212 protein-coding genes, 1 tRNA gene, 3 rRNA genes and 3 pseudogenes (1 of these 219 cut by a window edge) are annotated in these 224,597 nt (G+C 71.1%); 137 read left to right on the plus strand and 82 right to left on the minus strand.

What is annotated here, in order from left to right; translation table 11 throughout:
* The 6 genes from ACQPXS_RS25920 to ACQPXS_RS25945 form a co-directional block, all read left to right on the plus strand.
* A protein-coding gene (locus tag ACQPXS_RS25920; RefSeq protein ID WP_390683503.1) for a TadA family conjugal transfer-associated ATPase crosses the window boundary here: on the plus strand, positions 1-1,169 show its 3' portion. It extends 31 nt beyond the left edge of the window; 1,169 of the gene's 1,200 nt are visible here — the last part of the coding sequence; its start codon lies beyond the left edge, outside the window; the stop codon is at positions 1,167-1,169.
* A gap of 14 nt (positions 1,170-1,183) precedes the next feature.
* Positions 1,184-2,029 carry a type II secretion system F family protein gene (locus ACQPXS_RS25925; protein WP_433455944.1) on the plus strand — a complete coding sequence of 282 codons (846 nt, stop codon included), beginning with the start codon at positions 1,184-1,186 and terminating at the stop codon, positions 2,027-2,029.
* Between the two features lie 106 nt (positions 2,030-2,135).
* Positions 2,136-2,915, plus strand: coding sequence for a type II secretion system F family protein (locus ACQPXS_RS25930; RefSeq protein ID WP_433451661.1), 780 nt, complete (start codon positions 2,136-2,138; stop codon positions 2,913-2,915).
* A gap of 87 nt (positions 2,916-3,002) precedes the next feature.
* Positions 3,003-3,206 (plus strand): DUF4244 domain-containing protein, encoded by a 204-nt coding sequence (locus ACQPXS_RS25935; RefSeq protein ID WP_433451663.1) that lies wholly within the window; start codon positions 3,003-3,005, stop codon positions 3,204-3,206.
* Between the two features lie 22 nt (positions 3,207-3,228).
* A complete protein-coding gene (locus ACQPXS_RS25940; protein WP_433451664.1) occupies positions 3,229-3,585 on the plus strand; it encodes a TadE family type IV pilus minor pilin in 357 nt (118 codons plus the stop codon).
* A 62-nt stretch (positions 3,586-3,647) separates the two neighbouring features.
* Complete coding sequence (locus ACQPXS_RS25945) at positions 3,648-4,136, plus strand: Rv3654c family TadE-like protein (RefSeq protein WP_433451666.1); 489 nt, start codon at positions 3,648-3,650, stop codon at positions 4,134-4,136.
* Here ACQPXS_RS25945 and ACQPXS_RS25950 read toward each other — a convergent pair.
* A complete protein-coding gene (locus ACQPXS_RS25950; protein ID WP_433451667.1) occupies positions 4,111-6,648 on the minus strand; it encodes a DEAD/DEAH box helicase in 2,538 nt (845 codons plus the stop codon). The two genes, ACQPXS_RS25945 and ACQPXS_RS25950, sit on opposite strands and share 26 nt — an antisense overlap.
* A gap of 78 nt (positions 6,649-6,726) precedes the next feature.
* Here ACQPXS_RS25950 and bldG point away from each other — a divergent pair, with 78 nt between their 5' ends.
* The 14 genes from bldG to ACQPXS_RS26020 all read left to right on the plus strand — a co-directional run bounded on the left by bldG (position 6,727) and on the right by ACQPXS_RS26020 (position 29,322).
* Complete coding sequence (gene bldG / locus ACQPXS_RS25955) at positions 6,727-7,068, plus strand: anti-sigma factor antagonist BldG (protein ID WP_010986038.1); 342 nt, start codon at positions 6,727-6,729, stop codon at positions 7,066-7,068.
* Between the two features lie 202 nt (positions 7,069-7,270).
* Positions 7,271-7,702: an ATP-binding protein gene (locus ACQPXS_RS25960; protein WP_356300013.1), complete on the plus strand. Its 432-nt coding sequence runs from the start codon at positions 7,271-7,273 to the stop codon at positions 7,700-7,702.
* 269 nt (positions 7,703-7,971) lie between these two features.
* A complete protein-coding gene (locus ACQPXS_RS25965; protein WP_433451668.1) occupies positions 7,972-10,374 on the plus strand; it encodes a sodium-translocating pyrophosphatase in 2,403 nt (800 codons plus the stop codon).
* 209 nt (positions 10,375-10,583) lie between these two features.
* Positions 10,584-11,213 (plus strand): small secreted protein, encoded by a 630-nt coding sequence (locus ACQPXS_RS25970; protein WP_433451669.1) that lies wholly within the window; start codon positions 10,584-10,586, stop codon positions 11,211-11,213.
* A gap of 257 nt (positions 11,214-11,470) precedes the next feature.
* Positions 11,471-13,000 carry a DUF7059 domain-containing protein gene (locus ACQPXS_RS25975; protein WP_433451670.1) on the plus strand — a complete coding sequence of 510 codons (1,530 nt, stop codon included), beginning with the start codon at positions 11,471-11,473 and terminating at the stop codon, positions 12,998-13,000.
* A 486-nt stretch (positions 13,001-13,486) separates the two neighbouring features.
* The gene (locus tag ACQPXS_RS25980) at positions 13,487-13,684 is read left to right on the plus strand and encodes a hypothetical protein (RefSeq protein ID WP_356300005.1); all 198 of its coding nucleotides are present in this window, start codon (positions 13,487-13,489) and stop codon (positions 13,682-13,684) included.
* A 264-nt stretch (positions 13,685-13,948) separates the two neighbouring features.
* Entirely contained in the window at positions 13,949-16,780 is a 2,832-nt protein-coding gene (topA, locus tag ACQPXS_RS25985) for a type I DNA topoisomerase (protein ID WP_433451671.1), read from the plus strand.
* 280 nt (positions 16,781-17,060) lie between these two features.
* Positions 17,061-20,327 carry a dTMP kinase gene (gene tmk / locus ACQPXS_RS25990; RefSeq protein ID WP_433451672.1) on the plus strand — a complete coding sequence of 1,089 codons (3,267 nt, stop codon included), beginning with the start codon at positions 17,061-17,063 and terminating at the stop codon, positions 20,325-20,327.
* Between the two features lie 201 nt (positions 20,328-20,528).
* Complete coding sequence (locus ACQPXS_RS25995) at positions 20,529-21,734, plus strand: DNA polymerase III subunit delta' (RefSeq protein WP_433451673.1); 1,206 nt, start codon at positions 20,529-20,531, stop codon at positions 21,732-21,734.
* Between the two features lie 183 nt (positions 21,735-21,917).
* Entirely contained in the window at positions 21,918-23,519 is a 1,602-nt protein-coding gene (locus ACQPXS_RS26000) for an alpha/beta hydrolase (protein WP_433451674.1), read from the plus strand.
* 119 nt (positions 23,520-23,638) lie between these two features.
* A tRNA-Thr gene (locus ACQPXS_RS26005) sits at positions 23,639-23,715 on the plus strand.
* 393 nt (positions 23,716-24,108) lie between these two features.
* Positions 24,109-24,315, plus strand: coding sequence for a hypothetical protein (locus ACQPXS_RS26010; RefSeq protein WP_351807682.1), 207 nt, complete (start codon positions 24,109-24,111; stop codon positions 24,313-24,315).
* 239 nt (positions 24,316-24,554) lie between these two features.
* Positions 24,555-25,448, plus strand: a complete 894-nt coding sequence (locus ACQPXS_RS26015; protein WP_433451675.1) for a glycosyltransferase family 2 protein — start codon at positions 24,555-24,557, stop codon at positions 25,446-25,448.
* A gap of 556 nt (positions 25,449-26,004) precedes the next feature.
* Complete coding sequence (locus ACQPXS_RS26020) at positions 26,005-29,322, plus strand: BTAD domain-containing putative transcriptional regulator (protein WP_433451677.1); 3,318 nt, start codon at positions 26,005-26,007, stop codon at positions 29,320-29,322.
* 127 nt (positions 29,323-29,449) lie between these two features.
* On the opposite strand, the gene ACQPXS_RS26025 is transcribed toward ACQPXS_RS26020, so the two are convergent.
* From ACQPXS_RS26025 to ACQPXS_RS26035, 3 genes are all read right to left on the minus strand, one after another.
* On the minus strand, positions 29,450-31,150 hold the full coding sequence (locus tag ACQPXS_RS26025) for a bifunctional 3'-5' exonuclease/DNA polymerase (protein ID WP_433451679.1): 1,701 nt from the start codon (positions 31,148-31,150) through the stop codon (positions 29,450-29,452).
* A 48-nt stretch (positions 31,151-31,198) separates the two neighbouring features.
* Positions 31,199-31,978 carry a Clp protease N-terminal domain-containing protein gene (locus ACQPXS_RS26030; protein WP_433451681.1) on the minus strand — a complete coding sequence of 260 codons (780 nt, stop codon included), beginning with the start codon at positions 31,976-31,978 and terminating at the stop codon, positions 31,199-31,201.
* A 69-nt stretch (positions 31,979-32,047) separates the two neighbouring features.
* Positions 32,048-32,674, minus strand: coding sequence for a LysE family translocator (locus tag ACQPXS_RS26035; RefSeq protein ID WP_433451682.1), 627 nt, complete (start codon positions 32,672-32,674; stop codon positions 32,048-32,050).
* Between the two features lie 406 nt (positions 32,675-33,080).
* On the opposite strand from ACQPXS_RS26035, the gene ACQPXS_RS26040 reads away from it, so the two are divergent.
* Positions 33,081-34,190 (plus strand): DUF2786 domain-containing protein, encoded by a 1,110-nt coding sequence (locus ACQPXS_RS26040; protein ID WP_433451684.1) that lies wholly within the window; start codon positions 33,081-33,083, stop codon positions 34,188-34,190.
* Between the two features lie 498 nt (positions 34,191-34,688).
* On the opposite strand, the gene ACQPXS_RS26045 is transcribed toward ACQPXS_RS26040, so the two are convergent.
* Together ACQPXS_RS26045 and ACQPXS_RS26050 are read right to left on the minus strand one after the other, a co-directional pair.
* Entirely contained in the window at positions 34,689-35,204 is a 516-nt protein-coding gene (locus ACQPXS_RS26045; protein WP_433451685.1) for a DUF4232 domain-containing protein, read from the minus strand.
* Between the two features lie 214 nt (positions 35,205-35,418).
* A complete protein-coding gene (locus ACQPXS_RS26050) occupies positions 35,419-35,883 on the minus strand; it encodes a hypothetical protein (RefSeq protein ID WP_433451686.1) in 465 nt (154 codons plus the stop codon).
* A gap of 301 nt (positions 35,884-36,184) precedes the next feature.
* Here ACQPXS_RS26050 and ACQPXS_RS26055 point away from each other — a divergent pair, with 301 nt between their 5' ends.
* The 4 genes from ACQPXS_RS26055 to ACQPXS_RS26070 all read left to right on the plus strand — a co-directional run bounded on the left by ACQPXS_RS26055 (position 36,185) and on the right by ACQPXS_RS26070 (position 37,821).
* Positions 36,185-36,559, plus strand: a complete 375-nt coding sequence (locus ACQPXS_RS26055; protein ID WP_433451687.1) for a VOC family protein — start codon at positions 36,185-36,187, stop codon at positions 36,557-36,559.
* 7 nt (positions 36,560-36,566) lie between these two features.
* On the plus strand, positions 36,567-36,923 hold the full coding sequence (locus ACQPXS_RS26060; RefSeq protein WP_433451688.1) for an ArsR/SmtB family transcription factor: 357 nt from the start codon (positions 36,567-36,569) through the stop codon (positions 36,921-36,923).
* Positions 36,920-37,384, plus strand: a complete 465-nt coding sequence (locus tag ACQPXS_RS26065; protein ID WP_365327676.1) for an SRPBCC family protein — start codon at positions 36,920-36,922, stop codon at positions 37,382-37,384. Before ACQPXS_RS26060 ends, ACQPXS_RS26065 begins: the two co-directional genes overlap by 4 nt.
* Positions 37,385-37,551: 167 nt before the next feature.
* A complete protein-coding gene (locus tag ACQPXS_RS26070) occupies positions 37,552-37,821 on the plus strand; it encodes a DUF397 domain-containing protein (protein ID WP_351810917.1) in 270 nt (89 codons plus the stop codon).
* A gap of 112 nt (positions 37,822-37,933) precedes the next feature.
* On the opposite strand, the gene ACQPXS_RS26075 is transcribed toward ACQPXS_RS26070, so the two are convergent.
* Positions 37,934-38,428 (minus strand): ATP-binding protein, encoded by a 495-nt coding sequence (locus ACQPXS_RS26075; RefSeq protein ID WP_356299960.1) that lies wholly within the window; start codon positions 38,426-38,428, stop codon positions 37,934-37,936.
* 343 nt (positions 38,429-38,771) lie between these two features.
* Between ACQPXS_RS26075 and ACQPXS_RS26080 the strand changes: the two genes are divergently transcribed.
* The 4 genes from ACQPXS_RS26080 (at position 38,772) to ACQPXS_RS26095 (ending at position 42,494) form a co-directional block, all read left to right on the plus strand.
* Positions 38,772-39,596, plus strand: coding sequence for a helix-turn-helix domain-containing protein (locus ACQPXS_RS26080; protein ID WP_351811132.1), 825 nt, complete (start codon positions 38,772-38,774; stop codon positions 39,594-39,596).
* Between the two features lie 91 nt (positions 39,597-39,687).
* Positions 39,688-41,148, plus strand: a complete 1,461-nt coding sequence (locus ACQPXS_RS26085; RefSeq protein ID WP_433451690.1) for an aldehyde dehydrogenase family protein — start codon at positions 39,688-39,690, stop codon at positions 41,146-41,148.
* 116 nt (positions 41,149-41,264) lie between these two features.
* Positions 41,265-41,813 (plus strand): DinB family protein, encoded by a 549-nt coding sequence (locus ACQPXS_RS26090; RefSeq protein ID WP_365327672.1) that lies wholly within the window; start codon positions 41,265-41,267, stop codon positions 41,811-41,813.
* A gap of 39 nt (positions 41,814-41,852) precedes the next feature.
* Positions 41,853-42,494 (plus strand): PadR family transcriptional regulator, encoded by a 642-nt coding sequence (locus tag ACQPXS_RS26095; RefSeq protein WP_433451691.1) that lies wholly within the window; start codon positions 41,853-41,855, stop codon positions 42,492-42,494.
* A gap of 34 nt (positions 42,495-42,528) precedes the next feature.
* Here ACQPXS_RS26095 and ACQPXS_RS26100 read toward each other — a convergent pair whose 3' ends face one another.
* Complete coding sequence (locus ACQPXS_RS26100) at positions 42,529-43,935, minus strand: glutamate decarboxylase (protein WP_433451692.1); 1,407 nt, start codon at positions 43,933-43,935, stop codon at positions 42,529-42,531.
* Positions 43,936-43,969: 34 nt separating this feature from the next.
* A complete protein-coding gene (locus tag ACQPXS_RS26105) occupies positions 43,970-45,259 on the minus strand; it encodes an ion channel protein (RefSeq protein ID WP_433451694.1) in 1,290 nt (429 codons plus the stop codon).
* A gap of 124 nt (positions 45,260-45,383) precedes the next feature.
* Between ACQPXS_RS26105 and ACQPXS_RS26110 the strand changes: the two genes are divergently transcribed.
* Positions 45,384-46,154 (plus strand): MerR family transcriptional regulator, encoded by a 771-nt coding sequence (locus ACQPXS_RS26110; RefSeq protein WP_433451696.1) that lies wholly within the window; start codon positions 45,384-45,386, stop codon positions 46,152-46,154.
* A 16-nt stretch (positions 46,155-46,170) separates the two neighbouring features.
* Here the strand turns inward: ACQPXS_RS26110 and ACQPXS_RS26115 are convergent, their stop codons facing one another.
* A complete protein-coding gene (locus ACQPXS_RS26115; RefSeq protein WP_351810941.1) occupies positions 46,171-46,536 on the minus strand; it encodes a YbjQ family protein in 366 nt (121 codons plus the stop codon).
* 151 nt (positions 46,537-46,687) lie between these two features.
* Here ACQPXS_RS26115 and ACQPXS_RS26120 point away from each other — a divergent pair, with 151 nt between their 5' ends.
* Positions 46,688-47,620: a DedA family protein gene (locus ACQPXS_RS26120; RefSeq protein ID WP_433455946.1), complete on the plus strand. Its 933-nt coding sequence runs from the start codon at positions 46,688-46,690 to the stop codon at positions 47,618-47,620.
* A gap of 21 nt (positions 47,621-47,641) precedes the next feature.
* Here ACQPXS_RS26120 and ACQPXS_RS26125 read toward each other — a convergent pair whose 3' ends face one another.
* Both ACQPXS_RS26125 and ACQPXS_RS26130 read right to left on the minus strand, forming a co-directional pair.
* Complete coding sequence (locus tag ACQPXS_RS26125) at positions 47,642-49,297, minus strand: threonine/serine ThrE exporter family protein (RefSeq protein WP_351810947.1); 1,656 nt, start codon at positions 49,295-49,297, stop codon at positions 47,642-47,644.
* Between the two features lie 132 nt (positions 49,298-49,429).
* Complete coding sequence (locus ACQPXS_RS26130) at positions 49,430-49,921, minus strand: inorganic diphosphatase (protein WP_031115900.1); 492 nt, start codon at positions 49,919-49,921, stop codon at positions 49,430-49,432.
* Positions 49,922-50,045: 124 nt separating this feature from the next.
* On the opposite strand from ACQPXS_RS26130, the gene dacB reads away from it, so the two are divergent.
* The 6 genes from dacB to folE all read left to right on the plus strand — a co-directional run bounded on the left by dacB (position 50,046) and on the right by folE (position 57,716).
* Entirely contained in the window at positions 50,046-51,602 is a 1,557-nt protein-coding gene (gene dacB, locus ACQPXS_RS26135; RefSeq protein ID WP_433451699.1) for a D-alanyl-D-alanine carboxypeptidase/D-alanyl-D-alanine endopeptidase, read from the plus strand.
* 109 nt (positions 51,603-51,711) lie between these two features.
* Positions 51,712-52,845 carry a zinc-dependent metalloprotease gene (locus ACQPXS_RS26140; protein ID WP_433451700.1) on the plus strand — a complete coding sequence of 378 codons (1,134 nt, stop codon included), beginning with the start codon at positions 51,712-51,714 and terminating at the stop codon, positions 52,843-52,845.
* 192 nt (positions 52,846-53,037) lie between these two features.
* Entirely contained in the window at positions 53,038-54,093 is a 1,056-nt protein-coding gene (tilS, locus tag ACQPXS_RS26145) for a tRNA lysidine(34) synthetase TilS (protein ID WP_433451701.1), read from the plus strand.
* Between the two features lie 89 nt (positions 54,094-54,182).
* Positions 54,183-54,743, plus strand: coding sequence for a hypoxanthine phosphoribosyltransferase (hpt, locus tag ACQPXS_RS26150; RefSeq protein WP_031165039.1), 561 nt, complete (start codon positions 54,183-54,185; stop codon positions 54,741-54,743).
* A 216-nt stretch (positions 54,744-54,959) separates the two neighbouring features.
* Positions 54,960-56,999 carry an ATP-dependent zinc metalloprotease FtsH gene (ftsH, locus tag ACQPXS_RS26155; RefSeq protein WP_351810959.1) on the plus strand — a complete coding sequence of 680 codons (2,040 nt, stop codon included), beginning with the start codon at positions 54,960-54,962 and terminating at the stop codon, positions 56,997-56,999.
* A gap of 111 nt (positions 57,000-57,110) precedes the next feature.
* Complete coding sequence (folE, locus tag ACQPXS_RS26160) at positions 57,111-57,716, plus strand: GTP cyclohydrolase I FolE (RefSeq protein WP_351810962.1); 606 nt, start codon at positions 57,111-57,113, stop codon at positions 57,714-57,716.
* 43 nt (positions 57,717-57,759) lie between these two features.
* Here the strand turns inward: folE and ACQPXS_RS26165 are convergent, their stop codons facing one another.
* From ACQPXS_RS26165 to ACQPXS_RS26190, 6 genes are all read right to left on the minus strand, one after another.
* Positions 57,760-58,248, minus strand: a complete 489-nt coding sequence (locus ACQPXS_RS26165; RefSeq protein WP_433451702.1) for a DUF3180 domain-containing protein — start codon at positions 58,246-58,248, stop codon at positions 57,760-57,762.
* Positions 58,249-58,328: 80 nt separating this feature from the next.
* Positions 58,329-58,940: a 2-amino-4-hydroxy-6-hydroxymethyldihydropteridine diphosphokinase gene (gene folK / locus ACQPXS_RS26170; RefSeq protein ID WP_351810968.1), complete on the minus strand. Its 612-nt coding sequence runs from the start codon at positions 58,938-58,940 to the stop codon at positions 58,329-58,331.
* Complete coding sequence (gene folB, locus ACQPXS_RS26175; protein ID WP_356299925.1) at positions 58,937-59,296, minus strand: dihydroneopterin aldolase; 360 nt, start codon at positions 59,294-59,296, stop codon at positions 58,937-58,939. The genes folK and folB overlap by 4 nt, the downstream gene beginning before the upstream one ends.
* A gap of 248 nt (positions 59,297-59,544) precedes the next feature.
* Positions 59,545-60,075: a nuclear transport factor 2 family protein gene (locus ACQPXS_RS26180; protein WP_433451703.1), complete on the minus strand. Its 531-nt coding sequence runs from the start codon at positions 60,073-60,075 to the stop codon at positions 59,545-59,547.
* Positions 60,072-61,031, minus strand: a complete 960-nt coding sequence (folP, locus tag ACQPXS_RS26185) for a dihydropteroate synthase (RefSeq protein WP_433451704.1) — start codon at positions 61,029-61,031, stop codon at positions 60,072-60,074. The genes ACQPXS_RS26180 and folP overlap by 4 nt, the downstream gene beginning before the upstream one ends.
* A 139-nt stretch (positions 61,032-61,170) precedes the next feature.
* Positions 61,171-62,985 carry a phosphatidylglycerol lysyltransferase domain-containing protein gene (locus ACQPXS_RS26190; protein ID WP_433451705.1) on the minus strand — a complete coding sequence of 605 codons (1,815 nt, stop codon included), beginning with the start codon at positions 62,983-62,985 and terminating at the stop codon, positions 61,171-61,173.
* 227 nt (positions 62,986-63,212) lie between these two features.
* Here ACQPXS_RS26190 and ACQPXS_RS26195 point away from each other — a divergent pair, with 227 nt between their 5' ends.
* Both ACQPXS_RS26195 and ACQPXS_RS26200 read left to right on the plus strand, forming a co-directional pair.
* A complete protein-coding gene (locus ACQPXS_RS26195) occupies positions 63,213-64,337 on the plus strand; it encodes an alpha/beta hydrolase (RefSeq protein WP_433451706.1) in 1,125 nt (374 codons plus the stop codon).
* A 95-nt stretch (positions 64,338-64,432) separates the two neighbouring features.
* The gene (locus ACQPXS_RS26200) at positions 64,433-65,854 is read left to right on the plus strand and encodes a hypothetical protein (protein WP_433451708.1); all 1,422 of its coding nucleotides are present in this window, start codon (positions 64,433-64,435) and stop codon (positions 65,852-65,854) included.
* A 58-nt stretch (positions 65,855-65,912) separates the two neighbouring features.
* Here ACQPXS_RS26200 and ACQPXS_RS26205 read toward each other — a convergent pair whose 3' ends face one another.
* Both ACQPXS_RS26205 and ACQPXS_RS26210 read right to left on the minus strand, forming a co-directional pair.
* Positions 65,913-67,244 (minus strand): PH domain-containing protein, encoded by a 1,332-nt coding sequence (locus ACQPXS_RS26205; protein WP_433451709.1) that lies wholly within the window; start codon positions 67,242-67,244, stop codon positions 65,913-65,915.
* Positions 67,241-67,744, minus strand: coding sequence for a PH domain-containing protein (locus ACQPXS_RS26210; RefSeq protein WP_433451710.1), 504 nt, complete (start codon positions 67,742-67,744; stop codon positions 67,241-67,243). The genes ACQPXS_RS26205 and ACQPXS_RS26210 overlap by 4 nt, the downstream gene beginning before the upstream one ends.
* Positions 67,745-67,775: 31 nt before the next feature.
* Between ACQPXS_RS26210 and ACQPXS_RS26215 the strand changes: the two genes are divergently transcribed.
* A complete protein-coding gene (locus tag ACQPXS_RS26215) occupies positions 67,776-68,927 on the plus strand; it encodes an NADH-quinone oxidoreductase subunit D (RefSeq protein ID WP_433451712.1) in 1,152 nt (383 codons plus the stop codon).
* 27 nt (positions 68,928-68,954) lie between these two features.
* Here ACQPXS_RS26215 and ACQPXS_RS26220 read toward each other — a convergent pair whose 3' ends face one another.
* A complete protein-coding gene (locus ACQPXS_RS26220) occupies positions 68,955-70,103 on the minus strand; it encodes an SAM-dependent methyltransferase (protein WP_433451714.1) in 1,149 nt (382 codons plus the stop codon).
* Between the two features lie 118 nt (positions 70,104-70,221).
* Between ACQPXS_RS26220 and ACQPXS_RS26225 the strand changes: the two genes are divergently transcribed.
* Positions 70,222-71,427, plus strand: a complete 1,206-nt coding sequence (locus ACQPXS_RS26225; RefSeq protein ID WP_351811001.1) for a sensor histidine kinase — start codon at positions 70,222-70,224, stop codon at positions 71,425-71,427.
* 80 nt (positions 71,428-71,507) lie between these two features.
* Entirely contained in the window at positions 71,508-72,179 is a 672-nt protein-coding gene (locus ACQPXS_RS26230) for a response regulator transcription factor (protein WP_351622464.1), read from the plus strand.
* Positions 72,180-72,686: 507 nt separating this feature from the next.
* On the opposite strand, the gene ACQPXS_RS26235 is transcribed toward ACQPXS_RS26230, so the two are convergent.
* Complete coding sequence (locus ACQPXS_RS26235) at positions 72,687-73,790, minus strand: DUF5937 family protein (protein WP_433451716.1); 1,104 nt, start codon at positions 73,788-73,790, stop codon at positions 72,687-72,689.
* A gap of 202 nt (positions 73,791-73,992) precedes the next feature.
* Between ACQPXS_RS26235 and ACQPXS_RS26240 the strand changes: the two genes are divergently transcribed.
* Positions 73,993-74,199, plus strand: a complete 207-nt coding sequence (locus ACQPXS_RS26240; RefSeq protein ID WP_433451717.1) for a hypothetical protein — start codon at positions 73,993-73,995, stop codon at positions 74,197-74,199.
* Between the two features lie 62 nt (positions 74,200-74,261).
* On the opposite strand, the gene ACQPXS_RS26245 is transcribed toward ACQPXS_RS26240, so the two are convergent.
* A complete protein-coding gene (locus ACQPXS_RS26245; protein WP_433451718.1) occupies positions 74,262-75,473 on the minus strand; it encodes a threonine aldolase family protein in 1,212 nt (403 codons plus the stop codon).
* Between the two features lie 237 nt (positions 75,474-75,710).
* Here ACQPXS_RS26245 and ACQPXS_RS26250 point away from each other — a divergent pair, with 237 nt between their 5' ends.
* The 10 genes from ACQPXS_RS26250 to ACQPXS_RS26295 all read left to right on the plus strand — a co-directional run bounded on the left by ACQPXS_RS26250 (position 75,711) and on the right by ACQPXS_RS26295 (position 84,175).
* The gene (locus ACQPXS_RS26250; protein ID WP_433451719.1) at positions 75,711-76,691 is read left to right on the plus strand and encodes a Rossmann-like and DUF2520 domain-containing protein; all 981 of its coding nucleotides are present in this window, start codon (positions 75,711-75,713) and stop codon (positions 76,689-76,691) included.
* Positions 76,688-77,680 (plus strand): pantoate--beta-alanine ligase, encoded by a 993-nt coding sequence (gene panC, locus ACQPXS_RS26255; RefSeq protein ID WP_433451720.1) that lies wholly within the window; start codon positions 76,688-76,690, stop codon positions 77,678-77,680. Before ACQPXS_RS26250 ends, panC begins: the two co-directional genes overlap by 4 nt.
* Positions 77,677-79,386, plus strand: coding sequence for an L-aspartate oxidase (locus tag ACQPXS_RS26260; RefSeq protein ID WP_433451721.1), 1,710 nt, complete (start codon positions 77,677-77,679; stop codon positions 79,384-79,386). Before panC ends, ACQPXS_RS26260 begins: the two co-directional genes overlap by 4 nt.
* Positions 79,387-79,415: 29 nt before the next feature.
* Positions 79,416-80,393: a carboxylating nicotinate-nucleotide diphosphorylase gene (gene nadC, locus ACQPXS_RS26265; protein ID WP_356299883.1), complete on the plus strand. Its 978-nt coding sequence runs from the start codon at positions 79,416-79,418 to the stop codon at positions 80,391-80,393.
* A 5-nt stretch (positions 80,394-80,398) separates the two neighbouring features.
* Entirely contained in the window at positions 80,399-81,196 is a 798-nt protein-coding gene (locus ACQPXS_RS26270; protein WP_055708030.1) for a type III pantothenate kinase, read from the plus strand.
* 190 nt (positions 81,197-81,386) lie between these two features.
* Entirely contained in the window at positions 81,387-82,058 is a 672-nt protein-coding gene (locus ACQPXS_RS26275) for a hypothetical protein (RefSeq protein ID WP_433455948.1), read from the plus strand.
* Positions 82,059-82,286: 228 nt separating this feature from the next.
* Positions 82,287-82,466, plus strand: a complete 180-nt coding sequence (locus ACQPXS_RS26280) for a hypothetical protein (protein ID WP_023547678.1) — start codon at positions 82,287-82,289, stop codon at positions 82,464-82,466.
* Positions 82,467-82,623: 157 nt separating this feature from the next.
* A complete protein-coding gene (locus ACQPXS_RS26285) occupies positions 82,624-83,082 on the plus strand; it encodes a BlaI/MecI/CopY family transcriptional regulator (RefSeq protein WP_433455950.1) in 459 nt (152 codons plus the stop codon).
* 9 nt (positions 83,083-83,091) lie between these two features.
* Positions 83,092-83,625, plus strand: a complete 534-nt coding sequence (locus ACQPXS_RS26290; protein ID WP_208899534.1) for an amino-acid N-acetyltransferase — start codon at positions 83,092-83,094, stop codon at positions 83,623-83,625.
* Positions 83,626-83,839: 214 nt separating this feature from the next.
* Positions 83,840-84,175 (plus strand): histone-like nucleoid-structuring protein Lsr2, encoded by a 336-nt coding sequence (locus tag ACQPXS_RS26295; RefSeq protein WP_225097194.1) that lies wholly within the window; start codon positions 83,840-83,842, stop codon positions 84,173-84,175.
* Here ACQPXS_RS26295 and ACQPXS_RS26300 read toward each other — a convergent pair.
* Complete coding sequence (locus tag ACQPXS_RS26300) at positions 84,154-84,813, minus strand: SCO3374 family protein (RefSeq protein WP_433451722.1); 660 nt, start codon at positions 84,811-84,813, stop codon at positions 84,154-84,156. The genes ACQPXS_RS26295 and ACQPXS_RS26300 overlap by 22 nt on opposite strands.
* A 430-nt stretch (positions 84,814-85,243) precedes the next feature.
* Here ACQPXS_RS26300 and ACQPXS_RS26305 point away from each other — a divergent pair, with 430 nt between their 5' ends.
* Positions 85,244-87,769, plus strand: a complete 2,526-nt coding sequence (locus ACQPXS_RS26305; RefSeq protein WP_351550636.1) for an ATP-dependent Clp protease ATP-binding subunit — start codon at positions 85,244-85,246, stop codon at positions 87,767-87,769.
* An 80-nt stretch (positions 87,770-87,849) separates the two neighbouring features.
* Here ACQPXS_RS26305 and ACQPXS_RS26310 read toward each other — a convergent pair whose 3' ends face one another.
* On the minus strand, positions 87,850-88,467 hold the full coding sequence (locus ACQPXS_RS26310) for an HAD family acid phosphatase (protein ID WP_433451723.1): 618 nt from the start codon (positions 88,465-88,467) through the stop codon (positions 87,850-87,852).
* Positions 88,468-88,860: 393 nt separating this feature from the next.
* Between ACQPXS_RS26310 and ACQPXS_RS26315 the strand changes: the two genes are divergently transcribed.
* Positions 88,861-89,412, plus strand: coding sequence for a M23 family metallopeptidase (locus tag ACQPXS_RS26315; protein ID WP_351811041.1), 552 nt, complete (start codon positions 88,861-88,863; stop codon positions 89,410-89,412).
* Position 89,413: 1 nt separating this feature from the next.
* Here ACQPXS_RS26315 and ACQPXS_RS26320 read toward each other — a convergent pair whose 3' ends face one another.
* Positions 89,414-90,013 carry a TetR/AcrR family transcriptional regulator gene (locus tag ACQPXS_RS26320; RefSeq protein ID WP_433451724.1) on the minus strand — a complete coding sequence of 200 codons (600 nt, stop codon included), beginning with the start codon at positions 90,011-90,013 and terminating at the stop codon, positions 89,414-89,416.
* Between the two features lie 125 nt (positions 90,014-90,138).
* On the opposite strand from ACQPXS_RS26320, the gene ACQPXS_RS26325 reads away from it, so the two are divergent.
* The 3 genes from ACQPXS_RS26325 (at position 90,139) to ACQPXS_RS26335 (ending at position 92,772) form a co-directional block, all read left to right on the plus strand.
* Positions 90,139-91,719: an MDR family MFS transporter gene (locus ACQPXS_RS26325; RefSeq protein ID WP_433451726.1), complete on the plus strand. Its 1,581-nt coding sequence runs from the start codon at positions 90,139-90,141 to the stop codon at positions 91,717-91,719.
* A 103-nt stretch (positions 91,720-91,822) separates the two neighbouring features.
* Entirely contained in the window at positions 91,823-92,329 is a 507-nt protein-coding gene (locus ACQPXS_RS26330; protein ID WP_433451728.1) for a helix-turn-helix transcriptional regulator, read from the plus strand.
* On the plus strand, positions 92,326-92,772 hold the full coding sequence (locus ACQPXS_RS26335) for a VOC family protein (RefSeq protein ID WP_433451729.1): 447 nt from the start codon (positions 92,326-92,328) through the stop codon (positions 92,770-92,772). The genes ACQPXS_RS26330 and ACQPXS_RS26335 overlap by 4 nt, the downstream gene beginning before the upstream one ends.
* Positions 92,773-92,822: 50 nt before the next feature.
* Here ACQPXS_RS26335 and ACQPXS_RS26340 read toward each other — a convergent pair whose 3' ends face one another.
* Positions 92,823-93,575, minus strand: coding sequence for an SDR family oxidoreductase (locus ACQPXS_RS26340; RefSeq protein WP_433451730.1), 753 nt, complete (start codon positions 93,573-93,575; stop codon positions 92,823-92,825).
* Between the two features lie 165 nt (positions 93,576-93,740).
* On the opposite strand from ACQPXS_RS26340, the gene ACQPXS_RS26345 reads away from it, so the two are divergent.
* Positions 93,741-94,322: a TetR/AcrR family transcriptional regulator gene (locus ACQPXS_RS26345; RefSeq protein ID WP_351811059.1), complete on the plus strand. Its 582-nt coding sequence runs from the start codon at positions 93,741-93,743 to the stop codon at positions 94,320-94,322.
* A gap of 63 nt (positions 94,323-94,385) precedes the next feature.
* Here the strand turns inward: ACQPXS_RS26345 and ACQPXS_RS26350 are convergent.
* From ACQPXS_RS26350 to ACQPXS_RS26375, 6 genes and pseudogenes are all read right to left on the minus strand, one after another.
* Positions 94,386-94,589, minus strand: a pseudogene (locus tag ACQPXS_RS26350) (two-component system sensor histidine kinase CseC); the annotation flags it as partial.
* A gap of 53 nt (positions 94,590-94,642) precedes the next feature.
* Positions 94,643-96,001, minus strand: coding sequence for a two-component system sensor histidine kinase CseC (gene cseC / locus ACQPXS_RS26355; RefSeq protein WP_433451731.1), 1,359 nt, complete (start codon positions 95,999-96,001; stop codon positions 94,643-94,645).
* Between the two features lie 10 nt (positions 96,002-96,011).
* Complete coding sequence (gene cseB / locus ACQPXS_RS26360) at positions 96,012-96,716, minus strand: two-component system response regulator CseB (RefSeq protein WP_351811067.1); 705 nt, start codon at positions 96,714-96,716, stop codon at positions 96,012-96,014.
* A 36-nt stretch (positions 96,717-96,752) separates the two neighbouring features.
* On the minus strand, positions 96,753-97,403 hold the full coding sequence (locus ACQPXS_RS26365) for a hypothetical protein (RefSeq protein ID WP_351811070.1): 651 nt from the start codon (positions 97,401-97,403) through the stop codon (positions 96,753-96,755).
* Entirely contained in the window at positions 97,391-97,930 is a 540-nt protein-coding gene (locus ACQPXS_RS26370) for a SigE family RNA polymerase sigma factor (RefSeq protein ID WP_030751823.1), read from the minus strand. Before ACQPXS_RS26370 ends, ACQPXS_RS26365 begins: the two co-directional genes overlap by 13 nt.
* A 272-nt stretch (positions 97,931-98,202) precedes the next feature.
* Entirely contained in the window at positions 98,203-99,078 is an 876-nt protein-coding gene (locus ACQPXS_RS26375; RefSeq protein ID WP_433451733.1) for an A/G-specific adenine glycosylase, read from the minus strand.
* 181 nt (positions 99,079-99,259) lie between these two features.
* On the opposite strand from ACQPXS_RS26375, the gene ACQPXS_RS26380 reads away from it, so the two are divergent.
* Positions 99,260-100,063 (plus strand): hypothetical protein, encoded by an 804-nt coding sequence (locus ACQPXS_RS26380; protein WP_433451735.1) that lies wholly within the window; start codon positions 99,260-99,262, stop codon positions 100,061-100,063.
* A 63-nt stretch (positions 100,064-100,126) separates the two neighbouring features.
* Here ACQPXS_RS26380 and disA read toward each other — a convergent pair whose 3' ends face one another.
* Positions 100,127-101,251, minus strand: a complete 1,125-nt coding sequence (gene disA / locus ACQPXS_RS26385; RefSeq protein WP_351811079.1) for a DNA integrity scanning diadenylate cyclase DisA — start codon at positions 101,249-101,251, stop codon at positions 100,127-100,129.
* 81 nt (positions 101,252-101,332) lie between these two features.
* Positions 101,333-102,742, minus strand: coding sequence for a DNA repair protein RadA (radA, locus tag ACQPXS_RS26390; protein WP_390683537.1), 1,410 nt, complete (start codon positions 102,740-102,742; stop codon positions 101,333-101,335).
* Between the two features lie 200 nt (positions 102,743-102,942).
* Between radA and ACQPXS_RS26395 the strand changes: the two genes are divergently transcribed.
* Positions 102,943-104,685 (plus strand): BACON domain-containing protein, encoded by a 1,743-nt coding sequence (locus tag ACQPXS_RS26395; RefSeq protein ID WP_433451737.1) that lies wholly within the window; start codon positions 102,943-102,945, stop codon positions 104,683-104,685.
* 709 nt (positions 104,686-105,394) lie between these two features.
* Here ACQPXS_RS26395 and ACQPXS_RS26400 read toward each other — a convergent pair.
* Positions 105,395-106,186 carry a hypothetical protein gene (locus tag ACQPXS_RS26400; protein ID WP_390683539.1) on the minus strand — a complete coding sequence of 264 codons (792 nt, stop codon included), beginning with the start codon at positions 106,184-106,186 and terminating at the stop codon, positions 105,395-105,397.
* A gap of 149 nt (positions 106,187-106,335) precedes the next feature.
* On the opposite strand from ACQPXS_RS26400, the gene ACQPXS_RS26405 reads away from it, so the two are divergent.
* The 4 genes from ACQPXS_RS26405 to ilvD all read left to right on the plus strand — a co-directional run bounded on the left by ACQPXS_RS26405 (position 106,336) and on the right by ilvD (position 110,857).
* Positions 106,336-107,268: a Ppx/GppA phosphatase family protein gene (locus tag ACQPXS_RS26405; protein WP_356299828.1), complete on the plus strand. Its 933-nt coding sequence runs from the start codon at positions 106,336-106,338 to the stop codon at positions 107,266-107,268.
* A gap of 147 nt (positions 107,269-107,415) precedes the next feature.
* Complete coding sequence (locus tag ACQPXS_RS26410; protein WP_351811094.1) at positions 107,416-108,240, plus strand: sugar phosphate isomerase/epimerase family protein; 825 nt, start codon at positions 107,416-107,418, stop codon at positions 108,238-108,240.
* Positions 108,237-108,848, plus strand: coding sequence for a TetR family transcriptional regulator (locus ACQPXS_RS26415; RefSeq protein ID WP_351811097.1), 612 nt, complete (start codon positions 108,237-108,239; stop codon positions 108,846-108,848). The genes ACQPXS_RS26410 and ACQPXS_RS26415 overlap by 4 nt, the downstream gene beginning before the upstream one ends.
* Positions 108,849-109,003: 155 nt before the next feature.
* A complete protein-coding gene (ilvD, locus tag ACQPXS_RS26420) occupies positions 109,004-110,857 on the plus strand; it encodes a dihydroxy-acid dehydratase (RefSeq protein WP_433451738.1) in 1,854 nt (617 codons plus the stop codon).
* A gap of 52 nt (positions 110,858-110,909) precedes the next feature.
* Here ilvD and ACQPXS_RS26425 read toward each other — a convergent pair whose 3' ends face one another.
* Positions 110,910-113,009, minus strand: coding sequence for a protein kinase domain-containing protein (locus ACQPXS_RS26425; protein WP_433451739.1), 2,100 nt, complete (start codon positions 113,007-113,009; stop codon positions 110,910-110,912).
* Positions 113,010-113,188: 179 nt separating this feature from the next.
* Between ACQPXS_RS26425 and ACQPXS_RS26430 the strand changes: the two genes are divergently transcribed.
* The 3 genes from ACQPXS_RS26430 to ACQPXS_RS26440 are packed head-to-tail and all read left to right on the plus strand — an operon-like array spanning position 113,189 to position 114,421.
* Positions 113,189-113,488, plus strand: coding sequence for an SH3 domain-containing protein (locus tag ACQPXS_RS26430; protein ID WP_433451741.1), 300 nt, complete (start codon positions 113,189-113,191; stop codon positions 113,486-113,488).
* A gap of 21 nt (positions 113,489-113,509) precedes the next feature.
* The gene (locus ACQPXS_RS26435; protein WP_433451742.1) at positions 113,510-113,854 is read left to right on the plus strand and encodes an SH3 domain-containing protein; all 345 of its coding nucleotides are present in this window, start codon (positions 113,510-113,512) and stop codon (positions 113,852-113,854) included.
* 42 nt (positions 113,855-113,896) lie between these two features.
* Positions 113,897-114,421, plus strand: a complete 525-nt coding sequence (locus ACQPXS_RS26440) for an EamA/RhaT family transporter (RefSeq protein ID WP_433451744.1) — start codon at positions 113,897-113,899, stop codon at positions 114,419-114,421.
* Between the two features lie 16 nt (positions 114,422-114,437).
* Here the strand turns inward: ACQPXS_RS26440 and ACQPXS_RS26445 are convergent, their stop codons facing one another.
* Positions 114,438-114,893 carry an SAM-dependent methyltransferase gene (locus ACQPXS_RS26445; RefSeq protein ID WP_433455952.1) on the minus strand — a complete coding sequence of 152 codons (456 nt, stop codon included), beginning with the start codon at positions 114,891-114,893 and terminating at the stop codon, positions 114,438-114,440.
* Between the two features lie 240 nt (positions 114,894-115,133).
* Between ACQPXS_RS26445 and ACQPXS_RS26450 the strand changes: the two genes are divergently transcribed.
* The 4 genes from ACQPXS_RS26450 to proC all read left to right on the plus strand — a co-directional run bounded on the left by ACQPXS_RS26450 (position 115,134) and on the right by proC (position 118,645).
* On the plus strand, positions 115,134-115,934 hold the full coding sequence (locus ACQPXS_RS26450; protein WP_433451745.1) for a class I SAM-dependent methyltransferase: 801 nt from the start codon (positions 115,134-115,136) through the stop codon (positions 115,932-115,934).
* A gap of 194 nt (positions 115,935-116,128) precedes the next feature.
* Positions 116,129-116,929: an ABC transporter ATP-binding protein gene (locus ACQPXS_RS26455; RefSeq protein ID WP_365327569.1), complete on the plus strand. Its 801-nt coding sequence runs from the start codon at positions 116,129-116,131 to the stop codon at positions 116,927-116,929.
* A complete protein-coding gene (locus ACQPXS_RS26460; protein WP_433451747.1) occupies positions 116,926-117,726 on the plus strand; it encodes an ABC transporter permease in 801 nt (266 codons plus the stop codon). Before ACQPXS_RS26455 ends, ACQPXS_RS26460 begins: the two co-directional genes overlap by 4 nt.
* A 106-nt stretch (positions 117,727-117,832) precedes the next feature.
* Entirely contained in the window at positions 117,833-118,645 is an 813-nt protein-coding gene (gene proC, locus ACQPXS_RS26465) for a pyrroline-5-carboxylate reductase (RefSeq protein WP_351811127.1), read from the plus strand.
* 74 nt (positions 118,646-118,719) lie between these two features.
* Here the strand turns inward: proC and trpS are convergent, their stop codons facing one another.
* Complete coding sequence (gene trpS, locus ACQPXS_RS26470) at positions 118,720-119,748, minus strand: tryptophan--tRNA ligase (RefSeq protein ID WP_433451749.1); 1,029 nt, start codon at positions 119,746-119,748, stop codon at positions 118,720-118,722.
* Between the two features lie 818 nt (positions 119,749-120,566).
* Between trpS and ACQPXS_RS26475 the strand changes: the two genes are divergently transcribed.
* From ACQPXS_RS26475 to ACQPXS_RS26530, 12 genes are all read left to right on the plus strand, one after another.
* Positions 120,567-122,092, plus strand: a 16S ribosomal RNA gene (locus ACQPXS_RS26475).
* 305 nt (positions 122,093-122,397) lie between these two features.
* A 23S ribosomal RNA gene (locus ACQPXS_RS26480) occupies positions 122,398-125,512 on the plus strand.
* An 85-nt stretch (positions 125,513-125,597) separates the two neighbouring features.
* Positions 125,598-125,714: ribosomal RNA gene (gene rrf, locus ACQPXS_RS26485) — 5S ribosomal RNA — on the plus strand.
* Together the 16S, 23S and 5S rRNA genes form the textbook arrangement of a ribosomal RNA operon.
* A 59-nt stretch (positions 125,715-125,773) precedes the next feature.
* Complete coding sequence (locus ACQPXS_RS26490) at positions 125,774-126,418, plus strand: HAD family hydrolase (RefSeq protein WP_433451751.1); 645 nt, start codon at positions 125,774-125,776, stop codon at positions 126,416-126,418.
* A 93-nt stretch (positions 126,419-126,511) separates the two neighbouring features.
* The gene (locus ACQPXS_RS26495; RefSeq protein ID WP_433451753.1) at positions 126,512-127,279 is read left to right on the plus strand and encodes a VC0807 family protein; all 768 of its coding nucleotides are present in this window, start codon (positions 126,512-126,514) and stop codon (positions 127,277-127,279) included.
* A gap of 81 nt (positions 127,280-127,360) precedes the next feature.
* Entirely contained in the window at positions 127,361-128,572 is a 1,212-nt protein-coding gene (locus ACQPXS_RS26500; RefSeq protein WP_433451754.1) for an MFS transporter, read from the plus strand.
* On the plus strand, positions 128,523-129,695 hold the full coding sequence (locus ACQPXS_RS26505) for an acetoin utilization protein AcuC (RefSeq protein ID WP_351802546.1): 1,173 nt from the start codon (positions 128,523-128,525) through the stop codon (positions 129,693-129,695). Before ACQPXS_RS26500 ends, ACQPXS_RS26505 begins: the two co-directional genes overlap by 50 nt.
* A 165-nt stretch (positions 129,696-129,860) precedes the next feature.
* A complete protein-coding gene (locus ACQPXS_RS26510) occupies positions 129,861-130,676 on the plus strand; it encodes a phosphatase (protein ID WP_433451755.1) in 816 nt (271 codons plus the stop codon).
* Positions 130,677-130,805: 129 nt separating this feature from the next.
* A complete protein-coding gene (locus ACQPXS_RS26515; protein WP_159045602.1) occupies positions 130,806-131,018 on the plus strand; it encodes a helix-turn-helix domain-containing protein in 213 nt (70 codons plus the stop codon).
* A 147-nt stretch (positions 131,019-131,165) separates the two neighbouring features.
* Positions 131,166-131,264, plus strand: a complete 99-nt coding sequence (locus tag ACQPXS_RS26520) for a 30S ribosomal protein bS22 (protein ID WP_003948845.1) — start codon at positions 131,166-131,168, stop codon at positions 131,262-131,264.
* Positions 131,265-131,477: 213 nt separating this feature from the next.
* Positions 131,478-132,539, plus strand: a complete 1,062-nt coding sequence (locus ACQPXS_RS26525) for an NAD-dependent epimerase/dehydratase family protein (protein ID WP_433451757.1) — start codon at positions 131,478-131,480, stop codon at positions 132,537-132,539.
* A 23-nt stretch (positions 132,540-132,562) separates the two neighbouring features.
* Positions 132,563-133,639: a lysophospholipid acyltransferase family protein gene (locus ACQPXS_RS26530; protein ID WP_433451758.1), complete on the plus strand. Its 1,077-nt coding sequence runs from the start codon at positions 132,563-132,565 to the stop codon at positions 133,637-133,639.
* Positions 133,640-133,746: 107 nt separating this feature from the next.
* Here ACQPXS_RS26530 and ACQPXS_RS26535 read toward each other — a convergent pair whose 3' ends face one another.
* From ACQPXS_RS26535 to ACQPXS_RS26545, 3 genes are all read right to left on the minus strand, one after another.
* Positions 133,747-134,979 carry a DUF5667 domain-containing protein gene (locus tag ACQPXS_RS26535; protein ID WP_433451759.1) on the minus strand — a complete coding sequence of 411 codons (1,233 nt, stop codon included), beginning with the start codon at positions 134,977-134,979 and terminating at the stop codon, positions 133,747-133,749.
* A 238-nt stretch (positions 134,980-135,217) separates the two neighbouring features.
* Positions 135,218-135,997, minus strand: a complete 780-nt coding sequence (locus tag ACQPXS_RS26540) for an ECF subfamily RNA polymerase sigma factor, BldN family (protein ID WP_433451760.1) — start codon at positions 135,995-135,997, stop codon at positions 135,218-135,220.
* 405 nt (positions 135,998-136,402) lie between these two features.
* Positions 136,403-137,332, minus strand: a complete 930-nt coding sequence (locus ACQPXS_RS26545; protein ID WP_433451761.1) for an HAD family hydrolase — start codon at positions 137,330-137,332, stop codon at positions 136,403-136,405.
* A 127-nt stretch (positions 137,333-137,459) separates the two neighbouring features.
* Here ACQPXS_RS26545 and ACQPXS_RS26550 point away from each other — a divergent pair, with 127 nt between their 5' ends.
* The 5 genes from ACQPXS_RS26550 (at position 137,460) to ACQPXS_RS26570 (ending at position 143,187) form a co-directional block, all read left to right on the plus strand.
* Entirely contained in the window at positions 137,460-137,741 is a 282-nt protein-coding gene (locus ACQPXS_RS26550; protein ID WP_351802532.1) for a glutaredoxin family protein, read from the plus strand.
* 280 nt (positions 137,742-138,021) lie between these two features.
* The gene (locus ACQPXS_RS26555; RefSeq protein ID WP_351802530.1) at positions 138,022-138,810 is read left to right on the plus strand and encodes a redox-sensing transcriptional repressor Rex; all 789 of its coding nucleotides are present in this window, start codon (positions 138,022-138,024) and stop codon (positions 138,808-138,810) included.
* A complete protein-coding gene (locus tag ACQPXS_RS26560; protein WP_433451763.1) occupies positions 138,807-140,522 on the plus strand; it encodes a glutamyl-tRNA reductase in 1,716 nt (571 codons plus the stop codon). Before ACQPXS_RS26555 ends, ACQPXS_RS26560 begins: the two co-directional genes overlap by 4 nt.
* On the plus strand, positions 140,519-141,478 hold the full coding sequence (gene hemC, locus ACQPXS_RS26565; RefSeq protein WP_433451764.1) for a hydroxymethylbilane synthase: 960 nt from the start codon (positions 140,519-140,521) through the stop codon (positions 141,476-141,478). The genes ACQPXS_RS26560 and hemC overlap by 4 nt, the downstream gene beginning before the upstream one ends.
* A complete protein-coding gene (locus ACQPXS_RS26570) occupies positions 141,475-143,187 on the plus strand; it encodes a bifunctional uroporphyrinogen-III C-methyltransferase/uroporphyrinogen-III synthase (RefSeq protein WP_351802524.1) in 1,713 nt (570 codons plus the stop codon). Before hemC ends, ACQPXS_RS26570 begins: the two co-directional genes overlap by 4 nt.
* Before the next feature lie 197 nt (positions 143,188-143,384).
* Here ACQPXS_RS26570 and ACQPXS_RS26575 read toward each other — a convergent pair whose 3' ends face one another.
* Entirely contained in the window at positions 143,385-144,377 is a 993-nt protein-coding gene (locus ACQPXS_RS26575) for a phospholipase D-like domain-containing protein (protein WP_433451765.1), read from the minus strand.
* Between the two features lie 235 nt (positions 144,378-144,612).
* Between ACQPXS_RS26575 and hemB the strand changes: the two genes are divergently transcribed.
* Entirely contained in the window at positions 144,613-145,605 is a 993-nt protein-coding gene (gene hemB, locus ACQPXS_RS26580; RefSeq protein ID WP_433451766.1) for a porphobilinogen synthase, read from the plus strand.
* A gap of 91 nt (positions 145,606-145,696) precedes the next feature.
* Here the strand turns inward: hemB and ACQPXS_RS26585 are convergent, their stop codons facing one another.
* Complete coding sequence (locus ACQPXS_RS26585) at positions 145,697-146,515, minus strand: DUF4253 domain-containing protein (RefSeq protein WP_433451768.1); 819 nt, start codon at positions 146,513-146,515, stop codon at positions 145,697-145,699.
* A 143-nt stretch (positions 146,516-146,658) separates the two neighbouring features.
* On the opposite strand from ACQPXS_RS26585, the gene ACQPXS_RS26590 reads away from it, so the two are divergent.
* Entirely contained in the window at positions 146,659-147,810 is a 1,152-nt protein-coding gene (locus ACQPXS_RS26590; RefSeq protein ID WP_433451769.1) for a hypothetical protein, read from the plus strand.
* A 207-nt stretch (positions 147,811-148,017) separates the two neighbouring features.
* Here the strand turns inward: ACQPXS_RS26590 and ACQPXS_RS26595 are convergent, their stop codons facing one another.
* Positions 148,018-148,404: a VOC family protein gene (locus ACQPXS_RS26595; protein ID WP_433451771.1), complete on the minus strand. Its 387-nt coding sequence runs from the start codon at positions 148,402-148,404 to the stop codon at positions 148,018-148,020.
* 72 nt (positions 148,405-148,476) lie between these two features.
* On the opposite strand from ACQPXS_RS26595, the gene ACQPXS_RS26600 reads away from it, so the two are divergent.
* Complete coding sequence (locus ACQPXS_RS26600) at positions 148,477-149,436, plus strand: helix-turn-helix transcriptional regulator (protein WP_433451772.1); 960 nt, start codon at positions 148,477-148,479, stop codon at positions 149,434-149,436.
* Between the two features lie 49 nt (positions 149,437-149,485).
* Here the strand turns inward: ACQPXS_RS26600 and ACQPXS_RS26605 are convergent, their stop codons facing one another.
* The 5 genes from ACQPXS_RS26605 to argS form a co-directional block, all read right to left on the minus strand.
* Complete coding sequence (locus ACQPXS_RS26605) at positions 149,486-150,040, minus strand: SUKH-4 family immunity protein (RefSeq protein ID WP_433451773.1); 555 nt, start codon at positions 150,038-150,040, stop codon at positions 149,486-149,488.
* Positions 150,041-150,084: 44 nt separating this feature from the next.
* Positions 150,085-151,707 (minus strand): nucleic acid/nucleotide deaminase domain-containing protein, encoded by a 1,623-nt coding sequence (locus tag ACQPXS_RS26610; RefSeq protein ID WP_433451774.1) that lies wholly within the window; start codon positions 151,705-151,707, stop codon positions 150,085-150,087.
* Positions 151,708-151,800: 93 nt separating this feature from the next.
* A complete protein-coding gene (locus ACQPXS_RS26615) occupies positions 151,801-153,510 on the minus strand; it encodes a hypothetical protein (protein ID WP_433451775.1) in 1,710 nt (569 codons plus the stop codon).
* Positions 153,507-154,382, minus strand: a complete 876-nt coding sequence (locus tag ACQPXS_RS26620) for an SUKH-4 family immunity protein (RefSeq protein WP_433451776.1) — start codon at positions 154,380-154,382, stop codon at positions 153,507-153,509. Before ACQPXS_RS26620 ends, ACQPXS_RS26615 begins: the two co-directional genes overlap by 4 nt.
* A gap of 55 nt (positions 154,383-154,437) precedes the next feature.
* Positions 154,438-156,204, minus strand: a complete 1,767-nt coding sequence (argS, locus tag ACQPXS_RS26625) for an arginine--tRNA ligase (protein WP_365333183.1) — start codon at positions 156,202-156,204, stop codon at positions 154,438-154,440.
* 147 nt (positions 156,205-156,351) lie between these two features.
* Between argS and lysS the strand changes: the two genes are divergently transcribed.
* Positions 156,352-158,091: a lysine--tRNA ligase gene (lysS, locus tag ACQPXS_RS26630; protein WP_433451777.1), complete on the plus strand. Its 1,740-nt coding sequence runs from the start codon at positions 156,352-156,354 to the stop codon at positions 158,089-158,091.
* Between the two features lie 67 nt (positions 158,092-158,158).
* Here lysS and ACQPXS_RS26635 read toward each other — a convergent pair whose 3' ends face one another.
* The 3 genes from ACQPXS_RS26635 to ACQPXS_RS26645 form a co-directional block, all read right to left on the minus strand.
* The gene (locus tag ACQPXS_RS26635) at positions 158,159-159,427 is read right to left on the minus strand and encodes a DUF2637 domain-containing protein (RefSeq protein WP_433451778.1); all 1,269 of its coding nucleotides are present in this window, start codon (positions 159,425-159,427) and stop codon (positions 158,159-158,161) included.
* A 92-nt stretch (positions 159,428-159,519) separates the two neighbouring features.
* Positions 159,520-160,458 (minus strand): DUF3558 domain-containing protein, encoded by a 939-nt coding sequence (locus tag ACQPXS_RS26640; RefSeq protein ID WP_433451780.1) that lies wholly within the window; start codon positions 160,456-160,458, stop codon positions 159,520-159,522.
* A gap of 113 nt (positions 160,459-160,571) precedes the next feature.
* The gene (locus ACQPXS_RS26645) at positions 160,572-161,411 is read right to left on the minus strand and encodes a DUF3558 domain-containing protein (protein ID WP_433451781.1); all 840 of its coding nucleotides are present in this window, start codon (positions 161,409-161,411) and stop codon (positions 160,572-160,574) included.
* A gap of 223 nt (positions 161,412-161,634) precedes the next feature.
* Between ACQPXS_RS26645 and ACQPXS_RS26650 the strand changes: the two genes are divergently transcribed.
* Positions 161,635-162,828 (plus strand): RtcB family protein, encoded by a 1,194-nt coding sequence (locus tag ACQPXS_RS26650; RefSeq protein WP_433451782.1) that lies wholly within the window; start codon positions 161,635-161,637, stop codon positions 162,826-162,828.
* 47 nt (positions 162,829-162,875) lie between these two features.
* Here the strand turns inward: ACQPXS_RS26650 and ACQPXS_RS26655 are convergent, their stop codons facing one another.
* The 4 genes from ACQPXS_RS26655 to ACQPXS_RS26670 form a co-directional block, all read right to left on the minus strand.
* Positions 162,876-163,676 carry an LAGLIDADG family homing endonuclease gene (locus tag ACQPXS_RS26655; protein WP_433451783.1) on the minus strand — a complete coding sequence of 267 codons (801 nt, stop codon included), beginning with the start codon at positions 163,674-163,676 and terminating at the stop codon, positions 162,876-162,878.
* Between the two features lie 187 nt (positions 163,677-163,863).
* Positions 163,864-164,034 (minus strand): hypothetical protein, encoded by a 171-nt coding sequence (locus ACQPXS_RS26660; protein ID WP_433451785.1) that lies wholly within the window; start codon positions 164,032-164,034, stop codon positions 163,864-163,866.
* The gene (locus ACQPXS_RS26665) at positions 164,034-164,795 is read right to left on the minus strand and encodes an SDR family NAD(P)-dependent oxidoreductase (RefSeq protein WP_433451786.1); all 762 of its coding nucleotides are present in this window, start codon (positions 164,793-164,795) and stop codon (positions 164,034-164,036) included. Before ACQPXS_RS26665 ends, ACQPXS_RS26660 begins: the two co-directional genes overlap by 1 nt.
* A 56-nt stretch (positions 164,796-164,851) precedes the next feature.
* Complete coding sequence (locus ACQPXS_RS26670; RefSeq protein WP_351802493.1) at positions 164,852-165,190, minus strand: YnfA family protein; 339 nt, start codon at positions 165,188-165,190, stop codon at positions 164,852-164,854.
* A 124-nt stretch (positions 165,191-165,314) separates the two neighbouring features.
* Between ACQPXS_RS26670 and ACQPXS_RS26675 the strand changes: the two genes are divergently transcribed.
* On the plus strand, positions 165,315-165,794 hold the full coding sequence (locus ACQPXS_RS26675; RefSeq protein ID WP_433451788.1) for a hypothetical protein: 480 nt from the start codon (positions 165,315-165,317) through the stop codon (positions 165,792-165,794).
* Positions 165,795-165,841: 47 nt separating this feature from the next.
* Here ACQPXS_RS26675 and ACQPXS_RS26680 read toward each other — a convergent pair whose 3' ends face one another.
* Complete coding sequence (locus ACQPXS_RS26680; RefSeq protein WP_433451789.1) at positions 165,842-166,246, minus strand: winged helix-turn-helix transcriptional regulator; 405 nt, start codon at positions 166,244-166,246, stop codon at positions 165,842-165,844.
* Between the two features lie 135 nt (positions 166,247-166,381).
* Here ACQPXS_RS26680 and ACQPXS_RS26685 point away from each other — a divergent pair, with 135 nt between their 5' ends.
* The 7 genes from ACQPXS_RS26685 (at position 166,382) to ACQPXS_RS26715 (ending at position 173,530) form a co-directional block, all read left to right on the plus strand.
* Positions 166,382-167,272 (plus strand): NADP-dependent oxidoreductase, encoded by an 891-nt coding sequence (locus ACQPXS_RS26685; RefSeq protein WP_433451790.1) that lies wholly within the window; start codon positions 166,382-166,384, stop codon positions 167,270-167,272.
* 119 nt (positions 167,273-167,391) lie between these two features.
* Positions 167,392-168,480 carry an LLM class flavin-dependent oxidoreductase gene (locus ACQPXS_RS26690; protein WP_351802485.1) on the plus strand — a complete coding sequence of 363 codons (1,089 nt, stop codon included), beginning with the start codon at positions 167,392-167,394 and terminating at the stop codon, positions 168,478-168,480.
* Complete coding sequence (locus ACQPXS_RS26695; protein WP_433451791.1) at positions 168,477-169,115, plus strand: CE1759 family FMN reductase; 639 nt, start codon at positions 168,477-168,479, stop codon at positions 169,113-169,115. The genes ACQPXS_RS26690 and ACQPXS_RS26695 overlap by 4 nt, the downstream gene beginning before the upstream one ends.
* 156 nt (positions 169,116-169,271) lie before the next feature.
* On the plus strand, positions 169,272-170,003 hold the full coding sequence (locus ACQPXS_RS26700; protein WP_433451793.1) for a response regulator transcription factor: 732 nt from the start codon (positions 169,272-169,274) through the stop codon (positions 170,001-170,003).
* The gene (locus ACQPXS_RS26705) at positions 170,004-171,413 is read left to right on the plus strand and encodes a HAMP domain-containing sensor histidine kinase (protein ID WP_433451794.1); all 1,410 of its coding nucleotides are present in this window, start codon (positions 170,004-170,006) and stop codon (positions 171,411-171,413) included. It abuts the gene before it with no gap.
* A gap of 87 nt (positions 171,414-171,500) precedes the next feature.
* Positions 171,501-172,184, plus strand: a complete 684-nt coding sequence (locus ACQPXS_RS26710) for a hypothetical protein (RefSeq protein ID WP_433451795.1) — start codon at positions 171,501-171,503, stop codon at positions 172,182-172,184.
* A gap of 77 nt (positions 172,185-172,261) precedes the next feature.
* Positions 172,262-173,530: an ArgE/DapE family deacylase gene (locus tag ACQPXS_RS26715; RefSeq protein ID WP_433451796.1), complete on the plus strand. Its 1,269-nt coding sequence runs from the start codon at positions 172,262-172,264 to the stop codon at positions 173,528-173,530.
* A 12-nt stretch (positions 173,531-173,542) separates the two neighbouring features.
* Here ACQPXS_RS26715 and ACQPXS_RS26720 read toward each other — a convergent pair whose 3' ends face one another.
* The 3 genes from ACQPXS_RS26720 to ACQPXS_RS26730 form a co-directional block, all read right to left on the minus strand.
* Positions 173,543-175,369 carry a phosphatidylglycerol lysyltransferase domain-containing protein gene (locus ACQPXS_RS26720; protein ID WP_433451797.1) on the minus strand — a complete coding sequence of 609 codons (1,827 nt, stop codon included), beginning with the start codon at positions 175,367-175,369 and terminating at the stop codon, positions 173,543-173,545.
* Between the two features lie 185 nt (positions 175,370-175,554).
* Positions 175,555-175,830 carry a hypothetical protein gene (locus ACQPXS_RS26725; RefSeq protein WP_351802473.1) on the minus strand — a complete coding sequence of 92 codons (276 nt, stop codon included), beginning with the start codon at positions 175,828-175,830 and terminating at the stop codon, positions 175,555-175,557.
* A 310-nt stretch (positions 175,831-176,140) separates the two neighbouring features.
* Complete coding sequence (locus ACQPXS_RS26730; RefSeq protein ID WP_433451799.1) at positions 176,141-176,761, minus strand: ABATE domain-containing protein; 621 nt, start codon at positions 176,759-176,761, stop codon at positions 176,141-176,143.
* A gap of 98 nt (positions 176,762-176,859) precedes the next feature.
* On the opposite strand from ACQPXS_RS26730, the gene ACQPXS_RS26735 reads away from it, so the two are divergent.
* Entirely contained in the window at positions 176,860-177,672 is an 813-nt protein-coding gene (locus tag ACQPXS_RS26735) for an MBL fold metallo-hydrolase (RefSeq protein ID WP_433451800.1), read from the plus strand.
* A gap of 14 nt (positions 177,673-177,686) precedes the next feature.
* Here the strand turns inward: ACQPXS_RS26735 and ACQPXS_RS26740 are convergent, their stop codons facing one another.
* Positions 177,687-178,301 carry a TetR/AcrR family transcriptional regulator gene (locus tag ACQPXS_RS26740; protein ID WP_433451802.1) on the minus strand — a complete coding sequence of 205 codons (615 nt, stop codon included), beginning with the start codon at positions 178,299-178,301 and terminating at the stop codon, positions 177,687-177,689.
* Between the two features lie 93 nt (positions 178,302-178,394).
* Between ACQPXS_RS26740 and ACQPXS_RS26745 the strand changes: the two genes are divergently transcribed.
* Positions 178,395-178,994: a peroxiredoxin-like family protein gene (locus ACQPXS_RS26745; RefSeq protein WP_433451804.1), complete on the plus strand. Its 600-nt coding sequence runs from the start codon at positions 178,395-178,397 to the stop codon at positions 178,992-178,994.
* A gap of 87 nt (positions 178,995-179,081) precedes the next feature.
* On the opposite strand, the gene ACQPXS_RS26750 is transcribed toward ACQPXS_RS26745, so the two are convergent.
* Positions 179,082-179,981 (minus strand): LysR family transcriptional regulator, encoded by a 900-nt coding sequence (locus tag ACQPXS_RS26750; protein ID WP_433451805.1) that lies wholly within the window; start codon positions 179,979-179,981, stop codon positions 179,082-179,084.
* Between the two features lie 78 nt (positions 179,982-180,059).
* On the opposite strand from ACQPXS_RS26750, the gene ACQPXS_RS26755 reads away from it, so the two are divergent.
* Both ACQPXS_RS26755 and ACQPXS_RS26760 read left to right on the plus strand, forming a co-directional pair.
* Positions 180,060-181,079: an EamA family transporter gene (locus ACQPXS_RS26755; protein WP_433451806.1), complete on the plus strand. Its 1,020-nt coding sequence runs from the start codon at positions 180,060-180,062 to the stop codon at positions 181,077-181,079.
* Positions 180,988-181,599, plus strand: coding sequence for an NAD(P)-dependent oxidoreductase (locus ACQPXS_RS26760; protein WP_433455954.1), 612 nt, complete (start codon positions 180,988-180,990; stop codon positions 181,597-181,599). Before ACQPXS_RS26755 ends, ACQPXS_RS26760 begins: the two co-directional genes overlap by 92 nt.
* 82 nt (positions 181,600-181,681) lie before the next feature.
* Here ACQPXS_RS26760 and ACQPXS_RS26765 read toward each other — a convergent pair whose 3' ends face one another.
* Together ACQPXS_RS26765 and ACQPXS_RS26770 are read right to left on the minus strand one after the other, a co-directional pair.
* On the minus strand, positions 181,682-182,869 hold the full coding sequence (locus tag ACQPXS_RS26765; protein ID WP_399175214.1) for an SPFH domain-containing protein: 1,188 nt from the start codon (positions 182,867-182,869) through the stop codon (positions 181,682-181,684).
* 11 nt (positions 182,870-182,880) lie between these two features.
* Positions 182,881-183,132: a hypothetical protein gene (locus ACQPXS_RS26770; RefSeq protein ID WP_433451807.1), complete on the minus strand. Its 252-nt coding sequence runs from the start codon at positions 183,130-183,132 to the stop codon at positions 182,881-182,883.
* Positions 183,133-183,251: 119 nt separating this feature from the next.
* On the opposite strand from ACQPXS_RS26770, the gene ACQPXS_RS26775 reads away from it, so the two are divergent.
* Positions 183,252-183,725 (plus strand): NUDIX hydrolase, encoded by a 474-nt coding sequence (locus ACQPXS_RS26775; protein WP_390682979.1) that lies wholly within the window; start codon positions 183,252-183,254, stop codon positions 183,723-183,725.
* A gap of 32 nt (positions 183,726-183,757) precedes the next feature.
* Here ACQPXS_RS26775 and ACQPXS_RS26780 read toward each other — a convergent pair whose 3' ends face one another.
* Both ACQPXS_RS26780 and ACQPXS_RS26785 read right to left on the minus strand, forming a co-directional pair.
* The gene (locus ACQPXS_RS26780) at positions 183,758-184,252 is read right to left on the minus strand and encodes a PaaI family thioesterase (protein WP_433455956.1); all 495 of its coding nucleotides are present in this window, start codon (positions 184,250-184,252) and stop codon (positions 183,758-183,760) included.
* Between the two features lie 195 nt (positions 184,253-184,447).
* Complete coding sequence (locus tag ACQPXS_RS26785) at positions 184,448-184,939, minus strand: winged helix-turn-helix transcriptional regulator (protein ID WP_433451809.1); 492 nt, start codon at positions 184,937-184,939, stop codon at positions 184,448-184,450.
* A 117-nt stretch (positions 184,940-185,056) separates the two neighbouring features.
* On the opposite strand from ACQPXS_RS26785, the gene ACQPXS_RS26790 reads away from it, so the two are divergent.
* The 4 genes from ACQPXS_RS26790 (at position 185,057) to ACQPXS_RS26805 (ending at position 188,959) form a co-directional block, all read left to right on the plus strand.
* A complete protein-coding gene (locus ACQPXS_RS26790; RefSeq protein ID WP_433451811.1) occupies positions 185,057-185,755 on the plus strand; it encodes an SDR family oxidoreductase in 699 nt (232 codons plus the stop codon).
* Between the two features lie 12 nt (positions 185,756-185,767).
* The gene (locus tag ACQPXS_RS26795) at positions 185,768-187,351 is read left to right on the plus strand and encodes an MFS transporter (protein ID WP_433451812.1); all 1,584 of its coding nucleotides are present in this window, start codon (positions 185,768-185,770) and stop codon (positions 187,349-187,351) included.
* 86 nt (positions 187,352-187,437) lie between these two features.
* Complete coding sequence (locus ACQPXS_RS26800) at positions 187,438-188,220, plus strand: class I SAM-dependent methyltransferase (RefSeq protein ID WP_433451813.1); 783 nt, start codon at positions 187,438-187,440, stop codon at positions 188,218-188,220.
* Positions 188,221-188,431: 211 nt separating this feature from the next.
* Positions 188,432-188,959, plus strand: a complete 528-nt coding sequence (locus ACQPXS_RS26805) for a DUF1062 domain-containing protein (protein ID WP_433451814.1) — start codon at positions 188,432-188,434, stop codon at positions 188,957-188,959.
* Between the two features lie 157 nt (positions 188,960-189,116).
* On the opposite strand, the gene ACQPXS_RS26810 is transcribed toward ACQPXS_RS26805, so the two are convergent.
* Positions 189,117-189,752: a hypothetical protein gene (locus tag ACQPXS_RS26810; protein WP_351802447.1), complete on the minus strand. Its 636-nt coding sequence runs from the start codon at positions 189,750-189,752 to the stop codon at positions 189,117-189,119.
* Positions 189,753-190,060: 308 nt separating this feature from the next.
* Between ACQPXS_RS26810 and hemL the strand changes: the two genes are divergently transcribed.
* The 8 genes from hemL (at position 190,061) to ACQPXS_RS26850 (ending at position 198,320) form a co-directional block, all read left to right on the plus strand.
* Entirely contained in the window at positions 190,061-191,377 is a 1,317-nt protein-coding gene (gene hemL, locus ACQPXS_RS26815; protein WP_433455958.1) for a glutamate-1-semialdehyde 2,1-aminomutase, read from the plus strand.
* A 59-nt stretch (positions 191,378-191,436) separates the two neighbouring features.
* Positions 191,437-192,096 (plus strand): histidine phosphatase family protein, encoded by a 660-nt coding sequence (locus tag ACQPXS_RS26820; RefSeq protein ID WP_356307912.1) that lies wholly within the window; start codon positions 191,437-191,439, stop codon positions 192,094-192,096.
* Positions 192,097-192,256: 160 nt separating this feature from the next.
* Positions 192,257-193,537: a hypothetical protein gene (locus ACQPXS_RS26825; RefSeq protein ID WP_433451815.1), complete on the plus strand. Its 1,281-nt coding sequence runs from the start codon at positions 192,257-192,259 to the stop codon at positions 193,535-193,537.
* A 114-nt stretch (positions 193,538-193,651) separates the two neighbouring features.
* Complete coding sequence (locus tag ACQPXS_RS26830; RefSeq protein ID WP_351802443.1) at positions 193,652-194,242, plus strand: TlpA family protein disulfide reductase; 591 nt, start codon at positions 193,652-193,654, stop codon at positions 194,240-194,242.
* 1 nt (position 194,243) lies between these two features.
* Positions 194,244-195,014, plus strand: coding sequence for a cytochrome c biogenesis CcdA family protein (locus ACQPXS_RS26835; RefSeq protein WP_351802441.1), 771 nt, complete (start codon positions 194,244-194,246; stop codon positions 195,012-195,014).
* 3 nt (positions 195,015-195,017) lie between these two features.
* Positions 195,018-196,745 carry a cytochrome c biogenesis protein ResB gene (gene resB / locus ACQPXS_RS26840; protein ID WP_433451817.1) on the plus strand — a complete coding sequence of 576 codons (1,728 nt, stop codon included), beginning with the start codon at positions 195,018-195,020 and terminating at the stop codon, positions 196,743-196,745.
* Positions 196,742-197,824 carry a c-type cytochrome biogenesis protein CcsB gene (gene ccsB / locus ACQPXS_RS26845; RefSeq protein ID WP_356307773.1) on the plus strand — a complete coding sequence of 361 codons (1,083 nt, stop codon included), beginning with the start codon at positions 196,742-196,744 and terminating at the stop codon, positions 197,822-197,824. The genes resB and ccsB overlap by 4 nt, the downstream gene beginning before the upstream one ends.
* Before the next feature lie 25 nt (positions 197,825-197,849).
* Positions 197,850-198,320, plus strand: a complete 471-nt coding sequence (locus ACQPXS_RS26850) for a hypothetical protein (RefSeq protein ID WP_433451819.1) — start codon at positions 197,850-197,852, stop codon at positions 198,318-198,320.
* A 126-nt stretch (positions 198,321-198,446) separates the two neighbouring features.
* Here the strand turns inward: ACQPXS_RS26850 and ACQPXS_RS26855 are convergent.
* From ACQPXS_RS26855 to ACQPXS_RS26880, 6 genes and pseudogenes are all read right to left on the minus strand, one after another.
* Positions 198,447-198,902, minus strand: a pseudogene (locus ACQPXS_RS26855) (hypothetical protein); the annotation flags it as partial.
* A 79-nt stretch (positions 198,903-198,981) separates the two neighbouring features.
* Positions 198,982-199,959 carry an isopenicillin N synthase family dioxygenase gene (locus ACQPXS_RS26860; RefSeq protein WP_433451820.1) on the minus strand — a complete coding sequence of 326 codons (978 nt, stop codon included), beginning with the start codon at positions 199,957-199,959 and terminating at the stop codon, positions 198,982-198,984.
* Positions 199,940-200,389, minus strand: a complete 450-nt coding sequence (locus tag ACQPXS_RS26865) for a nucleoside deaminase (protein WP_433451821.1) — start codon at positions 200,387-200,389, stop codon at positions 199,940-199,942. The genes ACQPXS_RS26860 and ACQPXS_RS26865 overlap by 20 nt, the downstream gene beginning before the upstream one ends.
* 612 nt (positions 200,390-201,001) lie before the next feature.
* Positions 201,002-201,352 (minus strand): hypothetical protein, encoded by a 351-nt coding sequence (locus tag ACQPXS_RS26870; protein WP_433451822.1) that lies wholly within the window; start codon positions 201,350-201,352, stop codon positions 201,002-201,004.
* Positions 201,349-202,044: a DUF6232 family protein gene (locus ACQPXS_RS26875; protein WP_433451823.1), complete on the minus strand. Its 696-nt coding sequence runs from the start codon at positions 202,042-202,044 to the stop codon at positions 201,349-201,351. Before ACQPXS_RS26875 ends, ACQPXS_RS26870 begins: the two co-directional genes overlap by 4 nt.
* Before the next feature lie 131 nt (positions 202,045-202,175).
* A complete protein-coding gene (locus tag ACQPXS_RS26880; protein WP_433451824.1) occupies positions 202,176-203,150 on the minus strand; it encodes a quinone oxidoreductase family protein in 975 nt (324 codons plus the stop codon).
* A 122-nt stretch (positions 203,151-203,272) separates the two neighbouring features.
* On the opposite strand from ACQPXS_RS26880, the gene ACQPXS_RS26885 reads away from it, so the two are divergent.
* From ACQPXS_RS26885 to ACQPXS_RS26905, 5 genes are all read left to right on the plus strand, one after another.
* Positions 203,273-203,605: an ArsR/SmtB family transcription factor gene (locus ACQPXS_RS26885; protein ID WP_351802423.1), complete on the plus strand. Its 333-nt coding sequence runs from the start codon at positions 203,273-203,275 to the stop codon at positions 203,603-203,605.
* A 283-nt stretch (positions 203,606-203,888) separates the two neighbouring features.
* A complete protein-coding gene (locus ACQPXS_RS26890; RefSeq protein ID WP_433451826.1) occupies positions 203,889-205,004 on the plus strand; it encodes a hypothetical protein in 1,116 nt (371 codons plus the stop codon).
* Entirely contained in the window at positions 205,001-206,626 is a 1,626-nt protein-coding gene (locus tag ACQPXS_RS26895) for a substrate-binding domain-containing protein (RefSeq protein WP_433451827.1), read from the plus strand. The genes ACQPXS_RS26890 and ACQPXS_RS26895 overlap by 4 nt, the downstream gene beginning before the upstream one ends.
* Positions 206,613-207,368 carry a hypothetical protein gene (locus ACQPXS_RS26900; RefSeq protein ID WP_356307753.1) on the plus strand — a complete coding sequence of 252 codons (756 nt, stop codon included), beginning with the start codon at positions 206,613-206,615 and terminating at the stop codon, positions 207,366-207,368. Before ACQPXS_RS26895 ends, ACQPXS_RS26900 begins: the two co-directional genes overlap by 14 nt.
* Before the next feature lie 92 nt (positions 207,369-207,460).
* Positions 207,461-208,417, plus strand: coding sequence for a DMT family transporter (locus ACQPXS_RS26905; RefSeq protein WP_433451829.1), 957 nt, complete (start codon positions 207,461-207,463; stop codon positions 208,415-208,417).
* On the opposite strand, the gene ACQPXS_RS26910 is transcribed toward ACQPXS_RS26905, so the two are convergent.
* Both ACQPXS_RS26910 and ACQPXS_RS26915 read right to left on the minus strand, forming a co-directional pair.
* Positions 208,305-209,195 carry a LysR family transcriptional regulator gene (locus ACQPXS_RS26910; protein WP_433451831.1) on the minus strand — a complete coding sequence of 297 codons (891 nt, stop codon included), beginning with the start codon at positions 209,193-209,195 and terminating at the stop codon, positions 208,305-208,307. The genes ACQPXS_RS26905 and ACQPXS_RS26910 overlap by 113 nt on opposite strands.
* On the minus strand, positions 209,195-209,482 hold the full coding sequence (locus ACQPXS_RS26915) for a PLD nuclease N-terminal domain-containing protein (protein ID WP_433451832.1): 288 nt from the start codon (positions 209,480-209,482) through the stop codon (positions 209,195-209,197). The genes ACQPXS_RS26910 and ACQPXS_RS26915 overlap by 1 nt, the downstream gene beginning before the upstream one ends.
* A 62-nt stretch (positions 209,483-209,544) precedes the next feature.
* Between ACQPXS_RS26915 and ACQPXS_RS26920 the strand changes: the two genes are divergently transcribed.
* Positions 209,545-209,967, plus strand: a complete 423-nt coding sequence (locus tag ACQPXS_RS26920) for a DUF3515 family protein (protein ID WP_433451834.1) — start codon at positions 209,545-209,547, stop codon at positions 209,965-209,967.
* 228 nt (positions 209,968-210,195) lie between these two features.
* On the opposite strand, the pseudogene ACQPXS_RS26925 reads toward ACQPXS_RS26920, so the two are convergent.
* A pseudogene (locus ACQPXS_RS26925) lies at positions 210,196-210,615 on the minus strand (TlpA disulfide reductase family protein); the annotation flags it as partial.
* On the opposite strand from ACQPXS_RS26925, the gene ACQPXS_RS26930 reads away from it, so the two are divergent.
* The 9 genes from ACQPXS_RS26930 to ACQPXS_RS26970 all read left to right on the plus strand — a co-directional run bounded on the left by ACQPXS_RS26930 (position 210,614) and on the right by ACQPXS_RS26970 (position 217,694).
* Positions 210,614-212,065, plus strand: coding sequence for a menaquinone biosynthesis decarboxylase (locus tag ACQPXS_RS26930; RefSeq protein WP_351802409.1), 1,452 nt, complete (start codon positions 210,614-210,616; stop codon positions 212,063-212,065). The pseudogene ACQPXS_RS26925 and the gene ACQPXS_RS26930 sit on opposite strands and share 2 nt — an antisense overlap.
* Entirely contained in the window at positions 212,062-212,964 is a 903-nt protein-coding gene (mqnP, locus tag ACQPXS_RS26935) for a menaquinone biosynthesis prenyltransferase MqnP (RefSeq protein WP_351802407.1), read from the plus strand. Before ACQPXS_RS26930 ends, mqnP begins: the two co-directional genes overlap by 4 nt.
* 52 nt (positions 212,965-213,016) lie before the next feature.
* Positions 213,017-213,664 (plus strand): UbiX family flavin prenyltransferase, encoded by a 648-nt coding sequence (locus ACQPXS_RS26940; protein ID WP_356307737.1) that lies wholly within the window; start codon positions 213,017-213,019, stop codon positions 213,662-213,664.
* Between the two features lie 97 nt (positions 213,665-213,761).
* Entirely contained in the window at positions 213,762-214,217 is a 456-nt protein-coding gene (locus tag ACQPXS_RS26945; RefSeq protein ID WP_351802403.1) for an Lrp/AsnC family transcriptional regulator, read from the plus strand.
* A 41-nt stretch (positions 214,218-214,258) separates the two neighbouring features.
* Positions 214,259-215,422 (plus strand): aminofutalosine synthase MqnE, encoded by a 1,164-nt coding sequence (mqnE, locus tag ACQPXS_RS26950; RefSeq protein ID WP_433451835.1) that lies wholly within the window; start codon positions 214,259-214,261, stop codon positions 215,420-215,422.
* A 26-nt stretch (positions 215,423-215,448) separates the two neighbouring features.
* Complete coding sequence (locus ACQPXS_RS26955; RefSeq protein WP_433451837.1) at positions 215,449-216,108, plus strand: UdgX family uracil-DNA binding protein; 660 nt, start codon at positions 215,449-215,451, stop codon at positions 216,106-216,108.
* 16 nt (positions 216,109-216,124) lie between these two features.
* Positions 216,125-216,649, plus strand: coding sequence for an N-acetyltransferase family protein (locus tag ACQPXS_RS26960; RefSeq protein ID WP_433451839.1), 525 nt, complete (start codon positions 216,125-216,127; stop codon positions 216,647-216,649).
* A 75-nt stretch (positions 216,650-216,724) separates the two neighbouring features.
* Complete coding sequence (locus ACQPXS_RS26965; protein WP_365333058.1) at positions 216,725-217,033, plus strand: DUF4229 domain-containing protein; 309 nt, start codon at positions 216,725-216,727, stop codon at positions 217,031-217,033.
* A gap of 10 nt (positions 217,034-217,043) precedes the next feature.
* The gene (locus ACQPXS_RS26970; protein ID WP_433451841.1) at positions 217,044-217,694 is read left to right on the plus strand and encodes a TetR/AcrR family transcriptional regulator; all 651 of its coding nucleotides are present in this window, start codon (positions 217,044-217,046) and stop codon (positions 217,692-217,694) included.
* 96 nt (positions 217,695-217,790) lie between these two features.
* Here the strand turns inward: ACQPXS_RS26970 and ACQPXS_RS26975 are convergent, their stop codons facing one another.
* Complete coding sequence (locus tag ACQPXS_RS26975; RefSeq protein ID WP_433451842.1) at positions 217,791-218,615, minus strand: MaoC family dehydratase; 825 nt, start codon at positions 218,613-218,615, stop codon at positions 217,791-217,793.
* 273 nt (positions 218,616-218,888) lie between these two features.
* Between ACQPXS_RS26975 and ACQPXS_RS26980 the strand changes: the two genes are divergently transcribed.
* A complete protein-coding gene (locus ACQPXS_RS26980; protein ID WP_433455960.1) occupies positions 218,889-220,787 on the plus strand; it encodes an AMP-dependent synthetase/ligase in 1,899 nt (632 codons plus the stop codon).
* 136 nt (positions 220,788-220,923) lie between these two features.
* Positions 220,924-221,826: a LysR family transcriptional regulator gene (locus ACQPXS_RS26985; protein WP_433451843.1), complete on the plus strand. Its 903-nt coding sequence runs from the start codon at positions 220,924-220,926 to the stop codon at positions 221,824-221,826.
* A gap of 41 nt (positions 221,827-221,867) precedes the next feature.
* Here the strand turns inward: ACQPXS_RS26985 and ACQPXS_RS26990 are convergent, their stop codons facing one another.
* The 3 genes from ACQPXS_RS26990 to ACQPXS_RS27000 are packed head-to-tail and all read right to left on the minus strand — an operon-like array spanning position 221,868 to position 223,579.
* Positions 221,868-222,518: a class I SAM-dependent methyltransferase gene (locus ACQPXS_RS26990; RefSeq protein ID WP_433451844.1), complete on the minus strand. Its 651-nt coding sequence runs from the start codon at positions 222,516-222,518 to the stop codon at positions 221,868-221,870.
* A gap of 60 nt (positions 222,519-222,578) precedes the next feature.
* On the minus strand, positions 222,579-222,893 hold the full coding sequence (locus ACQPXS_RS26995; protein ID WP_433451845.1) for an AzlD domain-containing protein: 315 nt from the start codon (positions 222,891-222,893) through the stop codon (positions 222,579-222,581).
* Entirely contained in the window at positions 222,890-223,579 is a 690-nt protein-coding gene (locus ACQPXS_RS27000) for an AzlC family ABC transporter permease (RefSeq protein WP_433451847.1), read from the minus strand. Before ACQPXS_RS27000 ends, ACQPXS_RS26995 begins: the two co-directional genes overlap by 4 nt.
* 68 nt (positions 223,580-223,647) lie before the next feature.
* Here ACQPXS_RS27000 and ACQPXS_RS27005 point away from each other — a divergent pair, with 68 nt between their 5' ends.
* Entirely contained in the window at positions 223,648-224,223 is a 576-nt protein-coding gene (locus ACQPXS_RS27005; RefSeq protein ID WP_433451848.1) for a helix-turn-helix domain-containing protein, read from the plus strand.
* Positions 224,224-224,348: 125 nt separating this feature from the next.
* Here ACQPXS_RS27005 and ACQPXS_RS27010 read toward each other — a convergent pair whose 3' ends face one another.
* Positions 224,349-224,552: a cold-shock protein gene (locus ACQPXS_RS27010; RefSeq protein WP_003992177.1), complete on the minus strand. Its 204-nt coding sequence runs from the start codon at positions 224,550-224,552 to the stop codon at positions 224,349-224,351.
* Positions 224,553-224,597 lie beyond the last annotated feature (45 nt).

Consider the following 224,597-nt stretch of genomic DNA (forward strand, 5'->3'; position numbering starts at 1 on the left):
GCGCCGCCCTGCTCGACGGCGTCCGGCGCCGGCTGGCCGAGAGCGGCGCCGAACCCACCCCCGCGCGCGTGGCCCAGGCCCTGCGCGAACAGGGCCGGGTGCTCGGCGACGCCGAAGTCCTGGGCGCGGCCCGGCAGCTGAGGTCCGAACTCGTCGGCACCGGCCCCCTGGAGCCGCTGCTCGCCGACCCGGACGTCACCGACGTCCTGGTGTCCGCCCCCGACCGGGTGTGGGTGGACCGCGGCGGCGGTCTGGAGCTGACCCCGGTGACCTTCCCCGACGCGGCGGCCGTACGGCGCCTCGCGCAGCGGCTGGCCGCCGTGGCCGGACGCCGGCTGGACGACGCCCGGCCGTGGGCGGACGCCCGGCTGCCCGACGGCACCCGCCTGCACGCCGTGCTGCCCCCGGTCGCCGTCGGCTGCACCTGCCTGGCCCTGCGGGTCGTACGGCCCCGGGCGTTCACGCTGGAGGAACTGGTCGAGGCCGGCACGGTGCCGCCCGGCGGCGACCGGATCCTCAGGGCGCTGCTCGCGGCCCGGCTGTCCTTCCTCGTCAGCGGCGGCACCGGAAGCGGCAAGACGACGCTGCTCAGCGCCCTGCTGGGGCTGGTCGGCGCGGACGAGCGGATCGTGCTGGCCGAGGACTCGGCCGAGCTGCGCCCGGACCATCCGCACGTCGTCCGGCTGGAGACCCGGCCCGCCAACCAGGAGGGGGCAGGCCTGGTCACCCTGGAGGACCTGGTCCGGCAGGCGCTGCGGATGCGGCCCGACCGGCTGGTCGTCGGAGAGGTCCGCGGACCCGAGGTGGTCCATCTGCTCGCGGCCCTCAACACAGGCCATGAGGGCGGCTGTTGCACGGTCCACGCCAACGCCGCCGGAGACGTCCCGGCCCGCCTGGAGGCGCTGGCCACGGCCGCCGGACTCGACCGGGCCGCGCTGCACAGCCAGCTCGCGGCCGCCCTCTGCGTGGTCCTGCACCTCGTACGGGACCGGTCCGGGCGGCGCCGGATCGCCGAGGTGCACGTGCTGGAGCGGGACGCCACGGGGCTGGTCCGGACGGTGCCGGCCCTGCGCTGGGGCGAGAGGGCCTTCGTGCGGGAGCGGGGCTGGGAGCGGCTGGAGCGGCTCCTGGAGGCCGGAGCGGACTCGGAGAGGGGTGCGGGCGAGTGATCGGTGAGACGTCCATGGGCGCGGCGCTGATCTGCCTCGGCGCGCTGGTCTGGCTGCTGGGCGGGCGGCACTGCGGAATGCGGCGGGCGCGGCTGCTGCTCGCGGGCGGCGGCGTGGTCGCGACCGGCCCACCCGCCCGGGACCGGGCCCTGGCGGACCTACGGCGGCTGCGCGGCCGGCTGGGAGCCGAGTGGTGGGCCCTCGCTGCCGGTCTGCTGCTCGGGCTGCTGGGGGCCTCGGTGATTCCGGTCGTCGCGGGGGCGGCCGGGGTGGTGGTGCTGCGCCGGGTGCGGCTGGCTCGGCAGGCCCGGCGGGTCCGGGAGCGGCGGGCGGACGCGGTGATCGCCCTGTGCGGGGCTCTCGCCGGGGAGGTGCGCGCCGGACGGCAGCCGGGCGAGGCGTTGCTGCGGGCGGCGCGGGACTCCGGCGGGCTCGGCGAGGCGCAGGCGGCCGTGGTCGCGGCGGCGCGGTTCGGCGGGGACGTGCCCGGCGCGCTCACCGCGGCGGCCCGGCAGCCGGGCGCCGAGGGCCTGCTCGGGCTGGCCGCGTGCTGGCGGGTGGCCGTGGACCAGGGGGCCGGGCTCGCGGCGGGCCTGGACCGGCTGGAGGCGGCCCTGCGCGCCGAGCGGGACCAGCGCGCCGACCTGCGCGCCCAGTTGGCAGGTGCCCGGGCGACCACGGTGCTGCTCGCCGTACTCCCCGCCCTCGGCCTCCTCCTCGGCTCGGCCATGGGCGCCGACCCGCTCCACGTCCTCCTCCACACGGGCGCCGGCCTCGGCTGCCTGGCGATCGGATCCGCCTTCGAGGCGGCGGGGATGTGGTGGGCCGTGCGGATCGTGCGGGGGGCGGGGGTGGTGTGAGCGCGGGCGGGCGGGGAGCCGGGAGCGGTCCGCGGAGGAGCGGTGTGCGCGGGACGGGGCGCGTGATGGTTTGCGCCGGCTGGGACATGTGGGGAGAGCGGGTGACATGAGCGGGGAAGTCGTCCACAGGTTGGGGACGGTCGGGGGTGTTGTGCTGGTCCTCGGCTGGGCGGTTCGGTGGTTGGAGCTGGTCCGCAGACGGCGTCGGGCGCGGCAGCGGGCGGCCGAGCTGCTCGGTCAGGACGTGCCGGTGCCCAGGAGGCGGTTGCCGTCGGCGGGCATGCTGCGGCGGTGGCTGCCGTTGGCCGGGGCGGTGTGCGGTGCCTGGGCCCTGGTCGGTGGGGTGACCGGGGCCGTGCTGGGGCTGGGGGCCGGGGTCGTGCTGCGGTGGTGGCGGAGCCGGCAGTTGGCGGTCGGCCGGGCGGAGCCGGTCGGCACGGCCGCCGCCACACGCCAAGTCCCGCTCGCCGCCGATCTGCTGGCCGCCTGCATCGCAGCCGGCGCCGGACCGGTGATCGCCGCACAGGCGGTGGGGGAGGCGCTCGACGGGCCGGTGGGCCAGGCGCTCGCGCGGGGCGCGGCCGAGGTGCGGCTCGGCGGTGAACCGGCGGCCGCCTGGCGGAGGTTGGCCGAACTGCCCGGCGCCGGGGCGCTGGCGCGGTTGCTGGAGCGGGCCGACGAGTCCGGGCTTCCGGCGGCCGGCCCGGCCGCCCGCCTCGCCTCCGACGCACGCGCGCAGTGGGCCCGCACCGCGACGGCCCGGGCCCGGCGCGCGGCCGTACTGATCTCCGCGCCGGTGGGCCTGTGCTTCCTGCCCGCCTTCATCGCGGTCGGCGTGCTGCCCGTCGTGATCGGCCTCGCGGGCGGCGTGATGGGAGGCAGGTGAGGCGTACGAGAGCGAACGAGCCCAGGCGGACAACGAACCGAGCAATCGCGGAGAACCACAAAAGACCTGAATCCCACGGGGGTCGGAATGCACAGGAAGATCAAGGAAGCGACGGCGGACCGGCTGCGGCGGAAGCGCCGCAGGGATGCCGGAATGGTGACGTCCGAGTACGCGATGGGGATCATCGCGGCCGTCGGGTTCGCGCTGCTGCTCTACGAGGTCGTCACCAGCGGCCAGGTCCGGACGGAGCTGCAGGACATCGTGAAGAAGGCCCTCAGTGCGCGGATGTGAGCGAGGGGCGGACCGGGGGTTCGTGACCGCGGAGGCGGCCGTGGTGCTGTGCGTGCTGGTGGCGTTCACGATGGCGCTGGTCTGGGGGCTGCTCGTGGTGGCCGCACAGATCCAGTGCGTGGACGCCGCCCGCATCGGCGCCCGGGCCGCCGCGCGTCAGGACCCGGCCGACGCCGTGGTGACGGTGACCCGTGAGGCCGCGCCGCGCGGCGCCCGGGTGACGGTCGGGCGCGAGGGCGACCAGGTACGGGTGACGGTGGTGGCCAGACCGCCGGTGCTCGGCGGGTTGCCGTTCGAGGTGCGGGAGCAGGCCGTCGCGCCGGCCGAGGAGACCACGCCGGCCGGGCAGACCACGGTGACCGGGGAGGCGGAGCCGTGAGGCGAGATGGGGCGGGGGATCGGCGGCACGCCGGGCGGGGGTTCACCGTGCGGGGGTCCGCTGTGCGGAGCCGGCGGCAGTCCGACCGGGGGTCCGCCACCGTGTGGAGTCTGGGCGCGATGGCCGTGCTGTGCGCGGTGTTCGGCGTCGTGCTCGCGCTGGGTCAGGCCGTCGTCGTCCGGCATCGGGCGGCCGGCGGCGCGGATCTGGCGGCGCTCACGGCGGCGGCCCACTGGGAGGAGGGCGGCGCGGCGGCCTGCGCCCGGGCCGGGCGGGTGGCGGCCGCCCAGGGGGTACGGCTGGTGCGATGCGCGATCGTCGGTGAGACCTCGGACGTGACGGCGGCCTCGGGAAGAGGGCCGTTCGCGGCGCAGGCCAGGGCCCGAGCAGGGCCTGCAGGACCGGAGCCTGCGGGACCGGAGCCGGCGGGACCGGAGCCGGCGGGATCCGCGCCCGAGGCCCCCGGGCCCGAAGGACCGGCGCCGGGAGCCGCCCTCGTACCGCGAGCCCCCAGGTCGAGCATGATCAAGCCCGCGGCGCCCGCCCCGTAGCCGGCTCCTCCGCCCGCTGTTCCCCCGCGGCCGGCGCCTCCGTCCCCCATTCCCCCGGCTTCTCCTCCGGCGCTCCCCGCAGCAGCACCGTGAGGAGTCGTACCGCCCCCCTCTTGTGCAGCGGGTCGTTGCCGTTGCCGCACTTGGGGGACTGGATGCAGGACGGGCAGCCGGCCTCGCACTCGCAGGAGGCGATGGCCTCGCGGGTGGCGGCGAGCCAGGTGCGGGCGGTGTGGAAGGCACGCTCGGCGAAGCCCGCGCCGCCGGGGTGGCCGTCGTACACGAAGACCGTCGGCAGCAGGGTGTCCGGGTGCAGCGGGATCGAGACGCCGCCGATGTCCCAGCGGTCGCAGGTCGCGAAGAGGGGGAGCAGGCCGATGGAGGCGTGCTCGGCGGCGTGCAGGGAGCCGCCCAGGATCTCCGGGGTGATCCGGGCCTCGTCGAGCTGGTCGTCGGTGACCGTCCACCACACCGCGCGGGTGCGCAGCGTACGAGGAGGGAGTTCGAGTTTGGTCTCGCCGAGCACTTCACCGGTGATGAGGCGCCTGCGGAGATAGGAGACCACCTGGTTGGTGACCTCGACCGAGCCGTAGCAGAGCCGGCCGGCACCCCAGGGGATCTCGGTGTCGGTTTCCAGAATGGAGATGGAGGTGGTGTCGCGGGCGACCGTGGAGTACGGCGGGTCGGCCTGCTCGACCAGGGCGACCGAGTCCTCCAGGTCCAGCTGGCGTACCAGGTAGGTGCGGCCCTGATGGAGGTGGACCGCCCCCTCGTGGACCGTGGAGTGCGCGGCACCCGCGTCGACCGTGCCGAGCAGACGGCCCGTTCCGGACTCGACGATCTGCACCGGGCGCCCGCCCGCGCCGCGGATGTCGGTCAGGTCTGCGGCCCGCTCCCGGCGTGTCCAGTGCCAGGCCTTCGTCCGCCGGCGGAGCAGCTTCGCGGCCTCCAGCTGCGGCAGCACGTCCGCGCAGGCGGGGCCGAAGAGGTCCAGGTCCTCCTCGGTCAGCGGGAGCTCCGCGGCGGCGGCGCACAGGTGCGGGGCGAGGACGTAGGGGTTGTCGGGGTCGAGGACGGTGGATTCCACCGGCTGGTCGAACAGGGCCTCGGGGTGGTGGACCAGGAAGGTGTCCAGCGGGTCGTCGCGGGCCACCAGCACGGCGAGCGCGCCCTGTCCGGAGCGGCCCGCGCGGCCCGCCTGCTGCCACAGGGAGGCGCGTGTGCCCGGGTAGCCGGCGATGACCACCGCGTCCAGGCCGGAGACGTCCACGCCCAGCTCCAGGGCCGTCGTGGCGGCGAGGCCCAGGAGTTCGCCCGAGTGCAGGGCGCGTTCCAGGGCGCGGCGCTCCTCGGGGAGGTAGCCGCCACGGTAGGCCGCGACACGCCGGACCAGGGAGCGGTCGACCTCGGCCAGTTTCTCCTGGGCGATCACCGAGATCAGCTCGGCGCCGCGCCGGGACCGTACGAAGGCCACCGAGCGCACCCCCTGCACGGTGAGGTCGGTCAGCAGATCGGCGGTCTCGGCGGTGGCCGTACGCCGTACGGGGGCACCCTTCTCGCCGTGCAACTCGGTGAGCGGGGGCTCCCACAGGGCGAAGACGAGTTCCCCGCGTGGGGAGGCGTCGTCGGCGACCTCGGTCACCGGCAGGCCTGTCAGCCGGCGGGCGGCGACCGCGGGCTCGGCGGCGGTCGCCGAGGCCAGCAGGAAGACGGGCGAGGCGCCGTAGCGGGCGCACAGGCGGCGCAGCCGGCGCAGTACCTGGGCGACGTGCGAGCCGAAGACGCCGCGGTAGGTGTGGCACTCGTCGATGACGACGTACTTGAGCGACTTCAGGAAGGAGGACCAGCGCGGGTGGGAGGGGAGTATCCCGCGGTGCAGCATGTCGGGGTTGGTGAGGACGTAGTTGGCGTACTGGCGGATCCACTCCCGTTCCTCGAACGGGGTGTCGCCGTCGTACACGGCCGGGCGCACCGAGGTGCCGAGCGGCTGTGAAAGTTCCTTCACCGAACGGCACTGGTCCGCCGCAAGCGCCTTGGTGGGAGCCAGGTACAGCGCGGTGGCCCCTCGGCCGTTCGGGGCCTCGGCGCCGTCCATAAGGGTGGACAGGACGGGCACGAGGTACGCGAGGGACTTGCCGGAGGCGGTGCCGGTGGCGACGACCACCGAGTCGCCGTCCAGGGCGTGCTCGGCGGCCAGCGCTTGGTGCGCCCAGGGGTGCTCGATGCCGCACGCCTGGATGGCCGCGATCACCTCGGACCGGATTCGGTCAGGCCAGACGGCATGGCGGCCCGCCCGCGGGGGCAAGTGCTCCGTATGAGTGATGCGCGCAGACCGGTTCGGCCCGGAGGCGAGCCGGTCGAGGACCGCGCCCGGAGACGGGCGGGACGCCGGGTCCGCCGGGGATCGATCGGATCGGTGATTCTTGGCCATCGGCACCGAGTGTGTCACTGGCGTGACGGACAATGGAGCCAAGGCGTCGTGCACGCCTGCCGGTAAGTGATTGAATGCCATCGCGGCTGGCGATGCGTCCCGGGGGCCGCCGAGGTGTCCCGAGGGGCGTCCGCTCGATAGCAAGGTGCTGGAGGATCCGTGGACCTGTCCCTGTCGACCCGTACCGTCGGCGATCGTACGGTCGTCGAGGTCGGTGGCGAAATCGATGTATACACCGCGCCCAAGCTGCGCGAGCAGCTGGTCGAGCTGGTGAACGACGGCAATTTCCACCTCGTCGTCGACATGGAGGGCGTGGACTTCCTCGACTCCACCGGGCTCGGCGTGCTGGTCGGCGGCCTGAAGCGAGTGCGTGCCCATGAGGGCTCGCTGCGCCTGGTCTGCAACCAGGAGCGCATTCTCAAGATCTTCCGTATCACCGGCCTCACCAAGGTGTTCCCGATCCACACCTCGGTCGAGGAAGCGGTGGCGGCCACCGACTGACCCTGGAGCGGTCACCGGCGCCGGGCTCCCGTCGGAGTCCGGACGCCGGCCGGTTCCGTCCGGCCCGCCGCGTGCGCGGCCGGTGCGTCGACCGGTTCCGTCCCGGGTCCTTGAGCGGCCCGGGGCACAGAAGCACATCAGGGGGTGCGGGCTCTCGGCGGCCCCGCCCCCGACCGCACGCCCGTAGTCGCGAGGGGGATGCATGGCCACCGTCGAACTCCGCTTCAGCGCGCTGCCCGAGCACGTCCGGACCGCCCGGCTGGTGGCGGCAGCGGTGGCACGCAGGGCCGGAGTGGACGAGGCCGTCCTGGACGAGCTCCGGCTCGCCGTCGGCGAGGCCTGCTCCCGTGCCGTCGGACTGCACCAGAGCAGCGGCATCAGCGCGCCTGTGAAGGTGGCGCTGATCGAAGAGGAGAAACAGTTCTCCATCGAAGTCGGCGACGAGGCGCCGCACGCCGTCCCGGGCGACACGCCCGGGGCCGGACAGGACGTCGAGGCGGAGATCGAGGAGGACGAGATGGGCCTCGCGGTCATCAGCGGCCTCGTCGACGACGTCCAGGTCTCCACCGGACACGACGGCGGCCTGATCCGCATGACCTGGCCGACCACACCCCCGGCCACAGCGCTGCTCTGAGCGCCGCCGTACCACTTCACGAGGGCCCTGCCGAGCAGGGCCCTCGGTGTTTTTCCGACGTCAGACGGCGCCCCGTGAATTCGTGAAGGAATTCACGATCATTAAGAATGCCCTGGGGGCATTACTCCATTCGGGTTGTCGGGCGGGATCTCGATCATTTACTGATGAGTCGGCGGAGGCGGATTCCGTTTACCGCGCTCTGTTTAGATCACACTGAGGTACCTAGAATCCCCACATCTTGAGCTCAGCCCAAGCGTCAAGGAGGACGAATGGCGGGGCTTTCTACCCCTCAATCTGGTCACCCCACATCCCTCGCGGCCGCGGTCCTGACCAACGACAACCGGATCATCGTGGCCGTCATCGCGGCGGTCGCACTGGCCGCGCTGGTGGTCGCGGGGATCCTGGTGCGCCAGGTGCTGGCCGCCGGCGAGGGCACCGACAGCATGAAGCGGATCGCCGAGGCGGTCCAGGAAGGCGCGAAGGCGTATCTCGCCCGGCAGCTGCGCACGCTCGGCGTATTCGCCGTCGTCGTCTTCTTCCTGCTCCTGCTGCTGCCCGCGGACGACTGGAATCAGCGTGCCGGACGATCGGTGTTCTTCCTGATCGGAGCGGCGTTCTCGGCGGCCACCGGCTATATCGGCATGTGGCTCGCCGTGCGCAGCAATGTCAGGGTCGCCGCGGCGGCCCGGGAAGCCACCCCGGCACCGGGCGAACCGCAAAAGGATCTCACCACCGTTTCGCACACCGCGATGAAGATCGCATTTCGCACGGGCGGCGTCGTCGGCATGTTCACGGTGGGGCTCGGCCTGCTCGGCGCCTCCTGCGTGGTGCTGGTGTACGCGGCCGACGCTCCGAAGGTGCTGGAGGGCTTCGGCCTCGGCGCCGCCCTGATCGCCATGTTCATGCGTGTGGGCGGCGGCATCTTCACCAAGGCCGCCGACGTCGGCGCCGACCTGGTCGGCAAGGTCGAACAGGGCATTCCGGAGGACGACCCGCGCAATGCCGCGACCATCGCCGACAACGTGGGCGACAACGTCGGCGACTGCGCGGGCATGGCGGCGGACCTCTTCGAGTCGTACGCCGTGACCCTGGTGGCCGCACTGATCCTCGGCAAGGCCGCCTTCGGCAACTCCGGACTGGCCTTCCCGCTGCTGGTGCCCGCGATCGGCGTCCTCACGGCGATGATCGGCATCTTCGCGGTCGCCCCGCGGCGCGCCGACCGCAGCGGCATGAGCGCGATCAACCGCGGGTTCTTCATCTCCGCGGTGATCTCGCTCGCGCTGGTCGCGGTCGCGGTCTTCGTCTACCTGCCCTCGAAGTACTCCGCGCTCCACGGCGTGACGGACGCGGCGATCAGGGGCAAGGGCGGCGACCCGCGGATCCTGGCCCTGGTCGCGGTGGCGATCGGCATCCTGCTCGCCGCCGTCATCCAGCAGCTGACCGGCTACTTCACCGAGACCAACCGCCGCCCGGTCCGGGACATCGGCAAGACCTCCCTCACCGGACCGGCCACCGTCGTCCTGTCCGGGATCTCGGTCGGTCTGGAGTCCGCCGTCTACACCGCGCTGCTCATCGGGCTCGGTGTGTACGGCGCGTTCCTGCTCGGCGGTACGTCGATCATGCTCGCGCTGTTCGCGGTCGCGCTGGCCGGCACCGGCCTGCTCACCACGGTCGGTGTGATCGTCGCGATGGACACCTTCGGTCCGGTCTCCGACAACGCGCAGGGCATCGCCGAGATGTCCGGCGACGTCGAGGGCGCGGGCGCACAGGTGCTGACCAACCTGGACGCGGTCGGCAACACCACTAAGGCCATCACCAAGGGCATCGCCATCGCCACCGCCGTCCTCGCCGCGTCGGCGCTGTTCGGGTCGTACCGCGACGCGATCACCACCAACGTGCAGGACGTCGGGGTGAGACTCACCGGGCCGGGCGCGCCGCTGAGTCTGTCCCTGGACATCTCCCAGCCCAACAACCTCGTCGGCCTCATCGCGGGCGCCGCGGTCGTCTTCCTCTTCTCCGGACTGGCCATCAACGCCGTGTCGCGATCGGCCGGTTCGGTGGTCTTCGAGGTGCGGCGGCAGTTCCGTGAGAAGCCCGGGATCATGGACTTCACCGAGAAGCCCGAGTACGGCAAGGTCGTCGACATCTGCACCAAGGACGCCCTGCGGGAGCTGGCCACGCCGGGTCTGCTCGCCGTCATGGCGCCGATCTTCATCGGGTTCACGCTCGGCGTCGGCTCGCTGGGCTCCTACCTCGCCGGCGCGATCGGCGCGGGAACGCTGATGGCGGTGTTCCTCGCCAACTCCGGCGGCGCCTGGGACAACGCCAAGAAGCTGGTGGAGGACGGCCATCACGGCGGCAAGGGCAGCGAGGCCCATGCGGCCACGGTGATCGGCGACACCGTCGGCGATCCCTTCAAGGACACCGCGGGACCGGCGATCAACCCGCTGCTGAAGGTCATGAACCTGGTCTCGCTGCTCATCGCGCCCGCGGTGATCAAGTTCTCCTACGGCAGCGACAAGAGCCTCGGGGTACGGATCGCGATCGCGGTCCTCGCGCTCTTGGTGATCGTCGTCGCCGTGTACGTCTCCAAGCGGCGCGGTATCGCCGTCGGTGACGACGAGAACGCCGAGCGGGTCTCCAACTCACCGAACACGGCGGTGGTTTCCTAGATCTTCCGGGGAAGGCCCTGCTCAACGGGCGGGCGGGCGGCGCGTCCAGACGCGCCGCCCGCCCGTTTCCGTGTGCGGGCGCGGCTGTGGGCTCGCCCACGTGGTGAGGCTTCTCTCTCCTGGTGCAAAGCACCCCAAAGAGCACCTTAGGGGGCGTTCGGGGAGTGGAGGGTGTGCGTCCGCCGTGTAGGGTCCGTGGGCCGAGAGCCATGGAAGGGACCAATCCGGTGAACAAGAAGCTCGCGGCCGCACTGTCCGGCGGTGCGGTACTGGTGGTGGCGCTGTCCGGTTGCACCAGCAGCGGCGGTGACAAGGGACCCGACCCCAAGCTGGTCGCCTGGGCCAAGTCGGTGTGCGACGCGGTGCCCGCGCAGGACGCGAAGATCAAGGCGGCGAACGCGGCGATCAGCACGACGGCGGCCGACACCGCCAAGCCCGAGACCCTCCAGAAGACCGACTCGCAGGCCTTCCAGGACATGGCCGACGGCTACAAGGCGATAGCCACCGCCGTCAGCGACGCGGGCGCGCCTCCCGGTGTCCAGGACGGCGGCAAGCGGCTCCAGGACGTCGTGAAGAGCTTCAACGGCCTCTCCGCCTCCTACGCCGGTCTGAAGAAGCAGGTCGACGCGCTGAACACCAAGGACCAGGCCAAGTTCGCCTCGGGTCTGCACGACATCGCGGTGCAGATGACGGACCTGGAGAAGCAGCACAAGAGCGGCACCGACGCGCTGGAGAAGCTCCAGCAGGGCGACGTCAAGAACGCCATCGCCCAGCAGGCCAGCTGCAAGAAGGTCGCGGCCACGGCTTCGTCGTCCTCGTCCTCACCGACGGCGGGCTGACCCGCCCCTTACGCCGGCGGGCTGCTCGCGGGTCGCAGGGCAGGCTCGGCGGCCCCGCTCGGGCCGCCTGGGGCCGTGTCGCCGCCCCACGCGCGCCGCGTGCGTCGACGGCGGCGGCGCCGTTCCCCGCTGTCCGCCCTTCCCGGCTGTCGGCCGGCGCCGCCCGGTGGGCCGTGACCGGGTGGGGTTCTCAGGCGTGCCCGAACCGTGTCGGTGAGGCGCGCTGAGGCCGCGTGCGGGAGGGGCCGCGGGCCACAATGGGGGGTGTGACTGACTCCGGACTCGCTTCCCTGCCCGCTTCCGACCGGCCCGACATCGCCGCACGCCTGCGTGGCGCGCTGCTGGCCGCCTCCTTCACCGCCGACGGGCTGCTGGACCTGCTCGGCGCCCCCGCGTACGCGGCGCTGGCCCGCAGCGAGACCGTGCCCGCCCTGAGGGCGACCCGTGGCGACACGCCGCTGGAGACGCTCGTACGGCTGTTCCTGCTCCAGCAACCGGTGCCGTACGCGCGCGTGGCGGCCGTTCTGCCGGTCGAGGAGGCACTGGAGGCCGGGTGGCTCACGCGCGTGGGCGCCGACGAGGTGGCCGCCACCGTGGACGTGCGCCCCTACGGCGGCCCGGACGGCGAGGACTGGTTCATCGTCTCCGACCTGGGCTGCGCGGTCGGCGGGGCCGGCGGCATCGGACAGCGTGACGAGGGCGTCGTCCTGGGCGTCGGCGGCGCGTCCACGACACTCGCCGGCATCACCGTACGTACCCCCGTCGCCTCCGCCCTGGACCTCGGTACCGGTTCCGGCATCCAGGCGCTGCACGCCACGCGGCACGCCACGCGCGTGACGGCGACCGACCTCAACCCGCGCGCCCTGCACATCACCGCGCTCACGCTCGCGCTCTCCGGCGCGCCCGCCGCCGACCTGCGCGAGGGTTCGCTGTTCGAGCCGGTCCAGGACGACGAGACCTTCGACCTGATCGTCTCCAACCCGCCCTTCGTCATCTCGCCCGGTGCCCGGCTGACGTACCGGGACGGTGGCATGGGCGGGGACGATCTGTGCCGCTCGCTCGTTCAGCAGGCGGGGGAACGGCTGAACGAGGGCGGGTTCGCGCAGTTCCTCGCCAACTGGCAGCACGTGGCAGGGGAGGACTGGCAGGACAGACTCAGGTCGTGGGTGCCGCGCGGGTGCGATGCCTGGATCGTGCAGCGCGAGGTACAGGACGTCACGCAGTACGCCGAGCTGTGGCTGAGGGACGCCGGTGACCACCGCGGGGATCCGGCGGAGTACCAGGCGCGGTACGACGCCTGGCTCGACGAGTTCGAGGCGCGCAAGGTCAAGGCGGTCGGCTTCGGCTGGATCACCCTGCGCCGGACGGGTTCCGCCGAGCCCGTCGTCACGGTGGAGGAGTGGCCGCACCCGGTCGAGCAGCCCCTCGGGGCCACCATCCGGGCGCACTTCGAGCGTCTCGACTATCTCCGGCAGAACGACGACGCGGCGCTCCTCGACAGCCACTTCAAGCTCGCCGCCGAGGTGGTCCAGGAGCAGGTCGGGCTGCCCGGCGCCGAGGACCCGGAGCATGTGGTGCTGCGCCAGCACCGCGGGATGCGCCGGGCCACCAAGGTGGACACGGTCGGCGCCGGGTTCGCGGGCGTCTGCGACGGCACGCTGAGCGCGGGCCGCATCCTCGACGCCATCGCCCAGCTCATGGACGAGGACCCGGTGGTGCTCCGCGACCGCACGCCCGCCCAGATCCGCCTGCTGGTGGAGCAGGGCTTCCTCGAGCCGGCGCACTGACCGAGCCGGGCGCGGCGACAGGCCGCGCCGGCCGGTCCGGCGTGCGGTGGGCTACGGCGGCCGGTCCGGCGTGCGGTGGGCTACGGCGGCCGGTCCGGCGTGCGGTGGGCTACGGCGGCCGGGTCTCCTGAGGTACGCCGGGTACCGGTGCGGTCGTAGCCGTCCCCCGATGCCCTCGTGGCCGCGCCCGGGATCATCGCCGTATGCCGGTGGCCCGGGCCGGGATGGCGGGCCGTCGGCGGTGTCGTGACGCGCCCATGCCGCTGCCGTGGACGCCCGTCCCGCTGCCCTGACGCGCCGGTGTCGGGAAAACGGCCGGAAAAATATGGATGTGACATCCGTCCGGGGCGCCGGTCGATCACGTGTTCGATATCACGTCGACCTGTCGTTCACCCCGACGTCGCCTGCCCGTCCCCCGCTCGTCTCCCGCGCGTGCCAGTCTCCCGGCGCGGGCGGAGCCGGACGGCACGGAAGAGGTGGGCGGGGATGGAGAGCGGGCCGGCGATCTTCGCGGGAATGGTGTTCGCCCTGTTCGGGGGCGCCCTGCTGACCTGGACCGGCACCCGTCTCAGGCGCCGCGAGCCGGTGGCCCACGGTGTGAACCAGGTCGCATCGGTGGCCCTCGCGAGCGTGGCCGGGACGGTCGCGCTGGCCCTCGGCGGGTACTGCCTGAGCCGCCTCTGACGTCGGCGGGTCCGCGGCGCCGACAGTGCCGCGAAAGTAAGGGGAGCGTCACGCTCCGGACATGCCTCGGGTGGGTACCCGGTAGTCCGGGCGGCAGGAATGGCGGTAGTCGGGTTACCGTTCGAGTGGCCGTTGTGGGCTTTTCCCGTTTGACACGGGGGCGGGATGTACCGTCACACTCCGCAGCGTCACACGTGCCAGCACGCCGCGACCCCGGGAGAAGCCCTGGGGAGGCCCCAGCGTCGACCGGAGAGAAGAGCGAAGTTGTCCCCGACCAGCGAGACCGCACAGGGCGGCCGCCGACTCGTCATCGTCGAGTCGCCTGCCAAGGCGAAGACGATCAAGGGCTACCTCGGCCCCGGCTACGTCGTCGAAGCGAGCGTCGGGCACATCCGCGACCTCCCCAACGGCGCCGCGGAGGTGCCGGAGAAGTACACCGGCGAGGTACGCCGCCTCGGTGTGGACGTCGACCATGACTTCCAGCCGATCTATGTGGTCAACGCCGACAAGAAGGCACAGGTCAAGAAGCTCAAGGACCTGCTGAAGGACTCCGACGAGCTGTTCCTCGCCACCGATGAGGACCGGGAGGGCGAGGCGATCGCCTGGCACCTCCAGGAGGTCCTCAAGCCGAAGATCCCCGTCAAGCGGATGGTCTTCCACGAGATCACCAAGGACGCGATCCGCGAGGCCGTCGCCAACCCGCGCCAGCTCAACCAGAAGCTGGTCGACGCCCAGGAGACCCGCCGCATTCTCGACCGCCTCTACGGCTACGAGGTCTCGCCGGTCCTGTGGAAGAAGGTCATGCCGCGCCTGTCGGCCGGCCGCGTGCAGTCCGTCGCCACACGTCTGGTCGTCGAGCGGGAACGCGAGCGCATCGCGTTTCGCTCCGCCGAGTACTGGGACCTGACGGGCACCTTCGCCACCGGCCGCGCGGGGGATCCGTCGGACCCGTCGTCGCTGGTCGCCCGCCTGCAGACCGTCGACGGCAGGCGGGTCGCGCAGGGCCGCGACTTCGACTCCGTGGGACGGCTCAAGAGCGAGAACACCCTCCACCTCGACGAGGCGACGGCCCGCGCCCTCGCCGCCGCCCTGGAGAACACCCGCTTCTCCGTGCGGTCCGTCGAGTCCAAGCCGTACCGCCGCTCGCCGTACGCCCCGTTCCGTACGACGACGCTGCAGCAGGAGGCGAGCCGCAAGCTCGGCTTCGGCGCGAAGGCGACCATGCAGATCGCGCAGAAGCTGTACGAGAACGGCTACATCACGTACATGCGTACGGACTCCACGACGCTGAGCGACACCGCGATCGCCGCGGCCCGCGCCCAGGTCACGCAGCTGTACGGCGCCGACTACCTGCCCCCGCAGCCGCGCACCTACGCCGCCAAGGTCAAGAACGCGCAGGAGGCCCACGAGGCGATCCGCCCCTCGGGTGATCGTTTCCGCACTCCCGCCGAGACCGGCCTGACCGGCGACCAGTTCAAGCTCTACGAGCTGATCTGGAAGCGGACCGTCGCCTCCCAGATGAAGGACGCGACCGGTAACTCCGTGACCGTGAAGATCGGTGGCACCGCCGCCGACGGCCGGGACGTCGAGTTCAGCGCCTCCGGCAAGACGATCACCTTCCACGGCTTCCTGAAGGCCTACGTCGAAGGAGCCGACGACCCGAACGCCGAGCTGGACGACCGCGAGCGCCGGCTGCCGCAGGTCGCCGAGGGCGACGCGCTGTCCGCCGAGGAGATCACGGTCGACGGCCACGCCACCAAGCCCCCGGCCCGCTACACCGAGGCCTCGCTGGTCAAGGAGCTGGAAGAGCGCGAGATCGGCCGCCCGTCGACGTACGCGTCGATCATCGGCACGATCCTCGACCGCGGCTACGTCTTCAAGAAGGGCACGGCGCTCGTGCCGTCCTTCCTGTCCTTCGCCGTCGTCAACCTCCTGGAGAAGCACTTCGGGCGGCTCGTCGACTACGACTTCACCGCCAAGATGGAGGACGACCTCGACCGCATCGCGGCCGGTGAGGCGCAGGCCGTGCCGTGGCTGAAGCGGTTCTACTTCGGTGAGGGCACCGCCACGGGCGGCGCGGCCGACGCCGGCAACGGCGACGGGGACCACCTCGGCGGCCTCAAGGAGCTGGTGACCGACCTGGGCGCGATCGACGCGCGCGAGGTGTCGTCGTTCCCGGTGGGCAACGACATCGTGCTCCGCGTCGGCCGCTACGGCCCCTACATCGAGCGCGGCGAGAAGGACACCGAGCAGCACCAGCGCGCCGACATCCCGGACGACCTGGCGCCGGACGAGCTGAGCGTCGAGCTGGCCGAGGAGCTGCTGGCCAAGCCCAGCGGCGACTTCGAGCTGGGCACCGACCCGGCCACCGGCCACGCGATCGTCGCCAAGGCCGGCCGCTACGGCCCGTACGTCACGGAGGTCCTCCCCGAGGGCACCCCGAAGACCGGCAAGAACGCGGTCAAGCCCCGCACGGCCTCGCTGTTCAAGTCGATGTCGCTCGACACGGTGACGCTCGACGACGCCCTGAAGCTGATGTCGCTGCCGCGGATCGTCGGCACGGACGCCGACGGCCAGGAGATCACCGCGCAGAACGGCCGCTACGGCCCGTATCTGAAGAAGGGCACGGACTCGCGCTCGCTGCAGTCCGAGGACCAGATCTTCACGATCACGCTGGAGGAGGCCCAGGCGATCTACGCCCAGCCGAAGCAGCGGGGTCGGGCCGCCGCCAAGCCGCCGCTGAAGGAGCTGGGCGAGGACCCGGTCTCCGGCAAGCCGGTCGTGGTCAAGGACGGCCGCTTCGGTCCGTACGTCACCGACGGCGAGACCAACGCGACCCTGCGCTCCGGCGACAGCGTCGAGGCGATCACCCCGGAGCGCGGCTTCGAGCTGCTCGCCGAGAAGCGCGCGAAGGGGCCCGCCAAGAAGACCGCGAAGAAGGCCCCGGCCAAGAAGGCGGCCCCGGCGAAGAAGACCGCCGCCAAGAAGACGGCGGCGAAGAAGACGACCGCGGCCGCGAAGAAGACCACGGCGAAGAAGACGACGGCCAAGAAGGCGACCGCTTCCAAGACCACGGCATCCGGCACGGAGGACTGACACCTCTTCCGGGACAGGGCTCGGCGGTTTTCCGCTCCGGCACCCGCGGCTTCCGGGGTGGAGGACCGGCGGCTTCGCGCTCCGGGCGACCACGGCTTCCCGCCCGGAGCGCCGGCCGCTGTCGCCCGGACGGCCGACCCGCCCCGGGCGGGGGAGGAGACTCGCCTCCGGTGCCTTCCGGCTTCGCAGAGCGAACGACCCGGCATCACTTTGGTGTCGGGGCGTGCCCATGCCAGCGGCGGCGGGGTGTGGTGTCGGTGCCTCCGGATAGGCTGAACGCATGACGCGAGCCGAGCAGCCAACGGCCCCCACCACAGCCCCGGACGACGCCCTGGTCGCGGACTCCCGCGAGCGCGCCGTCCGTTCCCTGCTGCGCCGACCGGAGCTGCGGCGCCTGTGGAGCGCGCAGCTGGTCAGCGGTGTCGGCGACACCCTCGCCCTCCTGGTCCTGGTGGTCCTCGCCCTCCAGGCGGCGATCGCCCAGGGCGCGTTCGGCGGTGGATACCGGGGTGTGGCGTTCGCAGTGGCGACGGTCTTCGCCGCGCGCGTCCTCGCCGCGCTGCTGTTCGGCGCGGTCCTCCTCGGCCCGCTGAACTCGCTCACCGCCCAGGAGGGCCCCCTCGACCGCCGCTGGACCATGGTCGGCGCCGACGGCGTGCGCGCCGCGCTGCTGATCGTCGCGCCCCTGTGGATCGACTGGACGCCGGACAACGCGCTGGCCCTTCTGCTGGTCGCCGCCTTCGTCACCGGCGTGGCCGAGCGCCTGTGGACGGTGTGCCGGGAGAGCGCGGCCCCGGCCCTGCTGCCCGGCCCGCCCCCGGAGGGCGCCACCGTACGGCCGCTGCCGGATCACATGGACGCCCTGCGCCGTCTCTCGCTGCGCACCAGCTTCCTGGCCATCCCGCTGGCGGCCGCCGCGCTGGTCGTCGCCGCCCTGCTCAACAACCTGCTGGGCACCGGCGTGGCCTGGTTCGACCAGCACCAGGCGGCCCTCGGCGCGTATGTGGCGGCCGGCCTGTTCGCCGCCTCCCTGTCCGTGCTGACCTTCCTGGAGCTGCCCGACGTACGCACCCCGCGCGCGCGGTCCCCGCTGGAGGGCCTGCGCCGCCCGCGTACCGGCACCGGCGTCGACAAGGGCCGTACGGGCGCGATCCCGCTGCTCGTCCCGGCCTGCGCCGCGGTCGCCGGAGCCATCGCGGCGGCCGTCTCGGTGTGCGTGCTGCACGCCACCGACCTGGGCGGCGGCCCGGTCCTGTACGGCCTGCTGGTGCTGGGCCTGACCGGTGGTGTCGCCGTCGGCATCCGTACGGCCCCCGCGCTGCTGCCGTCGCTCTCGCGCCGCCGGCTGCTCGCCCTCGCGATCGCCTTCACCGGCATCGCCCTGCTCGCCGCCGGACTGGTCCCGGACGTCACCACGGTCCTGCTGATCGTCACGCTGGCCGGCGTCACCGCGGGCGTGGCCGCGAACACCGGACACGCCCTGCTCGACCAGGAGACCGAGGACTACCGCCGGACCCGCGTCACCGAGCACCTGCACGCGGTCGTCCGGGTCTTCGTAGCGCTCGGCGCCCTGATCGCGCCCGTGGTCGCCGGGCTGATCGGCCGGCACCGGCTGGAGAACGGCAAATTCGTCTTCACGCACGGCGGCGCCTCCTTCACGCTGATGCTGGTCGGCGCGCTTCTGCTGCCGCTGGCCGTCCTGGTGCTCGCCAAGGTCGACGACCGCTCCGGCATCCCGCTGCGCCAGGACCTCAAGGACGCGCTGCTCGGCGGCGACGACCCGGTCGAGGCACCGGCGGCCGGCGGGTTCTTCGTCGTCCTCGAGGGCGGCGACGGCGCCGGCAAGTCCACCCAGGCCGAGGCACTCGCCGAGTGGATCCGCGGCAAGGGCCACGAGGTCGTGCTCACCCGCGAGCCGGGGGCCACACCCGTCGGCAAGCGGCTGCGCTCGATCCTGCTGGACGTGTCCTCGGCGGGCCTGTCCCACCGCGCGGAGGCGCTGCTGTACGCCGCCGACCGGGCCGAGCACGTCGACACCGTCGTACGTCCCGCCCTGGAGCGCGGCGCGGTGGTCATCTCCGACCGCTACATCGACTCGTCCGTCGCCTACCAGGGCGCCGGCCGCGATCTGTCCCCGACCGAGATCGCCCGCATCAACCGCTGGGCGACCAACGGGCTCGTCCCGCACCTGACGGTCCTGCTGGACGTCTCCCCGGAGGCCGCCCGCGAGCGGTTCACCGAGGCGCCGGACCGGCTGGAGTCGGAGCCGGCGGAGTTCCACGCGCGCGTGCGTTCCGGTTTCCTCACGCTGGCCGCCGCCGACCCCGGCCGCTACCTGGTCGTGGACGCCGGCCAGGAGCCCGAGGCCGTCACCACGGTGATCCGGCACCGGCTCGACACCGTGCTGCCCCTGTCCGAGGCCGAGATCAAGGCCCAGGAGGAGGCCCGGAAGAAGGCCGAGGAGGAGGCCCGGAAGAAGGCCGAGGAAGAGGCCGCGCGCAAGGCCGAGGAGGAGCGCCTGGAGCGCGAGCGCCAGGAGGAGCTGGCCCGGCTGCGCGCCGAGGAGGAAGAACGCAAGCGCCGCGAGCTGGAGGAGGCGCAGCGCCGCGAGGCCGAACGGCAGGCGGAGGAGGCCCGACAGCGGGCGGCCGAAGCGGCCCGGCGGGCCGAGGAGGAGCGGCAGCGGCTGCTCGCCGAGGAGAAGGCCCGCGCCGAGGAGGAGGCCCGCCGCAGGGCCGAGGAGGAGCGGCGCCGCAGGCAGGCCGAGGAGGAGGCCCGGCTGCGCGCCGAGGAAGAGGCCCGGCAGGCCCGGCTGCGCGCGGAAGAGGAAGCGCGCCGCCTGGAGAAGCAGCGCAAGGCCGAGGAGGCGCTGCTGCGCGCCGAGGAGGCCCGCCGGCAGGCGGCCGAGGCAGCGGCGGCGGCCGACACGGCGGCCCGCCGGTCCAGCACGCCCCTGCAGGCAGCGCCGGGCCTGGCCCCGGACGCGGCGACGGTTCCCACCCCGGTGGTGAAGCCGGACGCACACGGCACCGACGCCGAGGTGACGACCGAGCTGCCGCAGCCGCCGGTCGCGGGTGCGGCGGACGAGACGGCGGTGCTCCCGCCGGTTCCGGGTGCGGCGGACGAGACCGCGGTGCTCCCGCCGGTTCCGGGTGCGGCGGACGAGACCGCGGTGCTGCCGCCGGTGGTTCCGGGTGCGGCGGACGAGACCGCGGTGCTGCCGCCGGTGGTTCCGGGTGCGGCGGACGAGACGGCCGTACTGCCGCCCGTACGGGATGACGACCCGGCGGGCCGGGTGCCGCCCGGCTTCTTCCGGGACGAGCGGCCCGCCGCCGGCCCCGACGGTTCCGAGGACCGTACGCGCGAGATGCCGCAGCTCGATGCCGACGGCAACCCCCGCCGCCGGCCGCGTCCCGACTGGGCCGAGGAGACCCCGCTGGACGACCTGCCGTCGCTGGCGGACGAGCTGCTGGGCTCGTACGACGAGCGGGAGTACGGCGACCACGACGAGGAGCAGGGCCGCAGGGGCCGCGGCCGGCGCGGCTGAGGGACCGGTCTCTCGCGGCCCCGGAAGTACGGGCTCAGGGCGGTGCGGGTCGCAGCAGCGGCCGGCGCCGCCCTCGCCTTTGCGCCCCGTGCCGAAAGGTCCGGCCGGGATCACCGGACCGGCGGCCGGACCGCGTTGTCAGTGGCCGCCCGCACAATGGAGGGCAGGAACGCGGAGTGTGACGGAAGGGCGGCGTGACCCATGACCGTATGGGACGACCTCGTCGGGCAGGAGAAGGTGAGCGCGGTGCTCGACGCGGCCGCGCGGGACGCCGACGCCCTCGTCACGGCCGCCGCGGCCGACCAGCCGCTGCCTGAGGCGTCGAAGATGACGCACGCCTGGCTGTTCACCGGCCCGCCGGGAGCCGGCCGTAACCAGGCGGCCAGGGCCTTCGCCGCGGCCCTGCAGTGCGTGAGCCCCGACCGCGCCCTCGGCGGAGCCCCCGGCTGCGGCTTCTGCGACGGCTGCCACACCGCGCTGCTCGGCACCCACGCGGACGTCACCTCGGTGGCCGCCGTGGGCTCCGAGATCCTGGTCAAGGACATGCGGGACACGGTCCGCAAGTCCTTCACCTCCCCGGCGAACGGCCGCTGGCAGATCATCCTGGTCGAGGACGCCGAGCGGCTGAACGAGAAGTCGGCCAACGCCGTGCTCAAGGCGGTGGAGGAGCCCGCCCCCCGCACGGTCTGGCTGCTGTGCGCCCCCTCCGTCGAGGACGTCCTGCCGACGATCCGCTCCCGCTGCCGCCACCTGAACCTGCGCACGCCGTCCGTGGACGCGATCGCCGACATGCTCGTACGGCGCGACGGCATCGAACCCGAGGTCGCGGCGACCGCCGCCCGCGCCACCCAGGGGCACGTCGACCGGGCCCGGCGCCTGGCCACCGACCCGGCGGCCCGCGAGCGCCGCGCGGCCGTCCTCAAGCTGCCCCTGCGCCTCGACGAGGTCGGCGCCTGCCTCAGGGCCGCCCAGGAGCTGGTCGACGCGGCCGCCGAGGACGCCAAGCAGCTCGCCGAGGAGATGGACGGCAAGGAGGCGGAGGAGCTGAAGGCGGCGCTGGGCGCGACTCAGGGCGGCCGGCTGCCGCGCGGCACGGCCGGCGTGATGAAGGACCTGGAGGACATGCAGAAGCGCCGCAGAACCCGCACGCAGCGCGACAGCCTCGACATCGCCCTCGGCGACCTCACCGCCTTCTACCGCGACGTCCTCGCCCTCCAGCTCGGCTCCCGCGTGGCGATCGCCAACGGGGACGCCGAGGACGCCCTGGAGCGGCTGGCGCGCGGCAGCGGCCCGGAATCCACGCTCCGCCGCATTGAGGCGATCGCCGCCTGCCGCGAGGCCCTGGACCGCAACGTGGCCCCGCTGCTGGCGGTGGAGGCGATGACGATGGCGCTGCGGGCGGGCTGAGACCCCGACGGGGGATCCCAAGCTCTCGCGGACGGGCTGAAGCTCCTACGGGTGGGCTGAACACGAAGGCCGGGAGGCCGACCGGCGACGTCCCTGCCGAGAAGCCGCCGCCGTTGTCCCCCGTACGAGGCCACAATCCCCACGCAGCGCGTCCGTGGCATCGCACAGCGTTACGCTCGCCTGATGCACACCAGGCCATCCTTCCGCCGGACCCGGGGCGCCCGCCCCCGGACGACGACTCGTCTCACGGCCGCCCTGTTCGCGGCCGCCGCCCTGCTCGTGTCCGCCTGCTCCTCCGGGAGCTCGACCTCGGGCGGCGGTGCGGCGGACGCGGTGCTGGCCGCGTTGCCGCCTGCGACGCCGTCGGCGCTGTCGTCGTACTACTCCCAGCGGCTGCAGTGGCACAGCTGCGGCACCTCTGGATTCGAGTGCGCGACGATGAAGGCCCCGCTGGACTACGCAAACCCGGGTGCGGGCGACGTCCGGCTGGCCGTCGCCCGTAAGCCGGCCACCGGCAAGGGCAAGCCGCTCGGTTCGCTGCTGGTCAATCCGGGCGGCCCCGGCGGCTCGGCGGTGGGCTACCTCCAGAGTTACGCGGGCATCGGCTACCCGGCCGACGTCCGTGCCCGCTACGACATGGTCGCGGTGGACCCGCGGGGCGTGGCCCGCAGCGAGCCCGTCAAGTGCCTCGACGGGCGCCAGATGGACACGTACACGCAGACGGACCTGACCCCCGACGACCAGCAGGAGCAGAACGCGCTGGCCACGGCGGACAAGAAGTTCGCGGAGAGCTGCGGGGCGCACTCGGCGCGGATGCTGCGGCACGTCTCCACCGTCGAGGCGGCGCGCGACATGGACATCCTGCGGGCAGTGCTGGGTGATCCGAAACTGAACTACGTGGGGGCGTCGTACGGCACCTTCCTCGGGGCGACGTACGCGGGCCTGTTCCCGGACCGGGTCGGCCGGATGGTCCTGGACGGCGCGCTGGACCCGTCCGTGGACGCCCGGCAGATGAACCTGGACCAGACGGCCGGCTTCGAGACGGCGTTCCAGGCGTTCGCGAAGGACTGCGTACGGCACTCCGACTGCCCGCTCGGCGGCAGGGGCACCACGCCGGCGCAGGTCGGCGACCACCTCAGGGCGTTCTTCCGGAAGCTGGACGCGCACTCCATCCCGGCGGGCGACGCGGCCGGCCGCAAGCTGGGCGAGGCGCTGGCCACGACCGGGGTGATCGCGGCGATGTACGACCAGGGCACCTGGGAGCAGCTGCGCGAGGCGCTGACCTCGGCGATGAAGGAGAACGACGGCGCGGGCCTGCTCGCGCTCTCCGACAGCTACTACGAACGTGACGCCGACGGCCACTACAGCAACCTGATGATGGCCAACGCGGCCGTGAACTGCCTGGACCTGCCGCCGGCCTTCACCGGTCCCGAGCAGGTCGACAAGTCCCTGCCCGCCTTCGAGAAGGCGTCCCCGGTCTTCGGCGACGGCCTGGCCTGGGCCTCGCTGAACTGCGCGTACTGGCCGGTGAGGGCCACGGGTGAGCCACACCGCATCGAGGCGAAGGGCGCGGCGCCGATCGTGGTGGTCGGCACCACCCGCGACCCTGCGACCCCCTACCGCTGGGCCCAGTCCCTGGCCCACCAGCTCTCCTCGGGCCGCCTCCTGACGTACGTCGGCGACGGCCACACCGCCTACGGCCGCGGCAGCACCTGCATCGACACGGCGATCAACACCTACCTGCTCGACGGCACCCCGCCCGCCGAGGGAAAGCGCTGCTCATAGCCCCTGCCGCACCCCTGCCACCCGCCCTGGAGCCCCCGCTTCCGGGGCGTGGTCGGAGCACCCCCGGAAACTGTGTAGACTTACCGACGTTGCCGATCGCACCATAGTGCGGACGGCGCGCCGCCTTAGCTCAGATGGCCAGAGCAACGCACTCGTAATGCGTAGGTCTCGGGTTCGAATCCCGAAGGCGGCTCCATTGAAGCCCAGCTCAGACGGTGTCCGAGCTGGGCTTTTTCGTATGGGTTCCGGTCCGGGTTTCTTCTCCAGCGGCGCGTTACAGTGCCGTGCTTGGAGGGGCGGCGATGCGGCAGAAGCGCAGCGGAGGCAGGCTGTACGGCCCCTGGCTCACAGTGATGAAGTCGGTCCGCCAGACCGACTGACCAGATCCCGTCGGCACATCTGGATGGCCCAGCCGAAGATCCGCGGACCTGAGCGGCATTTCGCCAACAGTTCGCTTTTTGGGAAGAGTGTCCAGATTTGGGTGTTGACGTCATGCCTGCGGCATATGACGATAAGCGGAATCACGAGCGCCGAACCGTCGCCCTGTGAACCGCGCGGCGCTCCCGTCTCGGCCCGAAGGAGGGCGGCAATGAAGACGTTCCGGAGGCGCATGCCGGGCAAGAAATCGGCGGTGGCGACAATGGTCCTTGGGGTGATCGTCCTCGTCGCTCCGACCGCGACCGCCGCCACCGAGAGCCCGAAGCCCCAGAGTCCCCACCTCGACCGCTGCATCCACAGCGCCGGTCCGGCCGGGCGCTTCTATTACCCGGGCCTCGACAACCTCCCCTGCATGTGAGTGGCACATCGGACCGGGAGGGCCTCTTCCGGGGAGTTCCGCGTCGCCGATCGGCGACGCGGCGCCGGTGTGGGGGCGGTATTCGAAGCCGAGGAAATGCCGGGACAAAAGCGCCGCAAAGGGGCCGCAAAGTGAATCGGGGTCCGGTGAACCCGCGGACCTGAGGCAACATCTTGGTGAACGGTGGGCGCCGCGCGGTCAGGGCGCGGCGCCGCCGTCGGCCGGATGGGGTGAGGGACGTGGTGGAGCCGAGGATCGCCGTAGCCGTGGTGACCATGGGCAACCGGCCCGCCGAGGTCGACGCCCTGCTGGAGTCCGTGGCCAAGCAGGACCTCGCCCCCGCCCGCATCGTGATCGTCGGCAACGGCTGCCGGCTGCCCGAGTTCGCCCGCCGGCTCTCCCTGCCCGGCGAGGTCACCAGCATCGACGTGGAGGAGAACCTCGGCTGCCCGGGGGGCCGGAACGTCGCCCTGGCCCGCCTGCGGGAGTACGGCGACATCGACGTCGTCGTGGAACTGGACGACGACGGGCTGCTCGTCGATGCCGATGTGCTGCGGCGCGTCCGGGATCTGTACGCCGCCGACCCGCGCCTCGGCATCGTCGGCTTCCGCATCGCCGACGAGCACGGCGAGACCCAGCAGCGGCACGTGCCCCGCGTCGGCAAGTCCGATCCCCTGCGCGGGGGTTACGTCACCGGGTTCCTCGGCGGCGGGCACGCCCTGCGCATGGCGATGCTGGCCGAGACCGGGGACTGGCCCGCCGAGTTCTTCTTCGCGCACGAGGAGACCGACCTCGCCTGGCGCGCCGCCGACGCCGGCTGGAAGATCCTCTACGCCCCCGAGCTGTTGCTCCAGCACCCCAAGACCTCGCCGGCCCGGCACGCCATCTACTACCGCGTCAACGCCCGCAACCGCGTCTGGCTCGTCCGGCGCCGGCTGCCGTTGCCGCTGATCCCCGTGCACCTCGGGGTGTGGACGCTGCTCACCCTCGCCCGCACGCGCTCCACGGCGGGGCTGAAGGCGTGGTTCGGCGGGTTCGTCGAGGGGCTGCGGAAGCCGGGCGGCGAGCGTCGGCCCATGCGCTGGCGGACGGTGTGGCGACTCGCCCGGCTGGGACGTCCGCCGGTGATCTGAGGCGCGGGGCATCCGGCGGTGGGGTGAGGTGCTGGGCCCTTCGATGGGCGGCCGGGCCCGGTGTCCGCGCCGGTGATCCGACGTGGATGTGGGGCGCGGGTGCCTCCGTCATCGCCTGACCGGTGCGAACGGGGCGTGGAGGCGGGAACGGGACGGGGCCCCGGGCGTTCACCTCCGCCGACCGGGGCCCCTTGCGTCCCCGGATCCGGCCTGCGGCGACACTCCCCCGAGTTACGCGACATCCGCGCGCGCCGTCGGGCCAGATCCGATGAAATGATCACATCAGGAATCACCAACGGATCGCTAACATGTGGCCAACGGTTCATCGGCAACTGGCGAGACCGTTGGCCGGAACTCGCCGACGGTATCCGAAACGGGCCCTCGGACAGGCCGATCCCGGGCTGGTCCGGGCGGCAGAAGGTGGCGGGAAACCGTTGTGGACAGGGCGGAATTCCGCCAGGGGATCGCGGGCACAGGCTCGCAGGGAACGGCGGGCACCGGCTCGTCTCGGAGCACGGTCGGCCCCGGCCGCGCGGGAAGGCAGTGGAGCGGCGTGATGCGGCGGTGCGAGCTGCGGTTCGGACTGCTGGGGCCGCCGGTCCTGTACGACCGACAGCCGTTCGGGGTCTCGTACGAGACCCCCGGCTCCCCTTCCGACGCGCTCGCCGCCGACGGCGTCCTCCGCGCCACCGGGCACAACGCCGACGGCAGCCGGGACGACACCCCTCCCCACGACCCCGCCTTCGAGGACGCGCTCCACAACGGCACCCCCGACAACGCCGTCCGTGCCATCGGCAGCCCCAAGGTGCGCGCACTGCTGGCCGCTCTGCTGCTGGAACCGGGCCGGGTGGTGTCGGTGGAGTCGCTGAAGGACGCCCTGTGGGGCGGGGCGCCGCCCGTCTCCGCGCAGGCGTCCCTGCACAACCACGTCACCCGGCTGCGCCGGCTCCTGGACGACCCCGACCGGCTCAGGGCCGTACCGCCGGGATACGTACTGCGTGTCGACCAGGGCGAGTTGGACGTGCACGTCTTCGACGCCCGGGTCGCCGAGGCGCGTGCCGCGCATGCCCGGCGGGACTGGCCGGGCGTCGTGCGGGCCTGCACGGCCGCACTCGCGCTCTGGCGCGGCACCCCGCTCAGCGGACTCCCCGCCGACCTCGGCGGTTATGCCCTGGTGCAGCGCCTGGAGGAGGCCCGGCTGCTCCTGCTGGAGTGGCGTCACGACGCCGAACTCGCCCTGGGTGGAGCGCGGTTGGCCGGGATCGTCCCCGGGCTCGCGGCGCTGGTCGCCGAGTATCCGCTGCGCGAGGCGTACCACCGTCAGCTGATGCTCGCCCTGCACCGCACCGGCCGCCAGGCCGAGGCCCTCGCCGTCCACCGTGATCTGCGCGCCCGCCTGATCGAGGAACTCGGCATCGAACCCGGCCCGGCGGTTCGCGAGGCCCATGCCGAGGTGCTGCGGGGGAGTGACGAGGAGCGGCAGGGGGCCGAGGGGGAGCGCGACGGCCGTCGGCGGCGGCCGGACGGCGACCACCGGCCCGAGGGTGCCGGTCGCTTGGAGGGCGCCGTCGAGGAGGAAGCCGAAACGCCGGTTCCGCACGAGGGCGGTGCCGCGCCGGACGCCCGGCAGACCCCGCGGCCCGCGCAACTTCCGCCGCCACCGGCTCATTTCACCGGTCGCGTCGATGTCCGCCGCGCGCTGCGGCGCGCGCTCACCGAGCCGCCCGTCCCGGCTCCGGCCATCGCCGTGATCAGCGGTATGGCGGGCGTCGGCAAGAGCGCGCTCGCCCTGGCCGTGGCGCATGAGCTGCGGGAACGTTTCGCTGATGGGCAGCTGTACGTCAACCTGCACGGCGCCACCCCCGGCATGACCCCGCTCAGCTCTGCCCAGGCGCTCGCCGCACTGCTCCGGGACCTGGGCGCCGAGCCCCGCAACATCCCCGAACACCCGGATGCGGCCGCCGCGTTGCTCCGCTCGCTGCTCGCCCCGGCCCGCGTCCTGCTGGTGCTGGACGACGCGGCGAACGCGGCCCAGGTACGCCCGCTGTTGCCGGCCGGGCCCGGCTGCGCGGTGATCGTCACCAGCCGCTCGCCACTGACCGCCCTGGACGGCGCCCGCCGCTTCCCGCTCGCGCCGCTGACCGGCGAGGACAGCGCGGCACTGCTGCGCGCGGTGAGCGGACGCGAGGGGCTGGACGCCGGTCACCCGCTGGTCGAGCTGACCGGTCGGCTGCCGCTGGCGCTGCGCGTCGTGGCCGCTCGGCTCGCCGCCCGCCGCGCCCTCACCCCGGATGTGCTGGCGGGCCAACTCGCCGAGACCGGAGGCCGGTTGCGCCATCTTGAGTACGACGACCTGAGCGTCCGGCGGTCCCTGGCCGTCGCCCACGACGCGCTCGCCGCCGCCGAGCGCGAGGCGGACCGGGACGCGGCCCTCGCGCTGTGCCGCATCGGCGCGCTCGACCTGCCGACGTACGGCGCCCCGCTGATCGCCCGACTCACCGGCACCGACGCGCGGCGCGCCGAGGCGGCCCTGGACCGCCTGGTCGACGTGGCCCTCCTGGAGGAGACCACCTACGGCCGCTACGCCCCGCACGACCTGGTCCGCGACTTCGCCCGCGAACTGGCGGACGCCGGGAAGGACACCGGCGCGGGAGCACCGGGCGACGTTCCAAGCGCGGACACCGAGCCGGGCCCGGGTACGCGGGGGGAGGCCGGCCGGCGGACCGGTCTCGCCGCCGCGCCCACCCCCGACCTGATCGCCCTGCGCTGGTACGCCGCCGTGGCCGAACGGCTGCTGGAGGCGATCGTGGAACCCGGGATCGACCAGGAGGACCGGCGCCGGCCCACCTCCGCGCAGCCGCCGGAGCACACGGCCGACGTGGCCGCGCTGACGTCCTTCGAGTCCGCCGAGCAGGCCTTCGGCTGGGGCGAGGTGGAACTGGAGAACGTCGTCGCCCTGGTGTCACGCAACGCGGGCACGTCCGACCCGCGTCGGGCCGCGCACCTCTCGACGCTCGCGCGGCTGCTCTTCCCCTATGTCCAACGCGGCGGCCGGGTCGCCGAGATGGAGGTGCTGGGGCGGGCCGCGCTCGGAGCGGCGCGGCGGCTCGGGGACGCGGCGGCCGAGGCGTACGCCCTCGGCGACCTGGCGGGCCTGCACTTCCTGACCGGCCGGCAGAAGGACGCCCTCGCCCTCACCGACCAGGCCCTGGAGATCTGGCGGCGGCTCGGCGTCGTCTCCAGGATCAGGCGCTCCCTGAACAACCGGGGGCTGCTGCTGGAGGGGCTCGGGCGGTTCACGGAGTCCGGGGAGGCGCTGCGGCAGAGCCTCGCCTACTCGCGGCAGCTGAACGACCCCTACGGCGAGGCCGTCACCCACAGCCATCTCGGCAACCTCTACGAGCACACGGACCCGCGTGCCGCGATCGAGCAGCACCGGCGCTCGCTGGCGATCGGGGACGCGATCGGCGCGGTCATCGTGCAGCATTCGGCGCACTGCAACATCGGCTACGCCCATCTCACCCTCGGCGAACCGGCGGCCGCGGCGGAGCACTTCGAGGAGAGCCTGCGGATCCTCGGCGGGCACGGCGACTGGCACGGCGAGTCCCAGACCCGGCTCGGCCTGGTCCGCGCGCTGCGGCAGCTGGGGGAGAGCGAACGGGCGGGCCGCGAGTGCGCCGAGCTGCTGGGCCGGGCCGACGCCCGCGCCGACCGCTACATGGGCGGCCTGGCCCGGCACCAGCACGGGCTGCTGCTGAGCGCGCGGGGGCGGCGGACAGAGGCGTACGAGGCCTGGCGCGCGGCACTCGCGGCGCTGGACGGCACCGACGAGCAGGCGGTCGTGGCGGAACTGCGGGAGCTTCTCGCGCAGTGACGGAAGCACTTGGGCGCAGCGTGCGCCCCGAAGGGGCGCGGGCAACCGTGCGACCAGCCACGACGCGCCCGCACACACCGGCCGCGAGTCCCCGTTTCCCCTTGCGCGGACGCCTCCGGTACGGCGCTCACTTGGCGTCGGCATAGCACTCCACCACCGCTGTCGTGAACGGGAACCGCACCGGTGTCTCGCCGAAGGTCAGCCGGCCGGCGAGGTCGGCGGAGTCGCGGATGGCCTGGACGACGGCGTCGGCCTCGTCGGCGGGGCAGTGCACGATCACCTCGTCGTGCTGGAAGAACACCAGCTCCGCCTTGAGGTCCGCACAGGCCCGGCGGAGGCCGGCGAGCATCAGCAGGGCCCAGTCGGCGGCGCTGCCCTGGACGACGAAGTTCCGCGCGAAGCGGCCCCGCGCCCGCGAGTTGGTGGAGGCGTAGCCGGGGACCCAGGCGGCCTGGCCGTCGGGCTGTGTCTCCGTGTCGTCCTCGGCGATGGGGATGCCCGCCTCCCCTGCCGCGTCCTCACCGGATCCGGCGGCCGGCGGGCAGGTCCGGCCCAGCCAGGTGCGCACCAGCCGGCCCTCCTCGCCCGCGCGGGCCGCCTCGTCGACGTAGGCGACGGCCTTCGGGAAGCGGCGGCGCAGCGCGGCCAGGTTCTTCAGGCCGTCACCCGAGGTCTGGCCGTAGATCGCGCCCAGGACGGCGATCTTGGCCTGGTCGCGGTCGCCGGAGAAGGCGCGGTCGGACACGGACTGGTAGAGGTCGCTCGCACGGCCGGCGACCTCCATCAGGCCGGGGTCGCGGGAGATGGCGGCGAGCACGCGGGGCTCCATCTGGTCGGCGTCGGCCACGACCAGCCGCCAGCCGGGGTCGGCGACCACGGCCCGGCGGATCACCTTGGGGATCTGCAGTCCGCCTCCGCCGTTGGTGACCCAGCGGCCGGTGACCGTCCCGCCGGCGAGGAACTCGGGTCGGAAGCGGCCGTCGCGCACCCAGTCCTGCAGCCAGGACCAGCCGTGTGCCACCCAGATGCGGTACAGCTTCTTGTACTCCAGCAGGGGTTCGACGGCCGGGTGGTCGACGGACCGGATCTCCCAGCGGCGGGTGGACTTCACCTTGATGCCGGCCTGGGCGAAGGCCTTGATCACGTCGGCGGGCAGGTCGGGGCGGACGCGGCGGCCGAAGGCGGCGGAGACCTCGTCGGCCAGCTCGGCGAGGCGCCGCGGTTCGCCGCCGCCCGCGTACCGCTCGCCCAGCAGGTCGTGCAGCAGGCGGCGGTGGACCTCGGCGCTCCACGGCAGGCCCGCGTGGTTCATCTCGGCGGCCACCAGCATGCCGGCCGACTCGGCGGCGGTCAGCAGCCGCATCCGGTCGGGGTGGGCCGTCCGGTCGTGCCGCCGGAGCTGCTCGGCGTAGACCGCGAGGAGGTCGGTCAGGGGCAGGCGGGTGCCGGTGGGCTCGAACAGCGGGGACTGGGCGCCCGGTTCGGCCGAGCGCTGGGGCGGGTCGGGCGGTACGGGGCCGCCCCGGAGGCGGGCCAGGGCGGCGGCGGCCGAGCGCGGCTCGCCGTACCGGCCCTCGTGGCCCAGCAGGAGTGTCTCGGCGTCCTCGATGTCGTAGCACCGCTCCACTCGCACCCCCGTGGCGAGCAGACGCGGGTAGACCTCGGGGGTCGACCGCCACACCCAGCGCGTCACCTCCGGGCGGCTGCGCACCGCCCCGGCGAGATCGCTCTCCCGCCGCACCGGCCCGGCGGGCAGGCCGTCCGGGCCGAGGGGGGCGACGTCCACGCCGCTGTCCTCGGCCGGTGCGAGCGCCCACCGGTCGGTCATGACTGCGAGTGTGGCAGCCGGGTCTGACAATTGGCCTGACCTGCGGTTTCAGTCCTTCGTGCCGGTCGGGTCGTCCGTCGCGGCCTCGGCCGCCGTGGCCGCCGCCTTCGTCTGTTCCAGCAGCAGCGACAGCACCTTGGCGACGTACGCCTCGGTCGCGGGCTTGGTGATGCCGAGACCGCTGAGGACGCCCCGGCCGTTCTCGTGCTCCAGGAGAGCGAGCAGGATGTGCTCGGTGCCGATGTAGTTGTGGCCGAGCCGGAGGGCCTCGCGGAAGGTGAGTTCCAGGACCTTCTTGGCGTCGGGGCCGTAGGGGATGAGGTCCGGAACATCCTCCGCGGCCGGTGGCAGCGCGGCGGACGCGGCCTGCCGTACGGAGTCCAGCAGGACGCCCTGCGCGGTGATCGCCTTCGCGGCGATGCCTTCGGGCTCGGCCAGCAGTCCGAGGACCAGGTGCTCGGGGCGGCCCTCGGGGTTGCGGGCGGCCACCGCCTCGCTGTGCGCGGCCATGACCACCTGCCGCGCGCGCGGGGTGTAGCGGCTGAAGCCCTGGCTGAGGTCGAGGTCGGTGGACTCCTTCGGTACGAACCGCTTCTGCGCCGCCTGCCGGGTCACGCCCATGCTCCGGCCGATCTCGGTCCAGGAGGCGCCCGAGCGCCGTGCCTGGTCGACGAAGTGGCCGATCAGATGGTCGGCCACGTCACCGAGGTGGTCGGCGGCGATCACCGCGTCCTGGAGCTGTTCGAGGGGCTCGTTGTGGGCCTTCTTGATGGCCTCGATGAGGTCGTCGAGGCGTACGGATGCCGTGATGTTCGGGTTGGTCGCCATGTGTCAACCGTAGGTTGCACCCCAGCGGGTGTCAACTGATGGTTGACAGTGCGTCGGCGTGTTCGCCGGTCACTTCGGCGCGACCGCCAGACGCACCGCCAGGCCGGCGAACACCGTTCCGCTGAAGTAGTCCAGGGCCCGGGCGACCCGCCGACTGCGCCGAAGGAGTGAGGCGAGCTTCCCGGAGAGCAGTCCGACCGAGCCGTCCACCACCACGCCCATCGCCGTGATCGTGAAGCCCAGGACGAGGAACTGCTCCCGCACGTGCCCCAGGGCGGGGTTCACGAACTGCGGCAGGAAGGAGACGTTGAAGAGGATCACCTTCGGGTTGAGGAGATTGGTGACCGCACCCCGCCAGAACGCCCGGCGGCGCCCGTTCCCCGGTGCCGCCTCGGTCTCGACCGGGCCGCCGTCGCCCCGGAACGCCTTGACCGCGAGGAACAGCAGGTAGGCCGCGCCCGCCCAGTGCAGCACCTCGTAGAGCGTCGGCAGGGTCAGGAACAACGCCGACAGCCCGAGTGCCGCGGCGACCGTGTGCACGAGCATGGCGCAGGCGACTCCGACGGCGGCCGACACCCCCGTCAGGGGGCCGCCCCGGCCGCCCACCGCCACGATGAACATCATGTCGGGTCCGGGAGTGACGCAGAGTGCGAAGGCGGCGATCAGGAACGCCGCGTAGAGAGACGTGTCCACCATGCCGCCATGCTTCGCGCGCCCCACGCGCGCGTGGCGGAATTCCAGGGACTGAGACGATCCGCCGGCCAAGTGGTGCGCGGCGCGGCGGCGTTGAGCCCCGGACCCTCGGTCAATGCCCGCCCGGCCGCCGCGCCCGTTCGGGGGACAGGCGCGCCGGGCGGCCCGCCCCCGCCTGGAGCCCGCCGTGGCGCCAATCCGGGCCTGACCACTCCGCCCGCCCGGCAGTCGTCCTCGCGCCCCCCCCGGTCCTCGGCAACTACCTTGGTCTCGACCACTGCATTCGTGCCCCCCCATGCCCCGTGCGCCCGCACACCGGGCGGCCTCCATCAGCCTGAGTCCGCTCTTTATCCACAGCCTGTGGACAACCCTCGGCCCGCTGTCGGCGGGGCATGGCACGATCGACGGTGTGACCAGCACTGCCAGCACGGTCGAGAGGGCCTTCCGGGCCGCCCTCTACGACGACACCGACACCGGCCTCGACACGGGTGCCTCCCTGCTCGCCGCCGACCCCGCCGCGGACGCCGAACTCACGCGGCGGGGCGAGGAGTTCGTGGCGACTGCCTGGCAGCGCGGCTGGCAGCCCGCCGATGTCGTACGGCTGGTGCGGCGAGAGCTGGAGGACGCGCATGTGCGCCAGGCCGCCACCCTGATCCGCGCCCAGTCCGGACGGGACCGCCCGCGCGGGCGCCGCTGGACCGCCCAGCTGGCGGAGCTGCCCGAGGGCCCCGCCCGCGAGACCGACCGCTTCTCGCAGGCCACGACCACGCTGGAGCTGTACCGCCTGCTGCTGCGCCTGCCCGCCCTTGAGCCTTTGGAGGAGGAGCCCCGGCGCTCCTCCGGCCCGGCCGCCTCCCGCATGCTCGCCCGGATCCGCGCGCTGCTCGCCAAGGCCGAGGCGACCGGGTATCCGGAGGAGGCGGAGGCGCTCAGCGCCAAGGCGCAGGAGCTGATGGCGCGGCACAGCGTCGATGAAGCGCTGCTCGCCGCCGAGGCGCCCGCGCCGGACGCGCCCGGCGCCTGCCGGATCGGGGTCGAGCCGCCGTACGAACAGGCCAAGGCGGTTCTGCTCGACGCCGTGGCCGGCGCGAACAACTGCCGCGCGGTGTGGAACGAACCGCTCGGCTTCTCCACGGTCGTCGGCTTCGAGGCGGACCTGGAGGCGGTTGAGCTGCTCTACACCTCGTTGCTGGTGCAGGCCACGCACGCGATGACCAAGGCGGAGGCCGCGCAGAGAGCCGGCGGGCGGAAGCGGACCAAGACCTTCCGGCAATCGTTCCTGGCCGCCTACGCCCACCGGGTCGGCGACCGGCTCGCGGCCGCCGCCGAGACCCAGGTCAGCCAGGACCTGCTGCCGGTCCTCGCCACCAGGGAGATAGCCGTCACCGACCGGCTGCAGCGCATGTTCCCCGAGACCACCACCACCCGACTGCGCGGAGTGACCGACGCGGCCGGCTGGACGGAGGGCGCACGAGCGGCAGACCGCGCCCAGGTTCGGGCACGCCGCGGGCTGGAGTGAACTCGTGGGGCCCGGGCTGGGGCGAGCCTGTACGAAGCCGGGTGAGCCCGCCCCGGGCTGGTCAGCCCGCCCGAAGTTGACGTGGCCCGCGGCACTCGGAGTCGGCGCCGACCTGCCCGAATCGATGGCAGCGCCGCCGGTTTGGAGTGAGCCCATCCGGCGCTGGTGCAGCGGAGAGAAGGGCGCACGGCCGGCCCGCCCCAGGCTGAAGTCAGCCGCTGCAGGATGGACTCGGCCTGCCCCAGGACGGAGTCAAGCCCGCCCGAATTCGACGTTGGCCGGCCTCGGGCCGGGGTGAGCCCACCGAAGCCGGGGTGAGCCGCCCTGCCCCTGGAGCCGGTCCGCCGGAAGTCGGCCGCAGCGCGCCCCCGCCCCTGGACCCGGTCCCCCGGAAGCCGGCGTCACCCCGCCCCGCCCGCGCCCCTGCTGGCCGACCCGAAGCCGGCGTCATCCCGCCCGGCCCCCAGCGAACCCGCGCCCCCAGCTCGCCCTGGCGGCTCAGTCGCCGACCTGCTGGAAGGCTGTCACGGAGGCGTTCGGGCCGGTGCCCGCGGTCTGGGTGGCGACGGGGCCGTAGGACCAGGGGAAGCTTCGGGAGGCGGTGGTGCCGGGCAGGGTGATCTTCACGGTCTTGGCGTCCAGCGCGGCCTTGTCGCCCGCCTTGCCGCGCACGTAGCTGATGGTGAACGACGCCGAGTCGCCCTTGGCGAGCTTCAGCTTCTGGGCCTTGGCGCCCTTGAGGGCCGGCACCTTGGCCTCGGTGTCGCCGGCGCTCAGGACGACGCCCGCGAACTGGTCCAGGGTGCAGGTCCTGCTCTGGTTGGTGATGCTGACCGGGAGTTCACCCGTGTCCCCGGCCTTCGGCGCCACGCTCGCGGACCCGATCTGCACGGAGACCCCGCCGATCTCGCAGGCCGAGCCGTTCTTGCCGGCGCTCTTGCTCCCGCCGCCGTCGCAGGCGGTGAGCAGCAGGGCGGCGGCGAGGGCCGTGACGGTGAGCGGAATGGCGCGCATGAGCAGGTCCCATCGAGGTCGTGACGGTGCCCCTGCATCATGGCGCCTGCGCTCCGGCTCCGTTCGCTCACCCCCGGCGGAATCACCGCTTCAGGTGGCGCTCCGCACCGGATTCACACCCGTCACCGTCTCAACCCGGCGCCGGCAACGCACTGCTTCGAAGCGCTGCTTGAAAACGCTGCTTCAACGCGCTGCTTCAACGCGCTGCGTCAACTCACTGCTTCACCTTGGTCGGCAGCGCCGAAGGCAGCTTGCCGCCCTCCGCCCTGGTGTACGTCTCCTTGCCGGTCGTGCCCGACCAACTCACCGTCATGCTCTTGGCGTCCACGGCGTCGACCATGCCGGTGACGCGGTCCTTGTTGCCGTCGGGGCAGGTCAGGTGGATCATCTGCATCCCGGACTCCTCGCCCGCGGCGCCCTGGCACCAGGCCTTCCGGCCGGTCACGAAGAGCCCGGCCTTCTTACCGGTGATCACCAGGGCCACGATCCTGCCGCCGCTCGTGGTGATCCAGCTGCCCTGGAGTTTGCCGGCGGCCCCGGACACCGCCTCGGAGCCCGAGGGGGACGCCGACGCGGTGGTGGCGCTCGGCGTCGCAGAGGCGGCGGTCCTGTCGCCGTCACCGCCGCCCCCGCTGCACGCGGTCAGCGCGGCGAGGGCGCCCACCAGGCCCGCGGCCACGGTCGCGGTCCGCACCCGTGCCCGCGCGGCACTCGAAGCACCCGCGGCAGTCGAGACAGTTGCAGCAGTCGAGGTAGTCGCACCAGTCGAGGCAGTCGCACCAGTCGCAGACGTCACCGGAAAGCTCCCAAGCTGTAGCGGCCGGCCGCCCTCGGCCGGACGGCCCGCAGCAAGCTACCAGCCGTCACCCCGAGGACCGCCGGACACGGGGCAGGAATCAGTTGTGAACCTGCCCGCGCCCTATAGGTAGGCAATTCCCTACGCTTGACTGGTAGGGAATCGCCTACCTATTGTCGTACCCATGACCATCACTCACGCCTCCTTCGTCACCCTCCCCGTCGCCGACCAGGACCGCGCCCTGCGCTTCTACCGGGACGTTCTCGGCTTCGAGGTCACCGCCGACCTCCAGATGCCGCCCGGGCGCTGGCTGCAGGTCGCGCCGAAGGGCGCGCAGACCGTCTTCACGCTCTCCGGGCCGGGCATGGGTGATTTCGAGCCCGGCTCGGCACGGGGGATCATGTTGGTGACGACCGATGTCGACGCCGACTGTGCCCGGCTCGCCGAGGCGGGCACCGAGGTGCAGGGCCCGGAGGAGTACCCGTGGGGGCGCATGGCCTCCTTTGCGGACCCCGACGGCAACGGTCTGATGCTGCTGACGGAGAAGGAAGGCTTCTGACCGCACCATGAGCACCGGGACCGGGACGGGTACCGCCGCCGAGGACCGCGTCTTCGCCGCGCTCGCCAACGCCACCCGCCGCGAAGTGCTGCGGCTGCTGCGCGAGCGCGGACCGCAGCCCGTCCAGGCCCTGGCCGACCATTTCGACATGCGCCGCCCGAGCCTCTCGGAACACCTCAAGGTGCTCCGGGAGGCCGGCCTCGTCTCCGAGCAGCGCTCCGGGCGCCGGCGCATCTACCGCCTTGAGGCCGCCCCCCTCGCCGAGGTGCAGGACTGGCTCCACCCGTACGAGCGGTTCTGGCGCGATCAACTGAAGGGCCTCGGTGACCTGCTCGACCGTCTGCCCGACGATGACCAGCCATGAGCGTCCAACCCGATGACGACCTGACCACCATCCGGGTCGACCAGTTCTTCCCGCACCCGCCCGCCAAGGTCTGGCGCGCGCTGACCGACCCCGCCCTGCTCGCCCGGTGGCAGATGCCCGGCGCCGAGGACTTCCGCCTGGAGGTCGGGCACCGGTACCGGATGACCTCCGTACCGCGTCCCAACGCCCGCTTCTCCGGGGTCGTGGAGGTACGGGTGCTGGCCTACGACATCGAGCGGATGCTGTCCGTCCGCTGGGCCGACGCCGATCCGGCCAACCCCGCGGACTGGACCATCACCTGGACCCTGGAACAGGAAGGGCGCGGTACGCGTCTCTTCTTGGTGCACGAAGGTTTCGATCCGGACGATCCGGCCCAGCTGATGGCACGGAAGATCATGGGCGGGGGCTGGCGGGGGCATGTCCTGCCTGCTCTGGGGCAGGCGCTGGAAGGGCTTGGCTGACGCAGGCGTCTCCCGGCTGGGTAAAGCGAACGTCAAAGCTGTAACCGTGAGAACACCCCGCGTGCACGTGCATTTGCGCATGCATCTGCACGTGAACGCGGTTATGATCCGGGTCAGTTGACCACAGCATCTATGGCCACACCAGCCAGTGCACCAGGGAGCGACCTGTGGACCGCGACGTTGACGGCCTGTACGGGGGGGACGACGTGTACAACGGCATTGCTGCCGCGCAGCTGGTCGGAGTGGCCTGGCAGAAGAGCAGGCACAGCAACTCGCAGGGTTCCTGCGTGGAGTTCGCGCGGCTGCCGGGCGGCGAGGTCGCCGTACGCAACTCGCGTTTCCCGGACGGCCCCGCGCTCGTCTACACCCGAGCGGAGATCGAGGCCATGCTCCTCGGCGTCAAGGACGGCGAGTTCGACCACCTGATAGTGAGCTGACGTCCGAGCGGTGGGCGCTGCCCCGGCGGGACCCTTGGCAACGATGTCGGATGGGCCGGAGAAGGTTGGGTGACGCGCGTAGAAACCGCGCGTCCGTCGGTGTCGTACGGTGTCAGCCGGCCGACTGGAGCCGGAACAGCGCCCAGACCACCTTGCCGTGGAGGGTGCCCGCGAGCGGGTGCCAGCCCCAGCTGTCGGCGAAGGAGTCGACCAGGAACAGCCCGCGCCCGGACTCGGCGGAGAAGTCGTCCGAGTCCCGCGGCACCGGTGTCTCGTGGCTCGGGTCGCGCACCGCGCACACCAGCCGCTCGGTCCAGCGCATCAGGTGCAAGCGCACGGACGGCGTGTGTTCTGAACATGCCATATCGGACGGCAGGCCGTGGCGCAGCGCGTTGGTGACGAGTTCGGAGACGACGAGGCATATGTCGTCGAAGCGGTCGCCGACGTCCCACTGGTCGAGGGTGCCGCGGGCGAAGCGCCGGGCCTCGCGCACCGCTTCGTAGCGGGCGGGCAGTGCGCAGGAGGCGGCATCGGACACGGCCGCGGGATCCAGCGGCGGAAGGCCCTGCCGTAACGGCTTGAGCATGGTCGATCCATTCGTCCCCATGCGAGGCACTCCCGGGAATTCGCGGTCGTTGCGATGCAGCGGTGGCGCGGCACCATGGTTTCGGATGCGCAGAGCAGATGCAAGGGCAGATGCACGTGCACGCGACCGAAATGACACTGCCCGTACCGCTTCTTGGCCATTTTTTCCGCCATCTTCTCGACGGTTGTCATCAGAGGTCCGTACCTCTTGCCGACCCACGCAGGCAGAAACGGCCCGCCTCTTTCCGTTTCCGTAACCGGACGAGTACTGCTCGAAGTGTTTTAGTGGCAGACTGCGGGCCCTGAAGACGGTTGGGGAGGCGGCGAACGTGAGCGCGGGAGAGCCCGGATCGGTGGTGCGGCGGATGCTGCTCGGCTCGCAACTCAGGCGGCTGCGTGAAGCGCGGGGGATCACGCGCGAGGCGGCGGGGTACTCCATCCGTGCCTCCGAGTCGAAGATCAGCCGTATGGAGCTGGGCCGGGTGAGCTTCAAGACCAGGGACGTGGAAGACCTGCTGACGCTGTACGGCATCACGGACGAGACGGAGCGCGAGTCGCTGCTCTCCCTCGCCCGGGAGGCCAACGTGGCCGGCTGGTGGCACAGTTACACCGACGTCCTGCCCAGCTGGTTCCCCACCTATGTGGGCCTGGAGGGCGCCGCGTCCCTCATCCGTGTCTACGAGGTGCAGTTCGTCCACGGCCTGCTCCAGACCGAGGACTACGCCCGCGCGGTGGTCCGGCGCGGCATGAAGGGCGCGAGCCCGGCCGACGTCGAGCGCCGGGTCGCCCTGCGCCTGGAGCGGCAGAAGCACCTGCTCGCGGACCACGCCCCCGAGTTCCACATCGTCCTCGACGAGTCCGCCCTGCGCCGCCCCTACGGCGACCGCGCCGTGATGCGCGGCCAGCTCCAGCACCTGATCGACATCTCCGAGCGGCCCAACGTACGGCTGCAGGTCATGCCGTTCAGCTTCGGCGGGCACTCCGGCGAGAGCGGCGCCTTCACCATCCTCAGCTTCCCCGACGCCGATCTGTCCGACGTCGTCTACGTGGAACAGCTGACCAGCGCCCTGTACCTCGACAAGCGCGAGGACGTGGCCCAGTACGAGCAGGCCCTGAAGGAACTCCAGCAGGACAGCCCGGGCCCCGACGAGAGCCGGGACCTGCTCCGGGGCCTGCTTCAACTGTCCTGAGGACCTCCTTCAACTCGCTTGAAACACAAGTACGATGACGTGCGATCAGACCGTGACCAGGATCTGGCTCCGCTAGTGATTGAGGGATCACATGTCGTCCTACTTCAGCGACCTGGCCCAGCAGTACATCGACGGAGAATGGCGACCCGGCACCGGTTCCTGGGACGTCATCGACTTCAACCCCTACGACGACGAGAAGCTGGCCTCGATCACGGTGGCCACGGTGGACGAGGTGGACCAGGCCTACCGGGCCGCCGAGCGGGCCCAGAAGAAGTGGGCCGGGACCAACGCCTACGCCCGCCGCGCGGTCTTCGAGCGGGTGCTGCGGCTCATAGAGGACCGTGAGCAGGAGATAGCCGACCTGATCATCGCCGAACTGGGCGGCACGCGCGTGAAGGCCGGTTTCGAGCTGCACCTCGCCAAGGAGTTCCTGCGCGAGTCGATCCACCTGGCGCTGCGCCCCGAGGGCAGGATCCTGCCCTCGCCGGCCGACGGCAAGGAGAACCGCGTCTACCGGGTGCCGGTCGGTGTCGTGGGCGTGATCAGCCCCTTCAACTTCCCCTTCCTGCTGTCGATCAAGTCGGTCGCACCGGCCCTCGCGCTCGGCAACGCGGTGGTCCTCAAGCCGCACCAGAACACCCCGATCGCCGGCGGCACCCTGATCGCGAAGCTCTTCGAGGAGGCCGGGCTGCCCGGCGGCCTGCTCAACGTGGTCGTCACCGACATCGCCGAGATAGGCGACGCGTTCATCGAGCACCCGGTGCCGAAGGCCATCTCCTTCACCGGTTCCGACAAGGTCGGCCGGCACGTGGCCACCGTCTGCGCCGCGAACTTCAAGCGCTCGGTGCTCGAACTGGGCGGCAACAGCGCGCTGGTGGTCCTGGACGACGCCGACCTCGACTACGCGGTGGACGCGGCGGTCTTCAGCCGGTTCGTGCACCAGGGCCAGGTCTGCATGGCCGCCAACCGGGTCCTCGTGGACGCGTCCGTCGCCGAGGAGTTCACCGAGAAGTTCGTCGCCAAGGTCAGGACCCTGAAGGTCGGAGACCCGCGCGACCCGCAGACCGTCATCGGCCCGGTGATCAACTCTCAGCAGGCGAACGCGATCTCCGGCGCCGTCGAGCAGGCGATTGCCGAGGGCGCCACCGCCCTGGTCCGCGGCGGCACGTCCGGCAATCTCGTCGAGCCGAGCGTGCTCACCGACGTACCCGCCGACTCCGCGCTGCTCCGGCAGGAGGTGTTCGGCCCGGTCGTCTTCCTCATCCCGTTCGACGGCGAGGAGGAGGCGCTGCGCATCGTCAACGACACCCCGTACGGCCTCAGCGGCGCCGTCCACACGGGTGACATCGAGCGGGGTGTCGCCTTCGCCAAGCAGGTCGACACCGGCATGTTCCATGTGAACGACGGCACGGTCCACGACGAGCCGATCGTGCCGTTCGGCGGCGAGAAGCACTCCGGCATCGGCCGCCTGAACGGCGAGACGACGCTGGAGTCCTTCACGACCGTCAAGTGGATCTCGGTCCAGCACGGCCGCAGCGGGTTCCCCTTCTAGGGCACCTTTTCCGGGCCGCCGGGCCATTGCGGACAGTGGCTGACCGCAATGGCCCGTAGCGTCGTCGGTGTCAGGGGGCGCAGGGCCCCGGCGACGGTGAGGAGAGGCGGCCGGCCATGGTCAAGCACGTACCGGCGGAGGCACAGGGCGACGAGCGCGGGGCGCTGCTCGCGTTCATCGAGGAGCAGCGCGGCGGGATCCGCCGGGCCCTGCTCGGGCTGACCGAGGAGCAGGCCCGCTCCCGCCCCAGCGCCAGCGAACTGTCGCTCGGCGGCCTGCTCAAGCATGTCGCCGAGGTCGAGCAGAGCTGGATCGCCCGTGCCCGGCAGGAACCACCGGCGATCAAGCGGGACGAGTCCAACTGGCACGAGACCTTCCAGCTGGTCGGCGAGGAGACGGTCGCCTCGCAGCTGGCGTACTGGGAGCAGGTCGCCGCCGAGACGGAGAAGTTCATCCGCTCCGCGCCCAGCCTGGACGACACCTTCCCGCTGCCGCCGGACCCCTGGTTCCCACCGGAGGGCCGGGTCAGCCTGCGCTGGCTGTGTCTGCACCTGATCCGCGAGACGGCCCGGCACGCCGGCCACGCCGACATCATCCGCGAGTCCCTGGACGGCAAGACGGCCTTCGAGCTGGTGGCCCAGGAACAGGGCGGCTCCTGGGGGTGACCGCGGGGTGTGCGGCCGTACGGCAATAGCCTGGACCGCATGTCAGCGATCCGTCTTCTCGTGCTGGGCGCGGTCCGCCGGCACGGGCGGGCCCATGGCTACCAGGTACGCAACGACCTGGAGTACTGGGGCGCGCACGAGTGGTCCAACGCCAAGCCGGGCTCGATCTACCACGCCCTGAAGCAGATGGCCAGGCAGGGGCTGCTGCACGCGCACGAGATCGCGCCGTCCACGGCCGGCGGCCCGCCGCGCACCGAGTACGAGCTGACCGAGCAGGGCACCGAGGAGTACTTCACCCTGCTGCGCGAGGCGCTGGTCACCTACGACCAGCGCGGCGACATGAAGACGGCGGCCATCGGCTTCATGGTCGACCTGCCGAGGGCCGAGGCGGTGGCGCTGCTGAAGGAGCGCACGCGCCGCATCGATGCCTGGCGCTCCTCGGTCACCGAGCACTACGTCCCCGAGGAGGGGCCGGAACGGCTCGGCCACATCGGCGAGATCATGAACATGTGGGTCCACACGGCCGACTCCGAGGCCGCGTGGACCCACGGCCTCGTCGAGCGCCTGGAGACCGGCGCCTACACGTTCACGGGCGAGGGCGATCCGTTCGTCGGCGTGCTCGCCGAGGACGAGGAGAACCCCTACGCGACGGGGGAGCGGCACCCGGAGGACGACCGCTGATCAAGTTTTGACCGACACCCTGAGGGCGGTGGCCCTAGTGGTGGAACCCGGTGGCCGCCGCCTTGTCGTGGGTCAGGGGATGCGGCTGCCGGCGCAGCCCGGGCAGCAGGCGCGTCAGATCGGCCAGGAACAGGTCGGCCAGGTCGTGGGAGAAGCCGTTGCGGCACACGACCCGCAGCACCGAGAGGTCCTCCCGGTTCGCCGGGAAGGTGTACGCGGGCACCAGCCAGCCGCTCTCGCGCAGCCGCCGGGAGACGTCGAAGACGTCGTACGACGTCACCTCCGGGGCGGTGGTGAAGGCGAAGACCGGCAGCTGGTCGCCCCGGGTCAGCAGCCGGAAGTCGCCCAGCTCCTCGATCCGCCCGGCGAGCGAGGTCGCCACGTCCCGCGTCGACTGCTGCACCGCGCGGTACCCGTCGCGGCCGAGCCTCAGGAAGGTGTAGTACTGGGCGACCACCTGGGCGCCGGGCCGGGAGAAGTTGAGCGCGAAGGTCGGCATGTCGCCGCCCAGGTAGTTGACCCGGAAGACCAGCTCCTCGGGCAGCGCCTCCTTGTCCCGCCACAGTGCCCAGCCGACGCCCGGATACACCAGTCCGTACTTGTGCCCCGAGGTGTTGATCGAGGCCACGCGCGGCAGCCGGAAGTCCCACACCAGGTCCGGGTCCAGGAAGGGCGCCACCATGCCGCCGGACGCCCCGTCCACGTGCACCGGGATGTCCAGCCCGGTGCGCTCCTGGAGGGCGTCCAAGGCGGCGCACAGCTCCGCGATCGGCTCGTAGGAGCCGTCGAAGGTCGAGCCGAGGATGCCGACGACCCCGATGGTGTTCTCGTCGCACAGCTCGGCCGCCGCCTGCGGGTCCAGGTGGAAGCGGTCGCCCTCCATGGGCACCAGCCGGGCCTCCACCTCCCAGAAGTTGCAGAACTTCTCCCAGCACACCTGGACGTTGATGCCCATGACCAGGTTGGGGCGGGCGCCCGGGTACCGGTCGGCGTTGCGCCCGGCCCACCGCCGCTTGAGCGCCATCCCGGCCAGCATGCACGCCTCGCTCGACCCGGTCGTCGAACAGCCCACCGCGCTCGACGGGTCCGGCGCGTTCCACAGGTCCGCGAGCATCGCGACACAGCGCCGCTCCAGCTCGGCCGTGCGCGGGTACTCGTCCTTGTCGATCATGTTTTTGTCCCGGCACTCCGCCATCAGCACCCCGGCCTGCGGCTCCATCCAGGTGGTGACGAACGTGGCCAGGTTCAGCCGGGAGTTGCCGTCCAGCATCAGCTCGTCGTGCACCAGCTGGTACGCCGTGGACGGGGCCAGCGGGGCGTCCGGGAGCCGGTGCGTGGGCGGGGCCTCCGTCATGCCGCCGACCGGATTGGCCTCTCCGTAGAACGGGTTGACGGAAATCGTCCGCTCTTCGTGTTTCTCGGGACCTTTGTGCAGGGCCATGAACGTCTCTCCAGGGATTGTGGGGTAAGGGTTTTCAGCGGATCGGGGTGCCGTCCTCGCCCAACTGCATCTGCGGGCGCCCTGTCACCAGCAGCCAGGCCGGCAGCGACGCGATGCACAGCACGGCGATGATGGCGGGCGAGGCGACCAGGACGGCGGCGGTGAACAGGCTCACCCAGCCCTGCCGGGTGATCGCCAGGAGCATGCCCAGGACGCCCGTGGCCACGCCCAGCGCCGGATGCACGGCCGGAACCAGCGCGTGGGCGGACAGTCCCAGCGCCGTGCCGACGAACACGGCCGGGAAGATACGGCCGCCACGGAAACCGCAGGACGCGGCGACGAGCAGCGCGGCCAGCTTCACCACCGCCATCCCGGCGAACTGCCCCGCCGACCAGCCGTCCGGATGGCGGGCCAGCTCCGCGACCTCCGCCAGCCCCTTGAAGAGCGTCAGATGGCCGCCCAGGGCCCCCAGAGCGCCGAGCACGACGCCGCCGGCCGGAAGCATCAGCATCGGGTGCCGCAGCTGCCGGAAAGCCGCGTGGACGAGCGGGAAGGCGTGCACCGCGCACATGCCGAGCAGCGCGGACGCCGGGGCGATCACGAGCGCCGCCAGGACGTCCTTGGCGTTCGGGTGGCCCATGGGCGGCAGCCCCAGGTCGAAGGCGGGACGGAACAGCAGGGTGGTCGTCACGGCCCCGCACGCGCCGGCGGTCAGCGGCGCGAACAGGTTGTCCCACAGCCGGCCGCGCATCGGGCGCCCGGCCAGCGCCTCGGAGATGACCAGCGCCGCCGCCACCGGCGTGCCGAACAGCGCGCCGATCGTCGCCGACTCCGCCAGCACCGGCCACAGGCTGCCCGGCGCCCGGGGCACCAGGCGCGCGCCGAGCCAGACCGCGAGGCCGACGTTCACGGCGATGATCGGGTTCTCCGGGCCGAGGCTCGGGCCGCCGGCCAGCATCAGCCCGGTCGCCAGCACCAGTCCCGGCAGCACGACCGGCGGCAGCGCGGGGGCGTTCAGGCCGAGGGTGGCCGGATCGGGCCCGGCGTGCCCGGGCACCTTCCACACCACGAGACCGACCGCGAGGCCCGTGGCGGTCAGCACCACGAACATCCACAGCACCGAGTAGCGGCCCACCCCGAGCGCGTCCGGCAGCGGTCCCCACAGCACGTGCTGGAGCTGCTCCGCCGCCGCGCTCACCCCGATGTAGACCAGGCTCGCGACCACGCCGACGACCACGGCGGGCAGGATGAACGGCAGCAGGGCCCGCGCCGGCGCCGTAGCGGCGGTCGGAGGCGCCTGCGGCGCGTCGGTTTCCTGGGCCACGGGCTCACCATATGCGGACAAAATCCGCGCAACACCCTGAAGGGGTGCGAACGGAAAGCGGCTTGCACCTCACGTGGCGTGAGGCCTCAGCGTGGAGGGCGTACCGACCGAAGGAGCGGAAAAAGTGAGCTACTCCGTGGGACAGGTCGCGGGGTTCGCCGGGGTCACGGTGCGCACCCTGCACCACTACGACGAGATCGGCCTGCTGGTGCCCGGCGAGCGCACCCACGCCGGCCACCGGCGCTACACCGACGCCGACCTCGACCGGCTCCAGCAGATCCTGTTCTACCGGGAGCTCGGCTTCCCGCTCGAGGAGGTCGCGGTCCTGCTCGACGACCCGGACGCGGACCCGCGCGCACACCTGCGCCGCCAGCACGAACTGCTGACCGCCCGGATCGAGAAGCTGCAGAAGATGGCCGCGGCCGTGGAGCACGCCATGGAGGCACGCAAGATGGGCATCAACCTCACCCCGGAGGAGCGCTTCGAGGTGTTCGGGGACAAGGACCCCTTCAACGAGGAGTACACCGAGGAGGCGGAGCAGCGCTGGGGCGACACCGAGGCCTGGGCCGAGTCGCAGCGCCGCGCCGCGGGCTACACCAAGGAGGACTGGAAGCGGATCAAGTCCGAGGTTGATGACTGGCAGGAGCGGTACGCCGCCCTGGTGGCCGCGGGCGAGCAGCCGTCCGGCGAGGCGGCCATGGACATGGCGGAGGAACACCGGCAGCACATGAACAGGTGGTTCTTCGAGGTCCCGTACGAGATGCACCGGTGCTTCGGGGAGATGTACGTCTCCGACGAGCGGTTCAAGGCGTACTACGACGCCATGGGGCCCGGCGTCGCCGAGCACCTGCGCGGCGCGATCCTCGCCAACGCCGACCGGCACACCGCGTCCTGACGTCCTGGCCCGGGGCTCACTCCCGGGCCAGGACCACCGCCGTGCCGTACGCGCACACCTCCGTGCCCACGTCCGCGGCCTCCGTCACGTCGAACCGGAACGCCAGCACGCCGTTGGCCCCACGCGCGCGTGCCTGCTCCACCAGCCGCTCCATGGCCTGGTTGCGGGTCTGCACGAGCGTCTTGGTGAGCCCCTTCAGCTCGCCGCCGATCATCGACTTCAGCCCGGCGCCGATCTGGCTGCCGAGGTGCCGCGAGCGCACGGTGAGTCCGAAGACCTCGCCGATCACCTGCTCCACCCGGTATCCGGGCACGTCGTTCGTGGTCACGACCAGCACGTCCGGCTGGGGCCCCTGGCCGCCGCCGTAGTCATCGAGTCCCATGAGTCACAGCTTTCTCCCAGTCACCGCACAGTGCATCCTGGAGACACCGGTGGAACCTGGGGCGGTCACATCACGTTGATAGCTTTGTGCGGCCCTTCCCGGAAGACCAGTCGCCGTAGCCGCCTTCACCCCTCAGGAGCCCGGACCCGTGATGACACTCGCCCTCGGCCCGAGCTGGCTCGATCCCAACTACCTGCTCGACACCTACAGCATCTGGGGCCTGCTGCTCATCGTCTTCGCCGAGTCCGGCCTGCTCATCGGCTTCTTCCTGCCGGGCGACTCGCTGCTGTTCACCTGCGGCCTGCTGATCACGTCCGGGGACCTGGACTTCCCGCTGTGGGGCGCCATCGCGCTGATCTGCCTCGCCGCGATCCTCGGCGACCAGGCGGGCTACATGTTCGGCAAGAAGGTCGGCCCGTCCTTGTTCAACCGCCCGGACTCCCGCCTGTTCAAGCAGGAGAACGTCACCAAGGCGCACGAGTTCTTCGAGAAGTACGGTCCGAAGTCCCTGGTCCTGGCCCGCTTCGTGCCGATCGTGCGCACGTTCACGCCGATCATCGCCGGCGTCAGCGGCATGAAGTACCGCTCGTTCCTGATCTTCAACGTCATCGGCGGCACCCTGTGGGGCGCGGGCGTCACCCTGCTCGGCTCCTGGCTCGGCAACATCGGCTTCGTCAAGAACAACATCGAGGCGATCCTCATCCTGATCGTCCTCGTCTCCGTGGTCCCGATCGCGATCGAGTTCCTGCGCGCCCGCGGCAAGCAGAAGACGGCCGCGCAGCCCACCCCGGCACCTCGGCCCGAGCACCAGCAGCCCCCGGCCATGGACGCCGCGACCACCCAGCTGCGCCGCATCGAGCCGGACCAGCCGTACGGGCAGCACTACGGCGGCCAGTACGAGCAGCAGCCGTACCAGCAGCCCCAGCAGCAGCCGTATCAGCAGCCTCAGCAGCAGGACTGGAACCAGCAGGAGCAGTACTGGAACCAGGACTACGACCAGCAGCAGTACCCGCAGCCGCAGTACGACCAGCACCAGCAGCAGTACGACCAGCACCAGTACCCGTACGACCACCGCCGGCAGTAGCCGGCCGAGGGGCGCGGGGGACTAGAAGCCCCGCGTCCGCTTGGCGGCCCGGCGCTTGCCGACGGAGCCGACCCGCAGGAACAGCCGGAAGACCTCCGAGCCCAGATTGACCCCGATGGCGATGGCCATGGCCAGCGACGCGGCGTTGGCCAGCGACACCAGCCCCTTGTCCACCTCGTTCTGGGCCATGTTCAGCAGCCCGAAATACGTGGCGGAGCCGGGCAGCAGCGGCCCGATGGCCGCCGTCGTATAGGGCAGCGCCGAGGCGAACCGGTACCGCGACAGCAGCTGCCCGAACAGACCGACCAGCCCCGCGGCCACAGCGGTCGACGCCACCGGCGAAATGTCGGCGACGTAGTGCATCGCGCCGTACACCGTCCAGGCCACGCCCCCGTTGAGGGTCACCCACAGCACGGTCGAGCGCTCCTGCTGCAGCAGCACCGCGAAGGTCAGCGACAGCAGCATGGAGGCGGCGATCTGGATCAGCGGCCGCTCGTTGATGACGAGCGCCGCGTCCGGGTTGAGCTTGCCGCCGACCTTCACGCCGAAGTACAGGACGACCAGCACGCCGGCGACGATGCCGACGAAGAAGTAGAGGACCTCCAGCAGACGGGCCGACGCGGTGATGTAGAAGCCGGTCAGACCGTCCTGGACGCCCGCCACCAGCGCCCGCCCGGGCAGCAGCGCGAACAGTCCACCGGTGACGACGGCGGACGCCTTCACGTCGACGTGCGCCAGCGCGAACGCCACCCCGACCGCGGCGGGCGGCATCGCGGCGACCGTGAACTGGTAGAACTCCGGCAGCCCGCGCCCCGCGCACAGCCAGGCCAGCCGGTCGCCGAGCATCGCGCCCAGCGCGGCCGCGACGAACACGATCAGGTCACCGCCGACCAGCACGGAGGCCGCCCCTGCCAGCAGACCGCTGGCCAGGGTCAGCGCCCAGCCGGGGTAGGGGTGCCGGTTGCGGCGGATCTCCGCCAGCCGGCGGTAGGCCTCCTCCAGGGAGACATGGGTCTCCGGGTCGGTCAGGTCGTCCACCAGCCGGAACACGGCCGCCAGCCGGGTGTAGTCGGTGCCGCGCCGCCGTACCGTCCGCGAGGCGGTCACCGGGTCCTCCACCAGCGACGGCTGGTGCGAGATCGACAGCAGCGTGAAGGTGACGTTCGGCTCGCAGCGGTCCAGGCCGTAGGAGCGGCACACCGCGAACATCGCGGCCTCGACGTCCTCCGCGCCCTCGCCGCCCGCCAGCAGCAGCTCGCCGATACGCAGGGTCAGGTCCAGCACGCGCGGGACGGCCGGGCCCTCCTCCTCCACCCGCTGCACCAGCTCGGGCGCCGGCCGCTCGGCCACCGGCATGCGCAGCATCGTGCGCATCCGGTCCTGCCAGGGGGCGTCCTTGACCAGGCTGACCAGGGGCACCCCGGTGGCCGGGGTGAACGCCGTCAGCGAGTCGTTGGAGCTGTAGGTGCTCGGCGGGCTGAACGCCGACCCCTCCGGCTCGGCAGCGGGCGCATGCGGCGCCTCCAGGCCCTTCGGCAGGGCGAACTCGGAGGTCGTCTCCGCCTCACCGACCGTCTTCGGCACGTCCAGTCCCGCCGGAATGGCGAACTCGGACGTGATCTCCGGGTCGTACCGCGCCTCGTCGGACCGGGGCTTGCGGTCCTCCGCCTCCGTCACCTCGTACCGCTCCCTGAACGACACCTTCCGTACGGCTCAGTATGCGCACACCTACCCGGCGGGCCGTACGCGCGCGTGGACGCGGACGGGCCGCACGCGTGCGTACGGCCCGTCCGCGACAACAGCGGGGGTTCAGTGACCGCCCTGCTCCTTGAAGCGCTTGTAGGAACGCTCGATCTCCGCCTCGGCGTCCGTGCGGCCCACCCAGTTGGCGCCCTCGACGGACTTGCCGGGCTCCAGGTCCTTGTACACCTCGAAGAAGTGCTGGATCTCCAGGCGGTCGAACTCCGACACGTGGTGGATGTCGCGCAGGTGCTCCACGCGCGGGTCGGTGGCCGGAACGCACAGCAGCTTGTCGTCGCCGCCCGCCTCGTCCGTCATCCGGAACATGCCGATCGCGCGGCACTTGATCAGGCAGCCCGGGAAGGTCGGCTCGTCCAGGATGACCAGCGCGTCCAGCGGGTCGCCGTCCTCGCCGAGGGTGTTCTCGACGAAGCCGTAGTCGGTCGGGTAGGCGGTCGAGGTGAAGAGGCGACGGTCCAGGCGGATCCGACCGGTCTCGTGGTCCACCTCGTACTTGTTGCGCGAACCCTTCGGGATCTCGATCGTGACGTCGAACTCCACCGGTGGCTCCTCCATGATCAGCACATAGTTCTGGTGATTAAGTGTCCCTCACGCAGGTGTGTGATCGCGAAAGGGGCTGGTGGTCGTGCCAGAGCTGAGGCCTTGGCGGGCCGCGAGACCGCGGATGGAGCGGATCGCGAACGCCGTACGACCGCGCCTGGCGCGAGCCGGGGCGGCCGCCAAGCCGCGGGTCGCGCGGTTGGCGCGGGCCCTGCGGTCCCGGCCACCGGCCCTGCGGCGGCCGCGGGCCGTGAAGACCTGGCAGTACACCGCCGGCGCCGCCACCGCCGGCCTGGCGCTGGCCGCCGGCGTGGTGACCGCGGCCGGCCCCTGGGACGCCGACGGTCAGCGTACGGCCGAACGAGACCGGGCCGCCGCCCTGGAGCGGACAGGTGGCACAGATCACGGCCGGTCCGCCGCGGCCGTGCGGGCGCCCCGGCCCGCCCCGAGCGCCGGACCCGTCCTGCTGGGCCTGGACGGCGCGACGAGCGCCGTCGGCACCAAGAAGGCCGCGCCGGACGGAAGGCCCCTCTCGGGCGTCCTGGGGCCCCTCCTGGACGTCTCCGCGCTCGGCGGCACCCGCGCGGCCGCCGTCGTCGACGTGGCCACCGGCAAGCGCCTGTACACCTCCGGCGCCGGTACGGCCCTCACCCCCGCCTCCACCACCAAGATCGCCACCGCCGTCGCCGCCCTGTCCGCCCTGGGCCCCGACCACCGCTTCACCACCCGCGCCGCCCTCGAACCCGACACCGGCGAACTCGTCCTGGTCGGCGGCGGCGACCCCACCCTCACCGCCCGCAAGAAGGCCGGGGGCTGGGCCGACCTGCGGGAGCTGGCGGCGAACACCGCGGCGGCGCTCGACAAGCGGGGCATCCACAAGGTCACGCTCTCCTACGACACGACCCTGTACTCCGGCCCCGCCGTGCATCCCATCGGCGTCAACGACAACCTCGCGCCGGTCAGCGCCCTGATCGCCGACGAGGGCCGCACCGACGGCTCCAGCAGCGGCCCGGTGCCCCGCGTGAGCGACCCGGCGAAGGACGCGGCGAGCAAGTTCGCGACCTTCCTGAAGGCCGCCGGCATCACCGCCACGCCCCCCGGCCCCTCCAAGGCCACCACGCGCGCGCAGACCCTCGCCACCGTCTCCTCGCCCCCGCTGTCCGACGTGGTCGAGCGCATGCTGACCAACAGCGACAACGACATCGCCGAGGCCCTGGCCCGCCAGACCGCCCTCGCCAGCGGCCGGCCCGCCAGTTTCGACGGCGGCGCCGGCGCGATCTCCGCCCGGCTGACCAAGCTGGGCCTGCCGATGTCCGGCGCCTCCTTCCACGACGGCAGCGGCCTGAACCGCGACGACCGGCTCACCGCCGACCTCCTCACCGCCCTCCTGGTCACCGCGGGCGACCCCGACCGCCCCGGACTGCGCCCCGTCCTCACCGGCCTGCCCGTGGCCGGGTTCACCGGCACCCTGGCCGACCGCTACACCGCCAGCGCGGCGGGCGTCGTACGCGCCAAGACCGGCACCCTGACCGGTGTGAACACCCTCGCCGGCACGGTCGTCGACGCCGACGGCCGTCTCCTGGCCTTCGCCTTCATGGCCTCCGGCACGACGGACCCCTTGGCGGCCGAGTCGGCCCTGGACAGGGCGGCCACGGCGCTGGCGGCCTGCGGCTGCCGGTGACCCCGCCGGCCGCCGCGGGCCCGTCCGCACCGCCGTACCCGCCCGCCGCACCGCCTGCGGACCCGTCATGGCCTGCCCCAAGCGGGAGCGGTCCCGTACGGTTGACGACATGACTGGCTTCGGTGGCACCGCATCTCCCGGGATGGTCGACTGGAACCTCGCGGTGGCAACCGCGACACGGCTCGTACGGCCGGGCCCTGATGTCAGCCGCGACGAGGCACGCGCCGTCGTCGCGGAGCTGCGCCGGCACGCCAAAGCCTCGGAGGAACACGTCCGGGGCTTCACTCGTATGGGCACCGAAGAGATCCACGACACCCCTGTGCTGGTGGTCGACCGCCCCGGCTGGGTCCGCGCCAACGTGGCCGGCTTCCGCGAGATCCTCCGGCCGCTCCTGGAGAAGATGCAGGAACGGCGCGCCGGCAGCCCCGGCGGCGCGGTCCTCGGCACCGTCGGCGGCAAGGTCACCGGCGTCGAACTCGGCATGCTGCTGTCGTTCCTGTCCTCCCGCGTCCTCGGCCAGTACGAGACGTTCGCCCCCGCCAGCCGCGAGCTCCCGGCCGGCGAGAACGGCGGCGGCCGCCTCCTGCTCGTCGCGCCCAACATCGTCCACGTCGAGCGCGAACTCGACGTCCAGCCGCACGACTTCCGCCTGTGGGTGTGCCTGCACGAGGAGACCCATCGCACCCAGTTCACGGCCGTGCCCTGGCTGCGCGACCATCTGGAGGGCGAAATCCAGTCGTTCTTGGCGGAGACCGACGTCGACCCGATGACCTTCCTGGAGCGCGTCAGGGAAGCCGCCCAGTCCCTCGCCGGGGGCCGCCCCGAGGGCGAGGAGGAGGACGGCGGCCGCTCCTTCGTGGACCTGGTGCAGACCCCCGCCCAGCGCGAGATCCTCGCCCGCCTCACCGCCGTCATGTCCCTGCTGGAGGGCCACGCCGACTACGTGATGGACGGCGTCGGCCCGAGCGTCGTACCGACCGTGGCGGAGATCCGCGAGAAGTTCCAGCAGCGCCGCGCCAAGGGGGCCTCCCGCCTCGACCTCGCCCTGCGCAAGCTGCTCGGTCTGGATGCCAAACTGAGGCAGTACCGCGACGGCGAACGGTTCGTGCGGGCCGTCGTCGAGCAGGTCGGCATCGACGGCTTCAACCGCGTGTGGACCTCGCCCAACACCCTGCCCACCAAGGCGGAGATCGGCAAACCGGCGGACTGGGTCGCGAGGGTGCACCGCAAGGCCGAGTCGTGAACAGCATGAACACGTCGTGATTCGAATCCGGCCGACGGCAGGCGAACGCCCTTCCAATCACCCGTCCGAGGGACCGTGAGCCATGCGTAGGCGTGCAATGCTCGGGGAACCGCCCGCTTCTGTCACCATCTACACACTCTGAGTGACCGGACTCGGGCTCACCCCCCGAAAACTTCATGAAGGGAACCGGACATGGGTCCCCATCCTGCGGTCGCGGCGATACGCCTGGCGGTCCGCCGCGTCCTCCACGACATCCTCAATGACCACCACGCCTACGGCGGCCCAGGCCGGCAGCCCTTCGGCGAGCACCCGGACCGGACAGTCGAGCGGCTCCCCTCCCCGCTCGTGCTCGTCGCGTGCTCCGGCGGCGCCGACTCCATGGCCCTCGCCTCCGCCCTCGCCTTCGAGGCGCCCAAGCTCGGCGTCCGCGCCGGCGGCGTCACCATCGACCACGGCCTCCAGCCCGGCTCCGACCTCCGCGCCGACGAGGTCGCCCTGCGGCTGCGCGCACTCGGCCTCGACCCGGTCGAGTCCGTCGCCGTGACCGTGGGCCGCGACGGCGGACCCGAAGCCGCCGCCCGGGACGCCCGCTACGCCGCCCTCGACACCGTCGCCGAACGCCACGGCGCCACCGCGGTCCTGCTCGGCCACACCCGCGACGACCAAGCCGAAACCGTCCTGCTCGGCCTCGCCCGCGGCTCCGGCATCCGCTCCCTGTCCGGCATGGCCGCGGTCTCGGGGGCCGGCGGCCGTTACCGCCGCCCCTTCCTGGAAGTCGACCGGCAGACCGCCCGCAAGGCCTGCATGGTCCAGTCCCTCCCCGTCTGGGACGATCCTCACAACGCCGACCCCGCCTACACCCGCTCCCGGCTGCGGCACGAAGGCCTGCCGGCCCTGGAAAAGGCCCTCGGCAAAGGGGTCGTGGAGGCGCTCGCCCGCACCGCCCAGCTCTCCCGCGACGACGCCGACGCCCTCGACGCCTGGGCCAGCCAGGCGGAGGCCTCCGTGCGCGACGCCGCAGGTCTGCTGGAGTGCGCCAAGCTCTACGCCCTCCCGCCCGCCGTACGCCGCCGCATCCTGCGCCGCGCCGCCATCGAGGCCGGCGCCCCGGCCGGTTCGCTGTTCGCCCGCCACATCGAGGAAGTCGACCGTCTGATCACCGGCTGGCGCGGCCAGGGAGCCATCAATCTCCCGGGCAAAGTCGTCGCCCAGCGGCAGGGTGGCAGACTGGTGATTCGGCAAGGCTGAATCCCGGCCCCGCGGAGCGACCCTCCGGCGAACGGTCAGGGCAGCCGGTGGCCGTGACCACGGCCGTAAGTGCGGGACGACCGAAAGTGATGCGGGTGGACGCGAAAGACATGGGTGCCGACCTCCAGCAGGTGCTCATCACCAAGGAAGAGATCGACGCGAAGCTGGCCGAGCTGGCCGCGAAGATCGACGCGGAATACGCGGGCAAGGACCTGCTCATCGTCGGCGTCCTCAAGGGCGCCGTGATGGTCATGGCGGACCTCGCCCGGGCGCTGTCCACCCCCGTCACCATGGACTGGATGGCCGTGTCCTCCTACGGCGCGGGCACCCAGTCCTCCGGCGTCGTGCGGATCCTCAAGGACCTCGACACCGACATCAAGGGCAAGCACGTCCTGATCGTCGAGGACATCATCGACTCCGGCCTGACCCTGTCCTGGCTGATCAACAACCTCGGTTCCCGCGAGCCCGCCTCGCTGAAGGTGTGCACGCTGCTGCGCAAGCCGGACGCCGCCAAGGTCGCCATCGACGTCGAGTGGGTCGGCTTCGACATCCCGAACGAGTTCGTCGTCGGCTACGGCCTCGACTACGCCGAGAAGTACCGGAACCTGCCGTTCGTCGGTACGCTCGCGCCCCACGTCTACGGCGGCTGAGCCGTACCGGGTGATATGAGCCACTCGGCTCAAGCCTTGTAGGACGATCGGGAACCCCGGCGGGTTCCAGGCCGTTGAAGCATGCAGAGACGGGCTCCCCGGCCGTCCGAAGCGGACTTCGTGCGGCTTCGGACCACCACGCTGGGGTACCGTCAGAAGAACTGTCTTATCAAACTCACTATGGCAGGAGGGACGGGGCGGCACCGCTCCGTATGGATGGACGTGAAGCGATACTTCCGTGGGCCGGTCATGTGGATCGTGCTGGCCGTCCTTGCCGTGGTCGTGTTGATGCAGGTCGTCGGCTCGTCCGGCGGCTACAAGACGGTGGACACCGGCCAGGTCGTCGCGGCGATCAATGACAACAGGGTCCAGTCGGCCAAGCTCACCACCGGCGACGAGCAGACCATCAAGGTCACCCTCAAGGACGGCCAGAAGGTCGACGGCAGCTCGAAGATCCAGGCGAGCTACATCGGCGACCAGGGCGTGACCATCGCCGGTCAGCTCCAGACCAAGTACCAGGACAAGCAGATCCCGGACGGCTACACGGTCTCGCCGTCCAAGCAGAACCCGTTCGTCGGCGTCCTGCTCTCCCTGCTGCCCTTCGTCCTGATCGTGGTCGTCTTCCTGTTCCTGATGAATCAGATGCAGGGCGGCGGCTCCCGGGTGATGAACTTCGGCAAGTCGAAGGCCAAGCTCATCACCAAGGACACCCCGAAGACGACCTTCTCCGACGTCGCCGGCTGCGACGAGGCCGTCGAGGAGCTCCACGAGATCAAGGAGTTCCTGCAGGAGCCGGCCAAGTTCCAGGCCGTGGGCGCCAAGATCCCCAAGGGCGTGCTGCTCTACGGCCGCCCGGGTACCGGTAAGACGCTCCTGGCCCGCGCCGTGGCCGGCGAGGCGGGGGTGCCCTTCTACTCGATCTCCGGTTCCGACTTCGTCGAGATGTTCGTCGGTGTCGGTGCCTCCCGGGTCCGTGACCTGTTCGAGCAGGCCAAGGCGAACGCCCCGGCGATCGTCTTCGTCGACGAGATCGACGCGGTTGGCCGCCATCGCGGCGCCGGCCTCGGCGGTGGTCACGACGAGCGCGAGCAGACCCTGAACCAGCTGCTCGTCGAGATGGACGGCTTCGACGTCAAGGGCGGCGTGATCCTCATCGCCGCCACGAACCGCCCGGACATCCTCGACCCGGCGCTGCTCCGCCCCGGCCGCTTCGACCGCCAGATCGCGGTCGACCCGCCGGACCTGCAGGGCCGTCTGGAGATCCTCAAGGTCCACCAGAAGGGCAAGCCGGTCGCGCCCGACGTCGACCTGTCCGCTGTCGCCCGCCGCACCCCCGGCATGACCGGTGCCGACCTGGCGAACGTCCTCAACGAGGCCGCGCTGCTGACGGCCCGAGGCGACCAGAAGCTGATCGACAACAGGGCGCTGGACGAGGCGATCGACCGTGTGGTCGCGGGCCCGCAGAAGCGGACCCGGATCATGTCGGACAAGGAGAAGAAGATCACCGCGTACCACGAGGGCGGTCACGCCCTGGTCGCGGCGGCCTCACCGAACTCCGACCCGGTCCACAAGATCACGATCCTGTCCCGCGGCCGTGCCCTCGGTTACACGATGGTGCTGCCCGACGAGGACAAGTACTCGACCACGCGCAACGAGATGCTCGACCAGCTCGCCTACATGCTGGGCGGTCGCGCGGCGGAGGAACTGGTCTTCCACGACCCGACCACCGGCGCCGCGAACGACATCGAGAAGGCCACCAACCTGGCCCGCGCGATGGTCACCCAGTACGGCATGACCGAGCGGCTCGGCGCCATCAAGTTCGGCGGCGACAACAGCGAGCCCTTCCTCGGACGTGAGATGGCTCACCAGCGCGACTACTCGGAAGAGGTCGCCGCGCTGGTCGACGAAGAGGTCAAGAAGCTCATCGAGACCGCGCACAACGAGGCCTGGGAGATCCTGGTCGAGAACCGCGACGTGCTCGACAACCTCGTTCTCCAGCTGCTGGAGAAGGAGACCCTGGGCAAGGAGGAGATCGCCGAGATCTTCGCCCCGGTCGTCAAGCGCCCGCCGCGGCCCGCCTGGACCGGCTCCTCCCGCCGCACCCCGTCCACCCGCCCGCCGGTGCTCTCCCCGAAGGAGCTGGCACTGACGAACGGCGCGAACGGCGCGACGGCCGCGATCAGCACGGCCAAGTCCACCGCCGCGGAGTCCGCCCCGGTGACGGACAAGACCCCGGAGGACCGCCCGGAGAGCTGACGCGTTTCGGCCAACAGGGCCGGAATGAATGCCGCGCCCCCCAGGTTTTAGCCTGGGGGGCGCGGCATTTTCGTATGCCCGCGGGCAAGAGGTAAAGGAACGAGGCATCAGATGACCGACCCCGTGACGCTGGCCGGCGAAGGCTTGATCGGTGAGTTCGATGAGAAGCGCGCCGAGAACGCCATTCGCGAACTCCTGATCGCGGTTGGTGAGGACCCCGACCGAGAAGGCCTCCGGGAAACCCCGGCGCGCGTAGCGCGGGCGTATCGGGAACTCCTGGCGGGCCTGTGGCAGGCGCCCGAGGATGTTCTGACGACGACGTTCGACTTGGGGCACGATGAGATGGTCCTGGTAAAGGACATCGAGATCGTTTCCCTCTGTGAACACCATTTGCTGCCATTTCATGGCGTAGCCCATGTTGGTTACATTCCGGCCGAAACGGGCAAAATCACCGGCCTTTCGAAGCTGGCACGCCTGGTGGAGGTTTTCGCTCGCCGCCCGCAGGTGCAGGAGCGACTCACCACGCAGATCGCGGACTCCCTCATGCGGATCCTGGAGGCGCGGGGTGCGATCGTGGTCATCGAGGCCGAGCACATGTGCATGTCCGTGCGCGGCATCCGCAAGCCCGGCGCCAAGACCACCACATCGGCGGTCCGCGGCCAGCTCCGCGACGCTACGACCCGCGCCGAGGCGATGAGCCTGATACTGGCCAGGTGAGCCGGCCACCCGGCCCGTCAGCCCTGGCTGCCGGAACCGGCGGTCACGCCGCCGGTTCCGCTCCCGGGGGGTTCTGGTCCTCGTCCTCCGGGAGTTTGCACACCCGCTCCAGGAACATGGCCGCCGCTATGACACCGATGCCGGCAAGGACCGAGAAGCCGGCGTAGACGGCTTGGTCGCGGCGGGCGGGGATGTCGAGGAGTTCCAGCAGCAAGACGCCCGTGCCGCCGTACATACCGGCGACGAGGGCGGCGACCAGGGCGCTGGCCTGGCCGAAGACGACCGCGCGGGCGGCCATCAGGGGGTCGACGCCCTTCGCGCCGGGGCGGCGCTCGCGCTGGGCCTTCAGACGGGCGCGCAGCGACAGCGCCGTCGAGAGCAGGACCACCGCGATCAGGGCGAGGACGATGGGGGCGGCCAGGGGGACGCTGGGAAGGGTCCCGATCGAGTTCCAAAGGCGGGCGCCCGCCCAGGACAGGATCCCGGCCACGACGAACACGCCCGCCAGCACCCTGATGCGCAGCTCTCTCACGGTGTCCCTTCAGCTCCCCCGGACCGGTCCGGACTGCGGTCGTGTCGACCTTGTCGTCTGAGTCGTCTTGACCTTAACGACTATTCAGGCAGTCGGAGTTCCAGGTCCTCGCGGGGCTCGACGCCCGCACGGGTGACGGCCGACAGCAGTTCGGCCACCGCGCCGCGGCCGGGCAGCTGGGCCTGCGGGTCCACGTCGTGCCAGGGGGCGAGGACGAAGGCGCGCTCGTGGGCGCGCGGGTGGGGCAGGGTGAGCTGCGGGTCGTCGGAGGTGACGTCGGCGTAGGCGACGATGTCGACGTCCAGGGTGCGCGGGCCCCAGTGCTCGTCGCGGACGCGTTTGTACGCCTCCTCGATGGCGTGGGCCCGCTCCAGGAGGGAGGAAGGCGGCAGGGTGGTCTTGAGGACCACGACCGCGTTGAAGTACGACGGCTGGCTGCCGGGCTCGACGCCCCAGGGCTCGGTCTCGTACACCGGGGAGACGGCCTTCACGCGGACACCCGGGGTGTCCTCCAGCGCGTCGACGGCGCCCTGGAGGGTCTCCAGGCGGTTGCCGAGGTTGGAGCCGATCGAGATGACGGCCCACTTCGGGTTCTGCAGGGTCGTGTCGGCGGCGTCGACCTTCTCGACGACCGAGGCGGGCACCGGCTGGACGGTCGGGTCGCTGTGACCCTGGAGGAAAGGTCGGGTCATACTCGGCTCCGGGTGATGGTGACGGTCACGTCGTCGAAGGGAACGGTGATCGGGGCGTCCGGCTTGTGGACGCACACCTCGACCTCCTGGACCCCTTCGTGCTTCAGGCAGGTCTGGGCGATCCGCTCGGCGAGGGTCTCGATGAGGTTCACCGGCTCACCCTCGACCACGGCCACGACCTCCTCGGCCACGATGCCGTAGTGGACGGTCTTCGCCAGGTCGTCGTCTGCCGCAGCCGGCCGGGTGTCCAGCCCCAGGACGAGGTCCACGATGAAGGTCTGGCCCTCCTCGCGCTCCTTGGGGAACACACCGTGGTGCCCGCGGGCCTTGAGACCGCGCAGCGCGACACGATCCACGCGAATCACTCCTGCAATCGTCGGGAAGGACCGGTCCGTACCACGTGCGGGCGGCACACCGTCCTCAGACGAATCTACCTGCGGGCACTGACAAAGCCGGGCCGCGGGGCGCGGGCCGGGGCCGGGACCTCGAGGGTTCATCTCGCGTTTCCCCAGGGAAACACAGCCGTGTCATGGGCTGGTAGCGGCTCCTACCCCGGGGTAGGTGATTCCAACCACTTCTCGGTCCCTGTGGAGCGTCTACCCGCTCAGGCGAGGGGGTCGTCGTCCGGATTGACGCCGTCGGCGCCGGCCTCGTCGTCCTCGGCGGTCTCCGCCAGGACGGGGGAGGCGTGGTGCGACCAGAGCTTCCAGCCGGAGGACGTGCGCCGGAACACGTTCGTGGCGACGACGAGCTGGCCGACGAGCGGTCCGAGCTCCGCGCCGTCCTCGGGGGCGGGGCCGCCGCTGAGGATGTTCTCGGTGCAGGTGACGAGCGCGGTGTCGCCGGTGACGGAGACGTGCACGTCGGTGAGGAAGAACTGGATGTAGTCGGTGTTCGCCATGATCAGGGCGTAGGACCTCAGGACCTCGCCGCGGCCGGTGAGCACCGGCCAGCCGGGGTGCACGCAGGAGACCACGCCGGTGTCCGCCGGGTCGTGGTACTCCTCGTCCACGCCCAGGTCGGCGGGGGTGAGCCAGAGGGCGGACAGCTCCTCGAAGTCACCGCGCTCCATCGCCTCGTAGAAGGCGGTGTTCGCGGCCTCCACCTGTTCGACGTCGGTATGAGGGGCGCTCACCGGGTTCCTTCCGCCCCGCGATCGCCCCCAGCGCCCGGCGCGTTCCCCGCTTCACACGCCCCTTGCTCACTTCGCGCGTCCGGCGCCGGGCCTGCCGTACGCGCCCCTTCCACGGCGCGGGCGACCCGGACGGCGTCCGCAGTGGCGCGTACCTCGTGTACGCGCACGGCCCACGCACCGGAGTGCGCCGCGAGCGCGGAGACGGCGGCCGTGGCGGCGTCGCGCTCCCGGGCCGGCGGGGGCGCGCCCTCCGGACCGGCGAGGACACGGCCGAGGAACCGCTTGCGGGAGGCGGCCACGAGCAGGGGGTGGCCGAGGGCGCGCAGGCGGTCGAGGTGGGCGAGGAGGACCAGGTCGTGCTCGGCCTCCTTGGAGAAGCCGAGGCCGGGGTCGACGACGATGCGGTCGGGGGCGATGCCGCCGGCCAGAACGGCCTCCACGCGTGCGTGCAGTTCGTCCACGACTTCGGTGACGACGTCCTCGTAGACGCCCTGGACGTTGCCGCCCTGCAGGAAGCCGCGCCAGTGCATGACGACGAAGGGGGCGCCCGCGTCGGCGACCACCGGGATCATCGCGGGGTCGGCGAGGCCGCCGCTGACGTCGTTGACGAGGGCGGCGCCGGCCGCGAGGGACTGTTCGGCGACGGAGGCGCGCATGGTGTCGACGGAGACGACGGCGCCTTCGGAGGCGAGGCCGCGGACGACCGGGATGACCCGCCTGAGTTCCTCGGCCTCGTCCACCCGGGTGGCGCCGGGGCGGGTGGACTCGCCGCCGACGTCGACGAGGTCCGCGCCCTCGGCGACGAGGTCCAGGCCGTGCTTGACGGCGGCGGTCGTGTCGAACCAGCGGCCGCCGTCGGAGAAGGAATCGGGGGTCACGTTGACGACACCCATGACCGCGCACCGGTCCCATACCGGAAGGCCGGCGACCCGGCCGCGCCCGCTGAGGTTGTTCATACGTTCAGCGTAGGCCCAGGAGGGCGCCGGGAACGCGCGGCGGCCCGGGCGGGAGCCCCCGCTGGAGGGGGTGGGGCGCCCGCCCGGGCCCGTCCTCGGCCGCACCGTTCGCTCCTGCGGCTCTCATCCGGTCCTGCGCTCAGGCCGCGCGGACGTCCCGTTCCGCCATGACGTGCGCGCAGGGGCGCTCGGCGGCCGCCGAGCGCCGGCGCAGGAAGCGCGGGAGCGGCAGGGCGAGGTTGACGAAGCCCTCCGCCTGCATGGCGGCGAAACCGATGCGGGGCAGGTCGGCGGTGTTCCGGTAGACGACGAAGCGGGGTTCCCAGCGCGGCTGGAACTTGGCGTTGAACTTGTACAGCGACTCGATCTGGAACCAGCGCGAGAGGAAGACCAGCAGACCCCGCCAGGCGCGCAGTACCGGCCCGGCGCCGATCTTCTCGCCGCGCGCGAGGGCGGAGCGGAACATCGCGAAGTTCAGCGAGATCCGGGTGATGCCGAACTTCGGCGCGGCCTGGAGGGCGGCCACGATCAGCAGCTCGTTCATGCCGGGGTCGGCGCTGCGGTCGCGGCGCATCAGGTCCAGCGAGACGCCGTCCTCGCCCCAGGGCACGAAGTGCAGGACGGCCTTCAGATCGCCGTACTGGCCCGGCTCGTCGTCCTGCTTGTGGGCGGTGGCGATCAGGCAGTCGCCGTCGGCGGCGTCGCCGACGCGGCCGAGCGCCATGGAGAAGCCGCGTTCGGTGTCGGTGCCGCGCCAGTCCTCCGCCGCCCGGCGGATGCGCTCCAGTTCGGCGTCGCCGAGGTCACGGATGCGCCGTACCCGGGTTTCGTAGCCGGCTCGCTCGATGCGCTTGACCATTTGCCGCACGTTGCGCATCGCGCGTCCGGCGAGCGAGAAATCCGCGACGTCCACCACCGCCTCGTCGCCCAGTTCCAGGGCGTCCAGGCCGGTCTCCCGGGTCCACACCTCGCCGCCCGTCTCCGAGCAGCCCATGACGGCGGGCGTCCAGGAATGTGCCTTGGCCTCGTCCATGAAGCGCTCGATGGCGCCGGGCCAGGCCTCGACGTCGCCGATGGGGTCACCGCTGGCGAGCATCACACCGGAGACGACGCGGTAGGTGACCGCGGCCTTGCCGCTGGGGGAGAAGACCACCGCCTTGTCGCGGCGCAGCGCGAAGTGGCCGAGCGAGTCGCGCCGGCCGTGCTTCTCCAGCAGGGCCCGCAGCCGGGACTCGTCCTCCTCGGTGAGGCGGGCGGCCGGGTGCTCGGGGCGGAAGGCCAGGTAGATGGTGGTGACGGCGGTGATCCAGCCGAGGGCGCCGAGGGAGAAGGCGACGGTCCAGGATGTGTTGCCCTGGTAGTCGACCGGGCCCTCGAAGCCGAACAGGCCGTAGACCACGTGCGTCAGCCGGTCGGCCAGGCTCGGGTCGCCGATCGTCCGGTGCGGGTGGACGCTGACGATGACGAGTCCGAGGACGAGGGAACTGGCGCTCATGAGGATGAAGTTCGCGAGCGCCCGCCACCTGCTGCGCGGGTCGGGCAGTGCCGCGAACTCGTCGCGGTGGATCAGCAGCGGCACGAGCAGTGCCACCGCGATGAGCACGCCGATGACCGAGTGCCGGTACGCGAACTGCGCCGCCGCGCCCGCCGGCAGCAGCGCGACCGCGGCACGCCACGCCCGGCGCTTGCGCCGTTTGAGCCCGTGCGCGAGCAGCAGCAACAGCACGCCGGCGCTCAGCGAGAGCGCGGCCGCGAAGGGCCCGAACGAGCCCGGCAGCACCTCGGCGATGGCGTGCATACGGCTGTGACGGAAGCGCGGGAACACGCCCCCGGCAATGTCCAGGACGCCCACGAGGGCCGCCGCCCTGCCGACGAGAACTGGGGCGGCCTCGGGACGCGGGCCACGCAGTATGCGCCGCGCCCGGCTTGATCGGCTCGGAACCCCGCCCGACATTTCCCCATCTATCCTGACAGACATCGCATCCCGTAGTTCTGCGAGAGACCTTGAACCCGGGCCCGATCGGGCATCCGGCGACATTGCGCCCTCTAGGACGGTGTCTTGGGGAGAGAGGTTCACTCCCCACCGGAAAGTCGGGTCAAAGGCCAAGAAAAGTCCCGGGCAAGCCCTCGCGACGAAGCGTGGGAGGGCGCCGGGCGGAGAGCGCAGGCAGGAAGCAGCCCATGGGTCTCACGAGCAACAAAGTGCTGATGCTGGCGATCGTCCTCGCCGTGCTGCTGTTCGCCGGCACGGTGTGGCTGTGGCCGCGGCTGGCCCGGCGCAGCTGGCGGGCCGTCAGCGGGCGGGTCGGCCTGCTGCTCACCACCCAGTTGGCGCTCTTCGCCTCGGTGGGCCTCGCCGCCAACCAGGCCTTCGGGTTCTACGCCAGCTGGGCGGACCTGTTCGGCCGGGAGACGGGTCAGGGCGTCGTCGTCGACCACATAGCGGGCGGCAGCAGCGGCCCGATCCAGGTGGTCTCCACGTCCCGGGTCGTGGGGACGAACAGCGCGCGGCCGCAAGTGGCGGGGCAGATCCAGAAGGTGGACATCCTCGGCCGTACGACCCACATCGCGGCACCGGCGTTCGTCTACCTCCCCCCGGAGTACTTCCAGCCGCAGAACCGCACGCACAAGTTCCCGGTCTCCGTCGTCCTCACGGGCTATCCCGGTACGGCGCAGGCCCTGGTGACCAAGCTGCACTACCCGACTACGGCACAGCAGTTGGCCAAGGCGGGGAAGATGCAGCCGATGATCCTGGTCATGATGCGGCCGGCCGTGGCGCCGCCCCGGGACACGGAATGCGTGGACGTCCCCGGCGGCCCGCAGACGGAAACGTTTTTCGCCAAGGATCTGCGGGACTCCGTGATGGCCCACTACCGGGTCGACGGGACGCCCGCCAGCTGGGGCATCATCGGTGACTCGACCGGCGGCTACTGCGCGCTGAAGATCGCCATGCACTACCCGAGGGCGTACGCGGCCGCTGCCGGTCTGTCGCCGTACTACAAGGCGCCGGTCGACCCCACCACCGGTGATCTCTTCCGCGGCGACAGGAACCTGCAGAATCGAGCCGATCTCTTCTGGGTGCTCAGGCATCTGCCCGCGCCCGAGACCTCGCTGCTCGTCACCACGAGCAGGATCGGTGAGCACAACTACAGGGACACGCTCAGGTTCATCAAGAACGTGCAGGACACTAACGTGACCAGGATTTCGTCGATCATCCTTCCGAGCGGCGGGCACAACTTCAACACCTGGCGGCGGGAGATCCCGGGGACGCTCCAGTGGATCAGCACGCGGCTGGTCGCGCACTGATCCCCTGCGCCCGACATCCGGTGAAGCCCGTGATGTGGCCGTGTTTTTACGGGGCGGGGGTCCGCGATTCGCCTACGCGCGGTAAGTTTCTGGCCATGCCACGTGGACGCCACCGCCATTCACCACCTCTGCACCGGCTGTTGCCCCCGTCGGCGATCGCCGGGGTCTCCGTCGTCTGCGCGCTGGGTCCCTGGGTGTTCTCCGAGGCCACGCTGTTGCGCGCACTGGCCGGGGCCGCCGCGGCCACCGCGGTCGTGGGCGCCTTCGTGATGCGCCGCTGGGACATCCACGCGGGCAAGCAGGTCGCCGACCTGACACGCGCGCGTGCCAGCGACGAGTGGCGGTTCGAGGAACGGCTCGCCGAACTGGAGACCGACCTGGAGGAGTCGCGCGAGCTGCGCACGAAGCTGGAACAGCGGCTGCGCGCCAAGCGCGCGGAGCTGGCCGGCCTGCGCAACGAGCACGCGGCCCTGCTGCGCCGGTACGCCACGGCCGAGACCGAGCGCGCGAGCGCCCTGGAGGGACGCCGGCTGCTGGAGATCGAGGCGGCCGTGCCCTCGCCCTCGCCCGCGCTGCCGCCCGCCCGCCGCGCCGAGGACGAACCGAAGCCGGAGCGGGAGCCGGATTCGGCCGAGGTGAAGGCGGCCGAGGAGTCCGCCGAGCCCGCCGAGGCCGGGACGGACTCCGGGGACGAGCCGACGGCGTTCGCGGTGTTCTCGCCCGAGGGCGCGAAGCTGTACGGGCAGGCGCTGACGGCCCTGGCCCGGTTCGACGGTGAGGCTTCGGACGACTCCGAGGCGGACGCCGCGGCTTTTGCGGACACGGCCGAGCCCGTGGCTTCCGAGGCGGCGGCTTCCGACGACACGGCTCCGAAGGCGGCGGCCCCCGAGGCGGGGGCGCCCGACGCCGACGAGGCCAGGTCCGACGCGGGCACCGTGCCGCCGGGCAAGGCCGATGTCCGCAAGGCCGACGCGGGCGGGGCCGACTCCGCCGCGCAGACGGAAGGCGCTGTGGAAGGCGCCGGGGAAGACTCGGCGGAAGGCGTGACGCACGGCGCCGGTGCCTTCGCGAGCGAGGCCGGCGCGCCGGCCGGCCAGGAGGACGAGGCGCAGGGGAAGCCCATGGCGGCCGACGGGCACGCGCGCGCGGCCGCCGCCCCGATGGCACCGGCCGAGTCCGCCCAGCCCATGAGCCGGCCGCCCGCCGGGCACTTCACGGTGCCGACCGCCGTGGCCGTCGTACCGGCCGCGCCCGCGCGGCGCCCGGTGGTCGAGGGCGGTTTCGACTTCTTCGGCACCCAGAAGGGCGCACCGAAGGCCGCGCTGGACTCCGTGCAGAACGAGGATCTCGCCGACGTCGTCGGCCAGGAGGTCCTCGCCGTGCACAAGGCCGAGGCCGAGGCCGAGTTCAAGGACGCCCACGCACAGTCGGACGGCGTCGGCCAGGTCATCGACCTGACCGCGCACGACGAGACCGAGCAGATCGACATCCAGGGGCTGCGCACCGCGGCGTCCTGAGACCGCATCAGGCACCGGCACCGGGCCCGGCTCCCCACGAGGGGAGCCGGGCCCGGTGTCATCCGGTCATCCAGCGGTCGGGGCGGGCGTCCCGGCGGCCCGTACGGGACCGTTCCGCCTGGGCGTGCAGCAGCCGCGCGGCCTCCCCGGCGTCCCGCAGACGGGCCGTCACGGTCTTGTCGGCCCCCGTGTCCACATGGACCTCGGCGAGCCGCCACAGGCGCTGCCAGGGCCCCTGGCTCAGCCGCACGCTCTGCACCTTGGCGTGCGGGACCAGCGAGAGCCGGCGCCGCAGCAGCCCGTGCCGGGTGGCGAACACCGCGCCGGTGACCGCGAGACGGTGGCCGCGCCACCACACCGGCACGCACCAGCGGGCCCGCCGCGGTGGCCGGGAAAGCTCCTGAGGCACCGTCACACCGGGGAGTACGCGCGCGACGACCGACTCGGCGACCGGGCGCGGGGCGACCGGTACCAGCACCGAGTTGGCGGAGCCGGCCACGTCCAGTTCCACCCGCACCCAGCCGAGCCGCCGCCACAGCAGCGGCTCCACGATCCGCACAGTCTGCACCCGGCCGGGCGGGACCGTCTCGTGCGTACGGTCGAGCAGTCCGTGGTCGATGCGCAGCCCGTCCGGCGACTCGCCGACCTTCCAGTCGAACTCGCCGGCGAACCGTCCCGCGCTGCTCGCGCCAGCCGCGCCGAACAGCGGCAGGGCGGTCGCGAGTACCGTCCACAGGTTGTGGGTGGCCAGCCACAGCACGGTCGGCACGACGAGCGCGGCGCACAGCGAGCCCCAGGTGGCGCCCGTCAGCACCAGGGAGAGCGCGAGCGCGCGCGGGGGCACGCGCAGCAGCTCGCGCGCCGGCGCCTCACCGACCTCACGTGCCGTCTCGGGCGCGAAACCCGCCGCGCGCGCCAGCAGCTCCGCGCGCAGGGCGCGCGCCTCCTGCTCGCCGAGGAAGGCCAGCTCGTCCTTGTCGTCGGCGCCTACGACGTCGATCCGCAGCTTGGCGACGCCCGCCACGCGCGCGAGGAGGGGACGGGAGACGTCCACGGCCTGGATGCGCTCCAGCCGGATGTGCGCGGTGCGCCGGAACAACAGGCCGGTGCGGATGCGCAGTTCGCTTTCGGTCACCGCGAAGTGCGTGAACCACCAGGACAGGAAGCCGTAGAGGCCGGCCACCGGCACCAGCACCGCGAGCCCCAGCAGCAGCGCCGTGCCGGTCAACCGCGCCAGCTGCTCCTGCGTCCCGTTCGGGTCGTGCACCGCCCAACCGGCGAGTACGGCGATCGGCGCCCACGCCCGGCGGAACGGCGTGACCGGGTGCAGCCGGCGCTCGGTCACCGGCACGGGCGCCGGTATCTCCCCGTCGTGGTCCGAGGTCGTCACAGGCCCGCCGATCGGGCCTCGCCCAGCTCGATGAGCCGGTCGCGCAGCCGTTCCGCCTCGGCCGGGTCCAGGCCGGGGATGGTGGCGTCGGTCGCGGCGGCCGCCGTGTGCAGCTGCACGGTCGCCAGTCCGAAGCGCCGCTCGATGGGCCCGGAGGTGACCTCCACCAGCTGCATCCGCCCGTACGGCACCACCGTCTCCTCGCGCCACAGGACGCCGCGGCTGATCAGCAGGTCGTCCGCGCGCTCGGCGTACCGCCACGAGTGCCAGTTGCGCCCCACCAGCCGCCAGCACCACGCGGCGCCGGCCACGGGCAGCAGCGCGACGGCGGCCCACGCGGGCCCCACGAGCAGGCCCGGCAGTAGCCCGGTGGCGACCGCGAGCACCGCCGTCCACACCACCACGAGCAGCCGGCGCACCCGCATCAGAGCGGGCTGCAGCCCCCGCCACTCCAGCTCGGCCCCCGGTGTCCCGGTCTCCTCCGGGCTCCCCGTTTCCATGGGCCCAGCGTACGTAGGGGAAACTGGGGCCATGACTCCTACGACGGAGACCACGGTCGGGATCGGTGGCGCCGCGGAAAGCACCGACATGGTGCTCAACATCGGGCCCCAGCACCCGTCCACGCACGGCGTGCTGCGGCTCAGGCTCGTGCTGGACGGGGAGCGCATCGTGCGCGCGGAGCCGGTGATCGGCTATATGCACCGCGGCGCCGAGAAACTCTTCGAGGCGCGCGACTACCGCCAGATCATCGTGCTCGCCAACCGCCACGACTGGCTGTCGGCGTTCTCGAACGAGCTGGGCGTGGTCCTCGCCGTGGAGCGGATGCTCGGCATGGAGGTGCCCGAGCGGGCGGTGTGGACGCGCACGCTGCTCGCCGAGCTGAACCGGGTGCTGAACCACCTGATGTTCCTCGGTTCCTACCCGCTGGAGCTGGGCGGCATCACCCCGGTGTTCTATGCGTTCCGGGAGCGCGAGGTGCTCCAGAACGTCATGGAGGAGGTTTCCGGCGGACGCATGCACTACATGTTCAACCGCGTCGGCGGCCTCAAGGAGGACCTGCCGGCCGGGTGGACCGCACGCGCGCGTGCCGCCGTCGCCGACGTGCGCTCGCGCATGGACGTCTTCGACGACCTGGTGCTCGGCAACGAGATCTTCCGGGGGCGCACACGCGGAGTGGGCGCGCTGACGCCGCAGACCGTGCACGCCTACGGCGTGAGCGGACCCATCGCGCGCGCCTCGGGCGTCGACTTCGACCTGCGCCGCGACGAGCCGTACCTGGCGTACGGCGACCTCCAGGACACCCTGAAGGTCGTCACCCGGACCGAGGGCGACTGCCTCGCCCGCTTCGAGGTCCTGCTGGAGCAGACCCACGTCGCGCTCGACCTCGCCGACGCCTGCCTGGACCGGCTCGCCGAGCTGCCGCCCGGGCCGATCAACCAGCGGCTGCCCAAGGTGCTGAAGGCGCCCGAGGGGCACACGTACGCGTGGACCGAGAACCCGCTCGGCATCAACGGCTACTACCTGGTCAGCAAGGGCGAGAAGACGCCGTACCGGCTGAAGCTGCGCTCTGCCTCGTACAACAACATCCAGGCGCTGACCGAGCTGCTGCCGGGGACGCTGGTGGCGGACATGGTGGCGATCCTGGGCTCGATGTTCTTCGTGGTCGGCGACATCGACAAGTAGTCCGGCAGCGGGCAGCGGGCGGCCGGCTCAGGCGAGCGGGTCCGGAATCCCAACCGGCTGGACCAGCCAGCCGAAGTCGCCGAGACCGCCCGGGGCGGTGAGTTCGGCGGCCTCCCCGGCGCTCGTGAGGGCGCGTACATAGGCCGTGGGATCCGTGGAGGCCAGTGCGAGCGGGGGGCGTGCGCCGGTGATGTCCAGGCAGTGGAGAGCGGCGCGCTGCGTGAGGAGGTGCGCGGGGGGCAGCGTGCGCGCTGTTCCGGGGGGCGCCTGCGCCGCGCTCGACGGCATGCGCTCCGGATCATGCGCCGCGTCTGAGGAAGTGCGCGCCGTTTCCGAGGGCGTGCCCGAGGTCGTGCGCGCCGTGACGGCCGCCGCGCACGCGTCCAGTGCGACGTGCGCCGTGATGTCGCACGACCCGTCCGGCACGGGCGCCGTCTCGCGCCCTTCCCGGAAGCCGGTGAGCGTTCCGAACGGGGGGCGCGTCCCGGCGGTGTGCGCGTAGTCCACGGTCACTGCGAGACCGCGCACCACCCGGTCCACCACCGACGCCCACGCCAGGTCCCGGGGCAGCCCGATCTCCGCGCGCAGCCCCTCCTCGGCCGGCAGTGGCCACCATCGGGCGAGCCAGTCCGCCTCCGCGCCGGTCACCGGCTCCCCGAGCCGCTCGGTGCCGTCGTCGGCGACGAGCACCAGCCGGGCCACGCCCGCGGAGTCGACCTCGGCCACGTCCACGGGTACGTTGTCCAGCCACTCGTTGGCGAACAGCAGGCCCGTGACGGTGGCCGGGGGCGCGTCCAGCCAGACGATCCGTTCGTCCAGTCCGGCCGGGCGGCCGGCGAGCTCCACGGCGTATCCACGCGCGCGTGCGGCCACGTCGGCCGGAAGGGCGGCCAGCACCCCGGTGACCAGTTCGCCGCGCCCGGCGCCCATGTCGACGAAGTCCAGTACCGAGGGCCGCCCCAGCGCCTCGTCGACCCGGCACAGCAGCCGGGCCACGGCACGTGCGAACAGCGGGGATGCGTGCACGGACGTACGGAAGTGGCCGGCCGGGCCCTCCGGGCGGCGATAGAAGCCGCCGGGCCCGTACAGCGCCGCCTCGGTCGCCGTACGCCAGCCGCGCAGGCCGTCTCCGTCGCCGGGGCGCCGTTCCGCTTCCCGTGCCGTCCCATCCGTCACCGGAACAGACTAGGCGCACAGATGATCACTTCCTCCACCTTGCGGAGTACGCGCGCCGGGTGCGGATCGGCCCTCCGGTTGACCCCTGCATGCATCTGGTTTCCCTACTCTGGGTTACGTGCAGCGCCTCTACGACTTCCTCCGCCGCCACCCGACCTGGGTCGACACCTTCTGGGCCGTCGTCCTGCTCGGGCTGTCCGGTCTGAGCGTGGTCAATCTCCACGGGGTGCCCGGTCACCACATGACGCTCGCCGGGGGCATGGCCGTGTCCGCCGTCCTGTGCGTCGTCGTCGCGCTGCGCCGCCGGTTCCCCGAGCCGATGCTGCTGGTCGCCCTCGCGACGGGTCTGGCCCAACTGGTGCTGGACGTCGAGACGACCGTCGCCGACTTCGCCATGCTGGTGATCACCTACACGGTGGCGATGATCGGCGCGCGCTGGGCCTCCCGGCTCGCGCTCGCCGCCAGTCTCGTCGCGGCGGCCCTCGCGCAGATCCGCTGGCCGAACGAGCACACCAGCTTTCTGGGGCAGATCGCGATAGTCGTGTTCCAGACGGTGCCCTTCGCGCTCGCCTGGGTGCTCGGCGACTCCATGCGCACCCGGCGCGCGTACTTCGCCCAGCTGGAGGAGCGCGCGGCCCGTCTGGAGAAGGAGCGCGAGGCGCAGTCGAAGGTCGCGGTGGCCGCCGAGCGCGCCCGTATCGCGCGTGAGCTGCACGATGTCGTGGCGCACAACGTGTCGGTGATGGTGGTGCAGGCCGACGGCGCCGCCTATGTCCTCGACACCGCCCCCGACCAGGCCAAGAAGGCCCTGGAGACGATCTCCTCCACCGGCCGGCAGGCCCTCGCCGAGATGCGCCGCCTGCTGGGCGTGCTGCGCACCGGGGAGCACCAGGAGAGCGGTGAGTACGTCCCGCAGCCGGACGTCGAGCAGATCGACGAGCTGATCGAGCAGTGCCGCAGCTCCGGCCTTCCCGTCGACTTCAAGGTCGAGGGCACCCCGCGTCCGCTGCCGAGCGGCGTGGAGCTGACCGCGTACCGGATCGTGCAGGAGGCGCTCACCAACACCCGCAAGCACGGCGGGCCCAACGCGGGCGCGAGCGTCCGGCTGGTCTACTTCGACGACGGGCTCGGCCTGCTCGTCGAGGACGACGGCAAGGGCGCGCCGCATGAGCTGTACGAGGAGGGTGGCGCCGACGGGCGGGGGCACGGCCTGATCGGTATGCGTGAACGGGTCGGCATGGTCGGCGGCACCCTGGACGCGGGCCCGCGCCCGGGCGGAGGATTCCGCATCAGCGCCCTGCTCCCACTCAAACCGGCGCACTGACGCGGCCGCACGCCCCCCGTTGACACCTGTAACACCCTCGCCCTGAGGCAACAACCACCGCCCCGACCGAAAGAGGCCCGATGACGATCCGTGTGATGCTCGTCGACGACCAGGTGCTGCTGCGCACCGGGTTCCGGATGGTGCTCGCCGCCCAGCCGGACATGGAGGTCGTGGCGGAGGCGGGCGACGGCGTCGAGGCCCTGCAGGTGCTGCGGTCCACGCCCGTCGACGTCGTCCTGATGGACGTCCGTATGCCCAAGCTGGACGGCGTGGAGGCCACCCGGCGGATCTGCGCGGAGCCCGATCCGCCCAAGGTGCTGATCCTGACCACCTTCGACCTGGACGAATACGCCTTCTCCGGGCTGAAGGCGGGCGCCTCCGGCTTCATGCTCAAGGACGTGCCGCCCGGCGACCTGCTGGGCGCGATCCGGGCCGTGCACAGCGGTGACGCGGTCGTGGCCCCCTCCACCACCCGGCGCCTCCTGGACCGCTTCGCACCCATGCTCCCGTCCACCGGCAAGGAGCCGCAGCACAAGGAGCTGGAGCGGCTCACCGACCGGGAGCGCGAGGTGATGGTGCTGGTCGCGCAGGGCCTGTCCAACGGCGAGATCGCGGCCCGGCTGGTGCTCAGCGAGGCCACGGTGAAGACGCACGTGGGCCGCATCCTGACCAAGCTCGGTCTGCGCGACCGAGTGCAGGTCGTGGTGCTCGCCTACGAGACGGGACTGGTACGCGCGGGCGGCCACGGCTGACGGCCGCCGCGGGGCCCTCGGTGCAGCCCGCGCCCGGCACGGCGATGACCGGCCGCTTCGCAGCCGTCAGCGCGGACGTGTCATGGCCGCGGTTTGGACCGGCCCCGGGGGGCGTCTGCCGGCCGGGGCCTGTCGCGGTCACGACTGGAGCGGCCCTGGGTGGCGGTTGTTCGTGCGGACTCCTGCGGCCATGGCTGGGACCGGCCCCGGTCGCGGGCGTCGGCCCTGCCGTGTCGCTGCCGCGGTGGGGACCAGCCCTGCTGCCTGCCTCTGCGGCCACGGCACTGCCCAATCCGGCCCGAGGGCGGATAGCGGCCCAGGATGCCGCGGCCGGCCGTGGCCGAGCCTGCAGCGACGATGGATGCCGGTCCAAGATCTCGTGGCTGAGCCAGGGCCGATGACGGGCGTCAGCCCTCGACCGCAGCGGCCGTGGGCTGAGCTCCGCTCCGGCTCGGACGTCAGCGCAGGCCGCGCGGACACGGTCGGCGCCCGCTGCAGCGAGGTGCGTCAGCGCAGGACGCCCTCGATGAAGTCGGTGCCCAGGCGGGCCACCGCCGTCAGGTCCAGCTGGTGCTGGACGTACCGGCCCCGGCGGCAGTTGGTGATCAGGCCCGCCTTCTTCAGCACCGCCAGGTGCCGGGATATCTCGGGCGCCGACATGCCGTGCGCGTCGGCCAGTTCGCTCGTGGTGTGCGGGGCCCGCGCCAGATGCCGGCACAGCCGCATCCGCACCGGGTGGGCCAGCGCCTCCAAGCGGCGGGTGAGCTGTTCGACGGACGGGGCCTGCGGGCGGGAGCCGCTCGCCGGGTAGGTGATCGAGGGCTGCCAGCCGTACCGGTGCAGGACCATCAGATGCGGCCGGCCGAGGCTGGTCGGGACGAGGACCAGGCCGCCGTCGCCGGTCGCGGTGCGGCCCACCAGGAGTTTGTCGACCGTGATGAGCGCGGCCTCCTCGTCCAGCGAGACGGCCCCGGAGAGTGCCGTGAGGGCTGCACCCAGGCCCTTGCGGCGCAGCAGTTCGGTCTTGTGCCGGGCGTCGGCGGCGAGCTGGGGCTGGAGACGGGCCCAGGTGTCGGCGAAGAACGCCTCGTCGCAGTCCAGCATCAACTCCCGGAACCACGCGCGGACGGCCGGCGGATCATCCAGCAGCCGGCGCGTGAACCGCTCCTGCACGGCACCGCGCGCGGCGGCCAGTTCCAGGGAGCGGCGGCGCAGCTCCGGGTCCTCCAACGGGCCGGGTTCCTGGACGTCGTAACGCAACTGGCACGTGAACTCCAGGGCCGCGGTGACGAACTGGTCGTCCGTCAGCTTGTCCAGCTGGTCCAGTTCCTCGGCGAGGGTGGCGCCGGGGACCGCACGGCCACCGGGGATGCCCGCGAACGGGGCGAAGACGTCCGAGAACGTCGTGCGCCACAGGAAGTCGGCCTCGCAGAGCCGGTCGGCCAGGCAGGGGTCCAGCCGGGAGGAGACGGCGGTGGCCCAGCCCTGCAGGCCGGGGTGGTGGCCGGGCTCGCTGAGGGCGTGCAGGGCCATCCCCAGTTCCGCCAGCGGAGAGGGCACGACGGAGACCCGCTCCAGTGGCAGTCCGGTGATGTCGATGGTCACGCTCATGCCCTCCATCGTGCACCCGGCCACTGACACCGCCGCCGTGGATTGACGGCAGCCGTCAATCCACGGGACAGCCGCCCCGGCCGGGAGCAGGCTGGAGGAACCGGGGCAGCCGCGGAGCCCGAACGGTCACCGAGCTCACCGAGCGGTCGGTGACCAGACCTTGACCCGAGAGTCCCGAGCACCTCCGAGAAGGCGATCCGCCATGAGCGTCACCCAGCAGCACTTCCTGGACAGTCACCGCGCCCGCGCGCTCGGTGAACCGGAGCCGCCCGCCCCCGGTCGGCACGACGCCGACCTGGTGCGCGAACTGCGCGACTACCGGCGCTTCCAGGCGGTCATCGCCGAGCGTCCGGCGCGGGGGCGTGTGCGGTACGCCCTGCGCCGATGGCTGCGCCCGCGCGCGCTGTAGCGGCGCGCGTGGTCCGCCGCGCCGTGCACGCTCCCCCTGCCCGCCGCGTCGTGCGCGGCGGGCTACACCCCGGGAAGCCGGCGCGCGAAGTCCGCGACGGCCGCGCGCACGTCGTCCGCCGTCCACTCCAGGCCCGGCGAGCGCACGGAGACCTCGGTCAAGGACACCCCCGGCGCGCCGGGGTCCCAGGGACCGGCGAAGAGGAACGTCCCGGTCTCCTCGGCCTGGCGTACCGCCGCCTCCATCAGGACGTGGGGGTCGTACGGCAGCCAGACCTGGAAGTCGTGGGTGTGCGGTTCCTCGGGGTGGACGCGCGACCACGGGACCCCTGCCGCGGCGAAACCCTCGCGCAGCGCGGCGGCGACCACGCGCGCGTGCCGCACATAGTCCGGCAGCCGGGGCAGCTCGCGCTCCAGCCCGGAGAGCGCCGACAGCGCGGTGGGGAACTGCTGGAAGACCATGCCGCCGTACCGGTGCCGCCACGCCTTCGCCTCCTCCACCAGCGTCCTCGGGCCGGCCAGCGCGGCGCCGCCGAAGCCGTCGAGGGACTTGTAGAACGACACGTAGACGCTGTCCGCCAGGCCCGCGATCTCCTGCAGGGGCCGGCCGAAGTGGACCGTGCACTCCCACAGGCGCGCGCCGTCGAAGTGCACCACCGCGTCACGCTCCCGCGCGGCCTCGACTACCTCGGTCAGCTCCTCCCAGGTGGGCAGCACGAAACCGGCGTCCCGGAGGGGCAGCTCCAGCATCAGCGCGCCGAAGGGCTCGTCGAAGTCCCGTACCTCGGCGGCGGTGGGCAGCCGGGGCTCGCTGGTCACGCGCACCGGACGCAACCCGCTGACCTCGCTGAACGCGTGCCGTTCGTGCACTTCCGGGTGGGCCAGGGCGTGCAGGGCGACCGCGCGGTTGCCGGTGCGGCCCGCCCAGCAGCGCAGGGCGACCTGCTGGGCCATCGTGCCGGTCGGGAAGAACGCGGCGGCCTCGGTGCCGAGCAGGGTCGCGACCCGTTCCTCCAGGTCCGCCACGATCTCGTTGCCGTACTGGTCCACGGGCTTGTCCAGGTCGTACACCTCGGGTGCCGCCTGCTGGAGGTCTGCCAGCCGCTCCCGGATCGTGCGCCGGAAGCCGGGACGCCACAGCACGCGCTCCGCTTTCGCGAAGGCGACCCGGCGGCGCTCGCGCATGCGCTCCTGCCCGGACTGCTCCGCCTGCCGCTCTTCGTCCTGCCGCTCTTCGTCGTGCCGCTCTTCGTCCGGTTCCGCCGTATCAGTCATGTACGGATCATGCCCCGCGGGGGTCGGGGCGGGCAGCCGGTTTCGGCGCACGCCGATGCCGTGACGCGCGCGGGCCGAGGCGCGGCCCGGGGCGCGGGTGGACACGCGACTGCGGGGCGTACACGTGGCGTAACCCACAGCCTGTGGACAACCAATCGGCTCCGGACCGAGATAGCGTTAACATGACGAGAAATCGTCCGGTACCCAGAGCGGACTGGAACGGGAAGGCTCCGTCGCGTGAGTACAGTCCACCAGCAAGACCTCAAGGACCGCCCCGCGCGGCTCACCGTCGGCGTCGTCGGCGCCGGCCGCGTGGGTCCCGCGCTCGCCGCGTCCCTGCAGCTCGCCGGGCATCGCCCGGTGGCCGTCTCCGGCGTCTCCGACGCCTCCCGGCGGCGCGCCGAGACCATGCTCCCGGACGTACCGCTGGTGCCGCCCGCCGAGGTCCTGCAGCGCGCCGACCTGGTGCTGCTCACCGTCCCCGACGACGTCCTGCCCGGACTGGTCACCGGCCTCGCCGAGACCGGCGCCGTGCGGCCCGGGCAGCTGCTCGTGCACACCTCCGGCCGGTACGGCGCACGGGTCCTCGACCCGGCCCTGCGCGCGGGCGCGCTGCCGATGGCCCTGCACCCCGCGATGACCTTCACGGGCACTCCCGTGGACGTGCAGCGCCTCGCCGGCTGCTCGTTCGGCGTCACCGCGCCCGAGGAGCTGCGGCTGGCCGCCCAGGCCCTGGTCATCGAGATGGGCGGCGAGCCCGAGTGGATCAGCGAGCAGAACCGCCCGCTTTACCACGCGGCCCTCGCGCTCGGCGCCAACCACCTGGTGACCCTGGTCGCCCAGTCCATGGAGCTGCTGCGCACCGCGGGCGTCGAGGCGCCCGACCGGATGCTCGGCCCGCTGCTCGGCGCCGCCCTCGACAACGCGCTGCGCTCCGGCGACGCGGCCCTCACCGGCCCCGTCGCGCGCGGCGACGCCGGCACGGTCGCCGCGCACATCACCGAGCTGCGCAGCCACGCCCCGCAGACCGTCGCGGGCTATGTCGCGATGGCCCGCGCGACCGCCGACCGGGCGCTCGCGCACGGCCTGCTGAAGCCCGAACTCGCCGAGGACCTGCTCGGCGTCCTGGCCGACGGTGCCGACGGGACGAACGGCACCGGCGGCCCGAACGGTGGCGGCACGAACGGCACTCACGGCACCGAGGGGAACGACCGATGACCACCGCCCTGCTGAGCACCGCCGCCGAGCTCCACGCGCGCGTGCGCTGCGGCCGCCGCGCCGTCGTGATGACCATGGGCGCCCTGCACGACGGTCACGCCACCCTGATCCGCACCGCGCGGGAGATCGCCGGGCCGGACGGCGAGGTCGTCGTCACCGTCTTCGTCAACCCGCTGCAGTTCGGCGCCGGCGAGGACCTGGACCGCTACCCGCGCACCCTCGACGCCGACCTGAAGATCGCCGGTCAGGCCGGTGCGGACGCGGTGTTCGCACCCGCCGTGGACGAGGTCTACCCCGGCGGCGACCCCCAGGTCCGGATCACCGCCGGCCCCATGGGCGAACGCCTGGAGGGCGCCTCGCGGCCCGGCCACTTCGACGGCATGCTCACCGTCGTCGCCAAGCTGCTCCACCTCACCCGTCCCGACGTGGCCCTCTACGGCCAGAAGGACGCCCAGCAGCTGGCCCTGATCCGGCGCATGGTGCGGGACCTGAACTTCGGCGTCGACATCGTCGGCGTGCCCACCGTGCGCGAGGAGGACGGGCTCGCCCTGTCGAGCCGTAACCGCTACCTCTCGCCGGACGAGCGCCGCAGCGCGCTCGCGCTGTCCCGCGCGCTGTTCGCGGGCCGGGACCGGCATGCGGCACAGGAGGCGCTGCGCGCGCGTGCCCGCGAAGTGCCCTCCACGCAGGCGCGTGCCGAGGCGCTGAGCGCCCTCGGGGAGTCCCGCGCGGCCGCCGACGCACACGCGGTCGCCACGGCGTCCCCCGGCGGCCCGGCGGCCGTCCGCGCGGCCGCCCGCCAGGTGCTGGACGAGGCCGCCCGGCTCGTCCCGCCGCTCGAACTGGACTACCTGGCGCTCGTGGACCCGTCCGACTTCACCGAGATCGGCGACGACTTCACCGGCGAGGCCGTCCTGGCCGTCGCCGCCCGGGTCGGCACCACCCGGCTGATCGACAACCTTCCTTTGACCTTTGGAGCCGCCTCGTGACCAGCACAGGCACCAGCACCGGCATACGACTGCACGCGCCCGCCCCCGGCTGGGCGATCTCCGCGGACGTGGTCGTCGTCGGCTCCGGCGTGGCAGGCCTGACCGCGGCCCTGCGCTGCCAGGCCGCGGGCCTGACGACGGTCGTCGTCACCAAGGCCCGCCTGGACGACGGCTCCACGCGGTGGGCGCAGGGCGGCATCGCCGCCGCGCTCGGCGAGGGTGACACGCCCGAGCAGCACCTGGACGACACCCTGGTGGCCGGCGCCGGCCTGTGCGACGAGGAGGCCGTACGGATCCTCGTCACCGAGGGCCCCGACGCGGTACGGCGGCTCATCGACACCGGCGCCATCTTCGACGAGTCCTCCGAAGGCGGTCTGGCCCTCACCCGTGAGGGCGGGCACCACCGGCGCCGGATCGCGCACGCGGGCGGCGACGCGACCGGCGCGGAGGTCTCCCGGGCGCTCGTGGAGGCCGTACGCGCGCGTGGGCTGCACACCATCGAGAACGCGCTCGTGCTGGACCTGCTGACCGACGCCGAGGGCCGTACGGCGGGCGTCACGCTGCACGTGATGGGCGAGGGCCAGCACGACGGCGTGGGCGCCGTGCACGCGCCCGCGGTGGTGCTCGCGACCGGGGGCATGGGCCAGGTGTTCTCCGCGACCACCAACCCGTCGGTGTCGACCGGCGACGGCGTGGCGCTGGCGCTGCGCGCGGGCGCCGAGGTCAGCGACCTGGAGTTCGTGCAGTTCCACCCGACCGTGCTGTTCCTCGGCCCGGACGCCGAGGGCCAGCAGCCACTGGTTTCCGAGGCGGTGCGCGGCGAGGGCGCCCACCTGGTCGACGCCGACGGGGTGCGCTTCATGGTCGGTCAGCACGAGCTGGCCGAGCTGGCGCCCCGGGACATCGTCGCCAAGGGCATCCTGCGGCGGATGCTGGAGCAGGGCGCCGAGCACATGTACCTCGACGCCCGGCACTTCGGCGCCGAGACCTGGGAGCACCGCTTCCCGACGATCCTGGCCGCCTGCCGCGCCAACGGCATCGACCCGGTCACCGAGCCCATCCCGATCGCCCCGGCCGCCCACTACGCCTCCGGTGGCGTGCGCACCGACGCCCGGGGCCGTACGACGGTGCCCGGCCTGTACGCGTGCGGCGAGGTCGCCTGCACCGGCGTGCACGGCGCCAACCGGCTCGCCTCCAACAGCCTCCTCGAAGGCCTCGTCTACGCCGAGCGGATCGCCGCCGACATCGCCGCCGTGCGAGCGGAGCACGGCCTCCACGCGCGTGTGCCCGTACCGGTCCCGCACCCCGAGACGCCCGCGCACCCGCTGCTCGCCCCCGAGACCCGGTTCGCCATCCAGCGGGTCATGACCGAGGGCGCCGGCGTGCTGCGCTCCGAGGACTCGCTCGCCAAGGCCGCCGAGGAGCTGCACCGGCTGCACACGGACGCCCGCGACGCCCTCGAGGAGAACGGCAAGACCGCCGAGCCCGGCGTCGACACGTGGGAGGCCACCAACCTCCTGTGCGTCGCCCGCGTCCTGGTGGCCGCCGCGCGGCTGCGCGAGGAGACCCGCGGCTGCCACTGGCGCGAGGACCGCGCCGAGCGCGACGACACCCACTGGCGGCGCCACATCGTCGTACGGCTGAACCCCGACCGGTCGCTGGCCGTGCACACGACCGACACCGCAGACTTCCCCCCGACCCGGTAACACCCAGCGCCTCAGGAGCAGTGACAGACGTGAGCACCGACGACCTTCCCCTCGCCCCCACAGGTGGCTGCGGCGACGGCTGCGCCTGCGGCGCCGAGGGCGACGAGGAGTACCTGGAGAGCGGGCTCGACCCCGCGCTCGCCGAGTTGCTGGCCGCCGCCGGGCTCGATCCCGTAGAGGTCGAGGACATCGCCAATGTCGCCATCCAGGAGGACCTGGACGGCGGCGTGGACGTGACGACCGTCTCGACCATCCCCGAGGACGCCACCGCCACGGGCGACTTCGCTGCGCGCGAGGCCGGCGTCGTGGCGGGGCTGAGGGTCGCCGAGGCCGTGCTGTCCGTGGTCTGCACGGACGAGTTCGAGGTCGAGCGGCACGTCGAGGACGGCGACCGCGTCGAGGCCGGGCAGAAGCTGCTGTCGGTCACCACGCGCACGCGTGACCTGCTGACGGCCGAGCGCAGCGCGCTGAACATCCTGTGCCGGCTGTCCGGCATCGCGACCGCCACGCGCGCGTGGGCGGACGTCCTGGAGGGCACCAAGACGCGCGTGCGGGATACCCGCAAGACGACCCCGGGCCTGCGCTCGCTGGAGAAGTTCGCCGTCCGCTGCGGCGGTGGTGTCAACCACCGCATGTCGCTGTCCGACGCGGCCCTGGTGAAGGACAACCACGTGGTCGCCGCCGGTGGCGTCGCGCAGGCCTTCAAGGCCGTGCGGGAGGCGTTCCCGGAGGTGCCGATCGAGGTCGAGGTCGACACCCTGCACCAGCTGCGCGAGGTCGTCGAGGCGGGCGCGGACCTGATCCTTCTGGACAACTTCACGCCCGACGAGTGCGCGGAGGCCGTCGGGATCGTCCACGGCCGGGCCCTGCTGGAGGCTTCGGGCCGGCTGACGCTCGACACGGCGCGCATGTACGCCGACACGGGCGTGGACTTCCTGGCCGTCGGCGCGCTCACCCACTCCGCGCCGATCCTGGACATCGGCCTCGACCTGCGCGAGGCGGAGTAACCGCGATGCTCCTCACGATCGACGTCGGCAACACGCACACCGTCCTCGGCCTGTTCGACGGCGAGGACATCGTCGAGCACTGGCGCATCTCCACGGACGCGCGTCGCACGGCGGACGAGCTGGCGGTGCTGCTCCAGGGCCTGATGGGCATGCACCCGCTGCTCGGCGAGGAGCTGGGCGACGGCATCGACGGCATCGCGATCTGCGCGACCGTCCCGTCGGTGCTGCACGAACTGCGCGAGGTCACCCGGCGTTACTACGGCGACGTCCCCGCCGTCCTGGTCGAGCCGGGCGTGAAGACGGGGGTGCCGATCCTCACCGACAACCCCAAGGAGGTCGGCGCCGACCGGATCATCAACGCGGTCGCGGCCGTCGAGCTGTACGGCGGCCCGGCGATCGTCGTCGACTTCGGTACGGCGACCACGTTCGACGCGGTCTCCGCGCGCGGGGAGTACGTCGGCGGGGTCATCGCGCCCGGCATCGAGATCTCCGTGGAGGCGCTCGGCGTCAAGGGCGCCCAGCTGCGGAAGATCGAGGTGGCCCGGCCGCGCAGCGTGATCGGCAAGAACACGGTCGAGGCCATGCAGTCGGGCATCGTGTACGGCTTCGCGGGGCAGGTCGACGGGGTCGTCAGCCGGATGGCGCGGGAGCTCGCCGACGACCCGGACGACGTGCGGGTGATCGCCACGGGCGGGCTCGCGCCTATGGTGCTGGGGGAGTCCTCGGTGATCGACGAGCACCAGCCGTGGCTGACGCTGATCGGGTTGCGGCTGGTGTACGAGCGGAATGTGTCGCGGCTGTGAGGTGACCGGCGTGCGAGGGGACCGGCACCCGGTCGGGGCGCCGGTTCTGCCGTTCCACGCGTGCGTGCCGTAGCCCCGGTCGGGGGAAACCGGGAGCGACACGCGACGAAAAGATCATCCCTATTCGTCACTTTTGTCCGATTAGCGGTAGCGTCGCCGCATGCCCACGCCATACGGATCCCGCGGCGGCATGGCGTTCGGCGTGGAGGAGCTCCGTGTGCTCCGCCGCGCCCTCGCCCTCGCCCTTCACCCCGACCAAGCGTCCGCCGAGGACGTCCAGGACTGCTTCCGCCTCGCCGAGTCGCTCGACGAGGCGCTGCACGAGGGGGCGAGACTGCGCGCTTTCCTGGTGGCCGACCTCGGCCGGTACCGGGCGGCGCTGCCGGGTGCCACGGCCGGCTATCTCGCCCTCCTGGAGGAGGTGCTGGCGGCCGGGTACCGGCCGACGCCGGACGATCTCGCCGCGCTGCGGGCGCTGCGCGGCAACCCGGCGGCGGCCGCGCTGCTGGACCGTTGCCGGGCGCTGGCCGAGCAGGACGTACGCGCCCGGTTCGCGCAGGGCGCGCGCAAGGTGCCGGCGCCCGCCGTGCCGCACTCCCGCACCCGTCTGCTGGCCCTTCCGGGCGGCGGGGGGACGCCCTGGGCATCAGAGGCCCAGGAAGGCGCCGGAGGGCCGCAGAAGCCCGCCCAGAAGCCCCCGCAGAAGCCCGCGCCGAAACCCGCGCCGACGCCCGGGGAGCGGCCCGGTGCGGAGCCTGCGGCCCCGAAGCGGCCCATTCCGACGCCGGGCGAGGTCTTCCCGCGCCGCAAGCCGACGCCGCCGGCGAGCCCGGCCGAAACCCGCGAACTGGCCGTCGGCTGACCAACCCCGGCGCTGCGGCCGGACGCGTTCTGCCCGTTCGCCCGCCCGCACCACCGTGCGGCTGCCGCGGCCGCGTGCGGGCGGTCCCGGTGCGGCGGCCCCGGTGCGGCGGACCCGCCGTCGGCGGCTTGCGGGCCGGGTGACGGAGGCGCAGGTGGAGAGGTGGGGGTGGGGGGGTTTGCGCACCCCGTACCTTTCGGGTGCCGGCCCGTGGCTACCCTGTTGGGCATGGACTACGTCTCCGCGCTCGTGCCCCCGGTCGTGATGGCCGTGTTCTTCATCGGTGTGGTCAGGGTGATCGTGAAGACCCAGGGCGGGGCCGCCAAGGCCAAGGAGGACGCGGCCGTCGACGCCGCCCTCGCGCGCGCGGAGAGCGCCCGTCAGGCCTCCGCCGGCGGCGACGCCTGAGGCTGCCCGCCGAGCCCTGTCTTCGTGGCCTGGCGAGCCACGTGCCCTTTTTGTTCCCATTCATGGGCTTAGTGCACGTCCGGCACGCCATTGCCGGGATCTCCCACTATTGTTCTGAGGTGTGCCTCGCCCATTGGGAGAACTCGAAGACGCGGTCATGACGCGGGTGTGGAAGTGGAACCGCCCGGTGACCGTTCGAGAAGTCCTGGAAGATCTCCAGCAGGAACGCTCCATCGCGTACACCACCGTGATGACCGTTTTGGACAATCTCCATCAGAAGGGCTGGGTCCGCCGCGAGGCGGAAGGGCGGGCCTATCGATATGAGGCCGTCTCGACGCGAGCCGCGTACGCCGCCGCCCTCATGAACGACGCCTGGTCGCAGAGTGACAACCCGGCCGCCGCTCTCGTCGCCTTCTTCGGGATGATGAGCGAGGAACAGCGCCAGGCCCTCCGGGACGCCGTACGCATCGTCCAGGGGCCGGAAACCCCGGAAGCCTCCGGACCGCGGCAACAGGAAGCCGCGCAAGAGGAAGCCCGGGAAGCCCCGGAAGGGGAAGCGCCCGAAGCCCGGGAAGAGGAGAACCCCGGCTCGGCGCCGGAGGCGGACGGGCGATAGCGTCCGCTCATGTCAGCAGAGCGCCCCGAAGTCTCCGCAAAAGCCATCACGGTCCGGCGCGCCCGGACCAGCGATGTCCCGGCGGTACGCCGCCTCCTCGACGCCTACGCCCGTGACCGCATCCTGCTCGACAAAGCCACGGTCACGCTTTACGAGGACATCCAGGAGTTCTGGGTCGCGGAACGCGACGACAACGCCGAGGTGGTCGGCTGCGGTGCGCTGCACGTCATGTGGGAGGACCTCGCGGAAGTCCGCACTCTCGCGGTGAAGCCCGGCCTCAAGGGCGCCGGCGTCGGGCATCAGTTGCTGGAGAAGTTGCTGCAGACCGCGCGCTGGCTCGGCGTTCGCCGGGTTTTCTGCCTGACCTTCGAAGTGGACTTCTTCGGGAAGCACGGCTTCGTGGAGATCGGAGAGACACCGGTCGACACCGATGTGTACGCGGAGCTCTTGCGTTCCTATGACGAGGGCGTAGCGGAGTTCCTGGGTCTCGAACGAGTGAAACCGAACACCTTGGGCAACAGCCGGATGCTTCTGCATCTGTGATCGTCATTGCCCGGGTGGCCTATGTCCGAAACGCGCATGTTTCCGGACGGAGGCGGTCCGTCGGTCCTCTACCGGTGCTCTCCCAGGGGTTTGTGTTTTTCCGGCAAAAGCGGTTTGCTTTCCGACGTACTGCAGTACTGCATATAACAGGGGCGGCGAAACGGCGGACGCCGCACACCCCTGGCCCTCAACGTTATCGATGAAAGGAAATCCGGTGGCACAGAAGGTTCAGGTCCTTCTTGTCGACGACCTCGACGGCGGCGAGGCGGACGAGACCGTGACGTTCGCGCTGGACGGCAAGACCTACGAGATCGATCTCACGACCACCAATGCGGACAAGCTGCGCGGCCTTCTCGAGCCCTATGTGAAGGGCGGTCGTCGTACCGGTGGCCGTGCGTCGGGCGGACGCGGAAAGGCGCGTGCCGCTTCCGGTGGCAACCAGGACACCGCGGCGATCCGCGCCTGGGCGAAGGAGAACGGCTACGAGGTCAACGACCGCGGTCGCGTTCCCGCGTCCATTCGCGAGGCCTACGAGAAGGCCAACGGCTGATCCCGCCGGCAGGCGGTCGGCAGTCCCGCGCGCGGGCGCCGCAGCCGGACCCGGTGACACTGCGCTGCCACCGTGTCCAGCAGTCGTACGAGATCGGGGGCGCCCTCTTCGCGCCCCATGGCCGGCATCGCCGGCAGCGAGGCCTCGACCTCGCCTCCAGGCCCAGGGGGCCGCAGCCATACGGCGGCCCCCTGCGCGGAACCGGCCCACGCGGCCTCTTCTGACCCGGTCGCCGGTGGGACCGGTGCGTCCATCGCGTCGCCCGCCCCCAGGACCCGCAGGTCGAGGGCCACGGCGCTCCACTCCAGCCAGTCCAGCAGCCCCGGCAGCTCCTCCGCGCTGCCCACGGCCACCAGCAGCTCCATCCGATCGCCCCGAAGGGCCACCGGAGAGCCCGGCGCGAGATGCCGGAGCGCCCCCGCGCCCGCCTCGGCCGGCACGTCCAGGACGTCGAACCGCACCCCGGTGAGCAGCCGCAGCGGCCGTCCGGGCACTGTCGCCCAGCCCAGATCGTTCTCGTACCAGTGGCGGGCCCGGGCATCCGGGCCGTCCGGGAGATCACCGGTGTCCGGCACGTCCGGATCCATGGGACGACGGGGAAGGGGGACTGTTGAGGCCGTGGGGACCGAGCCAACCATGCCAAGTGCAACCGCCGAAGCGGCCCGCGAGTTACGCTGGGTGCAAGATCGATTGCGCCGGGTGTAGAAACCGGGGGCGCGCGGGGGTGCGGGGAGGCGCAAGGTTGTTCGCCCATAGCGGAGGGAATCGGTGCGCGCCGCATGGAGTGTCAGTCCCAGCGGGTAAGACATGCCTAGTGGGAGGGGGCGACACGCAGGGCGGGCCGTCTCACGTTCGCCATCGGCGTACTGGCGAGTGGGGTAACTGCCTGGCCTGCGGGAACATCGTCTCGCACCATCGGGTTGGAGCAGATGTCGGCGCACACGGTCAGGAGGCCATCGACGGTGTCGGCAGTTGGAATGAGCGGTCCCCGCTTGCGGGACTAAGCTGCGGAAGGACAGGGAGGGGAAGTTCCCCCCACTGCCTGACCGCTCTGAGGAGCGATTAACGATGTTCGAGAGGTTCACCGACCGCGCGCGGCGGGTTGTCGTCCTGGCTCAGGAAGAAGCCCGGATGCTCAACCACAACTACATCGGCACCGAGCACATCCTCCTGGGTCTCATCCACGAGGGCGAAGGTGTCGCCGCTAAGGCCCTGGAGAGCCTCGGCATTTCGCTTGAGGCGGTCCGCCAGCAGGTGGAGGAGATCATCGGCCAGGGCCAGCAGGCCCCGTCCGGGCACATCCCCTTCACCCCCCGTGCCAAGAAGGTCCTGGAGCTGTCGCTCCGCGAGGCTCTTCAGCTGGGCCACAACTACATCGGCACGGAGCACATCCTGCTCGGCCTGATCCGTGAGGGCGAGGGCGTCGCCGCCCAGGTCCTGGTCAAGCTGGGCGCAGACCTCAACCGGGTGCGGCAGCAGGTCATCCAGCTGCTCTCCGGTTACCAGGGCAAGGAGACCGCCGCCGCCGGCGGACCGGCCGAGGGCACCCCCTCGACCTCCCTCGTCCTGGACCAGTTCGGCCGGAACCTCACCCAGGCCGCTCGTGAGTCCAAGCTCGACCCGGTCATCGGGCGCGAGAAGGAGATCGAGCGGGTCATGCAGGTGCTGTCCCGCCGTACCAAGAACAACCCGGTGCTGATCGGTGAGCCCGGCGTCGGCAAGACCGCCGTCGTCGAGGGCCTCGCCCAAGCCATCGTCAAGGGCGAGGTGCCCGAGACGCTGAAGGACAAGCACCTCTACACGCTGGACCTCGGCGCCCTGGTCGCCGGCTCCCGCTACCGCGGTGACTTCGAGGAGCGCCTGAAGAAGGTGCTCAAGGAGATCCGCACCCGCGGCGACATCATCCTGTTCATCGACGAGCTGCACACGCTGGTCGGTGCGGGTGCCGCCGAGGGCGCCATCGACGCGGCTTCCATCCTGAAGCCGATGCTGGCCCGCGGTGAGCTGCAGACCATCGGTGCGACCACCCTGGACGAGTACCGCAAGCACCTGGAGAAGGACGCGGCCCTGGAGCGCCGCTTCCAGCCCATCCAGGTCGCCGAGCCGTCCCTGCCGCACACGATCGAGATCCTCAAGGGCCTCCGCGACCGGTACGAGGCGCACCACCGCGTCTCCATCACCGACGAGGCCCTGGTCCAGGCCGCCACCCTGGCCGACCGGTACATCTCCGACCGCTTCCTGCCGGACAAGGCGATCGACCTGATCGACGAGGCCGGTTCCCGGATGCGCATCCGCCGGATGACCGCTCCGCCGGACCTGCGCGAGTTCGACGAGAAGATCGCCGCCGTCCGCCGGGACAAGGAGTCCGCGATCGACTCGCAGGACTTCGAGAAGGCCGCCTCCCTGCGCGACAAGGAGAAGCAGCTCCTGGCCGCCAAGGCCAAGCGGGAGAAGGAGTGGAAGGCCGGCGACATGGACGTCGTCGCCGAGGTCGACGGCGAGCTGATCGCCGAGGTCCTCGCCACGGCGACGGGCATCCCGGTGTTCAAGCTCACGGAGGAGGAGTCCTCCCGTCTGCTCCGCATGGAGGACGAGCTCCACAAGCGGGTCATCGGCCAGAACGACGCCGTCAAGGCGCTGTCGAAGGCGATCCGTCGTACGCGCGCCGGTCTGAAGGACCCGAAGCGTCCGGGTGGTTCGTTCATCTTCGCCGGCCCGTCCGGTGTCGGTAAGACCGAGCTGTCCAAGGCGCTCGCCGAGTTCCTCTTCGGTGACGAGGACGCGCTGATCTCCCTCGACATGTCGGAGTTCAGCGAGAAGCACACGGTCTCCCGTCTCTTCGGTTCGCCCCCCGGCTACGTGGGCTACGAAGAGGGCGGTCAGCTGACGGAGAAGGTGCGCCGCAAGCCGTTCTCGGTCGTCCTCTTCGACGAGGTCGAGAAGGCCCACCCGGACATCTTCAACTCGCTGCTGCAGATCCTGGAGGACGGTCGTCTGACCGACTCCCAGGGCCGGGTCGTGGACTTCAAGAACACGGTCATCATCATGACGACCAACCTCGGCACCCGGGACATCTCCAAGGGCTTCAACCTGGGCTTCGCCGCCGCGGGTGACACGAAGACCAACTACGAGCGCATGAAGAACAAGGTGTCGGACGAGCTCAAGCAGCACTTCCGTCCCGAGTTCCTCAACCGCGTCGACGACGTGGTCGTCTTCCCGCAGCTGACGCAGTCGGACATCCTGCGGATCGTCGACCTGATGATCAGCAAGGTGGACGAGCGCCTGAAGGACCGGGACATGGGCATCGAGCTCTCCCAGTCCGCCAAGGAGCTGCTGGCCAAGAAGGGTTACGACCCGGTGCTGGGCGCGCGTCCGCTGCGCCGCACGATCCAGCGCGAGGTCGAGGACACGCTCTCGGAGAAGATCCTCTTCGGCGAGCTGCGTCCCGGTCACATCGTGGTCGTGGACACCGAGGGCGAGGGCGAGTCCCAGACCTTCACCTTCCGCGGTGAGGAGAAGTCGGCACTGCCCGACGTCCCGCCGATCGAGCAGGCGGCCGGCGGTGCCGGACCGAACCTGAGCAAGGAGGCGTAAGCCTCCGGCTCGATGGCCGAACGCAAGGGGCCGGTGCTGCACAGCACCGGCCCCTTGTCCATGCCCGCGGAAGCCGTGGCTTACGACAACTGCCCGTTGTAGTCCGGCAGTTTGAAGGTCTTCTCGGCGTGGCCGCCGGAAAGGTCGGTGGCGCTGTTGCCGATGTTCGCGATGATCGTGTAGCCCTTGTTCTCGATGTCGACGCGCTGGGCGGTCTTGTAGGCGGCGACATCCTTGAACAGGTCGAACAGGCCGCGGACGTAGAGGCCGGAGACGTCGTAGCCGTCGTGTTCGAGGTTGTACTCGGTGGGCAGGTAGATGATGCCCGGGCGGGCGGTGACGAAGAACAGGGAGACGCCGTGCTCCTGGGCGTACTTCGCGACGTTCAGGACGGGCTTGTTCGCCGGCTGGGGGTAGCTGAAGCCGAAGTCGGTCTCCAGCGTGGTGTTGTCGATGTCGAAGACGATCGCCTGCTTCTCGCCCGGCTCGGCGTCGGCGATGCGCTCCTTCAGGTACGGCAGGGCCTGGTCCATCACGGTCTGGCAGTCCTTCTGCCAGGTGGCGTAGTCCACCTTGGCGCCGGCGCTGCTCGTGGTCGCCGTGTCGTCCGCCGCCTGGGCCGGGGCGGCCATCGCGGCCAGGGCGGCCACGGAGACGGCGGTTGCGGATATACGGAGCGCCCAGGGGCGTCTGGTCATCGGTGGGGGTCCTCTCACGTTCGTACGCGAGCCTGAAATGTCAGGAGCATGATCTGCGGTGAGGGTGGCGCGAGGGGAACCGTAGGGTTACTGAACGGTAGGTGACCAGAGGTGTGCGTCACATTTCCGGAATCGCCGATGGAGGTCGCCGGTGATATGCGACACAGGCGATATATCCCTTACTAGCCTTCATAGTGGGATTGGTCTGCAAGGTAAACACGGTAAACAGGTAAAGCGGACCCAAAGCGGCCTTAAAAGGGCCTTCTACTACTACGGGGAGCCGTAGAAAGGGCATTTTGGGGCGGACCGGATGCTCGGTTACCAAGGATTGGCCGCTCGGTTGGACGTCCGTTCACCGGGTGGCGGCTTTGTCTCCGACTCCACGAGGTTCATATGTTCCAGCGCGTCACGTCCCGTTCTTCCCGCACGTCCCCGCTCCGCACCCGCGTGGCCGTCCTGGCCGCCGGAATCGGTGCCACGGCCGTCGTGGGGACCGGAGTCGCGAGCGCCGCCGCACCCTCCGCGGCCGACTGGGTCCACCCGGTGAAGTCGTACACGCTCTCCGCGAGCTTCGCGCAGGCCGGCAGCCACTGGGTCGCCAAGCACAGCGGCCAGGACTTCGCCGTGCCGAGCGGCACCGACGTCGTCGCCGCGCACGGCGGCACCGTCGTCAAGGCCGGCCCCAACGGTGCCGGTGACGGCCCCGCGTACGGCAACGCCGTCGTCATCTCGCACGGCAACGGCACCTACTCGCAGTACGCGCACCTGTCCCGGATCGACGTCAAGGTCGGCCAGATCGTCAAGACGGGCCAGCACATCGCCCGGTCCGGCTCCACCGGCAACTCCACCGGCCCGCACCTGCACTTCGAGGTCCGCAAGAGCCCGAACTACGGTTCTGCCGTCGACCCGGTCGCCTTCCTGCGCGCCAAGGGCGTCACCGTCTGATTCAGTCCTGCCGCCGGGCGTGTTCGTGCGCCTGGCCGATCAGGTCCAGGGCGACTTCGAGAACCGCCGTGCGCTTCTTCTCGAAGTCGCCTTCGAGGTCCTGCATCAGGAACATCCCCGCGTGCAGGGTGAACATCGCGCTGACCGAGCGCACCTGGTCGACGAGGTCGGCCTTCGGGTCTATGAGGATGTCCCGCAGATCGCGCATCCGGTCCTTGAAGATGTCACCGATGCGCAGGTCCCGGACCGTGCCCTGGTTGTCGTGCATGAAGCGGAAGAGCGGTTCGGCGTCGGCCAGCACGCGGCTGTAGCGCCGTACCACCTCCTGCTTGGTGGCCAGGGTGTGCGGCTGGCTGCGACCCCACTCGATCAGGTCCTCGATCGGCTTCGTCAGATCCTCGAAGAGGCTGACGATGATCTCTTCCTTCGTCTTGAAGTGGTAGTACAGGGCCGCCTTCGTGACGTCGAGACGCTCGGCGATCTCGCGCAGGGAGGTTTTCTCGTAGCCCTGCTCCGCGAAGAGTTCGAGCGCCACGTCCTGGATGCGCTGGCGGGTGTTGCCGCGGCGCTGATGCTTGGTGCCGTCCATGGTGACGTCCATCCTCGTACTCCTCGCGCTCCCGCGGAAACTTACTTGACGCCCGGCTAGTGACAGGTCTACTTTCCCTAGTGTACTGAACTAGCCGGGCGGCAAGTAAGTGGCCGCCGCAGGGGGAATGGGAAGAGATGGCGGACACGGTCGAAAGCGTCTTGGAAAGCAAACCGGAGGGCAAACAGCCCAAGAGTGTGCGGGTGGTCCTGCTCGCACTCATGATCGCGATGATGCTCGCGATGCTCGACAACATGATCGTGGGCACGGCGATGCCGACGATCGTGGGCGAGCTGGGTGGCCTGGAGCACCTGTCCTGGGTGGTCACCGGCTACACCTTGGCCACCGCGGCCTCCACCCCGATCTGGGGCAAGCTCGGTGACATGTACGGGCGCAAGGGCTCGTTCCTCACCTCGATCGTGATCTTCCTGATCGGCTCGGCCCTCAGCGGCATGGCCCAGAACATGGGCGAGCTCATCGGCTTCCGGGCCATCCAGGGCCTGGGCGCCGGCGGTCTGATGGTCGGCGTCATGGCGATCATCGGCGATCTGATCCCGCCGCGGGAGCGCGGCAAGTACACCGGCATGATGGCCGGCGTCATGGCTCTGGCGATGATCGGCGGCCCGCTGGTCGGCGGCACCATCACCGACAACTGGGGCTGGCGCTGGTCCTTCTACATCAACCTGCCGCTCGGAGCCGTGGCCCTGGCCCTGGTCAGCGCCGTGCTTCACCTGCCCAAGAAGCGGGCCAAGGCGCGCATCGACTACCTGGGTGTCGCGCTGCTGACCGTCGGCATCACCGCGATCGTGCTGGTCACCACCTGGGGCGGCACCGAGTACGCCTGGACCTCCGCGCGGATCATGGAGCTGACCGGCATCGGCGTCGTCGCGCTGATCGGGTTCGTCTGGTGGCAGGCCAGGGCCGTCGAGCCGGTCGTGCCGCTGCACATGTTCCGCAGCCGCAACTTCACCCTGATGTCCGTCATCGGCTTCATCACCGGCTTCGTGATGTTCGGCGCCACGCTCTACCTGCCGCTCTACCAGCAGTCGGTGCAGGGCGCCTCCGCGACCAACTCCGGTCTGCTGCTCCTGCCGATGCTCGGCGCGATGCTCGTGACCTCGATGGTCGCGGGCCGGGTCACCACCAACAGCGGCCGCTACAAGATCTTCCCGATCGTCGGCGGCGCGCTGATGATCGCCGGTCTGTATCTGCTCTCCCTGATGGACACGGGCACGACCCGGGTGACCTCCGGCGTCTACATGGCCGTGCTGGGCCTGGGCATGGGCTGCCTGATGCAGATCACCATGCTGGTGGCGCAGAACAGCGTGCAGATGAAGGACATGGGCGTCGCGTCCTCGTCCACGACCCTGTTCCGTACGCTCGGCTCCTCCTTCGGCGTGGCCATCATGGGCGCGCTGTTCAACAACCGCGTCCAGCACGTCATGGCCGAGCGGGCCGGCGCACTGGGCAAGGGCGTCACCGAGAAGTCCGCGCAGCTGGACGCGAAGCACCTGAAGATGCTGCCGGCGCCGATCAAGGACGCCTACCAGCACGCGGTGTCCGCCGGTACGCACTCGGCGTTCCTGCTGGGCGCGGCGATCGCGGTGATCGTGCTGATCGCGGCGCTGTTCGTGAAGGAGGTTCCGCTCAAGAGCGGGAAGCCTTCGGCCGAGAGCGGCGAGGACGCGGCTCCGGTGCAGGTCGTCGAGGCCGTCTGAGCCGCAGCTGAACCGAAGACCCCCCGGTCGGTGTCCGCCCCGGGGGGTCTTCGCCTTTTGCTGGCCGGCGCCGTTGTCAGTGCCCCGTGTCACCATCGGCTGCATGGACAAAGTGCGGCGGCTGCGTCTGGCCAAGGACGCCATGGACCGGGACTGGGCGGACCCGGATCTCGATCTGGACGCCGTGGCGGCGTGCGCCGGGTACTCGCGGTATCACTTCCTGCGGGCCTTCAAGGACGTCTACGGCGAGACGCCGGGCCAGTATCTGACCCACCGGCGGATCGAGCGCGCCGAGGAGATGCTGCGCTGCGCCAACCTCACCGTGACCGAGATCTGCACCCTGGTCGGCTTCAGCAGCCTCGGCACGTTCTCCGCCCGCTTCAAGGCCCGCACCGGGCTCACCCCGAGCGAGTACCGCGCGCGGCACGTGGGGCGCGGGGCCTCTCTCATACCCGGGTGCTACGCCATGCTCTGGGCCGGCGGATTCAGCACCGCAAGATCGGAGAAGCGCTCCGGGGCCGGCCCTGCCTACGGTGACGAAGGGACGTCCGCCGAGGCGGACGGCACCGCCAGCGCCTTCAGCACCGCCGACAGGAGAGCAGATCCATGATCAAGGGGCTTGCCGTCACGACCGTCTGGGTCCTGGACCAGGACCGGGCGAAGGAGTTCTACACCGAGAAGCTGGGTCTCGAGGTCCGTACGGACATGACCATGGGGGAGGGCGGCATGCGCTGGCTCACCGTCGGCGCCCCCGGCCAGCCCGACGTGGAGCTGACGCTCATGGTGCCCGGGCCGCCCGCGATGGACCCCGAGTCCGCCGAGATGATGCGCAAGCTCGTGGCCAAGGGGGCACTCGGCGCGGGTGTGCTGGCGACCGACGACATCCACGGCGACTACAAGAGGCTCAAGGACCGCGGGGTGGAGTTCCTGCAGGAGCCCCAGGAGCGGCCGTACGGCACCGAGGCGCTCTTCCGTGACGACTCCGGCAACTGGTTCTCCTTCACGCAGCGGCGAGAGGGCGGGCTGGACCTGGAGCGGGACTGGGCCTGCTGAGCGCCTCGTAGCTCGGGGTGCGTTGCCCGCGCCCCCTTTCGGGGCGCCGGTCAGCGCCCCGTTGCCAGCGTCGCCCCGCCCGTCGCCTCCAGGACCACGCCCGTCACGAAGTCGTTGGCCGTGAGCAAGTGGATCGCGCGGGCGATGTCCTCCGGGCGGCCGACGCGGCCGACGGGGGTGATCGCGGCGAAGCCGTCGAAGAGGGACTGGCGCTGTTCGGCCGGTACGGCGTCCCACCAGGGGGTGTCGATGACGCCGGGGGAGACGGCGTTGATCCGCAGCGGGGCCAGTTCCACCGCCAGGGGCGGGACCATCGCCTCCAGGGCGCCGTTGATCGCGGCGAGGCCGGCGGTACCGGGCAGGGCGGCGCGGGCGGAGGCGGCGGTCACCAGCGTCACCGAGCCGTCGCGGCGCAGTGCCGGCAGTGCGGCCTGGAGTACCTGGACGTGCGGCCAGAACTTGCCGTCGAAGCCCTCCGCCAGTTCGGCCAGGTCGAGTTCGGCGAAGGGGCCGCCTCCCTTGCTGCCGCTGAGCGCGAGGACCAGGTGGTCGACCGGCCCCGAGCCGGCGAAGAAGGCGTCCACCGCGGCGCGGTCCGCCCCGTCCAGCCGGTACGTCGAGACCTTGCCGCCGATCCGGGCCGCGGCGGCGTCGAGGCGGTCCTGGCTGCGGCCGGTGACGACCACCTCCGCGCCGTCCGCCGCGAAGAACGCGGCCGCCGCCTCGCCGATTCCGGAGCTGCCGCCCATGACGACGACGCGCTGTCCGGCGAGGGGGTGCACAGGGTTGTTCCGCGTGCTCATGAGTGGCTCTCTCCCGAGAAATCACCGGGGTCCCGGCCCTTTGCCGAGACTGTTGGTCTCGTTAAAGTGTTACCGAGACCGGTAGTCTCGTCAAGAGGGAGAGACGGACGGGGCCGGCTGGGTCCGGGGGTCCGGGAAGCCGCCGGACTCGGAGAGGATGGGCCCGTGCACGACAGCAACGAACCCCGCCCGCATACCGGGCGCCGCCGTAACGAGGCAGCGCGCCGGGCGATCCTCGACGCCGCGCTGGACCTGCTCGCCGACGCCGACGGCGCACCGGTGAGCGTGGAGACCATCGCGCGCGCGGCCGGGGTGGGAAAGCAGACCCTCTACCGCTGGTGGCCCTCGAAGGGAGCCGTCCTGCTGGACGCCCTCACCGACCGCGCCGCCCAGGACGTGCCCGCGCCGGACACCGGGAACCTCCGCGACGACCTGCGCGAGCTGGCGGTCGCCACCTTCGAGGCCTCCCAGCGGCCGCCGTCCGCGCCGGCCCTGCGCACCCTGGTCCGGGAGGCGGCCCGTGACGTGCATCTGGCGCAGCTGATGCGGGAGTTCACCGAGTCCCGCAGGGCGGCGGTGCGAGCGGTGCTCGAACGGGGTCGGGAGCGGGGGGAGTTGTCCGCCGACCGGGATGTCGACCTGCTGGTCGACCAGTTCTACGGGTTCTTCTGGTACCGGTTCCTGCTGGGGCACGCACCGCTCGACCGGGCCGCCGCCGAACTTCTCACCGACTCACTGCTGCGCTGAGTGCGCCGCGGGAAGTGACGCGTCAGCCCGTCGTGCCTGTGCGGTACGGCCGTGTTCGCTCGCTCAGTTCCCCGCGCGCTTCGACAGCGGCAGCATCGGGTGGCTGCCTGTGGCGGTCGGTGCGTGTTCCGGTAGCCACAGCACCGCCACCGCGCCCTCGGCGGGGTTGCCGGCGGGCCGTACGTTGCGGAATGTCAGCCGGGCGCCGTGGACGCGGGCTTGGCCCGCCGCGATGGTCAGGCCCAGCCCGTGGCCCGTACCGGCGCGGGTAGTGACGCGTCAGCCCGTCGCGCGTCTGCGGTACGGCCGTGTTCGCTCGCTCAGTTCACCGCGCGCTTCGCCATCGGCAGCATCGGGTGGCTGCCTGTGGCGGTCGGTGCGTGTTCCGGTAGCCACAGCACCGCCACCGCGCCCTCGGCGGGGATGCCGTCGGGGGTGCCGGCGGGCCGTACGTTGCGGAACGTCAGCCGGGCGCCGAGGACGCGGGCTTGGCCCGCCGCGATGGTCAGGCCCAGCCCGTGGCCCGTGCCGGCGCGGTCCTTGCTGCCCGTGCGGAAGCGGCTCGGTCCCTCGGCGAGCAGTTCCTCGGGGAAGCCGGGACCGTGGTCGCGGACCCGGATGACCCGGCCCTCGACGGTCACCTCGATCGGCGGCCTGCCGTGCCGGGCGGCGTTGGCGAGCAGGTTGAACAGGACCCGCTCCAGGCGGCGCGGGTCGGTGGTGACCTCCGACTCGTGCACCACCCGCACCTCGACCTCGGGGTCCTTGGCGGCCACGCGCCGGGCGACGAACTCGCCGAGCATGATGTCCTGCAGCTCCGCCCGCTCCGAGGCGCCGTCCAGGCGGGCCACCTCCAGGACGTCCTCGACGAGCGTGCGCATCGCCTTCGCCCGGTCCAGGACCAGTTCCGTGGGACGGCCGGGGGGCAGCAGTTCGGCGGCCGTGAGCAGGCCTGTCACGGGGGTGCGCAGCTCGTGCGCGATGTCGGCGGTGACCCGCCGCTCGGCCTCCAGACGCTGCTGCAGCGCGTCCGCCATGGCGTCCACCGCGCGCGCCAGGTCGTCGGTCTCGTCCCGTACGACCCCGCCGATGGCCTCCCGCACCCGGACGTCGGTCTCGCCCTTGGCGACCTGGTTCGCTGCGGCCGCCGCCTTGCGCAGCCGCCGGGACAGCTGCCCGCCGATCAGCACGCCGAGCGCGCTGCCGCCGAGCACGACCGCGACGGAGCCGATGACCAGCGCCTGGTCCAGGTCCTTCATCACATCGGTGGAACGGTCCGGCATATGGGTGTGCAGGGACAGCACATGTCCGTCCTTGGTCGGCAGGGCCGACCAGATGTCCGGCACCCCGCCGTGGTCGATGACATCGCTGGCCTTCCGGCCCCCCTCCACCTTCTCGCGCAGCGACTCCGGCAGGTCGGGGTCGTCGAGCTTGATGTTGGGGAAGTTCGGCCGCCGGCTCAGCTCGTAGTTGCGCTGCGCGTACTGGACGCGCTGGTTGGCCAGGTCGCGTGCGTTGTCGAGCATCGAGACCCGGGCCGCGTTGTGCACGACCAGGCTCAGCGCGATCGCCACCAGCCCGGCCACCAGCGCGATCGCCGCGCTGAGCTTCCATCTGAGCCCGGTGTGCAGGCCCGCGCGCTCCATGCGCCGGGCCGGGTACCGAAGAATCCCCCGCATGCCGCCCCGCTCAGGCCTTCAGCTTGTAGCCGAAGCCGCGGACCGTCTCGATCCGGTCCTGGCCGATCTTCTGGCGCAGCCGCTGCACATGCACGTCGACGACCCGGGTGTCCCCGCCCCAGCCGTAGTCCCAGACCCGCTCCAGCAGCTTGTCCCGGGAGAGCACGGTGCCCGGCGCCGAGGAGAACTCCAGCAGCAGCCGCATCTCGGTCGGGGTGAGCGCGACCGGCTGCCCGGCCCGGCGCACCTCCATGCCCTCGGTGTCGATCTCCAGGTCCCCGAAGGTGAGCACGCCACCGGTCACCGCGTCGCCGGCCGCCTCGCCCCGGTCGCCACCGCCCGCGTGCCCGAAGCGGCGCAGCACCGCCCGGATCCGCGCGACCAGCACGGCGCCGTCGAACGGCTTGGTCACATAGTCGTCGGCGCCCGCCTCCAGGCCGAGGACGACGTCGATGGAGTCGGCGCGCGCCGACAGCATGATCACCGGCACGGTCGACTCGTCCCGGATACGACGGCACAGGCTGACGCCGTCCAGACCGGGGACCATCACGTCCAGCAGGGCGATGTCGGGGCGGTTCGACCGGAACGCCTCCAGGCCCGACAGGCCGTCGGGCATGGCGGTGACCGCGAAGCCGTCCCGTTCCAGCGCGAGCTGGGTGGCCTCGCGGATGACGTCGTCGTCCTCGACGAACAGGACGTGGGTCTGGTCTGCCATCCCGGTGCTCTCAGTCCTCGTGGTGTGCGTGGGGGGTCAGTTGTCCGGCGCGGCGGCCGCATCGCCGCCGGCCTGGCTGTAATAGGTGTCGTGGCTGTTCAGCTCGGTGAACCGGCCCGCTTTCCACCCGTACTTGATCACGGTCTCCCGGGACGGGTTCGACACCGCGTCGTCCGTGTCGTAGACCTGCTTGGTCACGGTCAGTTCGGTGCCGTCGATCTCCGCGACGACCGGCGAGTCCTCCGCCTTGAACACATTCTTGTACGAGCCCCCGACGTCCCGGTACACATAGGTGCCGACGCCCACATAGTCGCCGCAGGTCATCACGTTGACGAGGACGTCGTTGACGGATCCGTGGGTCAGATCGCCGTAGGTGACGTCGACAGGGTAGTCGTCGCCGCTGCACGGCTTCAGACCCCGCTTCACCGTCGTGGAGACCTCGGGGTCCTGCTTGATCAGCGAGACCGCGTCGACCCGGCGGTAGGTGTGGGACGGGCTGGGCGTGGGGGAGGCGACGGCTCCCGCGACCGCCGACGCGTGCGCCGGGCCCTCGTCCCGGGTGCCGGTGCCCCCGGTGCCGCACGCGGCGACGAAAAGAGCGATGGCGGCGAGCGCGGCCCCCACCGCGATCACCGCCTGTGAACTGCCTCGGGCCCGCTCGGGCCCGGCCCCGGTCAGGCCGCGCAACGCTCCCGCTCCTCACGCTCCAGCGCGCGTGCGTCCAGATCGCGGGCCTCCAGCTCCTCGCGGAGCCGGGCGAGCGCCCGGTGCAGCGTGCTCTTGACCGTACCGGCCGACATGCCGAGGGCCGCGGCCGTCTCCTCTGTGGACATCTGCTCCCAGTGTCGCAGTACTACAACACTGCGCTGCTTCGGTGCGAGCACTTTCATGACGTCCATGAGGAGGGCCCGGTCGGCGTGCTGCTCGGTGGAGTCGTCCACGGACGCGTCGGGCAGCTGCTCGGTCGGGACCTCCTCCAGCTTGCGCGCCCGCCACCACTCCGTACGGGTGTTGATCATGACCCGGCGCAGATAGGCGTCGGCGAGCCGCTTGTCGGCGATGCCCTCCCAGCGGCCGTACGTCCGCACCAGCGCCGTCTGCAGCAGGTCCTGGGCGTCGACCGGGTCCGGGACCAGCCGGCGCGCGCTGCGCAGCAGCGCGTCCTGCCGGGTGCGGACGTACTCCTCGAACTCGAGCACCTCGCCCTGCGCCATGATCAACCGCCTCCGCTCCCCGTGTACTTCGGCCCGTGCCTGAAGTCCTGCGTTCCCCGTGCCCGGTGGTCTGCCGGGCACGGAAAAGAAGTTAGGGAGTGGTTGTCACGGCGCTGTCCGAACCAGCCTGCGGCTAGCAATCGGCTATCCGTCGGTTGTGTAACAGCCGTAGGAACAGGGTAAGAGAGCTGGCTGTTATGTCCCTTTATGGGAGCCTTTGTCGGTTGAATCGCCGCGTAACAGAGGTGCGGCGGCTGTGACTTGGCTGGCCGTCAGCTCAGCGGCAGCCGGTACAGACCGCCCGGCAGCGGCTCCACCAGACCGTCCGCGACGAGCCCGTCGAGCGCGCGGGCGCGCTGCACCGGCTCGTGCCACACCCGGTCCAGCACAGCCTGCGGCACCGGCGCGTGCGCCTCCCGCAGTACGGCGAGCAGCTTGCCGCGCACCTGCCGGTCCGTACCGGCGTACGTCTGCCCGCGGCGCGGCGGCCCCGCGTGCTCCGGCTTGCCGGCCAGGCGCCAGGCGCACTGCGCGACGATCGGGCACTGCCCGCACCCCTCGTTCTTCGCCGTGCACACCAGCGCGCCCAGCTCCATGGAGGCCGCGGCCCAGCGTGCCGCCGTCCTCTCGTCCTCGGGCAGCAGCTCACGGGCGAGCCGCCGCTCGGCGGCCGTGGTCGCGTTCGGCGGGTACTGCACCCCCGTCACCGCCCGCGCGAACACCCGGCGCACATTCGTGTCCAGCACCGGATGCCGCTGTCCGTACGCGAACGAGGCCACCGCGGCGGCCGTGTACTCGCCGATGCCGGGCAGCGCCAGCAGTTGCGCGTGGTCCGTCGGCACGTCCCCGCCGTGCCGTTCCGTTATGGCCAGCGCGGCGCCGTGCAGCCGCAGGGCCCGGCGCGGATATCCGAGCCGGCCCCAGGCGCGCACCGCCTCGCCCGGCGCCTCCTTCGCGAGGTCGGCGGGGCGCGGCCAGCGGGCCAGCCACTGCTCGTAGACCGGCAGCACCCGGTTGACCGGGGTCTGCTGGAGCATGAACTCGCTGACCATCACCCCCCACGGGCCCGCCTCCGGGCGGCGCCAGGGGAGGTCGCGGGCGTGGGCGTCGAACCAGGCGATCACGGGGGTGTGCAGCTTCTCAGTCATGGCATTCCGATCCTGCCACGGCTCGACCCGCGGGACGGGTGACGGCACGGTCACTCAGTGTGGCGAAGAGGGAAGAAGCCCCGGATGTGACGGCAGTTGCCGAAATGATGATCCGGAAAAGTTGGGGTTCCCGCGGCGGGTGGGACAGGCAACCACGGCGTTCTCTCGTACAGTTTGCGCCGTGGGATCTCTGCGCAATCCGGTCGGGCCGCTTCCCTCCTCCATCTACTGGCGAAGGAGGGTCGTACTGCTGTCGCTGATCGCCCTGTTGGCGCTGCTGATCACGTGGATCGTCACCGCCGGCGGCGGGGGCGGCACGAAGAACGCCAACGGGTCCGACGGCAAAAATCCGGCGCCCACCATCACGCCGGGGCCGTCCTCATCCGGGCCCGCGATCAGCCAACACCCCGGCGGGCGCGACGATTCGGGCGGCGGCTCCGGTGGGAGCGATTCCGGTTCCGGGGGCGGCAGCGGCTCCGCCGGCTCCTCCGGGTCCGGTGACGGCTCCGCCGGCGGCTCGGTTTCGGGCTCCACCGGCGGCAATGTCGGTACGGGCGACACCCTCCCGGCGTCCTCCACGCTGCCCAACTGCTCCTCCTCCGCCGTGACGTTGAGCCTGCGGAGCCTGCACAACTCCTACTCGCCGGACCAGACGCCGACCTTCGAACTCACCGCGAAGAACGGCTCCTCCACCGACTGCAAGGTCGATCTCGGGCCGAAGAGCGCGGTGTTGAGCATCACCCCGGCGGACGGCAGCGACGCGTTCTGGTCGTCGGCGGACTGTCCCAAGGGCGCAGGGAGCCTGGTGTTCCGGGTGCCGGCGGGGCAGAGCATCACCTACACCGCGAAGTGGGACCGCAAGCCGAGCGCTCCGCAGTGTGCGACGCCCGCCGCGGGGTCGGCGAAGGCGGGCACCTACCTGCTGGAGGCGAAGGCACCGGGGTTCGGGAAGGTGCAGGCGTCCTTCGTGCTGGCGGCCGACTGACCCGGCGGGCGCCCGCGTCCTTTCGAGGGGACCCGTACGGCAGTTGGGGCGCCCAGCCCGAACTCAGACGTACCGCTCCAGAATGGAGGACTCGGCCAGGCGCGACAGGCCTTCCCGGACGCTCCTGGCCCGGGCCTCGCCCACGCCGTCCACGGTCTGCAGGTCGTCCACGCTCGCGGCGAGCAGCTTCTGCAGGCCGCCGAAGTGCTCCACCAGGCGGTCGATGATCGCGCCCGGCAGCCGCGGCACCTTGGCCAGCAGCCGGAAGCCCCGCGGGGAGACCGCCGAGTCGAGGGTCTCCGGCGAACCGGTGTAGCCCAGCGCCCGCGCCACCGTGCCGAGCTCGATCAGCTCGGCGTGGGTCAGCGCGTCCAGCTCGGAGAGGGCGTCCTCGACCGTGCGGGAGCGCTTGGCGGTCGGTTCGGGGACATAGTCCCGGACGACCAGTTCACGGTCGGGCTCGACCCCGGCGATCAACTCCTCCAGCTGGAGCGCGAGAAGACGACCGTCCGTGCCCAGTTCGACCACGTACTCGGCGATTTCGGTGGCAATGCGCCGGACCATCTCCAGGCGCTGTGCGACGGCGGACACGTCCCGCACCGTCACCAGGTCCTCGATCTCCAGCGCCGAGAGGGTGCCGGCCACCTCGTCCAGCCGCAGCTTGTACCGCTCCAGCGTGGCCAGCGCCTGGTTCGCGCGGGAGAGGATCGCAGCCGAGTCCTCCAGGACGCGCCGCTGACCGTCGACGTAGAGGGCGATCAGGCGCATGGACTGGGAGACGGAGACCACGGGGAAGCCGACCTGCTTGCTGACCCGGTCCGCCGTACGGTGCCGGGTGCCCGTCTCCTCCGTGGGGATGGTCGGGTCCGGCACCAGCTGCACGCCCGCGCGCAGGATCTTCGACAGGTCCGAGGACAGCACGATGCCGCCGTCCAGCTTGCACAGCTCCCGCAGCCGGGTGGCGGTGAACTCCACGTCCAGGACGAATCCGCCCGTGCACATCGCCTCGACCGTCTTGTCGGAACCGAGGACGATCAGCCCGCCGGTGTTGCCGCGCAGCACGCGTTCGAGCCCGTCACGCAGGGCCGTACCAGGAGCCACGGCGCTCAGGGAGGCGCGCATCAGGCCATCGGAACCGGCACTCCCACCGACTTTTCCGGGAGCTGCTGCCCGGTCGTTGGCTGCCACTGCACTCCTCCGGTCGCAGGTTCTGACGCGCCCCCGTGACCCGCACTCGGTTCGTACGGACGGGCGAGACCTGGGCAAAGTCTACCGGCGGTCCTCCGCCTCCCGTGGGGCCTCTCGCCGACGGGAGCGGGGCAGCACCCGCAGCGCGTCCCCCATGTCGGCGACTTCCAGGACCTTCATGCCGGGCGGCACCTTGCCCGGATCGGTCGGCACCAGCGCGTGCGTGAAGCCCAGCCGGTGGGCCTCGGTGAGCCTGCGCTGCACGCCCGTGACCCGTCTCACCTCGCCCGCGAGGCCCACCTCGCCGATCGCGACCAGGTTCTTCGGCAGCGGGGTGTCGCTGGCGGCGGAGGCCAGCGCGAGGGCGATGGCCAGGTCGGCGGCCGGCTCCGACAGCTTCACCCCGCCGACCGTCGCGGAGTAGATGTCCCGCTTGCCGAGCGCGCTGATCCGGCCGCGCTGCTCCAGGACCGCCAGCATCATCGACACACGTGAGGTCTCCAGGCCCGAGGTCGTTCGCCGTGGGGAGGGGATCTGGGAGTCGACCGTCAGCGCCTGCACCTCGGCCACCAGCGGGCGGCGGCCCTCCAGGGTGACGGTCAGGCACGTGCCGGGGACCGGTTCGTCGCGACGGGTCAGGAAAAGCCCGCTGGGGTCGGCAAGGCCCGTGATGCCCTCGTCGTGCAGCTCGAAGCAGCCGACCTCGTCCGTGGCGCCGTAGCGGTTCTTCACGCCGCGCACCAGGCGCAGGCGCGCGTGCCGGTCGCCCTCGAAGTGCAGGACGACGTCCACCAGGTGTTCCAGGAGGCGGGGGCCCGCGATCGCCCCGTCCTTCGTGACGTGGCCCACAAGGAGCGTGGACATACCGCGCTCCTTGGAGGCGCGGATGAGGGCGCCCGCGACCTCCCGCACCTGGGCCATGCCGCCGGGCGCGCCCTCGATCTCCGGGGAGGCGACCGTCTGCACCGAGTCCAGGATCAGCAGGGAGGGCTTGACCTCGTCCAAATGGCCGAGGACGGCGGACAGGTCGGTCTCGGCGGCCAGGTACAGCTCGTCGTGGAGCGCGCCGATGCGGTCCGCGCGCAGCCGCACCTGGCTCGCCGACTCCTCGCCGGTCACATACAGGGTGCGGTGCTCGGCGCTCGCGGACTTGGCGGCCACGTCCAGCAGCAGCGTGGACTTGCCGACGCCGGGCTCGCCCGCGAGCAGCACGACCGCGCCGGGCACCAGGCCGCCGCCGAGCACCCGGTCCAGCTCGGGCACGCCGGTGGTGCGGGCGGTGGCCTGCCGGCCGTCGACCTGCCCGATGGGCAGCGCGGAGGTGGTGACCCGGCCCGGTGTCGTCGTACGGACCGCGGGCGCGCCGTACTCCTCGACCGTGCCCCACGCCTGGCACTCGGGGCAGCGGCCGAGCCACTTGGCCGTCTGCCAGCCGCACTCGGTGCAGCGGTAGGACGGGCGGTCCTTGGTGGTCTTGGTACGGGCAGCCATGCGGAAACCGTAGCCCGCGGCACTGACAACGGGACCCCGGGGCGTGTGGGGGTGAACCGGTATCGGCCATCACCCGTCGGATTCGCGCCATGGAACAAAGGGTTCCTGTCCCCTTATGAGGGATCGTTTCACCCGTACGAATTAAAACTGCTCAAGGTTCGAGAACGCGCACTCCAGCGCCGCCTACGGTCGCACGGGTGATGAGCAGCAGTCCGGAGACCACCATCCGCACCACCGGCGCGCACCGGGCGCGCGGCGAGGCCCGTGCAGCACGAGAGGCGCGGGAGGGGCGCGCAGCGGGAGAGCCGCGCGAGGTCCGCCACGCGCGCGACCGCGCCGCCGCGCGCACCCTCGCCCAGCGGCCACCGGAGCGCTACGAACCGTACCTGGACGGGCTGTTCACCTACTGTCTGTCGGTGCTGTGCGACCACGACGCGGCCACCGCCGCCCTCGGCGACGTCCTCGCCCTGGCCGAGCGGCGCGGACACCGCGCCCCGGAGGCCGCCGACCGCAGGGCCTGGCTGTACGCGCTGGCCCGCTGGGCGTGCCTGCGCAAGCTGGCCGAGGCCAAGCAGAAACGTCAGGCCACGCACGCGGCGGGCCGCCCCGGGACCGGGAACCAGGTGCCCGATCCGCCGGTCGCCCCGGAGGTGCAGGAACAGCGGCGCCGCGAACTGGCGCTGCTGGCCTGGCCGGAGGCGGCCGGTACGACCCCCGAGCAGCGCGAGGCCCTGGAGCTGGCCGTCCGCCACCACCTGGCCGCGCAGGAGGTCGCCGCCGTCCTCGGCATGGAACCGGCGGCCGCGCGCGAACTGCTCGCCTCCGCCGCCTGCGAGGTCGAGCGCACCCGCGCGGCCCTCGCCGTCGTCGAGGCCGGCGGCTGCCCGGGCGTGGCCCATCTCACGGGGGACAGCGGGCTGGTCCTGAGCACGGCGCTCCGCCGCGAACTGGTCCGCCACGTCGACGACTGTCCGCGCTGCCGCCGCACCGCCGAGCGCGCCGTCCCCGGCCGCTGGCCCGGCGCCACGGTCACCCCGGCCGAGCTGCCCGTCCTGGAGGCCCCCCGCGCGGCCCTGCACATGGCCCTGGCGCACCATCCACGCGCGCGTGGCGCGGCGGCACCCCGCTTCGACCGGCGCGGCTTCCCCATGGACCCCAAGGACCGCGCGGCCCGCCGCGACCGGCTACGCGCGCGTGCGGTGACGACGACGGTGGTCGCCACGGTGGTGGCCGCCCCCGTGCTGGCCCTGTGGGCCGCCTACCGGGGCGCGCCGACGGCGGACGGGGACGGCCCCTCCGCCACCGCGAGCGAGACCCAGGGCCCCGAGGCCCTCGGCAGCGACGCGGCCGGCGGCTACGAGAACGCCGGGAACGCGAGCGTGAAGCCCGGCGCTCGCGGCGGCAAGGACGGCAAGGCGGACGTCTCCGTGGAGGTCGTCAGCGTGGCCGGGGTGGGCACGAAGGGCCCGGGGCACCTCGCGGTCGGCGCCGCGAACGACGGCGACACCACGCTGATCACCCTCACCGCGTCCGGCTCCGCCCCGGTCCGCTGGTCCGCGTCCACGACGGCGCCCTGGCTGTACCTCAGCCAGTCCAGGGGAACCCTGGACCCCGGCGACACGTTGACGATCAAGGTGTACGTCGACCACCTCCGCGAGCCCTCCGGCCACTGGCACGCCCAGGTGGCGGTCTCCCCGGCCGGCTCGGTGGTCGGCATCGACGGCTACGGCACGGCCCCCAGCCACCACCCGACCCAGCCACCGACCTCCGCCAAACCCACCCCCACGCCGTCCACCCCGCCTCCCACCGACCCCCCGTCCAGCCAACCGCCCCCTCCCACCGACCCCCCGTCCACCCCCACCGACCCCGCCTCACCTCCCGACTCCCCGACCCCGACACCAACGCCGTCCGGCAGCGATACGCCCAGTCTTTCCGGGAGCTAGGGGCGGGCTCGGGACGCGTGCGGGGGAGCAGGCGGGAGCGGGCGGCCGGTGGACGTATGTCGAGGTCCCGTCCTGATATCCCCAGGGGACGGGCAGGCGGGCGGTGCCGAACCGCACGCGGAGGCCGAGGCTCCGGAAGCCCGGGGCGAGCGGGTGTGGGGTGCAACCCGTGCCCTCCGACCTGGCGCGGATCGGGAGGGCGTGGCTGGGGCGGGTCGGTGGAGGTGTCCGAGACCGTGATGGACAGGGCACCGGCGTCGGGCAGGCCGGGCGCGGGGGCGGGGGAGGCGGGGCTGGTTCCCGGGGCCGGACACGGTGTTTCCCGGTGGGGTGAGCGGGCGTGAGGCATGTGGTGCCCGATGGTGTCCGACCTGGGCGGCAGGGACGGGCGTGGGGCCGCATCCGCCCATGGACCCCGGCGACGCCCATGGATCCCGGCGAGCGTCACGGCGGCCCCCGTGCGACCGTTCCGTCGGGTGCCCACCCGGCCGACCGGGACCGTGGGGTGAGCGGGCGTGGGGCATGTGGTGTCCGATGGTGTCCGGTCCGGGAGGCAGGGACGGGCGTGGGGACGCATCCGTCCATGGACCCCGGCGACGCCCATGGATCCCGGCGAGCGTCACAACAGCCCCCGTGCGACCGTTCCGTCGGGTGCCCGCCCGGCCGACCGGGACGGTGGGGCGGGTGGGGAGGGATCGGCTCGGTGGGGTTACGGGGCCGGGTCCGCCGGGTGGGGGGCGATCAGGGGCAGCTGGGAGGCCAGGCGCTGTTCGCAGAGCTCGGCCAGGCGGTCGTAGCCGGCCTTGCCCATCAGTTCGGTCAGCTCGGCCCGGTAGGAGACGTAGACCGGCTCGCCCGCGCCGTGTGCCGAGGTCGCCGAGGTGCACCACCAGTGCAGGTCGTGGCCGCCCGGACCCCAGCCCCGGCGGTCGTACTCGCCGATGGAGATCTGCAGGACCCGGGTGTCGTCGGGGCGGTCGATCCAGTCGTACGTCCGCCGGATCGGCAGCTGCCAGCACACGTCCGGCTTGGTCTCCAGCGGCTCCCGGCCCTCCCGCAGCGCCAGGATGTGCAGCGAGCAGCCCGCGCCGCCGGCGAAGCCGGGCCGGTTCTGGAAGATGCAGGAGCCCTGGTAGGGACGGGTCTGGCGGGAGCCCTCCTCGTCCTTGGAGACCCAGCCGTGCCGCATGCCCTCGTCGTGGTGCTGCCAGATCTCCGGCGTGAGCCGTGCCACATGCTCGGCGACCCGCTTCTCGTCGTCCTCGTCCGAGAAGTGCGCGCCCAGCGAGCAGCACCCGTCGTCCGCGCGGCCCGCCTGGATGCCCTGGCAGCCGCTGCCGAAGATGCAGTTCCAGCGAGAGGTCAGCCATGTCAGATCACAGCGGAAGACCTGCTCGTCGTCCGCGGGATCGGGAAACTCCACCCAGGCGCGCGCGAAGTCGAGCCCCTTCTCGTCGCTCACCCGGGGGGCCTGCTTGGCCTGCTTGGACTTCTTGGTCACCGACGACGCCTTCGCTTGCGCAGAATCCTTCGATTCCTTGGAGGATTTGTGGTCCTTCGCCTTTTTCGTCTTTGGCACATGTCCAGGGTAAGTGGCCGAGGACCGCTCCGGGGACCGTCGACGGGCGATCTGGCAGTAGCGTTCCGTATATGAGACTCGGTGTCCTGGACGTGGGTTCGAACACGGTGCATCTGCTGGTGGTGGACGCCCACCCCGGCGCGCGCCCGCTGCCCGCGCATTCCCACAAGGCCGAACTTCGGCTCGCCCAACTGCTCGACGAGAGCGGTGCCATCGACAACGACGGCATCCACAAGCTGGTCGCCGTCGTCCAGGACGCCCTCCAGGCCGCCGAGGACAAGGGCGTCGAGGACCTGCTGCCCTTCGCCACCTCCGCCGTCCGCGAGGCCACCAACGCCGACGACGTCCTCGCGCGCGTGGAGCAGGAGACGGGCGTACGACTCCAGGTCCTCACCGGTGCGGAAGAGGCCCGCCTGACCTTCCTCGCCGTCCGCCGCTGGTTCGGCTGGTCCGCCGGAAAGCTGCTCGTCCTGGACATCGGCGGCGGCTCCCTGGAGATCGCCTACGGCATAGACGAGGAGCCGGACACCGCCGTCTCCCTGCCGCTCGGCGCCGGCCGGCTCACCGCGGGCTGGCTGCCCGGCGACCCGCCCTCCCCCGAGGCCGTGCGCGCCCTGCGCCGCCACGTCCGTACCGAGATCGCCCGCACGGTCGGCGAGTTCAGCCGCTTCGGGGCCCCCGACCACGTGGTCGCCACCTCCAAGACCTTCAAGCAGCTCGCCCGCATCGCCGGTGCCGCCCGCAGCGCCGACGGCCTCTACGTCCAGCGCGAACTCAAGCGCGAGTCCCTGGAGGCCTGGGTGCCGCGCCTGGCCGGCATGACGGTGGAGCAGCGCGCCGAGCTTCCCGGCGTCTCCGACGGCCGGGCCGGCCAGCTCCTGGCGGGGGCCCTGGTGGCGGAGGCCGCGATGGACCTGTTCGGGGTGGAGAACCTGGAGATCTGCCCCTGGGCCCTGCGGGAGGGCGTGATCCTGCGGCGGCTTGATCACATGGGGTCCGATTAGGCGGCCGGCGTCCCGAAGGGGCGGGGCCGTATCGCCGATGCGGCGCCGCCGCGTGGGCGCGAGCGACCACGACGGTGCCGCACCCGCCCGAATGGCAAAGCTCACAACGGCGAACGGGCACCCCGCACCAGCACCACCGCACACCGTATGGTGACGGACGTGGCTGAACCAACGGACGTGCGTATCGCGCTGTCGACGGCCTCCGTATACCCGGAGTCCACCGCGACGGCCTTCGAGATCGCCGCACGCCTCGGCTACGACGGTGTCGAGGTCATGGTGTGGACGGACCCGGTCAGCCAGGACATCGAGGCGCTGCGCCGCCTGTCGGACTACCACGGCATCCCGGTCCTGGCCGTCCACGCCCCCTGCCTGCTGATCACCCAGCGGGTCTGGTCGACGGACCCCTGGGTCAAGCTGCAGCGGGCCCGCGCGGCCGCCGAGAAGCTCGGCGCCTCCACCGTCGTCGTCCACCCGCCCTTCCGCTGGCAGCGGCAGTACGCGCGCGACTTCGTCGACGGGGTCTGGCGCATGGCGAACGAGACGGACGTACGGTTCGCCGTCGAGAACATGTACCCGTGGCGCTACCGCGACCGCGAGATGCTCGCCTACGCCCCGGACTGGGACGTCACCCAGCACGACTACCGGCACTTCACGATCGATCTCAGCCACACGGCGACGGCCCGCGCGGACGCCCTGGAGATGATCGACCGCATGGGCGACCGCCTCGGCCACGTCCACCTCGCCGACGGCCGGGGCTCGGCCAAGGACGAGCACCTGGTGCCCGGCCGCGGCACCCAGCCCTGCGCCGAACTGCTGGAACACCTGACCCTCTCCGGCTTCGACGGCCATGTCGTCATCGAGGTCAACACCCGGCGGGCGATGTCCAGCGCCGAACGCGAGGCCGACCTCGCCGAGGCCCTGGCCTTCACCCGCAAGCACCTGGCGTCGGCGGTACGGGTGCGCCGGCCATGAACGACCACGAGCAGCCCACCCGCAGAAGGGGCAGACCCCCGCGCACGGAGTCCGCCGGCACCCGTGACCGCATCCTTGCCGCCGCCCGCGAGGAGTTCTCCGAGCGTGGGTACGAGAAGACGTCCGTGCGCGGGATCGCCAAGGCGGCCGGCGTCGACTCCGCGCTGGTCCACCACTACTTCGGCACCAAGGAGCAGGTCTTCGAGGCGGCGATCGCGGTGGCCTTCGCGCCCGCGCTGAACGCCCCCGAGGCGGTGGCCGCCGGCCCCCTCGACGGGGTGGGAGAGCGGCTGACCCGTTTCATCTTCGGCATCTGGGAGAACCCCACGACCCGTACGCCGCTCCTCGCGATCGTCCGGTCGGCCGTGAACAACGAGACCGCCGCCGCCGTCTTCCGCCGCCTCGTCGCCTCCCAGCTGATGCGCCGCGTCGCCGCCCAGCTGGACCTGCCGGACGCCGAACTGCGCGCCGAGCTGGCCGCCTCCCAGCTGGTGGGTACGGCGATGATGCGGTACGTCGTCAAGCTGGAGCCGCTGGCCTCCGTCGACCTGGAGCAGATCATCGCGCGCGTCGCACCGGTCGTACAGCACCACCTGACCAGCGCCTGAGCCGCGCGCCGGGCGCTGCGTCAGCGAGATACCCGTCCCGCATTCCGGACAACCGCGTCCAGCGTTTGGAGCACCGGCGTACGCTCGGAGACAGTCGGAACTCCCTGGACTCACCGCCAGAGGGTCTTTGAAGGTCATTGAAGGAGCGAGCGACGATGCCCGAGCTGAGGTCCCGCACAGTCACCCACGGCCGCAACATGGCGGGCGCCCGCGCCCTTATGCGCGCCTCCGGTGTACCCGGTGCGGACATCGGCCGGAAGCCGATCATCGCCGTCGCGAACTCCTTCACCGAGTTCGTGCCGGGCCACACCCATCTGCAGCCGGTCGGCCGGATCGTCAGCGAGGCGATCAGGGAGGCGGGCGGCATCCCGCGCGAGTTCAACACGATCGCCGTGGACGACGGCATCGCCATGGGCCACGGCGGCATGCTGTACTCCCTCCCCTCCCGCGACCTGATCGCGGACTCCGTCGAGTACATGGTCGAGGCCCACTGCGCCGACGCCCTGGTCTGCATCTCCAACTGCGACAAGATCACCCCGGGCATGCTGATGGCGGCCCTGCGCCTGAACATCCCGACGGTCTTCGTCTCCGGCGGCCCGATGGAGTCCGGCCGCGCCACCCTGGTCGACGGCACGGTCCGCACGCTCGACCTGGTCGACGCGATCTCCGACGCCGTCAACGACAAGATCTCCGACGAGGACATCCTCCGTATCGAGGAGAACGCCTGCCCCACCTGCGGCAGCTGTTCCGGCATGTTCACCGCCAACTCGATGAACTGCCTGACCGAGGCGATCGGCCTGTCCCTCCCCGGCAACGGCTCGGTCCTCGCCACGCACACCGCACGCAAGCAGCTCTACGTCGACGCCGCCCGCACGGTCATGGACCTCACCCGCCGCTACTACGAGCAGGACGACGACTCGGTCCTCCCGCTCAACATCGCGACCTTCCAGGCCTTCGAGAACGCCATGGCCCTGGACATCGCCATGGGCGGCTCCACCAACACGATCCTGCACCTGCTGGCCGCCGCCCAGGAGGCCGGCGTCCCCTTCGGCCTGGAGCAGATCGACGCCGTCTCCCGCCGCGTGCCGTGCCTGGCGAAGGTGGCGCCCAACGTGGCGAAGAACCGCACGTACTACATGGAGGACGTGCACCGCGCCGGCGGCATCCCGGCCCTGCTGGGCGAACTCCACCGCGCGGGCCTCCTCAACGAGGACGTCCACGCCGTCCACAGCCCGTCGCTGGCCGACTGGCTGAAGACCTGGGACGTCCGTGGCGGCTCGCCCTCGCAGGAGGCGCTGGAGCTGTGGCACGCGGCGCCGGGCTGCGTCCGCTCCGCGGAGGCCTTCTCCCAGTCCGAGCGCTGGGAGGCGCTGGACGAGGACGCGGAGGGCGGCTGCATCCGCTCCGTCGAGCACGCCTACTCCAAGGACGGCGGCCTGGCCGTCCTCAAGGGCAACCTGGCGGTCGACGGCTGCGTGGTGAAGACGGCCGGCGTCGACGAGTCGATCTGGACCTTCGAGGGCCCGGCGGTCGTCTGCGAGTCCCAGGAGGAGGCCGTCCAGCGCATCCTCACCCACGAGGTCAAGGACGGCGACGTCGTCGTCATCCGCTACGAGGGCCCCAAGGGCGGCCCCGGCATGCAGGAGATGCTCTACCCGACCTCGTACCTGAAGGGCCGCGGCCTGGGCAAGACCTGCGCCCTGATCACCGACGGCCGCTTCTCCGGCGGCACCTCGGGCCTCTCCATCGGCCACGCCTCCCCCGAGGCGGCCTCCGGCGGCACCATCGCGCTCGTCCAGGACGGCGACCGCATCCGCATCGACATCCCCAACCGCACGATCGAGCTCCTGGTCGACGAGGCGGAACTCGCCCGCCGCGAGCAGTCCCTGAACGGCGTGTACGCCCCGAAGAACCGCGACCGCAAGGTGTCGGCGGCACTGCGGGCCTACGCCGCGATGGCCACCAGCGCCGACAAGGGCGCGGTGCGGGATGTGACCAGGCTGGGCTGAGCAGCCGACTGAGAGGGGCCGCCTCCCGCGCGGGGCCGGCCCCTCCGCCGTCTCACCAACCCGACGGGTCCCGCCCGTCGAGCGCGAAGACGGTGCCGTCGGGGGTGGTGGCGTAGACGTGGTTGCCGACGAGGACGGGAGCGGCGGGCGCTCCCATGACCGTCGCCGCGTCCGAGCCGAGGCGGGCGGGCGTCTGCCCGACGAGAGCGCCCCGGCGGGCGTCCACGGCGAGGAGGCGTCCGTCGCCCGCCGAGAAGTACACGTACCGGCTGTCCGCGACTGGCGCCGAACCCCGGCTCACCGAGGTCTCCACGCGCCACAGATGCCTCTGGGCTGTCATGTCCACGGCTTCCAGGGAGCCACTGGCGCCCAGGAGGTACACGACGTCCCCTTGCACAGTGGCCTGGGCGGCCTCGCTCGCCAGCGGCAGCGCCATGCGGCGCGTCGACCGGGTTCCGGGGGTGTAGCGGACGACAGCCTTCGTTTCCCCGTAGACGTGGTCGACGGAAAGGAAGAAGACGGAGCCGTGCCCGGTCCCGACAGGCACCAGCGTCCCGTTCAGCCGGGCTTCCCATCGCACGTCACCGCTGTGCGGATCGATGGCGGACACGTGGGTGCTCGACCCGTCGGCGGACGTGCTCGTCGCGTACGCCAGTGAGGCGCCGGGAAACGAGGCGAAGGCCGGACTGCCCTGCCCGGTGATCCGGCGGCTCCAGCGGGTCTTCCCCGACGTGCTGTCGACGCCGGTGACCTTTCCCCCGGCTTCGGTGAGCAGGATCATGCCGTCCGCGTACCGGACCGTCGCGTCCCGACCCAACAGGTGCTTCCAGACCTCCTTGCCCGACCCCGGGTCGAGCGCCGCCAGGCGTGAGCCGCCGTCCGTGTAGGGCTGCACCAGTCCGCCCGAGATGACTGGCGGGCCGCTTGAGTGCGCGCGGGTGACCGAATGGCGCCACAGCAGCTTTCCGTCGGCAGGGGAGAGGGCGAAGACCACTCCCGGTTGCGCACACAGCAACTTCCCCGCTCCGTAGGAACACTGCGGCAACCCCGAGGCCTTGGGCAGTGGCTTGGCCTGCCAAGAGTGGAACGCGGCCGCCTTGGTGTGTGGACCGGCACCGGCCGACGTACGGCTGCCACTGTCGATCAATTGGACCGAGACCAGCATGGTGGCCACGACGAGCCCGAACACCCCGGCGCCCAGCGCCACCTTTCCGCGAACCCGCCTCCGGACCGGCGGCTCGGGCAGCTCCTCGGCGGTCGACTGCGCAGCCGGGAAGTCACCGCCGCCACGCTGCGCCGGTATGAACGCCTGCGTGTCGTACGAGGCCGCCACGGACCGTAGTTCCCGCATCAGCTCGTCGGGCGTCGGCCGGTCCTCGGGCTCCTTGGCCAGGCAGCGCAACACCAGCGGCGCGAGGCTCTCCGGCACCCCCGTCAGATCCGGCGCATCGTGTACCACCTGATACGCGACGACATAAGGGCTGTCGGAGTCGAACGGGCCCCGTCCCGTCGCCGCGTGCACCATCACCGAGCCGAGGGCGAAGATGTCCGCCGCCGGTCCCACTTCCCGCGGCCGACGGAACTGCTCGGGCGCCATGAAGGGCGGTGTCCCGATCAATTTTCCGGTCTCTGTGCGCAGTTCACTGTCCTTGGGCCGGGAGATGCCGAAGTCGATGACCTTAGGGCCGTCCTCGGCCAGCAGCACGTTGCTCGGCTTGAGATCCCGGTGCACGACTCCGGCCCGATGGATGTCGCGCAGCGCCTCGGCGAGGCCGGCCATGAGCCGCCGCAACTGCGCAGTCGGCATCGGGCCGTTCCGTTTCACATGCTCCGAGAGAGTCGGACCGGGAATGAACAGCGTGGCCATCCAGGGCCGTTCGGTCTCCGGATCGGCGTCGACGACAGGCGCGGTGAAGGCGCCGCTCACTCTCCGGGCAGCAGCAACCTCCTGCCGGAAACGGCCTCTGAACTCGCGGTCCCTCGCGAACTCGGCGTGCACGACCTTCACCGCGAGCTTCAGCCCGGAGGTACTGCGGGCCAGATGCACCACGCCCATGCCACCGGACCCCAGGCAGGATTCCAGGAGGTACTGACCGGCGTACTCGGGAAGTTCCGCTTCCGCGCCCGCTCCGGTGCTGCGCTGTGGCGTCATGGACCACCCCCGTGCTGTTCGTCCGCGCGCGCGACGCACGGAGCCTAGTCGATGACTCGTGCGAGACGGAGGCGGCTTGCTAGCCTTCGCGCGCGAGTTACGCACAACTGTTCCGTGGCTCGTTTCCATCGGAATCGACCAACCCTATGACTGCCATGGGGTGATACGGGGGGCCTTGCATGTCCACTGACCGCGCCGAAGAAACCGCCGCAGAGGCCACGGCGGAGTCGTTGCGCTACTACTCGGTCGCCCCCGGCGTCCGGCTGAACGTCCGCAGCGGCCCCGGCACCAGCTACAACCTCGTCCGTGTCCTGCCCGAGGGAGCGAAGGTCCCGATCTTCTGCCAGACCCCGGGCACGACCGTGACGGGCACGTACGGCACGACCAACATCTGGGACAACATCAACAACGGCGAGTACGTCTCGGACGCCTACGTCCAGACCGGCAGCGACGGCTACATCGCCCCGCGTTGCGGCTGAGCATTCCAGAAAAGGACAGAGATGACTTCCATCAAGCGCAGGGCCGTCGTCCTTGCCGCCACCGCGGGAGCCTTCCTCACGGTGATCGGCTCAGCGGCATCGGCGTCCGCCACGGGCCTCCATTACTACTCGGTCGCGCCGGGTGTCCGTCTGAACGTCCGCAGCGGCCCCGGCACCAGCTACAACGTCCTGTACCTCCTGCCCGAGGGCGCCAAGGTCCCGATCTACTGCCAGTCACCGGGCACGACCGTGACCGGCCCCTACGGCACCTCCAACATCTGGGACAACATCGACAACGGCGAGTACGTCTCGGACGCCTACGTCCAGACCGGCAGCGACGGCTACATCGCCCCGCGCTGCTCCTGACCCCGCCCCGAGCCCGCCCCCGCCCGGCGCCATAATCGTTCCGTGAGCGACGAAAACGGCACCCCGGACACCCCGGCGGGCTCCTCGGGCGGTACGGCCCCCGGCGGCGGCCCCCGCCCCGAGCCCCTGCGCTTCTTCGGCACCAGCTGGGTGGACCACGACAACGGCTACGCGGCCCGCCGCGTCGGTGTCGCCGTCGGCTCCCTCGCCGCCGCCGTCGCCTCCTGCCTGGTTCTCCGCTTCGCCTACGAGGGCATCCGGATCGCCGACACCGGCTCCTTCGTCACCGTGCTGATCATCGCCATGTTCGCGATCTGCAGCGCGCTCGCCTTCCGCAACACCTGGGAGGGCTTCGGCAAGCGCCACGACCCACAGCGCCAGGCCTCCCTGCGCGGCCTGCTCGCCATCGGCTTCGTCGGCTCCCTCCTCGCCTACTTCCTCCGCTCCCTGACCGAGGCCCCGGGGGAGAAGCTGCACCGCGAGGAGTACGAGAAGGCCCGCGAGGACCACGAGCGCCGCACCTCCCGCCGCACCGGCAACCCGTCCAAGAAGAAGCGGCGCCGGTGACACGGGTTTCCGGCGGTCAGTAGTACCGGCTCATGATCGCCGTGGCCCACTCCGGCTGACGGATCGCGCCCTGCGGCCCGAACTCCGTCATGTACGGCTTGATGTCCAGCACCGGAGTCCCGTCCACCGCGTCCAGCCCCTCGACGTGCACCTCAAGACCGTCGACCCGCAGCACACGGCAGCGCGAGACCCCGATCCGGTTGGGCCGGTTCTTGCCGCGCTGGGCGAAGATCCCGACCTTCGGCCAGTCGGTGTTGCCGCGCGGATGCCGGGCCCCGGTCTCGATCTTCTCCTCCGGCACCCGGTCGAAGTGGTAGACGACCTCCAGGTGGGAGAAGTCCTCCAGCCCGGCCAAGGCCTCCGCGGAGAACCGGGCACCGTCGATCCGGATCACGGCACGCACCTCACCCCACTCGTCGTCCCGCACCTCCGCCCGCCCACCGACGACCCACCCCACCGGCCGCACCACCACATCCCCGACTTCTCCGACCGCTTCCCCGGCTTCCTCACCCTGCCCAGCCACGTCGGCCCCCTTCCCCTAACCGGCAAGCACCACAAGCAACTTGCCCCACGCTATCCGCACGCGGCGGCCGCCATGCCCCGCTACCCCAACCCTCCGCCGGCCTGCCAGTCCGCCGCCCGCCACCGTCCCGGCCCCTCCCGCCCCGAAATCCCGCTGCCGCCAGCTCCCCATGACCCCCACCATGGCCGTATGACCGTGACGCAACCGCCCTCCTCACCGCCCCCACCCCTGCCCTCGCCGGCAACCCGCGCGCACTCCTTCAACTCCGCCGCCGCCCAGTACGCCGCGAACCGCCCCTCCTACCCGCCCGCCCTCTTCGACGCCATCGAGGAACTGGCCGGCCGGTCGCTGTCCGGTGCCAGGGTCGTGGACGTCGGCGCCGGTACCGGTATCGCGACCGCCCTCCTGCAGGCACGCGGCGCCGACGTGCTCGCCGTCGAACCCGGTGAGGGCATGGCCGCCGAGTTCCGCCGCGGGCTGCCGCATCTCCCGATCGTCCGGGGCAACGGCAACGCCCTCCCCATCGCCGACGCGCACGCCGACTTCGTCACCTACGCCCAGGCCTGGCACTGGACCGACACGGCCCGCTCGGTGCCGGAGGCGCTGCGGGTGCTGCGGCCGGGCGGTGCGCTGGCGCTGTGGTGGAACGGCGACGCCCTGGACGTGGAGTGGATCGCCGAGGCGGCACTCCGCATCGGCCGTTTCCTCGGTGTGGACGTCGCCGCCGAGAAACGGAAAGGCGGCCGCACGGAACTGGCCGACCCCAGCGGCCGCCTCCGCTTCAGCCGCCGGGAGGTCCGCTGGAGCCGCCGCGTCACGATCGACACCCACCTCGCGAACATCGGCAGCCACTCGGCGTTCCTCCTCACGCCCGAGGACCGCAGGACCGCCTTCCTGGAGGAGGAGCGGGCCCATCTGCTGAAGGCCTTCCCGGACGGCATGGTCGAGGAGACCTACGACGTGCTTCTGCTCGTCGCCACCAAGCCCTGATCAGCGAAGAAGCATCAGCGAAGAAGCATCAGCGAACAACCATCACCGAACAAGCATCAGCGAAGAAGCGTCGCCCCGAGCGGCGGCCGGGTTCGTCCCGGCCGCCGCTTCCGTCTGTGTGCCCGGCCGCCGGCTCCGCGAACGTGCCCGGCCGGCCCTTGACGCACGGGCCCTCCAGGCACATTATTCATCGCATGATGAATTATGTGCCGGAGCCACCACCCCAGTCCTCCGTCCCAGCCGTCGAAGCGCACGACCTCACCGCCGTCCGCGGCCCCCGCACCGTCCTCCACCACCTCGACTTCTCGGTCCCCCGCGGCCAGGTCACCGGCCTGCTCGGTCCTTCCGGCTGCGGCAAGTCGACCCTCATGCGCTCGATCGTGGGCACCCAGGCCAAGGTCACCGGCACTCTTCAGGTCCTCGGCCACCCGGCCGGCCACCCCGCCCTGCGCTCGCGCATCGGCTACGTCACCCAGGACCCCTCCGTCTACGACGACCTGACCGTCCGGCAGAACCTGGAGTACTTCGCCGCGATACTCGACCCCGGCCGCGCAGCCGCCGAGCGCCGCCACGAGCACGTCACCCGGGCCATCACCGACGTCGACCTCACCAGCCACGCAGACGCTCTCGCCGGCAACCTCTCCGGCGGCCAGCGCAACCGGGTCTCACTGGCCGTGGCCCTGCTCGGCTCCCCCGAACTCCTCGTCCTGGACGAACCCACCGTCGGCCTCGACCCCGTCCTGCGCCGCGACCTGTGGCACCTCTTCCACGACATCGCCGCCACCCGAGGCGCCACCCTCCTCGTCTCCTCCCACGTCATGGACGAGGCCGAGCGTTGCCACCGCCTCCTCCTCATGCGCGAGGGCGAGATCCTCGCGGACGACTCCCCGGACGCCCTGCGCACCCGTACCGGCAGCGACACCGTCGAGGCCGCCTTCCTCCACCTCGTCGACGAGGCAGCCGCGGCAGCCCGACCCAAGGAGAGCACCCGATGAGCACGACGACCACCACGGACACCAGCAGCATCACGACCGTTCCGGCCCCGACCGGTGTCATCAACGCCGGTCGCACCGCCGCCACCGCCGCCCGCGTCCTGCGCCAGCTCCGCCACGACCCGCGCACCATCGCGCTGATGATCCTCGTCCCGTGCGTGATGCTGATCCTGCTGCGCTACGTCTTCGACGCCAGCCCCCGCACCTTCGACAACATCGGCGCATCCCTGCTCGGCATCTTCCCGCTGATCACGATGTTCCTGGTCACCTCCATCGCCACCCTGCGCGAACGCACCTCCGGCACCCTGGAACGCCTCCTCGCCATGCCCCTCGGCAAGGCCGACCTCATCGCCGGCTACGCCCTCGCCTTCGGCGCGATCGCCATCGTCCAGTCCGCCCTCGCCACCGGACTCGCCGTGTGGGTGCTCGGCCTCGACGTCACCGGCTCACCCTGGCTGCTGCTCCTCGTCGCCCTCCTCGACGCCCTGCTCGGCACGGCCCTCGGACTCTTCGTCTCGGCCTTCGCCGCCTCGGAGTTCCAGGCGGTCCAGTTCATGCCCGCGGTGATCTTCCCCCAGCTCCTCCTCTGCGGCCTGTTCACGCCCCGGTCCGACATGCAGCCCGTCCTCACCGGGATCTCCGACGTCCTGCCCATGTCGTACGCCGTCGACGGCATGAACCAGGTCCTGCACCACACCGACATGACCGCGACCTTCGTCCGCGACGTCCTGATCGTGGCGGGCTGCGCCCTGCTGGTCCTGGTCCTGGGCGCGGCCACCCTCCGGCGCCGCACGGCCTGACCGCCGCCCTTCGCCGGTCCAACGGCCCGGACGGCCGCCTCTCCGCCCGTGTTCCGCCTGCCGGACAACCCCCCGCACCCTCACGGCCCGGTGCGAGGATGACCCCATGAGCCAGAAAGTCGCAGTCCTCGGCACCGGCAAGATCGGCGAAGCCCTGCTCAGCGGAATGATCCGGGCCGGCTGGGCCCCGGCCGACCTCCTGGTCACCGCCCGCCGCCCGGAACGCGCCGAAGAACTCCGCACCCGCTACGGAGTCAGCCCGGTCACCAACACCGAGGCCGCCAAGACCGCCGACACCCTCATCCTCACGGTCAAGCCGCAGGACATGGGCACCCTCCTGGACGAGCTCGCGCCGCACGTGCCCGCCGACCGCCTCGTCATCAGCGGCGCCGCCGGTATCCCCACCTCCTTCTTCGAGGAGCGCCTGTCCGCAGGCACCCCCGTCGTCCGCGTCATGACCAACACCCCCGCCCTCGTCGACGAGGCCATGTCGGTCATCTCCGCCGGCAGCCACGCCACCGAGCAGCACCTCGCGCACGCCGAGGAGATCTTCGGTGCCGTCGGCAAGACACTCCGCGTGCCCGAGACCCAGCAGGACGCCTGCACCGCCCTGTCCGGCTCCGGCCCCGCGTACTTCTTCTACCTGGTCGAGGCCATGACCGACGCCGGAATCCTGCTCGGTCTGCCCCGCGACAAGGCCCACGACCTCATCGTCCAGTCGGCCATCGGCGCCGCCGTGATGCTCCGCGACAGCGGCGAACACCCCGTCAAGCTCCGCGAGAACGTCACCTCCCCGGCGGGCACGACGATCAACGCCATCCGTGAACTGGAGAACCACGGCGTACGAGCCGCCCTCATCGCCGCCCTCGAAGCCGCCCGCGACCGCAGCCGCGAACTCGCCTCCGGCAAGAAGGACTGAGCCGGCGCCGGGGGGAGGAGGCGGGCGACGACTCACCGTCAGCCGCCCTTACCCCCGCCCCCTCCCGCATGGCCCTAACGCCCGGCCCCGCTCAGCGCCGTCTCGAACAGCGGCGGCAGCAACCCGATCGCCCGGTACGCCGTATCGACGGTCGGACGGGCCATCGCCCTCGCCTTCTCCGCACCATCCCGCAGCACCCCCTCCACATAGGCGGGATCCGCGCACAGCTCCCGGTGTCTGGCCTGCACGGGCCTGAGCACCTCCACCACCGCCTCCGCGGTGTCCTTCTTCAAGGCGCCGTACGACTCATATCCACCGGCCAAGGCCTCCGGGTTCCCACCCGTGCACGCCGCGAGGATCTCCAGCAGATTCGCGACCCCTGGCCGCCCCTCCCGGTCGTACTCCACGTCCCGCCCGCTGTCGGTGACGGCCCGCATGACCTTCTTCCGCACGTCGTCCGGCTCGTCGAGCAGATACACGACCCCCAGCCCCGACTCGTCCGACTTCCCCATCTTGGTCACCGGGTTCTGCAGGTTCATCACCCGTGCCGCGACCGACGGCCGCGTCGCCTTCGGCACCACGAACGTGTGCCCGTACCGCTGGTTGAACCGCACGGCCAGATCCCGCGCCAGCTCGACATGCTGCACCTGGTCGTCCCCGACCGGCACCTCGTCCGCGCCGTACCCCAGGATGTCCGCCGCCATCAGCACCGGATACGTCAGCAGTGACAGCCGCACGCTCGCACCGCGCTCCTGCTGCCGCGCGACCTTCTCCTTGTACTGGATCATCCGACGCATCTCACCGTCGGTCGCCACGCACTCCAGCAGATACGACAGCCGCGTGTGCTCGTCGACATGGCTCTGCAGGAACACGGTGCACACCTCGGGATCGAGCCCGGCCGCCAGCATCAGCGTCGCCGTCTGCCGACTGAGCCGGCGCAATCGCGCCGGATCCTGGTCCACCGTCAGCGCGTGCAGATCCACGACGCAGAACAGCGCGTCGGCCTGGTGCTGGTCCGTCTCCACCCAGCGCCGCAGGGCTCCCAGGTAGTTGCCCAGCGTCAGGTGCCCGGTCGGCTGAATCCCGCTGAAGACCCGTTTCATCTCCACTCCACCTCCTGGTCGGGACCGCCGCTCCTGCGGCCGGCCCCCGGAGTCCGGAGGAGATACGAGAACGGCCGCCGAGGCGGCGGCCGTTGGATGCATACGTGAGTGCGGCCGCCGTCAGGCGGCCCACCAAAGCTGGGTACACGTACGCGTCGTCATGCGGACCAGGGTACGCCTCCGGAGTGCACCAGGGGCAAGAGTTGACACGCGCCACGCCGATCCGTAGTGTTCTCCGGGTTGTCCGACGTGAGCGCCGACTCCGGTCGGTCCCCGGACAGCCACTCCGCAAGTACCGACCAGCAATCGACGCTCCGGCGCCGACTGTTTTGGCGTGCGTATTTGCGGAATGAGGAATCCGCGTTCGAAAGGACGCAGCCCCCGATTAGCTCGGGAGCACGGAATCCGCTAAAGTCTCACTCGTCGGAACGGCCCAACGGCCGGGAAGACAAACCCGCTGACTGGGAGTCAGACGCCGAAAGGATCTGATAGAGTCGGAACCGCCGGAAAGGGAAACGCGAAAGCGAGAACCTGGAAAGCACCGAGGAAATCGGATCGGAAAGATCTGATAGAGTCGGAAACACCGAAGGGAAGCGCCCGGAGGAAAGCCCGAGAGGGTGAGTACAAAGGAAGCGACCGTTCCTTGAGAACTCAACAGCGTGCCAAAAATCAACGCCAGATATGTTGATACCCCGTCCGTCGGAACAATCCGATGGTCGAGGTTCCTTTGAAATAACACAGCGAGGACGCTGTGTGCGAGGGGACTATTCCTCCTCTCGCACCGCTCTCGTGGTGTTCATCCCGATTACGGGAAAACATTCACGGAGAGTTTGATCCTGGCTCAGGACGAACGCTGGCGGCGTGCTTAACACATGCAAGTCGAACGATGAAGCCCTTCGGGGTGGATTAGTGGCGAACGGGTGAGTAACACGTGGGCAATCTGCCCTTCACTCTGGGACAAGCCCTGGAAACGGGGTCTAATACCGGATACGAGGTTCGCAGGCATCTGTGAACTTGGAAAGCTCCGGCGGTGAAGGATGAGCCCGCGGCCTATCAGCTTGTTGGTGAGGTAATGGCTCACCAAGGCGACGACGGGTAGCCGGCCTGAGAGGGCGACCGGCCACACTGGGACTGAGACACGGCCCAGACTCCTACGGGAGGCAGCAGTGGGGAATATTGCACAATGGGCGAAAGCCTGATGCAGCGACGCCGCGTGAGGGATGACGGCCTTCGGGTTGTAAACCTCTTTCAGCAGGGAAGAAGCGCAAGTGACGGTACCTGCAGAAGAAGCGCCGGCTAACTACGTGCCAGCAGCCGCGGTAATACGTAGGGCGCAAGCGTTGTCCGGAATTATTGGGCGTAAAGAGCTCGTAGGCGGCTTGTCACGTCGATTGTGAAAGCCCGAGGCTTAACCTCGGGTCTGCAGTCGATACGGGCTAGCTAGAGTGTGGTAGGGGAGATCGGAATTCCTGGTGTAGCGGTGAAATGCGCAGATATCAGGAGGAACACCGGTGGCGAAGGCGGATCTCTGGGCCATTACTGACGCTGAGGAGCGAAAGCGTGGGGAGCGAACAGGATTAGATACCCTGGTAGTCCACGCCGTAAACGGTGGGAACTAGGTGTTGGCGACATTCCACGTCGTCGGTGCCGCAGCTAACGCATTAAGTTCCCCGCCTGGGGAGTACGGCCGCAAGGCTAAAACTCAAAGGAATTGACGGGGGCCCGCACAAGCGGCGGAGCATGTGGCTTAATTCGACGCAACGCGAAGAACCTTACCAAGGCTTGACATACACCGGAAAGCATTAGAGATAGTGCCCCCCTTGTGGTCGGTGTACAGGTGGTGCATGGCTGTCGTCAGCTCGTGTCGTGAGATGTTGGGTTAAGTCCCGCAACGAGCGCAACCCTTGTTCTGTGTTGCCAGCATGCCCTTCGGGGTGATGGGGACTCACAGGAGACCGCCGGGGTCAACTCGGAGGAAGGTGGGGACGACGTCAAGTCATCATGCCCCTTATGTCTTGGGCTGCACACGTGCTACAATGGCCGGTACAAAGAGCTGCGATACCGTGAGGTGGAGCGAATCTCAAAAAGCCGGTCTCAGTTCGGATTGGGGTCTGCAACTCGACCCCATGAAGTCGGAGTCGCTAGTAATCGCAGATCAGCATTGCTGCGGTGAATACGTTCCCGGGCCTTGTACACACCGCCCGTCACGTCACGAAAGTTGGTAACACCCGAAGCCGGTGGCCCAACCCCTTGTGGGAGGGAGCTGTCGAAGGTGGGACTAGCGATTGGGACGAAGTCGTAACAAGGTAGCCGTACCGGAAGGTGCGGCTGGATCACCTCCTTTCTAAGGAGCACTTCTTACCGGGTTCGCTCGGTCAGAGGCCAGTACATCGGCGAACGTCCGATGCTGGTTGCTCATGGGTGGAACGTTGATTATTCGGCACGGTCCAGGATGGACCAGGCGCTAGTACTGCCCCTCGGGGCGTGGAACGCTGATCTGGTCGGCTGATCGTGTCGGGCACGCTGTTGGGTGTCTGAGGGAATGAAACTTTCCTCAGTTGCCGGCCCCAGTGCACTCGGACCTTCGGGTTCGGGGTGATGGGTGGCTGGTCGTTGTTTGAGAACTGCACAGTGGACGCGAGCATCTGTGGCCAAGTTTTTAAGGGCGCACGGTGGATGCCTTGGCACCAGGAACCGATGAAGGACGTGGGAGGCCGCGATAGTCCCCGGGGAGTCGTCAACCAGGCTTTGATCCGGGGGTTTCCGAATGGGGAAACCCGGCAGTCGTCATGGGCTGTCACCCACTGCTGAACACATAGGCAGTGTGGAGGGAACGCGGGGAAGTGAAACATCTCAGTACCCGCAGGAAGAGAAAACAACCGTGATTCCGGGAGTAGTGGCGAGCGAAACCGGATGAGGCCAAACCGTATGCGTGTGAGACCCGGCAGGGGTTGCGCATGCGGGGTTGTGGGATTTCTCTTGATCAGTCTGCCGGCTGGTCGGCGAGTCAGAAACCGTATGGATAGGCGAAGGACATGCGAAAGGTCCGGCGTAGAGGGTAAGACCCCCGTAGTCGAAATCTGTACGGCTCGCTTGAGAGACACCCAAGTAGCACGGGGCCCGAGAAATCCCGTGTGAATCTGGCGGGACCACCCGCTAAGCCTAAATATTCCCTGGTGACCGATAGCGGATAGTACCGTGAGGGAATGGTGAAAAGTACCCCGGGAGGGGAGTGAAATAGTACCTGAAACCGTGTGCCTACAAGCCGTGGGAGCGTCGGGATCTTCGGATCCTCGTGACTGCGTGCCTTTTGAAGAATGAGCCTGCGAGTTTGCGGTGTGTTGCGAGGTTAACCCGGGTGGGGAAGCCGTAGCGAAAGCGAGTCCGAATAGGGCGCTGTAGTAGCACGCTCAAGACCCGAAGCGGAGTGATCTAGCCATGGGCAGGTTGAAGCGGAGGTAAGACTTCGTGGAGGACCGAACCCACCAGGGTTGAAAACCTGGGGGATGACCTGTGGTTAGGGGTGAAAGGCCAATCAAACTCCGTGATAGCTGGTTCTCCCCGAAATGCATTTAGGTGCAGCGTCGTGTGTTTCTTGCCGGAGGTAGAGCACTGGATAGGCGATGGGCCCTACCGGGTTACTGACCTTAGCCAAACTCCGAATGCCGGTAAGTGAGAGCGCGGCAGTGAGACTGTGGGGGATAAGCTCCATGGTCGAGAGGGAAACAGCCCAGAGCATCGACTAAGGCCCCTAAGCGTACGCTAAGTGGGAAAGGATGTGGAGTCGCACAGACAACCAGGAGGTTGGCTTAGAAGCAGCCACCCTTGAAAGAGTGCGTAATAGCTCACTGGTCTAGTGATTCCGCGCCGACAATGTAGCGGGGCTCAAGCGTACCGCCGAAGTCGTGTCATTGCAGCGTATAGCCCCAACGGGTGCTGTGATGGGTAGGGGAGCGTCGTCTGCCGGGTGAAGCGGCACTGGAAGGTAGTCGTGGACGGTTGACGAGTGAGAATGCAGGCATGAGTAGCGATTCACACGTGAGAAACGTGTGCGCCGATTGACTAAGGGTTCCTGGGTCAAGCTGATCTGCCCAGGGTAAGTCGGGACCTAAGGCGAGGCCGACAGGCGTAGTCGATGGATAACCGGTTGATATTCCGGTACCCGCTGTGGAGCGTCAAACATCGAATCCAGTGATGCTAAGGCCGTGAAGCCGCCCCGGAGCCTTCGGGCAAAGGGGAGTGGTGGAGCCGCCGGACCAAGCTGGTAGTAGGTGAGTGATGGGGTGACGCAGGAAGGTAGTCCATCCCGGGCGGTGGTTGTCCCGGGGTAAGGGTGTAGGACGCAGGGTAGGCAAATCCGCCCTGCACGTGTCTGAGACCTGATGCCGAGCCGATTGTGGTGAAGTGGATGATCCTATGCTGTCGAGAAAAGCCTCTAGCGAGTTTCATGGCGGCCCGTACCCTAAACCGACTCAGGTGGTCAGGTAGAGAATACCGAGGCGTTCGGGTGAACTATGGTTAAGGAACTCGGCAAAATGCCCCCGTAACTTCGGGAGAAGGGGGGCCAGTCCTGGTGATCCAATTTACTTGGTGAGCTGGGGGTGGCCGCAGAGACCAGCGAGAAGCGACTGTTTACTAAAAACACAGGTCCGTGCGAAGCCGTAAGGCGATGTATACGGACTGACGCCTGCCCGGTGCTGGAACGTTAAGGGGACCGGTTAGCTCCATTTCGGTGGGGCGAAGCTGAGAACTTAAGCGCCAGTAAACGGCGGTGGTAACTATAACCATCCTAAGGTAGCGAAATTCCTTGTCGGGTAAGTTCCGACCTGCACGAATGGCGTAACGACTTCTCGACTGTCTCAACCATAGGCCCGGTGAAATTGCACTACGAGTAAAGATGCTCGTTTCGCGCAGCAGGACGGAAAGACCCCGGGACCTTTACTACAGTTTGATATTGGTGTTCGGTTCGGCTTGTGTAGGATAGCTGGGAGACTGTGAAGCATGCACGCCAGTGTGTGTGGAGTCGTCGTTGAAATACCAGTCTGGTCGTGCTGGATGTCTAACCTGGGTCCGTGATCCGGATCAGGGACAGTGTCTGATGGGTAGTTTAACTGGGGCGGTTGCCTCCTAAAGGGTAACGGAGGCGCCCAAAGGTTCCCTCAGCCTGGTTGGCAATCAGGTGTTGAGTGTAAGTGCACAAGGGAGCTTGACTGTGAGACCGACGGGTCGAGCAGGGACGAAAGTCGGGACTAGTGATCCGGCGGTGGCTTGTGGAAGCGCCGTCGCTCAACGGATAAAAGGTACCCCGGGGATAACAGGCTGATCTTCCCCAAGAGTCCATATCGACGGGATGGTTTGGCACCTCGATGTCGGCTCGTCGCATCCTGGGGCTGGAGTCGGTCCCAAGGGTTGGGCTGTTCGCCCATTAAAGCGGTACGCGAGCTGGGTTTAGAACGTCGTGAGACAGTTCGGTCCCTATCCGCTGTGCGCGTAGGAGTCTTGAGAAGGGCTGTCCCTAGTACGAGAGGACCGGGACGGACGAACCTCTGGTGTGCCAGTTGTTCTGCCAAGGGCATGGCTGGTTGGCTACGTTCGGGAGGGATAACCGCTGAAAGCATCTAAGCGGGAAGCCTGCTTCGAGATGAGGACTCCCACCCACTTGATGGGGTAAGGCTCCCAGTAGACGACTGGGTTGATAGGCCGGATCTGGAAGCCAGGTAACTGGTGGAGGTGACCGGTACTAATAGGCCGAGGGCTTGTCCTCAGTTGCTCGCGTCCACTGTGTTGGTTCTGAAACCACGAACAGCCCCGCTGAAAGATGCGGTGCGGCGTTCACAGTTTCATAGTGTTTCGGTGGTCATAGCGTGAGGGAAACGCCCGGTTACATTCCGAACCCGGAAGCTAAGCCTCACAGCGCCGATGGTACTGCAGGGGGGACCCTGTGGGAGAGTAGGACGCCGCCGAACAATTCTTGGGAAAGGCCCACACCGGATGGTGTGGGCCTTTCTGCGTTTAGGGTTGGTCCATGCGCTTTGACCTCGTCATCTTCGACAACGACGGCGTGCTCGTCGACAGCGAGCCCATTTCCAACCGGCTGCTGGCCGGCTATCTGACCGAGTTGGGGCACCCGACGTCGTACGAGGACTCCATCCGGGACTACATGGGCTCGGCGATGCACCGGATCCATGAGCTCGTGCTGGAGCGGACCGGGCAGCGGCTGCCGGGCGACTTCGACGACGTGTTCCACGCACGCGTGTTCGCCGCGTTCGAGCGGGAGTTGCGGCCCGTGGCGGGTGTGGCCGGCGTACTGGAGAAGCTGGCCGCGGGCGGGGTGCCGTACTGCGTGGCCTCCTCGGGGAGTCATGCGCGGATCCGGGTCGGGCACCGTACGACCGGGCTCGACCGGTGGTTCACGCAGGACCGCATCTTCAGTTCCGAGGACGTGGGGCGTGGGAAGCCGGCGCCCGATCTCTTCCTGCACGCCGCGGAGCGCATGGGGGTGGCGCCGGAGCGGTGCCTGGTCGTGGAGGACTCTCCGCTGGGCGTCCAGGCGGCCGTGGCGGCCGGGATGACGGTCTACGGGTTCACCGCGATGACGCCGGCGGCGAAGCTGGCGGGCGCCGACCAACTCTTCTTCTCCATGGGCGAATTGGCTGACCTGCTGGTTTGACGGAAGCCATCGCCCGGTGCCTGACAATTGTCATGCGGACGTCCGGACGATCGTTTCTACTGGCGCACCCCCTGCGGCGGCGAAGCTGAGGGCATGACGAAGAACACGGGGGCCCAGGGCCGGACCGAGCAGCAGCGGAAGCAGAACCCGAGTGTGCTGGACAACTTCAAGCCGCTGATCCTGGACGTGGCGGTGCCGCTCGGCTCGTACTACCTCTTCAAGGACGCCTTCGGTATGAGCACCTTCGCGGCGCTCGCCTGGAGCAGTGTGGTGCCGGCGGTGCGGACCGTGTGGGGCCTGGTGAAAGAGCGGAAGACTAACGCCCTGGCCGGTCTTATCCTGGTCGTCAACGTCGTCTCCCTGCTGCTGAGTTTCGTCTCCGGTGACCCGCGGCTGATGCTCGCCAAGGACAGCGGGGTCAGTAGTGTCGTCGCCTTCGGGATCCTCGCCTCCGTGTGGCTGGGCAGGCCGATGATGACCGCGGGTATGAAGCCGTTCCTGGTGAAGGGCGACGCGGCCAAGGAGGCCGCCTGGGAGCGGCTCGTCTCCGGGGCTTCCGACCGGTCCGCGGCCTTCCGGAGCAAGGAGAAGGCGTTCTCGGTCGTGTGGGGGCTGGTGCTGCTCGCCGAGTGTGTCGCCCGGGTCGTGGGTGCGTACACCATTCCCGTGGACTCGATGGTGTGGCTCGGCGGTGTCTTCCTCGTCGGTGCGATGGTGATCGGGTTCGTGGTCAGCGGGGGCCTGGCCGTCGAGCCGATGGAGAAGATGTTGTCCGCCGAGGTCGAGGCGGGCGAGGCCGGGGCTGCCGAGTCAGGGACGTCGGCGGCCGGGGCCGCGTCCGAGGTCGCTGTCGTCGCCTGAGCCCGCACTCGGTAAAGCTGAAGGAAATTCATCTTTGGCTGGATCTACCCACAGGTAGCCCGGGGCCCTACGCTCGCCGCCATGACTGATGTGCTGCGGCGCGGTAGGGCCTCGCTGGCGTTCAGCTTCTTCGCTCAGGGCGCCACCTTCGCCTTGCTGGTGACGCGGATCCCGGCCATCCAGGACCGGTACGGAGTCTCCGACGCGCTGCTGCCGGTCTTCCTGGCCGCCGTGCCGGTCCTCGCCGGTGTCGGCAGTGTGACCACCGAGCAGTTGGTGAAGCGAATACGGCCCAGCCGGCTGCTGCGCTGGTCCCAGCCGGTCGTGCTGCTGGCGCTGCTCGGCGCCGGGGCGGGCGGGCACATCGCGGAGCTGGCGGTGGCGCTGGGCGCGTTCGGGCTGGCCGTGGGCGCGCTGGACGGCTCCATGAACATGCTCGGGGTGAGCCTGCAGCGGTCGTACGGGCGCAGCATCATGCTCAGCTTTCATGCCGCGTACAGCCTGGGCGGGATCCTGGGCGCCTCGCTGGCGTGGGCCGGGGCGCACTGGCATCTCGCGCTGTGGGTGTCGTACCTGCCGGTGGTGGCCGTGCTGCTGCCGGCGGCGCTCGTGGGGAGCCGGTGGTACGTCGACGGGGGTCCGGCACCCGTGGGGGAGGAACAGGGCCAGGGCGCGGGTGTCGTCTTCAAGCTGCTGCTGCCGCTGTGTCTGGTGATGACCTTCGCCTACATAGGGGACTCGACCGTCTCCAACTGGAGCGCTAAGTATCTGAAGGACGTGCTGGGCAGCTCGGAGCAGCTGGCGACGGTCCCGTACAACGTGTACATGGTGACCACGCTGCTGGGGCGGACCATCGGGGACTTCGGGGTGCGGCGGTTCGGGGCCGTGGCGGTCGTACGGCTCGGGACGCTGGTGGCGGCCGGGGGGTTCGCGGTGGTGGCCTCGGCGCCCGGGGCGTGGGTCGGGATGCTCGGGTTCACGCTCTTGGGTCTGGGGCTGTGCGTGCTGGTGCCGCAGACGTTCGCGGCGGCCGGGCGGCTGTTCCCGGGGGCTTCGGATGCGGCCATCGCGCGGCTGAACATTTTCAATTACGTGGGCTTTCTGATCGGTTCACCGTTGGTGGGGGCTCTGGGCGATGGCTGGAGCTATCGGGGCGCCATGCTCGTGCCGATGGTGTTGGTGCTGGTGACGTTGGTGTACGCCAGGTCGTTCGCCGCTCAACCTGACCGATACGGTGGCGGTCATGAGCGGCCGCGCACAGCTGATGTGGGACGAGGCAGTAACGGGCTATGACTTCGGCCCGGACCACCCGATGGATCCGGTCCGGCTGGCACTGACCCGGAAACTGGTGGGTGCCTTCGGGCTCGACCGGGAGATGGAGGTCGTCGCGGCCAAGCCGGCCGGGGAGTCCACGCTGCGGCTGGTCCATCGGGAGGACTACATCGACGCGGTGAAGGCGGCGTCGGCGGACCCGGCGGGGGCCGACGGGTCGTACGGGCTGGGCACTCTCGACGATCCCGCGTTCGCGGGGATGCACGAGGTGTCCGCGCTGATCGCCGGGCAGTCGGTGGGGGCGGCGGAGGCGGTGTGGCGCGGGGACGCCGATCACGCCGTGAACTTCGCGGGCGGTCTGCATCATGCGATGCCGGGTGGGGCCTCGGGGTTCTGCATCTACAACGACGCCTCGCTGGCCATCGCCCGGCTGCTGGAGCTGGGGGCTGAGCGGGTGGCGTATGTGGACGTCGACGTGCACCACGGGGACGGGGTGCAGGCGGCGTTCTGGGAGGATCCGCGGGTTCTGACGATCTCGTTGCACGAGCATCCCCGTACGTTGTTCCCGCAGACCGGCTGGCCGGAGGAGACCGGCGCCGGGGCGGGCGAGGGGGCGGCCGTGAATGTCGCCCTGCCGGCCGGGACCGGGGACGCCGGGTGGTTGCGGGCGTTCCATGCGGTGGTGCCGGAGTTGCTGGCGGAGTTCCGGCCGCAGGTGCTGGTGTCGCAGCACGGGGCGGATACGCACTTCGAGGATCCGCTGGCGCATCTCGCCGTGTCGCTGGATGCGCAGCGGGCCGTGCAGGTGGCATGTCATGAGCTGGCGCACGAGTACGCCGGGGGCAAGTGGGTCGCGCTCGGGGGCGGTGGATACGCGGTGGTCGACGTCGTGCCGCGGTCGTGGACGCATCTGGTGGGGATCGCGGCGGGCAGGCCGGTGGAGCCGGAGGCGATGATCCCGGAGGCGTGGCGGCAGGAGGTGTTCGCCCGGACCCGGCAGTTCGGGCCGCAGCGGATGACCGACGGACGGTGGCCGGTGAGTTGGGCGTCCTGGGAGGCCGGGTACGACCCGGCCGACCGCTTGGATCAGGCCGTACGGGCTACTCGCCGGGCGGCGTTTCCGCTGCGCGGCCTGCTGCCCTGAACCCATCAGACGGCCCGGTCGGCGGGGGAGGCGCCCATAGGACTGGGCGGGCGCACCCGGCGTACGGGCCCCGGCGGGGCGATGGCTGGCCGGTGTTTACGCCGACCGTGCGCAATTCCCCGGTTTCCCGCCCGTCCCCTGCTCCCATGCGTCACCATCGCAACCGTGTCGACCAGCGGAGCTCTGCGTGCGCATCTGCTGGCTGTCCGGCTTGCCGGGGAGGTGGGGACCTCCCGGGAGGACAGTCTGCGCAGTTATCGGCTGTTCGCGGCCCGGGATCCCCGGCTGCTGATCGGGATCGATCCCGAGGGGGCCTGGGGGCAGGCGGAGTTGCTCGAGCTGATGGCGCAGAAGTGCGGGGTCTCGGGCGACCCCCGGCACACGTCGGGGCCGGATGTGATCGATCCGGAGCGGACGCTGGCCGCATTGGATCTCTTCGCGGGGCGGATCCGGGAGGTGGCCAGGCGCGGCGCGCCCGTGCTGTTCGGGACCGGGCATCCACACCGGCTGCTCGGGTTCTACGCTGGCCTGGCGGACGCGCTCTCGGCGGCGGGGTGTGACGTGCTCACTCCCGCGCAGGGTCGTCGTATCGACATATTGACCCGGTTCGGTCTACGTACACATCACCTCGGCTACGCACGGCGGGTCGGGTTGGTGCGGGAAACCACCGACGGGCGCCCCGGTTGTGAGCCCGGCGTGCACAGTCATTCGCCGCTGCCGGTTCGGGTCGTGCTGGAGGCCGCGGCGGAAGGCGGAGGGCCGTTGCCCGAGCTGGTCGTCGGGGATCACGGCTGGGTCTGCGGTGCTGGTCAGCTGGGTTTCGAGGCCATCGGGCTGGCCGACACCGACGATCCGGCGCTGTTCGTGGGGGAGGCGGAGGGGCGCGTGTCCGTCGTCGTTCCGGTTGATGACGGCGTGCGGTCTGAGTACTACCGGCCGCTCATCCGCTACGTACTCAAACGAGCGTGTCTGTCACAGTAGGCCTGCGATGGGTGCACCTCTTCCCCACTTGCATCACCCGCCCCTACATTGGGGAGTGAGCACGCAACGACGAAGAGTCACCGGAAGGGGAAGCCGGTGGCCGTCGAGTGCGGAAGGTTCAGGTGTGTCATGGCTGCAGCTGACGAGAGGCCTCTGAACGAGGTCGTGTTCCTTACCGTGGCGGAGGTCGCCTCGGTGATGCGAGTGTCGAAGATGACCGTGTACCGCCTGGTGCACAGCGGTCATCTGCCCGCGATCCGGGTCGGGCGGTCGTTCCGTGTCCCGGAGCAAGCGGTACACGAGTACCTCCGTGACAGCTATGTGGGGGTGGAGACAGCCTGACGGCAACCCCGGGGTGACCCCTGGGTGACCCGGGGTACCACCCTCGATTACGACCTCGGCGCTCGGTTGGGTAGGCTAGCCCCTCGTAGGTCGTGTGGGCCCATGGCGCCCAAACAACCGAGTGATGAGAAGTGAGCGAGGGTAGTCGTGGGCTCTGTTATCAAGAAGCGGCGCAAGCGGATGGCCAAGAAGAAGCACCGCAAGCTGCTCAAGCGCACGCGCGTTCAGCGCCGCAACAAGAAGTAAGCGGCGTCGCGAGAGCGTGTCACGCGTATCTGTGGCCTCCCATCGGCACGATGGGGGGCCACAGGCATATCCGGGGAACCCGGCATGGTCCGGGGAACCCGTCATATGCCGATGAGTGAATTTCCGTCACTTCATGCATCGGGCGGTCATCACAGCGCAACATCAACCCGCTAGGTTGGCCGTACGCATCACGTACGAGGGAAGGCGCGGATCTTGGGGAAGGTCGTGCTCGTCACCGGAGTGGCCCGGCAACTGGGCGGCCGGTTCGTACGGCGGATCCAGCGGGATCCGGAGGTCGACCGGGTGATCGCCGTGGACGCGGTGCCGCCGGCGCACCATCTGGGCGGGGCGGACTTCATCCAGGCCGACATCCGGCAGCCGACCATCGCCCGGGTGCTGGCCGAGACGGGCGCCGACACGGTCGTCCACATGGACGTGACCGGCACGGCGCTGGGCAGCGGCAACCGGGCCACGGTCAAGGAGACCAACGTCATCGGCACCATGCAGCTGCTCGGCGCCTGCCAGAAGTCGCCGAACGTGAAGCGGCTGGTGGTGAAGTCCAGCACCAACGTCTACGGGTCCGCGCCGCGGGATCCCGCCGTGTTCACCGAGACGACCCCACCGAAGTCGCTGCCGAGCGGCGGCTTCGCCAAGGACGCCGTCGAGGTCGAGGGCTATGTGCGCGGGTTCGCCCGGCGGCGGCCGGACGTCGCCGTGTGCGTGCTGCGGTTCGCCAACATCCTCGGGCCCGCCGCCGACACCCCGCTCGCCTCGTACTTCGCGCTGCCCGTCCTGCCGACCGTGTTCGGCTACGACCCGCGGCTGCAGTTCGTGCACGAGGACGACGTCGTCGAGGTGCTCAGGATCGCCTCGCACGAACCGCGCCGGGGCACCCTCAACAGCGGCACGTTCAACATCGCCGGGGACGGTGTGCTGCTGCTCTCGCAGTGCTCCCGGCGGCTCGGACGGCCGACCGTGCCGCTGCTGCTGCCGGCGGTCACCTGGGCGGGTTCGCTGGTGCGTACCCTCGGTATGACGGACTTCTCGCCGGAGCAGATCCGGCTGCTCACGCACGGGCGGGTGGTGGACACGGTCCAGATGCGCGACACGCTGGGCTTCACGCCCAGGTACACGACGGCGGAGACGTTCGCGGACTTCGCGCGCGGCCAAGGCCCCGGGCTGGTGCCGCCTCAGGCCCTCGCGGGGGCCGTCGACCGGATCGCCACGCTGGCCGCCAGGGGCGGCGGCCTGTCCACGACGCACAGCGCCGACTAGCGCAACCGAGGAGCGCAGCAACGATGGCGGACGCCAAGGTCATTCCGTTCGACGACGACCGGTCCCGCGGCGGCGCGGTGCAGCGCCCGGCGCGGCGCCGGAGCACGGGCAGCCGGCGCGGCGCCCTCGGCGAGGCCGGGGAGATGGGTGAGGTCCAGCCCCTGCCGGGCCGGGGCCGGGCACGGGAAGATGAGCCTGTGAGCCGCGAGGAGAAGCCGGAGGAGCCGCAGGAGCGGTCGGATGCCGAGGGGCGGGACGGCGGCGGCCTGGAGCGGCGTGTGGCGGCCGGGCTGGCCTTTCTGCGGCGCCGGCTGACCGGGGACTACGACGTCGACGACTTCGGTTACGACGAGGAGCTGACCGACCAGGTCCTGATGTCGCTGCTGCGGCCGGTGTACGAGAAGTACTTCCGGGTCGAGGTGAAGGGCATCGAGAACATCCCGGCGGACGGCGGGGCGCTGATCGTCGCCAACCACTCCGGGACGCTGCCGCTGGACGGGCTGATGATGCAGGTCGCGGTGCACGACCAGCATCCGGCCGACCGTCACCTACGGCTGCTGGCGGCCGACTTGGTCTTCGTGCTGCCGGTGGTCAACGAGCTGGCCCGCAAGCTGGGGCACACCCTGGCCTGCGCGGAGGACGCCGAGCGGCTGCTGGCCCAGGGCGAGCTGGTCGGGGTGATGCCTGAGGGCTTCAAGGGCATCGGGAAACCTTTCAGCGAGCGGTACAAGTTGCAGCGGTTCGGGCGGGGCGGCTTCGTGTCGACCGCGCTGCGGCAGGGCGTGCCGATCATCCCGTGCTCGATCGTGGGGGCGGAGGAGATCTACCCGATGATCGGCAACGCGAAGACGCTGGCGCGCTTGCTGGGCTTCCCGTACTTCCCGTTGACGCCGACGTTTCCGTGGCTGGGGCCGCTCGGTGCGATTCCGTTGCCGACCAAGTGGACGATTCAGTTCGGGGAGCCGATCCGGACGGACGGGTATCCGGCGGAGGCGGCCGAGGATCCGATGCTGATGTTCAACCTGACCGACCAGGTGCGGGAACAGATTCAGCACACGCTGTACAAGCTGTTGGTGCAGCGGCGCTCGGTGTTCTTCTGACTTTCCGCGGTCTTCTGACTTTCCGCTCCACTCCACCCCTGTCCGCATACGACACCGGGGGCGCCCCGCTCGGGTGGGGCGCCCCCGGTGCCGTTGCCGTAACGGCGTCAGTGCGTGTCCTCGCTGTCGATGCCCAGGCCCGGCAGGAGGCCGGGGAGGAGCGGGGGCAGGGTGACGTCGGGGGCGGCGGACGGGGATTTGCCGGCGGACGGGGCGCTGGTGCCGCTGCCCGTCTTCGGCGGGTCCAGCAGGCCGCCCGTGTCGCCGCCGAGCAGGCCCTCGCCGCTGCTGCCGGTCGCGGAGCCGCTCGGGTCGCCCGGGCGTGCGTGCCGGCCGGAGGACGGCGTGGTGCCCGAAGAGCTGGGCGCCGTCGACCGGTGGTCACCGGAGGAGCCACCGGACGCGGAGCCCGAGCCCTGCCGCTTGCCGTCGCCGCTCTGGGCGGGCGCCTGCGGGAGCAGGGACTGCAGCGGGGCGACCTCCTGGTCTATGGCGTCGAACACCGACGACACCTGCTCTTTGACGTCCCCGAGCTGCACGGGCAGCTTGTCGCTGAGCACGCTCCACGCCTCACGGTGCGAACGGGAGAAGGTGGACAGCGCCTGGATCGGGCCGAGCGACTTGGGGTCGGCCTCGTAGGCCTCGTGGAGCAGGCGGTGGCCCTCGGTGACGTCCTGCTGCATGCCGGAGAGCGTGCGCCGGATCTCGCCGATGGACTCGTGGTCCAGGTGGCCGCCGCGGCCGCGCTCCAGCAGCCGGCGGGCCTCGTTGAGCCGGGTGGAGGCCTGGTCGAGGTAGGTCTGGCCGCGCTGGTCGTCGCCGTTGGTCAGGTAGTTGAGCTTGAAGTCCTCGATGCCGCGCTTGAGGCCGTAGAGGGAGTCACCGGGCAGGGCGTCCGAGCTCGCGGCGGCGACTCCGCCGAAGGCTCCGGCGGCCACGCCCACGCTGAGCCCGCCCGCCGCGAGCCCCTTGGTCAGCCGGGAACGCGGCCGGAGTTTGCCCAGCGGGCTCGCCCGGTGCGCGCCCCGGGACCGGGATGAGCGCTGTTCCGGTACGGACGCGTCCGCCGCCCCGGCGCCCTCCTGGAGCATGGCCTCGAACGCGGCCACCAGCTGGGCGCGCTGCACGACCTTGACCCCGGGATCGAGGTGCGGCTTCGGCAGCGTGCCGAGGTCCGCGGCCAGGGCCAGCAGCTCGCCCTGCTCGGACCGCTCCTCGGCGGTCGGCGGGGAACCCGCCGGTCCTACGGACTGCTCTGCCGCCGTGTCCCGGTCGGGCTGTTCTTCCAGGGCCTGGGCGAAGGCGTTCGCCCGCCGGTGCGCCGATACGTTCGCGATCACTGGCGGCACCTCCTCTCGTCATGACGGTCGACTCCCCAGGGGGTCCTGAGGGTTGCACGCCCGCGACCACTTCACACGATCGAGCGATCAGGGTCGGCCAGGACGTGACCACAGGGAGCCTGTATCCCGCACAACGACTGGCGCGGCACTTGGGTTACGCACGGCGGGTGCCCGGATCGCAAAGGCAACAGACGTTCACGGAGCGTGAGTTGAGTGTTGCCGAGAGTCGCCAGTTTTTTCAGCGGGCGTCGTCCGGCAGCAGACGGGCCAGCGTGCGTACGGCGCGGTACTGGAGGGTCTTGATGGCGCCCTCGTTCTTGCCCATGACGCGAGCGGTCTCGGCGACGGAGAGGCCCTGGAGGAAGCGGAGCGTCACGCACTCCTGCTGCTGCGGGTTGAGCCGGCGCACGGCGTCCAGCAGGGCGGCGTTCGACAGCGACTCCAGGACGGAATCCTCCGGGGAGCGCTCGACCTCGTTGGCGTCGAGCATCTCGCCGGTGGTGACCTCCAGGCGGAAGCGGCTGGACTTGAAGTGGTCGGCGACGAGGTTGCGGGCGATCGTCACCAGCCAGGCCCCGAAGTCGCGGCCCTGCCAGGTGAAGGTGCCGATCCTGCGCAAGGCCCGCAGAAAGGTCTCGCTCGTCAGGTCCTCGGCGGTGGCCCGGCTGCCGACGCGGTAGTAGATGTACCGGTACACCGTGTCGCTGTACTGGTCGTACAGCCGGCCGAAGGCCTCGGCCTCGCCGGCCTGGGCGCGCTCGACCAGGTCCATCATCCGGGCGCTGTCGCTGTCCGCGGCCGGGCGGCGGGCGGTGGCGGCGCCGGCGGAGCGCCCTCGTCTGCTCACGGCGGCGCTGCCTTCGGCCAGTGCGTAGCACGGGCCGAGGGGCGCGGCGGTGGCGAGGGCGGGGACGGCGTACGCGGTGGGGACGAGGCCGCGCAGCGTCTCTTTGACCGTTGCGACAGTTGCGCGCAGCGTAGCCAGGCCCGAGGCGTCAACCCCGACGTGTGGGTACACGGGACTCCCAGAGGCAGAGCTTCCATCACGTGCAGTGCGGGACCGTTCACCCGTCGTAGCGACGGAGGGGTACCGGTTTGCGTCTGAGGAGAATAACGCTTCGTGCAGGCACTGCTACACCGAGTTGCTCAAATCATCGATTGCGTCGCATCTGTTACCGATTGACGCCACCTCAAGTGCCGCACCCTGATCGCTTGTTGACCGAAATCTGGCCGGTTTCGGCGAGGTACAGCGCGTGTTGAAGTGGCCGCGGCATAATCCGGGCGCGGAGGCCGAGGGAGGGGGCTCGGGGCGGAGTTGCGAGCGTCCCATGAGGGCTCGGGGAACCGCGCTATCGGCCCGTGACGGGCCGTGGGCGGGGACGGCCTGCGGGCTCGCGGTGTTGATCTGTCCGCCGGCCAGGACTTATCGGCGCCGTCGGCTCAGCGCGATCGCCGCCGCGGTGCCACCGGCCACCGCGCCCACGCCCGCCGCCGCCGGAATGCCGACCTTCGCCGCCTTCCGGCCGGTGCGGTAGTCCCGCAGGCGCCAGTCCTTCTCGCGGGCGTGCTTGCGCAGCTTGGCGTCGGGGTTGATGGCGTAGGGGTGGCCGACGAGGGAGAGCATCGGGATGTCGTTGTGGCTGTCGCTGTAGGCGGCGCAGCGGGAGAGGTCGAGGCCCTCGGCCGCGGCCAGCGCGCGGACCGCCTCCGCCTTCGCGGGGCCGTGCAACGGCTCGCCGACCAGCTTGCCGGTGTAGATGCCGTCCACCGACTCGGCCACCGTGCCGAGCGCGCCGGTGAGGCCCAGGCGGCGGGCGATCACCTGGGCGATCTCCACCGGGGCCGCCGTGACCAGCCACACCTTCTGCCCGGCGTCCAGGTGGGCCTGGGCCAGGGCGCGGGTGCCGGGCCAGATGCGGTCGGCCATGTACTCGTCGTAGATCTCCTCGCCGATCGACTCCAGCTCGGCGACCCGGTGGCCCTTGACGATCGACAGCGCCGAGTCACGCGCGTCCTGCATGTGCTCGGGGTCCTCGACGCCGGCCAGCCGGAACCAGGCCTGCTGCCAGGCGAACTTGGCGAGGTCGCGCGTCTCGAAGAACTTCCGCTTGTACAGGCCCCGGCCGAAGTGGAACAGCGCGGCGCCCTGCATGACGGTGTTGTCGAGGTCGAAGAAGGCAGCCGCCTTGTCGTCGCCGATGACGGGGAACTCGGGTTCCCTGTCGGCGGCCTGCGGGGTTACCTGCGCCTCCTGCGAGGACTTGCGGGCAGCCTCCGCCGAGGCCTCGCCTGCCAACACGCTGCGCGCCGTGGCGGAGCGCCTACGGGGAGTGAGCCATCCGAGAGCGGCCATGTCGTGAGCATAGCCAGTTCGTTCGGTGCTTCCGGCAGTCCGGAGGTTGGATGCGTGTGAACTCTCCGCGACCGAGCCGTTAAAGAGCCGATCCGAAGCGTGCGCGGCGCGCGCGACAATGGCCGGTATGAGTCCACTTTTCCGCCGTAAGGCCGACGCCGCCGATCCCCGCGACCGGCTCGTCACGCTGATCCGCAAGCCCGGCTGTCATCTCTGCGACGACGCGCAGGTCGTGATCGAGAAGGTCTGCGGAGAACTCGGCGTGTCCTGGGAGCGGAAGGACATCACCGAGGACCGCGCCCTGCATGACCGGTACTGGGAGCAGATCCCGGTCGTACTGGTCGACGGCGAACAGCACACCTTCTGGCGCGTGAACGAGGAGCGGCTGCGCCGGGCACTGACCGACTAGTCCAAACCGGCCGGAAAGTCGCTTAGGATCGACGGCGGTCTGATCTCGGGGGCGGGATTCGTGAGGAGAGTGTGCGGTTTTGCCCCCAGTAACGAAGGAGCGCCGGTGCGTATGCACCGGTTCCCGTCGACGGCGCGAAAGGTGCGTGACCCCGGTCACTTCTGCCGGGCAAATCGGACACCATCTTTGTGCACGCGTTCACAAAGACATAGCCTGCTGTCGACGGGGCGGTCTGGGGACGTATGACCGCCTGCAGCCCCGCTCTACCCGCAGGAGCACCGTGGCAACTGGCCGAACACACCGACCGGCGACCCGTAGCCGAGGGATTCCCGAGGCCACCGTCGCCAGGCTTCCGCTGTACCTCCGAGCCCTGACCGCGCTGTCGGAGCGCTCGGTACCCACGGTCTCCTCCGAGGAGCTGGCGGCCGCGGCGGGGGTCAACTCCGCCAAGCTGCGCAAGGACTTCTCCTACCTGGGCTCCTACGGAACGCGCGGTGTCGGCTACGACGTGGAGTATCTCGTCTACCAGATCTCCCGTGAACTCGGCCTGACCCAGGACTGGCCGGTCGTGATCGTCGGTATCGGTAACCTCGGCGCCGCCCTGGCCAATTACGGCGGGTTCGCCTCCCGTGGCTTCCGGGTGGCCGCGCTCATAGACGCCGATCCCGCGATGGCCGGAAAGCCGGTCGCGGGCATCCCCGTGCAGCACACGGACGACCTCGAGAAGATCATCAAGGACAACGGGGTGTCCATCGGCGTCATCGCCACCCCCGCCGGTGCCGCCCAGCAGGTCTGCGACCGGCTCGTGGCCGCCGGGGTCACGTCCATCCTGAACTTCGCGCCGACCGTGCTGTCCGTCCCGGACGGCGTCGACGTGCGCAAGGTCGACCTCTCGATCGAACTCCAGATCCTCGCCTTCCACGAGCAGCGCAAGGCCGGCGAGGAGACCCCCCTGGAGACCGCGGTGGGCGAGGGCGGGCTGCCCGCGGCCGCTGCCCGTGGCGCAGCCGCCGACGATTCCGCCGACCAGGGGCCCGACGGGGACGTACCCGCCGTGATGCCGGCATGAGTCTCCTCGTCGTCGGGCTGAGCCACCGCAGCGCGCCGGTCAGTGTGCTGGAGCGGGCCGCGCTGAGCGCGGACGCCCAGATCAAGCTGCTGCAGGACACGGTCGCCGCCGAGCCGGCCACCGAGGCCGCGGTGCTCGCCACCTGCAACCGCATCGAGCTGTACGCCGACGTGGACAAGTTCCACGCCGGTGTCGCCGAGCTGTCCACGCTGCTCGCCCAGCACAGCGGCGTCGGCCTGGAGGAGCTCACCCCCTACCTCTACGTGCACTACGAGGACCGGGCCGTCCACCACCTGTTCTCGGTGGCCTGCGGCCTGGACTCGATGGTCGTCGGCGAGGGGCAGATCCTCGGCCAGATCAAGGACTCCCTGGCCACGGCGCAGGACCTGCACACGGCCGGCAAGCTGCTGAACGACCTGTTCCAGCAGGCCCTGCGGGTCGGCAAGCGCGCCCACTCCGAGACCGGCATCGACCGCGCCGGCCAGTCCCTGGTCACCTTCGGCCTGGAGCAGCTGGCCGTCGGCGGAGCCGTCGAGGACTGGGCCGCGGGCAAGAAGGCGCTGGTCATCGGCGCCGGTTCGATGTCCTCGCTGGCCGCCGCCACGCTGGCGCGGGCCGGGGTCGCCGAGGTCGTCGTCGCCAACCGCACCTTCGAGCGCGCCGAGCGGCTCGCACAGATACTGACCGAGGCCGACGGCAGCGCGGTGACCGCTCGCGCGGTACGGATGGACGCCGTGCCGGGCGAACTGACACGTGCCGACGTCGTCGTCTCTTGTACCGGTGCGACCGGCCTGGTGCTCACGGCGGAGACGGTCGCGCAGGCGGTCGAGGGCCGCACCGGCGCCCCCGTCGCCGAGATGGCCGACGGCGCCCGTACGACGGATGACCGCGGCGCCCGTACGGCGCCGAAGGCCACCGCGGCCCCCCTGCCGCCCACCACCGTCGGCGCCGACGAGAACTGCCCTCTGGACCTGGCCGCCGCACAGCCCGGCTTCTCCCTCATGGGCGAGGCTGCCGTCGCCGGCATGGACGCGGCCACCCTGGAGCAGCACGCGGCCTGGGCCGCAGGCAAAACGATCGACCGCCCCGGCCGCCGCGGCCCCGAGGCGGACGCCGAGCTGATCACCGCGCTCGCCGCGACCGCCGCGACCGTGGGCCGGATCCCCGAGCGGCGCAGGCCGGAACCGCCGGCCGAGCGCCCGGCGCCCTTCCTCTTCCTGCTCGACCTGGCCATGCCCCGGGACATCGACGCGGCCGTGCACCGGCTGGCCGGGGTGCGGCTGGTGGACATCGAGTCGCTGGCGGACGCCTCCGCCGATGCGCCGATGGCGGCCGACGTCGACCAGGTTCGGCGTATCGTCTCCGACGAGGTCGCCGCCTTCGGGGCGGCCCAGCGGGCGGCGCACATCACGCCGACCGTGGTCGCACTGCGCACCATGGCCGCCGATGTCGTCGCCGGTGAGATCGCGCGGCTCGACGGCCGCCTGCCCGACCTGGACGAACGCCAGCGCGGCGAGATCCGGCAGGCCGTGCACCGGGTCGTCGACAAGCTGCTGCACGCGCCGACCGTACGGGTCAAGCAGCTCGCGGCCGAGCCCGGCGGTGCCGGGTACGCGGACGCGCTGCGCACCCTGTTCGACCTCGACCCCGAGACGGTCGCCTCCGTCTCCCGGGCCGGGGACAGCACAGACAAGAAGGACCGACCGGCATGACTGAGAAGGCACTGAGGCTGGGGACCAGGCGCAGCAAGCTCGCCATGGCCCAGTCCGGGCAGGTGGCGGAGACCGTCCGCCGGGTGACCGGGCGGCCCGTGGAGCTGGTCGAGATCACCACGTACGGCGATGTCTCCCGCGAGGCGCTCGCGCAGATCGGCGGCTCCGGCGTGTTCGTCACGGCGCTGCGCGACGCGCTGATACGGGGCGAGGTCGACTTCGCGGTTCATTCGCTCAAGGACCTCCCGACCACACAGCCCGAGGACCTGGTCCTGGCCGCCGTACCGGTGCGCGAGGACCCGCGGGACGTGATCGTCGCCCGGGACGCGCTGAAGTTCACCGACCTGCCGCGCGGGGCGCGCATCGGCACCGGTTCGCCGCGCCGCATGGCGCAGCTGAACGCGTACGCCCGCGCCCACGGCCTGGACATCGAGACGGTCCCGATCCGCGGCAACGTCGACACCCGGATCCGGTACGTCCACGACGGCGAACTCGACGCCGTCGTACTGGCCGCCGCCGGACTGAACCGGATCGGCCGGATCGACGAGGTGACCGACTTCCTGTCGGTCGACACGGTTCTGCCCGCCCCCGGCCAGGGGGCCCTGGCGATCGAGTGTGCCGCGGGCAACGCGGACCTGATCGCGGCGCTCGGCGAGCTCGACGACCCGTTCACGCGGGCCGCCGTGACCGCCGAACGGTCACTGCTCGCCGCCCTGGAGGCCGGCTGCAGCGCCCCTGTGGGCGCGCTGGCCGACCTCCTGGCCGACGGGCAGATTGTCAAGGAAATGCGCCTGCGCGGCGTCGTCGGCACGACCGACGGCACCCGCATGGTGCAGCTGTCCACCACCGGTCCCGTGCCCCTGACGCACGAGCAGGCGTTGGCACTCGGTCGCGACCTCGCCACCGAGATGCTCGCCCAGGGCGCGGCCGGTCTGATGGGGGAGCGAGCACATTGAGCCCCACCGCCCTTCCTGCCGCCGGTCCGGAACACGGGCACGTCACCTTCCTCGGTGCCGGACCCGGAGATCCGGGACTGCTGACTCTGCGCGCCGTGGAGGCGCTGTCGAGCGCGGACGTCCTGGTCGCCGAGCACGAGGTGCTCGACGTCATCCGGACGCACGCCCGACCGGGCGTCTCCGTCGTGCAGACCGACGCCGATCCCTCTTCGGTCTCGCCGCCGGGCACGGGCACGCCCCAGCTGACGGTCGTTGACGGCACGTCAACAACCGCCGCTGTCCCGGCCGCTGCCCGGGATGCCGCTCATCTTGTCATGGAGGCTGCGCGGGGCGGCAGGCGGGTCGTCCGTGCGGTGTCCGGGGACCCGGGACTTGATACGTACGCGGCCGAGGAAATGCTCGCCTGCGCCGCCGCCGGGGTGCCCTTCGAGGTGGTCCCGGGTGTCGCGGCGGCGGTCGGTGTGCCCGCGTACGCCGGTGTGCCGCTGCGGGACGCCGAGGGCGCGGACGTCCGGTTCGTGGACGCCCGTACGGCGTCGGACCGCTGCTGGACCGAGGTGGGTGCGTCGGACGGCACGGTCGTCGTCTCGACGACGCTCGACTCGGTGGCCGCGGCGGCCGGTGAACTCGTGTCCGCGGGCCGCAAGCCGGACACCCCGCTGACGGTGACGATCGCCGGCACGACGACCCGCCAGCGCACCTGGGCGGCGACGCTCGGCACGATCGCGCAGACCCTGAAGCAGGCGAAGGTGCTGCCGTCGCCGGACGGTGGCCGGCCGGTGATAGCCGTGGTCGGTGAGCGTTCCACCGCCGCCCGGCGCGACCAGCTGTCGTGGTTCGAGTCCAAGCCGCTGTTCGGCTGGAAGGTGCTCGTGCCGCGCACGAAGGAGCAGGCGGCGTCGCTCTCCGACCAGCTGCGGTCCTACGGCGCGGTGCCGCACGAGGTCCCGACCATCGCGGTGGAGCCGCCGCGCACCCCGCAGCAGATGGAGCGGGCGGTCAAGGGCCTGGTGACGGGCCGCTACGAGTGGATCGCCTTCACGTCGGTCAACGCGGTGAAGGCGGTGCGGGAGAAGTTCGAGGAGTACGGCCTCGACGCGCGTGCCTTCGCGGGCATCAAGGTGGCCGCGGTGGGCGAGCAGACGGCGAAGGCGCTGGTCGCCTTCGGCGTGAAGCCGGACCTGGTGCCGAGCGGGGAGCAGTCGGCCGCGGGCCTCCTGGAGGACTGGCCGCCGTACGACCCGGTGTTCGACCCGATCGACCGGGTGTTCCTGCCGCGCGCCGACATCGCCACCGAGACGCTCGTCGCCGGGCTCATCGAGCTCGGCTGGGAGGTCGACGACGTGACCGCCTACCGGACGGTCCGCGCCTCGCCTCCGCCGGCCGAGACCCGCGAGGCGATCAAGGGCGGCGGCTTCGACGCGGTCCTCTTCACGTCCTCCTCGACGGTCCGGAACCTGGTGGGCATCGCGGGCAAGCCGCACAACGTGACGGTGATCGCCTGCATCGGCCCGGCCACGGCGAAGACGGCCGAGGAGCACGGCCTGCGGGTGGACGTGATGGCCCCGGAGCCGTCCGTGCACAAGCTGGCCGAGGCGCTGGCCGACTTCGGCCTGAAGCGGCGGGCTGCCGCCGTGGAGAACGGGGATCCGGTGACGCGGCCGAGCGAGCGTAGGCCGGGGGCGCGGAGGCGTCGCTCCACGACGTGAGGTACGGCGGGTGCCCTGTCCAGGGCACCCGCACGCTCAGCGGCCGGCGGCGTAGGGCAGGAAGGTCGCCCAGGCCGTGGGGGTGAGGGCGAGGCGGGGGCCGGCGGGGTTCTTGGAGTCGACCGGGTGCTCACGGACTTGGGCGGGCGGTGAGCGGCAGGCGGGTGCGAAGGGGATTCGCCTGCCGCTCGCGCCGGTCAGGCCGCCGTACCCCCCGCGTAGTCGCTGTTGAACGTCGTCTCGACCGTCTGGGCCACCGGCTGGGCCACGCCCGTGCCGGTGAGGATGATGCCCAGCTCCCGGTTGTTGCTCAGGGAGTTGCTGCTGATGTTCATGGAGCCGGCCTCGACCTCCTGGGTGGACAGGCCGTAGTCGGCGACCATGGCCTTGGCGTGGATGTAGAAGCCGTTGGGGTCGGAGTAGCCGACGACCGTGCCGCCCGCGGCCTTGATGGCGGAGACCTCGCTGGAGTAGCTGGAAGGATTCTCCAGGACCACGCGGACCTTCACGCCGGCCTTGGCGCGGGCCACGATCGCGTTGACCACCGTGCTGTCGCTGAACTCCAGTTCCTCCACGTCCAGGGACTTGGTCGCGGAGTTGATGAAGGACACCAGGCGGTTGCGGGAGTCGTTGGGGGACCACAGCAGGTGGTCGCCGTCGGTCGGGGTGACCGAGGTGGCCGTGTAGTCGGCGTTGAAGACCTTCTCGATGGCGGCGACGTCGCGCGTGTCGTCGGTGAAGACGCCGTAGTCGCGGCTGGTCGTGTAGTACTGCGCCGTCAGGTTCCCGGTCATCACCAGGGACTTGACGCCGTCGACGGTGATCGTCTTCTGGTGGGTGTAGACGAAGGCCGACGACGACCAGACCACGCCTATGCCCGCGTTCGTCAGGGACGTGTACGCCGAGTTGTTGGCGGTCTTGTGCTGGCGGTCGAGGATGACGCGGACCGTGACGCCCTTGTTCTTCAGGGCTATGAGGTCGTTGACGGCCGTGGTGTCCTCCAGCTCGTACATCGTCATGTCGAGCGTGCTGGTGGCCGAGTTGATGAAGTCGTAGATCGTCGGCTGGCTGCCGGACTGGGAGAAGGTGAAGGCCGAGTAGCTCGCGGCGTTGGCGGGGACGGCCGTGGCGACGACGGCGGCGCCGGCGGTCAGGGCGATGGCCGCACGGGTGAGGACCTTCCGCAGCATGCGTGACTCCTAGGTGAGCGTGAGCGCACGGGGAGGGGTGGCGCGGGCATGACACCACGCGCGTAGAACGCTGGGGAGGCGCGCGGATCCAGGGATCGCCAGGAGAGCGCAAAGACTTCGTATGACGGCGCCGGTTTGCCCGGGAATGGGCCTGCCGTGGGCTCTCTATGAGGCGGCGACCGGTCCGACACGGCGTCGGCAAAGACGGGGGCCGGGCGGGCGTAGCGTAGAGGGCATGACGAAGTACGGATCCTTCCCCGGTACGCGTCCCCGGCGGCTGCGCACGTTGCCCGTCATGCGCCGCATGGTCGCCGAGACGCGCCTGCACCCGGCCGACTTCATCCTCCCGGCGTTCGTCCGGGAGGGCGTGAGCGAGCCGGTGCCGATCGCCACCATGCCCGGTGTCGTCCAGCACACCCGCGACAGCCTGAAGAAGGCCGCGCTGGAGGCCGTGCAGGCCGGAGTCTCCGGGATCATGCTGTTCGGCGTGCCGGAGGAGACCAAGAAGGACGCGCAGGGCACCGCGGGCACCGACCCGGACGGGATCCTGCAGGTCGCGCTCCGGGACGTGCGCGCCGAGGTCGGCGACGACCTGCTCGTCATGTCCGACCTGTGCCTGGACGAGTTCACCGACCACGGGCACTGCGGGGTCCTGGACGCCGAGGGCCGTGTCGACAACGACGCGACCCTGGAGCGGTACGCGGAGATGGCCCAGGTGCAGGCCGACGCCGGCGCCCACGTCGTCGGGCCGAGCGGGATGATGGACGGTCAGATCGGCGTCGTCCGCGACGCGCTCGACCAGATCGGGCGCGAGGACGTGGCGATCCTCGCCTACACCGCCAAGTACTCGTCCGCCTTCTACGGCCCCTTCCGCGAGGCCGTCGCCTCCTCGCTCCAGGGCGACCGCAAGACCTACCAGCAGGACCCGGCCAACTGGCGCGAGTCCCTGCGGGAGCTGTCCCTCGACCTGGAAGAGGGCGCGGACATGGTCATGGTCAAGCCGGCCGGACCGTACCTCGACATCCTCGCCCGGGTCGCGGACGCCGTGGACGTGCCCGTCGCCGCCTACCAGATCTCCGGCGAGTACGCGATGATCGAGGCCGCCGCCGAGAAGGGCTGGGTGGACCGGGACCGGGCCATCTTCGAGACCCTGACCGGCATCAAGCGCGCCGGGGCCCGCACCATCCTCACCTACTGGGCGACCGAGGTGGCGCGCAAGCTGCGCTGAGCCGGGGTGCGAACCCGCCTGCGGCCCTCGGGCCGGCTCGGAGTGGAGCCGGCCCGAGGGCCGCAGGCCTGCCGGGGAGCTCCGGCCGGGGTCAGTCCCACCAGAAGGTCCAGGCGGGCGCCCCTATCAGATCCTTCGCATAGGCGCGGAAGGTGTCCTGCTCGCCCTGGAGCACGTTGTCCGGGCAGAACGCGAAGTGCTCCGCCGCCACCGCCTCGGCGTCCTCCTCGGTGGTCGGCGGAGCCGCCACCGAGACGACGAGGGAGTCCAGGCCGAGCGCCACGACCCGTATGCCGAACCGGTCCTCCCAGGAACGCAGCACCGCGCACATCCGAGCCACGTCGCTCTCGTAGTTCACCGGGCCGGTCCAGCCGATCGCCGCCGGTATGTCGGCGGACCGGCGGGCCGGGACCAGGGCGAGGTGTGCCTCCTCGATCAACGCGCCCCGGCCGCCCCTGACCGCATCGGCGACCTGAGCGGCACGGGTGTCCGGATCCGCGGCGAGCGGGCCGGCCGGGGCGAGGCCGGGCCACTCGCCCCCGAACGGTTCGAGGTCCTCGGCGATCTCGCCGTCCTCCGTCTCCTCCGCCCAGTACTCCGCCAGGACGTCCTCGGCGTCGTGATCGCCCGGATACGACGTCTCGCCGGGCCGCAGCGCCCAGTTCTCCAGGCCGCCCCGGGACGCGGCCAGGTCCACGAGCACCGGCAGCAGACCGGCGCGGGCCGCCGGCGCGCCCAGCGCCTTCCACGTGCCCGGCGCGGCCGGCTTCTCCGCGTGCCACAGCAGAGGTTCGTGCCAGGGGCCGTCGTGCGTCAGGTCGACGAGCCTGCCGGGCGGCAGCTGAAGCCCGAGGGTACGGCCGCTGGGGTCGGTGGCCAGCCTGGGCAGCGGGTTGGGAAGAGTCGCCATGCCAGTGACTGTAAAGGCCGCCACTGACAACGCCGTTGACCGGCCTCGTCCGAGGAACCCACGGCCTCCGAACCATCTCTTACCGGTTGGTGTTGTGATGGATGAGGGCACGGTGACCGGCGTGACGGGAAGGATGGGGGAACGTGCGGATCGGGCGTTACCCGGTGCGGTGGCACATCGTGCTGCTCACGCTGTGGACGACCGTCTGGTTCCTGGTGGCCGAACGCCACGCGGCCGTGTCCTGGCACTATCTGCGCCAGGGCGAGCAACTGCTCTTCGGCCAGGCCTCCGGCGGCGGCCTCGCCCTCTACGCCAACCACCCCGAGCTGCAGATCGGCCCGGTCGGCTTCCTGGTCGCGGGCCTCTTCGCGCCGTTCCCACCCGACCTGGGCGAGAAACTGGCCGACGCGTTCATGTCCGGGCTCGGCCTGTACATGCTCGTCCTGGTCGGCCGCGCCGCCGCCGACCACTACCTCGGCACCGGCGTCAACCACAAACGCCTCCAGCAACGCGTCCTGGTCGCCGGGGCGGCCTTCATCCCCATGTGGGTCGAGGTCTCGGTCCGCTTCGCCCACCTCGACGACGTCCTGGCCCTGTTCTTCACCACGCTCGCGGTACGCGCACTGGTCCGGGGCAACGCGACGGCGGTGGGCGTGTTCCTGGCCCTGGCGGTCGACTCCAAGCCCTGGGCGGTCGGCTTCCTGCCGTTGCTCCTCGCCCTGCCCCGGCCGACCCGCCTGCGCGCGGCGACCTGGACCGTCGCCCTGGTGGCGGCGGCCTGGCTCCCCTTCTACCTGACCCACCTGGAAACCCTGCACGCGGCCCGCTTCACGATCCCCAACCAACCGGCGTCCTCACTGCGCTGGTTCGGCGTGGACGACCCCGCGACCCCGTGGTGGGACCGCCCCGCGCAGATGGCCCTGGGCGTGGGCCTCGGCGCCCTGGCGGTACGACGGGGCCGCTGGCCGGCGGTGGTCTTCCTCGCCGCCGACGCCCGCATCCTGCTCGACCCCAGCGTGTACACGTACTACAACGCCTCGGTCCTCCTGGGGACCCTGATCTGGGACTCGATCGGCCAGCGCCGCCTGGTCCCCTGGGTCAGCTGGATCGCGCTGATCTCCCTCTACGGCAGCACGCTACTGATCCCGTCGGACGCCACCCGGGGCTTCATACGCCTGGCGTTCTGCGTCGGCTCGGCGGCGTACGTCCTGCTGTTGCCCCAGCGGGCCCCTCGCGGCAGCCGAGGCGGACGACCACGCCGAGATCCTGCGCAGGGCAGCCTCATAAGCAGGTGACCTGGCCTCGGCGATGGGGGCTATCTGGAGTCACATAGGCCATGGGTCGCTCGCTGGGTCTCGCTGGGTGGTGATGGGCAGGTTTGTTCCACCCGGTGGTGGCTCCAGCCCCGAATTTCGGGCTTCTCTGTGAGGGGAGATGGAACAAATCTGCCCATCACTGCCTGGGTGGCCGGTGACGGGGCGGATACTCCGGGGTCCGTCGCGCTAAACCAGCGTCGTGATGCAGAACGGGTGCCCGGCCGGATCGAGCAGCACCCGCCACCGCTCCCCGCCCGGCTGGAACTCGGGCTTCTCCGCGCCCAGTTCGAGCAACCGCTTCTCGGCGGCGTCCAGATCGTCCACGCCCAGCTCGATGTGCGCCTGCTTCTCCTGGGCCGGGTCCGGCCAGGTGGGCCGGCGGTAGTCGGCGAGGCGGTTGAAGCCCAGGCCCGTCGAGCCCTCCTTGCCGAGGAAGACGAAGTCGTCGTTGGAGAAGAGGACGGACATGCCGAGCAACTCGCTGTAGAAGCCGGCCAATTCCTTGGGGTCGGCGCAGTCGAAGGTGACGGCGGCGAAGCGGAACGCGGGTGCGGATGAGGTTTCCGTGGTCATGGAGAGCACGCTAGGACATGACCAGGACAGTTCCGGTCCTGGTTGTGCGAGGCGTGTGCCAGACTTCCCGCCGTGCTCAGCTCGTCCGCCCGACTGCTCCGCCTGCTGTCCCTGCTGTCCTCCCGCCCCTCCTGGACCTGCGCCGAGTTGGCCGAGCGCATGGAGGTCACCGACCGCACGGTCCGCCGGGACATAGCGCGGCTGCGCGACCTCGGCTACTCGGTCGACTCCGAGGCCGGCCCCTGGGGCGGCTACCGCCTGCGGGCAGGCTCCCGCGTTCCGCCGCTGATCCTCGACGACGAGGAGGCACTGGCCGTCGCGGTCGGCCTGCGCGAGGCCGCGCTGAGCGACGCGCTCGGTGACGACCAGGCGGCGCTGTCGGCGCTGCTGAAGCTGCGGCAGGTGCTGCCCCGGCACATCGCGGACCGTCTCGGCGAGCTGGACGACGCGTTCGTACGCCTCCCGGGAGCCGACGGACCTCAGATCAGGCCGGGACTCCTGCTGGAGCTGGCCGTCGCCTGTCGGCGGGGGGAGCGGGCCCGGCTGTCGTACACCGACGGGGAGGGCAGGAGTACGGTCCGGGAGGTCGACCCCTTCCGTCTGGTCCACACGGGGCGTCGCTGGTACTTCGTCGCGCGGGACGTGTCCCGAGGTCAATGGCGTACCTTCCGCGCCGACCGGGTGGACCGCCTGCAGCCCACCGGCCGCCCGTCGGACCTCACCGACGCGCCGGACCCGGCCCACCTGGTCTCCCGCAACATCGCGAACGGCCCCTACCCCCTGTCCGCGACCATCCGCCTGCCCCTCCCCGTGAGCGAGGCACTGAGGCTGATCCCGCCCACGGTCGGCACCCACCGCCCCGACGGCCCCGACGCCACGGTGGTCGACATCGGCGGCCCCGACCCGGACGGCCTCGCCCGCTATCTCCTCGGGCTGGGGTCGCCGCTGCGCGTCCTCGAACCGGATTCGGTACGCCAGGCGTTGGCACGCCGGGCGCGTCACCTCGTCGATGAGAACACCGCTCAGGAATAGGTGTCCGACGCAGGCCCGCGCCGGCAAGGAACTCTGCGGTGGCGGTTTCCTACCAAATCCCGTCGATTACCTCTTCCAATGCCAGAGTCCACTGGGATTCTTCGCTGCCGAAAGGCGCGGAGTCGAATTCCGAAATCTGGGCACGGAGGCGCTCGGCTCGTGATTCGATCTCGGCGTCTTCGTCTCGTCTGTGTTGCAGGAACTGCTGGAAGAGGAGCAGGGAATAGACCAGTGACTCGACGTCCCTGTGGATCTCGGTGTACGAATCCAGCGGCTCGCCCTCGCCGAACTCGTAGATCTTGCCACTCTTGGGGTCCAAGGCGATGAGGGAGGCGGCAAAATATGCCAGGACGAGCCAGCTGCGGCATTCCCCGGGTAGTGTTCCGTCTTCAGGACCGAACCACTCGGACAAGCTGATCGATTCGTCCTGGCCGACGCTGGCCTTGGACTTGAACCAGTTGGTGTCCGGAAGTCCCACTTGGCTGAGGAACAGCATCGTCCGCTCGTCGAGCAAGTTCTCCGTCGAATGAAATCGAGGGAAGTAGACGACTCCCGTCAGCCCGAACGATTCCAGGACTTCATCCGGTGAGACGGCGAAACTCATGCGAACACCTTCCGTGTCACGTCAGTCAAGAAATGCTGCTTCTGTCAACGGCCGTGATGCTTTCTCAGTTCTTCCATGTAATTTTGGTGTTCCGTGTCCCGAAGGTGTCGTGGAACCGACTGGTCGTAGGTGTTGGCGTGATGGACTGTCCCGGTGTCGGGGAATCGCAGATTCAACCAGGCATCGCAACGAGGTCTCTTCTGGCACGGTTGACGCTCGGTGAACACCTCTTTCAGTCCGGACTGTGTTTCTCTGTGCAGCAGTGGATAGCCGATGGAACGTTCGGAATGCATGCTGTCGTCGCTGTATCCGACGAGGATGCTTGTGCCTCGGCCGTCGGGGTCAATATACCGGCCCGCCGCATAATTGTTTCCGGAGTAGTCGTTCTGGGCGTACCGGGCAAGCTGCGTGGCCTGGCCGAGTTCATCGGTGTAGGGGTCCACCTTGGTCGACTGGACCTTGCCCGTGTGGGAGTTCGGTACCTTCGTGTCTTCGTTGTCGCGTCTTGTCTGTGGACGCCAGGCTCGCCCGTTGGCATCGAGAACGCCATGCAGCCGGTGCCGGTCCGTGCTGTCGAGGGGACGCAGGTCGCCGCTGGAATGGAGACGCTGCACACTGCCGTCGATGTGGAGCAGGTAAGTGCGGACCTCGTTGTCGGTGCCCCTGTGCAGCCGCGACACCTCCCTCGCCCGGTTCGGGACCGTCTCGGTGAGGTGCTTTCCGACCTTGACGAGTGCCTTCTCGCAGCCGTGCAGGGCCCCGTGGATCATCGAGTCGAAGGTCTGGGTGAAGGGGTCCTTGCCCCTGGTGCGGCCGAACAGGCCCTTGGCCCGGCCGAGTGGGGCGGCGCTGTTCGCGTGGAGTTCGCCGCCGTGGAAGGAGAGCTTGCCGGCTCCGCTCTCGAACGCCTCGTGGTCGATGTGGAGGTCGGCGCCCGCGCCTGAACCGCCGGACGCGGAGGCCAGTTCCATGCCGCCGTCTCCCGCCGAGGCCAGCTTCATGCCGCCGCCGTGTCCGTGTCCGTGGCCGCCGCCGGCGCCGCCGCTCCCGTCGCCACCGCCCGCGCCGGAGCCGGTCGGGGCGGGCGGCAGGGTGAACGCGTCCTCCGCCAGATTCAGCACCGCGTCCTCGATCATCGCCTCCAGCTTGGCGTTGACCGGTGCGGTGACCCGGGCGACCAGCTCGTCCACGATGCGGTCGACGGCCTCGTCGATGATTCGTTTCACCAACTGCCGCATGGCCGTGACCTCCGCCGCGCCGAGCACGGCGGACAGGCCTCCGGTGACGAAGGACAGACCGACCGAAAGGCCTACCGAGCCCGCCATGACGGCGAGTTCGGCCTCGGCCTTCGTCTTCATTCCGAAGATGATGTCCGCGACCACGTCCAGGGCGTCGGCGAACAGGCGGGCCAGCTCCGGGATCTTGTCCAGGTGGCCGGCCTTGACCTGGTTCCAGTGGGTCTGCATGGAGTGGACGGCCCAGCCGTGCGAGGAGGCCAGGATCTGCTCCACCGTCTTGTGCGCATCCGCGCCGTGGCCCTCGAACTTGTCGGCGAACTCCCGCATGGCGTGGGCCATGTCGCGGTAGTCGTCCTCGTCGACATTGGGGAAGTGGATGCCGATGAAGTCCAGGACCTCGTCCAGCCACCCCGGAATCGTGTAGCCCATCCCCCGTGACGCCCCCTCGTCCTCCAGATCATCGTATGAGTACTAAAACCCTAACGAGGGAGGGCTGTTGGAGGGCAAGGGTGCCTTGGAGCTCTATGGCATGACTGTGACAACCTCTCCGGCTTTTCGGGCTGGGCGCAGGTGCACCAGCCGCTCATCGGTGCCGATCAGCAGCGTCCCGGCACCAGTCACCGCCAGCGCGTGCACCGGGGCTCCGGGCCAGTAGGCGCGGACCGCGCCTTCCTCGTCCACGGTGTGGTGTTCGACCAGGCCGTCCCCCCAGGCGACGGCCAGTACCGGTCCGGTGTCGGTGGTCGCTGCCGCCAGGGCCGTCACCGGGCACGGCCGCGACCGGACGGGGGAGGCCAGCGGGTCCGCTCCCGGGCCCCACACCCGTACCGTGCCGTCGTATCCGCCGCTGTAGATCAGGGGTATGCCCGGTCCCTCCTTGGACGGCGTCAGGCGCAGGGCCGCTACGGCGGCGACGCCACCCTCGTGCAGGTGCGCTGCGAAGCTCTCCACCTCTTCGTCCGCTTGGGAGAAGGCGTGCACGCGGCCTGTGGCGTCCCCTGCTGCGAGCAGTCCCTCGCAGAACGACAACACCGTGGCAGCTCCGTCGAGTTGGGTTTGCGCGGCTTCCGTCAGCCGTTCCAGCGGCGTCGGCCCGTCCGCCAGCAGTGCCGCCAGCCCCGTGGCCCTCGGAGCCGAGGGGCTGTGCCGGACGTGCAGCCGGCCCTGCGCGTCCAGGACGAGCACGTCGCCCTCCGGCGTCGCCGCCACAGCGCGCGTCCCCTGCACCGGCTCCGGCAGGCGGCCGGCCGGAGCCGCGTCCGCCTCGTCGACCAGCCGGATCGTGTCCTGGTGATCGGCCACCACCAGCTTCCCGGCGAGTTGCCCACGCCCCGACGACAGTGCGCGTGCCGGTCCCGGCCACGGCGGCCGGACATCGCCGCGCACCCTCCGCCAGACCACCTGCCATGCGGCTCCTCCGGTCAGCGCCGCCAGTGTCTGCGGCAGCCTCGGGTCGGCGTCGTCGCCCAGGGCGGCGAGGAGTACGACGGCCCGGTCCGCAGGTGACAGCTCACGGGTCAGGGACGCTCCCGCCCGCAGCCATGCCGCCCGCAGGCCGCCGTGAGCATCGGCGGAGCGTTCGTAGCCGATGGACACCTGCCAGGGGTCCGCTGCGCAGATCGCGGTGGGGTCGTTCAAGTCGACCGTGCGCGTGGGACGTTCGAGCGGCACCCGGCGGTCGGGCGGCCGGGCCGCCGCCCAGGCGGCGTACCGCTCCGGGTCCGTCCACCGCGGCTGGTCGAGATCCATCACAGCCGAGGGAGCGGCCGTGAGAGTCGCGGCCTCGCCGCTGCCGCTCCGTATCTCGACGAGCAGCCGGATGTGCGGCAACTCCAAGAGGGCCAGAGCGAGTTCGGCCACGCCTGCGGCGTCCTTCGACGCGTGCAGTTCCGGCAGCACGATCACCGTGCGCCGCTCGTCGGCGGCCAGCGCGGCCACCAGCTCGCCCGGGGTGCGGGCGGCCACCATCAGCTGCTGGGACAGTGTCCAGGCGGCCGTGAGGGCGCTCTCCCCGGCCAGGGGCACAAAACCGTGGACCCGGCGCTCCCGCTGGGTCCCCTCCCGCGTCCCGTGCCCGATCAGCCACGCCAGCAGGGTCGACTTGCCGCATCCCGCGCCGCCGGTGACGACACACAGGCGAGGGGCCTCAGGATCCGCCAGCCAGGCCAGCAGCGCGGCTGCGGCCGGTTCGCGGCCCGCTGCCGGGCGGGACCACTTCAGGGCCTCGCTCACTGGCGGCCCGCCTGCTTCGCCGCGTACGTGATCAACTCCTTGAGTCCCTCTTCGCGCGACTCCGCCGTGGAGCCGTAGTCGAAGCTGTGCGTGAACTCCGCGTGGGGGAAGGTCGCTTGCAGCCAGACCGCGCAGTAGTGGCCCGGCATCATGCACGGCTCCAGCTCGCAGTAGACGCGCCGGACCTGCTCCGGGGCCACCCCTTGCGCGTGCAGGCGCTGCCACACCAGTTCCTCCGGGTGCGGGCGCCCAGGACCGGTCGCGTCGGTGACGATCTGCTTGGCGCCGGAGGCATCGAGGTACTCGAACGCCGACGAGAACGGGAAGTTCAGGGTGTGCCGTACGTCGTCCAGCACCTTCGGCCACCAGCTCTCGCGCTCCTCGAACGCGGCGGCGTCGATCCGGCGCAGCTCGGCGTTGAGTTCGCGGAAGGCAGCGGCGGCCACCGGGAGGCTGGTCGAGGCGGCGATCACCGGAAGGCGGCGGTCCAGGGCTGCCAGGGAGGCGTTGAAGGCCGAGACGGTCGAGCTGACGAACATGTCGTCCTCGTCCAGGCCCAGGAACACCGCCTGTACCGCGCCGTCCGGCCGTACGCACAGGTGGGCCAGCGGGTCCGTGCCGATGCTCAGCCAGTTCTCCCGCCCGGCGGGCGCGGGCAGTCCGTGATGTCCGGCCCACATTCCCAGGACCGGCGCGTCGCTCTCGGCCGCCGCGGTGAAGTACGGCCGCACGTGCAGCGGAACCCCGGTGGCCGTCAGTACCTCGCGGGTCGCGTCGGGCAGTTGGATGCCGTACGAGGCGGGCACCGTGAACCGGCGCATGCCGTCCGCGCCGAAGTGGGCCGTGGACGGGTCGGGGACTCGCTCGGACATCGGGCTCCCTCAGAGTCTGTGGAGACGGGTCTCCACAGACTCTAAGGGCTGCCGGTCAGAGCTTCTCGGGCGTCCGGATGCCCAGCAGGGCCATGCCCCGGTGCAGGGTGCGGGCCGTGATGTCGCACAGGAAGAGGCGGTTCTCCACCTGGGCCGGGGTCTCGGCCTTCAGGACCGGGCACTTGTCGTAGAAGGTCGTGTACAGGGAGGCCAGCTGGTAGAGGTAGGCCGCCAGCTTGTGCGGGGCGTACTCCGCCGCCGCCTCCGTCACCGTCTCGGCGAAGGCGTCGGCGTGCAGGCCCAGGGCGCGCTCGGCCTCCGCCAGTTCCAGCTCCGGGTGCGCGGCCGGGCGGGTCTCGCCGGCCTTGCGGAGGATGGACTGGATGCGGGCGTAGGCGTACTGCAGGTACACGCTCGTGTCGCCGTTGAGCGAGACCATCTGGTCCAGGTCGAACTTGTAGTCCCGGTTCGCCGACGTCGACAGGTCCGCGTACTTCACCGCGCCGATGCCCACCTGGGCACCCCGCTCGGCGATCTCCTCCTCGGACAGGTCCTGGGCCTTCTCCCGTACGACGGCCGAGGCGCGGTCGATGGCCTCGTCGAGGAGGTCGACCAGGCGGACGGTCTCGCCCTCGCGCGTCTTGAACGGCTTGCCGTCCTTGCCGAGGACCGTGCCGAAGGCCAGCTGGAAGGCGGTGACGTCCTCGTTCAGCCAGCCGGCCCGGCGCGCCGTCTCGAAGACCATCTTGAAGTGCAGGGCCTGGCGGGCGTCCACCACGTACAGGAGCGTGTTCGCCTTGAGGTTGAAGACACGGTCGCGGATCGCGGAGAGGTCGGTGGCCGCGTAGCCGTAGCCGCCGTCCGACTTCTGGACGATCAGCGGGACCGGGTTGCCGTCCGGGCCCTTGATGTCGTCGAAGAAGACGCACAGGGCGCCCTCGCTGCGGACCGCGACGCCCGACTCCTCCAGGAGGCGGCAGGTCTCCGCGAGCATGTCGTTGTAGCCGGACTCGCCGACGATGTCGGGGTCGCGGATCTCCATGTCCAGCTTCTCGAAGACGGAGAAGAAGTAGATCTTCGACTCGTCCACGAACTTCTGCCACATGGCGAGCGTGTGCGGGTCGCCGGCCTGGAGGTCGACCACCCGGCGGCGGGCCCGCGTCTTGAACTCCTCGTCGGAGTCGAAGAGCTTCCGCGCGGCCTTGTAGAGGCGGTCGAGGTTCGACATCGCCTCCTCACCGGTGACCTGGGCCTCCTTGTGGTCCAGCTCGTGCGGGTGCTCGTCCAGGTACTGGATGAGCATGCCGAACTGGGTGCCCCAGTCGCCGATGTGGTGGCGGCGGACCACGTTCTCGCCGGTGAACTCGAGGAGCTGGACCACCGAGTCGCCGATCACCGCCGACCGCAGATGGCCTACGTGCATCTCCTTCGCCACGTTCGGCTGCGCGTAGTCGATCACCGTCGTGCCCGGCTGCGCGGCGGTCGGCACGCCGAGGCGGCCGGTCTCGTCCGCGTACCGCGCGGCCAGGTTCGCGGTGATCGCCCGGTCCGCGATCGTGATGTTCAGGAAGCCGGGGCCGGAGACCTCGACGTCCTTGATCAGCTCGTCACCCGTCACCACCCGGGAGACGACCTGCGTCGCCAGCTCCCGCGGGTTCGCCTTCGCCTTCTTGGCCAGGGCCAGGATCCCGTTGGCCTGGAAGTCGGCCCGGTCGCTTCGTCGCAGCAGCGGGTCCGCGCCGGCGGCCTCCGGCAGGGTGGCCGAGAGGGCGGACGCGAGGTGCTGCTGGACGTTGTCGCTGAGGGACGTGACCGAGGCCATAGGAATGGGTGCCGTTCTCCTCGTGGATGGATAGTCCCGGCCAGTATCCCATGGCAGGTAAAGCCGTTTTCGCCGTCGCATCGCGGTCTGTGAGAATGGAGTGTCACCCCGATCAGACGGAGTGCCACCCCGTTCAGAAAGAAGGACGTGCCGATCGTGGCTCAGAGCACCGAGACCACCGACTGGGTCTCCCGTTTCGCGGATGAGGTCATCGAGGAGTCGGAGCGCCGGGCCCCGGGCAAACCGGTCGTCGTCGCGTCCGGGCTCTCGCCGTCGGGTCCGATCCACCTCGGCAACCTGCGCGAGGTCATGACCCCGCACCTGGTCGCCGACGAGATCCGCCGCCGCGGGTACCAGGTCCGGCACCTGATCTCCTGGGACGACTACGACCGGTACCGGAAGGTCCCGGCGGGTGTCGCGGGCATCGACGAGACCTGGGCCGAGCACATCGGCAAGCCGCTGACCTCGGTGCCGGCGCCGCGCGGGTCGTCGTACCCGAACTGGGCCGAGCACTTCAAGGCCGCGATGGTCGCCTCGCTGGCCGAGCTGGGCGTCGAGTTCGACGGGATCAGCCAGACCGCGCAGTACACCTCCGGCGCCTACCGCGAGCAGATCCTGCACGCCATGAGGCACCGCGGTGACATCGACGCGATCCTCGCCCAGTACCGCACGAAGAAGGCCCCGAAGAAGCAGCAGCAGAAGGCCGTCGACGAGGCCGAGCTGGAGGCCGAGGAGGGCTCGGGCGCCGCGTCCGAGGACGACGGCAGCTCCGGCTCCGCGGGCTACTTCCCGTACAAGCCGTACTGCGGCAACTGCGAGAAGGACCTGACGACCGTCACCTCCTACGACGACGACTCCACCGAGCTGGCCTACACCTGCACCGCGTGCGGCTTCGCCGAGACCGTCCGGCTCAGCGAGTTCAACCGCGGCAAGCTGGTCTGGAAGGTCGACTGGCCGATGCGCTGGGCGTACGAGGGCGTCGTCTTCGAGCCGAGCGGTGTCGACCACTCCTCGCCGGGCTCCTCCTTCCAGGTCGGCGGGCAGATCGTCGGGATCTTCGGCGGCAAGCAGCCGATCGGCCCCATGTACGCGTTCGTGGGTATCTCCGGCATGGCGAAGATGTCCTCCTCGCGGGGCGGGGTCCCGACTCCCGCCGACGCGCTGAAGATCATGGAGCCGCAGATCCTGCGCTGGCTCTACGCCCGCCGCAAGCCCAACCAGTCCTTCAAGATCGCCTTCGACCAGGAGATCCAGCGGCTGTACGACGAGTGGGACAAGCTGGCGGCGAAGGTCGCCGACGGCTCCGCGCTGCCGGGCGACGTGGCCGCGTACACGCGCGCGGTCGGCACGGCCGGCGGTGAGCTGCCGAAGACGCCGCGCCCGCTGCCGTACCGCACGCTGGCGTCCGTCGCCGACATCACCGCCGGGCACGAGGACCAGGCGCTGCGGATCCTCTCCGAGCTGGACCCGGAGCAGCCGCTGGCGTCCCTGGACGAGGCACGGCCGCGGTACGACCGGGCCGAGGCCTGGATCAACACGCACGTCCCCGCCGACCAGCGGACCATCGTGCGCGACGAGCCCGACGCCGAGCTGCTGAAGTCCCTCGACGAGGCCTCCCAGCAGTCGGTGCGGCTGCTGCTCGACGGGCTCGCCGAGCACTGGTCGCTCGACGGGCTGACCCACCTCGTGTACGGCGTGCCCAAGGTGCAGGCCGGGTTCCCGGCCGACGCCACGCCGAAGGAGCTGCCGGCCGAGATCAAGACGGCTCAGCGGTCCTTCTTCGCCCTGCTGTACCACCTGCTCGTCGGGCGGGACACCGGGCCGCGACTGCCCACGCTGCTGCTCGCGGTGGGCCAGGAGCGGGTGCGGCGGCTGCTCGGGGAGTAGGAGCCCGCAGGAAACCGCGTGCGAAAAAGGGGGCCCTCCGGTGTGGAGGGCCCCCTTTTTCCTGCCGTCACGCGATGTGGTTCTCCTCCAGTTCCGCGTTGAAGCGGTTGGTGAAGCGCTTGACCATCCGGTCGGCGTCGCGCGGGGGGAGCGTGAGGCCGTACGTCGCCTCGACGGCCTCGCCGAACTGGTGCGGGGTGGGGAAGCTGCCGTCGATCGACTTGCGGAAGACCTGGTAGTAGTCGTCCTCGGTCGGGTCCGGTTCCGGGGTGCCGCCGCCCTCGCCGAGTTCGCGGGTGCGATTCGGGCCCACCGGGATGGGGAAGCTGCCGGTCTCCTCCGGGGAGGGCTGCTGGAAGTCCTCCGGCTGCTGCTCCTCGTACCACTCCCCGTACTGCTCGTCCGGGGCGTACTGGGGTTCCTGCATCATCGGGTCGTACGTGGGGTCGTAGCCGCCGTGGTAGTCGACCTGGCGCGGGGTCTGGAACCAGGGGCTCTCGTCGTCCGCCGGGGGCTCCTGCGGCCGCTGCTCGCCGGGAGGCGCCGCCTGCATCGGGATGGGCGCCGCGCCGACGGCGCGACCGCCCTCGGCCACGGAGTCCGCCGTGAGCTGCGGCTGCTGCGGGGCGGCCTGCAGCAGGACCGGTTCGATGCCCGCCGCCGCCAGGCCCGCCGGTGCCGTCTCCGCCAGCGGCACCCCGTACCGGGCCAGGCGCAGCGGCATCAGGGACTCCACCGGGGCCTTCCTGCGCCATGCGCGCCCGAAGCGGGAACGGAGCCGGGCCTGGTAGACGAGACGTTCCTGCTCCAGCTTGATGACCTGGTCGTAGGAGCGCAGCTCCCACAGCTTCATCCGGCGCCAGAGGAGGAAGGTGGGGACGGGGGAGAGGAGCCAGCGGGTCAGGCGGACGCCCTCCATGTGCTTGTCCGCCGTGATGTCGGCGATCCGGCCGATCGCGTGCCGGGCCGCCTCCACCGCGACCACGAACAGCACCGGGATCACCGCGTGCATGCCGACGCCCAGCGGGTCCGGCCAGGCGGCGGCGCCGTTGAACGCGATCGTCGCCGCCGTCAGCAGCCACGCCGTCTGGCGCAGCAGCGGGAAGGGGATACGGATCCAGGTCAGCAGCAGGTCCAGGGCCAGCAGGACACAGATGCCCGCGTCGATGCCCACCGGAAAGACATAGGAGAAGTTCCCGAAGCCCTTCTTGATGGCCAGCTCACGGACGGCCGCGTAGGAGCCGGCGAAGCCGATTCCGGCGATGATCAAGGCGCCGGTCACGACGACGCCGATGAGAACGCGGTGTATCCGAGTCAGCTTCAGTGGCGCGGCCACGCGTACTCCCCTCCCCTTGCCAGTTGTTGCGCGCAACAGGGTGGCACACGCCAACGGCGAACGTGGTACCGGTCAGCGCTTCCGGTCCTCGGTCAGCCCTTCTTCGCGGCCGACTTGGACGGAGAAGCGCTGGAAGAGGCCGACTTGGACGGGGAGCCGGAGGCGGACTTCGACGGGGAAGCCGACTTCGACGGGGCCGTCGACACGGAACCGGCCGACGACGAGCCGCCGTTGGCGGACGACACCGCCCCGACCACTTCCTTGATCGCGCTCTCCGCGGCCTTCGTCAGCTGCTCGGCGTCCGGGGTCTTCTCGCCCGCGAGGCCGGCGCCGTTGTAGTCGAGCGTGACGACCACGTTCTCGACCCGCGCGACCACGGTCTGCTGCTTGAACAGACCTTCCTTCTTCTTCAGGTCGTAGCGCACGACCGTCGCCTCCGCGCCCGTGCCGGACAGCGGGATCTGCTTGGTGTTCTTCGCGCCGGCCACCGACTCGGCGTCCTTGACCTGCTGCCCGAAGTACGTGTGGGCCTGGGTGTCACCGGCACCGCGCGTGGTGTCCGAGTCGAAACGGAGCAGGGACACGTTCAGCCACCGGAACTGCGATCCCTTCACGCCGTGGTTGTCCAGGCTGCTCCAGGAGCAGGAGGCACGCGACGACGGATCGTCCGAACTGCCCTTCTTGCCCGAGGTGTCCTTCGGGGTGAGGCTCGTCAGGGTCTTCTTCGACAACACCGCGCACGCGTCCGGCAGCTTCTTGTACGCGGCCGCCTGCACGGTCGGGGACGCGCTCGCCGAGGGCTTGGTGCCGCCGCCCGCGGACTGCTGCGTGCTGCTGTCCGTGCCCTTGCCCTTGGAGTCGCCCGAGTCCGACGAACAGGCGGCGGTGATCAGCACCGCCGGCACGGCTGCCGCGCAGACAAGAACACGGCTCAGGCGCTTGCCACGCGTCCGTCTCCCCCACTTCGTGGGAGGTACCCCCAGGGCACGGTCGTCTTGCTGGGCTGCTCGCTGCATGGTTCCTTCACTCATGACGCTCGGTGATCGTGCGGGTTCCTGCGGGGGCCCACGGTACGCGGTGAAGGAGCTGTGCGGTTTCGGTTCGGGTGCTTTGCGTGCGGCGCGGTGAGCGGCTCGCCCGGCCGTCAACCGCCCAGCGTGTCGTCCAGTTGAGAGGCCAGATTACGGGCCCTGTCCTGCATTTCCTTGCTGTCCGGGACCGTTCCGACGGCCGTCGGCTGCTCCTCGTACACGATGGTGACGACGACGTTGGACGTGCGGAACACCACAGTCACCGTCCGCTGTTCGGCGGTCGAACCGGACGAACCGAGCTGGTCGTCGATATACGCCTCGTCACCGAGATCGGACAGCACCCGCGGCTGCAGATCGTCCGCGGCGGAACCGGAGGAGGAGCCGGACGGCGATCCGGAGGGCGAGGCGTCGCCGGTCGCGGGGGACGACGGGGAGCCGCTGGACGAGGGCGAGGACGTCGGCGTCGGTGCGGTCGCCCCGCTCGCGGGCGAGGAGCCGCTCGGCGCGGGGAGGTCGGCGGCCGACTCCTTGCCCTCGAACAGTGTCTTCGCCTGGTCGTCGTCGCTGACCGTGTTGTCGTACGACACCACACGCTCGAAGTCGACCGAGAGGCGGTCGGTGGCGTCGGCGGACTCCACCTTCCAGTGGCAGCCGACCTTGCGCTCGGTGTCGTAGGTGAGGGCGGCCTGGCCCTGGTAGGCCTTGTCCCGCTGAGTGGGATCGGCGATCTGCTTGATGCCGGGCAGCAGCGAGTCGAGGCTGTCGTGGCCGACCGCGCCGCAGGGTTCGGGCAGCGTGCGGTACTTGCCCGGCTGGGCGACGGCCGAGGCGGTGTCGGCGGCGCCCGGATTGGCGTTGTCCGTGGGGCTGTCACCGCCCGAGCCGCTGGTGCAGCCGGCCAGCAGCGCCGCGAGGAGGGCGGCGGTGCCGGTTACGTACGCCTTCCGCTGCACGGTCGGGCTCCTCTCGGGTGTGCGCTCGCTGGGTGCTCCAGTGTCCCCGCTGGTTATTCGTTTGCCGCGGCGGGGCGTCCCCTGGAGACAATGTGTATCGCACGCGCTGCCGTGGCCGCCGGTCCCTTGTCCCTTTTCACCGGCGTCGACGCTGCTTTTGCGCTTTGTTGCTTATAAGCCTTGTGCAAGCCTTTGTTGTCGTTTTCGGGGGAATGAGGACCCTATGTCGTACGTGGAGATGCCGGGCGCGAAGATCCCGATCCGGATGTGGACCGACCCCGCGACGGTCGAGGACGTGGCCCTGCGTCAGCTCCAGAACGTGGCGACCCTGCCCTGGATCAAGGGCCTGGCCGTGATGCCGGACGTGCACTACGGCAAGGGCGCGACGGTCGGCTCCGTCATCGCCATGCGGGGCGCGGTGTGCCCGGCTGCGGTCGGGGTGGACATCGGCTGCGGGATGTCGGCGGTGAAGACCTCGCTGACGGCGAACGACCTGCCGGGGGATCTGTCGCGGCTGCGGTCGAAGATCGAGCAGGCGATTCCGGTGGGGCGCGGGATGCATGACGATCCCGTGGAGCCGGGGGATTTTCATGGTCTGGCGACTGCTGGGTGGGACGACTTTTGGGGGCGGTTCGACCAGGTCGCTGACGCTGTGAAGTTCCGGCGGGAGCGGGCGGCTTTGCAGATGGGGACACTGGGCGGGGGAAATCACTATATCGAACTTTTGTTCGATTCTGAGGGCTTCGTGTGGCTCACGCTGCACTCTGGGTCGCGCAACATCGGCAAGGAACTCGCCGAGCACCACATCGGCGTGGCCCAGAAACTCCCGCACAACCAGGACCTGGTAGACCGGGACTTGGCGGTCTTCGTCTCGGACACCCCGCAGATGGCGGCCTACCGCAACGACCTTTACTGGGCGCAGGAGTACGCCAAGTACAACCGCACGCTGATGATGGCGCTCTTGAAGGACGTCATCCGCAAGGAGTTCAAGAAGGCCAAGCCGACCTTCGAGCCGGAGATCTCCTGCCACCACAACTACGTTGCGGAGGAGCGGTACGACGGCATGGAGCTGCTCGTGACCCGCAAGGGCGCGATCCGGGCCGGCTCCGGCGAGTACGGGATCATCCCGGGCTCGATGGGTACCAGCTCGTACATCGTGAAGGGGCTCGGAAACGACAAGGCGTTCAACTCCGCCTCGCATGGCGCCGGTCGGCGAATGAGCCGCAACGCTGCCAAGCGACACTTCACGGTACGGGATTTGGAGGAGCAGACGCGGGGCGTTGAGTGCCGGAAGGATCCTGGCGTGCTGGATGAGATTCCGGGCGCCTACAAGAACATCGACCAAGTGCTGGATCAGCAGCGCGATCTCGTGCAGGTTGTTGCGAAGCTGAAGCAGTTCCTGTGCGTGAAGGGCTGACGCGAAAGGCCCCCGGTCAGTGCCGGGGGCCTCACTCGCTCACTTGGTCACTGATCGCTGGGCATGGGTACTTTGCCGTTGTGTAGGCGCCAGAGGCGGAGATTGCAGCTCTGCGCGGTCCTGCCGAGTACCTCTGCGGCCGCCATCGGGCTGTTGAGTGTCAGTAGGATCCGGTCTTCGGTCGCGTTCCAGCGGCGAGCCGTGTAGGCGGCCCTCATGCCTGAGGGACGCGCCCAAGTCGAGAGCGAGTCCGCTGCCGCGCGCTTGCGCTCCAGAGACAGGCAGCCCGGGTAGTACAGGTCGGCTGCCAGACACTGAGCCAACTCCATCATGTAGAGGACGTTGTAGACGTCGTCGCGGGCGTTGCGCTTCGGATTGCGCTCGGCTCCCGTTACGCCCCTCCCGTGCTCAGTCAGGTAGGACGCGATGGCTCCGCTGGCCGTGGTGAGGGAGATGAAGGGGAAACCCTTGCTGGTGAAGCCGACCGAGCCGTCTGCGTCGATCAGGCCTCGCAGATAGTCGCGGCGGGAAAAGTCGACGTTGGGTGGAGCGATCGTCTTGGACTTGCGGCCATACGGCAGGCCGAGGTCGTTGATCCTGATCCTGGCTTCCAGAGAGCACAGGCTCCAGACGGCGGCGGTGTGAGTCTCGGTGAAGTTGGTCGACCGGGTGCGTTCGGTGATGCTGCTGTAGTAGGGCGTCAGTTTCTGGAACTTCTGCAGGAGGTCGATGTCTCGGGCGCTGATCTCAACGGTCAGACGGCCCTTTTGTCCCACACCCCTCGACAAGTGCCCGTCTGCCTGCAAGAACCCGAACATGTACGCGTACTCGGGCACCGTGAGGTCCATGAACCGGGGGGCGCTAGGCTCGCATTCAGCCACAGGAAGCCTCCACTTCCATGCTGGTGAGGCCCTTGGTCGGGATGGCACTCCCGGCCGAGGGCCGTCGAATTGATCGTGTGGCGCGAGCCTAGGGTGGGTGTTCGTGTGGCGATCGGGCGATCGATGAGCTTCGCCCGTTTGGGCTAATCCTGGGTCACTTCGCGTGGCGTACCGCGTAGATCATCACGAAGGCCACGATGTGGATGCCGAAGAGGAAGTAGCCCAGGAAGTACCAGACCTTGCGTTCGTCCTTGGTCTCCTGGGCCAGTCGGCGTTGCTCCAGGTCGTCCGGGGAGCCGGGGGTCTCGGTGGTTTCTTCGGACATCACGGCTCCCGGTGGACCTTGGTGTTGGACGCCTGGGCGCGGGGCCGCAGGACGAGGAGGTCCACGTTGACGTGGCTGGGGCGGGTGACCGCCCAGGTGATCGTCTCCGCCACGTCGTCCGCGGTGAGGGGTTCCGCCACGCCCTCGTAGACCTTGGCCGCCTTCGTCTCGTCGCCGGCGAAGCGGGTGAGGGCGAACTCCTCCGTCTTGACCATGCCGGGGGCGATCTCGATGACGCGGACCGGCTGGCCGACGATCTCCAGGCGGAGGGTCTCGGCGAGGACGTGGGCGCCGTGCTTGGCGGCGACATAGCCGCCGCCGCCCTCGTACGTGCCGTGGCCGGCGGTGGAGGAGACGACCACGACGACGCCGTCGCCGCTCGCCACCAGCTTCGGCAGCAGGGCCTGGGTGAGGTTCAGGGTGCCGATGACGTTCGTCTCGTACATCGTGCGCCAGTCCGCCGGGTCGCCGGTGGCCACCGGGTCCGCGCCGAGGGCGCCGCCCGCGTTGTTGACCAGGACGCCGACGGTCTGGAAGGCCGTCGCGAACTCGTCGACGGCCGCGCGGTCGGTGACGTCCAGCTGGTAGGCCACCGCCGAGTGGCCCGCCTTGGTCAGCTCCTCCGCGAGCGCCTCGATACGGTCCTTGCGGCGGGCGGTGAGGACGACGCGGTAGCCGGTCTCGGCGAGCTGCCGTGCCGTGGCGGCGCCGATGCCGCTGCTCGCACCGGTGACGACGGCGATGCGGGAGGCGGGGGCCATGGGCAGCTCCTCGGTGAGGGTCGGGTGGCAAAGGCTCCGTCCAGCCTAAGTGAGGCTCAGGCGCCGTTTCTCGGGGCCCACATGATCACGGCCATCCCGGCGAGACAGACCAGCGCGCCCACGACGTCGTAGCGGTCGGGGCGGTAGCCGTCCGCGACCGCGCCCCACAGCAGTGAGCCGGCGACGAAGATGCCGCCGTACGCGGCCAGGATGCGGCCGAAGTGGGCGTCCGGCTGGAAGGTGGCGACGAAGCCGTACGCGCCGAGGGCCAGGACCCCGCCGGTCATCCACAGCCAGCCCCGGTGCTCGCGTACGCCCTGCCAGATCAGCCAGGCGCCGCCGATCTCGAAGACGGCGGCGACGACGAACAGGGCGGCGGAGCGGAGGATCGACATGGTCAGCAGCTTGGCACGCGGGGCGAGCGGCGTTCACGGGCCGCCTGTCACCTGTTGGAGGGCGCCTTTCGCCGGGCCCCCGTGGCATACATCCCTACGCCAGTCGGATCGCGAGCGTGGAGTGGTGAGCGGCGTGCGGAAGTGGACCTGGGGTGTGGCGGGGGCCTTGACCGGTGTGGTTCTGGGGGCGGGGGCCGCCGTGGCCGCCCCGGCGGCCGGGCTCGAGGCCGACCTCGCCTTTCACGGGACAGCCGTGCTGAACGGCGACCGGGTGGAGGTGAAGCTGACCCCGCACAACGACGGTCCGTCCGCCCTGCCCGACGCGACCGTACGGCTGCGCTGGTCGGTGGCGTTGGCCGAGGAGCAGCGGCTGCCCGCGCGCTGTGTCCGGGAGGACGAGCGGACGGTGCTGTGCGGGACGGGCGCGCTGGCCGCGAACGGGGTGGGTGAGCAGCTGGACGTGCCGGTGCGGCTGAAGGAGAAGCCGTCAGAGGTCACCGTGGAGGTCGACACGGCCTGGGGCGGTGGCGCCACGGACCAGGACCGCACGAACGACCGGACGAAGGTGCTGGTCCTGGACACCGGGGACGCGTACGCCTTCTGAAGCTCCCTGATCAGGGGATCAGGGGATCAGGTCGGAGGATCAGCGGATCAGGCGGGGTTCTCCGCGTCGTAGCGCTCGCGGGCCGTGCGTACCTCCTCGAAGTGGGTCTCGGCCCACTCCTTCACGGCCGTCAGCAGGCCGGCGAGACCGGCGCCGAGCGGGGTGAGCTCGTAGTCGACGCGGACGGGGACGGACGGCGTGACCGTGCGGCTGATGATGCCGTCCCGTTCGAGGGTGCGGAGCGTCTGGGTGAGCATCTTGGGGCTGACGCCGGCGATCTTGCGGCCGAGGCCGCTGTAGCGCAGGGGGCCGGTGGCCAGGGCGGCGACGACGAGGCTGACCCACTTGTCGCTGAGCCGGCCGAGGAGCTGGTTGGTGGGGCATTCGCGCAGGAAGGCGTCGTAGTCGGCGCGGGCCCGCTCGCGGCGCTGGGCGGCGGTCATGGTCGCCATGGGCTCTTCCCTTCGGGACAGCTACGCACTCTCAGGTAACTACTTACCGATGGATAGTAGCTCTCCTACGGTTGGTGCTGCGGCCGGAAAGGTGCCGCGGAATCATCAACTGCCTTGTATATGAGGAGAATTGTCATGCGAGCTGCTGTGGTGAAGGCGTTCGGCGGGCCGGAGAGCGTGGAGATCGCGGACGTCGCGGTGCCGGAGCCTGGAGCGCGGCAGGTGCGGATCAAGGTGGCCGCGAGCGCGCTGAACCCGGTGGACGCGGCCGTGCGCGCCGGCGTCTTCGGCGGGGCGGGCAAGACCCTCGGGCTCGGCTGGGACGTGGCCGGCACGGTGGACGCGGTGGGCGGGCCCGCCTCCTGGGAGGCCGGCGATCCGGTGGTGGCGCTGGTGCCGGGGGTCGCGGATCCGCTGGGTGCTCATGCCGAGTACGTCGTCGTGGACGCGGGGGCCGTGGCCGTGGCGCCCGCCTCGGTGGACGCGGCGCACGCGGGCACTTTGCCGCTGAACGGGCTGACCGCGCTGCAGGCGCTGGACCTGCTGGACCTCGCGCCGGGCGACCGGCTGCTGGTGACCGGGGCCGCGGGTGCGGTTGGCGGGTTCGCGGTGCAGCTGGCCGCGCACCGGGGGATCGAGGTGACCGGGCACGCCCGGGCGGAGGACGAGGAGCTGGTGCGGTCCCTGGGTGCGGCGCGCTTCACGGCCGGCGGGGCCGAGCCGGGGAGTGTGGACGCGGTGCTGGACGCCGCCGTGCTGGGGGCGCCCGCGCTCGCGTGGGTGCGGGACGGGGGCGCGTTCGTCGCGGTCCGTGACGGGGCGCTGCCGGAGGCGGAGCGGGGGGTGCGCGGGGAGAACGTGTGGGTGCGGGCCGACGGCGCGCAGCTCGGGGAGCTGGTCCGGTTGGTGGACGAGGGGGTGCTGACCCTGCGGGTGGCTCGGACGTACGCCCTGGAGGAGGCGGCCAAGGCGCATGCGCGGCTCGCGGAGGGCGGGGTGCGGGGGCGGCTGGTTCTGGTCCCCTGACCCCGGAAGTGGCGGACCGGCCCCGAGGCGGCGGAACGCGAGGTGACCGGAATAACCCCGCCGGGGTGGCGGTTCAGCGCATATAGTTGAACCGTAAACAACCTGGAGGGTGAGCGACCATGCAGTTCGGGATCTTCACGGTCGGCGATGTCACGCCGGACCCCACCACGGGGCGTACGCCGACCGAGCGCGAGCGGATCAAGGCCATGGTCGCCATCGCGCTCAAGGCCGAGGAGGTCGGCCTGGACGTCTTCGCCACCGGCGAGCACCACAACCCGCCGTTCGTGCCGTCGTCCCCGACCACGATGCTCGGCTATGTGGCAGCGCGGACGGAGAAGCTGATCCTCTCCACCTCCACCACCCTGATCACCACCAACGACCCGGTGAAGATCGCGGAGGACTTCGCGATGCTCCAGCACCTGGCCGACGGGCGCGTCGACCTGATGATGGGCCGCGGCAACACCGGGCCGGTCTACCCCTGGTTCGGCCAGGACATCCGGCAGGGCATCAACCTCGCCATCGAGAACTACGCCCTGCTGCGCCGGCTGTGGCGCGAGGACGTCGTGGACTGGGAGGGCAAGTTCCGCACCCCGCTGCAGGGCTTCACCTCCACCCCGCGCCCGCTGGACGGCGTACCGCCCTTCGTCTGGCACGGCTCCATCCGCTCGCCCGAGATCGCCGAGCAGGCGGCCTACTACGGCGACGGCTTCTTCCACAACAACATCTTCTGGCCGGCCGACCACACCAAGCGGATGGTCGAGCTGTACCGGACCCGGTTCGCGCACTACGGGCACGGCACGCCCGAGCAGGCGATCGTGGGCCTCGGCGGTCAGGTGTTCATGCGGAAGAACTCGCAGGACGCGGTGCGCGAGTTCCGGCCGTACTTCGACAACGCGCCGGTCTACGGGCACGGGCCCTCCCTGGAGGAGTTCACCGACCAGACCCCGCTGACCGTCGGCACCCCCGAGCAGGTCATCGAGAAGACCCTGTCCTTCCGGGAGTACGCCGGCGACTACCAGCGCCAGCTGTTCCTGGTGGACCACGCCGGGCTGCCGCTGAAGACCGTGCTGGAGCAGATCGACATGCTCGGCGAGGAGGTCGTGCCCGTGCTGCGCAAGGAGTTCGCGAACGGCCGCCCCGCGGACGTGCCGGACGCGCCGACCCACCGTTCCCTGCTCGCCGCCGCACAGAAGGAGACCGTCGCATGAGGCTCGTCGTCGTGTCCGCGGGGCTGAGCGTCCCCTCCTCCACCCGGCTGCTGGGCGACCGGCTCGCCACCGCAGTGGCGAGCCGGACGGAGGCGGACGTGGAGGTGATCGAGCTGCGGGACCTCGCCGTCGAGATCGCGCACAACTTCACCAACGGATTCGCCGGGAAGGCGCTCGCCGCCGCGCAGGACGCGGTGGCGGGGGCCGACGGACTGATCGTCGTCACGCCCGTGTTCAGCGCGTCCTACAGCGGGCTCTTCAAGTCGTTCTTCGACGTGCTGGACAAGGAGGCGCTGGCCGGCAAGCCGGTGCTGATCGCGGCGACCGGGGGTACGGCCCGGCACTCGCTGGTGCTGGAGCACGCGTTGCGGCCGCTGTTCGCCTACCTGCGGGCCGTCGTCGTGCCGACGGGGGTGTACGCCGCGTCGGAGGACTGGGGCGAGGAGGGACTGGCGGGGCGGATCGAGCGGGCGGCGCGGGAGCTGGCCGGTCTGATGACCGGGCTGTCGGCGGACACCTCGGCCGGCCTCGGGGCGCGTACCCCGGACGGAGTAGAGGCGGACGCCTCGCGCGGTCTCCAGGTCGTCGTGCCCTTCGCGGAGCAGCTGGCGAGACTCGGCGCGTCCGGCAGGTGAGGGCATGGCGGCCGCCCGCACGTCTCCCCGTGACGGTGAGAAGACGGTAGATCCAGGGGCCGGGTTGCCCGTGTGACGGTGAGAGGGGGGTAAAAAGGGTGATCGTAGGTCCGCTCGCCCCGGCCGAACCGCCGAACGCCTTGGCAGACTGGGTGCGTGCCCCAGACTGTGCTGCTCGCCGAAGACGACCGTGCCATCCGCCATGCCCTGGAGCGTGCCCTGACCCTGGAAGGGTATGAGGTGACGGCGGTGGCCGACGGCGTCGAGGCGCTGGCGCAGGCCCACAAGACGCCGCCGGACGTCCTCGTGCTCGACGTCATGATGCCGGGGATCGACGGCCTCCAGGTCTGCCGGGTGCTGCGCGCCGAGGGCGACCGCACCCCGATCCTCATGCTCACCGCCCTCGTGGAGACCGCCGACCGCATCGCGGGCCTGGACGCCGGCGCCGACGACTACGTGGTCAAGCCGTTCGACGTCGAGGAGGTCTTCGCCCGGCTGCGCGCCCTGCTCCGCCGCACCAGCCCGGTGCCGGCCGGCACCGGCGCCGGCGCCGGGGAGAACGGCGGCCGGGAGCCCCAGCTCTCCGACCGGCAGATCGAGGCCGCCGGCATCCGCATGGACCTGCAGGCCCGCCGGGCCTGGCGCGGCAAGCGCGAGCTGGAGCTGACCCGCACCGAGTTCGAGCTGCTGGAACTGCTCGTGCGCAACGCGGGCATCGTGCTCGACCACTCCACGATCTACGACCGCATCTGGGGCTACGACTTCGGGCCCGGCTCGAAGAACCTCGCCGTCTACGTCGGCTACCTGCGCCGCAAGCTCGACGAGCCCGGCGCCCCGCAGCTGATCCACACGGTGCGGGGCGTGGGTTACGTGCTCCGGGAGGACTAGGTGGGCCGCCTGCGGCGGCTGCCGGCCCCCGGCCGGCCCAAGCTGGTCTCCCTGCGCACCACCTTCGCCGTCTCCTTCGCGGCCGTCACCGCCGCCGTCACGATCCTCGTCGGCATCCTGTCGTACGGCAGCGCCGCGCGGCTGGTCCGGGTCGACCAGCAGTCGGTGTTCACCCAGGTCGTGCAGGACGTGCAGGGCGAGGTGCGGCAGCACGAGATGGTCCCCGACGACTTCTCCTCCTCCCGCCCCGGGCACGACCTGGTCCGGCCCGCCCGCACCGATGTGCAGGTGCTGGGCGCGCAGGGCCAGATCGTGGACCACGGCAACCCGAGCCTGCCCGTCACCTCCCGGGACAAGGCCATGGCGCTCGCGACGACGGCCGGGAAGGTCGTCGAGCACAAGGACGTACGGGTGGACGAGGACCTGTTCCGCATCGCCACCGTCTCGCTCGGCGACGGACGGGGCGCGGTCCAGGTCGCGCAGGAGTTCAGCGACACCGAGGACCTGCTGCGCACGCTGCAGCAGCGGACGCTGATCCTGATGTCGGCGGTCGTGGTGGCGGCCGGTCTGTTCGGCTGGTGGCTGGCCCGCCGGATCACCCGGCGTCTGGTGATCCTCACCTCCGCCGCCGAGGACGTGGCCCGCACCCGTCAGCTGGGCATCGAGGTGCCGGTGGCCGGGCTGGACGAGGTGGGGCGCCTCGGCCGCGCCTTCGACCGGATGCTGGGCCGGCTCGCGCAGTCCGAGGAGGACCAGCGGCGGCTGGTGCAGGACGCGGGGCACGAGCTGCGTACGCCGCTGACGTCCCTGCGCACCAACATCTCCCTCCTGCGCCGCATCGACGAACTGCCCCCCGCCACCCGGGAGGAACTGGTCGCCGATCTCACCCAGGAGGCCCGGGAGCTGACCGACCTGGTCAACGAGCTCGTCGACCTCGCCGCGGGGCAGTCCGACACCGAGCCGCCGCAACGGGTGGACCTCGCCGACATCGCCGAGGACGTCGTGGGGCTCGCCAAACGCCGTACCGGGCGCGAGATCGTGCTGCGCGCCAGCGGTGACACGACGACCGACGGGCGGCCCGGGATGCTGCAGCGGGCCATGTCGAACCTGGTGGAGAACGCGGCGAAGTTCGACCGGGGCGGTAAGGCGCCGATCGAGGTCAGCATCACCGGCCCGGCGCGGCCCGGGACCGTGCGGGTGGAGGTCCTGGACCGGGGGCCGGGTATCGCCGAGGGCGACCTGATCCGGATCTTCGACCGCTTCTACCGGGCCGCGGACGCGCGGTCCCTGCCAGGGTCGGGGCTGGGTCTGTCCATCGTCCGGGAGGTCGCCATGGCCCATGGCGGAGCGCCGTTCGCGTTTCGGCGGGAGGGCGGCGGAGCGGTGATCGGTTTCACGGTCGGCGGGTGAGCACCGGGCCGAGTGAGTAGCCGTACCTACCGGTTCACAGGTAGCGGCCCTCATCCGCCGGGCCCCGCGCCCGCATAGCGTCCCCGTATGCCCGAGAAGAGCACACCGTCCGGTGCCACCGGTACCGCGGCCCGCCTCGTCGTCTTCGGATCCCTCGGGTGCGGTGGCGTCGCGCTCGCCCTCGTACTCGCCCTCGTCGGAACGCTCGCCCTGAACTCGTGCGGGGCGACGGACTACCCCCGCATCGCACCGAACGACATGGCGGACCGGGTCTTCAGGCGCTCCCAGGAGGCCTACGACGTCATGGGGTTCACCCGGACCGTGCCGCCGGGTGTCGAGCGGGTCGGCGTCAGCCCGGAGAACACGCTCGACGCCGAGTACTGCTACGACGGAGGCCCGCTGGGACTCGAGGACAGGACCGTCGACGGCGCCTACCGGCTGTACCACGACTGGGCGCTGGACCGAGTGCCCGCGAGCCAGGCCGTTCCCGGGCTGCGCAGACTGCACCGGCGGCTGCGGGACGAGGGCTGGGAGGTCACGTCGTACCGCGAGGGCGGGAAGCGCGGCGAATGGTCGCTCCACGTCCGCCGGGACGGCGACGAGCGGATGTCCTTCACCTGGTTCCCGGACCGGCAGTACTTCAGCGGCGGCGCCGGCACGTCCTGCGCCTACGACCCCGGGTGGCGGGCCGGCACCGGCGAGTCCTACTCCGTCGAGTCCGTCACCGACTCCGTGACCGTGCCGGACCTCGGGCCCTCGAACGCGAAGTAGGCCCCTGCCGCGGGCTGTTCCAGGAGCCCGGTCGGGGTGATGATCGAGGCCGGACTTCAGGAGGGGGAGGCCGCAGGATGCTCGCCGAGGAGGAGGCCGCTGCTCTCGCGTGCCTGGACGAGGCCGCCGTCGGACGGATGCTGCTGGAACTGATCTCGGTGCCGAGCGTGACCGGGTCCGCGGCCGAGTCGGAGATCCAGCACCTGCTCGCCGGACGGCTGGAGCGGCTCGGGCTGGACGTCGATCTGTGGTCCATGGATCTGCCCGCCCTGCGCGCCGACCCCGGGTTTCCGGGGACGGAGGCCGCCCGGGACGAGGCCTGGGGGCTGGTCGGGTACACGGCCGACGGCGGTGACGGGCCGACGCTGATCCTGCAGGGGCACGTGGACGTCGTACCGCCCGGGGATCCGGACGCGTGGGACGGGGATCCGTTCATGCCGAGGGTCGTCGGGGGTGACCGCGTGCACGGGCGCGGGGCCTGTGACATGAAGGCCGGGCTCGTCGCCCATCTCGCCGCGCTCGCCGCGATCCGGACGGCCGGGGTGCGGCTGCGGGGGCGGATCGCCCTGCACTTCGTTGTGGGGGAGGAGGACGGCGGGCTCGGGGCCTTCGGGACGCTGCGGCGCGGGCACACCGGGGACGCCTGCGTGATCACCGAGCCGACGGCGGGCACCCTCGTCACCGCCAACGCCGGCGCCCTCACCTTCCGCCTCACCGTGCCCGGCGCGGCGGCCCACGCGAGCTCACGGGACGCGGGGGTCAGCGCGATCGACGCGTATCTGCCGCTGCACCGGGCGCTCGGGGAACTGGAGGCCGCGCGCAACCAGGACCCGTTCCCGCTGATGGCCGAGTACCCGATCCCGTACGCCCTGTCCGTCGGCACGCTGCGGGCCGGTGACTGGGCCAGCAGCGTGCCGGACCTGCTGGTCGCGGAGGGACGGCTCGGGGTGCGGATCGGGGAGGAACCGGACGCGGCCCGGCGGGAGTTCGAGCAGTGGGTGGCGAAGGCGTGCGCCGGTGATCCATGGCTGCGGGAGCACCCGGCCCAGGTCGCCTGGACCGGCGGGCAGTTCGCGAGCGGACGGCTGGCGGACGGGCACCCGCTGCGGCGGACCGTGGCCGATGCCTGCGCCGACGCGAACGGCGGCTCCCGGCCGCGTGAGCGTGGGGCCCCGTACGGCAGCGACCTGCGGCTGTACACGGCGGCCGGGATACCGGCCCTGCAGTACGGGCCGGGGGACGTGCGGGTGGCGCACAGCCCGCGGGAGTGGGTGTCGGTGCGGGACGTGGTCGGTGTGGCGCGGTCCGTGGTGGTGACGGCGCTGCGGACGGTCGGGGTGAAGTGAGCGGCCCGCTCCTCAGGACTTCCGTCCGCCCATCCCCGGCAGCGTCAGGAACCCCTCCGCCCGGGCGCTCGCCAGGCCGATCCTCGGGATGTCACTGCTCTTGGCGAAGAGCAGGAAACGCGGTTCCCACACCGGGCGGTACTTGGCGTTGGCGCGGTAGAGGGACTCGATCTGCCACCAGCGTGAGAAGAAGGTGAGGGTGGAGCGCCACAGGCGCAGGACCGGGCCCGCGCCCAGGCGGGCGCCGCGTTCGAAGACCGAGCGGAACATCGCGAAGTTCAGCGACACCCGCTGGATGTCCAGCTCCTTGGCGCGCAGCAGAAGCTCCACGACCATGTACTCCATCAGGCCGTTCTCGCAGTCGCGGTCCCGGCGCATCAGGTCCAGGGACAGGCCCTGCTCGCCCCAGGGGACGAAGCTGAGCAGGGCGCGCGGCTCGTCGTCGGCGTCGCGGCACTCCAGCATCACGCAGCGGCCGTCCGCCGGGTCGCCGAGCCGGCCGAGGGCCATGGAGAAGCCGCGCTCGGTGGCGCCGTCGCGCCAGCGGTCGGCGCACTCGACGAGCAGCGCCATCTCGTCGGCGGGGATGTCCTCGTGGCGGCGGATGCGGACCGTGTAGCCGGCCCGCTTGACCCGGTTGTGGGCCTGGCGGACCACGCGCATCGCCCGGCCTTCGAGGGTGAATTCCGCGATGTGCACGATCGCCTCGTCGCCCAGCTCCAGCGCGTCCAGGCCGTGCCGGGCGTAGATGGTGCCGGCCTCCTCGCTCGCGCCCATGACGGCCGGGGTCCAGGCGTGCCGGCGGGCCTCGGTGAGCCAGGCGTCGATGGCGCCGGGCCAGGCCTCGGGGTCGCCGATCGGGTCGCCGGAGGCGAGGGAGACCGCGCCGACGACGCGGTAGGTGACGGCCGCCTTGCCGGTGGGGGAGAAGATGGCGGCCTTGTCGCGGCGCAGCGCGAAGTAGCCGAGGGAGTCGCGCGCGCCGTGCTTGTCGAGCAGGGCGCGCAGCCGGGTCTCGTCCTCCTCGGTGAGCAGCTTGCGGCCGCGCGGGGAGCGGAAGCAGGCGTACAGCACCAGGCAGAAGGCCGCGGCGAGCAGGACGTTGACGATGATGTCGGCCCAGCGGGGCGCGTGCACGGAGTCGATCCGGTCGGCGAGCGGGCCGACGCTGATGCCGCGCAGCAGGGTGTAGGCGAGCTCTTCGCCCCAGGGGGCGTGGGGCAGCTTGTTGGTGGCGTGCACGAGCAGCGTGCCGAGGCCGCCGGTCACCAGGATCCCGCCGGCCCCGACGGCCAGCGCGAGCTTCGGGTTGGAGGGGTCGCCGATGGCGTTGAACTCACGGCGGCCGATCAGCAGCGCGGCCACGAAGAGGCCGGTGAGGGCGGTGGAGACCCAGTTGAAGGCGTGGTCGCGGAACGGGTGCTGGGTGAGCGCGAGGACGTAGAGCACGAACAGGGGGCCCGCGCACAGCAGGTTGACCACCCACGCGGCCCGCTTCCCGCGTCGCATCACCAGCGCGAGGAAGATCGCCGCAGCGGCCGAGGCCAGGCCGGCGGTGGCCAGGTACGGGGTGAAGAACTGGCCGGCGTGATGCGTGTGCGCGTGGACGTGGCGGGCGGTGAAGAGCTTGCCGTCGTTGTGTTCCTGCACCTCTTTGCGGAACGGCAGCGACATGACCGCGATGATGTTGAAGACGGCGATCAGCCGCAGGTACCACACGGTGGCCGTCGCCGCCCGCGCGCGCAGGCGGGGGCCGGGCACGGGCAGCTGCGGCACGCGGTGCGCGCCGCGCTGTGCGGGGACCTGGGGGGAGGGCAGGGTCTGCTGCTGAGCGGGCATGGTGACTGGTCACCTTGGGGGAGGGGACGGGGCGACCCCGGTCGGGGCCACGCTGACCCTACAGTCTGTAGGGTAGCCCGGCTGGGGCGGTGTTCGGGAGAGGAGCGTACCGACAACCGCTCTTACCCGGCCCTTCCCGTACCGCTCCTCTTACCCGGCGCTTCCCCGGCGCTTCCTCCGCCCCGTCACCCGGGCGCTCCCCGGTCCCGCCGGGCCGCCGCCAGATGCCAGGCCAGGTTGCCCACCGCCGCGCCGGCCGCGACGGCGGCGACGATCACCCCGCCGGTCGCGAGCCCGTCACTGAACAGATGCGGCCGCCGGTCGAGGCTGTGCAGCCCGAACCCGCACAGCTCGTACACGCCGACGGCGGCGACGAGAAGACTGACGACCAGCAGGGCCAGCGTCGGCGCCAGACTGCGCACACAGACCTCGCCGCCGGCCTCCGTTTCCGTGTCCCGCATGGATCCCCCGATGAACAGACGAATGAACAGCCCTGCGACCGCCGGCCGGTTGGGAACCTACAATACGTAGGGTCCGCCGGTTCGGCGCCGAGGACGTCCAGACGGCGCCGCACCGTGTGTCGGCTGTCACTCCTGGGCCGGTGCGCCGGGTGTGTCCGGGGGGATCGGGTTGGCAGGCGGATCAGCCGAAGCGGCCCGCCACGTAGTCCGCCGAGCGCGCCGTGGCCGGACCGTGGGATCGGGGTCCCTGGCCGTCGGACTGGTCCTCCTTGGCCGCCTCCCGGCTCTCCCCGGTTCCCAGGGGTCCGCCTCAGTTCTCGCTCCGCCCGGTCCGACGGGCGTAGGCGCGCGCCGCGCGGGCGCGGTCGCCGCAGCGGGTGGAGCACCAGTGCCGGCGGCCGTGGCGGAGCAGGTAGCGGTTGCAGGGGGCCGAGCCGCAGGCGGTGAGGCGGTCGGCGTCGGGGCCGGTGAGCAGGTCGGCGGCGTCGGCGGCGAGGGCGGCCAGGGCGTGCTCGACGATCTGGGTGGTGGGGTGGGCCGCGGCGCGGTGCAGGCCGCGCTCGGGCGACCACTGCAGCAACAGGGCGGCCGGGGCGAGGGTCAGGGCCTCGTTGACGGCGGCCAGGGCGTCGGCGGGCGCCGGGCGGCCCTCGACGCGGGACGCGAGCAGGGGCCGGATCTTCTCGCGCAGGGAGCGCAGCCGGCTCGCGCACGTCTCGCGCAGATCGGCGTCGGCCGGGGCGAGCCCGCGCTCCGTCAGCCAGCGCTGGGCCGCGGCGGGCGTGTCGAGCAGGTCGACCCGCCCTCCGCCGGGTACGACGATCGCGCTGTTGGCCAGGTCGAGGGCGGGATGCCGTGTGGCACCGGGCGCGGGCGGCAGGGGAGCCTGCCCGGCGCTCTCCTCGGCGTCGGCGGGGGTCGCTGGGCTCACGGGGTTCACGGTTCTCATGGTACGGCTTGCTGTCATCCGTGAGACAGGCGTAGCGTCTCTCATGGATGAACGTTCCTCTATCCGTGAGGTGAACCGCCATGGCCGCCCGTTCCGCCGATTCCTCCGATTCCGCCGGTCTCGGCAAGCAGGTCTCCGACTCCGGCGAGCAGATCCCCGTCCAGGTCCTCGGCGGCCCCACCGTCCTCATCGAGTACGGCGGACTCCGCTTCCTCACCGACCCCACCTTCGACGACCCCGGCGACTACCCGTCCGCCAGCGGCCGCACCCTCACCAAGACCGCCCCGCCCCGCACGAGCGCCGCCGCACTCGGCCCGGTGGACGTCGTCCTGCTCTCGCACGACCAGCACGCCGACAACCTCGACCACTCCGGCCGCGCCCTGCTCGCCGCCACCCCGCGCACCCTCACCACCCCCGCGGCGGCCGGCCGGCTCGGGGGCGGCGCCGAGCCGCTCACCCCCTGGCAGTCCGTCGACCTGCCCCGCCCCGACGGCGGCACGGTCACCGTGACCGCCGCTCCCGCCCTGCACGGCCCCAAGGGCTCCGAGCCGCTCGTCGGCGAGGTCACCGGCTTCCTGCTGACCTCCGTCGACCTGCCCAGCGTCTACGTCAGCGGCGACAACGCCTCCCTGGAACTGGTCCAGGAGATCGCCGACCGGTACGCCCCCGTCGACACCGCCGTCCTGTTCGCCGGCGCGCCCAGGATGCCCGTCCTCGACGACGCCCTCCTCGTCCTCGACGGCAAGGGCACGGCCACCGCCGCCCGGCTGCTCGACGCCCGCCGGGTGGTCCCGGCCCACTGCGACAGCTGGGCCCACTTCACCGAGACCCGGGACGACGTGGTGGCGGCCTTCGAGGAGGCGGGCCTGGCGGACCGGCTCCGGCTGGACTGAACCGGACGGGTTCCTCAGGGCTCCAGACCGCGCAGCAGCACCGCGAGGCCGCCGAAGAACTCCCGCTCCGCGTCGACGCCCTGGGCGCTGCGCGCCGTCGCCGCCATGAGCGGGAACTCCTCGGGGTCCAGGGCGGAGATGGCCACCGTGCCCGCGCCCGACAGGGAGCCGAGCCGCGCCAGTTGCAGGGCGCCGTTGACGTAGGCGACCAGGCTGCGCAGGGCCACGACCCGGCGCTCGCCCGCGAAGCCCGCGTCCGTGAGGATGCCGAGCACCGTCTCCGACCAGCGCAGCACGGCGCGGGAGTGGTGCCGGTGGGTGACCGACAACGGGATCACCGACGGATGTGTGCGCAGCGTGTCCCGCAACCGCCGCACCATCACCTCGACGCGCTCGCGCCACGGCAGGTCCGCCGGCGGAGCCCCGGTGTCGACCGCCCCGAGCGCGAACTCCACGACCAGCCGCTCCAGTTCCTCGCGGTCGGCGACGTACCGGTACAGCGCCATCGTGCTCATGCCGAGTTCCTTGGCGACCGTACGCATGGACAGCCCGGCGAGTCCGTCGCGGTCGAGGACGGCGAGCGCGGCCGAGGCCAGTCGGTCGGGGGTGAGGGAGCGGGGTCGAGGCATGGCGCTTGACAGCGTACGGCATACGCCTACGCTGTTAGGTGTACGACGTACGCCTACGCGTCCGTGCCGTGCCCACGAGGGAGGCAGTTGCCCATGTCCCCGTCCACGCCCCGGCGGCCGCTCGGCCCCGGTTCCCCGCTCGGCCCCCGCGAACTCACTCCCGTCTCCGGCCCGCCGCTCCCCGTGCCCGACCCGGACCGGCTGGTCCACCTCCAGTTCCGCCGCTTCGCGGGCTGCCCGGTCTGCAACCTGCATCTGCGGTCCTTCGTGCGGCGGCACGAGGAGATCGAGGCGGCCGGCATCCGGGAGGTCGTCGTCTTCCACTCGCCCGCCGACGAACTGCGGCGGCACACGGCGGACCTGCCCTTCGCCGTCGTGGCCGACCCCGACAAGCGGCTGTACGTCGAGTTCGGCGTGGAGTCGGCACCCCGGGCGCTGCTGGACCCACGGGTGTGGGGACCCATCGTGCGGGCGGTGCTCCGCAGTTCCTGGGCGATCCTGCGCGGCCGGGAACGCGGCCCGGCGTCCCGGCCGCACGGCGGCCGGTTCGGCCTCCCCGCCGATTTCCTCATCGCCCCGGACGGCAGCGTCCTCGCCGCGAAGTACGGCGAGCACGCGTACGACCAGTGGGAGGTCGGGGAGTTGCTGGAACTGGCGGGCGGCGTACGACGCGCCGGTGCGGCCCGCGGCTGATGGGGCGCGGGGCCGACGGCGCGCCGGGGGACGCGCGACGGCACCGGCCCGGCCGGCCGGTCGCCGCCCCGTGTCTGCTCCAGCGCCTCAGGACCGTGCCGGCGGCTGTCGGACGCCGAGAACGTCGAGCATCGCCCGGGTCGCCGGGCTGGGGTTGAACCGGCTCCACGCCAGGTACTCCAGGCGCCGCGGCCCGTCGGCCACCGGGACCAGGGCCAGGCGGGGATCGTCCTCGGCGAGCGGCCGGATGAACGCCGACGGCAGCAGGGCGATGCCGAGCCCGCGCCCGACCAGCCGGGTGATCAGCTCCACGACACCCGCCTCGTACGCCACGTCACGGGACAGCCCCGCGGCGGCGAACGCCTGGTCGGATTGGGCGCGGGCGGGCGTCCCGGCCACGAAGTCCACGAAGGTCTCCCCGGCGATGTCCGCCAGCGCGACCCGGGAGGCGCCCGCCAGCCGGTGCCCCGACGGCACCACCAGGACATGCTGGTCGTGATCGAGCACGACGGTCTCCAGACCGGCCGGCCGCTCACCCTCCGGCAGGCCCAGGAAGGCGATGTCCAGCTCCCCGGCGCGGATCGCCGCCGCCATCTCGTCACTGCGCCCGGACCGCAGGACGACCCGCACCTCCGGGTGCCGGGCGCGGTAGCGCTGCAGCAGCTCGGGCACGTCGACGGCGGCCGTGGTCACGATCACGCCGACCGCCAGCTGCCCGCGCACCACGCCGGTCGCGGCGGCGGCGTCCGCGACCGCGCGGTCGGCGGCGGCCAGGCACTCGCGCGCGCCCGTGAGGAACGCGGCGCCGGCGCCGGTCAGTTCCACCCGGCGGCTGGACCGGGCGAACAGCCGCACCCCCAACTCCCGCTCCAGCGCGGCGATCCGGTGGCTCAGCGCCGACTGCACCACCTGGCACCGTTCTGCGGCGCGGGTGAAGTTCAGGGTGTCGGCGACGGCGACGACGTACCGCAGCTGCTGGAGGTCCACGAATCAATCGTGGTCGTTCATGGCTGTCATGACAACCATGCTTTGGAATCATGACCGCACCCGGCGAAGACTTCCCCCATGCATCGGTACAAGGCACAGGCGGCGACCGTCCTGCTGACCGCGCTCGCTCCCGCGTCCTGGGGAACCACCTACGTGGTCACCACCCGACTGCTCCCGCCCGGGCACCCGCTGTTCGCGGGCCTGATGCGGGCCCTGCCCGCCGGACTGCTCGCGCTGGTGATCGCCCGGGTGCTGCCGCGCGGGGAGTGGTGGTGGAAGACCGCGGTCCTGGGGGTCCTCAACATCGGCGCCATGCCTCTGCTCTTCGTGGCCGCCGAACGCCTGCCCGGCGGGGTGGCCGCCACGCTCGGCGCCGCCCAGCCACTGCTGGTCGCGGGTTTGGGACTCTTGCTGCTCCATGACCGGCCCACGGCCTGGCGGCTGACCTGGGGCGTGCTCGGCGTGCTGGGGGTCGGGCTCGTCGTGCTCGGACCGCAGGCCCGGCTGGACGCCGTCGGCGTGCTCGCCGGCCTCGGGCATACGGCCACCATGGCCGGCGGGGTCGTCCTCACCAAGCGCTGGGGCCGGCCGCCGGGCGTCGGCCCGCTGACCCTGGCCGGCTGGCAACTGGCCGTCGGTGGGCTGCTGTTGCTCCCCCTCACCCTCGCGGTGGAGGGGGTGCCGCAGCGGATCGACGCGGGCGCCGCCGGCGGCTATCTGTGGCTCGGCAGCATGGGCGGGCTGATCGCGTACACGCTGTGGTTCCGCGGGATCGGCAGGCTTCCGGTCGCCGCGTCCGCACCGCTGGTGCTGCTGTCACCGCTGGTCGCGACCGTCATCGGCAGTGCGCTGGGCGAGTCGCTGAGCCTGCCGCAGATCCTCGGTTTCGCCCTGGCGCTGACCGCGTTGGTGGCCGCGCAACTCGGTCCCACGGGGCCTCGAACGAAGGAAGACGAGCTCGATGAGGACAGGATCGATGACGATCGCCGTGCTCGGGGCCACCGGGATGGTCGGCGCCCGGGTGGCCGGCGAGGCGAGCGCGCGCGGACACCGGGTGCTGGCGCTGTCCCGGAAGCCGCCGGCGAGCGACGACCCTGAGGTGACACCGGTCGCGGTGGACGCCACCGACCCGTACGCCGTACAGGAGGCGCTGACCGGCTCCGACGCCGTCGTACTGACCGTGCGGACGTTCCCGGCCGACCCGGAGTTCCTGGTCGGCGCCACCCGCACGGTGCTGGACACCGCCGCCCGGCTCGGCATCCGCGTCCTCGTGATCGGCGGCGCCGGCGCCCTGCGCAGCCCCGGCGACCGGGAGCTTCCGGTCGCCGAGAACCCCGCGTACGTGCCCGACGAGTACCGCGCCGTGGCCCTGGCGGGCGTCGCCCAACTGCACGCCTGCCAGGCCCACACCGGGGCCGACTGGGTCTATCTGAGCCCACCGGCCGTACTGGAACCCGGCGAACGCACGGGCCGCTACCGGCGCGGCACCGACACCTTGCTCCTCGGCGCCGACGGTGAATCCCGCATCAGCGCCGAGGACTTGGCTGTAGCCGTGCTGGACGAGCTGGAGCGCCCGGGGCCGGACCGCCACATCACGGTCGTTCGTCGGCGCCCCTGATGGGGGCGCGAGGAACGGCGCGACCGGCCGGCACGGCGCAGCGGACGAAAGACGTCCCGGACCGGCCGAACCGGCGGAGCGTCTAGTCGACGTCCACCGGACCGTCGTCCGACTTCCGCTCCCTCCCGGAGTGCAGCTGGAGCAGACCGTTGACGTCACCCCTGGTGCCCTGGCCGCCCTGGCCGTCCTTGTCCTGGCCCAGGCCCTGGCGGACCGAGTCGAGGATCGTCAGGCCCTGGGACACCAGGCCGGCGGCGATCTCGCCGAGGCCGTCGGCGCCGTTCAGCACGTTGACGTTGGCGCCGGACAGACCGCCGGCGGCCTCCTTCACGATCTGCGGGAGCTGGTCGATGAGCATCCGGTCGAGCGCGACCCGGTCGTAGGAGGCCGCGGCCTCCGCCTGGATCTTCATGCGCTGGGCCTCGGCGGCGGCGAGGATCCGCACCCGCTCGGCCTCGGCCTCGGCGGGCTTGACGACCTCGGCCACCAGTTGCTGCTGGCGCAACTTGGCCTGGCGCTGGGCCAGTTCCGTCTGGGCGGCGAGCACCTCCTGCTGGGCGTGGGCCTGCGCCAGCGGTCCGGCCTGCGCGGCCTGCGCCTGGGCGCGGTCCACCTCGGCCGAGTACTCGGCCTTGACGATGGCGGTCTGCCGGGCGTACTCGGCCTGCTTGCGGGCCGCCTCCTGCTCCGCCTCGACCGCGGCCTGGGTGGCCTGGGCCTGGGCGATCTGGGCCTGCCGCTGGATCGCCGCCTTGTGCGGGGCGGACATCGCGTCGATGTAGCCGGTGTCGCCGTCGTCGATGGACTGGATCTGCAGCGAGTCCACGATCAGGCCGATCTTGGCCATCTCCGTCTTGGAGGTGTCGAGGACCTCGGCGGCCAGCTTCTGCCGCTCGGTGACGATCTCCTCGACCGTCATCGAGCCGATGATGGCGCGCAGGTGGCCGGCGAAGATCCGGCCGGTGAGCACGGACATCTGCTCCTGGTCGGAGAGGAAGCGCTGGCCGGCGTTGATGATGCTCTCGTGGTCGTTGCCGACCTTGAAGGCGATGACCGCGCGGACGTGCAGCGAGATGCCCTGCTTGGTCACACAGGTCTCGGTGACCTCGGCCTCACACATGGAGAGGGTGAGGAACCGGACCTTGCGAAAGACCGGGAGCACGAACTTTCCATGGCCCGTGACCACGCGGAACGGAGCGCCCCCCAGTCCCCGCCGGCCTCCCGAGATCAACATCGCCTCGTCGGGAGCGGGAACGCGGTATCCGAACATGCCTGTACTCCTCAGCTTGCGCCGGCGGCCTCTCCGCCGAGCGCGTCCAATGGATCCACCCACTCGATGACGCCGACCTCGCGGCATCCCCGTGATTCGATCACGAGGACCGTGGCGCCCGCGGGCAAAGGATCCTCGGACCAGGCCAGAAACGTTTCGGAGCCGCCTCGGACCCGCACGAGGATCTCCCCGGGACCCGCGGATCCCCGCGTCCCGATGAGCACCTTGCCCGTACAGCCGACCACGGCCTCGTCCTGCGGCATCACCGGCCGTCCTCCTCGTTCTGACCTGAGAATTCCGACGATAGACCGACCGGCGCCGGTTCCCAACGGCTGGGAGGTCACGGTGTTCCGGCCCCGGCTTCCCGGCGACACTGGGCGCCATGCCGTACACCCCGCCGCTCTGGCCGGTCTCCGTGAAAGGCGTCGCGCTCGACGCGCACGACCGCGTGCTGCTGCTGCGCAACGAACGCGACGAGTGGGAGCTGCCCGGGGGCCGCCTGGAGACCGGCACCGACGACGGGTCGCAACCGCCGGACACCGGCCCCGAGGCCGCCCTGGAACGCGAGATCCGGGAGGAGACCGGCTGGGAGGTCGAGGCCGGTCCGCTCCTCGACGGCGGCGTGTGGATCTACGAGCCCGTCCCCGGACGGCGCGTACTGATCGTGACCTACGGCTGCACGGTGCTGACCCCGCACCGGCCGCCGGCCGTCAGCCACGAGCACCGGCGGGCGGGCCTGTTCCCCGGGCCCGAGGTACCGCACCTGACCATGCCCGACGGCTACAAGCGCTCCATCGCCGCCTGGTACGCGCTCAGGCCCACCGGCGGATCCCGGCGCAGGGCCACGCCGGGGTAGTTCTCGCGCCGCGGGCTCGCGCCGCGGGGCGGTCAGCGGGCCGGGACCGGGAAGAGCATGCAGCTGCTGGTGGCGTGGGCCAGCAGCCGGTCGTCGGAGTCGCGGAGCTCTGCCTGGGCGAGGGCGGTGCGCCGGCCGCTGTTGAGGACGGTGCCGATGGCGCGGACCTTGCCGGTGTCGACGGTGATCGGGCGCAGGAACTTCAGGGTCAGGTCGATCGAGGTGTATCCCGTGCCCCGGGGCAGCACGGACTGCACCGCGCAGCCGGCCGCCGAGTCGAGGAGCGTGGCGTAGACGCCGCCGTGGACGCTGCCGATCGGGTTGTAGTGCTCCTCGCCCGGCACCATGACGAAGACCGCCCGGCCGTGCTCGGCCTCCTCCAGGGTGAAGCCCAGGGTGGCGGCGATCGGCGGAGCGGGCAGGCGTCCGGCCAGGATCTCGCGGAGGAAGTCGAGTCCGCTGTGGTGCGCGACGGCGTTGGCGGATATGGCGGGGTCTTCCCAGCCGAACACACGTGACCGGTGTATCTCCGCTCCCTTCTCGCCGGCCGCACCGGTGACCGGGGACTTCTTCGCTGTGTCGGACATGGGGGCAGCTCCTCGGGGCGGGGCGGGGCGTGTGTGCAGGTGTGGCGTGCCGGTTGGCAGGGGCGGGGGCGGGGCCGCTCGCGGGAGGAGACGGGTCGGGCCACTCCTGCCGGGTCGTGCCTCGCCGCCGCCGGTTCAGGGACTGTCCGGGCCGACGCGGATGAGGCCCGGGCCGGCGTCGACGAACGTGGCACCGATCGGAACGTCGTGGCCGTCGTCGCAGCGGAGCGCCACGTGCACCGGGGCCCCGCAGTTCTCGTGGCGTACGACCACGGGGGGTCCCTGTTCGTCGGAGGCCCAGGTGTCGCCCCACTGCCGCAGCGCCAAGAGGACGGGCAGGAAGTCCCGCCCCTTCTCGGTCAGTTGATAGGCGTACCGGGTCCGCTGGCCGGGCTCCTTGTAGGGGACGCGCTCCAGCAGACCGGCGGCGGTGAGTTCCTTCAGGCGCGTCGAGGCGGCGGGTTCGCCGATGCCCACACGCTTGGCGAAGTCGTCGAACCGGCGTGTGCCGAAGAACGCCTCACGCATGATCAGCAGCGCTGTCCTGGTGCCGACGATCTCCAGGGTCCTGGCGATGGAGCAGTTGGCCATGGACCAGGCGTCCCGTTCCTTCAGCAGATCGTTCATCTCTCGGCCTCCACCTGGCTTGCCTCTTATGAAGTCAGCCTATACCGTCGTAGCTAACTTCTTAAAAGGTAAGTCAGCTCGGGTGTGTGCACCCCCGGACCTCCCAAGGGAAGAATCATGGACATCAGCACAGCAACGGCCCTGGTCACCGGAGCCAACCGAGGGCTCGGCAGGGCGCTCGCCCAGGAACTGGTCGCGCGCGGCGCCACGGTGTACGGGGCGGCCCGCCGACCGGACCAGATCGATCTGCCCGGTGTGAAGGCGATCCGGATCGACGTCACCGACCCCGCCTCCGTCGCCGCGGCCGCCGAGGACGTCCGTGACATCACCGTGCTGATCAACAACGCGGGCAGTTCCACGGGCGCCGACCTGCTGTCCGGCAGCTGGGACGACGTCCGCCTGGAGATGGAGACCCACTACCTGGGCACCCTCGGCATGATCCGGGCCTTCGCCCCGGTGATCGAGTCCCAGGGCGGAGGCGCGATCCTCAACATCCTTTCCGTGTTGTCATGGGTCACCTTCCCCGCCGTGGGCGCCTACTCCGCGGCCAAGTCCGCGCAGTGGAGCCTGACCAACGAGGTGCGTCAGCAGCTCGCACCCCGGGGCATCACCGTCACCGGGCTCCACGTCGGCTACATGGACACCGACATGGCCCGCCACGTCACCGAGCCCAAGACCGACCCAGCGGACGTCGCCCGTGCCGCCGTGGACGGCATCGCCGCCGGCGCACCCGAGATCGTCGTGGACGACCTCAGCCGCCGGGTCCAGGCCGGCCTCTCCGGCGGCGTCGCCGCCCTCTACCCGCAGCTCGGCTGAGACGAGGACACCATGGCTTCCGCTCCTTCCCCCGCCCCGGGCCGGCTCAAGCGGGCCGACCCGCACACCGGTGTCGGGCTCTCCCCGAACCAGCCCTCCCGGGCCGCCGCCGGCGTCACGCTCATCGCGATGTGCCTGGGCGCCATGACGACCTTTCTGCTGATCACCGCATCGGTGTCGGCGCTGTCGGCCATCCAGGACGACCTGCACGTCTCCCCGACCGGCCTGGTCTGGATCCCCTCCGCGTACACCCTGCTCGTGGCCAGCCTGGTGATGTCCGCGGGCACCTTCGGCAACCTCTACGGCCGCAAGCGCGCCTTCGTCACCGGCGCCGCGGTCATGATCCTCGGTTCGCTCGTCGTCTACACCGCGGGTTCGGCGGGAGGCGTCATCGCCGGCCAGCTCGTCTCCGGCGTGGGCGGCGCTCTCATCCTGCCCAACAGCCTGGCCGTCCTGGGAGCCACGTTCCCCGACCCCCACCGGCGCACCGAGGTCGTCACCGTCTGGGCCGCCTCCTCCGGCATCGGACTCGCCGCCGGCCCGCTGATCGCGGGCGCGCTGCTGGACCACTTCCACTGGAACACGGTCTTCCTGTCGACCGCCGTCCTCGCCGTGGTCACCATGGCCGCCGCCGTCTTCGTCGCCGAATCCCGCGGACCCGAGGGCAAGCTCGACATCCCCGGCCAGGTCCTGGCCGTCCTGGGCATCGCCGCCCTCGTCTACGCCCTCATCGAAGGCGGACACGACGGCTACACCAGCCCCCGGATCCTCGCCGCCTGGATCGTCGCGGCCGCGGCCCTGACCGGTTTCGTCCTCGTCGAGCGCGCCGGCCGCACACCCATGCTGGACATCACCCTGTTCCGGTCGGCCTCGTTCAGCGCCGTCATGTTCGTCGCGGCGGTCTCCCTGTTCGGCTTCACCGGGCTGGCCATCCTGACGGTGCTCTTCTACGAACGCGTCCAGCATCTGTCCGCCCTGGACGTGGGATGGCGGCTGCTGGCCTTCTTCGGCGTCTACGTCATCGTCAGCTACGCGACCGGACGCGTGATCCGCCGTACCGGCTTCAAGCTCCCGCTGACCCTGGGCTTCCTCGTCGGAGCCGGTGCCGCGGCCGGACTGACCACGCTGGATCCGGCCACCCCCTATGCCCGGGTGTGGTGGCTGTTCGCGCTCTTCGGCGCCGCGAGCGGGATGGTGGCCGCGCCGAGCACCGCCGCCGCCCTGGTGAGCGTCTCGCACGAACGCGCCGGCATGGCCTCCGGAGCCGTCAACGCCTTCCGCCAGATCGGATCCGTCACCGGCTCCTCCCTCCTCGGCGCCCTCCTCGCCGGCCGCCTCCAGTCCCAGCTGCCGAGCCGGCTCGCCGCTCACCACGTCCCCGAAGCGGTCCGGCCCGCCGTCGAACACGCCGTCTCCACGGGCACCGGCGGCCACCGGGCGGCCCCACCGAACGTGACCGCCGCGGTCGGCGACGCCTTCACCTCCGGCGTCCATGCCGGCATGACGGTCATCACCGCCGTATTCCTCTGCGCGGCCCTCGCCTCGGCCCTTCTGATCCACAACCGACCGCACCACACCTCCGTCACGAGTAACTGACTCGCGGCTTCCAGGAGTCGGCCGAGGACGAGCGCGGCACAGTTCCGGTTCTGTCCCGCGGATCGGGTGATCACTAGGCTGCGACGATGGAACGCGTAACCGATGCGCCCGAGAGGGGCGCCCAGCCTGCGGGTCCGGCCCGCGTGAACGACTACGACAGGTTCGCCGAGGCGTACGCGGCGGAGAACGAGAACAACCTCGTGAACGCGTACTACGAGCGGCCCGCGATGCTGGCCCTCGCCGGTGACGTGACCGGCCGTCGGATCCTGGACGCCGGCTGCGGCTCGGGCCCCCTGTCCGCCGCACTGCGCGACCGCGGTGCGGTCGTCACCGGCATCGACGCCAGCGCCGCGATGCTGGCGTCGGCCAGGCGGCGGCTCGGCGACGACGTGGCCCTGCACGTGGCCGACCTGCGCGACCCTCTGCCGTTCGACGACGGTGCGTTCGACGACGTGGTCGCGTCGCTGGTCCTGCACTACCTGGAGGACTGGGGGCCGACGCTGGCGGAGTTGCGGCGAGTGCTCAGGCCCGGCGGCCGGCTGATCGCGTCGGTGGACCACCCCTTCGTGGCCTACACGTTCCGAGATCTCCGGCCCGACTACTTCGCGACCACCAGCTATACCTTCGACTGGACGTTCAACGGGCAGTCCGCCCCCATGAGGTTCTGGCGCAAGCCGTTGCACGCGATGACCGACGCCTTCACCGCCGCCGGCTTCCGCCTCTGCGTCATCAGCGAGCCGCAGCCCGACCCGGCCGCCCGCGAGCTGTTCCCCGACGGCTTCCATGACCTTTCGAGCACACCCTGCTTCCTGTTCTTCGTCGTCGAGGTACCGCCGCGGGCCGCGGGCCCGGACGGCGAGAGCCTGTAGGTGAGGCGCCCGAAAACCAGTGGAGCGGCGCCGCCGCGCGCCATTACCGTGCTGCCGAACCGAGTCGTCTAGGCAAGGACGTGCCGTTGTACACCCTGTGAGACCTCCCGAGAGCTGATCGGTCGCGCGTCGCGCATGTGCGCCGCGCTGCTTTTTGCTGCGGATTTCTCACTGAAACCGGTGTACTTCTGTGCTCAATGACTGGGTGGTCATGCCCACCTGCCTGCCGACCGTTCTGCGCCGTTGCCACGCGTGCGCGTCCGAGCGCTTCCGGGCGAACGGAAAATTTCGCGTCAACGCACACCACAAGCTCCTCGACGCCTGGCTCCTCGTGCTTTGCACCGCTTGCGGGGAAACCGCGAAGCTCACGGTCCTGGAGCGGATGAACGTCCGCTCCGTACGACCCGGGCTGCTGGACCGGATGCACGACAACGACCCCGGTCTGGCAGCCGAGCTGCTCCAGGATCCGGTCCTGAGGCGCCGTAACCGCATCGCCCTCGACTGGGACGACGCCTGGCGCCTCGACACCGGCGGATCGGATCACCTGGACCGCGAGGTGATCGACGTCTCGGTCCGCTTCGCGGCGCGGATCCCCGTCCGGCCGGTGCGACTGATCGCCGAAGGCTGCGGTCTTGCGCGGGCCGAGGTCGAGAGACTGATCGTGGAGGGGAAGCTCGTGTCGGCAGTCCGGCTGAACGGCAAGCTCTCCGGCGACTTCACCTTCACGCTCAAACGCTGAGCCCTTCTCGGAACCAGGGGCCCGTCCGGCGGATCTTGCCGGACGGGCCCCTGGTCCGAAGCCGATCAGCGCGTGGTCCGCCGGCCGACCGACGGCTCTCCCGGCAGCACAAAGGGCGAGGCCCGAAGACCCCGCCCGAATTCCACGGAACCCCGGCTCAGGGCCACACCAGGCAATACGGCTGATGCCCCGCCTCGTGCAGCCGGTGGCTGAAGTCCTGCCACTCGTGCAGCAGCTGGTACACGTTGAACGCGTCCCGCGGGCCACCCCGGTCCGGGACCGTCGACCAGATGAAGGCCGCCGCGCCGACCGCTTCCTCGCCGATGCCGCGCAGGGGGTCCACGACGGTCATGGGGAGCTTGACGACCGCGTAGTCGGGGTGGAGGACGACCAGTTCCAGGGGCGGGACCTTGTGCAGGGGGACGCCCTCGATGCCGGTCAGGACCATGGCGGCCATGGTCTCCGGCTTGATCTTGGTGAACATGCCGTTCATGCCCAGCTCGTCGCCGCCGAGTTCCTCGGGGCGCATCGAGATGGGGACACGGGCCGCCGTCGCGCCGTCCGGCGCGCCGAAGTATTTGTACGTCACCCCCACCCGACCACCATTCCTGCTCCCCGCCCGGAGGCGGTCTACCCGGCCCCGCTCGGGATCACCCGGTACACCCTGTGTCCGACGTGTGTCGCTCTGCCGTGTTTCGGTTGTCTCCTCCGCGTCGCGCCGGTGCCTTCCCCGCCGGGCACGTCGAGGACCCAGGTCATCAGTCCCCTCGCCCAGTCCGCCACCGCGATGCATATCTCCACCCGACTGCTTTTCTAGGACGCGTGGCCCCCGCCGCGCAACCCGATCATCGTGTCAGTGACCTCCCCCACGGCCGCACGCCGAAACGTGCGGTGGAACAACAGTCCACGGGTTCTTGTCCGGCCCCTGATCATTACGTGCGTAACAGCTGTGTGTATCAGGTGTCAGTCTCGCAGATGGCACGCGCGCGGCGCCGCGGACCGGAGGTCGGCCGCGGTACGGCCGGGCCGCGGCCTACCCTGAGGAGGTCACCCAAGTCACCGGAGTCCGAGAAGCCGGAGAAGTCGCACGCCATGAGTGCCCTGAGCGAAACGCCCTATCCCTACGACGCGCCCGCCTCCCAGGCGCTCTTCAACCGCGCCTCCGCCGTCACGCCCGGCGGTGTGAACTCCCCGGTGCGCGCCTTCCGCGCCGTCGGCGGCACGCCCCGCTTCATGGTGTCCGGCCGCGGCCCGTACCTCACCGACGCCGATGGGCGGGAGTACGTCGACCTCGTCTGCTCGTGGGGGCCCATGATCCTCGGGCACTCGCACCCCGAGGTCATCGCCGCCGTCCAGGAGGCCGTCTCCCGCGGTACGTCCTTCGGCACGCCCGGTGAGGGCGAGGTCGCGCTCGCCGAGGAGATCGTCGCCCGGGTCGAGCCGGTGGAGCAGGTCCGGCTCGTCAGCAGCGGCACGGAGGCGACCATGTCCGCCATCCGGCTCGCCCGCGGGTTCACCCGGCGGTCCAAGGTGATCAAGTTCGCCGGCTGCTACCACGGGCACGTGGACTCCCTCCTCGCCGCCGCGGGGTCGGGCGTCGCGACCTTCGCGCTGCCCGACACCCCCGGCGTCACCGGCGCCCAGGCCGGCGACACGATCGTGCTGCCGTACAACGACCTGGAGGCCGTGCAGGAGGCCTTCCACCGGCACCCCGGCGAGATCGCGTGCGTGATCACCGAGGCCTCGCCCGGCAACATGGGCGTCGTGCCGCCGGACCCCGGGTTCAACCAGGGGCTGAAGGACGCCTGCCACAAGAACGGCGCCCTCTACATCTCCGACGAGGTGATGACCGGCTTCCGGACCAGCCGCGCCGGGTGGTACGGGGTCGACGGGGTCAGGCCCGACCTCATGACCTTCGGGAAGGTCATGGGTGGCGGGTTCCCGGCCGCCGCCTTCGGTGGGCGGGCCGATGTCATGGCCCACCTCGCTCCCGCGGGCCCCGTGTACCAGGCCGGCACGCTCTCCGGCAACCCGGTCGCCACCGCCGCCGGGCTCGCCCAGCTGCGGCTGCTCGACGACGCCGCGTACGAGACGGTGAACGCCGTGTCCGCGCAGATCCAGGCGCTCGTCACCGAGGCGCTGAACAAGGAGGGGGTCGCGCACCGGCTGCAGACCGCCTCCAACATGTTCTCGGTGTTCTTCACGGACCGGCAGGTCCGCGACTACGAGGACGCCAAGCGGCAGGAGTCGTTCCGCTTCACCGCGTTCTTCCACTCGCTGCTGTCGAACGGCGTCTACCTGCCGCCGTCGTCCTTCGAGTCCTGGTTCGTGTCCACGGCCCACGACGAGCGGGCCATCCAGAAGATCGCCGACGCCCTCCCGGCGGCGGCCCGGGCGGCTGCGGAGGCCACCGCGTGAGCACCAGCATCAGCAACAGCGGCAGCAGCAGGGACAAGGACGTCACCGTCGTCCATCTCATGCGGCACGGCGAGGTCGAGAACCCGACCGGGATCCTGTACGGGCGGCTGCCCGGCTACCACCTGTCCGAGCTGGGGCGGCAGATGGCCGACCGGGTCGCCGAGCACCTCGCCTCGCGGGACGTGACGTACGTCTGCGCCTCGCCGCTGGAGCGGGCGCAGGAGACGGCCACCCCGATCGCCAAGGCGCACGGTCTCGACCTGGACACCGACGAGCGGCTCATCGAGGCCGACAACGTCTTCCAGGGCAAGACCTTCGGCGTCGGCGACGGCGCGCTCCAGCGGCCCGGCAACTGGAAGCACCTCGTCAACCCGTTCCGGCCGTCCTGGGGCGAGCCGTACGTCGACCAGGTCGTGCGGATGACGGGCGCGCTGAACGCGGCCAAGGACCAGGCGCGCGGGCACGAGGCGGTGCTGGTCAGCCATCAGCTGCCGATCTGGATCGTGCGGTCCTACGTCGAGCGGCGGCGGCTGTGGCACGATCCGCGCAAGCGGCAGTGCACGCTGGCCTCCCTGACGTCCTTCACCTACCTCGGCGACAAGATCGTGTCGGTCGGCTACAGCGAGCCCGCCATCGACCTCGTCCCGGCCCATCTGCGGGCCGGCGCCAAGCCGCAGAAGGGCAAGGGCACCGCTCAGGGGAAGGCCTTCGGGGCCTGAAAGAGCCCGGGAATGTCCGTTCCTGACGGACCGTTTGTAGTTGCTTAGCGCACTTTTGCGGTATTCGTTACGAAAACCATATAAATCAGAGGAACCTCCCCGATCGTTGCGCCCTCTCAATGGGTGACCACCAAGCAGGCGCGACGAATCGGGGATTTCCATGCGCACCGTCTCCCGGACCCTCTCCCGCAGGGGACTGCTCGGCATCGGCGCGGGCGCTGCGGCCGCCGCCACCCTCGCCGGCTGCGGGAGTCACACGTCTTCGGACGGTGCCGGACACGCGAACGGTTCCGGGCAGGGCAAGAACGGTCAGGGCAAGGACGGTCGGGGCGCGGAGCACAAGGCGCCGGCCGGCCGGCCGATCGGGGACGGCTCCACGTCCTTCACGGGCAAGCAGCCGCACCAGCCGGCCAGGCCCGAACCGCTGGAGCCCGGCCAGACCCCGCCGCAGTTCGTGATCTTCTCCTGGGACGGTGCCGGCGAGGTCGGCAACGGGCTCTTCCCGCGCTTCCTGGACCTCGCCAAGGAGCACGGCGCGAGCATGACCTTCTTCCTCTCCGGGCTGTATCTGCTGCCCGAGTCGAAGAAGCGGATGTACGAGCCCCCGAACAACCCGCGCGGTGCCTCCGCCATCGGCTACCTCGCCGACGACCACGTCAAGTCCACGCTGGCCAACGTCCGCCGGGCCTGGCTGGAGGGCCACGAGATCGGCACCCACTTCAACGGGCACTTCTGCGGCGAGACCCACGGCTCGGTCAAGTGGTGGACGCCACAGCAGTGGAGGAGCGAGATCGAGCAGGCCAAGTCGTTCGTGAAGCAGTGGCGGACCAACACCGGCTGGCACGACCTGCCCTCGCTGCCCTTCGACTACGACAAGGAGCTGGCCGGCGGCCGGACTCCCTGTCTGCTCGGCCAGGACAACCTGCTGCCCACCGCCCGCGAGCTGGGCTGGCGCTACGACGCCTCCTCGCCGGGCGGCCGTCAGGTGTGGCCGGTGAAGCGGCTCGGCATCTGGGACCTGCCGCTGCAGCAGATCCCGTTCCCCGGACGCTCCTTCGAGGTGCTCTCGATGGACTACAACATGCTCGCCAACCAGTCCGTGAACTCCACCAAGGCGCCCGCCTACAACTACCCGGGCTGGCGCAAGCAGTCGGCGCAGTCGTACATCGCCGGCTTCCAGCGGGCATACGAGACAAACAGGGCACCGTTCTTCATAGGCAACCACTTCGAGCAGTGGAACGGCGGCATCTACATGGACTCCGTCGAGGAGGCCTTCAAGCACATCGCGCGGGAGAAGGAGAAGGGCGCGGACGTACGGCTGGTCTCCTTCCGGCAGTTCGTCGACTGGATGGACGTGCAGAGGCCCGAGGTGCTCGCCAAGCTCCGCACCCTGGACGTCGGGCAGCGGCCCGCGGGCGGCTGGAAGCAGTTCCTCGCCTAGTCCGTCGAGGTGAGCCTGCCGGAAATGTCCCGTGTAAATACGCCCTGAAATGCGGTTTTCCGCCCGGCAGGGGGGCGCCACAGATCGCCGGAACGGACATGCGAAACTTTTCACATGAGTACCCGTAGCCGCGCCGTCCTGCTCAGCGCCGTGGCCGCCGTCGCGGCCCTGACCCTGTCCGCGTGCGGCAAGGGCGGCACCTCCGGCGGCGGTGGCAACACCAACTTCGTCACCGGCAACAACGGCATCGCCACGGTCCCGGCGGGCAAGCGCGCCGCCGCCCCGGACCTGTCCGGCAAGACCATCGACGGCAAGACCCTGGACGTCGCCGACTACAAGGGCCAGGTCGTGGTCATCAACGTCTGGGGCTCCTGGTGCGGGCCGTGCCGCGAGGAGGCCCAGTACTTCGCCAAGGTGTCCAAGCAGTACGAGGGCAAGGGCGTGCAGTTCGTCGGCATCAACACCCGCGACACCAGCACCACTCCCGCGGTCGCCTTCGAGAAGGAGCACGGGATCGGCTACCCGAGCCTGTACGACCCCACGGGCAGGCTGATGCTCCGCTTCAAGAAGGGCACCCTCAACCCGCAGCTGATCCCCTCCACGCTCGTCATCGACAAGCAGGGCAAGGTCGCCGCGCGGGCCCTGGAGGCGCTCGACGACACCGCCCTGCTGAAGATGCTCAAGCCGGTCCTCGCGGAGAAGTGACGTGAGCGCACTCGTGACCCTGGCCGCGACGGGCCAGAACGAGACGGTGCTCAACGGCGCCCTGCTGATCGCCCTGCCGGTCGCCCTGCTCGGCGGGCTCGTCTCCTTCTTCTCGCCCTGTGTCCTGCCACTGGTCCCCGGCTACCTCTCCTATGTGACGGGAGTCGCCGGCACCGACCTGGCCGAGGCGCGGCGGGGGCGGATGGCCACCGGTGCCTTCCTGTTCGTCCTCGGCTTCACCGCCGTGTTCGTCTCCGGCGGGGCGCTGTTCGGCTACTTCGGCTCGACCCTGCAGGAGTACAAGGACGTCCTGTCCAAGGTGCTCGGCGTGCTCATGATCCTGCTGGGCGTCTTCTTCATGGGACTGATGCCCTGGCTGACCCAGCGTGAGTTCCGCTTTCACAGGCGGCCGACCACGGGCCTGGTCGGGGCGCCCGTCCTCGGCGCCCTGTTCGGGATCGGCTGGACGCCCTGCATCGGTCCCACTCTCTCCTCCGTCGCCTTCCTCTCCTCCCAGCAGGCGAGTGCGGGCCGGGGCGCCATACTGACCGTCGCGTACTGCCTCGGCCTCGGTGTCCCGTTCGTCCTCAGCGCCATCGCCTTCCGCAAGGCGCTCGGCGCCTTCGACTGGGTCAAGCGCCACTATGTCTGGGTGATGCGCGTCGGCGGCACGATGATGATCGCGACCGGTGTGCTGCTGCTCACCGGTGTCTGGGACCTCCTGGTGCAGCAGATGCAGACCTGGTCCACCGGCTTCTCTGTGGGGATCTGATCGATGAGCACAACCGAAACCGACAAGAGCCGGGACCGGGCGAGCCAGGACCGGGAGGACCTCGGCGCGGCCGGCTCCCAGCTGTCCACCGCCCCTGCGGAGGAGCTCTCCGCCGCACCCGGTCTCGGCGTCATCGGCTGGGCCCGCTGGTTCTGGCGGCAGCTGACCTCCATGCGGGTCGCGCTGCTGCTGCTCCTGCTGCTCTCGCTCGGTGCGATCCCCGGCTCGCTCATCCCGCAGTCCGGCGCCGACCTGAACAAGGTCGACGACTTCCGCAAGGCCCACAAGACGCTCGCGCCGATCTACGACAAGCTCGGCCTGTTCCACGTCTACAGCTCGGTGTGGTTCTCCGCGATCTACATCCTGCTGTTCGTCTCCCTCGTCGGCTGTATCGTCCCGCGCACCTGGCAGTTCGTCGGCCAGCTGCGCGGCCGGCCGCCGGGCGCCCCCAGGCGGCTGACCCGGCTGCCCGCCTACACGACCTGGCGCACGACCGCCGAGCCCGAGCAGGTCCGCGAGGCCGCGCTCGCCCTGCTGAAGAAGCGCCGCTTCCGCGCCCACATCGCCGGTGACGCCGTCGCCGCCGAGAAGGGCTATGTGCGCGAGCTGGGCAACCTGGCCTTCCACATCGCCCTGATCGTGCTGCTGATCGCCTTCGCCTCCGGCCAGCTGTACAAGTCGGACGGCACCAAGCTGATGGTGGAGGGCGACGGCTTCTCCAACGCGCTGCCGATGTACGACGACTTCAAGTCCGGCAGCCTGTTCCAGAACGACGACCTTGTGCCGTTCAGCTTCGACCTGAAGGACTTCAAGGGCACCTACGAGGTCAGCGGCCCCAACAAGGGCACCCCGCGCACCTACCAGGCGAAGATCGACTACACCGAGGGTGCGTACGGCAAGCAGAAGTCGACCACCATCAAGGTCAACCAGCCGCTGCACATCGGCGACGCCAAGGTCTATCTCGTCAGCCACGGCTACGCGCCGGTCGTCACGGTCCGCGACGGCAAGGGCAACGTCGTCTACCACGACGCCGTACCGCTGCTGCCGCTCGACGGGAACGTCACCTCCAACGGTGTCGTCAAGGTGATGGACGGCTACAAGAACGCCCAGGGCCAGAAGGAACAGCTCGGCTTCCAGGCCTTCTTCGTGCCCACCTTCGACCCCAAGAGCGGCACGATGCTCTCCCGGTTCCCCGCGCTGGTGAACCCGCTGCTCGCGGTGAACGCCTACCACGGCGATCTGGGCGTCAACTCCGGCATCCCGCAGAGCGTGTACCAGCTGGACAAGACGCACATGAAGGCGTTCAAGGACGGCAAGGGCCAGCTGCTGAAGAAGCTTCTCCAGCCGGGCGACACGCTCACCCTCCCGAACGGCGCCGGGTCCATCACCTTCGACAAGGACATCAAGGAGTGGGCCGGCTTCGAGATCGTCCAGGAGCCCGGCAGCGGCTGGGCACTCGGCGGTGCCCTCGCCGCGATCTTCGGCCTGGCCGCCTCCCTGTTCATCCAGCGGCGCCGGGTGTGGGTGCGCGCGGTGCGCGGCGCCGACGGCGTGACGGTCGTCGAGATGGCCGGGCTCGGCCGCAGCGAGTCCGCCAAGGTGCCCGAGGAGCTGGGCGACCTCGCCGGAATCCTCTACGACCAGGCGCCGGGGGCACCCGACCCCGACGACGACCCTTCCACCACCCCCGACCCTCAAGCCGTACCTGCCGAAGGGGCTGAGAAGCAGTGACTCTCGCCGCCGCCACCAACGAACACCTGGCGAGCATCAGCAACACGCTGATCTACTCGTCGATGGCCGTCTACACCCTGGCCTTCTTCGCGTACATCGCCGAATGGCTCTTCGGCAGCCGCAGCAAGGTGGCCCGCACGGCCGCCGCGCTGACGGCTCGCACGGAGACCTCCGCGAAGGCTCCCGCCGTCACCGTCAAGAAGGCCGGGGGCACCGCCGTGCTGGAGCGGCCCAAGGTCGTCGTGCGCTCGGCCTCCGGCGCCCGCGATGTGCCGGACGGGCCCGGTGCGCACGGCGGGGACGCGCAGGGCGACCTCTACGGGCGGATCGCCATCTCGCTCACCGTGCTCGCCTTCCTGGTGGAGCTGGGCGGCGTCGTCGCCCGCGCGGCCTCCGTGCAGCGGGCGCCGTGGGGCAACATGTACGAGTTCAACATCACCTTCTCCACGGTGGCCGTCGGCGTGTACCTCGCGCTGCTGGCGCTGAAGAAGAACGTGCGCTGGCTCGGGCTGTTCCTGATCACCACGGTCCTCCTCGACCTCGGTCTCGCCGTCACCGTCCTGTACACCGCGAGCGACCAGCTGGTTCCCGCGCTGCACTCGTACTGGCTGTACATCCACGTCTCCACCGCGATCTTCTGCGGCGCGGTGTTCTACGTCGGCGCGGTCGCCACGATCCTGTACCTGTTCAAGGACTCGTACGAGACCAAGCTGCAGACCGGCGGCAAGCCCGGCGCGTTCGCCACCTCGGTCCTGGAGCGGCTGCCCGCCTCCGCCTCGCTGGACAAGTTCGCCTACCGGGTCAACGCGGCCGTCTTCCCGCTGTGGACGTTCACGATCATCGCGGGCGCGATCTGGGCCGGCGACGCCTGGGGCCGCTACTGGAACTGGGACCCGAAGGAGACCTGGTCCTTCATCACCTGGGTCGCCTACGCCTGCTACCTGCACGCCCGCGCGACGGCCGGCTGGAAGGGCCGCAAGGCCGCCTATCTGGCGATGATCGCCTTCGGCTGCTGGCTGTTCAACTACTACGGCGTCAACATCTTCGTCAGCGGCAAGCACTCCTACGCGGGCGTGTGAGCCGCGGGTCGCCCACACTGGTGTCATGAGCGGTTCCATCGCACAGGGCACCAGCCAGACCCACGGGAACACGCACATACTCCACTTCCTGGTGCGGCTCCCGAGGCCCATGGAAGACGTCTGGCCGGCGGTGGCCACCCCCGAGGGACTCGGGGCGTGGTGCACCGCCGTCGACGTTCTGCAGCCCCGCCTCGACGGCGCGGTCACCCTGCGTGACCTGGGCTCCGGCCGGGTCACCGCCTGGGACGTGGACCGGGTCGCGGAGTACACCGTCGAGGGCGGCGGCCGGATCCGGTTCCATCTGGAGCGGGGCGGCGACACCGGCAGCGTGCTGCGCTTCACCCACGAGTTCCAGGGCGAGGCGGCGGGGGAGTCACGCTGGCGCGCCAGATTCGAACGCCTGATTGAAATCCTGGAGTCCCCGCAGGGCCTCGCGGCGCGGCGGCCCCCGCAGCCCCCCGAGCCGTCGGTGCCCCTTCCCGGGCAGCTCACCTAGGCGCCGGCGGTCAGCACACCGCGGACAGGCTGCCGTGGGCCACCGAGGCGATGTGGTCGCGCAGCCTCTCGACGTAGAGCCGCAGGTTCTTCGCCGCCATGTCCGTGTCCGGATACCGGCTCGCCGGCCACAGTCCCTCGTGCAGCCCGTCAGGTTCGGCCGGCGCAGCGCGTCCACGACGGTGTCGAAACGGTCCTGGAGGTGCCGGACGAGCTCGTCCGCGTCCGGGAAGTCGCCCGCCTCCCGGCGCTGCAGCGACACGTCGGCGGCGTCGAGGGTGAAGTGGCGCAGCTCGTCACCGGACCAGCGGAAACCGCTGCGCAGCGTCTCGTGCCGGACCGTCCAGGCGCGCAGCGCCTCCTGGAGCACCCCGAGGTCGACCGGGCCCGGCAGGTCGAAGGCGGTGCCGAGCCAGGTCGGCACGAACAGTCCGTCCTCCCGCACGCACCTGGCGGTCCTGATGTGCCACTCCTGGGTCAGTGATTCGCACGCGTCTCCCATCGCAGAAGGGGGCCCCTGAGTGCGGGCCCCCTTGGAAGGCAATGCCGTGGGACGCGGCCGGGACATGCCCGTCGGGTTCATTTCAACGGAACGGGTGGCAGGCCGAACGCGGAAGTGAACAACCGACGGTGAGGCGCCGGGATCCGGTTCACCCGGGGGCTCACCCGATGGTGATCGAGTCCAGCTTCTCGCGCAGGTACACATGCGAGTCGACCGGCGGGTACGCCACCCGGCCCACCGGCGCCGGCACGGACTCCACGCGGGTGCCCGGGGTGCACTCGCCGAAGTACACGAGCGACATCAGCTCCTCGGCGGGCGCGTCGGCGGGCGGGGGCAGCACCCGGTGCCGCCCGGAACGCCACCGGTCGCCGGTCCAACGGGACAGCAGATCACCGACGTTGACGGTGAAGGCGGCCGCGTCGTACGGCGCGTCCTCCCAGCCGCCGGCGTCGGTGTACACCTGCAGGCCGCCCTTGCCGGCCTGCCGGTCGAGGATGGTCACCGTCCCGAAGTCGGTGTGCGGGCCGATCCGGAACTGCCCGGGCAGCGGCTCGCCGACGACGTCCGTGCCCGGATACCAGTTGATGTTGAAGCCGTACGTCGGATGGTCCATGTGCCGGGAGAAGAAGTCGCGTTCGAGCCCCAGCGCGTATCCGAGCAGCGTCAGCAGCTCCTTCTCCAGGGCGGCCATCTCGGCCAGGTACTCCTTGCAGAGGGTCTGGAGCGCGGGCACCTCGGCCGGCCAGACGTTGGGTGCGTACCACTCCGCGTCGACGACGGGATCGCCGAAGGGCTCGTCCGTCGCGAAGGTCAGCGACTCCTTCAGGTCGGGCGGGGTCTCGGTGCCCTCCGCGTACCCGTTGGCCTCGGCACCGGGCCCGAGCCAGCCCCGGCCGCCGACCTTCGCCTCGTAGCGCTGCTTGACCTCGACGGGCAGCAGAAAGAACTCCCGCGCCGCCCGGCGGATCCCCGCCCGCAGCCCCGGCTCCACGCCGTGCCCGGTGACCAGCAGGAACCCGGCGGTCTGCAGCGCCCGGTCGACGGTACGAGCGAGGGCGGCGCGGGTCTCCTCGTCGCCGTTCAGCCAGGGCCGCAGGTCGATGGTGGGAACACGCGCGTCAGTCACCGATGTCCTCATTCCACAGCTCGGGGTTGTCCTCGACGAAGGCGCGCATCACCGCGACGCACTCGGGATCCTCCAGGACCAGGATCTCCACGCCGTGCTCGGCCAGCCACTCGTGGCCGCCGTGGAAGGTGGTGGCGTCGCCGATCACCACCCTGGAGATGCCGAACTGGCGGACCAGGCCGCTGCAGTACCAGCACGGGGAGAGGGTGGTGACCATGGTCGTGCCACGGTACGTGCGCTGCCGTCCCGCCGCGCGGAACGCGGCCGTCTCGGCGTGCATCGAGGGGTCGCCGTCCTGCACCCGGCGATTACGGCCCCGGCCGAGCAACGTGCCGTCGGCGGCGTAGAGCGCGGCCCCGATGGGGATGCCACCCTCCTCACGCCCGGCGCGGGCCTCCTCCATAGCGGTGCCGAGCCAGACACGGGCCTGTCGTTCATCCATGGCTTCACTGTGCTGGGCGGCCGAGGACGGGGCAACGGGGCCTCTAGGCGCGCTCACCGACGCTGCCAGGGCACCGCAGTCGCGTGAGGGGCGCGGGGCGGTACCGGTCTGCGGCTCCGTCGAGCGGCCGTGACCAGCCGGAGGGGCCCGCGCCTGGCGCTGACAGGGCACCACCGCCGCCCACCCGGGCTGGCCTGGGGGCAGGCACCGGGGGGAGGCGCGACTGCCCGCAGTGGCGGAGGGACTGCGCGGCTGGTGGCATCGCAGTTCCGTGAGGGGCGCGGGGCTGTTTCGATCTGCGGCTCCGTCGCGCGGGCCCGACAAGCGCCGGCGGACCCGCGCTCGGCGCCGACACGGCACCGCCGCGCCCACCCCGGCCGGGCTGGGGGGTATGGCATCGGGGAGGCGTGACTGTCCGTAGCGGCGGCGGGACGGCGCGGCTGGCGGGACCGCAGTTGCGTGAGGGGCGCGGGGCGGTACCGGTCTGCGGCTCCACCGCGCGGGCCCGACCAGCCCCAGCGGACCCGCGCCCGGTGATGGCGGAGCGCCCCATGGGGCTCGCCCCTTCGCCGCCGCCCCGGCCTCCTCGCAGAGCCGGTCCAGGGGTGGCCGTTAGCCGCTGATCATCCCGATGACCGCCCGTACCGCCTCCGCCACCGGCTGGCCGACGGCCCCGACCGTGGCGGCGATACCGGCGATCGCCATCAGCGCCCGGTGCCGCTCCTGCGCGGGCACGGCGGCGTCGGGGCTGAGGGCGGGCAGGGACTCGTCCAGGAGCTGGGCGCTGGGCGTCGGTACCTGTGCCCGCAACTCGGCGATGAGGCGGTGCAGTTCGGCGAGGGCGGCGACCAGGGCCGGGTCCTGCTGCCCGGCCGCGGCGCCCTGGTTCTTGACGATGCCCTGGTTGCCCTGGCCGCCGTACATGTTGACGTTGTCGCCGTAGTAGTAGTTCGTGCCGCTCATGCGCCGATCCCCACGTTTCCGCTGCCGCCGTACATGTTGACGTTGTCGCCGAAGTAGTAGTTCTTCGGCGAGACGGTGAGGCTCTCCACCGTGACCTTGAACTCCGTGTCCGGGTGGTCGATGGCGTACGAGATCTGGCCGACGACCTGGTCCAGGTACTGCGCGTGCCGGCTGGTGACCAGCGCGGTCGACGCGCCCGAGGTCTCGACCGCCAGGACGTGGTGCGGGGCCGCGGTCAGCACGCCGAGCATGTCGATGAAGAAGTAGATCTCGGCGCAGACGGCCACGATCCAGATGAAGGTGACGTAGCCGGCGGCGCCGGAGTTCTCCTCGGCCCCTCCGAACGTGAGGGACGGCAGGCTCGGCAGCATCGCGATGAACCCGACGATCAGCGTCCCGGCGGTGTACCGCAGGAACCGCAGCACCGCCTCCTTGCGCTTGGGGCGCATCACGAAGGTGTAGACGCGGGCGATGTTCGCCAGCGGGTACACCGCCGCCCCGATCCACAGGATCCGCTTGCTGACCCGGAGATCGACCCTGGACGGCGTCGGATGCGCCGGCGGCGCCGGGACGTCCGGCATGAGCGGTGCCGTGGCGTGCGCGGCGGGCGGCGCGGTGGGCGCGGATGGCGGTGGGGCCGGTGCGGGCGGCGGATCCTGGGCCGGGCGCTCGGGTGGCTGGCCTTGCTGCATCTGCTTCTGTCCCCCAGAGGTCAGGCGATCCCTCGCAACTCAGTGACGACCATTTACAACATCCCTCGACGGGGATGGCAAGTCGTTATGGACTGCGAAGTGCCGTAGTGCAGCAGGCAGTTGACTGCGGGTCAGTCGGTCACCCGCAGCAGCAGCTTCCCCGTGCTCGACCGTCCTCCCATCAGCCGGTGCGCCTCCGCCGCCCGGGCGAGCGGGAACTCGGCCGTCACCGGCAGGCTCACCGTGCCGTCGACCGCCTTAGCGAACGCCCGCTCCGACAGCCGGCGCAGCGCGTCCGGCGCGGTCCGGGCCAGATTCAGGATGGAGAAGCCGGAGACCGAGACGCCGAGCGGGTACAGCTCGGGCTGGCCCACGCTCCACGGCTCGGCCCCGCTCGCGTTGCCGTAGGAGACCAGGCGCCCGAAGACCGCCAGCGAGGCCAGCCCCGCGCGCAGGGTGTCGCCGCCGACGGGGTCCAGCACCAGGTCGGCGCCGCGCCCGCCGGTCGCCTCGCGCACCGGCTCCTGGAAGGCGCCGACGAACACCTCGTCGTAGCCGTGGCTCTTGGCGTGGGCGGCCTTCGCGGCCGAGGACACCACGCCGTACACCGCCCCGGCGCCCGCCGCCCGGGCGAGCTGCCCGACCGCCGTGCCGACCCCGCCGGCCGCGCCCTGGACGAGGACCGACTCGCCGGGCTGGAGCCGGCCGACGGTGTGGACGAGGGCGTAGGCCGTGGGCAGGACCGTCGGCAGGGTCGCGGCGGTGCGCAGGTCCAGGCCGGCGGGGACCGGGAAGACGGTCGCCGCCTCGGCCACCGCCACCTCCGCGTACGCGCCGCCCTCGGTGAGCGCGACCACCTCCTGGCCGACGGCCAGGCCCGTGACGCCGGCGCCGAGCGCGCGGACGCGGCCGGAGACCTCCAGACCGGGGACGTACGGCAGCGCGGGCACCCGGTAGCCCTCCGCGCGGGCCTTGAGGTCGGCGAAGTTCACGCCGGTGTAGGCCACGTCGATGCTCACCTGCCCGGGGCCGGGCCGGGGCGCCTCGGCCGTCACCGGACGCAGCACCTCGGGACCGCCGTACTCCTGGAACTCCACCGCGCGCATGCCACACCCCTGGCTCGACTCGACTGTTCAATCAAAAGCGAACACTCGCGAGTGTATGGTTTTCATCGAACACTCGGCAAGCGCAAGCGCAAGCGGAAGAGACGGAAAGAGGGGAGCGTGGCGTGACCACCGGCAGTCACCGGGCCGCCCCGGAGCACACCCATCCCGACGAGGTGCCCGTCCTCACGGCGCTCGCCGCCCTCGCCGACCCCGTGCGCCTCACCCTGGTCAGGGAGCTGGCCGGGTCCGGCGAGTGGACCCGCAGTTGCGGCAGCTTCGACGTGCCGGTCGGCAAGGCCGCCCTCAGCCACCACTTCGCGGTGCTGCGCGGGGCCGGGCTGGTGGAGCAGCGGGACGAGGGGCCCCGGCGGGTCAACCGTCTGCGCCGGACCGAGTTCGACGCCCGCTTCCCGGGGCTGCTCGACCTCGTGCTGCGTGCCGACGACTTTTCCTGATGGTTCTTCACATGACTTTCTCCCGTGGTTAGTTGAGCGTTCCCTCGGTCATCGTCCGGTCGGCGGACGATCCTGTCTCCGCTGACGCAGGAGACACGGGTGGTCACAGACAGAGCCGAGACCGACAGACCCCGTCAGACCGGCGAGCCCCGCCTGCGGGTCGGGGAGCCGGCGGTCGCGCCCACGCGCGGCTCCACGGCACGCCGGTGGTTCCCGCGCGCCGTCGCCGCCGTCACCGCCCTGCGCGGTCGTCGTCCTCGCCCAGGGCCATGCCGGCCTGCCCTTGACCCGCATCGTCACGATCGAGGCCAAGATGGCCTCGAAGGCCGACTACTTCGAGGATCCCGAGGTCCAGCGGCTGCTCGTCCGGCACGGCTTCCGGGTGCACATCACCCGCATGGGCTCGCGGGGGATCGCCGCCCAGAGCTACGACGGCTACGACGTCGTCTTCCCCTCCGGCCAGCCCGCCGCCGACCTGATCACCAGGAAGCGCGCGGCCGAGGGCCACCCGGCCACGACGTACCGCCCGTTCGTCAGCCCGGTCGTGCTCGGCACCTACCGCGAGTACGCCGAGACGCTGCAGGACGCCGGAATCGCCACCCCGTTACCGGGGGTGCCCACGGGCGCGAAGCCCCTCTACTACTCCCTCGACATGAAGAAGTTCCTGCAGGCGACCGCCGACAACCGTCGCTGGGACGCCCTGGGCACCGACCGCGACGGCCACCGCATCGGCATCGACCGGCACGGCATCCACAACGGCAACAAGGTGCTCGCGCAGACCTCCGACATCTGCGAGGCCAACTCCGCCGGCACCTATCTGGGGCTCGTCTCCTACGTCTGGAACGACGACAACATCCCGCAGGACACCGCCGAGGCGACCCGGTTCGCCGAGCAGATAAGGCTCCTCCTCAACGACCAGGGCATGCCGTCCTCCGAGAAGAACGAGACGTACGTGTCCGCCGAGGGCAAGAGCATCTCGCCGATCGCGGTGATCTACGAGCACCAGTTCCTGGCCCACCAGATCGCCACCCGGGCCGGCACCGGGCACGTCGACAGCGAGCGTGTGCTGCTCTACCCGTCGGCGAGGTTCATCACCGAGCCGCAGCTCATCGCGCTCACCCCGGACGGCGCCCGGCTCGGCGACCTGATCAGCACGGACCCGGCGCTGCAGAAGCGGGCGATGGAGCTCGGCTTCCGGGTCCGGGACGCCGAGGGCGCCTCCGCCACCAGCGACTCGCTGACCCGGTTCCTGACCGACCACCACATCCAGGCGCCCGTCCTGTCGGACGACGACACCAAGGCGGTGCTGCCCCGGCTCGACCTGCTGGAGAAGATGATCGAGATCGTCGGCGACTGCGACCCGGTGGCCGAGGCGGCGGCCGGCCAGGAGGCGCCATGACCGCCCGCGCACCGATGGCCGGCCTGTGCCGGGCCCGTGGCCTGCCCGCCGCCCTCTGCCTGGTCCTGCTCGCCGCGCTGGGCGGGCTCGTCTCCTGCTCCGGCGGGGGCGGCGGCCCCGACACCACCCTGCACGTCCTGGCCAGCGACGAACTCACCGACATGGAACCGCTGCTGACCCGGCTCCGCCAGGACACCGGGGTCCGCCTGGACCTGGACTACCGGGCGACCAACGACGCGAGCGACACCCTGCTGACCGGCCGCCACTCCTACGACCTGGCCTGGCTCTCCTCCGACCGCTACTTCCGGCTGAAGGCCAAGAAGGCCGCCGCCGGAACCCACCCGGCCACCCCCGTGCAGAGCACCTCGATCATGCGCTCCCCGGTCGTCGTCGGCCTCACCGGGGACGTGGCCCGCACGCTGCGCGCCAAGGCGCCCGGCGGACGCGTGTCCTGGGCGGACCTCGCCGACGCCGCCGCCACCGGCACCATGCGCTTCGGCATGGCCGACCCCCGGCACAGCAACAGCGGGCTCGCCGCGCTGGTCGGCGTCGCCACCGCCGCGGCCGGCACCGGCAGCGCGCTGCGCCCGCAGGACGTCAGCTGCGACCGGCTGCGCGGCTTCCGCTCCGGGCAGAGCCTCACCGCCGAGAGCTCCCACGCCCTGCTGGACGCCTTCGCCGAGCACCCCGGCCGCACCAACGCGCTGATCACCTACGAGTCCGAACTGCTCGCCCTGAACGCCTCCGGGCGCCTCAAGCAGCCCCTTCAGATCGTCCACCCCGCCGACGGCATGGTGCTGTCCGACTATCCGCTGCTCCTGCTCGACCAGCGCCACCGGGACGCCTACGACCGCGTGGTGAAGTGGCTGACCGCCGCCGACCACCAGCGGGAGATCATGCGGCGGACGCTGCGCCGCCCGGTCAGCACCGCGGTGACCCGCGACCCCCGGCTCACCGCGCCCCTGGACAACGCCCTGTACTTCCCGGACGACCCGGCCGTCCTCGACCGGCTGCTGGCCGACTACGGCGACCCCCGGCGCCGCGCCGCCGACCAGGTGATCTTCCTGCTCGACTTCTCCGCCTCCATGCGCGGCGCCCGGACCACCGCGCTCAGGGCCGCGTTCGCGGGGCTCAGCGGGGCGGACTCCTCCGCCACGGGCAAGTTCGTGCGCTTCTACCAGGGCGAGCGGCTGACCGTGATCCGCTTCGGCGGGCGCCCGCTGGACGAGCGCACGGTCACCGTGCACGGCGGCGCCGACCTCACGGCCCTCACGGACTTCGTCGCGGGTGGCGGCTACGACGGCTCGACGGCCGTCTGGTCCGCCCTGGACCACGGCTACGGCGCAGCCGAGCGGGCGCTGCGCGAGGACCCGGGGCGGGCCGTGGCCATCGTGCTGATGACCGACGGCGAGAACAACGCGGGCATCGACCGCGCGGCCTTCGTCAGCCGCTACCGGGCCCGGCCCGCCGACGCCCGCGCCGTGCACACCTACCCCGTCCACTTCGGCGACGCCGACGCGGCCGAACTGCGCCAGGTCGCCTCGGTGACCGGCGGCCGCATGGTCGACGCCCGTCACTCGTCCCTGTCCACCGCGTTCAAGGAGATCCGTGGCTGTTCTTGACGGCACCTGGTGGAGCGCCTGGTGGGGCGCGATGACGTGGTGGCTGGCGGCCTTCGCCGGCCTGCTCGTGCTGGCCGTGCTCTTCGTACGGCGGGCCGTGGTGCGGATGAGGAAGACACCCGAGGATTCCCACTACCTGCCGCTGTACCTGGACAACGACGCGGTCATGGACGTGTTCAAGATGGGCAACCACCGGTCGGCGCTGCGCAAGGAGGTCGAGGAGCGCAACGTGCGCAACACCGGCTGTCTGGCGGCGATTCCGGTGCTGTCCCTGATGTTCCGGATCACCGGGGACAGGACCACCGAGATCGTCGCCAAGTACGTCGAGGACAGCCAGCCGATACAGGTGATCGGCCTGCTGCTGTCCGTCCTGCAGCGGGGCGACGGGCTCGCCCAGGTGCGGCTGCGGCAGCACAAGGCGACGGTCAGACCGAACGGCGCCCTCCTCCGGGCCGGGGTCACCAGCGACGTGGTGCTCAGCGAGATCGGCGAGTTCGTCATGATCACCGGCCGGTTCGAGGCCCAGGAGAGCGAGGGCGACACCCTGGTGATGCGGGCGCCCTACGGAGACGGCGAGCAGTCCGCGCACCTGCGGGTCGTGCTGCGCCCCGCCGGCCTGCGCCCCCCGGGCCGGCAGTTGCCCGAGGGCCAGTTCCAGGCCCACTGCCTGGGCAAGGTGACGACCTGGCGCCCCGACACCCGCGAGGTCGTGCTGCAGTACCCGGTGGCCGTCTTCCAGTGAACTGCGGGTATCGGCACCGCCGATGAGCCCATCGGCAGCGCCCCGCACTGGCGCGTGGACCGGCACGGGGGGCCGTTCGTAGCGTCGTCGGCATGACCTCACAGACCAGGGGCGCGGCCCAGCTGACCACCGCCATGATGCTCTCCGGCACCCTCGGCGTCTTCGTCGTCGAGTCCGGTGCCTCGCCCTTCGACGTCGTCTTCTTCCGCGTGCTGTTCGGCGCTCTCGCCCTCGGCGGCTATGTCGCCGCCCGCGGCTGGCTGCGCGACCACGGCTTCACCCGGCGCACCCTCTCACTGGCCGTCCTGGGCGGGGTGTTCATCGTCTTCAACTGGGTGCTGCTGTTCTCGTCGTACGAGAACACGTCCATCTCCGTCGCCACGGTCGTCTACCACACCCAGCCCTTCTACGTGGTCCTCCTCGGCGCCCTGCTGTTCCGCGAGCGGATCACCGCCGCGAAGGTCGGCTGGATCGCCGTCGCCTTCGCCGGGCTGGTCCTCGTCTCGGGCGTCACCCCCGGCGACTTCGCGAGCGGAGGCACGTATCTGCTCGGCATCGGCCAGGCCCTCCTCGCCGCCCTGCTCTACGGCCTGTCCACCCTGGTCACCAAGCGGATCACCGGTGTCCGCCCGCACCTGATCGCCCTCGTCCAGGTCCTCGTCGGCATCCCGCTCCTGCTGCCCTTCGCGGACTTCGGCGCGATGAGCGGCACCGGCTGGAGGTGGGGCTGGCTGGTCGGACTCGGGCTGATCCACACCGGGGTGATGTACGTCCTCATGTACGCCGCGTACGCCCAGCTGCCGACCACGAAGATCGCCGTACTGGCCTTCGTCTACCCGGCCGTGGCGATGCTGATGGACTGGCTGGTCTACGGCCACCACATCGGGCTCGTCCAGGCGCTCGGCGTGCCGCTGATCGTGGCGGCGAGCCTCAAGGTCACCCTCGCCCGTCCTGCTCGGCGACCAGCCGCCGCGCCTGCTCCACGAACAGCCGGGCGTGCGCCGGAAGACGCTTCCCGGCCCGCCACGCCAGCTGCGTGCGAAGCGTGAAGGGCGGCTCCCAGTCCAGTCGTACGAGAGAGCCCTCCGCGAGTTCGGCGGCGACCGTCACCTCGGGCAGCAGCGCGATCCCGAGGCCGGCCGCCGCCGCGCGCTTGGTGGCCTCGATCGTGCCGAACTCCATGAACTCCACGTCCCCGAAGGACCTCAGCTCCCGCTCGAACAGGTCCCGGTAGGCGCAGCCGGGCTCGGTGGCCAGCAGGGGCCGCTCCGTCAGGGCGGCGGTCGGCACGGGGGAGGCGCCCAGTGCGTGGCCCGGCGCCGCGACCAGCGCCAGCGGTTCCACCGCGAGCACCGCGCTCTCCAGCCCCGGGTGCCGGGTCTGCTCCTCCATCAGGAACCCGACGTCGTAGGTGCCCTGGCGCAGCGCCTGCCGGGTCTCGTCGCCGATAGTGGTGCGCAGCGCGAGCCGCACCTTGGGGTGGCGGTGGTGGAAGTACTCCAGCAGGGGCGGCAGCCGGTAGGAGGTCAGGGACTCCATGGTGCCCACGGTGAGGGTGCCGGACGGCTCCTCCGGCTCGACGACCACCGCCCGGGCCTCCTCGGCCAGCTCGATGATCTGCCGGGCGTACGGCAGCAGCCGCTCACCGGCCTCGGTGAGGCGGATCCGGCTGCCGAGCCGGTCGAACAGCTCGACGCCGAGGGAGGATTCCAGGGTGCGGATCTGGCCGGTCACGCTGGACTGCGCGTACGACAGCTCGGCCGCGGCCTGGGTGAAGCTCAGCACCGTGGCGACCTTCTCGAAGGTGACGAGCAGCCGGAGTTCCATCAGCCCTTCTCGGGGTCGTCCTTGTCGAGGGACTTGAGGAACTCGGGGTTGTCGTCGGGCGCGACCCACTGCCCGGGCATGGCACCGCCCGCCGGGACCGGCTGCCGCGCCTTGCCGGTGATCAGCCAGGCGACCGGGCCGACCAGCACCTCGCCGAAGAGCAGGATGATGATCACCCACACCACCTTCGGCAGATGCCGCACCTCTTCCTCGGGGGTGTTCAGGCAGTCCACGAAGGCGTAGATCCACAGCGCCAGCACCAGCAGGAACGGCAGATACCTGAGCATGGCGTGCAATCCCCCGACGAAGTGAGACGGGCCCGGTGACCGGGCCAGGGTAGCGGGTCGCCATGACGGATGTTCCGCGGGAGCCGGCCTCGCCGGTGTGCGGCATGCGGCAGCCGCCGCTCGCCAAGGACCCGGTGTGCGCGCGGATCGCCGCGCACCACCCGGACCGCCTGGACGGTGACCGGCGCGACCGGGTCAGTCATGAGGGCCTGGCGGGCTGGGGCCATGGCACGGTGCGGCTGCGCTGCGGCCTCGACCCGCCCGCGCCCACCAAGGACTCGTGCATCTCCGTGAACGGCGTGGACTGGGTGCTGCGCCGGGTCGCCGCGCGCGACGGCCGGAGCCTCCTCGTCACCTACGGGCGCAGGTCCGCCGTGGAGGTGACGCTCGCCGCATCGGTCCGGCAGACCGACGCCGTCCTCATGGAACCGAGCCGGCTGGTCGCACCGGTGCGGCAAACCGACCGCTGCCTGGACGGTGACTGAGTCCGGCTCAGCTCTTCTCGCCGAGCAGGACGGGTGAGGGTGCGCACGTCGGCTTCCGTGAGCCCGCTCACGGCCTGGGCGGCGATCCTTCCCTGCCGGTCGACGAACAGCGTGTACGGCAGCGCCCGCCCCAGGTACTTGCCGGGCAGCCGGTGCACGAGCTGCCGGCGCGGCGTCGTACAGGCTCGGATACGACAGCCGGTGGTCGCCGGCGAACGCCCGGCCCTGGGACCGGTCGGCGTCGGTGTCCACCCCCAGCACCTGGACTCCCTCGGCCGCCAAGTGCCGCTGCGCCTGCGACAGTTCCGGCGCCTCGGCGCGGCAGGGCCCGCACCAGGAGGCCCAGACGTTGAGCAGGACGACCTTGCCGCGGTAGTCGGACAGCCGGACCCGGCCGCCGTCGAGGGCGGTGCCGGAGAGGTCGGGAGCGGCCTGGCGGTCGGCGGCGGGGATGCGGGTCAGCAGGGAATCGACAGAGGTGTCCTCGTCCCGCTGCGGTGTGCACGCGGCGAGCGCGAGCAGCACGGCCAGGACCGGTGACACGCGACGGCGTCTCATGATCGCCGAGTATCCCAGCCTCCCCGGACGCCCGGCAGGGCAGGGGTGGGCGCGGGGACAAAGCGGTCTGTCGGCGATACTGGGCCTCATGGCTTACGACGATCTTCGCTCCCTGCTGCGGGCGCTGGAGCGCGAGGGCGACCTCAAGCGCATCAAGGCCGAGGTCGACCCGTATCTCGAAGTCGGGGAGATCGTCGACCGGGTACAGAAGTCCGGCGGCCCCGCCCTGCTCTTCGAGAACGTGAAGGGCTCGGCGATGCCGCTGGCCATGAACGTCTTCGGCACCGACCGCCGCCTGCTCAAGGCCTTGGGCCTGAAGTCGTACGGCGAGATCTCCGAGAAGATCGGCGGCCTGCTGCGGCCCGAGCTGCCGCACGGCTTCGTCGGCGTGCGCGAGGCCTTCGGCAAGCTCGGCGCGATGACCCACGTGCCGCCGAAGAAGGTCAAGGAGGCCCCGGTGCAGGAGGTCGTCCTGCACGGTGACGAGGTGGACCTCGACCGGCTCCCGGCGCTGTTCACCTGGCCCAAGGACGGCGGCTCCTTCTTCAACCTGGGGCTCACCCACACCAAGGACCCGGAGACGGGCATCCGCAACCTCGGGCTCTACCGCCTGCAGCGCCACGACCGGCGCACCATCGGCATGCACTGGCAGATCCACAAGGACAGCCGGAACCACTACCAGGTGGCCGCCAGAAGGGGCGAACGGCTGCCCGTCGCCATCGCCTTCGGCTGCCCCCCGGCCGTCACCTACGCCTCCACCGCGCCCCTGCCGGGCGACATCGACGAGTACCTGTTCGCCGGGTTCATCGCGGGCAAGCGGATCGAGATGGTCGACTGCAAGACCGTCCCCCTCCAGGTCCCGGCGAACGCCGAGGTCGTCCTGGAGGGCTGGCTGGAGCCGGGCGAGATGCTGCCCGAGGGCCCCTTCGGCGACCACACCGGCTTCTACACCCCGCAGGAGCCGTTCCCGGCGCTGAAGATCGACTGCGTGACCATGCGCAGGCGCCCGCTGCTGCAGTCGATCGTGGTCGGCCGCCCGCCGACGGAGGACGGGCCGCTGGGCAGGGCGACGGAGCGCTTCTTCCTCCCCTTGCTGAAGATCATCGTCCCGGACATCGTGGACTACCACCTGCCCGAGGCCGGAGGCTTCCACAACTGCGCGATCGTCTCGATCGACAAGAAGTACCCCAAGCACGCGCAGAAGGTGATGCACGCGATCTGGGGGGCGCACATGATGTCCCTGACCAAGCTGATCGTGGTCGTGGACGCCGACTGCGACGTGCACGATCTGCACGAGGTCGCCTGGCGGGCCCTCGGCAACACCGACTACGGCCGTGACCTCACGGTCGTCGAAGGCCCCGTCGACCATCTGGACCACGCCTCCTACCAGCAGTTCTGGGGCGGCAAGGCGGGGATCGACGCGACGAAGAAGTGGCCCGAGGAGGGCTACACCCGCGACGGGGGCTGGCCGGACATGGTCCTGTCGGACCCGGCTACGGCGGCCCTGGTGGACCGCCGCTGGAAGGAGTACGGCCTGTGAGCAGCGCTTCCGCCGCGATCCCCCAGCCGGGACGCACGAAGGCCTTTCTGCGCCTGGTGATGATCGAGCACTCGATCTTCGCGCTGCCCTTCGCCTACATCGCCGCCCTCACGGCGATGTACGAGTGGGACAGGAACATCCACTGGGGCCGGCTGCTGCTGGTCACCGTCTGCATGGTCGGCCTGCGCACGTTCGCGATGGCGGTCAACCGGATCATCGACCGCGAGATCGACGCCCGCAACCCCCGTACGGCCCACCGCGAGCTGGTCACCGGCGCGATGTCGGTCCGGCACGCCTGGACCGGCGCCCTGATCGCCCTGGTGATCTTCCTGGGCGCGGCGGCCCTGCTCAACCCCCTGTGCCTGGCCCTGGCGCCGGTGGCGGTGATCCCCATGGTGATCTACCCCTACGGCAAACGGTTCACGAACTTCCCGCAGGCGATCCTGGGCCTCGCCCAGGCGATGGGGCCGGTGGGCGGCTGGCTGGCCGTCTCCGGGACCTGGGACTGGGACGCGGCCGTCCTCGGCCTCGCCGTCGGCATCTGGATCGGCGGCTTCGACCTGATCTACGCCTGCCAGGACGTGGAGACCGACCGCGAGATCGGTGTCATGTCGGTGCCGGCCCGCTTCGGCATCCCGGTGGCGATCTGGGGCGCCCGCGCCTGTCACACGGTCACGACGGCCCTGTTCGTCTGGTACGGCCTGGTCACCGGCGCGGGTGCCTTCTTCTGGCTCGGCCTGCTGATCGTCGCGGGCGCGTTCCTGTACGAGCACTCGATCGTCCGGCCGCACGACCTCTCCCGCCTGAACCGGGCCTTCTTCAGCGTCAACGGTTTCATCGGCATCGCCCTGTTCGTGTGCGCGCTGCTCGACCTGCTGGTGCGGGGGCTGTCCGTCTGACGGTTCGGTCCGCCGGTACGCTCAAAGTGTGAACGCAGGAGAATCGCAGCGCGTGCCTTGGATCGTGGGGGTGTCCGGTGCGTCCGGGACGCCGTATGCGGCGGCCGTGCTGCGGGCGCTGCTCGGGGCCGGGGAGGCGGTCGACCTGGTGGTCAGCCGGGCCTCGCGGCTGACGCTGCTGGACGAGACGGGCATCTCGTTCCGGGACGCCCACTGGCAGGACGACCTGCGGGAATGGCTGGCCCGGGGGGCCGACGGCAAGCCCGGGACCTTCGACGTGGACATCAGCGGGGTGCGGTACTGGAGCGCGGGCGACCTCGCGGCCGGGCCGTCCTCGGGGTCGTACCCGGCCAAGGGGATGCTGATCGTGCCCGCCTCGACGGCCTGTGTCGCGGGCGTCGCGCTGGGCCTGTCCAAGGATCTGCTGCAGCGGGCGGCGAGCGTCACCCTCAAGGAGCGCCGCCCCCTGGTCGTGGCCGTGCGCGAGACCCCGCTCAACGGCCAGACCCTGAGGCACCTCGTGGCGCTGGACGACGCCGGCGCGAGCGTCGTACCGGCCTCGCCCGCCTTCTACGCGGGTGCCACCCATATCCAGGACCTGGTGGACTTCGTCGGCGGGCGGGTGCTGGACGCGGCGGGCGTCGGGCACGGCCTCTACCGGCGCTGGAAGGGCGAACTGGGCGGCGGCACGGACCAGTAGCGCACGGGCGGTACCGCTCGTCACCGCGGGAACCTTCAGACTTCTTCGGAAACCTCTTCAGACCTCTTCAGACTCTTCAGCGGAAGGCTTCGATCGCATGGACGCGGTGGACAGGCAGCTCATCCAGGCCCTGAGGGAGAACGGCCGGGCCTCGTACGCGGAGCTGGGGCGCCTCGTCGGCCTGTCGGGCCCGAGCGTCACCGACCGCATCAACCGGCTGGAGGCGGCCGGTGTCATCACCGGCTACCGCGCCACGGTGAACGCGGCCTCCCTAGGCCTCGGCGTCACCGCGCTGATCGGCATCTCGCTCTCCGACGCCGCCGACCACGAGGACGTCGCCCAGCGGCTGCGGGACCTGTCGGAGATCGAGGACTGCTGGTTCATCGCCGGCGACGACTCCTACATGCTCAAGGTGCGGGCGACGGACGTGGACGGCCTGGAGAGGATCATCCGCCGGCTCAGCGGCACCAAGGGCGTCTCGCGCACCCGGACCACGATCGTGCTCTCCACCAAGTGGGAGAACCGGGTCGGGGAGCTGCCCGAAGAGGTCTAGGGATACGGTTGGTCCGGCTGTCGTAGAAAGGGCGTGTTGGCATGGACGTCGGGCTCAAGCGCGAGCTGGAGGAGAAGGTCCGCTCCGGTGAGCGGCTGACCCGCGAGGACGGCATCGCGCTGTACGAGTCGGACGACCTGGCGTGGCTCGGCGGGCTCGCGCACGAGGTGCGCACCCGCAAGAACGGTGACGTGGTCCACTTCAACGTCAACCGGCACCTCAACATGACCAACGTGTGCACGGCCTCCTGCGCCTACTGCTCCTTCCAGCGCAAGCCGGGCGAGAAGGACGCGTACACGATGCGCATCGAGGAGGCCGTCAAGCTCGCCAAGGCGATGGAGTCGGAGAACCTCACCGAGCTGCACATCGTCAACGGCCTGCACCCGAACCTGCCGTGGCGTTACTATCCGCGCTCGCTCAGGGAGCTGAAGGCGGCGCTCCCGAACGTCTCCCTGAAGGCCTTCACGGCGACGGAGATCCACCACTTCGAGACGATCAGCGGTCTGTCCGCCTCGGAGATCCTGGACGAGCTGATCGACGCGGGCCTGGAGTCCCTCACCGGCGGCGGCGCGGAGATCTTCGACTGGGAGGTCCGGCAGCACATCGTGGACCACCGCACCCACTGGGAGGACTGGTCCCGGATCCACCGCCTGGCGCACGAGAAGGGTCTGAAGACCCCGTGCACCATGCTCTACGGCCACATCGAGGAGCCGAGGCACCGCGTCGACCACGTCCTGCGGCTGCGCGAGCTGCAGGACGAGACGAACGGCTTCCAGGTCTTCATCCCGCTGCGCTACCAGCACGACTTCGTGGACATGAAGGACGGCAAGGTACGCAACACCCTCCAGGCCCGTACCCAGATGGCGACCGGCGCCGAGGCGCTGAAGACCTTCGCGGTCTCCCGCCTGCTGTTCGACAACGTCCCGCACGTGAAGGTCTTCTGGGTGATGCACGGCGTGCAGACCGCCCAGCTGGCCCTCCAGCACGGCGCGGACGACATGGACGGCTCGGTCGTGGAGTACAAGATCACCCACGACGCGGACAACTTCGGCACGCCCAACAAGCTGACCCGCAAGGACCTGCTGGAACTGATCCGCGACGCCGGCTTCCGCCCGGTGGAGCGGAACACGCGGTACGAGATCATCCGCGAGTACGACGGCCCGGACCCGGCGCGCCGGGAGTCCCCGCAGCCGATGCGGGTGTGACATTTCAGCGGGGGTACCCGGCACGCATGGCTGCTACGAAGGCCCCCGAGGACGCCTACACGGCGGAGCCCTTCGTCCCGGAGGGCGCCAGTCTCACCGCCCTGCGGAAGGCCGCCGCTGCCTGCCGTGGTTGCCCGCTGCACGAGAACGCCACCCAGACGGTGTTCGGCGCGGGCAACGCGCACGCCCGCGTCATGCTCGTCGGTGAGCAGCCCGGCGACCAGGAGGACCGGCAGGGCAAACCCTTCGTCGGGCCCGCCGGCCGCATGCTGGACAAGGCGCTCGCGGAAGCCGGGATCGACCCGGGCGACGCCTACGTCACCAACGCCGTCAAGCACTTCAAGTTCACCCAGGCCGAACCCCGCAAGCGCCGCATCCACAAGGCGCCGAGCCTGAGGGAGATGACCGCCTGCGGCCCCTGGCTCGCGGCGGAGCTGGCGCTGGTCGAGCCGGAGCTGATCGTGGTGCTGGGGGCGACGGCCGGGAAGGCGCTGCTGGGGTCGTCGTTCCGGGTGGGGGAGGTGCGCGGCACGGTCCTGGAGCGGGAGATCCACGGGCGGCCCGAGCGGCTGGTGCCCACCGTGCACCCGTCCTCGGTCCTCCGGGCGCAGGACGACGAGGACAGGAAGGCCGCGTACCAAGGGCTGGTCGCCGATCTGAAAGTGGCCGCACGGGCCCTCGGGTAATAGTTACACTGCCCGCATGCCACTTACTTTTACGCTGGACCCCGCCATCACCCCGGCCCTGCGCGACGGCATCCTCGACCTGTGGACGGACGTCTCCAACGCGGGCGGCGCCGTGGGCTTCGTGCCGCCGGTGAGCCGGGAGGACATCCGGCCGGAGCTGGTGCGGCACTTCGTGGGCATGGCCGAGGGGCGGCACCGGCTGCTGGTCGGGTGCGACGAGACGGGCGAGCCGGCCGCGACCGCGTTCTTCGCCTTCAACACGCACCGGCTCCAGACGCACTGGGTGTGGCTGTACACGGTGATGGTCCACCCGAGGCACCAGGGCAAGGGGTACGGCCGTGACCTGCTGGCGGCCGCGGCGGACGCGGCCCGCACCTTCGACGGCATCGACGCGATCCGGCTGACCTGCCGGGGCGGCCTCGGCCTGGAGCGGTTCTACGGCTCCTGCGGCTACAAGGAGGTCGGCCGGGTGCCCGGCGCCATCCGGGTGGCGCCCGGCGACGACCGCGACGACATCATCATGCTGCTCCCCCTCCACTGACCCCGCTGCAAGATCCCCCCGGGTCCGTGCTTCACTGGACGATGACCCCTTTTGGAATCGGACGAGTGGATTGAGATGCTCCGCTACACGCTGATGCGCCTCGGCATCTTCGCCGGCTGCCTCGTGGTCGTCTGGGGAGCCGTCTACTCCGGCATCTTCCCGCGCGGCTTCGGCAGCTCCAACGGCCTGTGGGTGCTGCTGCTCGCGCTGGTCCTGTCGGCGCCGATCAGCTGGGTGGTGCTGCGCAAGGAGCGGGACCGGGCCTCGGTGCAGATCGTGACCAGGGTCGACCGGATGAAGGCCAACCTGGAGGCCAACCGCAGCCAGGAGGACGGCGCCGACGACACCGCGAGGGCGCAGGGCGGGGCAGCCGCGTCCAACTAGTCTTGCCCTCATGGGTGGGGCGAAGACCAAGCGGATGCCGCGTGCGGTGCGGGAGCAGCAGATGCTCGACGCCGCCGTGCGCATCTTCGGGCAACGCGGCTACATGGCCGCCTCCATGGACGAGATAGCCGAGCTCGCCGGGGTCTCCAAGCCCTTGGTCTACCTGTACCTGCACTCCAAGGAAGACCTCTTCACCGCCTGCATCCGGCGCGAGGCCACCGCCCTCACGGAGGCCGTCCGCGCCGGCGTGCGCACGGACCTCCCCGCCGACCGCCGGCTCTGGGACGGCCTCCTGGCCTTCTTCGTCCACACCGCCGAACACCCCGACGCCTGGTCCGTGCTCCACCTCCAGGCCCGCACCCACGGCGAGCCCTTCGCGACCGAGGCCGCCGCGATGCGCAGGGAGCTCGTCGCGTTCGTGACCCGCCTGGTCGCGATCGCGGCAAGAGAGGCCCACCGCGACCCCGACCTCCCCGAACACGAGGTGGCGGGCCTGGCCGAGGCCCTGGTGGGCGCGGCGGAGTCCCTGGCCGCGTGGGCCAACAGAACGCCCGGCGTCACGGCCCGCCAGGCGGCGTCCACCTTGATGAACTTCGCCTGGTCGGGCCTGGGCAACCTGATGCGGGGCAACGCATGGACTCCGCCTGCCGGAGATGCCTAGGGGCGCGGGGCTGTATCGATATGCGGCTCCGCCGCGTGGGCGCGAGCAACCCACCACAAACCCGCACCCGGCGATGGCGAGAGACCCCAACGGCGCCTAGCTCACCTCCCCAACCAGGTGCAGTCGCCCCCCATCGCCCCGCAGCTCGAACCGGCCGGACCCGTCCGCCCCGTAAGTCACCGTCCCCGGCAGCAACACCGGCGCCAGAAACCGAGCCCGCACCCGCACCCCGGCGGAGCCGTCCGCGGCCAGGCAGCGGGCCACCGTCCACATGCCGTGCGCGATGGCCCGCCGGAAGCCGAAGAGGCGGGCGGTGAGCGGGTAAAGGTGGATGGGGTTGCGGTCGCCGGAGGCGGCACCGTAGCGCCGGCCCACGTCCCCGGCGAGCCGCCACGAGTCGACGACGGGCAGCGGGGCCGGCCGCTCTTCCGGGGGTTCGGCGGCCCCGTCGGTGCGATGCCGCGCGAGGTACGTGCTCCGCGACTCCCATACGACCTCCCCGCCGGCCCGCATCCCGGTGACCACCGTGGCCTCGGTGCCGCGCCGGTGCGGGGCCAGTCCCTCGATGTGCACGGCGAGTTCGTACTCACCGCTCACCGGAAGGGAGGTGTACCGGGTGATCCCGATCGACGTGTGGACGAGCCCCAGCAGGGGCAGCGGGAAATCCGCGTGGCTCATCAGCCGCATGGCCAACGGGAAGCCGAGGACGTGCGGATAGGTGAGGGGCAGGGCGCCGTCGGCCGATCCGGTGGGAAAGCCGCACACCCGCTCGTAGGCGACCAGCCGCCCCTGGTCGACCCGCACGCCGTCCAGCACCAGCCGCTCCCGCGGGAACTCCGCCTCCGGACGGGGCCGCTTGAACGGCGAGCGCAACACGCCGCCCGCGAGATGCAGCAACTCACCCACCACGCCCACCCCCATCTGCTTACTCTGAAGTAATGTTACCGCCGGTAAGGCTACGTCACGAGTCCAGAAGTGAGCCCTCGTCACATAACCCCCGAGGCTGCACACCCCCGGCCCCGGACCGCCCCCAAACCCGCACAACCCCCTCACGGCGGACCCGTACGATCACCTCCCTAACCTGCGGTAACCCCTTTCCGCCGAGGCACCGCAGGTACGCGCACGCCAGAGGAGCCGCCCGTGTCCACCCCCTTCCCGAACACCTCCGTCTCCTCCGGCACCCCCGTCTCCGCCATCGACTACGACGGCCGCCCGGTCCTCGTGGAGCCCTGGGTCCAGCGCCTGGACGGCGCTGTCCGGGAGGTGTCCGTACCGCCGTTCGTGCCCCCGGTGAAACACGGCTCGCTCGCGGACCTGCCGTTCGACAACGCCGAGTCGGCCCCCGCCCGGACCGCGCTCAGCCGCAGGCTCCCCGACGGCCGCTGGACGGACATGACGGCCGCGCACTTCGCCGAGGAAGTCCTGGCCGTGGCCAAGGGACTGATCGCCGAGGGGCTGGTGCCGGGCGACCGGATCGCCGTGATGGCCCGGACGACGTACGAGTGGACGCTGCTCGACTTCGCCGCCTGGGCCGCCGGCCTGGTCACCGTGCCGGTCTACCCGACCTCCTCCGTCTTCCAGACCCGGTGGATCCTGCACGACTCCGGCGCGGTCGCCCTGATCACCGAGACCGCCGCCCAGGCCGCCGCCCTCGGCCCCGAACTGCAGCACCTGCCCGACCTGCGCCATCTGTGGGTGATCGACAAGGAGCACGTGACCCGGCTCGCCGAGGCCGGCGTGCAGGTGCCGGACGCCGAAGTGGACGTACGGCGCGGCATGCTGGGCCCGGACACCCTCGCCACCCTCATCTACACCTCCGGCACCACCGGCCGCCCCAAGGGCTGCGCCCTCTCGCACGGCAACTTCTTCGCCGAGGTCGACAACGCCATCGAGCTGCTCTACCCGGTCTTCAAGGCCAAGGACGAGGAGCCGTCGGTCCTGCTCTTCCTGCCGATGTCCCATGTCTTCGGGCGCATGGTGGCCATCGCCTGCGTCCGGGCCCGGGTCCGTCTCGGCCACGCGCCGAGCCTGGCCGCCGAGGACCTGCTGCCGGACCTCGCCGCCTTCAAACCGACCTGCCTGCTGACCATCCCGTACATGCTGGAGAAGGTCTACAACTCGGCCCGCGCGAAGGCCGAGTCGGGCGGCCGGGCCGCCGCCTTCGACCGGGCGGCGGCGGTCGCCGTCCGCTACGGCGAGGCGCTGGAGTCCCGGCAGACCGGCACCGGCGGCGGCCCGAGCCGCTCCCTGAAGACGGCCCGCGCCTTCCATGACCCGCTGGTCTACCGCAAGATCCGGGCCGCCATGGGCGGTCGCGTACGGTACGCCATCTGCGGCGGCTCCCCGCTCGGCCGTCGCCTGGCCGCCTTCTACGCCGGCGCCGGCATCGAGATCTTCGAGGGCTACGGCCTGACGGAGACCACCGGCGCCACCACCGTCACCCCACCCCTCAAACCCCGCCTGGGCACGGTCGGCTGGCCGCTCCCCGGAACCCGCGTCCGCATCGCCGCCGACGGCGAGATCCTCGTCTCCGGCGACCACGTCCTGCGCGGCTACTGGGACCCGCAGGCCGGCGGAGTCGTCCCCGCGACCCGGGACGGCTGGCTCGCGACCGGAGACATCGGCGAACTGGACGACGAGGGCTACCTCACCATCACCGGCCGCAAGAAGGAGCTGCTGATCACGGCGGGCGGCAAGTCGGTGGCCCCGGCCCCGCTGGAGAACTGGCTGCGCCAGCACCCGCTGATCTCCCAGGTGATGCTGGTCGGCGATGCCCGACCGTACGTGGCCGCGCTGATCACCCTCGACCCCGACGGCATCTCCCACTGGCGCCAGATGATCGGCAAGCACCCGGTGCCGCCGGAACTCCTCGTGGGCGACCCGGAGCTGGACGCCGTCCTGCAGCGCGCGATCGACGAGGCCAACAAGCTGGTCTCCCGCCCCGAGTCCATCCGCCGCTTCGCCGTACTGCCCGTGGACTTCACCGAGGAGGCCGGGCACCTGACCCCGTCGATGAAGCTGCGCCGCGAGCAGATCATGACCGACTTCGCCCCCGAGGTGGAGGGCCTGTACGGCCCGGCCACCGGCCCCTGAGGGTCGGCACCCGCTCCTCGCGCGCGAAGCGGGTTGCCGCCTGGGCCGGCCGTGCCCGGCACTGATCCTCGTACGCCCCCTGATTCCAGTCAATCCTTGGGCTTCCTCGCCAACCCTAAGCGTTAACTTAGGAGTTGTGACCCTCGACGACCTCCGTGTGTTCGTGGCCGTGTGCCGTGCCGGCAGCCTCAGTTCCGTCGCCCGGGACCTCGGCTGCACCCAGTCCGCCGTCAGCCAGCACGTCAAGCGGCTGGAGCGGGAGACGGGGGTGGCGCTGCTGGAACGGCTGCCGAGGGGCGTCCTGCCGACCCAGGCCGGGCGGATACTCGAAGCCGCGGCGGCCGAGGGCATCTCCGGGCTCGACATCGCCGTACGGCAACTGCGCGACCTGGTGGACGGTCACAGCGGGTACGTCCGCGTCGCCACCGGCGCCACCACCGTCCGGCACTTCATGTCCGAGGCGGTGGTCGCCTTCCGCCGCCGCCACCCCGAGGTCAACCTGGAGTTCCGTACGGTCAGTTCGGGGCGCGGCACCTTCGACGCCCTGGCCGACGGCACCCTCGACCTGGCCTGGATCACCGTGGGCTCCCCGGTCCGGGGCATCGAGCAGCGGACGGTAGCGGAACTGCCGTGGCTGCTCGCGGTCCCCGCGGACGACCCCCTCGCCGGGCGCCCCCGTCTCGACGCGGCCGACCTGACGGGAATCCGTCTCATCCGGCTGCCCCCGAACTCCACCTCCGCCGTCCACCTGGACGCGGCCTGCGCCGAGCTGGGGGTCCGCTTCACCTACGACACGAGCGTCGCCGACTGGGACACGGCACTGCTGCTGGCCGAGCTGGGGGCGGGCCGGGCGGTGGTCCCCGCCGTGCCGGGCCTTCCCGTGCCGGGCGTGGGCGATCTGCGGCTCGTCCCGCTGCCGGGGTTGCGTCCGCTGCCCGTCGGCTGGGCCGTCCGCCGCTGGGACTCCCTCAGCCCTCCGGCCCGGGCCTTCGCGCACACGGTGGCGGAGTTCCGGGACGGGGGCGCTGCCGCGGGCTGAGCGGGAGTTCGGCCCAGACGGTTTTCACTCCCGCCGCCTGGTCAGCCTTTCTTCCGGGCGAGCAGGAACGCCTGCGGCGCTGAATCCGCCAGCGCGGCGTTCTGTTCGCGAACAGTGGTGGCTTGGAGGGCGAAACCGCCGTCGGTCAGCAGCCCTGCCATGAACGCGGGGCGGCGTCGCTCGAAGTCCAGCGTCACCGGATACCCCCACGGCTGAGCCAGGCGGAGCGCCTCGTCGCCGGCCTGGAAGGCGAGCAGGAGGTGCCCGCCGGGAGCGAGTACGCGGTTGAACTCGGCGAACAGCGCCGGCAGTTCGTCCACAGGTGTGTGGATGCTGGAGTACCAGGAGACGACCCCGGCGAGCGAACCGTCGGCACAGGGCAACTCCAGCATCGACCCCTGCTCGAACCGCAGAGCGGGGTACTCGCGGCGGGCGACGGTGAGCATCGACTCGGAGAGGTCGAGCCCGAAGACGGTCAGGCCCAGGCTCGCGAGGTGGGCCGTGACCGCGCCGGGCCCGCAGCCGAGGTCGGCCACGGTCCCGGCCGGGCCGACGAGTTCGGCGAACGCACCGAGCAGCGCCCGTTCCAGCGGCCTGTCCGCGAGCGGGTTCCGGAAGTGGTCGGCGTAGTCCTCGGCGATGGTGTCGTAGAAGGTGCGGGTGGCGGTCAGGAAGTCCCGGGTGTCGGTCATGGCGGGGGACCGTAGCGGACCCCACCGACACCCCTTCAGGGTGTTGTCCTTGGCGGCGGCCTAGCCCACCCCGGCGAGCCGCAGCAGCGCGGTCGTCGCCGCCGCGCCGAGCACCACCACCGGGAACGGCGCCCGGCGCCAGGCGAGGACGCCGCCGGCCAGGACCCCGGCGGGGCGGGCCCAGCCCGCGAAGCCGCCGGACTCCGTCAGCGCACCGGTGGCCAGCAGGGCGACGAGCAGCACGACCGCCCCGGCGGAGGCCAGCTGCTGCGCCCGGGCCGGTATCTCGACCCGCCCGTGCAGTACCGGCCCCACCAGCCGCAAGGCGTAGGTGCCCAGAGCCAGCGCGAGGATCACGACGACGGCGGCGTTCATACGGCGGCCCGCACGGGCTGCCGGCGGTGCAGCAGGAGCCCCGCCAGTGCGAGCAGCACCGGCACCCCGGCGGGTACGGCGGGCGTCAGCGCGAGGGCGATGACCGCGCCGAGCAGGGCGCACCGCCGTACCGCCGCGTCCGTCCGCAGCTGGGGCAGCACCAGCGCCACCAGAACGGCGGGAAACGCGGCGTCGAGTCCGTACCGGGCCGTGTCCCCCAGCGCGTCCCCGGCGAGCGCGCCCGCCAGCACCCCGATGTTCCACACGGCGAACAGCCCGAGCCCGGAGATCCAGAACGCCCTGCGCTGCCGTACCGGGTCGGACTGGGCGAGGGCGAAGGCGACCGTCTCGTCGGTGACCAGGTGCGCGCCGAGGAGACGGCTCGCCCGGCCGGTGCCGATGATGTCCGCCACCGCGAGGCCGAACGCGGCTGTGCGCGTGTTGAGCAGCAGCCCCGTCGCCGCGGCGGCGATCGGCCCGCCCCCGGCGAGCAGCACCCCCACCGCGCTGAACTGGGCCGAGCCGGCGTACACCACCAGGGACATCGCCACCGGCACCCACACCGGCAGCCCGCCGGCGACCGAGACGGCGCCGAAGGAGACGCCGACGATGCCGCCGGCGAGCCAGACGAGCGAGCTGTCACGAACCAGGGACATGTCATCGGATGTTCGCTGTACCGAACGCATGTTTTCTACACTGGAACGAACAGCGGCTGTCCGTCAAGCCGAACGATCGTACCGATGGAGCGAACGACATGGCCGAGCCGTCCGCCGGGACCCCCGCCCGGCTCCCGCTGGAGTGGATCGCCGCATCGCTCAAGCGCGAGCGCGCCCGCACCGGCCTGTCCCTGTCCGAGCTGGCCAAACGCGCGGGGATCGCGAAGTCCACGCTCTCCCAGCTGGAGGCGGCGAGCGGGAATCCGAACGTGGAGACGCTCTGGGCGCTCGCGGTCGCGCTGGGGGTGCCGTTCAGCGCGCTGGTCGAGCCGCCCGCGCCGCAGGTCCAGGTGATCCGCGCCGGCGAGGGCCCGGAGGTCGGCTCGGGGCAGGCGGACTACGCCGCCACCCTGCTGTCCGCGAGCCCTCCCGGGGCCCGGCGGGACATCTACCGCCTGCGCGCCGAGCCGGGGGCGGCCCGTATGTCGGACCCGCACATCCCTGGCACGGTCGAGCATCTGATCGTCGGTTCGGGCCGGATGAAGGCGGGCCCCGCCGGGCAGGAGGCCGAACTGGCGCCCGGCGATTACATGACCTATCGGGGGGACGTGGCGCACTCGTACGAGGCACTGGAACCGGGGACGACCTTCGTCCTCGTCATGCAGCACACGTAGGGAATTCGCACAGAATTCATCGACGGCGGGGGAGGCGAAAAGGCGGGAGCAAGGCAGGAGCCCCGTCGCCGGAACGGCGCGGGGCTCCTTGGGTACTGCACTCAGGTTCTGCGATCAGGCAGTGATCAGACGGGGGTGACGTTCTCCGCCTGCGGACCCTTCGGGCCCTGCGTCACGTCGAAGCTCACCTGCTGGTTCTCCTCGAGGGAGCGGAAGCCGGAGGCGTTGATCGCGGAGTAGTGAACGAAGACGTCGGGGCCGCCGCCCTCCTGGGCGATGAAGCCAAAGCCCTTTTCGGCGTTGAACCACTTAACGGTTCCGGTAGCCATAAGCCCTCCTTGGGCTCAAAAGGGTTGCCCTGCTCCAGAACCTGC

The sequence above is a fragment of the Streptomyces sp. CA-142005 genome (assembly GCF_050942335.1).
Taxonomy (GTDB): domain Bacteria; phylum Actinomycetota; class Actinomycetes; order Streptomycetales; family Streptomycetaceae; genus Streptomyces.

Excerpts from the sequence above, each read along its gene's own strand:
- ACQPXS_RS26430 (WP_433451741.1), top strand. The coding sequence starts at position 113,189 with ATGTCCACTGACCGCGCCGAAGAAACCGCCGCAGAGGCCACGGCGGAG.
- ACQPXS_RS26930 (WP_351802409.1), top strand. The coding sequence starts at position 210,614 with ATGGCTTACGACGATCTTCGCTCCCTGCTGCGGGCGCTGGAGCGCGAG.
- ACQPXS_RS26000 (WP_433451674.1), top strand. The coding sequence starts at position 21,918 with ATGCACACCAGGCCATCCTTCCGCCGGACCCGGGGCGCCCGCCCCCGG.
- ACQPXS_RS26200 (WP_433451708.1), top strand. The coding sequence starts at position 64,433 with ATGCCACGTGGACGCCACCGCCATTCACCACCTCTGCACCGGCTGTTG.
- ACQPXS_RS26825 (WP_433451815.1), top strand. The coding sequence starts at position 192,257 with ATGCGCACCGTCTCCCGGACCCTCTCCCGCAGGGGACTGCTCGGCATC.
- ACQPXS_RS26315 (WP_351811041.1), top strand. The coding sequence starts at position 88,861 with ATGTTCCAGCGCGTCACGTCCCGTTCTTCCCGCACGTCCCCGCTCCGC.
- hemB (WP_433451766.1), top strand. The coding sequence starts at position 144,613 with ATGACGAAGTACGGATCCTTCCCCGGTACGCGTCCCCGGCGGCTGCGC.
- ACQPXS_RS26685 (WP_433451790.1), top strand. The coding sequence starts at position 166,382 with ATGCGAGCTGCTGTGGTGAAGGCGTTCGGCGGGCCGGAGAGCGTGGAG.
- ACQPXS_RS26530 (WP_433451758.1), top strand. The coding sequence starts at position 132,563 with ATGGCGGACGCCAAGGTCATTCCGTTCGACGACGACCGGTCCCGCGGC.
- ACQPXS_RS25935 (WP_433451663.1), top strand. The coding sequence starts at position 3,003 with ATGCACAGGAAGATCAAGGAAGCGACGGCGGACCGGCTGCGGCGGAAG.
- ACQPXS_RS26995 (WP_433451845.1), bottom strand. The coding sequence starts at position 222,893 with ATGAACGCCGCCGTCGTCGTGATCCTCGCGCTGGCTCTGGGCACCTAC.
- ACQPXS_RS26325 (WP_433451726.1), top strand. The coding sequence starts at position 90,139 with ATGGCGGACACGGTCGAAAGCGTCTTGGAAAGCAAACCGGAGGGCAAA.
- ACQPXS_RS26190 (WP_433451705.1), bottom strand. The coding sequence starts at position 62,985 with ATGTCGGGCGGGGTTCCGAGCCGATCAAGCCGGGCGCGGCGCATACTG.
- ACQPXS_RS26895 (WP_433451827.1), top strand. The coding sequence starts at position 205,001 with ATGACCGCCCGCGCACCGATGGCCGGCCTGTGCCGGGCCCGTGGCCTG.
- folK (WP_351810968.1), bottom strand. The coding sequence starts at position 58,940 with ATGACCCGACCTTTCCTCCAGGGTCACAGCGACCCGACCGTCCAGCCG.
- ACQPXS_RS26495 (WP_433451753.1), top strand. The coding sequence starts at position 126,512 with ATGACGAAGAACACGGGGGCCCAGGGCCGGACCGAGCAGCAGCGGAAG.
- argS (WP_365333183.1), bottom strand. The coding sequence starts at position 156,204 with ATGGCCTCGGTCACGTCCCTCAGCGACAACGTCCAGCAGCACCTCGCG.
- ACQPXS_RS26405 (WP_356299828.1), top strand. The coding sequence starts at position 106,336 with ATGAGACTCGGTGTCCTGGACGTGGGTTCGAACACGGTGCATCTGCTG.
- ACQPXS_RS26820 (WP_356307912.1), top strand. The coding sequence starts at position 191,437 with ATGCGGCACGGCGAGGTCGAGAACCCGACCGGGATCCTGTACGGGCGG.
- ACQPXS_RS26340 (WP_433451730.1), bottom strand. The coding sequence starts at position 93,575 with ATGAGCACGCGGAACAACCCTGTGCACCCCCTCGCCGGACAGCGCGTC.
- ACQPXS_RS26140 (WP_433451700.1), top strand. The coding sequence starts at position 51,712 with ATGACTGGCTTCGGTGGCACCGCATCTCCCGGGATGGTCGACTGGAAC.
- ACQPXS_RS26425 (WP_433451739.1), bottom strand. The coding sequence starts at position 113,009 with ATGACGCCACAGCGCAGCACCGGAGCGGGCGCGGAAGCGGAACTTCCC.
- ACQPXS_RS26905 (WP_433451829.1), top strand. The coding sequence starts at position 207,461 with ATGACCTCACAGACCAGGGGCGCGGCCCAGCTGACCACCGCCATGATG.
- panC (WP_433451720.1), top strand. The coding sequence starts at position 76,688 with ATGACCACCGCCCTGCTGAGCACCGCCGCCGAGCTCCACGCGCGCGTG.
- ftsH (WP_351810959.1), top strand. The coding sequence starts at position 54,960 with ATGGACGTGAAGCGATACTTCCGTGGGCCGGTCATGTGGATCGTGCTG.
- ACQPXS_RS26865 (WP_433451821.1), bottom strand. The coding sequence starts at position 200,389 with ATGGATGAACGACAGGCCCGTGTCTGGCTCGGCACCGCTATGGAGGAG.
- ACQPXS_RS26095 (WP_433451691.1), top strand. The coding sequence starts at position 41,853 with ATGTCAGCGATCCGTCTTCTCGTGCTGGGCGCGGTCCGCCGGCACGGG.
- ACQPXS_RS26075 (WP_356299960.1), bottom strand. The coding sequence starts at position 38,428 with ATGGGGACGAATGGATCGACCATGCTCAAGCCGTTACGGCAGGGCCTT.
- ACQPXS_RS26305 (WP_351550636.1), top strand. The coding sequence starts at position 85,244 with ATGTTCGAGAGGTTCACCGACCGCGCGCGGCGGGTTGTCGTCCTGGCT.
- ACQPXS_RS26270 (WP_055708030.1), top strand. The coding sequence starts at position 80,399 with ATGCTCCTCACGATCGACGTCGGCAACACGCACACCGTCCTCGGCCTG.
- proC (WP_351811127.1), top strand. The coding sequence starts at position 117,833 with ATGAGCCAGAAAGTCGCAGTCCTCGGCACCGGCAAGATCGGCGAAGCC.
- ACQPXS_RS26575 (WP_433451765.1), bottom strand. The coding sequence starts at position 144,377 with ATGCTGCGGAAGGTCCTCACCCGTGCGGCCATCGCCCTGACCGCCGGC.
- ACQPXS_RS26660 (WP_433451785.1), bottom strand. The coding sequence starts at position 164,034 with ATGTCCGAAGAAACCACCGAGACCCCCGGCTCCCCGGACGACCTGGAG.
- ACQPXS_RS26230 (WP_351622464.1), top strand. The coding sequence starts at position 71,508 with ATGACGATCCGTGTGATGCTCGTCGACGACCAGGTGCTGCTGCGCACC.
- ACQPXS_RS26725 (WP_351802473.1), bottom strand. The coding sequence starts at position 175,830 with ATGCGGGACACGGAAACGGAGGCCGGCGGCGAGGTCTGTGTGCGCAGT.
- hemC (WP_433451764.1), top strand. The coding sequence starts at position 140,519 with ATGACTGAGAAGGCACTGAGGCTGGGGACCAGGCGCAGCAAGCTCGCC.
- ACQPXS_RS26115 (WP_351810941.1), bottom strand. The coding sequence starts at position 46,536 with ATGGGACTCGATGACTACGGCGGCGGCCAGGGGCCCCAGCCGGACGTG.
- ACQPXS_RS26245 (WP_433451718.1), bottom strand. The coding sequence starts at position 75,473 with ATGACTGATACGGCGGAACCGGACGAAGAGCGGCACGACGAAGAGCGG.
- hpt (WP_031165039.1), top strand. The coding sequence starts at position 54,183 with ATGCGGGTGGACGCGAAAGACATGGGTGCCGACCTCCAGCAGGTGCTC.
- ACQPXS_RS26745 (WP_433451804.1), top strand. The coding sequence starts at position 178,395 with ATGTCCCCGTCCACGCCCCGGCGGCCGCTCGGCCCCGGTTCCCCGCTC.
- ACQPXS_RS26870 (WP_433451822.1), bottom strand. The coding sequence starts at position 201,352 with ATGAGCGGCACGAACTACTACTACGGCGACAACGTCAACATGTACGGC.
- ACQPXS_RS26505 (WP_351802546.1), top strand. The coding sequence starts at position 128,523 with ATGAGCGGCCGCGCACAGCTGATGTGGGACGAGGCAGTAACGGGCTAT.
- mqnE (WP_433451835.1), top strand. The coding sequence starts at position 214,259 with ATGGACGTCGGGCTCAAGCGCGAGCTGGAGGAGAAGGTCCGCTCCGGT.
- ACQPXS_RS26375 (WP_433451733.1), bottom strand. The coding sequence starts at position 99,078 with ATGACTGAGAAGCTGCACACCCCCGTGATCGCCTGGTTCGACGCCCAC.
- ACQPXS_RS26320 (WP_433451724.1), bottom strand. The coding sequence starts at position 90,013 with ATGGACGTCACCATGGACGGCACCAAGCATCAGCGCCGCGGCAACACC.
- ACQPXS_RS25970 (WP_433451669.1), top strand. The coding sequence starts at position 10,584 with ATGGAAGGGACCAATCCGGTGAACAAGAAGCTCGCGGCCGCACTGTCC.
- ACQPXS_RS26335 (WP_433451729.1), top strand. The coding sequence starts at position 92,326 with ATGATCAAGGGGCTTGCCGTCACGACCGTCTGGGTCCTGGACCAGGAC.
- ACQPXS_RS26665 (WP_433451786.1), bottom strand. The coding sequence starts at position 164,795 with ATGGCCCCCGCCTCCCGCATCGCCGTCGTCACCGGTGCGAGCAGCGGC.
- ACQPXS_RS26215 (WP_433451712.1), top strand. The coding sequence starts at position 67,776 with ATGACTCCTACGACGGAGACCACGGTCGGGATCGGTGGCGCCGCGGAA.
- ACQPXS_RS26760 (WP_433455954.1), top strand. The coding sequence starts at position 180,988 with ATGGTCGGCGCCCGGGTGGCCGGCGAGGCGAGCGCGCGCGGACACCGG.
- ACQPXS_RS26800 (WP_433451813.1), top strand. The coding sequence starts at position 187,438 with ATGGAACGCGTAACCGATGCGCCCGAGAGGGGCGCCCAGCCTGCGGGT.
- ACQPXS_RS26235 (WP_433451716.1), bottom strand. The coding sequence starts at position 73,790 with ATGAGCGTGACCATCGACATCACCGGACTGCCACTGGAGCGGGTCTCC.
- ACQPXS_RS27000 (WP_433451847.1), bottom strand. The coding sequence starts at position 223,579 with ATGCGTTCGGTACAGCGAACATCCGATGACATGTCCCTGGTTCGTGAC.
- ACQPXS_RS26720 (WP_433451797.1), bottom strand. The coding sequence starts at position 175,369 with ATGCCCGCTCAGCAGCAGACCCTGCCCTCCCCCCAGGTCCCCGCACAG.
- ACQPXS_RS26500 (WP_433451754.1), top strand. The coding sequence starts at position 127,361 with ATGACTGATGTGCTGCGGCGCGGTAGGGCCTCGCTGGCGTTCAGCTTC.
- ACQPXS_RS26330 (WP_433451728.1), top strand. The coding sequence starts at position 91,823 with ATGGACAAAGTGCGGCGGCTGCGTCTGGCCAAGGACGCCATGGACCGG.
- tmk (WP_433451672.1), top strand. The coding sequence starts at position 17,061 with ATGACGCGAGCCGAGCAGCCAACGGCCCCCACCACAGCCCCGGACGAC.
- ACQPXS_RS26025 (WP_433451679.1), bottom strand. The coding sequence starts at position 31,150 with ATGACCGACCGGTGGGCGCTCGCACCGGCCGAGGACAGCGGCGTGGAC.
- ACQPXS_RS26775 (WP_390682979.1), top strand. The coding sequence starts at position 183,252 with ATGCCGTACACCCCGCCGCTCTGGCCGGTCTCCGTGAAAGGCGTCGCG.
- ACQPXS_RS26060 (WP_433451688.1), top strand. The coding sequence starts at position 36,567 with ATGAGCACCGGGACCGGGACGGGTACCGCCGCCGAGGACCGCGTCTTC.
- ACQPXS_RS26670 (WP_351802493.1), bottom strand. The coding sequence starts at position 165,190 with ATGTCGATCCTCCGCTCCGCCGCCCTGTTCGTCGTCGCCGCCGTCTTC.
- ACQPXS_RS26920 (WP_433451834.1), top strand. The coding sequence starts at position 209,545 with ATGACGGATGTTCCGCGGGAGCCGGCCTCGCCGGTGTGCGGCATGCGG.
- ACQPXS_RS26965 (WP_365333058.1), top strand. The coding sequence starts at position 216,725 with ATGCTCCGCTACACGCTGATGCGCCTCGGCATCTTCGCCGGCTGCCTC.
- ACQPXS_RS26690 (WP_351802485.1), top strand. The coding sequence starts at position 167,392 with ATGCAGTTCGGGATCTTCACGGTCGGCGATGTCACGCCGGACCCCACC.
- ACQPXS_RS26560 (WP_433451763.1), top strand. The coding sequence starts at position 138,807 with ATGAGTCTCCTCGTCGTCGGGCTGAGCCACCGCAGCGCGCCGGTCAGT.
- ACQPXS_RS26010 (WP_351807682.1), top strand. The coding sequence starts at position 24,109 with ATGAAGACGTTCCGGAGGCGCATGCCGGGCAAGAAATCGGCGGTGGCG.
- resB (WP_433451817.1), top strand. The coding sequence starts at position 195,018 with ATGAGCACAACCGAAACCGACAAGAGCCGGGACCGGGCGAGCCAGGAC.
- ACQPXS_RS26990 (WP_433451844.1), bottom strand. The coding sequence starts at position 222,518 with ATGACCGACACCCGGGACTTCCTGACCGCCACCCGCACCTTCTACGAC.
- ACQPXS_RS26370 (WP_030751823.1), bottom strand. The coding sequence starts at position 97,930 with ATGGCGCAGGGCGAGGTGCTCGAGTTCGAGGAGTACGTCCGCACCCGG.
- ACQPXS_RS26850 (WP_433451819.1), top strand. The coding sequence starts at position 197,850 with ATGAGCGGTTCCATCGCACAGGGCACCAGCCAGACCCACGGGAACACG.
- ACQPXS_RS26585 (WP_433451768.1), bottom strand. The coding sequence starts at position 146,515 with ATGGCGACTCTTCCCAACCCGCTGCCCAGGCTGGCCACCGACCCCAGC.
- ACQPXS_RS26395 (WP_433451737.1), top strand. The coding sequence starts at position 102,943 with ATGAGCAGCAGTCCGGAGACCACCATCCGCACCACCGGCGCGCACCGG.
- tilS (WP_433451701.1), top strand. The coding sequence starts at position 53,038 with ATGGGTCCCCATCCTGCGGTCGCGGCGATACGCCTGGCGGTCCGCCGC.
- ACQPXS_RS26435 (WP_433451742.1), top strand. The coding sequence starts at position 113,510 with ATGACTTCCATCAAGCGCAGGGCCGTCGTCCTTGCCGCCACCGCGGGA.
- ACQPXS_RS25995 (WP_433451673.1), top strand. The coding sequence starts at position 20,529 with ATGACCGTATGGGACGACCTCGTCGGGCAGGAGAAGGTGAGCGCGGTG.
- ACQPXS_RS26785 (WP_433451809.1), bottom strand. The coding sequence starts at position 184,939 with ATGAACGATCTGCTGAAGGAACGGGACGCCTGGTCCATGGCCAACTGC.
- ACQPXS_RS26770 (WP_433451807.1), bottom strand. The coding sequence starts at position 183,132 with ATGCCGCAGGACGAGGCCGTGGTCGGCTGTACGGGCAAGGTGCTCATC.
- ACQPXS_RS26680 (WP_433451789.1), bottom strand. The coding sequence starts at position 166,246 with ATGGCGACCATGACCGCCGCCCAGCGCCGCGAGCGGGCCCGCGCCGAC.
- ACQPXS_RS25965 (WP_433451668.1), top strand. The coding sequence starts at position 7,972 with ATGGCGGGGCTTTCTACCCCTCAATCTGGTCACCCCACATCCCTCGCG.
- ACQPXS_RS26065 (WP_365327676.1), top strand. The coding sequence starts at position 36,920 with ATGAGCGTCCAACCCGATGACGACCTGACCACCATCCGGGTCGACCAG.
- ACQPXS_RS26910 (WP_433451831.1), bottom strand. The coding sequence starts at position 209,195 with ATGGAACTCCGGCTGCTCGTCACCTTCGAGAAGGTCGCCACGGTGCTG.
- ACQPXS_RS26275 (WP_433455948.1), top strand. The coding sequence starts at position 81,387 with ATGGCGTTCGGCGTGGAGGAGCTCCGTGTGCTCCGCCGCGCCCTCGCC.
- dacB (WP_433451699.1), top strand. The coding sequence starts at position 50,046 with ATGGAGCGGATCGCGAACGCCGTACGACCGCGCCTGGCGCGAGCCGGG.
- ACQPXS_RS26550 (WP_351802532.1), top strand. The coding sequence starts at position 137,460 with ATGAGTCCACTTTTCCGCCGTAAGGCCGACGCCGCCGATCCCCGCGAC.
- ACQPXS_RS26790 (WP_433451811.1), top strand. The coding sequence starts at position 185,057 with ATGGACATCAGCACAGCAACGGCCCTGGTCACCGGAGCCAACCGAGGG.
- ACQPXS_RS26455 (WP_365327569.1), top strand. The coding sequence starts at position 116,129 with ATGATGAATTATGTGCCGGAGCCACCACCCCAGTCCTCCGTCCCAGCC.
- ACQPXS_RS26710 (WP_433451795.1), top strand. The coding sequence starts at position 171,501 with ATGCCCGAGAAGAGCACACCGTCCGGTGCCACCGGTACCGCGGCCCGC.
- ACQPXS_RS26210 (WP_433451710.1), bottom strand. The coding sequence starts at position 67,744 with ATGGAAACGGGGAGCCCGGAGGAGACCGGGACACCGGGGGCCGAGCTG.
- ACQPXS_RS26300 (WP_433451722.1), bottom strand. The coding sequence starts at position 84,813 with ATGGTTGGCTCGGTCCCCACGGCCTCAACAGTCCCCCTTCCCCGTCGT.
- ACQPXS_RS26970 (WP_433451841.1), top strand. The coding sequence starts at position 217,044 with ATGGGTGGGGCGAAGACCAAGCGGATGCCGCGTGCGGTGCGGGAGCAG.
- ACQPXS_RS26960 (WP_433451839.1), top strand. The coding sequence starts at position 216,125 with ATGCCACTTACTTTTACGCTGGACCCCGCCATCACCCCGGCCCTGCGC.
- ACQPXS_RS26830 (WP_351802443.1), top strand. The coding sequence starts at position 193,652 with ATGAGTACCCGTAGCCGCGCCGTCCTGCTCAGCGCCGTGGCCGCCGTC.
- ACQPXS_RS26735 (WP_433451800.1), top strand. The coding sequence starts at position 176,860 with ATGGCCGCCCGTTCCGCCGATTCCTCCGATTCCGCCGGTCTCGGCAAG.
- ACQPXS_RS26695 (WP_433451791.1), top strand. The coding sequence starts at position 168,477 with ATGAGGCTCGTCGTCGTGTCCGCGGGGCTGAGCGTCCCCTCCTCCACC.
- ACQPXS_RS26285 (WP_433455950.1), top strand. The coding sequence starts at position 82,624 with ATGACGCGGGTGTGGAAGTGGAACCGCCCGGTGACCGTTCGAGAAGTC.
- ACQPXS_RS26650 (WP_433451782.1), top strand. The coding sequence starts at position 161,635 with ATGTCGTACGTGGAGATGCCGGGCGCGAAGATCCCGATCCGGATGTGG.
- ACQPXS_RS26100 (WP_433451692.1), bottom strand. The coding sequence starts at position 43,935 with ATGGCCCTGCACAAAGGTCCCGAGAAACACGAAGAGCGGACGATTTCC.
- ACQPXS_RS26515 (WP_159045602.1), top strand. The coding sequence starts at position 130,806 with ATGGCTGCAGCTGACGAGAGGCCTCTGAACGAGGTCGTGTTCCTTACC.
- ACQPXS_RS26310 (WP_433451723.1), bottom strand. The coding sequence starts at position 88,467 with ATGACCAGACGCCCCTGGGCGCTCCGTATATCCGCAACCGCCGTCTCC.
- ACQPXS_RS26195 (WP_433451706.1), top strand. The coding sequence starts at position 63,213 with ATGGGTCTCACGAGCAACAAAGTGCTGATGCTGGCGATCGTCCTCGCC.
- ACQPXS_RS26640 (WP_433451780.1), bottom strand. The coding sequence starts at position 160,458 with ATGAGTGAAGGAACCATGCAGCGAGCAGCCCAGCAAGACGACCGTGCC.
- ACQPXS_RS26055 (WP_433451687.1), top strand. The coding sequence starts at position 36,185 with ATGACCATCACTCACGCCTCCTTCGTCACCCTCCCCGTCGCCGACCAG.
- ACQPXS_RS26280 (WP_023547678.1), top strand. The coding sequence starts at position 82,287 with ATGGACTACGTCTCCGCGCTCGTGCCCCCGGTCGTGATGGCCGTGTTC.
- ACQPXS_RS26955 (WP_433451837.1), top strand. The coding sequence starts at position 215,449 with ATGGCTGCTACGAAGGCCCCCGAGGACGCCTACACGGCGGAGCCCTTC.
- ACQPXS_RS26410 (WP_351811094.1), top strand. The coding sequence starts at position 107,416 with ATGGTGACGGACGTGGCTGAACCAACGGACGTGCGTATCGCGCTGTCG.
- ACQPXS_RS26880 (WP_433451824.1), bottom strand. The coding sequence starts at position 203,150 with ATGCGCGCGGTGGAGTTCCAGGAGTACGGCGGTCCCGAGGTGCTGCGT.
- ACQPXS_RS26945 (WP_351802403.1), top strand. The coding sequence starts at position 213,762 with ATGGACGCGGTGGACAGGCAGCTCATCCAGGCCCTGAGGGAGAACGGC.
- ilvD (WP_433451738.1), top strand. The coding sequence starts at position 109,004 with ATGCCCGAGCTGAGGTCCCGCACAGTCACCCACGGCCGCAACATGGCG.
- ACQPXS_RS26655 (WP_433451783.1), bottom strand. The coding sequence starts at position 163,676 with ATGGACCTCACGGTGCCCGAGTACGCGTACATGTTCGGGTTCTTGCAG.
- ACQPXS_RS26030 (WP_433451681.1), bottom strand. The coding sequence starts at position 31,978 with ATGGCGACCAACCCGAACATCACGGCATCCGTACGCCTCGACGACCTC.
- ACQPXS_RS26545 (WP_433451761.1), bottom strand. The coding sequence starts at position 137,332 with ATGGCCGCTCTCGGATGGCTCACTCCCCGTAGGCGCTCCGCCACGGCG.
- ACQPXS_RS26765 (WP_399175214.1), bottom strand. The coding sequence starts at position 182,869 with ATGTTCGGATACCGCGTTCCCGCTCCCGACGAGGCGATGTTGATCTCG.
- folP (WP_433451704.1), bottom strand. The coding sequence starts at position 61,031 with ATGAACAACCTCAGCGGGCGCGGCCGGGTCGCCGGCCTTCCGGTATGG.
- ACQPXS_RS26605 (WP_433451773.1), bottom strand. The coding sequence starts at position 150,040 with ATGAGTTTCGCCGTCTCACCGGATGAAGTCCTGGAATCGTTCGGGCTG.
- ACQPXS_RS26595 (WP_433451771.1), bottom strand. The coding sequence starts at position 148,404 with ATGACCACGGAAACCTCATCCGCACCCGCGTTCCGCTTCGCCGCCGTC.
- ACQPXS_RS26120 (WP_433455946.1), top strand. The coding sequence starts at position 46,688 with ATGACACTCGCCCTCGGCCCGAGCTGGCTCGATCCCAACTACCTGCTC.
- ACQPXS_RS26915 (WP_433451832.1), bottom strand. The coding sequence starts at position 209,482 with ATGCTCAGGTATCTGCCGTTCCTGCTGGTGCTGGCGCTGTGGATCTAC.
- ACQPXS_RS26610 (WP_433451774.1), bottom strand. The coding sequence starts at position 151,707 with ATGGGCTACACGATTCCGGGGTGGCTGGACGAGGTCCTGGACTTCATC.
- folE (WP_351810962.1), top strand. The coding sequence starts at position 57,111 with ATGACCGACCCCGTGACGCTGGCCGGCGAAGGCTTGATCGGTGAGTTC.
- ACQPXS_RS25960 (WP_356300013.1), top strand. The coding sequence starts at position 7,271 with ATGGCCACCGTCGAACTCCGCTTCAGCGCGCTGCCCGAGCACGTCCGG.
- ACQPXS_RS26460 (WP_433451747.1), top strand. The coding sequence starts at position 116,926 with ATGAGCACGACGACCACCACGGACACCAGCAGCATCACGACCGTTCCG.
- ACQPXS_RS26715 (WP_433451796.1), top strand. The coding sequence starts at position 172,262 with ATGCTCGCCGAGGAGGAGGCCGCTGCTCTCGCGTGCCTGGACGAGGCC.
- ACQPXS_RS26415 (WP_351811097.1), top strand. The coding sequence starts at position 108,237 with ATGAACGACCACGAGCAGCCCACCCGCAGAAGGGGCAGACCCCCGCGC.
- ACQPXS_RS26450 (WP_433451745.1), top strand. The coding sequence starts at position 115,134 with ATGACCGTGACGCAACCGCCCTCCTCACCGCCCCCACCCCTGCCCTCG.
- ACQPXS_RS25975 (WP_433451670.1), top strand. The coding sequence starts at position 11,471 with ATGGGGGGTGTGACTGACTCCGGACTCGCTTCCCTGCCCGCTTCCGAC.
- ACQPXS_RS26875 (WP_433451823.1), bottom strand. The coding sequence starts at position 202,044 with ATGCAGCAAGGCCAGCCACCCGAGCGCCCGGCCCAGGATCCGCCGCCC.
- cseC (WP_433451731.1), bottom strand. The coding sequence starts at position 96,001 with ATGCGGGGGATTCTTCGGTACCCGGCCCGGCGCATGGAGCGCGCGGGC.
- trpS (WP_433451749.1), bottom strand. The coding sequence starts at position 119,748 with ATGAAACGGGTCTTCAGCGGGATTCAGCCGACCGGGCACCTGACGCTG.
- ACQPXS_RS26810 (WP_351802447.1), bottom strand. The coding sequence starts at position 189,752 with ATGCATCGCGGTGGCGGACTGGGCGAGGGGACTGATGACCTGGGTCCT.
- ACQPXS_RS26975 (WP_433451842.1), bottom strand. The coding sequence starts at position 218,615 with ATGGGGGTGGGCGTGGTGGGTGAGTTGCTGCATCTCGCGGGCGGCGTG.
- ACQPXS_RS26090 (WP_365327672.1), top strand. The coding sequence starts at position 41,265 with ATGGTCAAGCACGTACCGGCGGAGGCACAGGGCGACGAGCGCGGGGCG.
- ACQPXS_RS27010 (WP_003992177.1), bottom strand. The coding sequence starts at position 224,552 with ATGGCTACCGGAACCGTTAAGTGGTTCAACGCCGAAAAGGGCTTTGGC.
- ACQPXS_RS26035 (WP_433451682.1), bottom strand. The coding sequence starts at position 32,674 with ATGGTGGACACGTCTCTCTACGCGGCGTTCCTGATCGCCGCCTTCGCA.
- ACQPXS_RS26490 (WP_433451751.1), top strand. The coding sequence starts at position 125,774 with ATGCGCTTTGACCTCGTCATCTTCGACAACGACGGCGTGCTCGTCGAC.
- ACQPXS_RS25930 (WP_433451661.1), top strand. The coding sequence starts at position 2,136 with ATGAGCGGGGAAGTCGTCCACAGGTTGGGGACGGTCGGGGGTGTTGTG.
- ACQPXS_RS26080 (WP_351811132.1), top strand. The coding sequence starts at position 38,772 with ATGCTGCTCGGCTCGCAACTCAGGCGGCTGCGTGAAGCGCGGGGGATC.
- radA (WP_390683537.1), bottom strand. The coding sequence starts at position 102,742 with ATGGCTGCCCGTACCAAGACCACCAAGGACCGCCCGTCCTACCGCTGC.
- cseB (WP_351811067.1), bottom strand. The coding sequence starts at position 96,716 with ATGGCAGACCAGACCCACGTCCTGTTCGTCGAGGACGACGACGTCATC.
- ACQPXS_RS26290 (WP_208899534.1), top strand. The coding sequence starts at position 83,092 with ATGTCAGCAGAGCGCCCCGAAGTCTCCGCAAAAGCCATCACGGTCCGG.
- ACQPXS_RS26020 (WP_433451677.1), top strand. The coding sequence starts at position 26,005 with ATGCGGCGGTGCGAGCTGCGGTTCGGACTGCTGGGGCCGCCGGTCCTG.
- ACQPXS_RS25980 (WP_356300005.1), top strand. The coding sequence starts at position 13,487 with ATGGAGAGCGGGCCGGCGATCTTCGCGGGAATGGTGTTCGCCCTGTTC.
- ACQPXS_RS26085 (WP_433451690.1), top strand. The coding sequence starts at position 39,688 with ATGTCGTCCTACTTCAGCGACCTGGCCCAGCAGTACATCGACGGAGAA.
- ACQPXS_RS26240 (WP_433451717.1), top strand. The coding sequence starts at position 73,993 with ATGAGCGTCACCCAGCAGCACTTCCTGGACAGTCACCGCGCCCGCGCG.
- ACQPXS_RS26860 (WP_433451820.1), bottom strand. The coding sequence starts at position 199,959 with ATGAGGACATCGGTGACTGACGCGCGTGTTCCCACCATCGACCTGCGG.
- ACQPXS_RS27005 (WP_433451848.1), top strand. The coding sequence starts at position 223,648 with ATGGCCGAGCCGTCCGCCGGGACCCCCGCCCGGCTCCCGCTGGAGTGG.
- ACQPXS_RS26045 (WP_433451685.1), bottom strand. The coding sequence starts at position 35,204 with ATGCGCGCCATTCCGCTCACCGTCACGGCCCTCGCCGCCGCCCTGCTG.
- ACQPXS_RS26805 (WP_433451814.1), top strand. The coding sequence starts at position 188,432 with ATGCCCACCTGCCTGCCGACCGTTCTGCGCCGTTGCCACGCGTGCGCG.
- ACQPXS_RS26740 (WP_433451802.1), bottom strand. The coding sequence starts at position 178,301 with ATGCCTCGACCCCGCTCCCTCACCCCCGACCGACTGGCCTCGGCCGCG.
- ACQPXS_RS26620 (WP_433451776.1), bottom strand. The coding sequence starts at position 154,382 with ATGTCCGAGCGAGTCCCCGACCCGTCCACGGCCCACTTCGGCGCGGAC.
- ACQPXS_RS26795 (WP_433451812.1), top strand. The coding sequence starts at position 185,768 with ATGGCTTCCGCTCCTTCCCCCGCCCCGGGCCGGCTCAAGCGGGCCGAC.
- ACQPXS_RS25925 (WP_433455944.1), top strand. The coding sequence starts at position 1,184 with ATGGGCGCGGCGCTGATCTGCCTCGGCGCGCTGGTCTGGCTGCTGGGC.
- ACQPXS_RS26755 (WP_433451806.1), top strand. The coding sequence starts at position 180,060 with ATGCATCGGTACAAGGCACAGGCGGCGACCGTCCTGCTGACCGCGCTC.
- ACQPXS_RS25950 (WP_433451667.1), bottom strand. The coding sequence starts at position 6,648 with ATGGCATTCAATCACTTACCGGCAGGCGTGCACGACGCCTTGGCTCCA.